Origin of the sequence: Pseudomonas sp. MIS38 (assembly GCF_019891575.1) — a bacterium.
In the GTDB taxonomy this organism is placed as follows: Bacteria; Pseudomonadota; Gammaproteobacteria; order Pseudomonadales; family Pseudomonadaceae; genus Aquipseudomonas; species Aquipseudomonas putida_A.
In genome coordinates this window covers 56,179-283,267 of sequence record NZ_JAFLXF010000003.1, presented here as the reverse complement: position 1 = coordinate 283,267, position 227,089 = coordinate 56,179, and the positions used below count along the sequence as shown (strand labels likewise).

Annotated in this window: 211 protein-coding genes (2 of these 211 running past the window's edge); 110 read left to right on the top strand and 101 right to left on the bottom strand. The window is 61.0% G+C overall.

The window, feature by feature from the left end; all coding sequences use genetic code 11:
- The 6 genes from J1G18_RS06650 to J1G18_RS06625 form a co-directional block, all read right to left on the bottom strand.
- Positions 1-1,002, bottom strand: the 5' portion of a protein-coding gene (locus J1G18_RS06650; protein ID WP_027614249.1) for a glutathionylspermidine synthase family protein. It extends 156 nt beyond the left edge of the window; the window shows 1,002 of its 1,158 coding nt (coding positions 1-1,002); the start codon lies at positions 1,000-1,002; its stop codon lies off the left edge, out of view.
- Between the two features lie 2 nt (positions 1,003-1,004).
- The gene (locus J1G18_RS06645) at positions 1,005-1,682 is read right to left on the bottom strand and encodes a DUF1190 domain-containing protein (protein ID WP_223007273.1); all 678 of its coding nucleotides are present in this window, start codon (positions 1,680-1,682) and stop codon (positions 1,005-1,007) included.
- 17 nt (positions 1,683-1,699) lie between these two features.
- Complete coding sequence (locus J1G18_RS06640) at positions 1,700-2,125, bottom strand: DUF350 domain-containing protein (RefSeq protein WP_027614247.1); 426 nt, start codon at positions 2,123-2,125, stop codon at positions 1,700-1,702.
- A gap of 15 nt (positions 2,126-2,140) precedes the next feature.
- A complete protein-coding gene (locus tag J1G18_RS06635; protein ID WP_223007272.1) occupies positions 2,141-2,788 on the bottom strand; it encodes a DUF2491 family protein in 648 nt (215 codons plus the stop codon).
- Between the two features lie 195 nt (positions 2,789-2,983).
- A complete protein-coding gene (locus J1G18_RS06630; protein ID WP_223007271.1) occupies positions 2,984-3,682 on the bottom strand; it encodes a PspA/IM30 family protein in 699 nt (232 codons plus the stop codon).
- Between the two features lie 17 nt (positions 3,683-3,699).
- A complete protein-coding gene (locus J1G18_RS06625; RefSeq protein ID WP_098965854.1) occupies positions 3,700-4,368 on the bottom strand; it encodes a YjfI family protein in 669 nt (222 codons plus the stop codon).
- Between the two features lie 573 nt (positions 4,369-4,941).
- Between J1G18_RS06625 and J1G18_RS06620 the strand changes: the two genes are divergently transcribed.
- The 5 genes from J1G18_RS06620 to J1G18_RS06600 all read left to right on the top strand — a co-directional run bounded on the left by J1G18_RS06620 (position 4,942) and on the right by J1G18_RS06600 (position 10,130).
- Positions 4,942-6,072 (top strand): ThiF family adenylyltransferase, encoded by a 1,131-nt coding sequence (locus tag J1G18_RS06620; protein ID WP_098965852.1) that lies wholly within the window; start codon positions 4,942-4,944, stop codon positions 6,070-6,072.
- Positions 6,073-7,266: an MFS transporter gene (locus J1G18_RS06615; RefSeq protein ID WP_223007270.1), complete on the top strand. Its 1,194-nt coding sequence runs from the start codon at positions 6,073-6,075 to the stop codon at positions 7,264-7,266. It begins immediately after the preceding gene.
- Positions 7,267-7,356: 90 nt separating this feature from the next.
- The gene (locus tag J1G18_RS06610) at positions 7,357-8,091 is read left to right on the top strand and encodes a TenA family transcriptional regulator (RefSeq protein WP_223007269.1); all 735 of its coding nucleotides are present in this window, start codon (positions 7,357-7,359) and stop codon (positions 8,089-8,091) included.
- Positions 8,092-8,272: 181 nt separating this feature from the next.
- A complete protein-coding gene (locus J1G18_RS06605) occupies positions 8,273-9,382 on the top strand; it encodes a DUF3182 family protein (RefSeq protein ID WP_223007268.1) in 1,110 nt (369 codons plus the stop codon).
- Positions 9,372-10,130, top strand: a complete 759-nt coding sequence (locus J1G18_RS06600; RefSeq protein WP_027614239.1) for an alpha/beta hydrolase family protein — start codon at positions 9,372-9,374, stop codon at positions 10,128-10,130. Before J1G18_RS06605 ends, J1G18_RS06600 begins: the two co-directional genes overlap by 11 nt.
- Before the next feature lie 114 nt (positions 10,131-10,244).
- Here J1G18_RS06600 and J1G18_RS06595 read toward each other — a convergent pair whose 3' ends face one another.
- The 5 genes from J1G18_RS06595 to J1G18_RS06575 all read right to left on the bottom strand — a co-directional run bounded on the left by J1G18_RS06595 (position 10,245) and on the right by J1G18_RS06575 (position 15,626).
- Complete coding sequence (locus tag J1G18_RS06595; RefSeq protein WP_027612952.1) at positions 10,245-11,219, bottom strand: lysylphosphatidylglycerol synthase domain-containing protein; 975 nt, start codon at positions 11,217-11,219, stop codon at positions 10,245-10,247.
- Positions 11,216-12,490, bottom strand: coding sequence for a cardiolipin synthase ClsB (gene clsB / locus J1G18_RS06590; protein WP_027612951.1), 1,275 nt, complete (start codon positions 12,488-12,490; stop codon positions 11,216-11,218). Before clsB ends, J1G18_RS06595 begins: the two co-directional genes overlap by 4 nt.
- The gene (locus tag J1G18_RS06585) at positions 12,487-13,284 is read right to left on the bottom strand and encodes an endonuclease/exonuclease/phosphatase family protein (protein WP_223007267.1); all 798 of its coding nucleotides are present in this window, start codon (positions 13,282-13,284) and stop codon (positions 12,487-12,489) included. Before J1G18_RS06585 ends, clsB begins: the two co-directional genes overlap by 4 nt.
- Positions 13,281-14,207 (bottom strand): DUF72 domain-containing protein, encoded by a 927-nt coding sequence (locus J1G18_RS06580; RefSeq protein ID WP_134787444.1) that lies wholly within the window; start codon positions 14,205-14,207, stop codon positions 13,281-13,283. The genes J1G18_RS06585 and J1G18_RS06580 overlap by 4 nt, the downstream gene beginning before the upstream one ends.
- Positions 14,208-14,420: 213 nt before the next feature.
- Entirely contained in the window at positions 14,421-15,626 is a 1,206-nt protein-coding gene (locus tag J1G18_RS06575) for an MFS transporter (protein ID WP_223007266.1), read from the bottom strand.
- 452 nt (positions 15,627-16,078) lie between these two features.
- On the opposite strand from J1G18_RS06575, the gene J1G18_RS06570 reads away from it, so the two are divergent.
- The gene (locus tag J1G18_RS06570) at positions 16,079-18,172 is read left to right on the top strand and encodes a mechanosensitive ion channel family protein (protein ID WP_223007265.1); all 2,094 of its coding nucleotides are present in this window, start codon (positions 16,079-16,081) and stop codon (positions 18,170-18,172) included.
- Positions 18,173-18,298: 126 nt separating this feature from the next.
- On the opposite strand, the gene J1G18_RS06565 is transcribed toward J1G18_RS06570, so the two are convergent.
- Positions 18,299-22,732, bottom strand: a complete 4,434-nt coding sequence (locus J1G18_RS06565) for a DEAD/DEAH box helicase (RefSeq protein WP_223007264.1) — start codon at positions 22,730-22,732, stop codon at positions 18,299-18,301.
- A 296-nt stretch (positions 22,733-23,028) separates the two neighbouring features.
- On the opposite strand from J1G18_RS06565, the gene J1G18_RS06560 reads away from it, so the two are divergent.
- Both J1G18_RS06560 and J1G18_RS06555 read left to right on the top strand, forming a co-directional pair.
- On the top strand, positions 23,029-23,913 hold the full coding sequence (locus J1G18_RS06560; RefSeq protein WP_198759045.1) for a sugar nucleotide-binding protein: 885 nt from the start codon (positions 23,029-23,031) through the stop codon (positions 23,911-23,913).
- Complete coding sequence (locus tag J1G18_RS06555) at positions 23,906-24,835, top strand: NAD-dependent epimerase/dehydratase family protein (RefSeq protein WP_098965834.1); 930 nt, start codon at positions 23,906-23,908, stop codon at positions 24,833-24,835. Before J1G18_RS06560 ends, J1G18_RS06555 begins: the two co-directional genes overlap by 8 nt.
- A 183-nt stretch (positions 24,836-25,018) precedes the next feature.
- Here J1G18_RS06555 and J1G18_RS06550 read toward each other — a convergent pair whose 3' ends face one another.
- The 5 genes from J1G18_RS06550 to J1G18_RS06530 all read right to left on the bottom strand — a co-directional run bounded on the left by J1G18_RS06550 (position 25,019) and on the right by J1G18_RS06530 (position 29,190).
- Entirely contained in the window at positions 25,019-25,717 is a 699-nt protein-coding gene (locus tag J1G18_RS06550) for an OmpW/AlkL family protein (RefSeq protein ID WP_027612943.1), read from the bottom strand.
- A 224-nt stretch (positions 25,718-25,941) separates the two neighbouring features.
- Positions 25,942-26,460, bottom strand: a complete 519-nt coding sequence (locus J1G18_RS06545) for a DUF3299 domain-containing protein (protein ID WP_003228673.1) — start codon at positions 26,458-26,460, stop codon at positions 25,942-25,944.
- A gap of 11 nt (positions 26,461-26,471) precedes the next feature.
- Positions 26,472-27,737: an ABC transporter permease gene (locus tag J1G18_RS06540; protein ID WP_223007263.1), complete on the bottom strand. Its 1,266-nt coding sequence runs from the start codon at positions 27,735-27,737 to the stop codon at positions 26,472-26,474.
- A 1-nt stretch (position 27,738) separates the two neighbouring features.
- Positions 27,739-28,449: an ABC transporter ATP-binding protein gene (locus J1G18_RS06535; RefSeq protein WP_003228669.1), complete on the bottom strand. Its 711-nt coding sequence runs from the start codon at positions 28,447-28,449 to the stop codon at positions 27,739-27,741.
- 138 nt (positions 28,450-28,587) lie between these two features.
- Positions 28,588-29,190, bottom strand: a complete 603-nt coding sequence (locus J1G18_RS06530) for a DUF2796 domain-containing protein (RefSeq protein ID WP_223007262.1) — start codon at positions 29,188-29,190, stop codon at positions 28,588-28,590.
- Between the two features lie 135 nt (positions 29,191-29,325).
- Between J1G18_RS06530 and J1G18_RS06525 the strand changes: the two genes are divergently transcribed.
- Positions 29,326-29,685, top strand: coding sequence for a hypothetical protein (locus tag J1G18_RS06525; RefSeq protein ID WP_115988796.1), 360 nt, complete (start codon positions 29,326-29,328; stop codon positions 29,683-29,685).
- 109 nt (positions 29,686-29,794) lie between these two features.
- Here J1G18_RS06525 and trxA read toward each other — a convergent pair whose 3' ends face one another.
- The 3 genes from trxA to J1G18_RS06510 form a co-directional block, all read right to left on the bottom strand.
- On the bottom strand, positions 29,795-30,667 hold the full coding sequence (gene trxA / locus J1G18_RS06520; protein WP_134787435.1) for a thioredoxin: 873 nt from the start codon (positions 30,665-30,667) through the stop codon (positions 29,795-29,797).
- Positions 30,668-30,852: 185 nt separating this feature from the next.
- The gene (locus tag J1G18_RS06515) at positions 30,853-31,509 is read right to left on the bottom strand and encodes a class I SAM-dependent methyltransferase (protein ID WP_135296658.1); all 657 of its coding nucleotides are present in this window, start codon (positions 31,507-31,509) and stop codon (positions 30,853-30,855) included.
- On the bottom strand, positions 31,506-31,970 hold the full coding sequence (locus tag J1G18_RS06510) for a YbaY family lipoprotein (protein ID WP_098965824.1): 465 nt from the start codon (positions 31,968-31,970) through the stop codon (positions 31,506-31,508). The genes J1G18_RS06515 and J1G18_RS06510 overlap by 4 nt, the downstream gene beginning before the upstream one ends.
- A gap of 127 nt (positions 31,971-32,097) precedes the next feature.
- Here J1G18_RS06510 and nrdR point away from each other — a divergent pair, with 127 nt between their 5' ends.
- From nrdR to J1G18_RS06450, 12 genes are all read left to right on the top strand, one after another.
- Positions 32,098-32,562 carry a transcriptional regulator NrdR gene (gene nrdR / locus J1G18_RS06505; protein ID WP_003228656.1) on the top strand — a complete coding sequence of 155 codons (465 nt, stop codon included), beginning with the start codon at positions 32,098-32,100 and terminating at the stop codon, positions 32,560-32,562.
- Positions 32,559-33,692, top strand: a complete 1,134-nt coding sequence (ribD, locus tag J1G18_RS06500) for a bifunctional diaminohydroxyphosphoribosylaminopyrimidine deaminase/5-amino-6-(5-phosphoribosylamino)uracil reductase RibD (RefSeq protein WP_139055386.1) — start codon at positions 32,559-32,561, stop codon at positions 33,690-33,692. Before nrdR ends, ribD begins: the two co-directional genes overlap by 4 nt.
- Positions 33,693-33,739: 47 nt before the next feature.
- The gene (locus J1G18_RS06495) at positions 33,740-34,402 is read left to right on the top strand and encodes a riboflavin synthase (protein WP_103367225.1); all 663 of its coding nucleotides are present in this window, start codon (positions 33,740-33,742) and stop codon (positions 34,400-34,402) included.
- 16 nt (positions 34,403-34,418) lie between these two features.
- Positions 34,419-35,510, top strand: coding sequence for a bifunctional 3,4-dihydroxy-2-butanone-4-phosphate synthase/GTP cyclohydrolase II (gene ribBA, locus J1G18_RS06490; protein ID WP_003228650.1), 1,092 nt, complete (start codon positions 34,419-34,421; stop codon positions 35,508-35,510).
- Positions 35,511-35,746: 236 nt separating this feature from the next.
- Positions 35,747-36,223 carry a 6,7-dimethyl-8-ribityllumazine synthase gene (gene ribE, locus J1G18_RS06485; protein ID WP_003228649.1) on the top strand — a complete coding sequence of 159 codons (477 nt, stop codon included), beginning with the start codon at positions 35,747-35,749 and terminating at the stop codon, positions 36,221-36,223.
- Entirely contained in the window at positions 36,220-36,720 is a 501-nt protein-coding gene (gene nusB, locus J1G18_RS06480; RefSeq protein WP_003228643.1) for a transcription antitermination factor NusB, read from the top strand. Before ribE ends, nusB begins: the two co-directional genes overlap by 4 nt.
- Before the next feature lie 17 nt (positions 36,721-36,737).
- Positions 36,738-37,703: a thiamine-phosphate kinase gene (gene thiL / locus J1G18_RS06475; RefSeq protein ID WP_223007261.1), complete on the top strand. Its 966-nt coding sequence runs from the start codon at positions 36,738-36,740 to the stop codon at positions 37,701-37,703.
- On the top strand, positions 37,700-38,203 hold the full coding sequence (locus tag J1G18_RS06470) for a phosphatidylglycerophosphatase A (RefSeq protein ID WP_007910933.1): 504 nt from the start codon (positions 37,700-37,702) through the stop codon (positions 38,201-38,203). Before thiL ends, J1G18_RS06470 begins: the two co-directional genes overlap by 4 nt.
- Before the next feature lie 34 nt (positions 38,204-38,237).
- Positions 38,238-38,975, top strand: a complete 738-nt coding sequence (locus J1G18_RS06465; RefSeq protein WP_098965819.1) for a substrate-binding periplasmic protein — start codon at positions 38,238-38,240, stop codon at positions 38,973-38,975.
- A 256-nt stretch (positions 38,976-39,231) separates the two neighbouring features.
- Entirely contained in the window at positions 39,232-39,849 is a 618-nt protein-coding gene (gene ribA, locus J1G18_RS06460) for a GTP cyclohydrolase II (RefSeq protein ID WP_223007260.1), read from the top strand.
- Positions 39,846-40,265: an MFS transporter gene (locus J1G18_RS06455; RefSeq protein WP_135296655.1), complete on the top strand. Its 420-nt coding sequence runs from the start codon at positions 39,846-39,848 to the stop codon at positions 40,263-40,265. Before ribA ends, J1G18_RS06455 begins: the two co-directional genes overlap by 4 nt.
- Positions 40,265-41,065 (top strand): cobalamin-binding protein, encoded by an 801-nt coding sequence (locus tag J1G18_RS06450; RefSeq protein WP_223007259.1) that lies wholly within the window; start codon positions 40,265-40,267, stop codon positions 41,063-41,065. The genes J1G18_RS06455 and J1G18_RS06450 overlap by 1 nt, the downstream gene beginning before the upstream one ends.
- A 111-nt stretch (positions 41,066-41,176) precedes the next feature.
- On the opposite strand, the gene J1G18_RS06445 is transcribed toward J1G18_RS06450, so the two are convergent.
- The 5 genes from J1G18_RS06445 to J1G18_RS06425 all read right to left on the bottom strand — a co-directional run bounded on the left by J1G18_RS06445 (position 41,177) and on the right by J1G18_RS06425 (position 47,573).
- Positions 41,177-43,057, bottom strand: coding sequence for a TonB-dependent receptor domain-containing protein (locus J1G18_RS06445; protein WP_223007258.1), 1,881 nt, complete (start codon positions 43,055-43,057; stop codon positions 41,177-41,179).
- 141 nt (positions 43,058-43,198) lie between these two features.
- On the bottom strand, positions 43,199-45,097 hold the full coding sequence (dxs, locus tag J1G18_RS06440; protein WP_223007257.1) for a 1-deoxy-D-xylulose-5-phosphate synthase: 1,899 nt from the start codon (positions 45,095-45,097) through the stop codon (positions 43,199-43,201).
- Positions 45,098-45,188: 91 nt separating this feature from the next.
- Positions 45,189-46,076, bottom strand: coding sequence for a (2E,6E)-farnesyl diphosphate synthase (ispA, locus tag J1G18_RS06435; protein WP_223007256.1), 888 nt, complete (start codon positions 46,074-46,076; stop codon positions 45,189-45,191).
- The gene (locus tag J1G18_RS06430) at positions 46,073-46,315 is read right to left on the bottom strand and encodes an exodeoxyribonuclease VII small subunit (RefSeq protein WP_003228627.1); all 243 of its coding nucleotides are present in this window, start codon (positions 46,313-46,315) and stop codon (positions 46,073-46,075) included. Before J1G18_RS06430 ends, ispA begins: the two co-directional genes overlap by 4 nt.
- 112 nt (positions 46,316-46,427) lie before the next feature.
- Complete coding sequence (locus J1G18_RS06425) at positions 46,428-47,573, bottom strand: Fic family protein (RefSeq protein ID WP_134787426.1); 1,146 nt, start codon at positions 47,571-47,573, stop codon at positions 46,428-46,430.
- Positions 47,574-47,855: 282 nt separating this feature from the next.
- Here J1G18_RS06425 and J1G18_RS06420 point away from each other — a divergent pair, with 282 nt between their 5' ends.
- From J1G18_RS06420 to J1G18_RS06395, 6 genes are read left to right on the top strand one after another with little or no spacing between them, the layout of a single operon-like run.
- Positions 47,856-48,647, top strand: a complete 792-nt coding sequence (locus J1G18_RS06420; RefSeq protein ID WP_096796324.1) for a YfaP family protein — start codon at positions 47,856-47,858, stop codon at positions 48,645-48,647.
- 38 nt (positions 48,648-48,685) lie between these two features.
- On the top strand, positions 48,686-50,398 hold the full coding sequence (locus J1G18_RS06415; RefSeq protein WP_223007255.1) for a DUF2138 domain-containing protein: 1,713 nt from the start codon (positions 48,686-48,688) through the stop codon (positions 50,396-50,398).
- Positions 50,368-51,033, top strand: coding sequence for a DUF1175 domain-containing protein (locus J1G18_RS06410; RefSeq protein ID WP_223007254.1), 666 nt, complete (start codon positions 50,368-50,370; stop codon positions 51,031-51,033). The genes J1G18_RS06415 and J1G18_RS06410 overlap by 31 nt, the downstream gene beginning before the upstream one ends.
- On the top strand, positions 51,030-55,604 hold the full coding sequence (locus tag J1G18_RS06405) for an alpha-2-macroglobulin family protein (RefSeq protein WP_223007253.1): 4,575 nt from the start codon (positions 51,030-51,032) through the stop codon (positions 55,602-55,604). Before J1G18_RS06410 ends, J1G18_RS06405 begins: the two co-directional genes overlap by 4 nt.
- Position 55,605: 1 nt before the next feature.
- Positions 55,606-57,225, top strand: a complete 1,620-nt coding sequence (locus J1G18_RS06400) for a DUF2300 domain-containing protein (protein WP_223007252.1) — start codon at positions 55,606-55,608, stop codon at positions 57,223-57,225.
- A gap of 3 nt (positions 57,226-57,228) precedes the next feature.
- Entirely contained in the window at positions 57,229-58,041 is an 813-nt protein-coding gene (locus J1G18_RS06395) for a YfaP family protein (RefSeq protein WP_098965801.1), read from the top strand.
- A 23-nt stretch (positions 58,042-58,064) separates the two neighbouring features.
- On the opposite strand, the gene J1G18_RS06390 is transcribed toward J1G18_RS06395, so the two are convergent.
- The 15 genes from J1G18_RS06390 to J1G18_RS06320 all read right to left on the bottom strand — a co-directional run bounded on the left by J1G18_RS06390 (position 58,065) and on the right by J1G18_RS06320 (position 72,779).
- Positions 58,065-58,499: a hypothetical protein gene (locus tag J1G18_RS06390; RefSeq protein ID WP_047296849.1), complete on the bottom strand. Its 435-nt coding sequence runs from the start codon at positions 58,497-58,499 to the stop codon at positions 58,065-58,067.
- Positions 58,500-58,514: 15 nt separating this feature from the next.
- Positions 58,515-59,075 (bottom strand): hypothetical protein, encoded by a 561-nt coding sequence (locus tag J1G18_RS06385; protein ID WP_223007251.1) that lies wholly within the window; start codon positions 59,073-59,075, stop codon positions 58,515-58,517.
- A gap of 173 nt (positions 59,076-59,248) precedes the next feature.
- Positions 59,249-60,334, bottom strand: a complete 1,086-nt coding sequence (locus J1G18_RS06380; protein WP_223007250.1) for a macro domain-containing protein — start codon at positions 60,332-60,334, stop codon at positions 59,249-59,251.
- Positions 60,331-60,975 (bottom strand): DUF4433 domain-containing protein, encoded by a 645-nt coding sequence (locus J1G18_RS06375; protein WP_096796317.1) that lies wholly within the window; start codon positions 60,973-60,975, stop codon positions 60,331-60,333. Before J1G18_RS06375 ends, J1G18_RS06380 begins: the two co-directional genes overlap by 4 nt.
- On the bottom strand, positions 60,972-61,553 hold the full coding sequence (locus J1G18_RS06370) for a DarT ssDNA thymidine ADP-ribosyltransferase family protein (protein ID WP_098965796.1): 582 nt from the start codon (positions 61,551-61,553) through the stop codon (positions 60,972-60,974). Before J1G18_RS06370 ends, J1G18_RS06375 begins: the two co-directional genes overlap by 4 nt.
- A gap of 185 nt (positions 61,554-61,738) precedes the next feature.
- A complete protein-coding gene (locus tag J1G18_RS06365) occupies positions 61,739-62,659 on the bottom strand; it encodes a restriction endonuclease (RefSeq protein ID WP_098965795.1) in 921 nt (306 codons plus the stop codon).
- Between the two features lie 508 nt (positions 62,660-63,167).
- Positions 63,168-63,914: a helix-turn-helix transcriptional regulator gene (locus J1G18_RS06360; RefSeq protein ID WP_027612915.1), complete on the bottom strand. Its 747-nt coding sequence runs from the start codon at positions 63,912-63,914 to the stop codon at positions 63,168-63,170.
- A gap of 223 nt (positions 63,915-64,137) precedes the next feature.
- Positions 64,138-64,665 carry an inorganic diphosphatase gene (gene ppa / locus J1G18_RS06355; protein WP_008052339.1) on the bottom strand — a complete coding sequence of 176 codons (528 nt, stop codon included), beginning with the start codon at positions 64,663-64,665 and terminating at the stop codon, positions 64,138-64,140.
- A 112-nt stretch (positions 64,666-64,777) separates the two neighbouring features.
- Positions 64,778-65,590, bottom strand: coding sequence for a zinc-dependent peptidase (locus J1G18_RS06350; protein ID WP_027612913.1), 813 nt, complete (start codon positions 65,588-65,590; stop codon positions 64,778-64,780).
- Positions 65,591-65,594: 4 nt separating this feature from the next.
- On the bottom strand, positions 65,595-66,245 hold the full coding sequence (locus J1G18_RS06345) for a DedA family protein (RefSeq protein WP_003228594.1): 651 nt from the start codon (positions 66,243-66,245) through the stop codon (positions 65,595-65,597).
- 346 nt (positions 66,246-66,591) lie between these two features.
- Complete coding sequence (locus J1G18_RS06340) at positions 66,592-67,053, bottom strand: GNAT family N-acetyltransferase (RefSeq protein ID WP_003228592.1); 462 nt, start codon at positions 67,051-67,053, stop codon at positions 66,592-66,594.
- A 114-nt stretch (positions 67,054-67,167) separates the two neighbouring features.
- A complete protein-coding gene (eutC, locus tag J1G18_RS06335; protein WP_223007249.1) occupies positions 67,168-67,992 on the bottom strand; it encodes an ethanolamine ammonia-lyase subunit EutC in 825 nt (274 codons plus the stop codon).
- Between the two features lie 5 nt (positions 67,993-67,997).
- A complete protein-coding gene (locus J1G18_RS06330) occupies positions 67,998-69,392 on the bottom strand; it encodes an ethanolamine ammonia-lyase subunit EutB (protein ID WP_096796313.1) in 1,395 nt (464 codons plus the stop codon).
- 191 nt (positions 69,393-69,583) lie between these two features.
- Complete coding sequence (gene eat, locus J1G18_RS06325) at positions 69,584-70,954, bottom strand: ethanolamine permease (protein ID WP_098965792.1); 1,371 nt, start codon at positions 70,952-70,954, stop codon at positions 69,584-69,586.
- Positions 70,955-71,258: 304 nt separating this feature from the next.
- Positions 71,259-72,779 carry an aldehyde dehydrogenase family protein gene (locus J1G18_RS06320; protein WP_025108675.1) on the bottom strand — a complete coding sequence of 507 codons (1,521 nt, stop codon included), beginning with the start codon at positions 72,777-72,779 and terminating at the stop codon, positions 71,259-71,261.
- Between the two features lie 479 nt (positions 72,780-73,258).
- Here J1G18_RS06320 and J1G18_RS06315 point away from each other — a divergent pair, with 479 nt between their 5' ends.
- The 4 genes from J1G18_RS06315 (at position 73,259) to J1G18_RS06300 (ending at position 77,594) form a co-directional block, all read left to right on the top strand.
- Positions 73,259-75,166: a sigma-54-dependent Fis family transcriptional regulator gene (locus J1G18_RS06315; RefSeq protein WP_223007248.1), complete on the top strand. Its 1,908-nt coding sequence runs from the start codon at positions 73,259-73,261 to the stop codon at positions 75,164-75,166.
- 157 nt (positions 75,167-75,323) lie between these two features.
- Positions 75,324-76,673, top strand: a complete 1,350-nt coding sequence (mpl, locus tag J1G18_RS06310; RefSeq protein ID WP_223007247.1) for a UDP-N-acetylmuramate:L-alanyl-gamma-D-glutamyl-meso-diaminopimelate ligase — start codon at positions 75,324-75,326, stop codon at positions 76,671-76,673.
- Entirely contained in the window at positions 76,670-77,317 is a 648-nt protein-coding gene (gene ubiX / locus J1G18_RS06305; protein WP_007968137.1) for a flavin prenyltransferase UbiX, read from the top strand. Before mpl ends, ubiX begins: the two co-directional genes overlap by 4 nt.
- Positions 77,310-77,594: a YceK/YidQ family lipoprotein gene (locus J1G18_RS06300; protein ID WP_096796309.1), complete on the top strand. Its 285-nt coding sequence runs from the start codon at positions 77,310-77,312 to the stop codon at positions 77,592-77,594. Before ubiX ends, J1G18_RS06300 begins: the two co-directional genes overlap by 8 nt.
- A 132-nt stretch (positions 77,595-77,726) precedes the next feature.
- Here the strand turns inward: J1G18_RS06300 and J1G18_RS06295 are convergent, their stop codons facing one another.
- The 3 genes from J1G18_RS06295 to J1G18_RS06285 all read right to left on the bottom strand — a co-directional run bounded on the left by J1G18_RS06295 (position 77,727) and on the right by J1G18_RS06285 (position 80,689).
- Positions 77,727-78,368, bottom strand: a complete 642-nt coding sequence (locus J1G18_RS06295; protein ID WP_007968134.1) for an oxidoreductase — start codon at positions 78,366-78,368, stop codon at positions 77,727-77,729.
- Positions 78,369-78,395: 27 nt separating this feature from the next.
- Positions 78,396-80,123, bottom strand: coding sequence for a C13 family peptidase (locus J1G18_RS06290; protein WP_135296635.1), 1,728 nt, complete (start codon positions 80,121-80,123; stop codon positions 78,396-78,398).
- Positions 80,124-80,233: 110 nt separating this feature from the next.
- Entirely contained in the window at positions 80,234-80,689 is a 456-nt protein-coding gene (locus J1G18_RS06285; RefSeq protein WP_003228575.1) for a MaoC family dehydratase, read from the bottom strand.
- 180 nt (positions 80,690-80,869) lie between these two features.
- Between J1G18_RS06285 and J1G18_RS06280 the strand changes: the two genes are divergently transcribed.
- Genes J1G18_RS06280 through J1G18_RS06270 form a run of 3 tightly spaced genes read left to right on the top strand, consistent with a single transcriptional unit; the run spans position 80,870 to position 82,549 of the window.
- Positions 80,870-81,232 (top strand): CidA/LrgA family protein, encoded by a 363-nt coding sequence (locus J1G18_RS06280; protein ID WP_095139173.1) that lies wholly within the window; start codon positions 80,870-80,872, stop codon positions 81,230-81,232.
- Positions 81,232-81,948, top strand: a complete 717-nt coding sequence (locus tag J1G18_RS06275) for an LrgB family protein (protein ID WP_027612903.1) — start codon at positions 81,232-81,234, stop codon at positions 81,946-81,948. Before J1G18_RS06280 ends, J1G18_RS06275 begins: the two co-directional genes overlap by 1 nt.
- Before the next feature lie 10 nt (positions 81,949-81,958).
- On the top strand, positions 81,959-82,549 hold the full coding sequence (locus J1G18_RS06270; protein ID WP_007960613.1) for an LON peptidase substrate-binding domain-containing protein: 591 nt from the start codon (positions 81,959-81,961) through the stop codon (positions 82,547-82,549).
- 3 nt (positions 82,550-82,552) lie between these two features.
- On the opposite strand, the gene J1G18_RS06265 is transcribed toward J1G18_RS06270, so the two are convergent.
- A complete protein-coding gene (locus J1G18_RS06265; protein WP_223007246.1) occupies positions 82,553-83,869 on the bottom strand; it encodes a bifunctional DedA family/phosphatase PAP2 family protein in 1,317 nt (438 codons plus the stop codon).
- Positions 83,870-84,058: 189 nt separating this feature from the next.
- Positions 84,059-84,757, bottom strand: a complete 699-nt coding sequence (locus J1G18_RS06260) for a DNA-3-methyladenine glycosylase (protein ID WP_223007245.1) — start codon at positions 84,755-84,757, stop codon at positions 84,059-84,061.
- A gap of 177 nt (positions 84,758-84,934) precedes the next feature.
- On the opposite strand from J1G18_RS06260, the gene J1G18_RS06255 reads away from it, so the two are divergent.
- The 13 genes from J1G18_RS06255 (at position 84,935) to J1G18_RS06195 (ending at position 97,477) form a co-directional block, all read left to right on the top strand.
- Positions 84,935-86,206, top strand: a complete 1,272-nt coding sequence (locus J1G18_RS06255; RefSeq protein ID WP_095139181.1) for a glutamate-5-semialdehyde dehydrogenase — start codon at positions 84,935-84,937, stop codon at positions 86,204-86,206.
- Positions 86,175-86,897: a nicotinate-nucleotide adenylyltransferase gene (gene nadD / locus J1G18_RS06250; RefSeq protein WP_225138948.1), complete on the top strand. Its 723-nt coding sequence runs from the start codon at positions 86,175-86,177 to the stop codon at positions 86,895-86,897. The genes J1G18_RS06255 and nadD overlap by 32 nt, the downstream gene beginning before the upstream one ends.
- Positions 86,898-86,969: 72 nt before the next feature.
- Positions 86,970-87,464, top strand: coding sequence for a ribosome silencing factor (gene rsfS / locus J1G18_RS06245; RefSeq protein ID WP_007960601.1), 495 nt, complete (start codon positions 86,970-86,972; stop codon positions 87,462-87,464).
- Positions 87,465-87,473: 9 nt separating this feature from the next.
- Positions 87,474-87,941 carry a 23S rRNA (pseudouridine(1915)-N(3))-methyltransferase RlmH gene (rlmH, locus tag J1G18_RS06240; RefSeq protein ID WP_003185785.1) on the top strand — a complete coding sequence of 156 codons (468 nt, stop codon included), beginning with the start codon at positions 87,474-87,476 and terminating at the stop codon, positions 87,939-87,941.
- Positions 87,942-87,951: 10 nt separating this feature from the next.
- The gene (gene mrdA, locus J1G18_RS06235; RefSeq protein ID WP_027612897.1) at positions 87,952-89,847 is read left to right on the top strand and encodes a penicillin-binding protein 2; all 1,896 of its coding nucleotides are present in this window, start codon (positions 87,952-87,954) and stop codon (positions 89,845-89,847) included.
- Positions 89,848-89,878: 31 nt separating this feature from the next.
- Positions 89,879-90,982, top strand: a complete 1,104-nt coding sequence (gene rodA, locus J1G18_RS06230) for a rod shape-determining protein RodA (RefSeq protein WP_166497270.1) — start codon at positions 89,879-89,881, stop codon at positions 90,980-90,982.
- Positions 90,983-90,999: 17 nt separating this feature from the next.
- Entirely contained in the window at positions 91,000-92,010 is a 1,011-nt protein-coding gene (mltB, locus tag J1G18_RS06225; protein WP_007960589.1) for a lytic murein transglycosylase B, read from the top strand.
- Complete coding sequence (locus J1G18_RS06220; RefSeq protein ID WP_007960588.1) at positions 92,010-93,020, top strand: septal ring lytic transglycosylase RlpA family protein; 1,011 nt, start codon at positions 92,010-92,012, stop codon at positions 93,018-93,020. The genes mltB and J1G18_RS06220 overlap by 1 nt, the downstream gene beginning before the upstream one ends.
- Positions 93,021-93,207: 187 nt before the next feature.
- Positions 93,208-94,365 (top strand): D-alanyl-D-alanine carboxypeptidase family protein, encoded by a 1,158-nt coding sequence (locus tag J1G18_RS06215; protein ID WP_003228546.1) that lies wholly within the window; start codon positions 93,208-93,210, stop codon positions 94,363-94,365.
- Between the two features lie 85 nt (positions 94,366-94,450).
- Entirely contained in the window at positions 94,451-94,726 is a 276-nt protein-coding gene (locus J1G18_RS06210) for a DUF493 domain-containing protein (RefSeq protein WP_223007244.1), read from the top strand.
- Entirely contained in the window at positions 94,726-95,373 is a 648-nt protein-coding gene (gene lipB / locus J1G18_RS06205; protein ID WP_096796301.1) for a lipoyl(octanoyl) transferase LipB, read from the top strand. The genes J1G18_RS06210 and lipB overlap by 1 nt, the downstream gene beginning before the upstream one ends.
- 25 nt (positions 95,374-95,398) lie before the next feature.
- Positions 95,399-96,397: a lipoyl synthase gene (gene lipA, locus J1G18_RS06200; RefSeq protein ID WP_160768663.1), complete on the top strand. Its 999-nt coding sequence runs from the start codon at positions 95,399-95,401 to the stop codon at positions 96,395-96,397.
- Positions 96,398-96,526: 129 nt separating this feature from the next.
- Entirely contained in the window at positions 96,527-97,477 is a 951-nt protein-coding gene (locus J1G18_RS06195; RefSeq protein ID WP_223007243.1) for an LD-carboxypeptidase, read from the top strand.
- 126 nt (positions 97,478-97,603) lie between these two features.
- Here J1G18_RS06195 and J1G18_RS06190 read toward each other — a convergent pair whose 3' ends face one another.
- The 5 genes from J1G18_RS06190 to leuS all read right to left on the bottom strand — a co-directional run bounded on the left by J1G18_RS06190 (position 97,604) and on the right by leuS (position 103,729).
- Entirely contained in the window at positions 97,604-98,926 is a 1,323-nt protein-coding gene (locus J1G18_RS06190) for a lytic murein transglycosylase (RefSeq protein WP_223007242.1), read from the bottom strand.
- A 61-nt stretch (positions 98,927-98,987) separates the two neighbouring features.
- Positions 98,988-99,152: an alternative ribosome rescue factor ArfA gene (gene arfA / locus J1G18_RS06185; protein WP_027612891.1), complete on the bottom strand. Its 165-nt coding sequence runs from the start codon at positions 99,150-99,152 to the stop codon at positions 98,988-98,990.
- 199 nt (positions 99,153-99,351) lie between these two features.
- On the bottom strand, positions 99,352-100,389 hold the full coding sequence (gene holA / locus J1G18_RS06180) for a DNA polymerase III subunit delta (RefSeq protein ID WP_223007241.1): 1,038 nt from the start codon (positions 100,387-100,389) through the stop codon (positions 99,352-99,354).
- A 39-nt stretch (positions 100,390-100,428) separates the two neighbouring features.
- Positions 100,429-101,034 (bottom strand): LPS assembly lipoprotein LptE, encoded by a 606-nt coding sequence (gene lptE / locus J1G18_RS06175; protein ID WP_007960576.1) that lies wholly within the window; start codon positions 101,032-101,034, stop codon positions 100,429-100,431.
- Between the two features lie 88 nt (positions 101,035-101,122).
- Complete coding sequence (gene leuS / locus J1G18_RS06170; protein WP_108183903.1) at positions 101,123-103,729, bottom strand: leucine--tRNA ligase; 2,607 nt, start codon at positions 103,727-103,729, stop codon at positions 101,123-101,125.
- Between the two features lie 256 nt (positions 103,730-103,985).
- Here leuS and J1G18_RS06165 point away from each other — a divergent pair, with 256 nt between their 5' ends.
- On the top strand, positions 103,986-104,309 hold the full coding sequence (locus tag J1G18_RS06165) for a hypothetical protein (protein WP_096796296.1): 324 nt from the start codon (positions 103,986-103,988) through the stop codon (positions 104,307-104,309).
- Positions 104,310-104,414: 105 nt separating this feature from the next.
- Complete coding sequence (locus tag J1G18_RS06160) at positions 104,415-105,176, top strand: YdcF family protein (RefSeq protein WP_223007240.1); 762 nt, start codon at positions 104,415-104,417, stop codon at positions 105,174-105,176.
- Positions 105,177-105,348: 172 nt separating this feature from the next.
- Here J1G18_RS06160 and lnt read toward each other — a convergent pair whose 3' ends face one another.
- The 5 genes from lnt to miaB form a co-directional block, all read right to left on the bottom strand.
- Positions 105,349-106,872, bottom strand: coding sequence for an apolipoprotein N-acyltransferase (gene lnt, locus J1G18_RS06155; protein ID WP_134787404.1), 1,524 nt, complete (start codon positions 106,870-106,872; stop codon positions 105,349-105,351).
- Positions 106,873-106,889: 17 nt separating this feature from the next.
- Entirely contained in the window at positions 106,890-107,729 is an 840-nt protein-coding gene (locus J1G18_RS06150; protein ID WP_027612886.1) for an HlyC/CorC family transporter, read from the bottom strand.
- A gap of 5 nt (positions 107,730-107,734) precedes the next feature.
- Complete coding sequence (ybeY, locus tag J1G18_RS06145) at positions 107,735-108,229, bottom strand: rRNA maturation RNase YbeY (RefSeq protein WP_096795275.1); 495 nt, start codon at positions 108,227-108,229, stop codon at positions 107,735-107,737.
- Positions 108,222-109,220 carry a PhoH family protein gene (locus J1G18_RS06140; protein ID WP_097089326.1) on the bottom strand — a complete coding sequence of 333 codons (999 nt, stop codon included), beginning with the start codon at positions 109,218-109,220 and terminating at the stop codon, positions 108,222-108,224. The genes ybeY and J1G18_RS06140 overlap by 8 nt, the downstream gene beginning before the upstream one ends.
- 284 nt (positions 109,221-109,504) lie before the next feature.
- Positions 109,505-110,833, bottom strand: coding sequence for a tRNA (N6-isopentenyl adenosine(37)-C2)-methylthiotransferase MiaB (gene miaB / locus J1G18_RS06135; RefSeq protein WP_064589373.1), 1,329 nt, complete (start codon positions 110,831-110,833; stop codon positions 109,505-109,507).
- Between the two features lie 133 nt (positions 110,834-110,966).
- Between miaB and J1G18_RS06130 the strand changes: the two genes are divergently transcribed.
- On the top strand, positions 110,967-111,296 hold the full coding sequence (locus tag J1G18_RS06130; RefSeq protein WP_003185742.1) for a DUF1820 family protein: 330 nt from the start codon (positions 110,967-110,969) through the stop codon (positions 111,294-111,296).
- Positions 111,297-111,462: 166 nt separating this feature from the next.
- Here the strand turns inward: J1G18_RS06130 and J1G18_RS06125 are convergent, their stop codons facing one another.
- The 4 genes from J1G18_RS06125 to J1G18_RS06110 all read right to left on the bottom strand — a co-directional run bounded on the left by J1G18_RS06125 (position 111,463) and on the right by J1G18_RS06110 (position 114,981).
- A complete protein-coding gene (locus tag J1G18_RS06125; RefSeq protein WP_003228518.1) occupies positions 111,463-112,017 on the bottom strand; it encodes a tetratricopeptide repeat protein in 555 nt (184 codons plus the stop codon).
- A gap of 225 nt (positions 112,018-112,242) precedes the next feature.
- The gene (gene hemL, locus J1G18_RS06120) at positions 112,243-113,526 is read right to left on the bottom strand and encodes a glutamate-1-semialdehyde 2,1-aminomutase (protein ID WP_098965768.1); all 1,284 of its coding nucleotides are present in this window, start codon (positions 113,524-113,526) and stop codon (positions 112,243-112,245) included.
- A gap of 15 nt (positions 113,527-113,541) precedes the next feature.
- Positions 113,542-114,165: a thiamine phosphate synthase gene (gene thiE / locus J1G18_RS06115; protein ID WP_003228513.1), complete on the bottom strand. Its 624-nt coding sequence runs from the start codon at positions 114,163-114,165 to the stop codon at positions 113,542-113,544.
- 18 nt (positions 114,166-114,183) lie between these two features.
- Positions 114,184-114,981 (bottom strand): hydroxymethylpyrimidine/phosphomethylpyrimidine kinase, encoded by a 798-nt coding sequence (locus J1G18_RS06110; RefSeq protein ID WP_007960553.1) that lies wholly within the window; start codon positions 114,979-114,981, stop codon positions 114,184-114,186.
- A gap of 474 nt (positions 114,982-115,455) precedes the next feature.
- On the opposite strand from J1G18_RS06110, the gene J1G18_RS06105 reads away from it, so the two are divergent.
- The 4 genes from J1G18_RS06105 (at position 115,456) to J1G18_RS06090 (ending at position 121,947) form a co-directional block, all read left to right on the top strand.
- A complete protein-coding gene (locus J1G18_RS06105; RefSeq protein WP_223007239.1) occupies positions 115,456-117,810 on the top strand; it encodes a hybrid sensor histidine kinase/response regulator in 2,355 nt (784 codons plus the stop codon).
- 97 nt (positions 117,811-117,907) lie between these two features.
- On the top strand, positions 117,908-119,557 hold the full coding sequence (locus J1G18_RS06100) for an acyl-CoA dehydrogenase family protein (RefSeq protein WP_115988826.1): 1,650 nt from the start codon (positions 117,908-117,910) through the stop codon (positions 119,555-119,557).
- A 182-nt stretch (positions 119,558-119,739) separates the two neighbouring features.
- Positions 119,740-121,239 (top strand): AMP nucleosidase, encoded by a 1,500-nt coding sequence (gene amn, locus J1G18_RS06095; protein ID WP_177434769.1) that lies wholly within the window; start codon positions 119,740-119,742, stop codon positions 121,237-121,239.
- Between the two features lie 72 nt (positions 121,240-121,311).
- Entirely contained in the window at positions 121,312-121,947 is a 636-nt protein-coding gene (locus J1G18_RS06090) for a pseudouridine synthase (protein WP_262415527.1), read from the top strand.
- On the opposite strand, the gene J1G18_RS06085 is transcribed toward J1G18_RS06090, so the two are convergent.
- Positions 121,942-122,151 (bottom strand): DUF2788 domain-containing protein, encoded by a 210-nt coding sequence (locus J1G18_RS06085; RefSeq protein WP_003228500.1) that lies wholly within the window; start codon positions 122,149-122,151, stop codon positions 121,942-121,944. The genes J1G18_RS06090 and J1G18_RS06085 overlap by 6 nt on opposite strands.
- 191 nt (positions 122,152-122,342) lie before the next feature.
- Positions 122,343-122,822, bottom strand: coding sequence for an Lrp/AsnC family transcriptional regulator (locus J1G18_RS06080; RefSeq protein WP_007909658.1), 480 nt, complete (start codon positions 122,820-122,822; stop codon positions 122,343-122,345).
- Between the two features lie 454 nt (positions 122,823-123,276).
- On the opposite strand from J1G18_RS06080, the gene J1G18_RS06075 reads away from it, so the two are divergent.
- A complete protein-coding gene (locus J1G18_RS06075) occupies positions 123,277-124,317 on the top strand; it encodes a DUF6515 family protein (RefSeq protein WP_223007238.1) in 1,041 nt (346 codons plus the stop codon).
- On the opposite strand, the gene J1G18_RS06070 is transcribed toward J1G18_RS06075, so the two are convergent.
- Positions 124,311-125,219 carry a cation diffusion facilitator family transporter gene (locus J1G18_RS06070; RefSeq protein ID WP_134787396.1) on the bottom strand — a complete coding sequence of 303 codons (909 nt, stop codon included), beginning with the start codon at positions 125,217-125,219 and terminating at the stop codon, positions 124,311-124,313. The genes J1G18_RS06075 and J1G18_RS06070 overlap by 7 nt on opposite strands.
- Positions 125,220-125,228: 9 nt before the next feature.
- Positions 125,229-125,648: a hypothetical protein gene (locus J1G18_RS06065; protein WP_003228492.1), complete on the bottom strand. Its 420-nt coding sequence runs from the start codon at positions 125,646-125,648 to the stop codon at positions 125,229-125,231.
- Positions 125,649-126,011: 363 nt separating this feature from the next.
- Between J1G18_RS06065 and hrpB the strand changes: the two genes are divergently transcribed.
- Positions 126,012-128,531: an ATP-dependent helicase HrpB gene (hrpB, locus tag J1G18_RS06060; protein WP_223007237.1), complete on the top strand. Its 2,520-nt coding sequence runs from the start codon at positions 126,012-126,014 to the stop codon at positions 128,529-128,531.
- Between the two features lie 161 nt (positions 128,532-128,692).
- On the opposite strand, the gene J1G18_RS06055 is transcribed toward hrpB, so the two are convergent.
- A complete protein-coding gene (locus J1G18_RS06055; protein ID WP_223007236.1) occupies positions 128,693-129,772 on the bottom strand; it encodes an endonuclease/exonuclease/phosphatase family protein in 1,080 nt (359 codons plus the stop codon).
- Between the two features lie 74 nt (positions 129,773-129,846).
- The gene (locus J1G18_RS06050; RefSeq protein WP_139054430.1) at positions 129,847-130,521 is read right to left on the bottom strand and encodes a YciC family protein; all 675 of its coding nucleotides are present in this window, start codon (positions 130,519-130,521) and stop codon (positions 129,847-129,849) included.
- Positions 130,522-130,699: 178 nt separating this feature from the next.
- Here J1G18_RS06050 and J1G18_RS06045 point away from each other — a divergent pair, with 178 nt between their 5' ends.
- From J1G18_RS06045 to J1G18_RS06035, 3 genes are all read left to right on the top strand, one after another.
- Complete coding sequence (locus J1G18_RS06045) at positions 130,700-131,458, top strand: DUF2076 domain-containing protein (RefSeq protein WP_096795265.1); 759 nt, start codon at positions 130,700-130,702, stop codon at positions 131,456-131,458.
- Positions 131,459-131,702: 244 nt separating this feature from the next.
- A complete protein-coding gene (locus tag J1G18_RS06040; protein ID WP_007963710.1) occupies positions 131,703-132,182 on the top strand; it encodes an NYN domain-containing protein in 480 nt (159 codons plus the stop codon).
- A gap of 40 nt (positions 132,183-132,222) precedes the next feature.
- Positions 132,223-132,828, top strand: coding sequence for a PolC-type DNA polymerase III (locus J1G18_RS06035; protein ID WP_223007235.1), 606 nt, complete (start codon positions 132,223-132,225; stop codon positions 132,826-132,828).
- Between the two features lie 134 nt (positions 132,829-132,962).
- Here the strand turns inward: J1G18_RS06035 and J1G18_RS06030 are convergent, their stop codons facing one another.
- Positions 132,963-133,415 carry an Lrp/AsnC family transcriptional regulator gene (locus J1G18_RS06030; RefSeq protein ID WP_027612871.1) on the bottom strand — a complete coding sequence of 151 codons (453 nt, stop codon included), beginning with the start codon at positions 133,413-133,415 and terminating at the stop codon, positions 132,963-132,965.
- A 163-nt stretch (positions 133,416-133,578) separates the two neighbouring features.
- Here J1G18_RS06030 and yedA point away from each other — a divergent pair, with 163 nt between their 5' ends.
- Both yedA and J1G18_RS06020 read left to right on the top strand, forming a co-directional pair.
- Entirely contained in the window at positions 133,579-134,520 is a 942-nt protein-coding gene (yedA, locus tag J1G18_RS06025; RefSeq protein ID WP_223007234.1) for a drug/metabolite exporter YedA, read from the top strand.
- A gap of 65 nt (positions 134,521-134,585) precedes the next feature.
- Complete coding sequence (locus J1G18_RS06020) at positions 134,586-135,923, top strand: DEAD/DEAH box helicase (protein WP_135296623.1); 1,338 nt, start codon at positions 134,586-134,588, stop codon at positions 135,921-135,923.
- Positions 135,924-136,110: 187 nt separating this feature from the next.
- Here J1G18_RS06020 and J1G18_RS06015 read toward each other — a convergent pair whose 3' ends face one another.
- Both J1G18_RS06015 and J1G18_RS06010 read right to left on the bottom strand, forming a co-directional pair.
- Positions 136,111-137,358 (bottom strand): TIGR03862 family flavoprotein, encoded by a 1,248-nt coding sequence (locus tag J1G18_RS06015; protein WP_223007233.1) that lies wholly within the window; start codon positions 137,356-137,358, stop codon positions 136,111-136,113.
- Between the two features lie 281 nt (positions 137,359-137,639).
- Positions 137,640-138,560, bottom strand: a complete 921-nt coding sequence (locus J1G18_RS06010) for a histone deacetylase (protein ID WP_139054426.1) — start codon at positions 138,558-138,560, stop codon at positions 137,640-137,642.
- Positions 138,561-138,642: 82 nt separating this feature from the next.
- Here J1G18_RS06010 and J1G18_RS06005 point away from each other — a divergent pair, with 82 nt between their 5' ends.
- From J1G18_RS06005 to J1G18_RS05995, 3 genes are all read left to right on the top strand, one after another.
- The gene (locus J1G18_RS06005; RefSeq protein WP_027612866.1) at positions 138,643-139,212 is read left to right on the top strand and encodes a GNAT family N-acetyltransferase; all 570 of its coding nucleotides are present in this window, start codon (positions 138,643-138,645) and stop codon (positions 139,210-139,212) included.
- A 105-nt stretch (positions 139,213-139,317) separates the two neighbouring features.
- Positions 139,318-140,187, top strand: a complete 870-nt coding sequence (tesB, locus tag J1G18_RS06000; RefSeq protein ID WP_003228466.1) for an acyl-CoA thioesterase II — start codon at positions 139,318-139,320, stop codon at positions 140,185-140,187.
- Entirely contained in the window at positions 140,184-140,777 is a 594-nt protein-coding gene (locus J1G18_RS05995; protein ID WP_210558617.1) for an HAD family hydrolase, read from the top strand. Before tesB ends, J1G18_RS05995 begins: the two co-directional genes overlap by 4 nt.
- Positions 140,778-140,894: 117 nt before the next feature.
- Here J1G18_RS05995 and J1G18_RS05990 read toward each other — a convergent pair whose 3' ends face one another.
- The 4 genes from J1G18_RS05990 to J1G18_RS05975 form a co-directional block, all read right to left on the bottom strand.
- Entirely contained in the window at positions 140,895-141,845 is a 951-nt protein-coding gene (locus J1G18_RS05990) for an alpha/beta fold hydrolase (protein ID WP_135296619.1), read from the bottom strand.
- The gene (locus J1G18_RS05985; protein ID WP_223007232.1) at positions 141,846-142,736 is read right to left on the bottom strand and encodes a neutral zinc metallopeptidase; all 891 of its coding nucleotides are present in this window, start codon (positions 142,734-142,736) and stop codon (positions 141,846-141,848) included.
- Positions 142,737-142,926: 190 nt separating this feature from the next.
- The gene (locus tag J1G18_RS05980) at positions 142,927-143,760 is read right to left on the bottom strand and encodes an aldo/keto reductase (protein ID WP_223007231.1); all 834 of its coding nucleotides are present in this window, start codon (positions 143,758-143,760) and stop codon (positions 142,927-142,929) included.
- Complete coding sequence (locus tag J1G18_RS05975; protein ID WP_223007230.1) at positions 143,744-145,483, bottom strand: FAD-dependent oxidoreductase; 1,740 nt, start codon at positions 145,481-145,483, stop codon at positions 143,744-143,746. The genes J1G18_RS05980 and J1G18_RS05975 overlap by 17 nt, the downstream gene beginning before the upstream one ends.
- Before the next feature lie 175 nt (positions 145,484-145,658).
- Here J1G18_RS05975 and J1G18_RS05970 point away from each other — a divergent pair, with 175 nt between their 5' ends.
- The 4 genes from J1G18_RS05970 (at position 145,659) to J1G18_RS05955 (ending at position 149,481) form a co-directional block, all read left to right on the top strand.
- Positions 145,659-146,435, top strand: a complete 777-nt coding sequence (locus J1G18_RS05970; protein WP_223007229.1) for an IclR family transcriptional regulator — start codon at positions 145,659-145,661, stop codon at positions 146,433-146,435.
- Positions 146,436-146,658: 223 nt separating this feature from the next.
- Positions 146,659-147,720 carry a Gfo/Idh/MocA family protein gene (locus J1G18_RS05965; protein WP_135296614.1) on the top strand — a complete coding sequence of 354 codons (1,062 nt, stop codon included), beginning with the start codon at positions 146,659-146,661 and terminating at the stop codon, positions 147,718-147,720.
- A 2-nt stretch (positions 147,721-147,722) separates the two neighbouring features.
- On the top strand, positions 147,723-148,538 hold the full coding sequence (locus J1G18_RS05960) for a sugar phosphate isomerase/epimerase family protein (RefSeq protein WP_135296613.1): 816 nt from the start codon (positions 147,723-147,725) through the stop codon (positions 148,536-148,538).
- Between the two features lie 64 nt (positions 148,539-148,602).
- Positions 148,603-149,481: a DMT family transporter gene (locus J1G18_RS05955; protein ID WP_134787382.1), complete on the top strand. Its 879-nt coding sequence runs from the start codon at positions 148,603-148,605 to the stop codon at positions 149,479-149,481.
- A 127-nt stretch (positions 149,482-149,608) separates the two neighbouring features.
- Here J1G18_RS05955 and J1G18_RS05950 read toward each other — a convergent pair whose 3' ends face one another.
- Positions 149,609-150,946, bottom strand: a complete 1,338-nt coding sequence (locus J1G18_RS05950) for an MFS transporter (RefSeq protein ID WP_123588933.1) — start codon at positions 150,944-150,946, stop codon at positions 149,609-149,611.
- A 268-nt stretch (positions 150,947-151,214) separates the two neighbouring features.
- Between J1G18_RS05950 and quiC the strand changes: the two genes are divergently transcribed.
- On the top strand, positions 151,215-153,116 hold the full coding sequence (quiC, locus tag J1G18_RS05945; RefSeq protein ID WP_098965733.1) for a 3-dehydroshikimate dehydratase QuiC: 1,902 nt from the start codon (positions 151,215-151,217) through the stop codon (positions 153,114-153,116).
- 102 nt (positions 153,117-153,218) lie between these two features.
- The gene (locus J1G18_RS05940; RefSeq protein WP_027612854.1) at positions 153,219-153,896 is read left to right on the top strand and encodes a TetR family transcriptional regulator; all 678 of its coding nucleotides are present in this window, start codon (positions 153,219-153,221) and stop codon (positions 153,894-153,896) included.
- A gap of 117 nt (positions 153,897-154,013) precedes the next feature.
- Here the strand turns inward: J1G18_RS05940 and J1G18_RS05935 are convergent, their stop codons facing one another.
- From J1G18_RS05935 to J1G18_RS05920, 4 genes are all read right to left on the bottom strand, one after another.
- Entirely contained in the window at positions 154,014-154,868 is an 855-nt protein-coding gene (locus J1G18_RS05935) for a shikimate dehydrogenase (protein WP_134787379.1), read from the bottom strand.
- Positions 154,865-155,314 carry a type II 3-dehydroquinate dehydratase gene (gene aroQ / locus J1G18_RS05930; RefSeq protein WP_025108744.1) on the bottom strand — a complete coding sequence of 150 codons (450 nt, stop codon included), beginning with the start codon at positions 155,312-155,314 and terminating at the stop codon, positions 154,865-154,867. The genes J1G18_RS05935 and aroQ overlap by 4 nt, the downstream gene beginning before the upstream one ends.
- 196 nt (positions 155,315-155,510) lie before the next feature.
- The gene (trmA, locus tag J1G18_RS05925) at positions 155,511-156,590 is read right to left on the bottom strand and encodes a tRNA (uridine(54)-C5)-methyltransferase TrmA (protein WP_098965728.1); all 1,080 of its coding nucleotides are present in this window, start codon (positions 156,588-156,590) and stop codon (positions 155,511-155,513) included.
- Positions 156,587-157,882, bottom strand: a complete 1,296-nt coding sequence (locus J1G18_RS05920; protein ID WP_003228434.1) for an NCS2 family permease — start codon at positions 157,880-157,882, stop codon at positions 156,587-156,589. Before J1G18_RS05920 ends, trmA begins: the two co-directional genes overlap by 4 nt.
- A 224-nt stretch (positions 157,883-158,106) precedes the next feature.
- Here J1G18_RS05920 and J1G18_RS05915 point away from each other — a divergent pair, with 224 nt between their 5' ends.
- Positions 158,107-158,556 (top strand): DUF4879 domain-containing protein, encoded by a 450-nt coding sequence (locus tag J1G18_RS05915; RefSeq protein ID WP_223007228.1) that lies wholly within the window; start codon positions 158,107-158,109, stop codon positions 158,554-158,556.
- A 66-nt stretch (positions 158,557-158,622) separates the two neighbouring features.
- A complete protein-coding gene (locus J1G18_RS05910) occupies positions 158,623-159,174 on the top strand; it encodes a DJ-1 family glyoxalase III (RefSeq protein WP_223007227.1) in 552 nt (183 codons plus the stop codon).
- Positions 159,175-159,180: 6 nt separating this feature from the next.
- Here the strand turns inward: J1G18_RS05910 and J1G18_RS05905 are convergent, their stop codons facing one another.
- Complete coding sequence (locus J1G18_RS05905; RefSeq protein WP_223007226.1) at positions 159,181-160,419, bottom strand: MFS transporter; 1,239 nt, start codon at positions 160,417-160,419, stop codon at positions 159,181-159,183.
- A gap of 530 nt (positions 160,420-160,949) precedes the next feature.
- Between J1G18_RS05905 and J1G18_RS05900 the strand changes: the two genes are divergently transcribed.
- The 3 genes from J1G18_RS05900 (at position 160,950) to J1G18_RS05890 (ending at position 163,654) form a co-directional block, all read left to right on the top strand.
- The gene (locus J1G18_RS05900) at positions 160,950-162,392 is read left to right on the top strand and encodes a cytochrome ubiquinol oxidase subunit I (protein ID WP_027612845.1); all 1,443 of its coding nucleotides are present in this window, start codon (positions 160,950-160,952) and stop codon (positions 162,390-162,392) included.
- 3 nt (positions 162,393-162,395) lie between these two features.
- A complete protein-coding gene (gene cydB / locus J1G18_RS05895) occupies positions 162,396-163,403 on the top strand; it encodes a cytochrome d ubiquinol oxidase subunit II (protein WP_007963753.1) in 1,008 nt (335 codons plus the stop codon).
- A gap of 83 nt (positions 163,404-163,486) precedes the next feature.
- Entirely contained in the window at positions 163,487-163,654 is a 168-nt protein-coding gene (locus J1G18_RS05890; protein ID WP_135296609.1) for a DUF2474 domain-containing protein, read from the top strand.
- A gap of 75 nt (positions 163,655-163,729) precedes the next feature.
- On the opposite strand, the gene J1G18_RS05885 is transcribed toward J1G18_RS05890, so the two are convergent.
- The gene (locus J1G18_RS05885; protein WP_135296608.1) at positions 163,730-164,854 is read right to left on the bottom strand and encodes a methyltransferase; all 1,125 of its coding nucleotides are present in this window, start codon (positions 164,852-164,854) and stop codon (positions 163,730-163,732) included.
- A 151-nt stretch (positions 164,855-165,005) separates the two neighbouring features.
- Positions 165,006-165,734 carry a helix-turn-helix transcriptional regulator gene (locus tag J1G18_RS05880; RefSeq protein WP_098965721.1) on the bottom strand — a complete coding sequence of 243 codons (729 nt, stop codon included), beginning with the start codon at positions 165,732-165,734 and terminating at the stop codon, positions 165,006-165,008.
- A 330-nt stretch (positions 165,735-166,064) separates the two neighbouring features.
- Here J1G18_RS05880 and J1G18_RS05875 point away from each other — a divergent pair, with 330 nt between their 5' ends.
- Positions 166,065-166,841: a ferredoxin--NADP reductase gene (locus tag J1G18_RS05875; protein WP_223007225.1), complete on the top strand. Its 777-nt coding sequence runs from the start codon at positions 166,065-166,067 to the stop codon at positions 166,839-166,841.
- Between the two features lie 42 nt (positions 166,842-166,883).
- On the opposite strand, the gene mscL is transcribed toward J1G18_RS05875, so the two are convergent.
- The gene (mscL, locus tag J1G18_RS05870) at positions 166,884-167,297 is read right to left on the bottom strand and encodes a large-conductance mechanosensitive channel protein MscL (RefSeq protein ID WP_027612841.1); all 414 of its coding nucleotides are present in this window, start codon (positions 167,295-167,297) and stop codon (positions 166,884-166,886) included.
- Positions 167,298-167,582: 285 nt separating this feature from the next.
- On the opposite strand from mscL, the gene katB reads away from it, so the two are divergent.
- Genes katB through radA form a run of 3 tightly spaced genes read left to right on the top strand, consistent with a single transcriptional unit; the run spans position 167,583 to position 171,132 of the window.
- On the top strand, positions 167,583-169,124 hold the full coding sequence (gene katB, locus J1G18_RS05865) for a catalase KatB (protein WP_115988853.1): 1,542 nt from the start codon (positions 167,583-167,585) through the stop codon (positions 169,122-169,124).
- 60 nt (positions 169,125-169,184) lie between these two features.
- Entirely contained in the window at positions 169,185-169,721 is a 537-nt protein-coding gene (locus tag J1G18_RS05860) for an ankyrin repeat domain-containing protein (RefSeq protein WP_098965717.1), read from the top strand.
- 43 nt (positions 169,722-169,764) lie between these two features.
- Positions 169,765-171,132 carry a DNA repair protein RadA gene (gene radA / locus J1G18_RS05855; protein WP_007963764.1) on the top strand — a complete coding sequence of 456 codons (1,368 nt, stop codon included), beginning with the start codon at positions 169,765-169,767 and terminating at the stop codon, positions 171,130-171,132.
- 149 nt (positions 171,133-171,281) lie between these two features.
- Here the strand turns inward: radA and J1G18_RS05850 are convergent, their stop codons facing one another.
- On the bottom strand, positions 171,282-171,650 hold the full coding sequence (locus J1G18_RS05850; RefSeq protein WP_210558630.1) for a PilZ domain-containing protein: 369 nt from the start codon (positions 171,648-171,650) through the stop codon (positions 171,282-171,284).
- Between the two features lie 159 nt (positions 171,651-171,809).
- Here J1G18_RS05850 and J1G18_RS05845 point away from each other — a divergent pair, with 159 nt between their 5' ends.
- The 3 genes from J1G18_RS05845 to yjiA all read left to right on the top strand — a co-directional run bounded on the left by J1G18_RS05845 (position 171,810) and on the right by yjiA (position 175,213).
- Positions 171,810-173,876: a carbon starvation CstA family protein gene (locus tag J1G18_RS05845; RefSeq protein WP_223007224.1), complete on the top strand. Its 2,067-nt coding sequence runs from the start codon at positions 171,810-171,812 to the stop codon at positions 173,874-173,876.
- Between the two features lie 15 nt (positions 173,877-173,891).
- The gene (locus tag J1G18_RS05840; RefSeq protein ID WP_003228401.1) at positions 173,892-174,089 is read left to right on the top strand and encodes a YbdD/YjiX family protein; all 198 of its coding nucleotides are present in this window, start codon (positions 173,892-173,894) and stop codon (positions 174,087-174,089) included.
- A gap of 152 nt (positions 174,090-174,241) precedes the next feature.
- The gene (yjiA, locus tag J1G18_RS05835) at positions 174,242-175,213 is read left to right on the top strand and encodes a GTPase (RefSeq protein ID WP_223007223.1); all 972 of its coding nucleotides are present in this window, start codon (positions 174,242-174,244) and stop codon (positions 175,211-175,213) included.
- A gap of 116 nt (positions 175,214-175,329) precedes the next feature.
- Here yjiA and J1G18_RS05830 read toward each other — a convergent pair whose 3' ends face one another.
- The 5 genes from J1G18_RS05830 to J1G18_RS05810 all read right to left on the bottom strand — a co-directional run bounded on the left by J1G18_RS05830 (position 175,330) and on the right by J1G18_RS05810 (position 183,898).
- Complete coding sequence (locus J1G18_RS05830; protein WP_223007222.1) at positions 175,330-176,040, bottom strand: GntR family transcriptional regulator; 711 nt, start codon at positions 176,038-176,040, stop codon at positions 175,330-175,332.
- Between the two features lie 23 nt (positions 176,041-176,063).
- Positions 176,064-176,768 carry a FadR/GntR family transcriptional regulator gene (locus tag J1G18_RS05825; RefSeq protein ID WP_027612834.1) on the bottom strand — a complete coding sequence of 235 codons (705 nt, stop codon included), beginning with the start codon at positions 176,766-176,768 and terminating at the stop codon, positions 176,064-176,066.
- Between the two features lie 84 nt (positions 176,769-176,852).
- Positions 176,853-178,166, bottom strand: a complete 1,314-nt coding sequence (locus J1G18_RS05820) for a C4-dicarboxylate transporter DctA (protein WP_097089270.1) — start codon at positions 178,164-178,166, stop codon at positions 176,853-176,855.
- 279 nt (positions 178,167-178,445) lie between these two features.
- On the bottom strand, positions 178,446-179,699 hold the full coding sequence (gene glyA / locus J1G18_RS05815) for a serine hydroxymethyltransferase (RefSeq protein ID WP_003228394.1): 1,254 nt from the start codon (positions 179,697-179,699) through the stop codon (positions 178,446-178,448).
- Between the two features lie 350 nt (positions 179,700-180,049).
- On the bottom strand, positions 180,050-183,898 hold the full coding sequence (locus J1G18_RS05810; RefSeq protein WP_098965709.1) for a bifunctional diguanylate cyclase/phosphodiesterase: 3,849 nt from the start codon (positions 183,896-183,898) through the stop codon (positions 180,050-180,052).
- A gap of 286 nt (positions 183,899-184,184) precedes the next feature.
- Here J1G18_RS05810 and ettA point away from each other — a divergent pair, with 286 nt between their 5' ends.
- A complete protein-coding gene (ettA, locus tag J1G18_RS05805; protein ID WP_108590534.1) occupies positions 184,185-185,849 on the top strand; it encodes an energy-dependent translational throttle protein EttA in 1,665 nt (554 codons plus the stop codon).
- A gap of 346 nt (positions 185,850-186,195) precedes the next feature.
- Positions 186,196-187,533: an NADP-specific glutamate dehydrogenase gene (gene gdhA, locus J1G18_RS05800; protein ID WP_210558634.1), complete on the top strand. Its 1,338-nt coding sequence runs from the start codon at positions 186,196-186,198 to the stop codon at positions 187,531-187,533.
- Here the strand turns inward: gdhA and J1G18_RS05795 are convergent.
- The 4 genes from J1G18_RS05795 to J1G18_RS05780 all read right to left on the bottom strand — a co-directional run bounded on the left by J1G18_RS05795 (position 187,530) and on the right by J1G18_RS05780 (position 191,277).
- Positions 187,530-188,024: a GreA/GreB family elongation factor gene (locus tag J1G18_RS05795; RefSeq protein WP_098965705.1), complete on the bottom strand. Its 495-nt coding sequence runs from the start codon at positions 188,022-188,024 to the stop codon at positions 187,530-187,532. The two genes, gdhA and J1G18_RS05795, sit on opposite strands and share 4 nt — an antisense overlap.
- A 71-nt stretch (positions 188,025-188,095) precedes the next feature.
- Positions 188,096-188,452: a hypothetical protein gene (locus J1G18_RS05790; protein WP_223007221.1), complete on the bottom strand. Its 357-nt coding sequence runs from the start codon at positions 188,450-188,452 to the stop codon at positions 188,096-188,098.
- Between the two features lie 218 nt (positions 188,453-188,670).
- A complete protein-coding gene (locus J1G18_RS05785; protein ID WP_098965703.1) occupies positions 188,671-190,524 on the bottom strand; it encodes a DUF4105 domain-containing protein in 1,854 nt (617 codons plus the stop codon).
- 264 nt (positions 190,525-190,788) lie between these two features.
- A complete protein-coding gene (locus J1G18_RS05780; protein WP_007909797.1) occupies positions 190,789-191,277 on the bottom strand; it encodes a DUF3015 domain-containing protein in 489 nt (162 codons plus the stop codon).
- A gap of 300 nt (positions 191,278-191,577) precedes the next feature.
- Here J1G18_RS05780 and J1G18_RS05775 point away from each other — a divergent pair, with 300 nt between their 5' ends.
- Together J1G18_RS05775 and J1G18_RS05770 are read left to right on the top strand one after the other, a co-directional pair.
- Positions 191,578-194,016, top strand: a complete 2,439-nt coding sequence (locus J1G18_RS05775) for a Lon protease family protein (RefSeq protein ID WP_027612829.1) — start codon at positions 191,578-191,580, stop codon at positions 194,014-194,016.
- Positions 194,017-194,342: 326 nt separating this feature from the next.
- On the top strand, positions 194,343-194,672 hold the full coding sequence (locus tag J1G18_RS05770) for a hypothetical protein (protein WP_007963794.1): 330 nt from the start codon (positions 194,343-194,345) through the stop codon (positions 194,670-194,672).
- Positions 194,673-194,678: 6 nt separating this feature from the next.
- Here the strand turns inward: J1G18_RS05770 and J1G18_RS05765 are convergent, their stop codons facing one another.
- Positions 194,679-196,511 carry a hypothetical protein gene (locus J1G18_RS05765; protein ID WP_098965701.1) on the bottom strand — a complete coding sequence of 611 codons (1,833 nt, stop codon included), beginning with the start codon at positions 196,509-196,511 and terminating at the stop codon, positions 194,679-194,681.
- Positions 196,512-196,685: 174 nt separating this feature from the next.
- Here J1G18_RS05765 and J1G18_RS05760 point away from each other — a divergent pair, with 174 nt between their 5' ends.
- From J1G18_RS05760 to J1G18_RS05750, 3 genes are all read left to right on the top strand, one after another.
- Positions 196,686-197,174 carry a TIGR00645 family protein gene (locus J1G18_RS05760; protein WP_007963798.1) on the top strand — a complete coding sequence of 163 codons (489 nt, stop codon included), beginning with the start codon at positions 196,686-196,688 and terminating at the stop codon, positions 197,172-197,174.
- Between the two features lie 135 nt (positions 197,175-197,309).
- Positions 197,310-197,615: a DUF6482 family protein gene (locus tag J1G18_RS05755; protein ID WP_096795239.1), complete on the top strand. Its 306-nt coding sequence runs from the start codon at positions 197,310-197,312 to the stop codon at positions 197,613-197,615.
- 121 nt (positions 197,616-197,736) lie between these two features.
- On the top strand, positions 197,737-198,354 hold the full coding sequence (locus J1G18_RS05750; RefSeq protein ID WP_003228367.1) for an FKBP-type peptidyl-prolyl cis-trans isomerase: 618 nt from the start codon (positions 197,737-197,739) through the stop codon (positions 198,352-198,354).
- Between the two features lie 137 nt (positions 198,355-198,491).
- Here J1G18_RS05750 and J1G18_RS05745 read toward each other — a convergent pair whose 3' ends face one another.
- From J1G18_RS05745 to J1G18_RS05735, 3 genes are all read right to left on the bottom strand, one after another.
- Positions 198,492-198,749 carry a hypothetical protein gene (locus J1G18_RS05745; RefSeq protein WP_003228365.1) on the bottom strand — a complete coding sequence of 86 codons (258 nt, stop codon included), beginning with the start codon at positions 198,747-198,749 and terminating at the stop codon, positions 198,492-198,494.
- Positions 198,750-198,953: 204 nt separating this feature from the next.
- Positions 198,954-199,295, bottom strand: coding sequence for a zinc ribbon domain-containing protein YjdM (locus J1G18_RS05740; protein ID WP_003228364.1), 342 nt, complete (start codon positions 199,293-199,295; stop codon positions 198,954-198,956).
- 180 nt (positions 199,296-199,475) lie between these two features.
- Positions 199,476-200,444 (bottom strand): polyprenyl synthetase family protein, encoded by a 969-nt coding sequence (locus tag J1G18_RS05735; RefSeq protein WP_003228362.1) that lies wholly within the window; start codon positions 200,442-200,444, stop codon positions 199,476-199,478.
- Between the two features lie 241 nt (positions 200,445-200,685).
- Here J1G18_RS05735 and rplU point away from each other — a divergent pair, with 241 nt between their 5' ends.
- The 5 genes from rplU to J1G18_RS05710 all read left to right on the top strand — a co-directional run bounded on the left by rplU (position 200,686) and on the right by J1G18_RS05710 (position 204,424).
- Positions 200,686-200,997, top strand: a complete 312-nt coding sequence (rplU, locus tag J1G18_RS05730) for a 50S ribosomal protein L21 (protein WP_003228361.1) — start codon at positions 200,686-200,688, stop codon at positions 200,995-200,997.
- Positions 200,998-201,032: 35 nt separating this feature from the next.
- Entirely contained in the window at positions 201,033-201,290 is a 258-nt protein-coding gene (gene rpmA / locus J1G18_RS05725; RefSeq protein ID WP_003228360.1) for a 50S ribosomal protein L27, read from the top strand.
- Positions 201,291-201,484: 194 nt separating this feature from the next.
- Entirely contained in the window at positions 201,485-202,708 is a 1,224-nt protein-coding gene (gene cgtA / locus J1G18_RS05720) for an Obg family GTPase CgtA (RefSeq protein ID WP_003228358.1), read from the top strand.
- Between the two features lie 118 nt (positions 202,709-202,826).
- Positions 202,827-203,945 carry a glutamate 5-kinase gene (gene proB / locus J1G18_RS05715; RefSeq protein WP_098965699.1) on the top strand — a complete coding sequence of 373 codons (1,119 nt, stop codon included), beginning with the start codon at positions 202,827-202,829 and terminating at the stop codon, positions 203,943-203,945.
- 11 nt (positions 203,946-203,956) lie between these two features.
- A complete protein-coding gene (locus J1G18_RS05710; protein ID WP_003228353.1) occupies positions 203,957-204,424 on the top strand; it encodes a CreA family protein in 468 nt (155 codons plus the stop codon).
- A gap of 183 nt (positions 204,425-204,607) precedes the next feature.
- On the opposite strand, the gene rpsT is transcribed toward J1G18_RS05710, so the two are convergent.
- On the bottom strand, positions 204,608-204,880 hold the full coding sequence (rpsT, locus tag J1G18_RS05705) for a 30S ribosomal protein S20 (protein WP_003228351.1): 273 nt from the start codon (positions 204,878-204,880) through the stop codon (positions 204,608-204,610).
- Positions 204,881-205,132: 252 nt separating this feature from the next.
- Here rpsT and murJ point away from each other — a divergent pair, with 252 nt between their 5' ends.
- From murJ to ispH, 6 genes are all read left to right on the top strand, one after another.
- Positions 205,133-206,671, top strand: a complete 1,539-nt coding sequence (gene murJ / locus J1G18_RS05700; protein ID WP_134787365.1) for a murein biosynthesis integral membrane protein MurJ — start codon at positions 205,133-205,135, stop codon at positions 206,669-206,671.
- Between the two features lie 129 nt (positions 206,672-206,800).
- Positions 206,801-207,739, top strand: a complete 939-nt coding sequence (ribF, locus tag J1G18_RS05695; protein WP_003228347.1) for a bifunctional riboflavin kinase/FAD synthetase — start codon at positions 206,801-206,803, stop codon at positions 207,737-207,739.
- Positions 207,740-207,752: 13 nt separating this feature from the next.
- Positions 207,753-210,584 (top strand): isoleucine--tRNA ligase, encoded by a 2,832-nt coding sequence (ileS, locus tag J1G18_RS05690; protein WP_098965695.1) that lies wholly within the window; start codon positions 207,753-207,755, stop codon positions 210,582-210,584.
- A complete protein-coding gene (lspA, locus tag J1G18_RS05685) occupies positions 210,577-211,089 on the top strand; it encodes a signal peptidase II (RefSeq protein WP_007963824.1) in 513 nt (170 codons plus the stop codon). Before ileS ends, lspA begins: the two co-directional genes overlap by 8 nt.
- A 7-nt stretch (positions 211,090-211,096) precedes the next feature.
- A complete protein-coding gene (fkpB, locus tag J1G18_RS05680; RefSeq protein WP_177325639.1) occupies positions 211,097-211,534 on the top strand; it encodes an FKBP-type peptidyl-prolyl cis-trans isomerase in 438 nt (145 codons plus the stop codon).
- A 187-nt stretch (positions 211,535-211,721) separates the two neighbouring features.
- The gene (ispH, locus tag J1G18_RS05675; RefSeq protein WP_223007220.1) at positions 211,722-212,666 is read left to right on the top strand and encodes a 4-hydroxy-3-methylbut-2-enyl diphosphate reductase; all 945 of its coding nucleotides are present in this window, start codon (positions 211,722-211,724) and stop codon (positions 212,664-212,666) included.
- Here the strand turns inward: ispH and J1G18_RS05670 are convergent.
- Positions 212,623-213,192: a GspH/FimT family pseudopilin gene (locus J1G18_RS05670; protein ID WP_135296592.1), complete on the bottom strand. Its 570-nt coding sequence runs from the start codon at positions 213,190-213,192 to the stop codon at positions 212,623-212,625. The genes ispH and J1G18_RS05670 overlap by 44 nt on opposite strands.
- Positions 213,193-213,323: 131 nt before the next feature.
- On the opposite strand from J1G18_RS05670, the gene J1G18_RS05665 reads away from it, so the two are divergent.
- The 7 genes from J1G18_RS05665 to thiO are packed head-to-tail and all read left to right on the top strand — an operon-like array spanning position 213,324 to position 220,089.
- Entirely contained in the window at positions 213,324-213,797 is a 474-nt protein-coding gene (locus tag J1G18_RS05665) for a GspH/FimT family pseudopilin (protein ID WP_098965689.1), read from the top strand.
- Positions 213,794-214,243, top strand: coding sequence for a type IV pilus modification protein PilV (gene pilV, locus J1G18_RS05660; RefSeq protein WP_223007219.1), 450 nt, complete (start codon positions 213,794-213,796; stop codon positions 214,241-214,243). The genes J1G18_RS05665 and pilV overlap by 4 nt, the downstream gene beginning before the upstream one ends.
- Entirely contained in the window at positions 214,240-214,953 is a 714-nt protein-coding gene (locus tag J1G18_RS05655) for a PilW family protein (RefSeq protein WP_202370529.1), read from the top strand. Before pilV ends, J1G18_RS05655 begins: the two co-directional genes overlap by 4 nt.
- A gap of 11 nt (positions 214,954-214,964) precedes the next feature.
- Positions 214,965-215,444 (top strand): PilX N-terminal domain-containing pilus assembly protein, encoded by a 480-nt coding sequence (locus J1G18_RS05650; protein ID WP_223007218.1) that lies wholly within the window; start codon positions 214,965-214,967, stop codon positions 215,442-215,444.
- On the top strand, positions 215,431-218,514 hold the full coding sequence (locus J1G18_RS05645; protein ID WP_223007217.1) for a pilus assembly protein: 3,084 nt from the start codon (positions 215,431-215,433) through the stop codon (positions 218,512-218,514). Before J1G18_RS05650 ends, J1G18_RS05645 begins: the two co-directional genes overlap by 14 nt.
- 15 nt (positions 218,515-218,529) lie before the next feature.
- Positions 218,530-218,931, top strand: coding sequence for a type IV pilin protein (locus tag J1G18_RS05640; RefSeq protein WP_097089243.1), 402 nt, complete (start codon positions 218,530-218,532; stop codon positions 218,929-218,931).
- Between the two features lie 57 nt (positions 218,932-218,988).
- Positions 218,989-220,089: a glycine oxidase ThiO gene (thiO, locus tag J1G18_RS05635; RefSeq protein WP_223007216.1), complete on the top strand. Its 1,101-nt coding sequence runs from the start codon at positions 218,989-218,991 to the stop codon at positions 220,087-220,089.
- A 131-nt stretch (positions 220,090-220,220) separates the two neighbouring features.
- Here thiO and J1G18_RS05630 read toward each other — a convergent pair whose 3' ends face one another.
- The 4 genes from J1G18_RS05630 to J1G18_RS05615 all read right to left on the bottom strand — a co-directional run bounded on the left by J1G18_RS05630 (position 220,221) and on the right by J1G18_RS05615 (position 224,526).
- Positions 220,221-221,567 (bottom strand): sigma-54-dependent transcriptional regulator, encoded by a 1,347-nt coding sequence (locus J1G18_RS05630; protein WP_223007215.1) that lies wholly within the window; start codon positions 221,565-221,567, stop codon positions 220,221-220,223.
- Positions 221,564-223,153 (bottom strand): sensor histidine kinase, encoded by a 1,590-nt coding sequence (locus tag J1G18_RS05625; protein WP_223007275.1) that lies wholly within the window; start codon positions 223,151-223,153, stop codon positions 221,564-221,566. The genes J1G18_RS05630 and J1G18_RS05625 overlap by 4 nt, the downstream gene beginning before the upstream one ends.
- Positions 223,143-223,376, bottom strand: a complete 234-nt coding sequence (locus J1G18_RS05620; protein ID WP_027612810.1) for a PP0621 family protein — start codon at positions 223,374-223,376, stop codon at positions 223,143-223,145. Before J1G18_RS05620 ends, J1G18_RS05625 begins: the two co-directional genes overlap by 11 nt.
- A gap of 127 nt (positions 223,377-223,503) precedes the next feature.
- Positions 223,504-224,526, bottom strand: a complete 1,023-nt coding sequence (locus tag J1G18_RS05615) for an outer membrane protein assembly factor BamD (RefSeq protein WP_223007214.1) — start codon at positions 224,524-224,526, stop codon at positions 223,504-223,506.
- Positions 224,527-224,676: 150 nt separating this feature from the next.
- Between J1G18_RS05615 and rluD the strand changes: the two genes are divergently transcribed.
- The 3 genes from rluD to clpB all read left to right on the top strand — a co-directional run.
- Positions 224,677-225,639, top strand: a complete 963-nt coding sequence (gene rluD, locus J1G18_RS05610) for a 23S rRNA pseudouridine(1911/1915/1917) synthase RluD (RefSeq protein ID WP_007963852.1) — start codon at positions 224,677-224,679, stop codon at positions 225,637-225,639.
- Positions 225,636-226,358 (top strand): peptidoglycan editing factor PgeF, encoded by a 723-nt coding sequence (pgeF, locus tag J1G18_RS05605; RefSeq protein WP_223007213.1) that lies wholly within the window; start codon positions 225,636-225,638, stop codon positions 226,356-226,358. The genes rluD and pgeF overlap by 4 nt, the downstream gene beginning before the upstream one ends.
- Before the next feature lie 131 nt (positions 226,359-226,489).
- A protein-coding gene (clpB, locus tag J1G18_RS05600) for an ATP-dependent chaperone ClpB (protein WP_027612807.1) crosses the window boundary here: on the top strand, positions 226,490-227,089 show its beginning. It continues 1,965 nt past the right edge of the window; 600 of the gene's 2,565 nt are visible here — the first part of the coding sequence; the start codon lies at positions 226,490-226,492; the stop codon falls past the right edge of the window.

The window sequence follows — 227,089 nt, the reverse complement described above, 5'->3', positions numbered from 1 at the left end:
CAGGATGAATGGCGCATCGGTGTAGGGCCCGTCTTCTTTGACGATCAGACCTTCTGCCGTTTGCAGTTCGATATTCGCGCCTTCGCGGGAGAAGTACGGTTTGCGTACCCAGCCCTTGGGCACCGCACTGGCCGGATTCGGATCAAGGTGCGCCGCGAGCAGATTCGGATGCCCCTTGTGCAGCTCCCACAGCAAAGGCAGCGCGCCTTTGTTTGACAGGATCGACTTCCACGCCGGTTCGAAAAACTGCGTATCGCTTTCGGCGATTGCTGCACCGAATGGCTCGTGGAAAATAAATTCCCAGGCATGCAGCTTGAACAGGTGCGGGATCCAGCGATCCTCAAGGTCGACGAAGCGACCCTCGGCGGTCAGGCCGATGTCTTCGATGTCGATGTGCCGGGATTCGATGCCGACCTTTTCCGCAATCAGCCGCAGGTAATCGGTGGTGCCCTTGTCTTCGACCGAGTCTTTCATCGACGCAAAGTAGAACGGCCGCTTGAGCTGCAACTCGGCAAACGCCTGGTGCAGCTTGGTATCGATGCTGTTGAACTGGTCGGCATGGCGCGGCAGCATCCCGCGCTCGATGCACTGCTCCAGCCAGCCCCACTGAAACGCCGCTGCCTCATAAAGGCTGGTCGGCGTGTCGTAGTTGAGTTCCAGCAGCTTTGCCGGGCCGTTGCCGCTGTAGGAAAAGTCCATGCGCCCGTACAGATGCGGATGACCTTCCAGCCAGGACGTGCGGATCATGTCGTAGTACGGCGCCGGGATGCTCAGGCGATCCAGCAGCTCTTCGCTGTGCACCACGCGGTCGACCAGGTCCATGCACATCTCGTGCAGTTCGGTGGTCGGATCCTCCAGATCGTTTTCAATCTGCGCGAGCGTGAACTGGTAGTAGGCGCTTTCGTCCCAGTACGGCTCGTCGTCGATGGTGTGAAACAGAAAACCGAGGCTTTCGGCCGTCTGTTTCCAGTCGGGGCGCTCGGCGCAGTGGATCTTCTTCATGGTCAGCTGCTCGAACTGCCCCAGCCGCCCCAACCGCTGCGGGCGGAAGACTGGCTGCCGAAACCGCCGCGGGACGTCGACGAAGCGACGTTGACCGGTTTGCTTCGGGAGTTGTCGTAGCGGGTGTCGGTGCGAGTTGCCGGCGCCGACTCGATTTTGCGGTACTGCGCCGAGGTGTTGTAGGTCTGGCGCGTATCGCGATCGCGATAGACCGTGCGATTGGCGTTGTTGCTCATCGCATTGCCGATCAGCCAGCCCGTCAGCCAACCGTTGCCGCCGCCGGACGAGTGCGAAGTGCTTTGTACGTTCTGGGCGGCGGCGGCTTCACCGGCAGGCATCTGCGCATTGGCAAGCGCATTCAGGTCCTGTGGCGCCTCGCCGTTCTGCGGCACCTTGAAACCGCCGAGCTTCGGCACGAAGCGACCGTCGGAATTCTTCTGGCACCAGTCGGCTGCAAAATCCGCATCGCACTTGGCTTTGTCGTCGTAGGCCGGCGCAATACGTCGATGTTCGGTCAATGCCGCGACGTAGGCGTTGGAGCAGACGTCGGCCGCGACCGAGGCATCGACGCACTGTTCGACCGTTTGAAAGCGTTGCGAGTCCAGCGCTGCCGCTTCGCCGGAAATGGCCATGGCCACCGAAGCGGCGAGGGACAGTTGAACATACTTGCTGCGTTTCATCGAAGGCTTCCTGCCGATCAGTTGGACGGGGTCATGCACGCGGCGTTAAGCATGCCGACGCTGATGGCCACTGCGGCCACATAGATACCCGAAGCGATTTCACCGTTGGCGATACGCTGCGACGTGCCCTTGAGCACCAGCCCCGTGGCGAGGAAGGCCAGCAGCTGCACCACCGCAGCAATCACCGCCCACAGCACGAAATCGAGAACGTTGACCGAAAACGCGATCACGTTGCTGGCCGGAATCGCGAAGCCGATGATCGCGCCCGCCAGAGCGATGGCGGCAGCGATGTTGCCGGAGCGAATCAGCTCGAACTCCTTGTGTGGCGTGATGCGGGTGTAGACGAACTGAAACAGCATGAACAGCAGCACGGCGCCGATCAGGTAGACGACGAAACCGACCAGTGCGGTCTTGTTCAGGGAAACGGCCAGCACTTCCAGCATGGAAAACTTCCTTATTTAAATGGTGCTCAAATCAGTCGTGTACAGCGAAATGCCCAGCGAGGTACTCAGGCTGACGGTGCCTTCCTCGTCCTGTTCGACGGAGAACAGCAGCAGTTCGCGGCGATCGGTCAGGCCGGTCTCGCGCGCGTAAAGCATGGAGTGGTGTTCGATGGTGTAGCTCTCGTCCGGGTTGACCACATGTTCGGTCATCGGTACGAGTTCGGTCTGGCCTTGTTCGGTGCCCCATTCGCGGCTGTACTGGACGCCGTCGTGGGTATAGATCGGCAGGCCGATCGGGCTTTCGGGGCCGGCCAGGCGCTGCAGCTCGGCGTCACTGTTGACGGTCACGTAGCTGAGGTAGTTGAACAGGGTGACCGACTCGATCTGGTCGTCACCGGTGACGTGGATCTGCAGCCAGAAGTCTTCGTTATTGAGGTAGTAGCGATGCAGCTTGTTGGATTGGCCGAGGTCGATCCAGCCGGCGCTCCAGATTGCCTCTGCCGCTGGAACCTGCACCGAGGTGCTGCCATCGAGCAGCAAGGCCAGAGTCGAATCGAATCGCACGCCTTTGCCTTGTGCCATCCCGAGTGGGCCACTGGCGACCGGAGCGGGCGCAGCGGGCTGCCAGTTGCTGGTGCCCAGCAAATCTTTGAACCATCCCATGGGTACATTCCTTGAGGCGGGTGGAGGTGTTCGTCGTAAAAAACGCCGCCAGTGTACCGGGCCGGGCGACGAACGACACGCCGTAAACCATGTGGGAGCGGTTTGCTCGCGAAGGCGGTGTGTCAGGCAGCTAAGGTACCGACTGACACACCGCTTTCGCGAGCAAGCCCGCTCCCACAGGTTTTGTGCAAACGCTTACTGCGCGGACTTCTGCTTCAGACGCTCGAGGATCGCATTGGCGCTGCCTTCGTTCGGCGTGATGCCGGCGTCGCGCAGTTTGCGTTCCAGGTCATTGCCGGTCGAAGCGTCAGCCAGTTCATCGGCGGCACTCAGCTCGGCAGCGCGTTGCTGCTGCTTGGCCTGCAGACGGTTCAGCGTGCCCACCGCGGTTTCCAGCTTGCCATTGGCGCCGCCGCTGGCGATGGACGCGCTGACCTGCGCCTTTTGCACGCTTTCACGGGCCTTGGCCATGTCCACCTGCTGGCGTAGGCTCTTGATCCGCGACTCGGCCTTGCTGATGTCCTTGCGCATGTTTTCGGCGTAGGTGCCGAACTCGTCGCTCTGGGCTTTCTCGGCGGTCAGGTCGTTGGTCAGGGTCGAAATCGCTTCGGCCACTTCCAGCGCCAGGTCTTCACGGCCGGCGTTCAGCGCGGAAACCGCCTTGGCTTCCAGATCCTTGATCTTGGCGTCGTACTCGCTCACGCGATCAGCGGCCAGCTTGTGCTTGGCCATGATGGTGACCAGCTCACGGCGGGCATTCGACAGCGCGGTGTCGGCGTCGCGGATTTCCTGGTCGAGGATGCGCAGGGCCTGTTGGTCGACGATCGCTTCGCCGACTTCATTGGCGCCGCCGCGCAGCGCGGTGAACAACTTGCTCCAGATGGACTGAGTCATTGGATATTCCCTGTTGATTACTTGAAGAAGTGTTCGAAGGCTTCGCTCGCGCGCTGCACGTTGTCGACCAGGGTTTTCACCTCGGTGACGACGTTGGTCAGGCTCGAGTCGGCGCTGAGGGCGCCAAACATGTTGTAAACGGTCTGGCCGTTAGGCATCGACTCGATACCGATCGACGACAGCGGGAACATTTCCCGGCTGCGCAGCACGGCGTCGTTGAAGGCGCGCACGTCAGTGATCGAATCGATGTCCACCAGCACGGTGTCGACGATGATCTGCTGACCGGCCACGGCGATGTGAATCGGCAGACCGCCGAATTCGTTCATTTCCAGCTTGATGCTGGGTTCGGAGCTCTGGATCAGAGACAGCGTGATCTCCTGCGAAGCCACCTCGTCCAGTGCCTTGAGGGCGTTGAAGAGGCTATCGATGTTCCAGTTGTTGCCTGCGCTCATGTAATTCTCCGACATGAATGAGCCAGCCAGAATCGGTTGGCGTAGCTGTTGCTCCATCTGCTTGAGCAAGCTTCGGTTTTCCGGAAGTACCCAAGTTTCGTGTTTCACATAACCGGCGGCAGCCAGGCCCGCGCGCATCTGCTTCATGTAGAAGCTCGACGGCTTTTTCGCGGACGGTTTCGAGCGCTCTCCCTGTGGGCTCTCTGATGCAACGGTGGGGGAGCGACTTTTCATGGCAATGACTCCGTTATGAACATCTCACGCGTGAGCCACACTACAACCAATTCAAAATGCCATCAATGGCTCACGCGTGAGATTTTTTCGGCATGTCGACATCGCCGATGAGGTGGTGGTCGCAAGCGTTGTCCCGGGTGGGGAGTGTGTTTCTGATTAATCACTGATGTTTATTGTCTGGAAGGCGAGTTTGTTTCTCAATTCTCTCGCTGTGATTTTTTATTGTTTAAATATTGAAGATAATTCCTACATTGTTTTTGCATGTTTCCGTAAGAAGTAATAGCGGCCCTTCGTAAGAGCGTAGGAAGTTTGTTTTTTGTGAGTAATATTAAGAAACAAGGTCGGTTCGCAACCACTAAGAACTTATTCTAGTTTTGGGGTGTGCACACCTTCACTCCGGTGGAACACAGCTTGGACTACCGGCCCTTCAACTTTTGAGGAAATCATTATGACTTTCGAAAAAGCATCTTCCGCTGGCGATTCTCAGATCGGCTGATCTGATCAGTAAGAGCCGGGGCCTTCGCGGCCCTGGTTCTTTTACTAACTTGTTTTAATAGCGATCGAGGCTCGAATATGAAGCTTTGTCTTAAACCGACGATTATTCCGTTCAAACTTGATGGTCAAGTAGTTCTGCGTTTTAACGGTCAATACGCAAAAATCCCCGACCTACACGGTGCTGTCTGGGAGTTCATCAAGGCACTTGATGGCCGTACACCCTTTGAGGAGTTGATTACCCAAGTGGCAGACCGTTACCCCGCAGTGGATCAGGACGAAATCCGAAGCGTCGCGCAAGATCTGATCAAATACCGGCTGGTCGAGAGTCCGGATGCCTTTGAGACTACTTCTCTTTCGGATCATGATCGCATCAGATTTTCCCGCAACATCGACTTTTTCGGGTCGATAGCGGCTGTGGGCGAGAACAAGTTCACCCACCAGGAAAAACTGCGCACGGCCAGGGTCTGCGTACTGGGCTGCGGCGGTCTGGGCACCCATATCCTGTTCGACCTGGTGGCGCTGGGTGTCCACCATCTGACGATCCTCGATTTTGACACGATCGAGTTGAGCAATTTGAACCGGCAGATCCTTTACAAGGAAACCGACGTTGGCATGCCGAAGGTTGCAACGGCCAGGCGCAGGTTGCTTGAATTCAACAGTCACCTCGACATTACTGCTCACGAAACCCGCCTCCAGTCGGCGCAAGACGTCGCCGGCATCGTACGCGGCCACGATATTGTGATTTGTGTCGCTGATAAACCCGCGAACTACATGGCCGACTGGCTGAATGAGGCCTGTGTTAAACAGGGCGTACCCTTCATTTCAGGCGGGCTTGATGTACGGCGCTCGGTGTTTTATTCGGTGGTGCCTGGCTCCTCGGGCTGCGGTGCTTGCTGGCTGACGTCGGCGCGTAACAAGAGCAGCCTGGTGAACAGCGTTTCGACCATGGCCAAACAGCACGACATCACTTATGAGCATCCCGGTCCGGCTCTTGTGACTTTGGTGGCTGTCACCGCCGGGATGATGGTCAGCGAAACGGTCAAGATCATCACCGGCTGCCAACCGCCACAATTGACCAACAAGCTAAAGGAATTCACATTCGACGACCTGGACGTCAGCGTCGCCGAAGTCTGGCAACAGAATCCGGACTGCACGGTGTGTGGACATCTCGCGGACGCGCAACGGTCGGCGCAGGCGGAGACTGTCTAGATGTTCAAACTCCTGGCGTCCTATGCCATCACGTCCATCTGCTCATGGGCCATAGCGTTTCTGATCCCGCTGTATGTTTATGAGCAGACCGGCTCCCCAGTCTGGACGTCGCTGGCTTTTTTCGCCGCGATGGCGCCCTACATACTGGTCACGCCCTTCGCCGGTGTGTGGAGTGATCGCTACAGCAAACGGCGTTTTTTGATCGGTGGTGATCTGATCAACATCGTCACCGGCTGCCTTATATATGCTGCCGTGATTACGCTGTCCGGGAGCAGCTTGAGTATTACTCTGTTACTGCTGAGCTTTCTGTTGGCAAGCGTCGGTGCCACCCACCACCCGGTCTTCCAGAGTATTGCGCCTGCGCTGATCGAGGGGCCCAAACTCCATCGATTCAATGCAATCGTCAATGCCAGTGACAACATCATTCGCATCGTTGCACCAATCGGCGTTGCAGCCTTGCTGGCCTTCAGTACCAAGGAGCAGTTGCTGATTGGCAGCATTGTCGGATTTGCGCTATCCCTGCCGCTTTGCTTCTTGCTGAAAGAGCAGGGTAAGCCTGCGCCGGCCACCACGCGGGTATTCACGGAAATCAAAGCCGGACTGTTGTATGTCATCCAGCAGCGAGAACTGTGTTCGTTTGTCATGCTGTTCTTTTTCTGCAATTTCGGTTTTGCCTTGATCGGTGCCAGCCTTGTCTATGTCTACACCACGCTACTGGCCGTGCCATTGAGTGATGTGGGCTATTACTACGGGCTCATTGGTGCAGGTGCCGTCGCCGGATCAGCTATGGGGGCGTTTCTGGTGAAGAGATATCCGGCCGGCATTCTTATCCGTCGAAGCTGTTTGCTGGCCGGGGTGTTCACGCTGATGGGGGCGATGGCCAACGATCCGTGGTCACTTTCGGCAATGTGGGCGCTTTCTACAGGTTGCCAATCCGTGGTGGTCATCGCTTTTTTCACCTATCGCCAGCAGGTGGTTCCGCAAACCATTCTTGGGCGAACGGTCGGAGTTACACGGCTCATTGCCTACCTCGCGATTCCTCCCGCGAGCCTGCTGAGTGGATGGCTGTTACTGCATTTCTCGAGCAGCGCTGTGATTCTTGCGTCAGGCGGTCTGTGCATCATTTTCGCCTCTCTATGTGCTTACTTTCTGGCCAGGTTTGAGCGCCCGGTCATTTACAGCGACGCACAATGAATACGGTTTTGTAAGTTTTTCGGGGTTTCGGAATAACTGGAAAGTTGCGATCGGCTGGATGGCTGATAAAGAATTAAAAGGAATTTAAAGTTGGAAGTAGATAAAAAGTTGAATCGCGGCGATGGGGCGAAGGTCATTAACTTCATGACCGGAGGCACATTATGGGACCAATGGCTGGACGCTGATGCGTTAGATAGATTGGTTAATCATGAACTGTTGCTGGCAATGCAAAACGGTCATGTTTCCCTGAAGGGGATGCGTTACTTTCTGATCCAGCATCATTACTACTCGCGAAACTTTACCCGCTTTCTATGCGCAATCCTCAATCGCCTCGAGTCCCTTGGCGACATCAAATTACTGTTGGAAAACATGCAAGAGGAAATGGGCATAGATGGTGACAACAAGCTCACGCATTCCGAGCTGTTTCAAAGGTCGCTGCGGATCCTGGGCACCCATCCCTTGGCTGAATTGCCTTTACCTCAGACCGTGGATTTCACCCAATGCATCATGCAGCTTTGCCGCAGTGAAAATCCTGTCGAGGGCCTCGCAGCACTCTGCCTGGGAGCCGAAGCCATTGTGCCGCTGATTTACAAACCGATTCTGCTGGCACTGGACGGACTGAATGTCAGTGAGGAAGGGCTGGAGTTCTTTCGCCTGCATATCGAAGAGGATGAGGACCACGCGATTACCATGCTGGGAGTTCTGCAACGCCTGACTCACCAGACGCCTGAAGCCAAGCGGCTTGCGATTCAAATCGGGCGTCAGGCTATGCTCAAACGTTGTGTCATGTTCGATGCCATCTGGAAGGAAGTCAGTCAGCAGTAGTCGGCGTCCCGTTTCGTGCAAATTGCCGCGGATTCGCTGGCAGTCGTGCAGATTGAAACAGGCCTGATGCCACCATGCTTGTTCCAAGCGATTGAATCATTGGGCATTCCCGGCGCCAGGCGATTGGCCTGATCTCTGCACTTCTCTCATTACATTCATCAATTGGCTTGAAGGGGGACGCATGACCCCGATCTCGAGCAGGAAAGTGGTCGTCGCCCATTCGGTTCGGGCCGGGGCGCCGCAACATGAAGTGCAGACAAACAAGGCACTTGCCCGCTGGCTGGCGCAGATTCTCGGACTCAGCTTCGGCGGAAGTTTTGACCCGCAGAAGCATCGCGGTCGCGATTTGTATTGGCTGCCGACCCAGACCATTGTTGGCCCGGCCAGCGCGCGTAATCTGGGGATCAGGGGTCCCGGCGATTTGTGGGGCGGGTACGTCGAACACGATTTCATTTGCACCAAAGCCATCAGCCACGGCTTGCGCAGTCATCTGGCTCACGCGCCACAAGGCTGGGCGCCGCAATTCTCCGAGCGCGTGCGCGATGTGGTGCTCGACGGCTTGACGGTGTTTGCCGTGGAAGATGCGCGACCCGCTGCCGAGCATCTGCTGTACAGCGGACCGATCCGCCTGAAGCCGATTCACGCCTGTGCCGGTCGTGGCCAGGAAGTTATCAACAGCCTCGACGCGTTCGATGAAGTACTGGCCCGTGCAGAAGCGGAAGCGTTGTTTCGCGATGGCGTGGTGCTCGAACAGGACTTGAGCAAGGTCTTCACCCACAGCGTTGGCCAGTCATTCATCGGCGACAAAGTGCTTAGCTACTGCGGTGATCAATACTTGACCAAGGATGCCTATGGCGAAGACGTCTATGGTGGTTCGAATCTGTTAGTAGTGCAGGGCGGCTACGAAGATCTGCTGGCGCTGGACTTGCCGGATGACGTGCGACTGGCCATCAAGCAGGCGCAGATTTTCGACCGGGCGGCGGATGAGGCTTATCCAGATTTCTACGCCTCGCGGCGCAACTACGACATTGCCCAAGGCCTGGACAGCAATGGCAAACCCCGTAGCGGGGTGCTCGAACAATCCTGGCGCATGGGCGGTGCCAGCAGCGCTGAATTGGCCGCGTTGCAAAGCTTCGTCAATGATCCGCAGATGCCCGCGATCCGCGTGTCGACCGTAGAAACCTATAGCGATCAAAGCCTGCCGGCGGACGCCATCGAAATCTATCGCGGGCCAGCGGAGAACAGCGACTTCCTTCTCAAATACGTAACGGTCAAATCTTATGACGGCTAGAAGCGAAAGCATTCAGATCGACATTGATGATGAACAGATGAGCGGGACGTTTCTCAGTCCAAAATCGAAAGTCCCCGGCGTGTTGTTTGTGCACGGCTGGGGCGGTAGCCAGGAGCGTGATCTTGAACGCGCCAAGGGCATCGCCGGGCTTGGTTGTGTATGCCTGACCTTCGACCTGCGCGGCCACACCGGTGGCACCGGCATTCCGCTGACGCGGGTGACGCGCGAAGACAACCTGCGTGACCTGCTCGCAGCTTACGACCGCCTGCTGGCGCATCCGGCGCTCGACACCTCGGCGATTGCGGTGGTTGGCACCAGTTATGGCGGTTACCTGGCTTCGATCCTCACCTCGTTGCGTCCGGTGCGCTGGCTGGCGCTGCGGGTACCGGCGCTGTATCGCGACGAGCAATGGCACACGCCCAAGCGTGAACTGGACAAGGCCGACCTGCGCGACTACCGGGCGACGTTGGTCCGTGCAGACAGCAACCGTGCATTGCACGCCTGTTCACAGTTCACCGGGGATGTGCTGCTGGTGGAATCGGAAACCGACGACTACGTGCCCCACGCGACGATCATGAGCTACCGTGCCGCCTGTCAGCAGACGCATTCACTGACGCACCGGATAATCGATGGCGCCGACCATGCCTTGAGCGAGCCGGTTTCGCAGCAGGCCTATACTTCGATTCTGGTGGACTGGATTACCGAGATGGTGGTGGGTGAGCGGTTGAGCATCATCCAGTCCACATGATTTGTTGTGGCTCTTCGGACGCCTTCGCGAGCAAGCCCGCTCCCACATTTGGAATGCTTTCTACCTGTGGGAGCGGGCTTGCTCGCGAAGGGGCCATCAGCCATAACAAAAAAATCATGAAGGTTTCTTTTCGATCCGCAACGCCTTCGCCTTGGCCTCGACCAGCAAATACATCACCACCGTAATCAACAACGGCAACAGAAAATAAATCGCCCGATACGCCAGCAACCCCGCCACCAGACTGCCCCGCGAAGCTTCGTGCTGCAGCAGCGCGACAAACACCGCTTCCAACACTCCAAGCCCCGCCGGAATGTGCGTGATGACTCCGGCAATCGCGCTGATCAACAGCACGCCGAGCACCAACGGATAATCCAGTTTGCTCGGCAGCAGAGTGAAAATCACCGCCGCCATCAGCGACCAGTTCAATGCACCGAGCAGCAATTGCAGGACGGCCATGCGCAGTGATGGCAGGTTGATTTCCACCCCGCGAATCGACCACTCGCGGCGCTTGGAGAACTGGCACGCGGCGAGGTAACCGGCACTCAATAACAACAGCAGCACGCCGATGCCCTGCAACGCGGCGCTGCTGATTTTCCAGCCCGGCGGCATGCTCACCAGGCCGCTGCTGAACACTACGCCGGCAATCGTCATATAACCGAACCAGTTGGTGGCCAGGCTCAGACCGAGAATCTTGGCGATGTTGCTTTTGCTCACCCCCAGGCGCGAATACAGCCGATAGCGCATGGCAATCCCGCCGACCCAGGCGCTGAGATTGAGGTTGAACGCATAACTGATGATCCCCACCGGGAGGATCTGTTTCCAGGTCAGGTCCTGGCGAATGTAGGTGCGGCCGATCAGGTCGAAACTGGCGTAGGTGAGAAAGCTCAGCAGAGTCAGGCTGGCGGCGATGATCAGCGTGCGCACCTTGAAGTCAGCCAGGGTTTGCAGAACTTCCGCCCATTCGATACGGGTGGCGAACATCGTCAGCAATACGATCAATGCGAGGAAAAACAGCAACGTCAGTGGGCGTTTCCAGCGACTCCATCGAGAGTGAGTAGCGGGAGCAGACTGTGCGTGGGAATGGCTCATGACGTGCGCCCCCGAAATGGCTTGAGCCGCGGTTTGTGCGCCGGCAACCAACCGGCCATCGACGGGAAATGCCGCAGGAAGTGAAATACCAGAAACCCCACGGTCATGTGCCAGATCCGTCCTCGCGGGGACATGCTGGCGTCCATCGCCTTGCAGTGGTTCTGGCTCAGGTCTTCGAGGCGCTGAAACAAATGCTGATTGAACGCGCGATCGCGGATCAGCACGTTGGCTTCCAGGTTCAGCGACAGGCTCAGCGGGTCGAGATTGCTCGAGCCGACGGTGCTCCATTCCTCATCCACCAACGCGACTTTGCCGTGCAGCGGGCGCTGGCAATATTCGTGGATCTGCACGCCGGCCTTGAGCAGGTAGTCGTAGGTCATGCGTGCCGCGAGTTTGGCCACCAGCATGTCCGGTTGACCTTGCAGGATCAGCCGCACCTCGACGCCACGGCGCGCGGCGTTGCGGATCTCGCGCAGCAGGCGGTAGCCGGGGAAGAAATAGGCGTTGGCGATCACCACCCGGCGTTTGGCCCGGCGCAATGCGTGCAAGTACACATCTTCGATGTCGGTGTGATGCTGATCGTTGTCGCGAAACACCAGACGTACCTGACCGTCGTGATCGTTGAAAGCCATGTCCGCCCGGCGCTGACGCCGGCGTTGCCACCAGAACCGTGCGCGTCCCGGACGACCACTTTGCAGCAGGGCGAAATGATGGATGTCAGCGACCGCTGGCCCTTGAATCTGCACCGCATAATCCTGTTTCGCCTCGGGGCCGAAATCGGCCAGGTGATCGCCGGAAAAGTTGATCCCGCCAATGAACGCGATCAGTCCGTCGACCACCACAATCTTGCGGTGCAGGCGGCGGAACCAGTTGGTGCGAATGCCCAGGTGCTTGGGCGCCGGGTCAAACATTTGCAGATGCACGCCCGCTTCGCTCAGTGCCGCGAGATAACCGGTGGTCAACTCGCCGCAACCAAAACCGTCGAGGCTGACAGTGGTGCGCACGCCACGCCGGGCGGCGTCGATCAGGATCTGCTGCAACTCTGCGCCGACCTTGTCTTCGAAAACGATGAAGGTCTCCAGCAGAATTTCACTCTTCGCCGCACGCATGGCGTCGAACACCCGTGGGAAATATTCCTCGCCGTTTTCCAGCAACTCGACGCGGTTATTGCCCTGCCAGCCGTACTCGACATCGACATGCCCGGGCTCGCGCACCGGCGGGTTGATGCTGATCGGTTCCACGGCGGATTTCTCCAGCGGTGCGCTGCTCATAGTTCGATCTCCACCGATAAAGGGACGTGGTCGGAAAGGTGTGACCAGGGCCGGTTGGCCAGGACTTTCGGCTGGCTGGCCTTGAGGTTGCGTACATAAATACGATCGAGCCGCAGCGTCGGCAGCCGCGCCGGAAAGCTGCGCGCCGGTTTGCCGTGATGCTCGGCGAACACCTCGCGCAGACCGCAGGGTTCGAGCAGCGCGTCGGCGCGCTGGCGCCAGTCATTGAAGTCACCGGCGACGATCACCGGCGCATCATCCGGCAGTTCCGCCAGACGCTCGCCGAGCAATTTCAATTGCGCATTGCGATGACTTTCGCGCAGACCCAGATGCACGCAGATCGCATGCACTTCGACGCCATCGCCGGGCAGGCGCAGCACGCAATGCAGCAGCCCGCGGTTCTCGTGGCCGCTGATCGAGACGTCGAGGTTGTCGTGGCGGATGATCTGGAATTTCGACAGCAACGCATTGCCGTGATCGCCCTCCGGGTACACCGCGTTGCGCCCGTAGGCGAACTGCGGCCACAGACTGTCGGCGAGGAACTCGTATTGCGGCATCGTCGGCCAGTTGCTGTAGCGCTTGGGATGATGCTCGTGGGTGCCGTGGACTTCCTGCAAAAACACCACGTCGGCGGCCACGCTGCGCACCGCTTCGCGCAACTCCGGGAGGATGAAACGTCGGTTGAGCGCAGTGAAACCCTTGTGTGTGTTGACCGTCAGCACGGTGAAACGACGCACCGACACTTCAACGCTGGTCTGCTCGTCGGTGAACCCGACCGGCTCTGGAATACTCATGCCAGCACCCCTTCGGCAGCCGGTTCACCGGGGGTGGTGGCGAGCGTTTTATCCAGCTCGAATCGGTGGAGCAAACTGCGCGCGTCGTAGGGCGCGCGGACTTTGATGTCGTTGTCGAAATAGCAGAACACTTCGCGGGATGTACGCGCCCGCGGCTTGAGGCGCGGCGCGATCAGATGCGCATCGCCGGGTTGCCGGCCGTGATGCCAGGCGTCGATGCGTTCAGCCCATTTGTTCAACGCGGCGTCGGTGTAACCGCTGGCGTACAGCTCTTCGGCACCGTGCAGGCGCAGGTAGACGAAATCGCTGGTGAGGTCTTCGCGGTACGGCCATTTGCCGGCGGTGTCGGCGATCACCAGAGCGGTGTTGTAGCGTTTCAACAAGCGCACGAAGTCGGGGTCGATGAACGTGTCATTGCGCACTTCCACGGCATGGCGCAGCGGTTTTTTGCGCCAGGCTTTGAGGCTGGCGTGGCCGTGAAGATGTGAATCGTGTTGGCGGGCGAGGGCGGCAGCGGCTTCGGTATCGTGGGGCAACAATGAGAGGAAGTGTTCGAAGCGCTCAGGATCGAATTTGAAGTTCGGTGGAAACTGCCAGAGGATCGGCCCGAGCTTTTCCTTGAGTTCCAGCACCCCGGAGGCGAAGAAATTCGCCAGCGGTTTTTCGATCTCGCGCAAGCGCCGGACGTGGGTGATGAAACGCGGCGCCTTGACGCTGAACACGAAGTCGTCGGGCGTTTCGCTGTACCACCGGGCATAACGTTCGGGCCGTTGCAGGGCGTAGAACGATCCATTGATTTCGATGCTGTTGACCGCCCGCGAAGCGAACTGCAATTCGCGCTTCTGCGTCAGTCCTTTCGGGTAGAAATCCCCTCGCCACGGAACGTAGCGCCAGCCGGAAATACCGATGTGAATCGTTGCCATGCCGCCCTCCCGTTGTCAGTCCTCGTACAGCCTGTGTCTGTTGATGACTGCGGGCGGTTCGGGAAAGTTTCGGTGGCGTTACGGACGGTACATCCCTGAGAGCAACACAAAGCTAATGTGGGAGGGGGCTTGGTCCCGAAGGCGGTCGTTCAGTCAACATCAATGGCGACTGATACACCGACTTCGGGAGCAAGCCCCCTCCCACAGGGTTACTCAGTGGCCCGTGAATACTCGGCCTTGAGCCGGTTCGGCATAGGCCGGACCGAGGCGATCCAGTCGCCCGCTCCACGCGGTCAGCGCCAGCGCCAGCAACACCACCAACCCACCGATCCACGCCGTGTGAATCAGGCCCAGATGTTCGACGATCAACCCGCCGCCCCACGCCCCACCGGCAATCCCGAGGTTGAACGCAGCAATGTTCAGCCCCGATGCCACGTCCACTGCCTGCGGTGTGTGATGTTCAGCCTGACGCACCACATACACCTGCAACCCCGGCACGTTGCCAAACGCCACCGCGCCCCACACCAGCACTGTCGCCAACGCCAGCCATGGATTGGCGGCGGTGAAGGTCAGCACGAACAACACGGCCGCGAGCAGGGCGAAGATGATTTTCAGGGCGCTGATCGGCCCGCGTTTGTCTGCCAGTTTGCCGCCCCAGATATTGCCGACCGCCACCGACACGCCGTACACCAGCAACACCAGGCTGACGGTGCTGGCGCTGAAGCCGGAGAGGTCCTGCAGGATCGGCGCGAGGAAGGTGAAGGCGATGAACGAGCCGCCGTAACCGATCGCGGTCATGGCGTACACCAGCAGCAGACGCGGTTGTTTCAGCACTTGCAGTTGCTGCAGCAAGGACGCTGGTTTGCTGTGGGCGATGTTGTTCGGCACATACAGCAGGCTGCCGATGAAGGCGATCACACCCAGCGCCGAGACGGCGAGGAAGGTTTCGCGCCAGCCGAAATGCTGGCCGATGAATGTGCCCAGCGGTACGCCGGTGACCAACGCCACAGTGAGGCCGGTGAACATGATCGCAATCGCGCTGGCAGCCTTTTCCTTGGGCACCAGGCTGGTGGCGATGGTCGAGCCGATGGAGAAGAACACCCCGTGGGCCAGACCCGTGACGATCCGCGCCAGCACCAGCGATTCATAACCCGGCGCCAGCCAGGCCAGCAGGTTGCCGAGGGTGAACAACACCATCAGCGACAGCAGCAACAGTTTGCGCGGGACTTTGCCGGTGAGGGCGGTCAGCACCGGCGCGCCAATGGCAACGCCCAACGCATAAAGACTGACTAGCAGCCCGGCGGACGGCAGGCTGACGCCGAGATCGGCGCCAATGGTGGGTAACAGGCCGACGATGACGAACTCGGTCGTCCCGATGGCGAATGCGCTGAGGGTCAGCGCGAGCAAGGCAATGGGCATGACAGCACTCCGGTAGAGGTTTGAATGGAGCGCAGTGTCGGGGTTTGGGTTGTGCGGAAAAATACAGGGTTGGGCATTTGATATTTGCCTTGGACGCAAAGGTCAAAAGCGCTCCCCCCTCACCCCAACCCTCTCCCCCAAAGGGGCGAGGGGGAAGGGAGCTGATCTCGGTTGCACTCAATATTGAGTTCGGCTGGATATTTCAGGTCGATGTAGCTCGAGAGCTCAATTCGGTCGGCCCCCTCTCCCCCAAGGGGGTGAGGGGGAAGGGAGCGGATCTCGGTTGCACTCAATATTGAGTTCGGCTGGATATTTCAGGTCGATGTAGCTCGAGAGCACAACTCGGTCGGCTCCCTCTCCCTCGGGGAGAGGGCTGGGGTGAGGGTGCTCTTGAACTTGCCAGACAATTACCGATCAGTTCCTTACAGGTTCAGCCAAGAGGGATCGGAGTTTTGATCAAGTTCAGGATCGCCATTTTGCTGGGAGCGCTGCTGTTTCTCGGCGCCAGCGAACTCGAAGCCGCCACGCTGCCGGGGGTTCCGGCCGCTGCTGAAGAACCGGCCAAACCCGAGCCGATTGTGCAGGGCGGTCTGCTCGGCGCGATCAGTTCGAGCATCGACGACGTGCAGGACAAACTCGATCTCAACGAGCATCTGGTCGACGCCTGGCGCCTGCGTGCCGATCGCGCGGCGGACGAGGTCGACAAGCTGGTTAACCAGCCGTCCAACCGATCCGGCTGGAGCGTCGCCGGGGATTTCCTGACTCTGTCCGGCGTGTGGCTTGGCGCCTTCGCGTTGCTTACGGTGCTCGGCAGCCTGCTGGCCAAGCGGCTGAGTCAGGGTCGTTGGCTGCGCACCCGCCAGCGCAGTCAGGATCTGGCGGGTTACCTGCTGCCGTACACCGTGCCGGCGCTGATCTGCCTGCCGCTGACGCTGTACGTCAGCCACTTTCTGCAAGCCTCGGTGGGTCGGGCGCTGGCGTTGTGTCTGGCGTATGCCACCAGCAGCGGGATTTTCTCCACCTCGATGTTGTTGTGCGTGGTGGTGATGTTCAACGTCGGGCACAAACGGCCGGCCGCGCGGATCATTCGCGACTACTGCCCGAAACCGCTGTTCCTGATCGGCTTTCTCGCCGCCCTCAGTGATGCGTTGACCAGCCCACAGATCGCCCGTCAGTTGGGCGGCAATATCACCAGCAGCGTCGCGGTGTTCACTGGGTTGATAGCCTCGATCATCTTCGGTCTGCTGGTGATTCGCCTGCGCCGGCCGGTGGCGCACCTGATCCGTAATCGGCCACTGGCGCAACGTCTTAAACAGCCTTCGTTACAGGAGTCGCTGCGGATTTTTTCCGGGCTCTGGTACTGGCCCATCGTGCTGATGGTGCTGGTTTCGGCGGTGAATCTGATCGGCATCGGCGAAGACAATCAGAAGGCCCTGCGCTGTGCGCTGTTCACCACGGTGCTGCTGATCGGCACGGTGTTCCTCAGCACCATCCTCCAGCACCTGTTCAAGTCGCGCAAAGCCGAAGCGATCCAGCGCAGCAGCGCCTACAAGGAGCGCTTTCTCAGCCTGTTGCACGCGCTGCTGCGGATCGTTATTGCGATTGCCTTCATCGATATTCTCGGGCGGATCTGGGGCGTTTCACTGCTCGATTTCGCCCAGAGCAGCACGATCGGCCGCGCGATCAGCAACGCGTTGAGCAGCATCGGCCTGATCTTCCTCGTCACCTGGCTGTTGTGGGTGGTGCTCGACACGGCGATTCAGGAAGCGTTGAAACCACCGGTGAGCAAACGCTCGTCGCGCCAGCCCAGCACCCGGGTGAAAACCATCCTGCCGCTGCTGCGCAATGCGATCAAAATCATCCTCGTGGTGATCTGCGCGATCACCACCATGGCCAACCTCGGCATCAACGTTGCGCCACTGTTGGCCGGTGCCGGGGTGGTCGGTCTGGCGATCGGTTTCGGTTCGCAGCAACTGGTGCAGGACGTGATTACCGGGCTGTTCATCATCATCGAGGACACCCTGTCGATCGGCGACTGGGTGGTGCTCGACTCCGGGCACGCCGGCACCGTCGAAGGCCTGACCATCCGCACCCTGCGCCTGCGTGACGGCAAGGGGTTTGTGCACTCGGTGCCGTTCGGCCAGATCAAGGCAGTGACCAATCAATCACGGCAGTTCGCCTATGCATTTTTCTCGGTGCAGTTCACCTACGACACCGACGTCGACAAGGCCATCGAGCTGATCCGCGAGACTGGTGATTCGATCCGTGAAGACCCGTTCCTCAAGTACAACCTGCAAGGGCCGCTGGATGTGTTCGGGGTGGACCGGATGGACCTGAACGGCGTGGTGCTGACGGCGCAGTTCCGTACTGTGTCGGGTGGGCAGTATGCGGTGAGCCGGGCGTTCAACCAGCGTTTGAAAAAGCTTGTGGATAACAGTCCCGAGGTGCATTTCGCGCAGACTTATCCACAGCAGGTTTTGTTGCCCAAGCGGCAGGGTGAGGGGGGGCTGGTGGCGAGCGAGGCGCCACAACGGTCGAGTACCTGACCGCCGGATTTTGTGCTGGGATTGCCGGCCTCTTCGCGGGCAAGCCCGCTCCCACATTGGATTTGTGAACGACGCAGATCCCCTGTGGGAGCGAGCTTGCTCGCGAAAGGGCCGGAACTGTCGACATCAATGCCGGATCAGCTTGCTGCGCACCTGTTCCATGGCCACCTGATCCAGCTCTGTCCAGAAAACCTGCTTGCCGGCAATCTCGGCTGCCACCGGCAAGCCATCCCGATACACTAACCGATTACTCACCAAAGCTGGCACCTTCGCTCCTGGCAGCAAAGTCCCCGCCAGATTCAACGGATCCACCCCGCACACCGCGATCAAACTGCCGTCATGCGCCCGCCGTCGTACTTCGCGCAGCAATGGAATCGCCTCCGGCAAGGCAAACTGTTCCCCCGCCAGACCACTGACAAAGCGCCCGCCGCGAATCTCGCCACGGGCCTCCAGCCGATGAAACGTGCGCAGCAATTCGCGCCAGCTCGGCAGCCAATCCGCCTCGCGCTCCAGCAGACGCCAGAACACCACACCGTAGCGGCGCAGCAACGTCATGGCGACATGTTCGAGGGTTTCCGGCGAAGCGCTCTGGCTGTTCTCCACGAGCGGCCCTCGGCGCAACAACGCCCAGCGCCCGGCATCGTCCATGCCACCGACAAACGCCCCGCGCCCGCGTCGACTGCTGCGTTGCTGGCGCTTGCTCGCCGGGGTAATCAGGGCGCGCAAACCGGCGAAGCTGTCGGCGTTCACCAGGCCGGCACCGACCAGTTCCTGCAAGGCGATTTCCAGCTCGGTGCGCAATAGGTGCGCTTCATGGATCAGTTCATCGAAAAACAGCGCGCCGTGCTGACTCAGCGCCTCGTAGACCTTTTGCGTTTTCGCTGACAGTTCGCTGACCGGCGTTTGCTCGGCCAATCCACTCCACAACCCGACCTGACTGCGCGGCAGCAGCACAATCGGCGTACTGCGCAACGCCGTGCCGCTGACTTTCTGTCGGGCACTGAGGCGCGTCCACACCAGTTTGCCGTTGCGGCACAGCTCATCCAGCCAGCTCGGCGAGTAGTCTTTCAGGCGCGCCGGGAGAATGTCGCTGTCCCACGCGGAGGCCGCTGCCGGGTAACCTTCGAACTGGCCGACAATCGCCGGCAGCACCGCGCTGCCCTGAGCGCGCGTAGCGGAGGATAGATGCTGCCAGTCGAACAGAAAACGCATGAAATCCTGCAGAGCCACCGGCTCGATTTCCCGGCGCAAACGCTTGACCGTGTAGCGATGAATGCGCGCCAGCAGATGCCGTTCGCACCATTCCTCAACCGTCGCGCCCGGGGTGAATTTACCGCGCAGCACGTAGCCTTCGCGCTCCAGTTGCGCGAGGGCCTGATTGACCTGCGGTATCGGCAACGCGAGTGGTTCGGCAATGGCGGCTAACGGCAGCGGGCCAAATGCGCCCAGTCGCGCGCGGAGCACTTCGACCAGCGCTTCCTCTAACGTCCAAGGTTCGTTGAAACCGGGCAAGGCCTCTTGCTGCGGTTGCAGCGTGGCCCGTGGATAAAGCGCCAACAGGCAGGTCAGGCGTTCTCGCGCCAGCCACAACGAGCCAGGCTGTGGATGTGTAGTGACGGTGAGGCCGTCTTCGCGAGCAGCCTCGCTCCCACAGTTGACAGTGTTCCAACTGGCGGAACCCGGTTGAATGTGGGAGCGAGCCTGCTCGCGAAGCTTTTCTTTTGCCGTTACTGGCGGAACGGCCAAGCGGCAGGCGCGACCGCTCGCAGTCAGCGCGTCAAGCCATTCGCGCCAGTGTTCGCCAGCCTGAACTTCAAGGTCGCTGATGCAGGCCAGGCTCATCAGCGCCTCGTGCATTTCATCGACGTTGGCCGGCGTCGGCCACGCTTCTTCACGCACCGCGTTAATGGCGTCTGCGTCCAGCGCACCGAGATCATCAGTGGACTGCGGATCGCTCCAGCGCCGGTTGATCACCGCTTGGGTGCGGCGTTCTTCCAACGGCGCATCGTCGAGAAAGCTGTACGGCCGCGCGCTGAGAATTTCTGCCGCCAGCGGTGACGGCGCCGGCAGATCGCGGCTGATTAACCGCACCTCGCCGCGCTCCATGCGCCGCAGCAGATTGAGCCAGCCGTCGCTGTCCATGGCCTCGTGCAGGCAATCGTCGAGGGTCTGTTCCACCAGCGGATGTTCGGGAACCTCCCGTTCGCCGGCGAGGTTTTCCAGGCATGCGATCTGGTCGGGGAACACGCTGGCAATCAGGTCCTCGCTTTTCATCCGCTGCAATTGCGGCGCAACTTTGCGCCCGCCGGTAAAACGCGGCAGCGCCAACGCCACCCCGGCATTCCAGCGCCAGCGCACACCGAACAACGGCGCGTCGAGAATTGCCTGAATCAGGATGTGTTCGGCGCTGTTGCTGTGCAGGTACCGCCAGACATCGTCCAGTTCGAAACTGTGACTGGTGGACAGCGACAACACGATCGCATCCTCGCTAGCGGCAGCCTGCAACTCGAAGTTGAAGGTGCGGCAGAAACGCTTGCGCAAGGCCAGGCCCCAAGCGCGGTTGATGCGGCTGCCGAACGGTGAATGGATGATCAACTGGGTGCCGCCGGATTCGTCGAAAAAACGCTCCATCAGCAGCGTGTCCTGCGAGGGCAGGGCGCCGAGGGTCAGGCGAGCGCGGGCGAGATAGTCCACCAGCTGTTCGGCGCTGGCGCGGTTCAGGCCGAGGGTTGCGGTCAGCCAGTCGAGCGCCGGTTGCAGATCGCCGGGGCTGGCGCCGAGCAACAGGTCGAGAGTCGCTTGCAGCCGCGCCACCGCCGCAGACAATTCATCGCTGCGCCCCGGGGCTTCGCCGAGCCAGAACGGAATGGTCGGCGGCTGGCCCTGAGCATCCTCGACCCGCACCTTGCCGGTTTCAACCCGCAGGATTCGGTAGGAGGTGTTGCCGAGCTGGAATATGTCGCCCGCGATACTTTCCACGGCAAAGTCTTCGTTGACACTGCCGATGCTCAGGCCCTGCGGTTCCAGCAACACGCTGTAGTCGGCGTTGTCGGGGATGGTGCCGCCACTGGTCACGGCGGTCAGTCGCGCGCCACGACGGCCACGCAGAGTGCGGCTGACCGCGTCGCGATGCAGATAGGCGCTGCGAATGCCCTGACGACCGTTGTAGCCTTCGGCGAGCATCGTCAGCAGCGCCTGATAGTGTTTTTCGTCGAGATCGCGGTAGGGCGAGGCTTTGCGGAACAGCGCCAGCAGCGCGTCTTCCGCCCATTCCCGGCAACTGACTTCGGCGATGATCTGCTGCGCCAGCACATCCAGCGGCGCTTGTGGGATGTGCAGGGTGTCGAGTTCGCCACGGCGCACGCAGTCGAGCAGGGCGGCGCACTCGATCAGGTCGTCGCGGGTGGTGGCGAACAAGCGGCCCTTGGGTGTGCCGCCGACCTGGTGCCCGGAGCGCCCGACCCTTTGCAGAAACCCGGCAATCGAACGCGGCGAGGATATTTGGCAGACCAGATCGACTTCGCCGATATCGATGCCCAACTCCAGCGACGCAGTGGCGATCAGCACTTGCAGCTCGCCGCGCTTGAGTCGCTGTTCGGCGTCGAGGCGGAATTCCTTGGCCAGACTGCCGTGGTGCGCGGCGACTGCGTGCTTGCCGAGGCGCTCGCTGAGGTGGCGGCTAAGGCGTTCGGCCAAGCGCCGGGTATTGACGAAAATCAGCGTGGTTCGGTGTTCGCGGGCCAGTTCGGCGAGCCGGTCATAAACCAGCTCCCAGACGTCGTTAGCCATCACTGCCGACAACGGCACCGGCGGCACCTCGATGCCCAGATCCCGTGGCCGGGCGTGGCCGATGTCGATGATTTCGCAGGGGTGATCGGTGCCGACCAGAAACTGCGCCACGGCGTCGATCGGTTTTTGCGTGGCGGACAAGCCGATGCGGGTCAGTGGTTCTGCGCACAGCGCCTGCAGGCGTTCGAGGCTCAGCGCCAGATGACTGCCGCGTTTGCCAGCAGCGATGGCGTGGATCTCGTCGATGATCACCGTGCGTGTGCTGCCGAGCATTTTGCGTCCGGACTCGGAGCCAAGCAGCACGTACAGCGATTCCGGAGTGGTCACCAGAATGTGCGGCGCGCGCTTGCGCATGGCGGCGCGGTCTTTTTGCGGGGTGTCGCCGGTGCGCACAGCGGTGGTGATTTGCAGTTCGGGCAGGCCCATCTGGCGTAATTGTTCGGTGATTCCCGCCAGCGGGTTCTGCAGGTTGATGCGGATGTCGTTGGACAACGCCTTGAGCGGCGATACGTAGACGACGAGGGTTGCGTCGGGCAGGCCTGCGGGGTTTTCCAGACCCCGGTGGACGAGGTCGTCGAGCACGGCGAGAAACGCGGTAAGGGTTTTACCGGAGCCGGTGGGCGCGGCGATCAGCGTCGAGCGGCGCTGGCGGATCAACGGCCATGCGCGGGCCTGGGCGGCGGTGACCGTCGGGAAAGTGCTGCTGAACCAGGCGCTGACGGCGGGGTGAAAGCCTGCCAGGGCCGCGTCCTTGGGGATGGGCAGATTCATGGCTCAAGTTATGCGGGTGGGGGCGGCAAGATGCAAGTACCGCTGGGATCTTCAGCGTTTGGCCGTGCCTCTTCGCGAGCAAGCCCGCTCCCACAGGGGAATGCGGTCAACTGTGGGAGCGGGCTTGCTCGCGAAGAGGCCTGCTGCAACGCCACAAATGCCAGGGATCTACACTTTACGGGTGACGGTTGCGCACTAAACCCGCAAAATGCAACGATTCCGGCAATTATCGATGACGGTGTCACCAGCACCGTCGCTAAAGCCATCGTTCCAATCAGACTGGGCCTGCTGACTCTATGCGAATGCGCCTTATGTTACTGGGCGGCGGAAATGCCCTTGGGCAGGCGCTGATTCGCCTCGGTGCGGAAGAAGACATCGGTTTCCTCGCCCCCCGCCCGCCAGAAGACGGCTGGGATGCCGCGAGCCTGACGCAACTGCTCGACGATACCCGTCCGGATGCGTTGATCAACCTCGCCTACTATTTCGACTGGTTCCAGGCCGATACCGTCAGCGAAAGCCGTCTGGCCGGTCAGGAACGCGCCATCGAGCGACTGGCCGAGCTGTGCCAGCACCACAACATCATCCTCGTGCAGCCTTCCAGCTATCGGGTGTTCGACGGTTCGCGGGCGACTGCCTACAGCGAAAAGGACGAGCCGGTGCCGTTGGGCCTGCGCGGCCAGGCGCTGTGGCGCATCGAGCAAAGTGTTCGCGCCACTTGCCCGCAACACGTGTTGCTGCGCTTCGGCTGGCTGCTCGATGACAGTCCTGAAGGCACCCTCGGGCGCTTCCTCGCCCGCGCCGAACAACCGGACGAATTGCTCATGGCCGATGACCGCCGGGGCAATCCGACTCCGGTGGATGACGCGGCACGGGTGATCATTTCGGTGCTCAAGCAACTCGATTGCGCGGCGCCGCTGTGGGGCACTTACCATTACGCCGGCCACGAAGCGACCACGCCGCTGGCGCTCGGGCAGGCGATTCTGACCGAGGCGCGCAGCCTGCATCCGCTGGCAATCGAAGCACCGACCGCTCAGGCCCACGCCGCGCGGCCGGACGCCGCCGAGGAGCCGCAGCACGCGGTGCTCGCCTGCAAGAAAATTCTGCACACTTTCGGGATCAAGCCCCGCGCCTGGCGCGCCGCGCTCCCGGCTTTACTGGATAGGTTTTATCGTCATGGCTGAAGGCCCTGTTTTAATCACCGGCGGCGCCGGTTTCATCGGCTCGCACCTGACTGACGCGTTGCTCGCCACCGGCCACTCGGTGCGGATTCTCGATGATCTGTCGACCGGCAAACGCAGCAACCTGCCGCTGGATAATCCACAGGTCGAACTGATCGTCGGTAACGTCGCCGATGCCGCGCTGGTCGCGCAGGCCATGCAAGGCTGCAGCGCCGTCGCGCATCTGGCGGCGGTGGCCTCGGTGCAGGCGTCGGTGGACGATCCGGTGAAGACGCACCAGAGCAATTTCATCGGCACCCTGAATGTCTGCGAAGCCATGCGCCAGGCCGGGGTCAAGCGCGTGCTCTACGCCTCGAGCGCAGCGGTGTACGGCAACAACGGTGAAGGCGAGTCGATCGACGAAGACACGCCAAAAGCCCCGCTGACCCCGTATGCCTCGGACAAACTGGCCGGCGAGCATTACTTCGATTTCTACCGTCGCCAGCATGGCCTGGAGCCGGTGATCTTCCGCTTCTTCAACATCTTCGGCCCACGCCAGGATCCGTCCTCGCCGTACTCCGGGGTCATCAGCATTTTCAGCGAGCGGGCACAGAAAGGCCTGCCGATCACCGTGTTCGGCGATGGCGAGCAGACCCGTGATTTCCTCTATGTCGAGGATCTGGTCGACGTGCTGGTGCAGGCAATCGACAAGCCTGAAGTGGAAGTGGGGGCGATGAACGTCGGCTGGAATCAGGCGATGAACCTCAAGCAGATGCTGCAAGCGCTGCAGGAAGTGGTCGGCGAACTGCCCCCGGTCAGCTACGGCCCGGCGCGCTCCGGCGACATCCGTCACTCGCGGGCGAATAACGCGCGTTTGCTGCAACGCTTCAAGCTGCCAGAGCCGACGCCGATGCGTGTGGGGCTGGCGCGGTTGCTCGGCAAGTAGGTTTATCGCAGACATGAAAAAGGCGCCTTTTTACAGGCGCCTTTTTCACGGCCGGAATTTGTCGCTAATCCTGTGGCGAGGGGATTTATCCCCGATCGATCACGAAGTGATCGTCGTCAGTTCTAAGCCTGCTCACCCAAAGCCTCATTCACCACCACGTGAACGTTCCTGGTTGAATCTGCCTTAGAACTTGTAGCCCAGACCCACCATGTACACAAACGGATCGACATCAACATTGACCTTGGCACGGGTGCCCGGTGCCACCGCGTTGTTCTCGACGGTGGCTCGAGTATCGATGTCGATGTAGCGCACCTGGGCGTTGAGCATGATGTTGTCGGTCAGCATGTAGTCGGCGCCGACCTGCCAGGCCAGGCCCCAGGAGTTTTTCGCCTTGAAGTTGCTGAAGCCATTGGACTGGGCTTCGCTGCCGACGTGCTCGTCGTAGATCCAGGTGTAGTTGATGCCGCCGCCGATGTACGGCTGGAATGGCGATTTCGCATCCAGCGGGTAGTACACGACGCTGAGGGTGGGCGGCAGGTGTTTCAGGGTGCCGAGTTTGCCGTTGGCGGCTGGCAGCGCAGTGCCTTTGATTTTCACGTCATGCTCGAACGGCGAGGCGGCCAGCAACTCGATACCGATGTTGTTGGTCAGCATGTAGGCGAAGTTCAGACCCAGTTGGGTGTCGCTGCTCATGGTCGCCTTGCCGCCCAGGTTGGTGCCGCTCAACGGACCCTGATCGACCTTGACATTGGAGCTGTCGGCCTTCGGGTTGACGGTGATCGCACCGGCGCGAACGATGATGTCGCCGGCTTCGTGAGCGTGGGCGAGCGGGGCTGCGAGCGCGAGGGCAAACAGCGAGGCGCTGAGCAAGGACTTGTTCATGGGGGCTCCAAAAGGACGTTAAAAGTTTCTGATGTCCTATGGTATGAAGCCAACTGATACGGTCTTTTGACTCAGCTCAATGAAACAGTGATGCCGCGGTTTTTTGTGGAACCTTGGCCGGCCCCTTCGCGAGCAAGCCCGCTCCCACTTTGGAACGCGGTCACCTGTGGGAGCGGGCTTGCTCGCGAAGAGGCCGGATCAAACAATACAAAAACTACCGGGATTCACTCCGGCAGCTCATACACATAAATCTTGTCCGCCGCCATCTGATACCCGGCATCGGCCAGTTCGCTGGTGGACGCCTTGACCTGCAACGGTCCCTCGACCCAGTACGGCTGATACAGTTCGTCGAGCTTCACGCCCAGCTCGCTTTTCACATGCACGATCTGGTTCGACGGCGGTGGCGGCACGTGGATGCAGGCGCCGAAGTACGGCACCAGCAGGAAGTCGGTGGTGCGTCCTTCTTCGTTGACCTCCAGCGGCACGATGTAGCCCGGCAGGCGGATGTTCTGCCCGTCGAGACTCTGCACCACCGGCGCGTTGGGCATGTCCTGTTTCGCCGCCGGCGCCGACTCGGCGGACAGCGCATCACTCATCTTCGACATGTCGTGCAACGGCGTCATGTTCGGCACTTCCGGCGCGGCGTCCGGCGGGATCATCTCCGACCAGGTCAGGTCTTTCGGCGCCGCTGCCCACACAGGCAGGGCGACCAGCAACAGCAGCGCAAGCACGGCGCGGGGCATGGTGAACATCCTCATAAACGGATCGACAGGCCATCGGCCAGGGATTGGCGATACGCGCGCCAGGCCGGCACGCTGCCCATCAGCAGCGCGGCCGCCAGAATGCCACCGAGCAGCGTCCATTCATACTCGCTCGGCCACGCCAGCGGCAGATACAAACCGTAATTGGCCTGCACATAGCCCTGCGCGGCAGCGATGCTGATGTACAGCAAGGCCAGTCCTGCGATTACGCCGGTCAGCGCCAGGGCAAAGGCTTCCAGCACCAGCAGGCTTGCGATGTGCCAAGGCCGGGCACCGACCGAACGCAGAATCGCCATCTCGCGGCGACGCTCGTTGAGGCTGGTGAGAATCGCCGTGAGCATGCCGATCAACCCGGTCAGCACCACGAACAGCGAGACCACGAACAGCGCCTTTTCAGCGGTGCTCATCAGGCTCCACAACTCCTGCAAGGCCACGCCCGGCAGGATCGCCAGCATCGGCTCACCACGGTATTCGTTGATCTCGCGTTGCAGGGCGAAGGTGGAAATCTTGCTGTTGAGGCCGAGCATGAACGCAGTGATCGCCTGTGGCGTCAGGTCCATGTTGCGTGCCTGATCTGCGGTGATCCGGCCGTTGCCCCGGGCCGGCACCCCGTTGTGCCAGTCGATGTGGATCGCCTCCATGCCGCCGAGGCTGATGTGCAACGTGCGATCCACCGGGGTACCCGTGCGCTTGAGAATGCCGACCACGGTGAACGGCTTGTCGTCATGCTTGACCAGACTGATCGCCGCCACGCCGTGGGCCAGCACCAGTTGGTCGCCGAGCTTGTAATGCAGCGCTTCGGCCACTTCGGCGCCGAGCACCACTTCGAACGGGTCGGTGGCAAACGCCCGGCCGTCAGCCAGTTGCAGATGCTGCTGGCGCCCGTACTGGTAATGCTCGAAATACGCTTCAGTGGTGCCCATCACTCGGTAGCCGCGATGCGAGTCGCCGAGGGACATCGGGATTGCCCATTTCACTTTCGGGTTGCTGGCGAAGTGTTCGAAGCTGTCCCAACGGATGTTGTTGGTGGCGTTGCCGATGCGGAACACCGAGTACAGCAGCAGGTTCACCGAACCGGAGCGGGCGCCGACGATCAGGTCGGTGCCGCTGATGGTGCTGGCGAAACTGGCCTTGGCCTCGGTGCGTACGCGCTCGACGGCGAGCAACAGGCACACCGACAGGGCAATGGCGAACGCGGTGAGCAGGGCGGTAAAGCGGCGGTTGGCCAGGCTGGCCATGGCCAGACGAAACAGATACATCTCAGACCTCGGCAGACGTGGCGGCGCGATTGAGCTCGGCCAGGGACAGGTGACGGTCGAACAGCGGCGCCAGGCTCTGGTCGTGGCTGACGAACAACAGGCTCGAGCCGGCTTCGCGGCATTCGGCGAACAGCAGGCGAATGAAGTTTTCCCGGGCGTCGTAATCCAGCGCCGAGGTCGGTTCGTCGGCGATCACCAGTTCCGGTTGGCCGATCAAGGCACGAGCGGCGGCGACCCGTTGCTGCTGACCGATCGACAGCGAATCGGCGCGACGACCGAGGATGCTTTCATCTTTCAGGCCCAAGTGGGCGAGCAGGGTGGCGGCGGCCTGATCGACGCTGCCGTGACGCTGTTTCGCCCGCTCGGCACGCAATCTGGAGAAGTGGCACGGCAACTCGACGTTCTCGCGTACCGAAAGAAACGGCAGCAGGTTGAACTGCTGGAAGATGTAGCCGGTGTGATCGACGCGAAAGCGGTCGCGGGCGCCGGCACCGAGTTCGGTCAGCTCCTGGCCGAGTAGACGAATGCTGCCGCGACCGGGCTTCTGCACCCCGCCCAGCAGGCCGAGCAGGGTGGTCTTGCCGCTGCCGCTGGGGCCCTTGAGGAACAGGGTTTCACCCGGTTCCAGGCGAAACGCCGGGATGTCCAGCAGCGGCGGGTGACCTGGCCAGTTGAAGCCCAGGTCGGACAGTTCGATGAGTGCTTGGGTCATGGCACCAGTTTCAAGGAGTGAACACTTAACCCTGTGGGAGCGGGCTTGCTCGCGAATACGGTGGATCAGCCAAATCCATGTTGACTGACCCACCGCATTCGCGAGCAATCCCGCTCCCACAGGGGATTTTCGGTGTGATCAGAATTTCAGGGACGCCGCCTTGGCGGTCACTTCCGTACCCTGCTGGCCGCTCGGGCCGATCAGTTGTACCTGAATTTTCTGAGTGGCCGGGAAGGTATTGAAGATGTTCGCCAGATCCAGCGTCTTCAGAGCACCCGGGGCCGCGCAACTGAACTGATAGTGAGCGTGGATTTCGCTGTGATCGTGGTGATGCGCTTCACCACCCTTGGCATCTTCGTCGTGGTCATCATCGTCATGCTCGTCGGCAGCCGGTTTGTCGCCGAACAGCGGGCTTTCCAGTTCCTGGCTGGTGACCTTGCAACCGGCGGCGGCTGGCAGGCTGAACAGCGCCAGCGGGTTTTCCAGTTTGGTGCGCGCGGCCACGACTTTGGCCTTGTCGGCGTCGCTGGTGGCGGCGTGTTCGAAGCCCACCAGGTTCATCGCCGGGCTTTCCAGTTCCAGTTCCAGGGTCTGGCCGTCGAGTGCGGCGTTCAGTCGGCCGACGCCATGTTCGTGGGCGCCGAGGCTGCCGTGCTCATGGTCATGATCGTGCTCATCGGCGGCATGGGCGATGGCCAGCGGCAACAGGGCAAACGGCAAAGCGAGCAGCAGACGACGCATGGCGGTCTCCGGAAAGTAAAGTGAAGAGTTTGTTATGTAATCTTATAACGAAAGTCCGCAGAGTTTGCCCGTGCGCTTGGCGTTGCACAAGTCCCGTGGGAGCATGCAGGTCAGAAATGTGCAGGAGCGAAGCAGATGTTGCGGATACGCGGAACCGTCGGCGCGACGCCGGTGGATTTGACGGTGGAGCTGGATGACAGCGATTGGGTGAAGCTCGGCGCAGCCCTTGGCGCGCAGCCGCAGGGTGATCAGCCTGAAGCGGCATTGAGCACGCCGGCAGTGAAGCCACTGAACCAGGACGATGCGTTGTGGCAGGTCGCGCAGGATCTGCTGCGCAAAGCCGGGCAGCTCAGCGGGCCGGATCTTCTGGAGCAGCTTGAGGGATTGACCGGCAGCGCGGCCGCAGGCAAACGCCTGCTGGTGCGCTTGCGCCACAGTTCACAGGTGAAAGTGGCGAGCGGCGGCGATACGCCGCTCTACAGCTGGGTCGAGTGAGCCGCAAAAGATCGCAGCCTGCGGCAGCTCCTACAGGTCAGCGTTCATCCGCAAATACGGGTGAACACGATCGAATGTAGGAGCTGCCGACGGCTGCGATCTTTTGATCTTAATAAAGCGCAGCGAATACTTTACGGCGGTAAGCGGTCACCAGAGGATGATCGTTGCCCAGCAACTCAAACACCTGCAGCAACGTCTTGTGCGGCAACCCTTCGCCGTAGCTACGGTTACGGATGAACAGCTTGAGCAACGCCTCCAGCGCCGCCTCGTATTGCTGACGCGCCAGTTGCTGGATCGCCAGGTGATACACCGCTTCGTCGTCTTGTGGATCTTTGGCCAGACGCGCCTTGAGGTCGGCAGCATCCGGCAGATCACGGGCAAGTCCCAGGAACTTGATCTGCGCCTTGGCCCCGGCCAGTGCAGCCTTGTGCTCATCGCTCTTGACCGCGTCGAGCACGGTTTGTGCCTCGCCCAGTTCGCCGCGTTCGGTCAGGCAGCGGGCGTAGAGGATCAGCGCCTTGGCGTTGCTGTTGTCTTCGGTGAGCATGACCACCAGCGCCGCTTCCGCGTCAGCGAAACGCCCTTCATCGAACAGCGCCTGCGCCTGTTCGAACGGATCGGCGGCGGCCGGCGGCGGCATTTGCACATGCGGCTCAAGCAACGCGCGCACTGCGGATTCCGGTTGCGCACCGGCAAAACCGTCCACCGGTTGACCGTCCTTGAACAGCACCACAGTCGGCAGGCTGCGGATACCGAAGCGGGCGACGATGTCCTGCTCGATGTCGCAGTTGACCTTGGCCAGCAGCAGTTCACCCTGATAGCTCTCGGCAATGCCTTGCAGCATCGGCATCAACGCCTTGCACGGCGCACACCACTCGGCCCAGAAATCCACCAGCACCGGTTTGTTGAAGGAGGCTTCGATCACCGACTGGTCGAAATCGGCAGTCGTGGCGTCGAAGATGTACGGCGTTTGCTGACTCATGGGGGATCTCGTAAAAGCGTGGATGGGGCAACTATACGGCTTGGCGGGGTGTGGCCGGAAGCGGGGGCAGGTTTAGAGATGTGTTGCCTGATAGGACGCCTTCGCGAGCAAGCTCGCTCCCACAGGGGGAACGCAATCCAAATGTGGGAGCGGGCTTGCTCCGGGCGGCGATCCGACGAAGCTTTTTAGCTCCGCCGCGCGTGGTACAGGCTCACATGCCGAAATTCTTCCGGCTCCGCCAGATCCGGCAAGGTCATCGCCTCAAGCATTTCGATTCGCTCATACAACGGATGGCGAAAATCCCGAACCCGCGAATCCGCCACCAGCGCCTCGCGGCCACGGCTGAGAAACGCGTCGAGCAGCGGCAGGTTCTCACGGTCGTAGAGCACATCCGCCACCAGGATCAGATCGAAGCGATCGGCCTCGGTAAAGAAGTCCGTCGAATAACTCATCTGCACATCATTGAGTTCAGCGTTGGCCCGGCACGCAGCAATCGCCAGCGGATCCAGATCACAGGCCACCACCTCCAAAGCCCCGGCCTTGACCGCAGCAATCGCGGCGATGCCGGAGCCGGCGCCGAAATCCAGCACCCGCTTGCCGCGCACCCACTCGGGGAACTCCGCGAGATAACGCGCCACCGCCAGACCGCTGGCCCAGCAGAAACTCCAATAGGGCGGCTCGTGAAGGATGCGCCGGGTTTCGTCCGGGCTGAATTCACGATCCATGTTGTCGCCGTCGATCAGCCACAGCTGCAAATCGGTGCCCGGTAAAGCACAGGCCTTGAGCCGCGCATCACCGAGCAATTCACCCAACGCCTGTTGCAGGTCGAGCGGTACGGTCATGGTGCTTTGACAAATTGCAGCTGGCCCAGCGCCTGGGTGGTCGGCTGGGTAATGGTTTGCGACGGCAGGTGCAGGATCAACTGGCCCGACTGCGTGGCACGACCGCGCAGCTCAACCCGTGCGCCGGCCGGAAATGACTCCGGATTGAAGCGCAGGCGAAACGGCAGAATCTGGTTGTTGCCGATCAGGCTGGAACTGGCGAGCAGTTGTTGCGGGCGCGACTTTTCATCGATCACCAGCAGCGCCAGTTCGACTTCGGCCCCGGCCGGCACGCCTTGCAGGGTGCCGCTCAGTTCCCGTTGATAGGCCGGCAGCGGACCAAGATCAGCGGCCTCGCGGGCTTTTTTTTGCGCCTGTTGTGGTGCAGGTCCCGGTGTTGGCGGTTGCGGTTTGGGCTTGTCGCTGCCGCAGGCCACCAGCAGGGCGAAAAGACTGAGCAAAACGAGCGGTCGTAGCGACATTGGCAGCTCCAGAAAATGAAATCCGTGGATCAAACGATCATGGCAGTCTGTATACCGCAAACCCTATGGCTTGTCTTGCCACCGGGATGCGCTACCATGGCCCTCCCTTTTTTTGTTGCCAGCCACCATGCACTGTCCCTTCTGCGGTGCCAACGACACCAAGGTCATCGACTCGCGTCTGGTCGCCGAGGGCGAACAGGTGCGCCGCCGGCGTGAATGCCTGGCCTGCGGCGAACGTTTCACGACATTCGAGACGGCCGAACTGGTGTTGCCGCGCCTGATCAAAACCGACGGCAGCCGCCAACCGTTCGACGAAGAAAAACTCCGCGCCGGCATGCAACGCGCGCTGGAGAAACGTCCGGTGAGCGTCGAGCGCCTCGAATCCTCTCTGGTTCACATCAAGCACAAGCTGCGCGCCACCGGCGAGCGCGAGGTCAAATCCCTCGTGGTCGGCGAACTGGTGATGGCCGAGCTGCAAAAGCTCGATGAAGTGGCCTACATCCGTTTCGCTTCGGTATACCGGCGCTTTCAGGACCTTAACGAGTTCCGTGAAGAGATCGACCGCCTCGCCCGCGAACCGGTGAAAGAATGACCCGCGCCGCCGAGCAGGCGATCCTCGACGCCCACTTCATGGCGCGCGCGCTGGAGCTGGCGCGCAAGGGCCACTACACCACCCATCCCAATCCCCGGGTTGGCTGTGTGATCGTGCGTGACGGGCAGATTGTCGGCGAAGGCTTTCACGAGCGCGCCGGCGAACCCCACGCCGAGGTCCACGCCCTGCGCGCTGCCGGTGAACTGGCCCGGGGCGCCACGGCTTACGTGACCCTTGAGCCGTGCAGCCACCATGGCCGCACACCGCCGTGCGCCGATGCGTTGGTGACTGCCGGGGTTGCTCGGGTGGTCGCCGCGATGCGCGATCCGAACCCACAGGTCGCCGGGCGTGGCTTGCAGCGTCTGAGCGATGCCGGGATCGCCACCGAAAGCGGCGTGCTGGAAGTCGAGGCGCGCCAGCTCAATCAAGGTTTCCTGAAGCGCATGGAACATGGCTTGCCGTTCGTGCGGGTCAAGTTGGCGATGAGTCTCGACGGGCGCACGGCGATGGAAAGTGGCGAGAGCCAGTGGATCACCGGCCCGGCCGCGCGTTCCGCCGTGCAGCGTTTGCGCGCGCAGGCGGCCGTGGTGTTGACCGGCGCTGACACCGTATTGGCCGACGGCGCGCGCCTGACCGTGCGCGCCGACGAACTGGGTCTGGATGCCGAACAAACCGCACTGGCCATGAGCCGTCCGCCGCTGAGGGTGCTGATCGATGGGCGCCTGCGGGTGCCGTTGGATGCGCCGTTCTTCAAGGCCGGCCCGGCGCTGGTCGCCACCTGCATGGCGGTCGAAGAGCAATACGCCAATGGCCCGGAATGCCTGATCGTGCCGGGTGACGACGGTCAGGTCGATCTGCATCAACTGCTGATCGAACTGGCCAACCGTGGCGTCAACGAAGTGCTGGTCGAGGCTGGCCCACGCTTGGCCGGCGCGTTCGCGCAGCTTGGTCTGGTCGATGAGTTCGTGATCTTCATCGCCGGCAAGTTTCTCGGCTCCTCGGCGCGGCCGCTGCTGGACTGGCCGCTGGCCTATATGAAGGACGCTCCCGAGCTGAAAATCACTGAAATCCGCGCGGTTGGCGATGACTGGCGAGTCACTGCGACGCCAGTCGTTTCGGCGAGCGTATAATTCCCGGCCATCGCCTTAGCGCTGGCTTCGTTCTCAAGGAGAACCCCATGTTTACCGGTATCATCGAATCCATCGGCAGTATCCGTGCACTGACCCCCAAGGGCGGTGATGTGCGGGTGCATGTCGAAACCGGCAAGCTCGACCTGAGCGACGTCAAACTCGGCGACAGCATCGCGGTCAACGGCGTGTGCCTGACCGCGGTTGAACTGCCGGGCAACGGTTTTGCCGCCGACGTCAGCCGCGAAACCCTCGACTGCACCGCCATGAATGACCTGAAAAGCGGCAGCCCGGTCAACCTGGAAAAAGCCCTGACCCCGACCACCCGTCTCGGCGGGCATCTGGTCAGCGGTCATGTCGACGGTGTCGGCGAAGTGGTATCGCGCAGCGACAATGCCCGCGCCGTGGAATTTCGCATTCGCGCGCCGAAGGAACTGGCCAAGTACATCGCCCATAAAGGCTCGATCACCGTCGACGGCACCAGCCTGACCGTGAACGCGGTCGATGGCGCCGAATTCATGCTGACGATCATTCCGCACACCCTGAGCGAAACCATCATGGCTTCCTACAAGCCGGGCCGCCGGGTGAACCTGGAAGTCGATTTGCTGGCGCGTTATCTGGAGCGTCTGCTCCTCGGCGACAAGGCTGCTGAGCCAAGCGCTGGCGGTATTACTGAAAGCTTTCTGGCCGCCAACGGCTATCTCAAATCCTGACTGAAGGGGGTGCCTTGTGGCGCTCAATAGCATCGAAGAACTGGTTGAAGACATCCGCCAAGGCAAGATGGTCATCCTCATGGATGACGAAGACCGCGAGAACGAAGGCGACCTGATCATGGCCGCCGAATGCTGCAAGGCCGAGCACATCAACTTCATGGCCAAGCACGCCCGTGGCCTGATCTGCATGCCGATGAGCCGCGAGCGTTGCGAGCTGTTGAAGCTGCCACTGATGGCGCCACGCAACGGTTCCGGTTTCGGCACCAAGTTCACCGTATCGATCGAAGCCGCCGAAGGCGTCACCACCGGTATCTCCGCCGCCGACCGTGCGCGCACCGTGCAAGCGGCGGCGGCCAAAGACGCCAAGGCTGAAGACATCGTCAGCCCGGGCCACATCTTCCCGCTGATGGCCCAGGCCGGCGGCACCCTGGCGCGCGCTGGTCATACTGAAGCCGCCTGCGACCTGGCGCGCATGGCCGGTTTCGAGCCAAGCGGCGTGATCTGCGAAGTGATGAACGACGACGGCACCATGTCCCGTCGCGCTGAGCTGGAAGCGTTCGCCGCCGAACACAACATCAAGATCGGCACCATCGCCGACCTGATTCACTACCGGATGATCCACGAACGTACCGTTCAGCGGATTGCCGAGCAGCCGCTGGACAGCGAACTGGGCCAATTCAACCTGGTGACCTATCGTGATTCGGTGGAAGGCGATGTGCACATGGCCCTGACGCTGGGCACCGTTTGCGCCGAAGAACCGACCCTGGTTCGCGTGCACAACATGGACCCGCTGCGCGACCTGCTGATGGTCAAGCAACCGGGCCGCTGGAGCCTGCGCGCCGCGATGGCTGCGGTGGCCGAGGCCGGCAGCGGTGTGGTGCTGTTGCTCGGTCACCCGCTGGACGGCGATGTGCTGCTGGCGCATATCCGCGAAACCGGTGAGCAGGCGGCGGTGAAAAAACCGACCACTTACAGCATCGTCGGTGCCGGCTCGCAGATCCTGCGTGACCTCGGTGTACGCAAAATGCGCCTGATGTCGGCGCCAATGAAATTTAATGCGATATCCGGTTTCGATCTGGAAGTTGTAGAATACGTGCCCTCCGAATAATGACCCGGTGAATTCGGCATTGTTGATGTAGATCCTTGTGGTGAGGGGATTCATCCCCGACGGGCTGCGTAGCGGCCCTATTTGGTTGGGACTGCTGCGCAGTCCATCGGGGATGAATCCCCTCGCCACAGGGGTGTAGTCGAACAGCAATGCGGTGTTTCCGGTCATGAATTTGTGGCTAATATCACTGAGGGATGCGTACGAAACGTGTCCCGGCTCTTTAAGAGATCTGACGAATGACCCTGAAGACCATCGAAGGTACCTTCATCGCCCCTAAAGGCCGCTACGCTCTGGTAGTGGGCCGTTTCAACAGCTTCGTGGTTGAAAGCCTGGTCAGCGGTGCAGTTGATGCCCTGGTTCGCCACGGCGTGAGCGAAAGCGACATCACCATCATCCGCGCGCCTGGCGCCTTCGAAATCCCGCTGGTTGCGCAGAAAGTCGCCCAGAAAGGCGAGTTCGCAGCCATCATCGCCCTCGGCGCGGTCATTCGTGGCGGCACTCCACACTTCGAATACGTGGCAGGCGAGTGCACCAAGGGTCTGGCCCAGGTGTCCATGGAGTTCGGCGTACCGGTCGCGTTCGGCGTCCTGACCGTTGATTCCATCGAGCAAGCCATCGAACGTTCCGGCACCAAGGCCGGCAACAAAGGTGCTGAAGCTGCCCTGTCCGCTCTGGAAATGGTCAGCCTGCTGGCGCAGTTGGAGGCCAAGTGATTAGCGACGATAGCGATCGTTTCAACCCGCGCGATCCGAAACCTGCGGATGCCGGCAAGCCATCGAAAAGCGTCAAGCGTCGCGAAGCCCGTCAGCTCGCGACTCAGGCCCTGTATCAGTGGCACATGGCCAAGGCTTCGCTGAACGAGATCGAAGCGCAGTTCCGCGTTGATAACGATTTCACCGATGTCGATGGCGCGTATTTCCGCGAAATCCTCCACGGGGTTCCGGCGAGCCGCACCGAAATCGACACCGCGCTCAAGCCGTGCCTGGACATCGAAATCGAAGAGCTGGACCCGGTTGAACTGGCGGTTCTGCGCCTGTCCACCTGGGAGCTGCTCAAGCGCGTCGATGTGCCGTACCGCGTTGTGATCAACGAAGGTATCGAGCTGGCGAAAGTCTTCGGTTCGACCGACGGCCACAAGTTCGTCAACGGCGTACTCGACAAGCTGGCTCCGCGCCTGCGTGAAGCTGAAGTGAAGGCGTTCAAGCGCTGATACGCGCTTGAGACCTCATGGGCGAGTTTGAGCTGATCCGCAATTTCTTCGCCGTCGCGCCTTGTGCGCAGGGCGGCGAGGGCGTTGCCCTGGGGATCGGCGACGACTGCGCCTTGCTGGCGGTTCCCCCCGGGGAACAGCTGGCGATTTCCACCGATACGCTGGTGGCCGGCGTGCACTTCGCCGATCCCTGCGATCCATTTCTGCTCGGTCAGCGCTCGCTGGCCGTTGCGGTCAGCGACCTGGCCGCCATGGGCGCCACGCCCGTTGCCTTTACCCTTGCCCTGACTGTGCCGACGGTGACTGCCGATTGGCTGCAAGCCTATGCCCACGGTTTGAACCGCATGGCGCAGAGCTGCAGCATCGCGCTGGTCGGCGGCGACACCACGCGCGGCCCGTTGAGCCTCACGGTGACGGTGTTCGGCCGCGTGCCGGCCGGGCAGGCCTTGACCCGCAGCGGCGCACAACCGGGTGATCTGCTCTGCGTCGGCGGCGAACTGGGCAATGCCGCCGGTGCCTTGCCGCTGGTGCTTGGCCAGCGTGAAGCCGAACCGGATATCGCCCAGCCGTTGCTCGATCATTACTGGTCGCCTCAGCCGCAACTGGCTCTTGGTCAGGCGCTGCGTGGCAAGGCCACTGCGGCTCTCGATATCTCCGACGGCCTGCTCGCCGACTGTGGGCATATCGCCCTGGCCTCGCAGGTTCGCCTCGAAGTTGAACGTGAGCGCGTACCGTTGTCCGATGCTTTAGTGGCGTTTCTCGGTCAGCGCGGTGCCGAACGGGCGGCGTTGAGTGGCGGCGATGACTATGTACTGGCCTTCACGCTACCGTCCGTCGAGTTGCCGGCGCTGCTGGCCGATGGCTGGCCGATCCATGTGATCGGGCGTGTGGCGCAGGGCCAGGGTGTGGTCCTGCTGGATCGCGAAGGACACGACATCACCCCGCAAATCCGGGGTTATCAACATTTTCAGGAGACACCGTGACAGATCACCCGAAACAGGTTCCGGCCGAATTCGTTCCGCCGTCGGTCTGGCGCAATCCCTGGCATTTCCTCGCGTTCGGCTTCGGCTCCGGCACCTTGCCGAAAGCGCCGGGCACGTGGGGTTCGTTAGTTGCGCTACCCTTTATCCCGTTGTGGCAGATGTTGCCCGACTGGGGTTACTGGCTGATGCTCGGAATCACCATGCTGTTCGGCTTCTGGCTGTGCGGCAAGGTCGCCGACGATCTGCGGGTCCACGACCACGAAGGCATCGTCTGGGACGAAATGGTCGGGATGTGGATCACCCTGTGGCTGGTGCCGGAGGGCTGGTACTGGTTGCTCGCGGGTTTTCTGGTGTTCCGCTTTTTCGACATCCTCAAGCCATGGCCGATCCGCTGGATCGACCGGCATGTCCACGGCGGCGTCGGCATCATGCTCGACGACGTGCTGGCCGGCGTATTCGCCTGGCTGGCGATGCAGGGGCTGGTGTGGATTTTCGCCTGATCCGGATTGTCCGGGTTCAGTGAGGAGACTAGGGATGGCTCGACGCTGGCTGGCGCTGGTGTTTCTGACTTTGCTGGGCACTGTCGCCAGTGCGCAGGAAACCGCGCACGCGCCGTCGGTCATCCATCTGGCCAGCGAAGACTGGGAAGACTACACCGCCGCCGACGGCCACGGCCTGGGCTGGGACGTGCTGCGCAAGGTGTTCGAACCGGCGGGAGTGAAACTCGACATTCGCAGCGAACCGTACACTCGTTCAGTTGGGCTGGCCCAGCGTGGCGAGGTCGATGCTTGTGTCGGTTCTTATCATGAAGAATTCAGCGACCTGCTCTATCCGCGCTGGAATTTCGACACCGACCACATCTACGCCCTGGGCCTGGCGAGTAATCCAGCACCGACCCCGGAAACCCTCGGTCAATATCGGCTGGCCTGGGTTCGTGGTTACGACTATCAGAATTATCTACCCGGCGTGCGCAACTTCAACGAGGTCGTGCGACGTACCGGGATCCTCTCGATGCTCACCCACAACCGCGCCGACTATTACATCGATGCTTTGACCGAAATCGATTACGTGCTTGGCCGGGCCAGGGAACCGACGCAGTTTCGCAAGACGCATATCGCCGAACTGCCGCTGTACCTGTGCTTCGCCGATACGCCGCAAGCGCGCACGCTGATGGCGCTGTTCGACAGGCGCATGGAGCAGTTGGTGAAGAGCGGCGAGCTGAAGCCGATTTTCGAGCAGTGGAAGCAGCCGTATCCATTTGATACGCCCTGATTGCGAATCTTGTGCCCAACACTGTGCCCCCTGTGGGAGCGGGCTTGCTCGCGAATACGGTGGTTCCGCCAGCCTATTGCCGACTGACACGACGCCTTCGCGAGCAAGCCCGCTCCCACAGGGGGGGCCAGGCAAGTCGGGTGTTATCAAACTTTTTGATCGTTATGCCCGATAATTCAGCCTAAGCGTCTGCAGGAACCTGCTGTTACAATGCCGGCCTGCGAATTTTCAGAATTTTTAGATCAGGAGCACACCGGTGCCTGTCGTTTTTGTCGCCGCTTCCAAGCTGCCAACGCCTTTTGCGCAATTCACCATGCACGGTTTTCTCGATGAGGCCACCGGCCGCGAGCACGTGGTGCTGAGCCTGGGTGATTTCGCCGACGGTGCCCCGGTTCTCGGCCGGTTGCACTCCGAGTGCCTGACCGGTGACGCCCTGTTCAGCCAGCGCTGCGACTGTGGCTCGCAACTCGAAGCGGCGCTCAAGGCCATCGCCCGTGAAGGCCGTGGCGTGCTGCTGTACCTGCGTCAGGAAGGTCGCGGCATCGGTCTGCTGAACAAGATCCGCGCCTACGAGTTGCAGGACGGCGGCGCCGACACCGTTGAAGCCAACGAGCGTCTGGGCTTTGCCGCCGATCAGCGTGACTACGCCATGTGCCTGCCGATGCTCGAGCATCTGGGCGTTAAGTCGCTGCGTCTGATGACCAACAACCCGCGCAAGGTCAAAGCCCTGAGCGACATGGGCATCGTCGTCGCCGAGCGCGTGCCGCTGCACACCGGCCACAACCCGCACAACAAGCTGTACCTGGCGACCAAGGCCAGCAAGCTCGACCACATGATGGGCAACGAGCATCAGGGCGAGGTCGACCGCGCGTGACCCGCGGTCAGGTGCGACGCCGTCTGGCGGTCGACTGGTGGAAATACCTGGCGCTGGCGCTGGTACCCCTGTTTGTCCTGAATGGCCTGTTCGGCCAGGGCGAAGGCATTCTGCCGGTGCTGGCTATGCCGTTATTCATTGCCGGCGTTGCGTCGATGTTTGTCAGCCTGAAGTTCTTCGGGCGCTACAAACACGCGTTGATCGCCACGCAGAAAGCCCTCGACACCCCTGATGAACCGGCGGCCTGGATTGCTTTGGCCACTCAGCGCCGTATTGCATTGCTCGCGGCATCGTTGCCGGCATGGATCGGTGCGCTGGCGGTGTTCGTCGGCCTCGAAGCCGTACCGCTGATGCTGCTGGCGTTGTCCACGGCGGTGCTGTTCTACCTCTATCGCATCCCGCGTCAACTCGGCTGATGCGTCGTCTGCGGCTGGCGGTTCTGCTGCTGGCCTGCGCCGGCCCGGTGCTGGCGAGTCTGCGAGTGGTCAGTCTCGCGCCTTCTCTGTCTGAAATCGTTGTCGAGCTGGGCTCGGCTGATCTGCTGGTTGGCGTGCTCGATGCCGGCGAGCGTCCGGCTGCCATTGCCGATGTTCCCTCGGTGGGGCGTTATGGCCAACTCGACATGGAGCGCCTGCTCAGTCTCAAGCCGGATTTGCTGCTGCTGTGGCCCGGCAGTGTCGGCCCGGCACAACGCGATCAGCTCAAACGCCTGAACATTCCGACCTACGTCGCCGAGCCGCACAATCTCGAACAGCTGTCTGCGCAGATCGAGACGATTGCCGCGCAACTGGGGCGACCTGAGCGTGGGACGAAACTGGCGGCGGACCTGCGCCAGAAGCTCGATGACCTGCGCCAACGCTATCGCCGGGACACGCCGCTGACCGTGTTCTATCAAGTCTGGGACAAGCCGCTGTACACCGTCGGTGGCGGGCAGATCATCAGCGATGCGCTCGAAGTCTGTGGCGCACGCAATGTGTTTGCCGATCTGAGTTTGCCGGCGCCACAGGTCAGCATCGAAGCCGTGTTGCAGCGTGATCCGCAGGTGATTCTGGCAGGTGATCAGGCCCAGCTCGATGCGTGGAAGGCCTGGCCGCAGGTGAGTGCGGTGGCACATGGTCAGTTGCTGCTGATCAGCGACAAAGGCCTGGAGCGCCCAAGCGGCCAGATGATCGAAGCCACCGCCAAACTCTGCCAATTGATCGCGCCTGAGCGCTGAGACCGAGGTGAATTCTTCGCGAGCAAGCCCGCTCCCACAGGTGGAATGCGTTACCCCTGTGGGAGCGGGCTTGCTCGCGAAGAGGCCAGTCAAAACAGCGTCAATTCCGGATCAGAGCCCCGGTGTCCAGGTCACCCCAAACACCCACGCCCGACCTTCCTCGCGATAGCCATACTGGCTGCCGTCATAGCTGTACAACGCGCGGCTGTAACCCTTGTCCAGCAGGTTATCGACCTTCAGATCCAGTTTGATCTCGCGATTCAGCGCCCAGTTGCTGCGCAGTCCAAGCGTGCCGTAGCCCAACGGCTGGGTGTTGTTCAGATCGTCGTAACTGCCGCTGACCAATTGCCAGCTCGCGCCGACGCCCAACCGGTCAAACTGTCGATCCAGATCCCAACTCATCGTGCGCCGCGCACGACGCGCCAACGTGTGCCCGGTATCGCGATCACGCGGGTCGATAATCGCCACACCGAGATTGCTCTGCCAGCCGAACAGTTCCTGTTTCAGCGCCGCTTCAAAGCCATTGATCCGCGCCGAGGCCACGTTCTCCGGGCGTGAGTTGCTGCCGAAGATGATCGCGTCTTGCAGATCAGTGCGGTAAATCGATGCCTCCAGCCGACTGCTATCGCTCAACTGACTGCGCCATTGCAGTTCGTAGCTTTTCGAGGTTTCCGGCTTCAGGTCAGGGTTGCTGAAGTCCGGGTAGTACAGGTCGTTGAAGGTCGGCGCGCGGAAGCCTTCGCTGTAGCTCAGCAACAGATCGTTGTCCGGGTTCAGCGGCAGGCTAAAAGTGCCGCTCCAGGTGTTCTGGCTGCCGAACTGCTGGTTGTCGTCGTGACGCAGGCCCAGTTCGGTGGAGAAGCTGTCGGCCTGATAACGATGCTGGATGAACGCGGCGCGGTTCCAGCGGCTGTCTTCGTTGAATGCGGTGCTGCTGTTGACCCGGTCTTCGTACCAGTCGCCGCCGAGAATCAGGCTGTTGCGCGCATCCAGGGTCAGGTCGTTCTGCCAGTTCACCGAGTCGCGATAGGTGTTGAACACCGTGCGCTCGTCGCTGAGCTTGTCGAAGGTTTTCTCGCGATTCTCGCTGTGACCGAATTCGATGCGGGTTTTCCAGATTTCGTTGGCCCGCGCATCGACGTAGCCGCTGACACTGCTGACGTTGAAGTCGCTGTAGGGCTGCTGTTGCACCGACTCGAAGGTGCTCGTGTCGAAGCGGCCGAACGGGTTGTCAAACTCGCTTTTGCCGCGGTTATCCAGCAGGTTGGCGCCGACCTCGATGTCATCGGTCAGCGCATGGCTGAGGCTCAGGCTGACGGATTTATTGCGGTAGGCATCGTGATCGCCGTCGCTGGGATAGGACTCGTGAGTGCGGTCGAGGCCAGCGGTGTCATCGAGGCTGGCGCCCAGGTTGAAGCGGGTCTTGTCATCGCCACCGGACAGGCCGAGGCCGCGTTCCCAGGTCTGGTTGCTGCCGAAGCCGACGTGCAAGCGCGGCTGCAGGCCTTGCTCGTTGCCGCGCCGGGTGAAAATCTGAATCACCCCGCCAATCGCATCGCTGCCGTAAATCACCGAGCGCGAACCGCGCAACACTTCCACGCGTTCGATCTGGTCGATGTTCAGGTGCTGCAGGTTGCTGTCGCCGGAGGTCGAACTGCCGATGCGCTGGCCGTCGACCAGCACCAGACTCTGCGCCGATTGCGTGCCGCGAATGTAGATCCCCGGCAGGCTACCGCGCCCACCGGCCTGCGCTACTTGCACACCCGGCACCCGCTGCAGCAGATCGGTGACGCTGCCCGGTTGCAGGCGGTCGATGTCTTCGCGGGTGAACACGGTGTTGGCGGCGCTGCTGTCGTTGCGCGCTTCGACCTGGCGGTTGGCGCTGATCAGCGTGTCAGGCAGCTTCAGGGCCTGATCGCGTTCGAAGCTGTCGGCGAGGGTGCTGGTGGCTGGCAGCAGGAAGAAGGGCAGGGCGAGGCGCGAGAGGTTCATCGGTGTTCCAGTGGATATTTCTGATGTACACAAATCAAATGTGGGAGCGGGCTTGCTCGCGAAGGCGCCGGTTCAGTCAACTCATCATCGACTGAACCGGCGCCTTCGCGAGCAAGCCCGCTCCCACATGGGTATTGCGTGTTACTTGTTGAGCAGTTCCAGGCGCTCGCGAATCGAGGCTTCGATTCCCGCTTCATCCAGCCCGCACTCGGCCAGCATCTGCGCGGGTTTGGCGTGCTCGACGTAGATGTCCGGCAAGCCCAGATGCAGCATCGACTTGAGGATGTTCTCGCGCGCCAGGAACTCGCTGACCGCGCCACCGGCGCCGCCCATGATTGCGTTCTCCTCGATGGTCACCAGCAACTCGTGGCTGCCGGCGATCTCGCGTACCAGCGCTTCATCCAGCGGCTTGACGAAGCGCATGTCGACCACGGTCGCATCCAGCTTCTCGGCGACTTTCAGCGCTTCGGTCAGTTGCACGCCGAACACCAGCAGGGCGACTTTGCTGCCCTGACGACGGACGATGCCCTTGCCGATTTCGATCGGCTCGAGATCCTTGTCGATGGTCGCGTTCGGGCCGGTGCCGCGCGGGTAGCGCACCGCCGCCGGGCCGTTGTACAGGTGGCCGGTGGTGAGCATTTTGCGCAATTCGTTTTCATCGCTCGGGGTCATGATGACCATGCCCGGAATGCAGCGCAGGTAAGACAGATCGAAGCTGCCGGCGTGGGTCGGGCCGTCCTCGCCCACCAGACCGGCGCGGTCGATGGCGAACAGTACGTCGAGGTTCTGCACCGCGACGTCATGCACCAACTGGTCGTAACCGCGTTGCAAGAATGTCGAGTAGATCGCCACCACCGGTTTGGCGCCTTCGCAGGCCATGCCGGCGGCGAACGTCACGGCGTGCTGTTCGGCAATCGCCACGTCGAAGTAGCGCAGCGGGAAACGTTCGCTGAACGCCACCAGATCCGAGCCTTCCTTCATCGCCGGGGTGATCCCGACCAGACGCGGGTCAGCCGCGGCCATGTCGCACAGCCATTCGCCGAACACTGCCGAATACTTCGGCCCGCCGGCCTTTTTCGGCGCAGCAGCCGGGGCGTCGACCGGCTCGAGCTTGGTGATCGCGTGGTAACCGATCGGGTCGACTTCCGCCGGGGCGAAGCCTTTGCCTTTTTTGGTGACGATATGCAGGAACTGCGGGCCTTTCAGATCGCGCATGTTGCGCAGGGTGGCGATCAGGGTCGGCAGGTCGTGGCCATCGATCGGGCCGATGTAGTTCCAGCCCAGCTCTTCGAACAGGGTGCCGGGCACCAGCATGCCTTTGGCGTATTCTTCGGTGCGGCGGGCAATTTCCCAGGCGCCGGGCAGGCGCGACAGGACTTTCTTGCTGCCCTCACGCATGCTCGCGTAAGTACGGCTGGAAAGAATCTTCGCCAGATAATTGGACAGGCCACCGACGTTGCGCGAGATCGACATGTCGTTGTCGTTGAGGATCACCAGCATGTTGGCGTTGACTTCCGGCGCGTGATTCAGCGCCTCGAAGGCCATGCCGGCGGTCAGCGCGCCGTCGCCGATCACCGCAATCGCCTTGCGATCGCTGTTTTGCAGGCGGGCGGCAATTGCCATGCCCAGCGCGGCGCTGATCGAGGTGCTGGAGTGGCCGACGCCAAAGGTGTCGTACTCGCTCTCGGCGCGACGCGGGAAAGCGGCGATGCCGTCCTTCTGGCGCAGGGTTTCCATGCGCTGGCGGCGACCGGTGAGGATCTTGTGCGGATACGCCTGATGACCGACGTCCCACACCAGCCGGTCATCCGGGGTGTCGAAGACGTAATGCAACGCGATGGTCAGCTCGATGACGCCCAGGCCGGCACCGAAATGCCCACCGGTCTGGCCGACCGTGTAGAGCAATTCCAGGCGCAACTCATCGGCCAGGGTTTCCAGCTCGGCTTCGCCTAACCGGCGCAGGCCGTCCGGCGTGTTCGCGCGGTCGAGCAGGGGCGTGGTCGGGCGCTTGCGGGGAATCTCATGAAACGTCGTGGGCATCAGGCGAATCGTTATAGGTATAAAAGATGCGGCAGTTTACCTGATGCATCGCCCCCTGCCCACGCGTTGGTCTTTTTTGGCAGGTTGGCGTTCAGTTGCGCCGCTCGACGATATACCGGGCCAGGTCGCGCAAAGGCTCGGCTGCCGCGTCAAACGGTCGCAGCGCGTGCAGGGCCTGATCGCGCAGTTCCAGAGCGTAGACCTTGGCCGCGTCCAGCCCTAGCAGGGCCGGGTAGGTCGGCTTGTCGCGGGCGATGTCGGCGCCCTGGCGTTTGCCGAGGGTTTCGGTATCGCTTTCGACGTCAAGAATGTCGTCCTGCACCTGAAAGGCCAGACCGACGGCCTGTGCATAAGTCTGCAAAGCCTTGAGTTGGTCTTTTTCGGCACGGCCGCTGGCCAGGGCGCCAAGCTTGACGCTGACTTCGATCAGCGCGCCGGTCTTGTGTCGGTGCATCTGCTCCAGCGCTTGCTGATCCAGCTTCAGGCCGACCGAGCCGAGGTCGATGGCCTGACCGCCGACCATGCCTGCCGGGCCGGCCGCGTGCGCCAGCGCCGTGACCTGTTGCAGACGGATGTCGGCATCCAGATTGCTCAGGCGCGGGTCGAGCAGGGCGCTGAAGGCCAGGCTCTGCAAGCCGTCACCGGCGAGAATCGCGCAGGCTTCGTCGAATTTCTTGTGGGTGGTGGGCTGGCCGCGACGCAGATCGTCGTCGTCCATCGCCGGCAAATCGTCGTGCACCAGCGAATAAGCGTGGATCAGCTCCACCGCGCAAGCCGCACCGTTGGCTTGCTCAGCCTTGCCGCCTAGCGCTTCGCACGCAGCGTAGGCGAGTAGCGGACGTACGCGTTTGCCGCCGATCATCACGCTGTAGTGCATCGCCTCATACAGGCGCGACAGCTCCGGCAGCGGTGCCTTGAAGAGGATTTCCAGTGCCGCATTGACCCGCGCCTGGCTGGTCGCCGAATACGCTGCAATCATTCTGGCTGTTCCGCGTCGAAGGGTTCCTCGGCGAGTTCGCCATCGCGCTCCAGCAGCACTTGCACCTTCTGCTCGGCCTGGGCCAGCGCTGCCTGGCAGTCACGGGTCAGACCGATGCCCTGCTCGAAAGCGGTCAGCGAGTCTTCCAGCGACAATTCACCGTTCTCCAGACGTTCGACCAGTGTTTGCAGGTCGGCGAGGGACTGTTCGAAATCCAGTGCAGCTTTTTTGCGGGCCATGGCGGCGATTTCCGGTTGACGTTAAACCGGCGCGACACTAGCAGATAGGGGGTTTATGGGCAAATGAGCGGGGCGCGGCCGACCCTTATCCCCTCACTACAGACGCCAGTGGTCAGTTTGAGGAATCGCCCGGGTAATTGATTTTGTAGCGGGTACTCCGTCCCCCCCCCGGCATTCTTTGCAGGCAGCCCTTTTCCAGCAGTTCCGCCAGATGGCGGGTTGCCGTGGCTTTCGAGACCTTGGCCACCGCTTGATACTGTGCCGCGCTGATGCCGTGCTCGAAGCCTCGTTCTCCACCGTCGAGCAGGCGATTGAGCACTTTACTCTGCTCCACCGAAAGCTCGGATTCACGGTGCGCCTGCCAGAAGCGGGTTTTACCCAGCACACTTTCGATACGCGCGATGGCTTGCTGCAGACTGCGTAAAAGAGTCTGCAGAAACCAGGTGAGCCATTGGGTGACGTCCAGCGTGGCCTTTTGGCTGGCCTCGAGTACTCGGTAGTAGCCGTTGCGGTCATCGAGGATGCTGGCCGACATCGCGTAAAAGCGGATCGCCTGGGCTTCACCTTGCGCCAGCGCCAGATCGGTGATGGTCCGAGTCAGGCGACCGTTGCCGTCATCAAACGGATGCAGCGTGACAAACCAGAAATGCGCAATGCCAGCACGCAGCAACGGATCCAGCGCTGTTTGATGCTGGCTGGCCTCGAACCAAGTGAGAAATTTATCCACCTGCCGTTCGAGACCTTGGCGCGCAGGGGCCTCGAAATGCACAGTGGGACGGTCGAGACGACCGGAAACTACCTGCATCGGTTCGTCACCGCGAAGCGCACCGACATGCATCGACCTTGCGGTGAAGTCGCTTTCCTGATCCGGAAACAGCCATCGATGCCATTCCAGTAATCGCTCCAGCGTCAGTGGTTCAGCGAAGCGCCGGGTGGCGTCAAGCATCAGTTGTGCCAGGCCTTCGCTCCGTTGACTGACTTTATCGCTATCGGGCAACTCCAGCCCCAGGCGTCGAGCCAATGACGAACGCACTGAGCCGACATTCAACTGCTCGCCTTCAATCGCCGAAGAGGTCACGATGTTTTGCAACAGTGCGTCGAGTTCGGTCTGAGCGCTCAGGGAGTTGCCCACGGATCCAGCCATGCCCATCAATTGGCCTTGTGCCTGAACGCATTCACGCAGCAGCGGCGCCAGACGTTCTGCCTGCCAGTTGAAATCAGGCCAATCCGGCTGCTGCCAGATCCATTGAGTGATCATCGGTTATTGCCTGTAATAGGGCCGTGAGCCGAATAGAAATGCTATTCGGCTCATTTAGTGAGCCGAATATGACGGCTATTCGGCTCACAGTCCACCCGTACGGCGTGATTCCCACCGCAAATCCAGATGTATCCGATTGTTAAAAAACTGCCGAATCGCTAATCTTCGCGCCTTCTACGACCCGCTAGTCACGGGGTCTTTCAGACGAAACGCAGTTTCCACCGCTGTGAAGTACCGAGGATCGGGTGCAAGGTTTCGTTCAGGCATGGCAGGAGGCATTACATGCGTTCATTTCTTTGGCTGCTGATCGGTCTGGCTTGCGCGCCTGCGCTGCTGGCAGCGCCGACTGCCGAGCTGTCGGAACCATCCGGTGGCTGGCGTTATAACGGCTTGCTTGATCGCAGTGAAAACCCGCAAGTCGCCTATCCCACGCCGCCGATCGATCGCGGCATTCAGCGCAATCGCACGATGATTCAGGGCCAGCTCAAGGCCATCGGCAATCAGCGCGGGCCGCACACGCTGGCGGTCAACGGCAATCCATTGAATCTGTACACCGACGATGACGGGCGATTCGCCCGGCCGTATGCGTTCGGCGCCGGTTCCAACAGTGTCGAAGTGCGCAGTGCCGAGGGCCAGTCGCTCAAGCGCGTGCAGTTCTATGAAGCGAACAACCTGCGCACCCCGGCGAAGATCCGTGTGGTGCTCGGCTGGGACGATCCCAAGGCCGAGCTCGACCTGCACATCATCACCCCGGACGGCCAGCACGCGTTTTTCGCCCATACGGCGTTGACCAACGGTGGCGGTCTGGATCCGGATGGCGTCGATGGCCCCGGCCCGGAAATGTTCACCATGACCGCGCCGCTGCATGGCACCTATCTGGTTTACGTCAACTATTGGGGCAACTTCGGCGACGGCGGCTATAACTTCGAGGAGGCCAGCAATCAGAACGAGGTCATCACCTCGCAAATCACGCTGGTGCTCAACGAAAACACGGTCGACGAAAAACGCGAAACATTCATCGTGCCCCTGCGGGCGATCGGTGATCTGCTGCTGGTCAAGACTTTCAACTATTAAGCATCCCGCTCCACGGATGAACTTCGGGTTTTGTGAACATGAGTGATAACGCTGCTTCTCCGGCCGTCCCGACACCTGCCGGCCAACCTTCCCGGCGCTGGCCGGCGCTGCTGATCGGCCTGGTCCTGGTAGCCGGGGTGGCCGGTGGTCTTGGCTGGCTCCTGCACAAGCCCAAGGTGCCGGCGGCGGCACTTGCCAGCGACAAGCTCGGCCTGAGTCGTCCGGATGCGCTGCTGGAAACCCGCTCCCTGAGCCAGTTGCCCAAGGACCTGCTGACGGTGCCGTTCCTCAAGGCTACGCTCACTGAGGATTTCGTCTTCTATTACGAAACCCACGCCGATCGCCTGGGGCTGATCGGTAGCCTGCGCCGGATCATCTACGAACACGACCTGAAGCTGCAGGACAGCCTGATCGAACAGCTTTTCGATCAACCGGCAGATGTGGCGTTGTGGCGCGGTGCGGATGGCCGGCTCAAGGATTTCCTGCTGGTGATGGATCGCGGCGGATTGGCGAAACTGCTCGAACCGTTGGCGAAAGTGGCGCTGGACGATTCGCAACTCAGCGTCTTCGGCAGCCTCAAGGTCGGCGGTGACGAAGTGCCGCTGTACCAGCTCAGCTACAACGCCAGCAAATCGCTGCTGTTCGCGTCGCGCGGCGACAAACTGGTGGTGCTGTCCAACCCGAACAAATATTACGACCCGGCCAATGGCGAATCGGAAGAGTCCGGGCATGTCTCGCCGCAAGCGCTGGCAGCGCTGCTCAACGGCGACAAACTGTTCCCCGAGGCCTTCGGTCTGCCGGCCAAGGCACCGGAGATCAAACAGCGCCTGTCGGTCAATTCCAGCGTCCTTGCGATGGGCTATCAGCGCTTCATCCCGAACTTCGCCGGGCTGCGTTTCGACATGGATGACAAGGGCTGGCACAGCTACCTCGCCATGGACGAACTGGAAAACCAGCCGGACTTCGATTTCAAACCGGTGTGGCAAGCCATGCCGCTGGGCGCCAGTGCCTGCGTGACCTTGCCGGTAGCGGCCGAACCGCAGAAACCGCTGCTGGTGAAACTCGGCGCCGACGAAGCGGTGGCGCAGAAGCTCACCGAGTATGTGGCTGGCGCGGCGGGCCTGTGCTGGTACGCCGATTCGCGGTTGTACACGCCGTTGCTGGTTGCCAGCCTGAAGGACGAGGACAGCGGCAAGCTCGATGGCGACCTGGGCACGTTGTTCGGTTCGATGGTGGGCGCCTACGAGACGAATGTCGATGAACACGCATTCCCGGTGGTCGAGAAACAGGAAGGCCAGAGCCATGTCTGGCAGCGTCAGGTCAGCTCCAATTTCGGCCCGTACGCCGCCAAGACTGCCGAGAATCCGGATGCGATCAGCGGTAAAGCGTTCATGAAAGTCAGCCTCGCCCGTCACGGTTCGACGCTGCTGTTTTCCCTCGACGACAAACTGGTGGACAAGGCTCTCGGTACTCTCGACAAGCGCTTCCCGCCGATGGCCGACGTGCTGCCGAAAGATGTGCTGCTGCCGATCTACTTCGGTCCGGATTCGATGGCGCAACTGATGCAGCAGGAAACCCTCGACAGCCTGCCGCAGGACATGGAGCCGGTGTTCTACAACGCCGCGCAAACCTACCTGATCCCGAAACTGCGCACCCTCGGCGGCTACGGCAAATACGCGTTGACCCTGCCTGAAGGCAGCGAGCCTGACGGCCACTGGCAATGGCTGCCGCTGGAGTGGAAAGCGCTGTGACGGCATTGATCCGCAGCCTCGGCCTGCTCGCGCTACTGCTCAGCGCGGGCGCCCGAGCCGTCGAAACGCCGGCGCTGGATCCGGCGCAGTCCCAGGTGTTCCGCGCCTGGTTCGTGCGCATCGCTCAGGAACAACTGAGCCAGGGCCCGAGCCCGCGCTGGTATCAGCAGGACTGCGCAGGCCTTGTGCGTTTCGCCGCCAACGAAGCGCTGAAAGTCCACGACGACAAGTGGCTGCGCAGCAATGGCCTGTCCAATCGCTACCTGCCGCCGGAGCTGACGCTCAGCGACGAGCAGCGCAAGCTCGCCCAGCAATGGCAGCAGGGCGGCGGCAAGGTCGGGCCGTACGTCAACGCGATCAAACTGATTCAGTTCAACAGCCATCTGGTCAGCCGCGACGTGTCCCAGGCACGCCCCGGCGACCTGATGTTTTTCGATCAGGGCGACGACCAGCACCTGATGATCTGGATGGGCCGCTACATCGCCTATCACACCGGCACGACCACCCCCACTGACAACGGCATGCGTTCGGCAAGCCTGCAGCAACTCATGACATGGAAGGACACCCGATGGATACCCGACGCAGCCAACCCCAACTTCATCGGTGTCTATCGACTGAACTTTCTCTCCCAATGACCGGTGCCCGCATGCTGCGACTCTGCGCTCGAATTCCCCTGCTGCTGGCGCTGTTGCTGCCATTGGCGACCGTCAACGCTGAAGATTCGGTGGAGCCGAGTGGCTACACGCCGGTCGCCGGTGAAAGCTTCTTCCTGCTGGCCGACAGCAGTTTCGCCGCCGACGAGCAGGCGATGGTGCGTCTCGAAGCACCGGGCCGCGACTACCGCCGTTTCCGCATGGAGCCGTACGGTGGCGCCGACATTCGCGTGTACCGCATCGACAAGCCGCTGGATTTCCTCAAGCGTCAGAAGAACCTGCACCGCGTTGTCAGCGACGGTCAGTTCAAGGGCGAGGGCTTGTCCAACACCCTCGCGTACCTCTGGGACAACTGGTACCGCAAATCGCGGCGGGTGATGCAGCGCGCGTTCTCCTACGAGTCGCGCAAGCAGGTCACCGAGGAAGTGCCGGAACTGAAGATGGGCAACGCCATCACCGCGCCGACGCCGTACGACGCGCAGCCGCAATTCGCGCTGATTCCGGGTCTGCCGGTGGTCAGCCAGTTCCGTTATCCGCTGTGGCAAGCCAAGCCGATCCAGCCGCCGGCCGGGGTCAACCTGGCCGGGTCTTCCAGCGAGTTCGTCAGCGTTGCGCCGGGTAACGTGTACATCCCGTTGGGCAACCTGAAACCGGGCCTGTACCTGGTCGAAGCGCTGATCGGCAAGTACCGCGCGACCACCATGGTGTTCGTTTCCAACACCGTGGCGGTGAGCAAAATTGCCGGCGATGAATTGCTGGTCTGGGCCGCACGCAAACACGAAGGCAGTTCGGTGCCGAAGGTCAATGTGCTGTGGACTGACGGCCTCGGCGTGATGAGCAGCGGTGCCACTGATGCCGATGGTTTGCTGCGCCTGAAACACGTCAGCCCCGAGCGTTCGTTCGTGATTGGCGAGGACGAAGAGGGCGGGGTATTCGTCTCGGAAAACTTCTATTACGACAGCGAAATCTACGACACCAAACTCTATGCGTTCACCGACCGACCGCTGTATCGCCCGGGGGATTGGGTGTCGCTGAAAATCGTCGGTCGCGAGTTCAAGAATGCGCGGGATTCGGTGCTGCCGGGCGCTGCTGACGTCAACGTCAGTGTGCTTGATGCCACCGGCACCGAGCTGCAACGCCTCGACCTGAAACTCGATTCCAAGGCCGGTACCCAGGGCCGCTTCCAGTTGCCGGATAACGCTGTGGCCGGTGGTTACGAGATCCGCTTCAACTACAAGGATCAGGCCTACAGCAGCGCTTTCCGTGTGGCCGAGTACATCAAGCCGCACTTCGAAATTTCGCTGAATCTGGCCAAGCAGGATTACCGCACCGGCGAGCCGGTGAAGGGCAGTCTGGTGCTGCTGTACCCGGACGGCAAACCGGTGGCCAACGCCAAACTGAGCCTGAGCCTGCGTGCCCAGCAACTGTCGATGGTCGACAATGAGCTGCAATACCTCGGGCAATTCCCGGTGGAGTTGACCAGCACCGAACTGACCACTGACAGCAAGGGCAACGCGACCCTCGACCTGCCGGCCGCCGACAAACCGAGCCGTTACATGCTCACCGTGTTTGCCAGCGATGGCGCGGCGTATCGGGTCAAGACCACCAAGGAAATCCTCATCGACCGTGGCGCCGCGAGCTTCCGCCTGAGTGCGCCGCAACGTTTCAGCGCAGTCAACGACAAAGTCGCGTTCAGCTACGCCAACGAGGGCGGCAGCGAGCAGAGCAAAGCCGTGACCCCAAGCAGCTACAGCTGGGTGCGTCTGGAAGACCAGAGCACTGGCGAAGGCAAACTCGCGGCGACTGACAAAGGCTTTAGTCTGGCCTTTGAACGTCCGGGTACTTACAACCTGACGCTGAAAGATCAACACGGTCGCGTCCTCGGCGCCACCGGCCATTCGGTCACCGGCGACGGTGTCAAAGCGGTGCCGGGCACTGTGGAAATCGTCCTCGACAAGCCCGAGTACAAGGCCGGCGATGAAGCGCTGGCACTGATCACCTTCCCTGAGCCGGTCAGCGATGCATTGCTGTCGCTGGAGCGCGACAAGGTCGAAGCCACCGCGCTGCTGGCCAAGGGCGGCGACTGGCTGAAACTGGAAAAACTCAGCGACACCCAATACCGCGCGCGCATTCCGGTGAAGGACAACTTCGCGCCGAACCTGACCTTCTCGGTGCTCTACACCAAGGGCGGGCAGTACAGCTTCCAGAACGCCGGGATCAAAGTGATTGCCCCGCAAATCGACGTGGCGATCAGCACCGACAAACAGGTGTATCTGCCGGGCGACACGGTGACCGTCGACCTGACTACGCAGTTCGCCGGTAAAGCAGTTCCGGCGCATCTGACGGTGAGTGTTGTCGATGAAATGGTCTACGCGCTGCAACCGGAAGTCGCGCCGACCATCGACCAGTTCTTCTACCACCCGCGTCGCAATAATGTGCGCACCAGCGCCAGCCTGTCGTTCATCAGTTACGACGTGGCGTTGCCGGGCAGCCCCGGCGCGCCGGGCAAGGCCAACCGCAGCGAACGTGGGGTGAAAGTGCTGGAGCGCCCACGTCGTGAAGACGTCGACACCGCCGCGTGGCAGCCGGAATTGCTCACAGGTGCCGACGGTAAAACCCGTTTCACCTTCAAGATGCCGGACTCGCTGACCCGCTGGCGCATCACCGCCCGGGCTATCGCCGACGACGGCCAGGTCGGGCAGAAGAAGCAGTTCGTCCGTTCGGAAAAACCGCTGTACCTGAAGTGGAGCGGGCCGAGCAAATTCCGCAAGGGCGATCAGCCGCAACTCGGTGTGTTTGCCTTCAGCCAGGCCGAAAAACCGGTCAAGGCTGAGCTGGTCACCCATTACGCTGGCGCCGAACAGCGCCTGCCGGTGACCCTGATCAACGGCATCAACTACGTGCCGCTGCCAGCGTTCGCCCTGGCCTCGGGTGAGTGGACTGCCGAGCTGGTGCAGGACGGCAAAACCGCTGACGCCCTTGCCGTGCGCCTGAGCGCGACCGGTGACGGCTGGCAAGTCACGCAAACCCAGAGCCTCGACGTGGCCAGCGGCGACACCCCGTTGAGCCTGCCGGCCGACGCCACCGACATTCGTCTGCGTCTGGATGACAGTCCGCAAGCGCTGTTCCGTTCCGCGCTCGATGATCTGCTGAGCTACCCGTACGGCGGCGTCGAGCAGACGGCCAGCCGTTTGCTGCCGCTGAGCATCGCTTATCCGTCGCTGGCGTCGAGCCCGCAGATCCGCGATCGCCTGCGCCTGATCATGCAGAACAGCCGTCTGCGTCTGGTGCAAATGGCCGGGCCGTCGGCGAGCTTCACCTGGTGGGGCTTCGACGGCGAGCCGGATGCATTCCTGACCGCTTACGCCTACTACGCCGACTGGAACGCCAGCCAAGTGCTGGAGCTGACCTTGCCACCGGAGCACTGGCAGCGAGTGCTGGAGGTCTACGCCAAGCAAGCGCCGAACACGCCGCTGCTGCAGCGGGCACTGATCCTGTCGTTCGCCAAGCAGATGCATCTGCCGGTGAACACTTTGCTCAGCGGCTTGATGGACGATCTGGCGAAGGCTGGTGAAGGCAATGCCGAAACCCTGATGGACGACGGCGAAGACAGCCTGGTGATGAGCGACCCGGATTCGGCGCTCGGTCTGGCGGCGGCGCGGGTATTGACCGCGGCGCTGGCGACTCAGTCGAAAGTTGCGTTGCCCGACGCGTTCAATCGCCAGGTCGCTGCGGCACAACAGCGTCTGGCGGTCAGTTCGCAGCCGTTTGTCGAAGCGCTGAACCTGTCGCTGCAAGCGTTCGATCAGGCCCGTGCGACAGCGTTGCTGCAACGTCTGCTTCCACAGCAATCGACCCTCGAACGCGCCCTGGCGCTGAGCTGGTTGCAACGCAGCATCGCTCAGGCCTCGCCGACCATCGCGCTGCTGCCGGGTGAAGGCTGGAAGAAAAACTACGGCGCCACCGGCGAGATTTACTGGACCTGGCAGGGTGCGACGCCAGTGCCGAATGTGTTGTCGGTGTCCGGTACTCAGGAGCGACCGCTGCGGGCGGCACTGAGCTTCCAGACCCAGCAACCGGCCGTCGATCCAATGGCCGTGACTATCACCCGCCGTTTGTCGCGGCTGGTGCCGGGCGACGAAGCGTTCACTTTCAAATTGGAGCCGGTCGGCAGCAAACCGCTGTCCAGCGACAGCCTGTATCTGGACGAAGTGATCCTCGCCAGCAAGGCGCCGAAACCGCTGCGCTACGGCATGCTCGAAGTGCCGCTGCCACCGGGCGCCGATGTCGAGCGCACCACCTGGGGCATCAAGTTGCAGGGCAAGGACGGCACCGAGCCGACCGCGCTGGAAAAGGCGCGCTTCGAACCGGGGCAATTGGCCTACGCGGTGCCGGTGGATGCGCTGAGCGGCGAATTGCGCCTGCGCCATCTGGTGCGCTTCTCGCAGAAGGGTCAGTTCAACCTGCCGCCGGTGCGTTTCACTCAGGTCTACGCGCCGCAGCATCAGGCCCGGGAAGCGAAAGCCGCCCTCGGTCAGGTCACGGTCAACTGACATGAACCGGCCGCTGCTGTGGCTGCTGATGTGTGTGATGCCTGCGCTGGCGACGGCGCAGGATGAGCCGCTGCGGCTGGCGTACAAGGGCGAGTTGCTGTCGTTGAATCACACGCAACTGATCGCCCGCGAGCCGTTGCCGTCGACGCTGGATACGCCGCTGGGCAGTCTTTGGAAATTGTTCGTCTACGCGTGGCTGGTGGATACCGGCGCGCGCGAGCCAGCGTATGAATGTCGCGGGCAATCGAAGGAGGAGGTTTATTGCTGCTCGGCGGGCGGCAAGATCGAGCGTGATCAGGCGTTGGTCAAATCCTGCGGGTTGTACTTTGAGCCGGCGCGATTGGGCATCGCTGCTGCCGATTGGCGCACGTATTGGCAGGTGCGGCAGGCGCCTTCGTGGTTGCTGGATTTACCAACCGTGCAACCGGCCACGCGGGTTTCCGTGACTGACTTGCTGAAGGTGTTGTCGGTGCTGCCAGCGCAGGAGCAGATGCGCCGCGTGTTGCTCGACGTCGTGCTGAATGCGGCGGACGGCAATGTCGTCGGCGAACTGGGTGGTCGCCTGCGGGTTAAGACCTGGAGCTGGCTCGGCGATCAGGATCCGCAATCGCGCCAGGGTGGTTTTGCCGGTTGGACGGCGGACGGCTCGCCGATCTGGGCTGGTGGGCGCGGCACCAGTCAGATGGTTTTGCGCCATTACGGGCAGGCGTTGGCGACGGTGCTGCCCACATCGTGGCCGGCGGAAGCAGGGCGTTGTGTCGAGGTCGGACTGTTTTCGCGGTATCCGGTATTGCGAGTCCTGTCGGGTGAGCGCGTTGCTGGCTCCGGGCCTTTGCTGGGCGACTACCGCGTGGAATTCGCCAACGGTAATGCGCTGGATATCCACAGCGCCGGCGAACTGTTTCTACTCAACGACAAACTGGTTGCACGCCTCGATCGCGAAGAATACGTCGCCCGTGTGCTTGAGCGCGAAGCCAGACCTGAACCCGCCGAAGCTGCCAAGGCACTGGCCGTGGCGATCCGCACCTATCTGCTGCAAAACGCCACGCGCAACGGCGATTGCCTGAGCATCGACGACAGCAGCAACCGTCAGCGCGTCGCTCCGCGTCCAGCTTCCGCCGAGTCGCGCAACATCGCGGCATGGACCACGGATCTGGTGTTGGCCGGCAGCACCGTCACCTATCACTCCGATCAACCCGGCCCGGACAAACTCGCTTGGCAACAAGCCGTCGAGCAGGCCAACGCCGGCCAGCGCTACGACGCGATTCTGCTGCACGCCTATCCGCGCGCGAGCCTCAGCCGTTGGGACAACCCGGTTGCTTCCTGCGAAGCACTGCCCGCCGCACAGGACTGGCTGCAAAAGCAGCGCCGCGGCTGGCGTCCGACGCTGGAAAGCGAAACCGGCTACAACGAAGTCAGTACGTTCGCCGTGTGCAAACTGGCGTTCGGCCGCCCGTTCGTTGATCGCGAACGCCAGCGCATTTACGTGCGCGGCGTGCTCACGCTGCAGGATCGCCTCGACCTGACTCACGAATACCTGCACCTGGCCTTTGAAGCACATCCCAATGGCCAGGATGAAACCTACATCGAAGGGCTCGCCCGTCACCTCTTGCTGGAATAGACCATGACACTCCGTTATCCACAGGTCTTGCTGTTGCTCTGCGCGTTCAATGCATGGCCGATGGCAATGGCCGCTGACAGCGTCAAACTCGACACCCCGGTCGGCGGCTGGCGCACCGGCGCGCCCGAGGGCGAAGGCGAGAACTTCCGCCAGACCGTCAACTACCCGGCCTCTTCGGTCAACACCCCGGTCGGCCAGGCCAACACCGCGCGCATCAGCGGCGAAATCAAAGCCACCCCCAAGAGCAAGGATCCCGGCCGGCTGATCGTCAACGGTGTCAGCATGCCGCTGAAAATCGACGACAGTGGCCGCTTCGACCGCCCGTTCTCCTTCCCCAACGGCAGCAACAGCGTCGAAGTGCGCAGCCCCGACGGCCAGCAACGCCACCGCACCCAATTCCTCAACGCCAGCGGCGGCGCCACCCCGGCCAAACTGCGCGTGCTGCTCTCCTGGGACAGCGACGGCACCGACCTCGATCTGCACCTGATCACCCCCGACGGCGCGCACATCTGGTACGGCGACCGCGTCGCACCCAATGGCGCCGCGCTCGACGTCGACGTCACCACCGGCTACGGCCCGGAAATCTTCGCCATGCCGGCGCCGATCAAGGGCCAGTATCTGGTGTATGTGAACTACTTCGGCGGGGGGTATCGGGGGGATGATGAAGGCGGGGAGGAGGCGGTGCAGCCGCTGACCACGGCGCAGGTGACGGTGATTACCGAGGAAGGCACGCCAAGCGAGAAAATGGAGACGTTTGTGGTGCCGATGCGGGCGGTGGGTGAACTGACGCTGGTGAAGTCGTTCAGCTATCCCTGAGCAGCAGCCTGCTCAGGGTTGCACTAGAAACCAGGCGGAATATAACCAGGCACGAACGGCACGTTGATGCACTTGCCGTGGATGATCTTTCCGTCCTCGATCCTGAACAGCACGATCTTTTTCGCCTTGTTGACGGTGGCTTCGAGTTTGCAATCGGAACTGTGGCCGACCGTCTGGTAATACTCGGTGTAAACCATGCCGTTACCGGTGTGATTCATTGAAGTACCGGCCGCTTCCGTGGTGGTCCAACTGGACGATTTGTACCAGGTGAGCACAGCCAGATTCTCGCCGTTGGCCCCGGTCTGTTTTTTCATCGAGTCGGGTTTGCCGAACAGATCGAGCGCTTCCTGAACATCGCGTCCTTCCCAGCGCGACTGGGCAATCAAGTGGCAACCATTGATCAGCAAAACAGCGGGCGTTATCAGCAGCGCCAATAACGTTTTAGTCCATGGGTTCATCGTGATTCCCGCCGCTTACTTGTTGCCCAGGATCGAGTCGAGGTTGTCCATCATCTGGCCTTTCTCCTGAATCGGCGCCAGTTTGAAGAACATCTGCTGCATACCCTGAATCATCTGCAGGTACTCCATCTTGCCCAGCGCAATCATGTCCTTTTTATTGGGTGAGCAAACAAACTCGCTGGTGCGCTGCACCCAGAACTCCTTCGGCTGCTGCCATTGGTCGTTAACTTTCAAGTTGCGCATCATGTAAGCGATGCGATCAACCGACTGGCCATTGAGCATTCGGACCTTGTTCGTCGAACACTGAACTTCGAGGTTGTAGGCATCAATCATCGGTTTGCCGGGTTCCTCATAGACCAGCGTCACGGCGACCAACTTGGCCCCCTTGGTGTGCTTCGACGGCACGACTGAAGTGCTGTCGGCGACATACATGATGTTCTTGTGGGGAATACCGTTGCCGTAAATGATCCACCAGTCACCAACAAGCTTCTGCTCCTCTGCCATGGCTGAAGAGGTAGCGGTCAGGAGTGCGGTCAGTAGAACAACGGATTGATTGAGTTTGAAAAACGACGACATGGTGTTGCTCCATTCCTTGGCGCTTTTGTAATGCACAAAAACAGAATGGAAATTTAGTGGTGAGGTCGGGCGCGGGGCAATTAGGGCGGATGTGCTAATGGCTTATTGCGATGCACGTTTCAGTCAGGGCGCGGTAAGAGGGCAAGTACTTTTTGCCCCATTTCATAACGATGTCAGGCCGCTATTTCCGGGCTGAAACTGCTGGATGTCAGACGAGTGATCGCGATTCCTAGTGCCTGATCATCGAATAACTTGTTTTTACGCACCGCAGCTCCGGACCCACCATCCCAGTTCTTCAGTGCTATACGTACCGCAGGAACGGTTGGAGCAATCCTTTCCCGAATCAGCAACCAATCAACGGTCGCCAGCAACTCCATGCCGAAAGGTGACTCAAAACCATCGATCAATTCAGCCGTCCGCTCTAAAGCTTGAGAGTATTCCTTAGCTTCGGTCTTGAGGTAGGTCTGCAAAAACGTTTTGCGATCTTGATCAAACCAAATGACATCGGTGATTCCAGCATCACTGATGCGCTTGTCGCAATGTAGATAGCTGCCATCCAGATTGTTCAGCAGATGCTCCAATCGATTGGCATACGGGCCGAATTTATGAGCGACAAATTTGAGGTTCAGCGGATTCTCAGTACCTGGAATTTTCTCGATTGCGCGTTCAAGAAACCAAGCCAGTTTCTGAATTTCGAGCAGGCTGCATTCCATGCCCAGAACCCAATAACGCCGGACCAGTTCAGCGATCAGTGCGCGTGCCGGAGTGAGTTGCTCAACGCCATCGCGCTTAGCGACATTCAGATACTGACTGGAGGGTTCGAACACTAATACGTCGACATCCAAGTCACCGAGCACTTCTACAATCTGCTCGCGCACTTCAGGCCACTTCAAACCACCGTTACCAGCGCCCAGCGGAGGAACGGCGACGGACTTCACATCGTTTTCAAGCAGAAACCGTCGCAGATCATGCAAGCCTTCAGTTATCCATGCCATTTGCGACGGGTACCGCCAGTGGCGCTTGGTGGGGAAATTCACAATCCAGCGCGGTCCATCGAGTTCGTTGGTGGCAGTCACGTGCATTTTGCCGGTTTCGACATCCCCGGCTTTGCACGCGGCTGCATATAGTCGGTAATTCTGCGCAAAGCGTTCCTTGAACATCAGTGCGATGCCCTTACCCATTACACCCACGGTATTCACCGTGTTGACGAGCGCTTCAGTTTTGGCTTCCAGCAGGTTGCCTTGGGTGAATCTGATCATTGGAAATACCATTTGGGACGCGCATGGACCGGCAACGTCAAGCCTCTAACGGCCACGTCTGCTTCTATGCGTACTTTCATTGCATCGGTGTGGCACATGATGCCCAGTAGTCCCGTAATCGGTAAATGTTGGTGGATCAGCGCCTCAGCCTGATAACGCTCCATTTTGCGAGGGTCGTCAGGATCGCGCTTGAAGTCGCGCCGTTGAAGGATAGACCAATCGATCTGGTCGAGATTCGCCAGATCGCTGTAGTAGTTTGTCCAACTCGGGTAGGCATGAGCGTTTGTGAAGACAAACGGTAGGCCAAGCTCTTCAACGCGATAGAGGCTTGAGACCAGAATCACGATCTCGTCATTGCCGCGTTGTTGAACACTCCAGCCAGAGTGAATGTTCTGCATCATCACCGAGAAGGGTGTGAAATAGAAGGGCACGTAGTCGGCCAGTACGCCTTCGGGTGCGATAGGCACCTGACGGAAACGGCGTTTGTCGATCAAGTCGACGTTGCCGATATTCACGTACTGAGGTGCCTTTGCTTCCGAGTTTGCGCAATGCAGACCGTTGTCCAGAATCCAGGGCAGGTTATCGCGATGGACGATACGCCAAATCAGAGCTTTCTCTGGATTCAGGTTGGTATAGATCATTGATAAAACATTCTCTGGTTCACGCTGGTCTGCACATTAACATCGGCCGCCTGTAATTTAGCTACGCAAAGTGCATCAACTTCTTCGCTGGGGGTGAAGATTTTGAAGAAGGCATCAGGTTTAACAATCCCCGGTGCGAGACACTCTGCCATGCAGATGCTTTTGCAATGAGGATCCAGGTAATCGCGACTGCTCATGACATCCCACTCGATGGCTTCGAAACCCTGTTCGTAATCAAGTAGCTGTATTGAGTCGCCCGCTAACGGGTGGCGTGGAATGACTTTCCAGCCGTATTGCTTGGCTGTTGATCTGTAGACCGAGATCAACACAAATTGTGCCTCTGGCCTATTGCGCTGAACGCTTCCGTCAAATGGATTCTTCGCAAACCAGTGGAAGGGGACGTAGTTGTCGAGCTGCAGAGCCTGCCGCTTTTTCAGGATTTCAGCATCTGCGACGTCTTTGAAACCCGAGAGGCCGGCGCGAGGTTTCAAGCCATCCCTGAAAATCCCATCCAGGTTTTCAACTGAAGTGAGATGGTAGAGAAGCTTCTGATCCTTGATGCTTTTAACGTCCGACATAGTGGTCTCCTTGACCTGCACATCAACCTAAACTGAATTCAGTCCCGGCCTCGCCCCGTGCTGATGTAACCCTCGATCCGTGGGGGTTGGTAGAACAATTGTCGTGATTCTAGTGTGCCATCACTTTTCACGGCAAGCCCAATATGGGAATCGAATAACCGGGCCAAATTGACTCACCACTGAACTCATTCCTCATCAAAATAATCGCGATCCAGCGTTGGCAACCGTAACAAACGGGATGTCACGCCCACCTCATGATCCATCATCAGATGCACCAGCCGCGTGCCGTCTACCAACACAATACCGTCCACCGATTTGGCAAAGTCGACAGCGTGCGCTGTGAAGCCGGACGTAGTGATGAAAACGCCACGCTTGGCTTTTTGCCCAGCGAGCGCTCCGTAGAACGCCTGCAGTTCAGGCCGGCCAACCGTGTTCTGCCAGCGCTTGGCCTGAACGTAAACCTTTTCCAGCCCCAATTTATCGAGCGAGATAATGCCGTCGATGCCGGCATCACCGGAACCGCCGACACGTTGCAGATCATTACGACTGGCGCCGTAACCCAGGCGATGAAGCACATCCAGCACGATCACTTCGAAGCGGTTGGGGCTGACTTGCAGCAAGTTATCCAAAAGGTCGGCCGCCGTGGCATCGCGCAATTCTTTTAGCGCTCGCTCCAGTCGGTCGTCGGGGCTTTCGGTGGCGGAGGCCAAATCTGGCTCTACATTTGGTTGGTCATCCAGTGGCTCGGCATCAGGCGCGACCTTCAGCTTCACATTCATGTAACCGATTGCTAAATGCTCCACATCCTTGGCCGACAGTGGAAATGCATGCTCCTTGGCGTACTGCAGGCCTGCATCAGTCAACTTCCAATAACCGCGTTTGGCACTGCTGGAAAGGCCTGCACGCTTGAGACGATCGTGCGCCCAACCTGATCGGTTCTTGTAGGTAGCTTGGCCACTGGCGATCAGTTCTTCGCGCTGTGCTTCGGTCAGTTGCAGCATTTTCGCTGCTGCTTCGTGCGCGTCCCGAGCAATAGCGCCCTCGGGCTTTGTAGCGAGAAAACGCAGGATCGGCTCAATGAACTGATCGTAGGTTGGAACGGACATGGGCGCATCCCTGTGCTGATGGGTGTTTTTTAACTGACTGGCGGGCGAGTATAAATTAACGCTCGCTGAGGATGCCTTCGCGAGTTAGCGCTGGTGCGGTAAAAGCGTAAGTCGCCGTGTCTCGGCTCATTTATATGCCGAAAGGCCGAATAGGATATTTTTTAGCAGGCATTAAAAAGCCGGCTTGTGGCCGGCTTCTCGGGGACTGGCTTGGTTTATTTTTGGTAAACCGCGTCAGCCTTCAAAACGTACACCCGGATCTGCGTCCGGCTGTGGGACTTGGTCAGACGTTGGTCTACCGCGTCAGGCGTCATCTGGGCCGCGGGAGCGGGGCGATGCGCAAATGTGGGGCGCAGGATACTGAGTTTTGTTGGGGATTCCCAGCCTCAACTGCGGAATAGAGCCACCGCGGGGGGCAAAATTCGTAATTTGTACTGATTTTCGGGGCCTCTTCGCGAGCAGGCTCGCTCCCACAGGGGTTGGTGCAGGATCGAAGATCCGTATCAGATCAGAGAAACGGCACCACCGGCCGGCGTTTACCCAGGGTCGACCACCAGAATACCCAGCCCAGAATGTGTATGCGCTGCTCATCGATCTGCGCTGCGCGGAAGATTTCGTCCGGGTATTCGGCGCTGTTGTGGCTGCGCAGGCGCAGGGCGTTGCCGGGCATGCGGTGCAGGTATTTGATGCGCAGCATGCCGTCGTGTTCGATGGCGTAGATTTCGCCGTCGACCACCTGGGTCAGGCCGCGGTCGATGCCGACGATGGAGCCGTCTTCGATGCGCTCGGCCATGCTGTTGCCGATCATGTGCGCGCAGATGGCGTCGCTTGGGCGGATTTCCAGTTGGGCGAGATGGGCCCGGGGCAGGCGGACGGTCTGCTCGGGGTCGAGGATGACGTGGGTTTTGTCGGCGCCGGCGCTGAGAGGTGTTTCCTTGAAAAACGGCAGTTCGATGTCGTTGGGGTTGATGATGGAATAGACGCCGTTGACGGACTGCGCGTCGAAGGTGTCGCCGTTGCTGGCAGGCGTTTGCAGGCGGGGTGACTCTTTGCTGCCTTCGCCGGTTTTCAGCCACTCGCTGTTGACCGAGAGCAGGCGTGAGACTTCCTCCATGCGATACGCCGGGACGCCCCGGGTGTACCAGTTATGAATGTTTTGGGCTTCCGTGCCCCAGAACTTTGCGAATCCCGTGGTGGTGATGTTCGCTGCTTCCAGGAGTGCCTTGAATCTTGGACCGCTAGTGTTCTTTCTCATAAACACCGAGTCTACGGCCGTGCCAGAGCGGTTTGAATAAACCGGCTGTTCAAAAAAAGCCTGTATTTTGCGACTGGATGTAAGGCGTGCTTGTGGGAAATCACTCACTTCGAAACTTTTCTGTAGTCCGCGATAAACACACTGTTTAAAGCGGCGTTTCTCAGGCACAAAAAACCCCGGATCAACCGGGGTTTTCTTCAAGCATCATGCAGCCAGCCGGCGCTTAGCCCTTGTAGGCAGCAACCGACTTGGTGATCGCGTCGCGAGCGGCATCAGCGCCAGCCCAGCCTTCGATCTTGACCCACTTGCCTTTTTCGAGATCTTTGTAGTTCGCGAAGAAGTGCTCGATCTGCTGGATCAGCAGCGGTGGCAGGTCGGTGTATTCCTTCACGTCGACGTACAGCTGGGACAGCTTGTCGTGTGGGACTGCGATGACTTTGGCATCGCCGCCGCCGTCGTCGGTCATGTTCAGGATGCCGACTGGACGCGCGCGGATCACCGAGCCTGGAGCAACCGGGTAAGGGGTCACAACCAGCACGTCGAGGGGATCACCGTCGTCAGCCAGGGTGTTCGGGATGTAACCGTAGTTGGCCGGGTAGAACATTGGGGTGGCCATGAAACGGTCAACGAACAGGCAATCGCTGTCTTTGTCGATTTCGTATTTGATCGGCGCGTGGTTGGCCGGGATCTCGATCGCGACGTAGATGTCGTTCGGCAGGTCTTTGCCAGCCGGAATCTTGCTGTAGCTCATTGGGCGTTGCCCCCGTAGTTGACCAAAAACACTTGGCCGGATTGACCAAAAAGTGGCGGCGATTATAGGCATATTCCTACGTCGACGCCACGTACCAGAAGTCGTGCAGCGCTTACTCGTGCGCCTGATAGACCGGGTCTGTGGCCTGAAGTTGCCGCAGCCTGCCCAACGGATCCTGCCGGTAGAAAAGCTGCAGTTGCAAGTAGACCTGTGGATAAGCCGCGTGCAGCAGATCCGGAGCGCTGAAGAAGTATTCGCTGGTGACCGCAAAGAACTCCGCCGGGTTTTCCGCGGCGTACGGGTCGATGGCGGTTTCGGCGTCGGGGTTGCGGTCGAGCTGGCGGTTGAGGTCATCGTAGGCGTGTTGCATGACCTCGGCCCAGTCGCTGACGCGCATGTCGGCGTGCAGCGGCGGCAGGCCGTTGGCGTCGCCGTTGAGCATGTCGAGTTTGTGCGCCAGTTCGTGGATCACCAGGTTGTAGCCTTCCCAGCCACCACTGGCCATCACCCCCGGCCAGGCGAGGATGATCGGCCCCTGTTGCCAGGCTTCGCCACTGTGTTCGCCGTCCCACTCGTGCTCGACCCCGCTGGCATCGCGATGCCGTTGCGGGCTGAGGAAGTCGTCGGGGTAGAGGACGATTTCGTGGAAACCCTGATACCAGTTCAAATCGCCCAGATTGAGCAACGGCAACTGGGCCTGGGCGGCGAGCAGCAGGCGTTGTTCCTGATGCAGTTCGACACCGGGCAGGGCGGTCAGGTGTTTTTCTTCCAGAAACAGCACGCTTGCTTCACGCAACCATTGGTCTTCGGCGGCGCTGATGCCGTCGAGAAAGCTCAGGTGATGGCGCACCCGTTGCCACAGGTCGTCGGCAATCGGGTGCCTGGCCAGAATGCGCCGGCGACGCCAGGCGCTCAGTGACCACATCGGATCAGTGGGTTTCGGCTTTCGCGCCGCCGAAACGGCTGCGTACCACACCGATGATCATCGGCACCAGCGACAGCAGGATGATGCCAACCACCAGCAACGACAGGTTCTTCTTGATGAACGGCACGTTGCCGAAGAAGTAACCCAGGGTCACCAGGCCGCCGACCCAGAGGATGGTGCCGAACACGCTGAACGCGAAGAAACGCGGGTAGGGCATCTTCCCGACGCCGGCGACGAACGGGGCAAATGTACGGATGATTGGCAGGAAGCGCGCCAGGGTCACGGTTTTGCCGCCGTGCTTGTCGTAGAAATCGTGGGTTTTTTGCAGGTAGTCGCGACGGAAGATTTTCGAGTTCGGGTTGCTGAACAGTTTTTCGCCCGCCGTTCGGCCAATCACATAGTTGGTGCTGTCGCCGAGGATCGCCGCGAGCATCAGCAGCCCGCCCAACAGCACCGGATCCATGCCACCGCCCGCCGCCACGGCACCGGCGATGAACAACAGCGAATCACCCGGCAGGAACGGCATCACCACCAGACCGGTTTCACAGAAGATGACAGCGAACAGAATCGCGTAGATCCACGGCCCGTAGTTGGTGACCAGCAAATCGAGGTACACATCGAGATGCAGGATAAGGTCGAGCGGGTTGAAATCCATGGGGGCACCTGTGGTGACGGCCCGACTCGGCAGGCCTGTGCGGATGATTCGGGTGTAAGCCTACAGCGAGGTGTAGTTTTTCTTACAAGCCGGAAAGCTCGGGATTATACGGTCTGAGAGGTGAAAAGCGCGTTGGTTTTGTAGCGAGGGATGTCGGGGTGTGAACAAATGTCAGGCAGGCATTGATGGTGGCGGCAAGGTTGGTGTGGCGAGGGAGCTTGCTCCCGCTGGAGGGCGAAGCACTCCCAAGCCTTGATTTGCCTGACCTGTTGAGATGACTGAGGTGGGGCCGCTTCGCAGCCCGGCGGGAGCAAGCTCCCTCGCCACAACAGGCCCTTGATGAGTGCTAGAGCTCGTCGCTGATCGGCAGCACGTAGTTCTTGAACTCGGTGTCTTCCTTGAAGCCAATGGATTCGTAGGTTTTCTGCGCCACCTCGTTGTTGCTGCTGGTGGAAACGCGCATGCGCACAGCCTGGGTTTCCTTGGCCATTTTCTTCGCGGTGCGGATCAGGTTGTCGGCCACCAGTTGGCGGCGGGCGTCTTCGGCGACATAGATGTCGTTGAGGATCCACACGCGCTTGAGCGACAGCGAGGAAAAGCTTGGATACAGCTGGCAGAAACCCATGAGCTTCTTGTCGTCATCATCGGCCAGGGCCAGATAAATCACCGACTCCTTGCGACGCAGACGTTTTTCGAGAAACGCGCGGGAGGAATCCGGGTAGGGCAGGGAACCGTAGAACTCGCGATATTTGACGAACAACGGGGTCAGCAAATCCAGGTGTTCGAGGGTCGCTTGAATAATCCGCATGATAGGTCTCGTCTTCAAGTGGCTGTCTTCAACTGCTCTGACGGCGATGGGAAACCCTGCGGCCGTGCATCGATCCTGCCTGAAAGCAGCGCAGAAACGCAATGCGGAAACGGTTCAGGTTGTGGGCGGATCGAGTAGGAAGTTTCCCTTCATGTCCGCACCGGCCTCCGACTCCAGCGTCTGCACCTGTGCTTCGTCCTTCAGATTGACCCCCGACAGCTGCCGCCGGCAGGCCTCGCGCATCAGATACAGCAGGCGATGCGCCGCCATGCCGTAGCTCAAGCCCTCAAGCCGCACGTTGGAGATGCAATTGCGGTAGGCATCGGTCAGCCCGACTTTTGGATTGTAGGTGAAATATAAACCGAGGCTGTCGGGCGAGCTGAGGCCCGGACGCTCTCCGATCAGCATCACGACCATTTTTGCACCCAGCAACTGACCGATCTCGTCACCGATGGCGACGCGGCCCTGTTCCACCAGCACTACCGGGGCAAGCGACCAGCCGTCGGCGCTCATCTGCTCCTCCAGGCGGGTCAGAAACGGCAGGGTATGCCGATGCACCGCCAGTGCCGACAGGCCGTCCGCCACCACAATCGCCAGATCGACCCCGCCGGGGTTGGCCTGCGCGTAATCCCGCAGGCTCTGCGCCGAGGTGTCGCTGAGCTTGCGCCCCAGATCCGGGCGTTGCAGGTAGCTGTTGCGATCGGTCGCCGCGCTGTGCAGCAACAAACTGTCACGCCCGCGCTCGCTCAGTTGCGCGCTGAGCCCGGCATGATCGAACGGCAGATGCACCGCATCCCGCGCCTGGGCGTGGGCGAACTGGAAATCCAGCTGGGCGCTGGTTGGCAGGCTGGTGCCGGTACGGCCCAGAGCGATGCGCGCCGGGGTCAGGCGGCGCAGTTCCAGCCACGGGTTTTGCGGGTCGACAGGCGGTTTTTCCATAACACTCATCCCAGTTGCGCCAGCGCCTGGCGGAAGGCCGGCGGCAGGTTGTTGCCAAAGCGAACCTTGCCGTCCGCCTGGGTGAAAATGCCCATGTTCGCCAGCCATTGCTCGAACTCCGGCGCCGGTTTCAGGCCCAGGGTCTGGCGCGCGTAGAGCGCGTCGTGAAACGAGGTGGTCTGGTAGTTGAGCATGATGTCGTCGGAGCCGGGGATGCCCATGATGAAGTTGATTCCGGCCACACCGAGCAGGGTCAGCAGGGTGTCCATGTCGTCCTGATCGGCTTCGGCATGGTTGGTGTAGCAGATGTCGCAGCCCATCGGCACGCCGAGTAACTTGCCGCAGAAGTGGTCTTCGAGGCCGGCGCGGATGATCTGTTTGCCGTTATAGAGGTATTCCGGGCCGATGAAGCCGACCACGGTATTCACCAGAAACGGCTTGAAATGCCGCGCCACGGCGTAGGCCCGGGTTTCGCAGGTCTGCTGGTCGACACCGTGGTGGGCGTTGGCCGACAGCGCGCTGCCCTGACCGGTTTCGAAATACATCAGGTTCTGCCCGAGGGTGCCGCGCTTCAGGCTCAGCCCCGCGTCATAGCCTTCCTGCAATACATTGAGGTTGATGCCGAAACTGGCGTTGGCCGCTTCGGTGCCGGCGATCGACTGGAACACCAGGTCCAGCGGCACACCCCGGTTGATCGCCTCGATCGAGGTGGTGACGTGGGTCAGCACGCAAGCCTGGGTCGGGATGTCGTAGCGCTGGATGATCGCGTCAAGCATTTCCAGCATCGCGCAGATCGAGGCGATGCTGTCGGTGGCCGGGTTGATCCCGATCATCGCGTCGCCATTGCCGTACAGCAGACCGTCGAGAATGCTCGCGGCGATGCCGGAGGGCTCGTCGGTCGGATGGTTCGGTTGCAGCCGGGTCGACAAGCGCCCGCGCAGGCCGAGGGTGCCGCGAAATTTTGTGACCACGCGGATCTTCTGCGCCACCAGCACCAGATCCTGCACGCGCATGATTTTCGACACGGCGGCGACCATTTCCGGGGTCAGACCGGGGGCGAGGGCGCGCAGGCTGGTTTCGTCTGCCGCGTCGCTGAGCAGCCAGTCGCGGAAACCACCGACGGTGAGGTGGCTGACCACGGCGAAGGCTTGTTTGTCGTGGGTGTCGATGATCAGTCGGGTGACTTCATCGGCTTCGTAGGGAATCAGCGCTTCCTGCAGAAAATGCGTGAGCGGGATGTCGGCCAGCGCCATTTGTGCAGCCACGCGCTCGCCGTCATTGAGCGCGGCAACGCCGGCCAGAAAGTCACCGGAGCGCGCCGGGCTGGCCTTGGCCATGACGTCCTTGAGGCTGTCGAAGCGGTAGGTCTGGGCGCCGACGGAATGGGCAAATGCGGCCATGGGGCGGTGTCCTCCTGATTCTGTGGGTAACTCGGTCTCCCTGTGGGAGCGGGCTTGCTCGCGAAAGCGTCGTGTCAGACGACATCGTTGTTGGATGACACGACGCCTTCGCGAGCAAGCCCGCTCCCACAGGGGACCTTCATGCACTTCTATATAGCGGGCACCGGGCGACAGGCCCGGTGCCGGTGCAACTAGATACCTTCGAGCATAGCGTCTGCCGGGGCTTCGGCGCGTTGCTTGGCGGTGAGCTGGAAGTACAGATAACCAGCGGCCATGAAGCCAAGGAACACACAGCCGATCAGCGTGTTGAACCACGCCATCGCCACCAGGCACACCACGGCCAGAAACAGCGCAATTGCTGGCACCACCGGATAGCCCGGGGCGCGGAAGGTGCGTTCCAGGTTCGGTTCGGTTTTGCGCAGTTTGAACAGGCTGAGCATGCTGATGATGTACATCACGATCGCGCCGAACACCGACATGGTGATCATCGCTGCGGTCAGGGTCATGCCTTGCAGATTGACCAGACCGTCGCTGTAGATCGCCGCGATGCCGATCACACCACCGGCCAGAATCGCCCGGTGCGGGGTCTGGAAACGTGACAGCTTGGCCAGGCTCTTCGGCAGATAACCGGCGCGGGCGAGGGCGAAGAATTGTCGCGAGTAGCCGAGGATGATCCCGTGGAAACTCGCCACCAGGCCGAACAGGCCGATCCACACCAGCATATGCATCCACGATGAGTTGTTGCCGACTACCGCTTTCATCGCCTGCGGCAGTGGATCGTTGATGTTCGACAGTTGGCGCCAGTCGCCGACACCGCCGGCCATCACCATCACGCCGATGGCAAGGAACACCAGGGTCAGGATGCCGCTGACGTAGGCCTTGGGAATCGTGCGTTTCGGATCCTTCGCTTCTTCGGCGGCCATGGCCGCGCCTTCGATGGCGAGGAAGAACCAGATCGCGAACGGGATCGCGGCAAAGATTCCGGGGATCGAGCCCAGGGTGAACTCGTTGGCACCCGACCAGCCGTTGAGCACGAAGTTGCTGAAGCTGAAGCCCGGCGCGACCACGCCCATGAATACCAGCAGTTCGGCGACCGCCAGCACAGTGACCACCAGCTCAAAAGTCGCGGCGATGCTGACGCCGAGGATGTTCAGGGTCATGAACACGAAATACGCGCCGACCGCTGCCACCTTCGGATCCAGCTCCGGGTACTGCACGTTGAGGTAGGCGCCGATGGCCATGGCGATCGCCGGTGGGGCGAAGACGAATTCGATCAGCGTGGCGATGCCGGCGATCAGTCCGCCTTTTTCGCCGAACGCCCGGCGGCTGTAGGCAAACGGCCCGCCCGCGTGGGGAATCGCGGTGGTCAGTTCGGTGAAGCTGAAGATGAAGCAGGTGTACATGGTCGCGACCATCAGCGCCGTGACCAGAAATCCGAGGGTGCCCGCGGTGCCCCAGCCGTAACTCCAGCCGAAGTATTCGCCGGAAATCACCAGGCCGACGGCAATACCCCAGAGGTGCAGGGTGCCGAGTGTGGGTTTGAGCTGTGTGGTGGAAGTCATAAGTCCTCTCTGTTTTTTATTGTTCGATCTGTTGGACTTTCGGGTGCAGTGGTTGAGGTGGATGGATGCTGTTCACGCAGCGGCAGTTTTTGTGCAAAACCTGAATGACGGGTACGCAAGGGCCGTGCCAGAGCGGCCAGGCCTTGTGTCGTGTCATTTAGGACGCCTTCGCGAGCAAGCTCGCTCCCACAGGTTTATGTGGTGAACCCATTATTGAGATCGAATTCAGATCCCTGTGGGAGCGAGCTTGCTCGCGAAGGCGGTTGAACAGGCGACACAGAAATATCTGTATCGCCCCCGGGTTTTAGAAGAAGCCCAACGGATTGATGTCGTAGCTCACCAGCAGGTTTTTCGTCTGCTGATAGTGATCGAGCATCATCTTGTGGGTTTCACGGCCGACGCCGGACTTCTTGTACCCGCCGAACGCGGCGTGCGCCGGGTACAGGTGGTAGCAGTTGGTCCACACACGACCGGCCTTGATCGCACGGCCCATGCGATAGGCGCGGTTGATGTCGCGGGTCCACAGGCCGGCGCCGAGGCCGAACTCGGTGTCGTTGGCGATCGCCAGGGCTTCGGCTTCGTCCTTGAAGGTGGTGATGCTCACCACCGGGCCGAAGATTTCTTCCTGGAACACGCGCATTTTGTTGGTGCCCTTGAGCAGGGTTGGCTGGATGTAATACCCGGTCGCCAGATTGCCCTCGAGTTTTTCCACCTTGCCGCCGGTCAGCAGCTCGGCGCCTTCGCCCTTGGCGATTTCCAGGTACGACAGGATCTTGTCGAATTGCTGCTCGGACGCCTGCGCGCCAACCATGGTGTCGGTGTCCAGCGGATCGCCACGTTTGATTTGCAGGACTTTCTTCATCACCACTTGCATGAATTCGTCGTAGATCGACTCCTGCACCAGCGCGCGGGACGGGCAGGTGCAGACTTCGCCCTGGTTGAAGAACGCCAGCACCAGGCCTTCGGCAGCTTTTTCGATGAAGGTCGGTTCGGCCTGCATGATGTCTTCGAAGAAGATGTTCGGCGACTTGCCGCCCAGTTCCACGGTCGATGGAATGATGTTCTCGGCGGCGCATTTCATGATGTGCGAGCCGACCGGGGTCGAGCCGGTGAAGGCGATCTTGGCGATGCGTTTGCTGGTGGCCAGGGCTTCGCCGGCTTCTTTGCCGAAACCTTGCACCACGTTGAGCACGCCCGGTGGCAGCAGATCACCGATCAGCTCCATCAGCACGCAGATGCCCAGCGGGGTTTGCTCGGCAGGCTTGAGCACCACGCAGTTACCGGCGGCCAGTGCCGGAGCGAGTTTCCACGCGGCCATCAGCAGCGGGAAGTTCCACGGGATGATCTGGCCGACCACGCCCAGCGGTTCATGGATGTGATAGGCCACGGTGTTGCCGTCGATTTCGGCAGCGCTGCCTTCCTGGGCGCGTAGGCAACCGGCGAAGTAGCGGAAATGGTCGGCTGCCAGCGGGATGTCGGCGTTGAGGGTTTCGCGGATGGCTTTGCCGTTGTCCCAGGTTTCGGTGATCGCCAGCAGTTCGAGGTTCTGTTCGATGCGGTCGGCGATTTTCAGCAGGATCAGCGAGCGCGCCTGCACGGAGGTCGCGCCCCACGCATCGGCAGCGGCGTGGGCGGCGTCCAGTGCCTTGTCGATGTCTTCGGCAGTGGAGCGAGGAAATTCGGCAATCGGTTGGCCATTCACTGGCGAGGTGTTGGTGAAGTACTGACCTTTGACAGGCGCGACGAACTCGCCGCCGATGTAGTTACCGTACTTGCTCTTGAACGAGACTTTGGCGCCTTCAGTACCGGGGTGAGCGTAACGCATGATTTGTTCTCCTTGGCTTTGTACTTATTAGAGAAACGCGCAAGTGCGCTTGCTATAAGCGTAGAGCAAAGGTCGGGCCACTGCCGTGCAGGGCAGGCAAATCAAGGCTTTGCGTATTTTTTGTCGGACGGGCGGGCGGCGCCTGTGATGGTTTCGGTACAGAGGGGGTGACAGTTTGTACCGCTTTTGGCACAGCCAGTGACCGGCTGGTCTTGCCAGCATTGCAATGCGCCGATGGCTGGAGGATGCTGACTGCCAATCGCCCAGATGCACCCCTTGTGGCGAGGGGATTTAGCGAAACGTCGCACCGCCCCGATCGGCTGCGCAGCAGTCGTAAATCCGGTGTACGCGGTGAATCTAAGAAGCCACGTTGGTTTGATTGGGGCTGCTTCGCAACCCATCGGGGATAAATCCCCTCACCACAAGGTATGTGCCAGCCAATAAAGAGGCGGCACTGATCTCGGGGAGAATAATAAGAAATGCACGATAACCATTTGAGTCGCCATGCCCAGCAGGTTCTCACCGTCAGTCAGGGCAAGCCGCACCTGCACGGGCCCGGTGCCGATCCGTCGATTGCCCGCTCGTGGCTGCGCTGTCTTGAGGACTATCACCTCGACCCGGCCCTGACCATGGCGCCCACCGTGCTCGAACACGGGCGCGTGCTTGAAAGCCGCGAACGCCTGCAACAGGTGTTGCAGATCGCCGGCAATGAAATGAGCAGCCTGCATCAACAACTGTCGGGCGCCGGTCATGCGGTGCTGTTGACCGACGCGCGCGGGGTGATCCTCAACTGCGTCACCGCACCTGCCGAGCGCAAGATTTTCGAACGTGCCGGTCTCTGGCTCGGCGCCGACTGGAGCGAAGCCTGCGAAGGCACCAACGGCATCGGCACCTGCCTGGTCGAGCGCCAGGCACTGACCATCCATCAGGACGAACACTTTCGCGGCCGCCACACCGGCCTGACCTGCTCGGCGAGCCCGGTGTTCGACCCGCACGGCGAACTGCTGGCGGTGCTCGACGTGTCCTCGGCGCGCCACGACGTTTCGCGGCAGAGCCAGTTCCACACCATGGCGCTGGTCAATCTGTCGGCGAAGATGATCGAGAGCTGCTATTTCCTGCGCTGCTTCGATAACCAGTGGCTGCTGCGTTTTCACTTGCAGGCCGAATCCGTCGGCTTGTTCAGCGAAGGGCTGCTGGCGTTTGACGGGGAAGGGCGGATCAGCGCGGTCAACCAGAGCGCGCTGAACCTGCTCGGGCATATTCGCGGTGGTTTGCTCGGCAAACCGGTGGAAGCATTTTTCGATTGTTCGCTGGACGAGTTGCTCGGTCGGGCCAGCGCCAATGCCAGCGCCAGTTGGCCGCTGCGCACCCGCGACGGACGGCATCTGTTTGCCTTGCTGCGTGGCGAATCGCGCAAGCCGGCGCCGATCCTGCCGGCTCCGGTCGTGGCCAAGCCGCAAGCGCTGGCGGGCATTTGCCTCGGCGACGCGGCGCTGCAAGCGGATTTCCGCAAGGCGCTGCGGGTATTCGAACGCGACGTGCCGCTGCTGATCAATGGCGAAACCGGCTCGGGCAAGGAAGCCTTTGCCAAGGCTGTGCATCACGCCAGCCAGCGCGCCAATAAAGCCTTCGTCGCCCTCAACTGCGCGGCGATCCCGGAAAGCCTGATCGAGAGCGAGCTGTTCGGTTATCGCGGCGGCAGTTTCACCGGCGCGCGCAAGGACGGCATGCGCGGCAAGCTGCAGCAGGCCGATGGCGGCACGTTGTTTCTTGATGAAATTGGTGACATGCCGCTGGCGCTGCAAACCCGGTTGTTGCGGGTGCTGGAAGACCGGCAGGTGGTGCCGATTGGCGGCGAGCCGGAAGCGGTCAACGTGCGGATCATCAGCGCCACGCACCGCAATCTGCTGGAACGGGTCGAAGACGGCACCTTCCGCGAAGATCTGTATTACCGGCTCAATGGCCTCGAAGTTGCGCTACCGGCGTTGCGGGAACGCAGTGATAAATCGCAGTTGCTGGATTTCCTGCTGGCCGAGGAGGCCGGCGGCGAAACAATCGTGATCGACGACCCGGCGCGCCAGGCGTTGCTGGCCTTCACCTGGCCGGGCAACGTTCGGCAGTTGCGCAATGTTCTGCGCACATTGGCGGCATTGTGTGATGAAGGGCGAATCGGGTTGGAGGATCTGCCGGCGATGATTCGGCAGGGGCGGCCAACGCTGGAACTGAAGTCGGTTGAATCCGAGCATCCGCTGGAAGATGCCGAACGTCTGGCGTTGCTCGATGTGCTGGAGCAAACGCGCTGGCACATGACCCAGACCGCGCAGCAGCTCGGGGTCAGCCGTAATACCCTCTATAGAAAGCTTCGTAAGCACGCGATCTCCCGTTAAACCGCGTCGCGCCATTCGCGAGCAAGCCCGCTCCCACAGGATCAGCGCCAACCTTGTGGGAGCGGGCTTGCTCGCGAAGGCGTCGGCGCAGGCGAAACACCAGGTGCGATTTTCCCCACCCTACGCTAACCTGCGGCCATGTTTTACGAGGTCGACTATGCACATTCATATTCTGGGTATCTGCGGGACTTTCATGGGCTCGATGGCGGTTCTGGCCAAAGAGCTGGGCCATCACGTGACCGGCTCCGACGCCAACGTCTATCCGCCGATGAGCACGCAGCTTGAGGCCCAGGGCATTCAGTTGACCCAGGGCTACGACCCGGCCCAGCTCGATCCGGCACCGGATCTGGTGGTGATCGGCAACGCCATGTCCCGCGGCAACCCGGCGGTGGAATATGTGCTGAACAAAGGCCTGCCGTACGTCTCCGGCCCGCAATGGCTGGCCGATCACGTGCTGCAAGGGCGCTGGGTGCTGGCGGTTGCCGGCACGCACGGCAAGACCACCACCAGCAGCATGCTCGCCTGGGTGCTGGAACATGCCGGGATGAGCCCGGGGTTCCTGATCGGCGGCGTGCCGCAGAATTTCTCGGTGTCCGCACGTCTGGGCGGTACGCCGTTTTTCGTGATCGAGGCCGACGAGTACGACAGCGCGTTTTTCGACAAGCGTTCGAAGTTCGTCCACTACCGTCCGCGTACCGCGATCCTCAACAACCTTGAGTTCGATCACGCCGACATCTTCCCCGATTTGCCGGCGATCGAGCGGCAGTTCCACCACTTGGTGCGGACTATTCCGAGCGAAGGTCTGGTGATCCACCCGACCACCGAACCTGCCCTGCAGCGCGTGATCGAAATGGGCTGCTGGACCCCGGTGCAGACCACCGGCGTCGGCGGTCAGTGGCAGGTCAGGTTGCTCAAAGACGATGGCTCGGCGTTCGAAGTAATGTTCGAAGGCGTGTCCCAGGGCACTGTCGAATGGGAGCTGACCGGTCAGCACAACGTCGCCAACGCCTTGGCTGCGCTGGCAGCGGCGCGGCATGTCGGTGTGGTGCCAGCGATGGGCATCGCCGGCTTGAGCGCATTCAAGAACGTCAAACGCCGGATGGAGAAAGTTGCGGAAGTACGCGGCATCACCATCTACGACGACTTCGCCCACCACCCGACTGCGATCGCCACCACCCTCGATGGCTTGCGCAAGCGCATCGGCGACGCACCGCTGATCGCGATCATCGAGCCGCGCTCCAACTCGATGAAGCTCGGCGCGCACCGTGACGGTCTGCCGGACAGCGTGGTCGATGCCGATCAAGTGATCTGGTACGCCCCGGCCAACCTCGGTTGGGATCTGGGCGCCACCGCCGCGCTGTGCAGCGTGCCATCGATTGTCAGCGACTCGCTGGAAGGCATCATCGAACGCGTGAAGAGCCAGGCCCAGCCCGGCACTCACGTGGTGATCATGAGCAACGGTGGCTTCGGCGGTCTGCACGGCAAACTCGCCGAGGCACTGCAATGAACACTTTTGCCCAGAGCGGCGGCCCGGAACGCATCACGCTGGCGATGACCGGCGCGTCTGGCGCGCAGTATGGATTGCGCCTGCTCGACTGCCTGGTACGGGAAGATCGCGAAGTGCACTTCCTGATCTCCAAGGCCGCGCAACTGGTGATGGCCACCGAAACCGATGTCACGCTGCCGCCCAAGCCGCAGATGATGCAGGCGTTTCTCACCGAATATACCGGGGCGGCTGCCGGGCAGATCCGTGTGTACGGCAAGGAAGACTGGATGTCGCCGGTAGCCTCGGGCTCCGGCGCGCCGGCGGCGATGGTCGTGGTGCCGTGTTCCACGGGTACCTTGTCGGCGATTGCCACGGGCGCGTGCAACAACCTGATCGAGCGCGCGGCGGACGTCACCTTGAAGGAGCGGCGCCAGTTGATTCTGGTGCCGCGCGAGGCACCGTATTCGAGCATTCATCTGGAGCACATGCTCAAGTTGTCGAACATGGGCGTGACCATCCTGCCGGCTTCGCCGGGCTTCTATCACCAGCCGCAGACCATCGACGACCTGATCGATTTCGTCGTCGCGCGGATTCTCAATCTGTTGGGCATTCCACAGGACATGCTGCCGCGTTGGGGCGAGCATCATCTGAGCAGCGATGAATAAGCTGTTGATGATTGCGCTGGCGCTGCAACTGGCCGGCTGCGCCACCGCGCGCACGCTGGATGCCGCCAAGCCGGGGGCGCCGGTGGTGTATTCCGGGACGCGCCTGGATTTGTACGCGATGAATGGCGGGTGCTGTGCGATGGACCGCTTCGGAGCTGAGGCGCCGAGTTATCCGGGAGTGGACCTGCCGGCGAGTGCGTTGCTCGATACGCTGTTGTTGCCGTTGTCTTTGCTGACCGTGATTGGCGTGGGGTTTCAGGCGACTGGCGGATTGTAGGGGAGTGTGGCGAGGGGATTTATCCCCGATGGGGGGCGCAACGCCCCCAAAATCTGAAAAACGACGACTGCTGCGCAGCCGATCGGGGCGGTGCGACGTTTCGCTAAATCCCCTCGCCACAAAGTACGGTGTTTACTTGCCGAGCTTGCGCAGCTCATCCGACTCGACGATCCGCACCCCATCCTGTTCTTCCAGCGCCAGGCGCCACATCGCCCGGGCCAGTTGGCAGGCTTCGATGCCGCGGTACTTGCCGGGAATCAGTTTGGAAAACGGCGCCGCCAGCTGTTCGCCCAGGCGCGGTTCGGTACGATCACCCAGCAACAGCGATGGCCGGCAGATGGTCAGTTGCGGCCAGTCCTGCGCGCGCAACGCCTGCTCCATCTCGCCTTTGACCCGGTTGTAGAAAATCGACGATTTCGGATCGGCGCCCAGCGCGCTGATCACGATCAGGTGCCGCGCGCCCATCTCCCGCGCACGTTTGGCGAAGGCCACCACCATGTCCAGATCCACCGCGCGGAACGCGGCTTCGGAACCCGCCTGTTTGATCGTGGTGCCGAGGCAGCAATAGGCGATATCGACGCGACCACTGAGTTGCGGCAGAAACGCTTGTGGGTCGCCCACCGGGTTTTCCAGGTGCGGATGCTCCGCCAATGGACGACGGGACGGGGCGAGCACGCGGGTGATCGTCGGCTCGTTGAGCAAACGGTCGAGCAGATGTTCACCGGTCAGTCCGGTGGCTCCGGCAAGCAATACGTGCTGAGGCGTCAAGTACATAGTGTTTCTCCCTTGATACTGTTCAGCTTAGTTGCTGTTTGTTGCTCCGTCGTTCAATGCAGCACTCTGCAACGCTTTTCTGGCCTGCTGTTTACGCAGCAGTTGCCAGTGTGCCAGCACGGTTTTCGGTGCCCAGATCTGTGGCTCCGAGGCTTCGAAGTTATCCGCCAGTTCGCGCTCGGCGACGGTGGCCTTGGCCAGTTTGAAAGCCTGCTCCAGATCGTCGGTCTGGTTCAGGGCCTGAGCGAACAGGGCGTCGCCGAAGTAGGTGAAGTTGGCTTCTTCCGAGCAACCGAACGACACGCGATCGGCACGCGAGGCGGTCATGATCAGTGTGCGCTCATCTTTCAGCGCGGGGATGAAACCGCCGGAATAGCACGATGAGATCACGATCACCTTGTCGCGATTTTTCAGTGGCGCGAGCACGGCGGCGAGTTCGTCGGCGGGCAGATCGGCCAGCTCCATGCGCGGCTGATCGAGCACCAGCTCGTGTTCGGCGGTGCCGTGGCTGGTCAGGTAGATGAACACCAGGTCTTCCGGGCCGCTGCGTTCAGCCAAAGTCTGCGCGGCGCGGCGCAGGTTCTCGCGAGTGGCCATCGGCCGGTCGACGAGGTGGTCGCGGTGGTTGACCAGACGAATCTGGCCGTAGGCACCGAAACGTGTGGTGAGCATGTTGGCGACGTAGTCGGACTCGCGCAGGAACACGCTTTGCTTGCCGTCGCCACCGAGGGTCAGGGTGTACAGCTCGACTGCCGGCGTCGAGGCGGGCACGGCGGCCAGCGCGTTATCGAGTAGGCGGCCCTGGGCCAGAAGGCCGAGTTCGAGGGTGTCGGGCAACAGCTTGCCGTCGGCGTCACGTACGCGCTGGCCGTTGATCCAGGTACCGCTGAGCACGGTGCCGTCAGTCAGCACCAGAGTGCCGCGTCCGGCGTAGCTGTCGCCGTCGAACCCGCCGATGTAGAAGCTGCCGTCAGACAGGTTCAAGCGGCCCTGACCGCTGAAGCGCCAGTCGTTGAAGAAGCCGATGTAATGGCTGCCATCGGCGCCGATCAATTCGCCCTTGCCGGTCAGCGCGCCTTCCTTGAACTGGCCGAGCCACACGTCGCCGTCGGCGTTCTCGTAGCGGCCCTTGCCGTGCAGCTGGCTGTTCTTGAAGCCGCCGACATAGATGTCACCATCGGCACTGTTGAATGTGCCATTGCCTTCGAGCTGGCCGTTGACGAAATGGCCGCTGAAGGTATTGCCGCTAGAGTCGCCGCGCTGGCCTTCGCCGTTGGGTTTGCCGTGCGCGAACTGGCCTTGATAGGAGCTGCCGTCGTCCATTTCCAGACGGCCCAGCCCGGAATACTGGTCAGCCTTGAACTCGCCACGGTAGGTCATGGCGTTTTCCTTGAGGGTGCCTTCGCCATCGCGGCGGCCCTGCTTGAAACCGCCGGTGTAACTGCTGGCGTTGGTGGTCAGGCTGCCCTGGCCATCGAACAGCCCCTGCTGAAACTGACCGCGATAGACTTCGCCGTTGCTGCCGTGCCACTCGCCCTGGCCATGCCATTGGCCCTTGTCGAACTGCCCGGCGTACCAACTGCCGTTGGGGTAGTCGACCCGGCCCTGGCCTTGCAGCAAGCCGTTGACCAGTTCGCCGCGATAGCGTCCGCCGTCCGGCAGCCGTGCATCCGGGGGCAACAGCGATTCGCCGTCGCCGCACGCGGTGAGCATCAGGGTCAGGGCAAGGGGTGCAAGAGAAGCGAGTGGGCGCATAGCGGGATCCGGGCAATTAGGCGACCGAGTATGCCGCAGCTATGTGACCTTATACAGCCGGGAAAACAGCGCTGATGCGAAACAGCGTGCGCTGTTTCGCATCCCGTGACTCAAACGAAGCAGAGCGACAGCGGTTCGGCGATATAGGCCGGTTTGTCCGAGCCTTCTATCTCAAGCGTCGCGGTGGCCTTGAGCAGCCATTGACCGGGTTTTTTCTCGGTCACTTCGGCCAGATCGACTTTCAGGCGCACTTTTGAATTGACCTTCACCGGCTGGATGAAACGCACGCTGTCCAGACCGTAATTGACCACCATCTTCAGGCCTTGCGGCAGCACGAGGATGTCTTCCATCAGTTTCGGGATCAGCGACAACGACAGGAAACCGTGGGCAATGGTGCTGCCAAAAGGCGTTTGCGCGGCTTTGACCGGATCGACATGGATGAACTGATAATCCCCGGTGGCTTCGGCGAACAGGTTGATGCGCTCCTGATCGATGGTGAGCCATTCGGAACGTCCGAGTTCCTTGCCGACATAATCTTTGAGCTCTGCAACGGGAACATAGGGCATTGAGACTCTCCTTGGGTTCATCGGTTTTATAGTTTTTCAGGTGGGGGATTTGACCGCCCTGCGAACCACTGTAGATCAACATGGCGATTTGCTCCGGTCAACCGACCATGCTTTTGGCGAATGCCGATCCATAGCGCTGCCGTGCTTATAATGCCGAGGACTTGCGGGGGGAGATGTCTGATGTTGTTACGTGGCCTGACCATGCTGGTGCTGTTCCAATTGCTCGGCACGGCACTCAACCATTTGCTGTTGCCGGTGCTGCCGGGGCCGATCATCGGTCTGCTGCTGTTGCTGGTGTTCCTGATCATTCGCGGTGAAGTCGGCGAGCCGCTGAACCTCGCGGCCGGCAGTCTGTTGCGTTATCTGCCGCTGCTGCTGGTGCCGCCGGCGGTGGGCGTGATGGTTTATGCGAGCGACATTGCCGCTGACTTCTGGGCCATTGTCGGCGCGCTGGTGTTGTCGTTGATCCTGTCGATGGCCTTCGCCGGGGTGCTGATGCAACGCCTGGTCAAGCGCCATGCGCCGCACTCGGAGGAGTCGTGATGCTCTTCGATTGGCAAGGCGCCTGGGCTTCGGTGATCCATCATCCGCTGTTCGGCATCGGCATCACCCTCGGTGCCTATCAACTGGTACTGGCGGCGTTCGAGAAAACCCGCTGGATCTTTCTGCAACCGGTGCTGGTCTCGATGCTGGTGGTGATCGGCGTGCTGGTCGGCTGCGGCCTGACCTACGCCGAGTACCGCAAGAGCACCGAAATCCTCAGCATTCTGCTGGGCCCGGCGACGGTGGCGCTGGCGGTGCCGCTGTATCTCAACCTCAAACGCATCCGCCAATTGTTCTGGCCGATTTTTACTACGCTGGTGATAGGCGGTGTAGTCGCCACGGGCATGGGCGTGTTGCTCGGCTGGTGGTTCGGTGCCGAGCACATGATTCTGATGACCATGGCGCCGAAGTCGGTGACCTCGCCGATTGCCATGCTGGTGGCCGAGCAGATCGGTGGCGTGGCGGCGCTGGCGGCGGTGTTCGTGCTGATCACTGGGGTGATCGGCGCGATCTTCGGTCCGGCGTTGCTGACCCGGCTCGGCGTGCACAGCCCTGAGGCGCGCGGCATGGCGCTGGGCATGACCGCACACGCGGTCGGCACCTCGGTGGCGTTGCAGGAAAGCGATGAGTGCGGCGCCTTCGCGGCGCTGGCGATGAGTCTGATGGGCGTGGCCACGGCGGTGTTCCTGCCGTTGGCGGTGTCGATGGTGGTGTAAGGAAATGTCTATGAGTCTGCCGCTTTTTCCGCTCAACACAGTGCTGTTCCCCGGCTGCAACCTCGACTTGCAGATATTCGAGGCGCGCTACCTGGACATGATCGGCCGCTGCATGAAACAGGGCGGCGGTTTCGGCGTGGTGTGCATCCTCGATGGCCACGAAGTCGGCGTTGCGCCAGAGGGCTTTGCCCTGGTCGGCTGCGAAGCGCGGATCACCGATTTCCAGCAACAGGACAACGGTCTGCTCGGGATCCGGGTGCAGGGCGGGCGGCGTTTTCAGGTGTTGCGCACCGAAGTGCAGCGCGATCAGTTGATCCTCGCCGACGTCGAGTGGCTGGACGATGAGCCGGAGCAACCGTTGCAGGACGAAGACGCCGATCTGGTGGCGCTGCTCAAGGCCTTGGCCGAGCACCCGATGGTCGAGGCGTTGAACATGGGCACCGAAGCGCTGGGGCAGCAGTCGCTGGCCAATCAGCTGGCGTATCTGCTGCCGTTCGCCGAAGAAGACAAGATCGACCTGCTGCAACTCGACGATCCGCAGCAGCGACTGGATGCGATCCAGGCGCTGCTCGATGAGCTGCAGGGCGAGCTGTTCGCCTGAGTATCAGTAGGCGTAACGCAACATCGTGTCCGGCAGATGCCGCAGAACGAACAGGCTGAACAGCACCAGCAGTGCCGGCAGAATCAGCCACCAGACCTTGAACGGCATGGCGTTGAGCGGCGCCTTGCGCTGACTCAGCCACAAGCCCGCCGCACATACGCATGCCGCCAGCATTGCGCCGGCCAGAATATCCGTCGGCCAGTGCGCCCCCAGATAAACCCGTGACAAAGCAATCGACAGCGCCGGAATACAGCCGAGCAGCAGCCAGGTCAGGCGCATGCGCGGCGGTTGGCCGCGACCGGCGAGAACCGCCAGCACCAGAAACAGCGCGAACGAACCGGAGGCATGACCGCTGGGCATGCTGTAGCTGGTCAGCGGATCGGTCAGCACCTCCGGGCGGACCCGGGCGAAAAACTGTTTGGTGACGGTATTGAGCAGCGCGGTGCACAGCAGCACGCCACCGGCAAAGATTGCCTGGCGCCATTGCCGGCACAGCAGCAACAGACCGGTGAGCAGGGCGCTGAACATCAACATATTGCGGAATTCACCGATCAGGGTGAACGTCACCGCGATTTCATCGAGCATCGGCTGCCGATGTTCCTGCACCAGGGTCATCACGCCCTGGTCGAGGGCGTGCAGATACGGATAGCCAATAAACAGGCCGATCAGAATCAACAGGCTCATGCTGCTGATCCAGATCGTCGCCCGGCGATGCTGGCGCAAGCTGCTGTTGACGCTCATGCCGACCATCACCGCAATACTGGCGGCAACGATGCCGGCCTGCAGCCAGAAACCTTCCGGCAGCGGCAGACGGATCGCCGCGCCGGTGGCCCAACCCGGCAGCAGGTAGGCGACGCTCCAGCCGGCGGCGGCCAGCAGGCTGACGGCGGCGAAACGCGGGAAGGGCATGTCGCACATCCCGGCAACCATCGGCAACATCGGCCGCAACGGGCCGATGAAGCGCCCGACCAGCAGGCTGGCGATGCCGTAACGCTGGAAGTAGGTTTCGGCCCCGGCCATCCATTCCGGATGGTGGCGCAGTCCCGGCAGGCGGCGGATGTTCTGATGGAAATGGCGGCCGAGGAAGTACGAGATCACATCGCCGAGTATCCCGCCGAGAAAGCCCAGCAGCAGGGTTTCACTCAACGACAGTGCGCCGCTGCCGGCGAGTACGGCCACGGCAAACAGCAGCACCGTGCCGGGCACGATCAGCCCGGCAATTGCCAGGCACTCCACGCAAGCGACGATAAATACCGCAGCGGCCAGCCACTGCGGATTGGCGGCGAGCCACCCGGTCACGCTATCGAGCCATGGGCCCATACACACAACTCCATCAAATCTTCAATAAGTCCCGAAGGCTGTACAAAATTTCAGCAATCACTCAGTACCCTGTGGGAGCGGGCTTGCTCGCGAATGCGGTGTGTCATCAACGAGCTCGTATCTGACACGCCCTCTTCGCGAGCAAGCCCGCTCCCACAAGGGCGCATTGGGTTCAAAACCTGTGTCACTTCAGGACAGCAAAAAATAATCGCGACCTTCGACCTGGCCCCGGCGCAGCGGGTTCCGCGTGCACCACTGGGCATACGCGGCGTCGACGAAACGGTACATCAGGTGTTCGTCGCGGCCATGGGGGATGCCCAGGCGGGTGGTCTGGATAATCTGGGTCGGCGCCGGCCCGGTGTCTTCCACCAGCATCAGCTCGTGATCGAAACGCTTGGCGTCCCACATCGGCACCTTTAGCCCGAGCGCCTTGCACAGCAGCGTCTGCCCGGCGCAAAGCTTTTGCGAAGGACGCGGCCGGCCTTGGGCATCGGGATTGTTCAGCAGCATCTGCGCCAGACTCGCCGGCCCGCTGACCTCATCGACCCACGGGTAAGCGGACTTGATCAGCACCGCATTGCCGGGCCCCTGAGCGCTGAAGTTCAGCGAATCGCCACCGCGGGCGTAATACATATAGATGTGCCCGCCATCCAGAAACAAAGCCTTACGTTTTTCCGTATAGCCGAGAGACGCATGACTGCCTTTTTCCGCGCAGTAATAGGCTTCGGTTTCGATGATCCGGGCGCTGAGCCACAGATCGCCGACCCGGTGGCGGATGACTTTGCCGAGCAGATCGCGGGCCAGCACTTGCGCGTCACGGTCGAAAAAAGCGTCCGGGAGGCCCAGTCGCAGGCGCTCGGCGATGGCGCGATCGGTCAGGTTGGACATGGCAAACGGTGTTTATCCAGGCGAAGGAGGTCGTGATGATAACAATCCGCGGCTTAATTACGGCTGAACGTCGGCAAATTGCAGTCCATTTCGACCATCCGCCTGTCACCGCTGTTAGTCCCGGGACGCGACAGCTATAATCTGCCGCTTTCCTCTTTGCCAAGACCCCAGCAGACCATGACTGAGTCCGTTCTTGACTACATGACCCGATTGGGTCGCGCCGCCCGCGAAGCTTCCCGGGTCATCGGCCGTGCCAGCACCGCGCAGAAAAACCGCGCCTTGCAGGCTGCTGCCAATGCGCTGGACGCTGCTCGCGCCGAGCTGGCCGCAGCCAATGAACAGGATCTGGCGGCTGGTCGCGCCAATGGTCTGGAGCCGGCCTTGCTGGAGCGTCTGGAACTGACCCCGGCGCGCATCGACGGCATGATCGTCGGCCTGCGTCAGGTGGCGGCACTGCCGGACCCGGTCGGTGCGATCCGCGACATGAGCTTTCGTCCGTCCGGGATTCAGGTCGGCAAGATGCGCGTGCCGCTGGGCGTGATCGGGATCATCTACGAATCCCGGCCAAACGTGACCATCGATGCCGCCAGCCTGTGCCTGAAGTCCGGTAACGCGACCATCCTGCGCGGTGGCTCCGAGGCGATTCATTCCAACCGGGCGATTGCCGCGTGCATCCAGCGCGGTCTGGCCGAGGCCGAATTGCCGGCAGCCGTGGTGCAAGTGGTCGAAACCACCGACCGTGCCGCCGTCGGCGCGATGATCAGCATGCCCGAGTATGTCGACGTGATCGTGCCGCGCGGTGGCCGTGGCCTGATTGAACGTATCAGCCGCGATGCCCGGGTGCCGGTGATCAAGCACCTGGACGGCATCTGCCACGTATTTGTCAGCGAGCACGCCGATCTGGCCAAAGCCCAGCGCATCGCCTTCAATGCCAAGACTTACCGTTATGGCATCTGCGGCGCGATGGAGACCTTGCTGGTTGATCAAAGTGTTGCGAAGGATTTCCTGCCGTCGATGGCTGCCCAGTTCCGCGAGAAAGGCGTCGAGCTGCGTGGCTGCGAACGCACCCGGGCGATCATCGACGCGGTGGCGGCCAGCGAAGACGACTGGAGCACCGAGTATCTGGCGCCGATCCTGTCGATCCGCGTGGTCGACGGACTGGATCAGGCCATCGAACACATCAACCATTACGGCTCGCATCACACCGACTCGATCGTCAGCGAAAACCTCGCCGACACCCGGCGTTTCGTCGCGGAAGTCGACTCGGCGTCGGTGATGATCAACACCCCGACCTGCTTCGCCGATGGATTCGAATACGGATTGGGTGCCGAGATCGGCATTTCTACTGATAAGCTGCACGCCCGCGGCCCGGTGGGCCTCGAAGGACTGACCTGCGAGAAGTACATCGTGGTCGGTGATGGCCAGTTGCGCGGCCAGGCGACGGTCTGACTTGACCGACCTCGACTTGACAGCGCCGCTGCCTGACGGCGAATTCCGACCCCGGCGCATCGGCGTACTGGGCGGCACGTTCGACCCGGTGCACATCGGCCATTTGCGTGGTGCGCTGGAAGTCGCCGAAGCGCTGCTGCTCGACGAGCTGCGCATGATGCCCAGCGCCCGGCCGCCGCACCGCGATACGCCGCAGGTGTCGGCGCAGGATCGGTTGGCAATGGTTGAGTGCGCGGTGGCCGGAGTGCCGCCGCTGGTGGTGGACGCCCGCGAATTGCAGCGGGACAAGCCGTCTTACACCATTGATACCCTGGAGTTGATGCGTGCCGAAATGGCCGCCGAGACCCAGGTTTTTCTGCTTTTGGGCTGGGACGCATTTTGCGGCCTGCCCACTTGGCATCGCTGGGAAGAGTTGCTCCAGCATTGCCACATCCTGGTGCTACAGCGCCCGGACGCCGACAGCGAACCGCCGGATGCCTTGCGCAACCTGCTGGCAGCGCGTTCGGTGAGCGACCCGCTGGCCCTGAAAGGGCCGAGCGGACAGATTGCATTCGTCTGGCAGACACCGCTCGCGGTTTCCGCCACCCAGATCCGTCAACTGCTGGCCAGCGGTAAGTCGGTACGTTTCCTGGTGCCCGACGCGGTCCTGGCCTACATCGATGCGCACGGTCTTTACCGTGCGTCGAACTGAACAAGGCGTGCTTCACTGATACGAATCCACGTATCGCCAAGCCGCCGAATATACGAGCAAAACGAGTTTTATATGACTGACAAAGACGTAAGCAAAGTTAAGCGCAAAGGCACGTTCAAGAGCGCACCGCTGCCGGAAGTCGCCAACACCAACGAGCCGCTCAAGGGCGACGAGCTGGTCAAGGTTGCCGTGGCAGCTCTGGAAGACGTCAAGGCACAAGACATCCAGATCATCGATGTGCGCGACAAGCAGAGCATCACCGACTACATGATCATCGCCACCGGTACGTCCAATCGCCAGATCAACGCGATGCTGGACAAGGTCCGTGAAGAAGTCAAAAAGCAGGGCGCCAAGCCGCTGGGCGAAGAAGGCAAGGGCGACAGCGACTGGGTTCTGCTCGACCTGGACCTGGTGATCGTGCACATGATGACTGCCTCGGCGCGTCAGTTCTACGACCTGGAACGCCTGTGGGCCGGTGCCGAGCAAAGCCGTGCGGCAGACGCCAAGCACCACAGCCCGGAAAACACCCACGAGCATTTCACCAAGCTCAACAAAGACCAGCTGTAAGGGATTGCTGTGCGACTGCGACTGATCGCCGTCGGTTCACGCATGCCCAAGTGGGTGGAAGAAGGCTGGCATGAATATGCCAAGCGTCTTCCGTCCGAGCTGGCGCTGGAACTGGTGGAAATTCCGCTCAATACCCGTGGCAAGAACGCCGACGTGGCCCGTTTCATCCGCCAGGAAGGCGAAGCCATGCTGGCCAAGGTCGGGCCGAACGAGCGGATCGTCACGCTGGAAGTCCACGGCAAGCCCTGGAGCACCGAGCAACTGGCGGTTGAACTCGACCGTTGGCGGCTGGATTCGCGCACGGTCAATTTCATGGTCGGTGGCCCCGAAGGGCTGGCGCCGGAAGTCTGCGCCCGCGCCGATCAGCGCTGGTCGTTGTCGCCGCTGACCTTGCCGCACCCGCTGGTGCGGATCCTGATCGGCGAACAGCTGTACCGTGCCTGGACCGTGCTGTCCGGTCACCCTTACCACAAGTAGTCCTGCCCTCATGTCTCAGCCGATCCGCATCAAGGACCACGAAAAGGACGCCCGCCTGGTGCGTAGCCGCGTCGTGTTCGGGGCCATTGCGGTCATGCTGTTGATCTGCGTGCTGATTGCGCGGCTGTACTACTTGCAGGTGATCCAGTACGAGTACCACTCGACGCTCTCGGAAAACAACCGCGTCCATGTGCAGCCGATTCCGCCGACCCGCGGCTTGATCTTCGACCGCAACGGCGTGGTGGTGGCGGACAACCGCCCGAGCTTCAGCCTGAGCATGACCCGCGAGCGTTCCGGCGACTGGCAGCAAGTGCTCGACGTGATCGTCGAAGTGCTGCAACTGACGCCCGAGGACCGGGTGATCTTCGAGAAACGCATGCGTCAGGGGCGTCGGCCATTCGAGCCGGTGCCGATCCTGTTTGAGTTGACCGAAGAGCAGATCGCCCGGATCGCGGTTAACCAGTTCCGCCTGCCTGGGGTGGAAGTGGTCGCGCAGCTGGTGCGCCACTACCCGCAGGGCGCGCATTTTGCGCACTCGGTGGGTTACATGGGGCGCATCAACGAGAAAGAGCTGAAGACCCTCGACCCGGTCAACTACAGCGGCACCCACCACATCGGCAAGACCGGCATCGAGCGTTTCTACGAGCCGGAGCTGCACGGCCAGGTGGGGTACGAGGAAGTCGAAACCAACGCTCGGGGCCGCGTATTGCGCGTGCTCAAGCGTACCGATCCGATTCCCGGCAAGGACATCGTCCTGAGCCTGGACATCAAACTGCAGGAAGCGGCCGAAGCCGCGCTGGGCGGGCGTCGCGGCGCGGTGGTGGCGCTCGATCCGAAGACTGGCGAAGTGCTGGCGATGGTCAGCCAGCCGAGTTTCGACCCGAACCTGTTCGTCACCGGCATCAGCTTCAAGGCCTATGCCGAACTGCGCGATTCCATCGACCGGCCGCTGTTCAACCGCGTGCTGCGCGGCCTGTACCCGCCGGGTTCGACGATCAAGCCGGCGGTGGCGATTGCCGGTCTCGATTCTGGCGTAGTGACAGCGTCGAGCCGGGTGTTCGACCCCGGTTACTACATGCTGCCCAACTACGATCACAAGTACCGCAACTGGAACCGCACCGGTGACGGCTTCGTCGATCTCGACACGGCGATCATGCGTTCCAACGACACCTACTTCTATGACCTGGCGCACAAGCTGGGCATCGATCGGTTGTCGGCCTACATGAACAAGTTCGGCATCGGCCAGAAGGTCTCGCTGGACATGTTCGAAGAATCCCCCGGCCTGATGCCGTCCCGCGAGTGGAAGCGTGCGACGCGCAAGCAGGCGTGGTTCCCGGGTGAAACTCTGATTCTGGGGATTGGCCAGGGTTATATGCAGTCCACACCGTTGCAACTGGCGCAGGCCACGGCGCTGGTCGCCAACAAAGGCATCTGGAACCGGCCGCACCTGGCCAAGACCATTGAGGGCGCCAAACCGGTAGACGAGAACCCGATGCCGGACATCGTCCTGCGCGATCCGTCGGACTGGACCAAGGTCAACCACGGCATGCAGCAGGTGATGCACGGCGCCCGGGGTACTGCGCGCAAGGCAGCAATCGGTGCGCAATACCGCATCGCCGGCAAGTCCGGTACCGCTCAGGTCGTCGCGATCAAACAAGGTGAAAAATACGACCGTTCCAAGGTTCAGGAGCGCCACCGCGACCACGCCTTGTTCGTTGGTTTCGCCCCGGCCGACAACCCGAAAATAGTGGTTTCGGTGATGGTCGAGAACGGTGAGTCCGGCTCCGGTGTCGCCGCGCCAGTGGTGCGTCAGGTCATGGATGCCTGGCTTCTGGATCAGGATGGTCGATTGAAGGCCGAATACGCCGGTCCTATCAGTGCGGAGGCTACGGCCCGTGATGAATAATTTTGATCGCATGCTCTCCAGTGAGGATGTGATGCGTCGCCGGGCGACGCTGCTGCAACGCCTGCATATCGATGGCCCGCTGTTGATCCTGCTGCTGATCCTCGCTGCGGGCAGTCTGTTCGTGCTGTATTCGGCCAGTGGCAAAAGCTGGGATCTGCTGGGCAAACAAGCCACTTCGTTCGGCATCGGCCTGGTGTCGATGATTGTCATCGCCCAGTTCGAACCACGGTTCATGGCGCGTTGGGTACCGCTCGGTTACGTGATCGGCGTGGTGCTGCTGTTGGTGGTGGACATCATGGGCCACAACGCCATGGGCGCGACGCGCTGGATCAACATCCCCGGGGTGATCCGCTTCCAGCCCTCGGAGTTCATGAAGATTCTGATGCCGGCGACGATTGCCTGGTATCTGTCCAAACGCACGCTACCGCCGCAACTCAAGCATGTCGGCATCAGCCTGATGCTGATCGGCGTGCCGTTCATTCTGATCGTGCGCCAGCCTGACCTTGGTACGTCACTGCTGATTCTGGCCGGCGGCGCGTTCGTGCTGTTCATGGGCGGGCTGCGCTGGCGCTGGATCCTCAGCGTGCTGGCCGCCGCCGTACCGGTGGCGATCGCCATGTGGTTCTTCATCATGCACGACTACCAGAAGCAGCGGATCCTGACCTTCCTCGACCCGGAAAGCGATCCGCTCGGCACCGGCTGGAACATCATCCAGTCGAAAGCCGCGATCGGTTCCGGCGGTGTGTTCGGCAAGGGTTGGCTGCTGGGCACCCAGTCGCACCTGGACTTTTTGCCGGAAAGCCACACCGACTTCATCATCGCCGTACTGGGCGAGGAGTTCGGCCTGGTGGGCATCTGCGCGCTGCTGCTGATCTATCTGTTGCTGATCGGTCGCGGCCTGGTGATTACCGCCCAGGCGCAGACGCTGTTTGGCAAATTGCTCGCCGGCGCGCTGACCATGACGTTTTTTGTTTATGTTTTCGTCAACATCGGTATGGTCAGTGGCCTGTTGCCGGTGGTGGGGGTGCCGTTGCCCTTCATTAGCTACGGAGGAACTTCGCTGGTGACACTGCTGTCAGCGTTTGGGGTTTTGATGTCGATTCATACGCATCGCAAGTGGATCGCACAGGTTTGAATAAGGTGAAGAGTTCAATGCAAGTCATGCGCAGCTGGGCGACTCGTTACGCGCCGTGGGTCGGCCTGGTCGGCATCCTTGGCAGCGCGCAGGAAGCGCTGGCCGGCGATTACGAAGGCTCACCGCAGGTGGCCGAATTCGTCGGTGAAATGACCCGCGACTACGGTTTTGCCGGCGAGCAACTGATGGCGGTGTTCCGCGAGGCGCAGCGCAAGCAGGCGATTCTCGACGCCATCTCCAAACCCGCCGAGCGGGTCAAGCAGTGGAAAGAATATCGCCCGATGTTCATCACCGACGCGCGCATCGCCCGTGGTGTGGACTTCTGGCGCCAGCACGAGGCCGTGCTGGCCCGTGCCGAGCAGGAGTACGGTGTACCGGCACAAGTCATCGTGTCGATCATTGGCGTCGAGACCTTTTTCGGACGTAATACCGGCAATTACCGGGTGATTGATGCGTTGTCCACGCTCGGTTTCGACTATCCTCCCCGTGCCGAATTTTTCCGCAAGGAATTGCGTGAGTTCCTGCTGCTGGCCCGTGAAGAACAGGTCGATCCATTGACCCTCAAAGGCTCGTACGCCGGGGCGATGGGCCTGCCGCAATTCATGCCGAGCAGCTTTCGCGCCTATGCGGTGGATTTCGACGGTGACGGTCACATCAATATCTGGACCAATCCGGACGATGCGATCGGCAGCGTGGCCAGTTACTTCAAACGGCATGGCTGGGTCGCCGGGGAACCAGTGGTCAGTCGCGCCGATGTGCGCGGCGAGCAGGTCGATGAAGGCCTGACCACCGGCATCGAGCCGACGAAAACGGTCGGAGAGTTGCGGGCGTTGGGCTGGTCAAGTCATGATGCGCTGCGCGATGATATGCCGGTTACTGCATTTCGCCTCGAAGGCGACAACGGCCCTGAATACTGGATGGGCCTGAAGAATTTCTACGCGATCACGCGTTATAACCGCAGCGTGATGTACGCCATGGCCGTACATCAACTGTCTGAAGAGCTGGTAAAAGCACGGGGCGTCAAGTAATGCGGGCATTGCCTATCAATAAACCCCTGAAGCTGGTGGCATTCGCCGCGTTGGCGGTGCTGGTCGCCAGCTGTTCGACCAGCCGCGCGCCAACCCAGAAGACTTCGTCCACCGCCGTACGCGCGCAGCCGGGGCTGGACATCAACCGCGCGCACAAAGACGGCGCGCCGTGGTGGGATGTCGATGTTTCGCGGATCCCGGACGCCACGCCGACCCTGCACACCGGCCCGTACAAGGCCAACCCGTACACCGTGCTGGGCAAGACCTATTTCCCGTTGCAGGAATCCAAGACCTACGTCGCCTCGGGCACGGCGTCTTGGTACGGCACCAAGTTCCACGGGCAGAACACCGCCAACGGCGAGGTGTATGACCTGTACGGCATGAGTGCCGCTCACAAGACTCTGCCACTGCCAAGTTACGTTCGGGTGACCAACCTGGACAACAACAAGAGCGTGATCCTGCGGGTCAACGATCGCGGGCCGTTCTATTCGGACCGGATCATCGACTTGTCCTACGCGGCCGCGAAGAAGCTCGGTTATGCCGAAATCGGCACCGCGCGGGTCAAGGTCGAGGGCATCGATCCGCAGCAATGGTGGGCCGCCAAGGGCCGTCCGGCGCCCCTGATGCTCAACGAGCCGCAAGTCGCGCAGAATAGCGCCCCGGTGATCACGGCGTCGGCCGGTACCATCGAGCAGTGGACCCCGCCGCCGCAGCAACATGCCTCTGATACTGTCCCTGTACAGATCAGCGCAAAAAAAAACGCTTCTGCACCAGCGTCTGGCCAGTATCTGCAGGTGGGCGCGTTCGCCAACCCGGACGCTGCAGAACTCCTGAGGTCGAAGCTCAGCGGGATGGTGAGCGCTCCGGTGTTCATCAGCTCGATCGTGCGCAATCAGCAGACCCTGCACCGGGTACGCCTGGGGCCGATCGGGTCGCCGGGTGAGATCGCGCAGGTGCAGAACAGCGTGCGCCTGGCCAATCTCGGCTCGCCGAGCGTGGTCACCGAGTAAGAAACGTAGCACTTGATTGACGGTTCACTTGCGGTTTTGGGGGGTGAACCAGGTTGTTGGCTCGTCGAAGAACAAAAGCCCGGCAAGGGTGACTGGAGTGAGCAACTGAACACGCGATGGCCCGTTAGAAGGCTGTCTGAATAGTTTTGCCTTCGGGCAAGTTTCCATTAGCGATTTCGAGAGACGGATGAACATCACCACCTTTGCCAAACGCCTGTGTCTGCTAGTCCCGCTGCTCCTCTCGCCAGCCGCTTTCGCGGCCGAGATGATGCCGTCGCCACCTCAACTGGCTGCAAAAGCCTACGTGCTCATGGACGCCAGCAGCGGCAACGTGCTGGTGGAGAACAACGGTGACCAGCGTCTGCCGCCAGCCAGCCTGACCAAACTGATGACCGCGTACATCGCTACGCTGGAAATCCGTCGTGGCCAGATCGGTGAGAACGACCCGGTGACCGTCAGCGAAAACGCCTGGCGTACCGGCGGCTCGCGGATGTTCATCAAAGTCGGCTCGCAAGTGACCGTCAGCGACCTGCTGCACGGCATCATCATCCAGTCCGGCAACGACGCCAGCGTGGCGCTGTCCGAGCACATCGCCGGCAGCGAAGACGCGTTCGCCGACCTGATGAACAAGACGGTCGCCGATCTGGGCATGACCAACTCGCACTTCATGAACCCGACCGGTCTGCCGAACCCTGAGCACTATTCGTCGGCTCACGACATGGCGATCCTGGCCCGTGCGATCATCCACGAAGACCCGGCTCACTACGCGATCTACTCGCAGAAAGAGTTCTTCTGGAACGGCATCAAGCAGCCTAACCGCAACCTGCTGCTGTGGCGCGACAAGACCGTTGACGGTCTGAAAACCGGTCACACCGACGAAGCCGGCTACTGCATGGTGTCCTCGGCTGTACGTGATGGCCAGCGTCTGATCGCCGTGGTGTTCGGCACCAACAGCGAAGTGGCGCGTGCCGCTGAAACCCAGAAGCTGCTGACCTACGGTTTCCGTTTCTTCGAAACCCAGACCTTCTACCAGAAGGGCACCGAACTGGCTCAGGCCCCGGTGTGGAAAGGCACCACCAGTCAAGTCAAGGCCGGCCTGGCTGAAGACCTGACCATGACCCTGCCAAAAGGCCAGCTGAAAAAGCTCGCTGCCAGCATGACCATGAACCCGCAACTGACCGCACCAATCGCCAAGGGCGACGTGATCGGTAAAGTCGAAGTGAAACTGGACGACAAGGTGGTGCACAGCGCCGACCTGATCGCTCTGGACGCTGTCGAGGAGGGTGGTATCTTCCGCCGCATGTGGGATAGCATCCGTCTATTCTTCTACGGCTTGTTCAACTGATTTGTGTTGACCTGCATGGCCCCGCCCCGATCCGGTGCGGGGCCATGTGCGTTACCACGGCTTGCGCTCTAGAGGCCGTTACGCCATGACCGATTCCGAAGTAAAGGCGCCAAAGATCGAATTTCCGCAGACTGATTATCCGATTAAGGTGATCAGCGATACGGGCGTCGGCAACAAAGACAAAATCATCGACATCGTCAAGAAACACGCGACCATCAATGATGAGCGCATCGACGAGCGTCAAAGCAGCAACGGCAAGTACACCACCATTCAGCTGCACATCGTCGCGACAGACCAGGATCAGCTGTACAACATCAACAGCGAACTGCGGGCTTCCGGTTTCGTGCACATGGTGTTGTGATGCCGGGCACGCTGGGCTTTCGCGAACTTGGCCAGATGGCTTACGAGCCGGTCTGGCATGCCATGCAACGCTTCACCAACGAACGCGGCAGCGATGCCGCCGACGAAATCTGGCTGGTCGAGCACCCACCGGTGTTCACCCAGGGCCAGGCCGGCAAGGCCGAACACCTGTTGCTGCCGGGCGATATCCCGGTGGTACAGGTCGATCGCGGCGGGCAGGTGACTTATCATGGCCCGGGCCAATTGGTGGCTTACCTGTTGCTGGATGTGCGCAAGCTGGGCTTTGGCGTACGTGATCTGGTCACGCGCATGGAACAGTGCCTGATCGAATTGCTGGACAGCTACGGCGTGACCGCTGTAGCCAAGCCAGATGCTCCCGGCGTCTACGTCGACGGAGCGAAAATCGCTTCTCTGGGTTTGCGGATTCGCCACGGTTGCTCCTTTCATGGCCTGGCCCTGAACGTGGATATGAACCTGGAGCCGTTTCGACGGATTAATCCCTGCGGCTATGCCGGGCTGGCGATGACCCAGCTGAGCGATCACGCAGGATCGATTGAATTTGCCGAGGTAAGTGCCCGGCTGCGCGCGCAGCTCGTCAAACACCTCGACTATGCTGAGCAGACGACCCTGACGGGCGGAATCGACTGATATGACTACTGATGCAGTGCAAACCATGATCCCGACGCTCGACGTGACCGAGCGCCCGGCCCCGCGTCCCAAGGTTGAAGCCGGCGTCAAGCTGCGCGGCGCCGAGAAGGTTGCACGCATCCCGGTAAAGATAATTCCGACCACCGAACTGCCGAAGAAACCCGACTGGATTCGCGTGCGCATCCCGGTTTCGCCGGAAGTCGACCGGATCAAGAGTCTGCTGCGCAAGCACAAGCTGCACAGCGTCTGCGAAGAAGCCTCCTGCCCGAACCTGGGCGAGTGCTTCTCCGGCGGCACCGCGACCTTCATGATCATGGGCGACATCTGCACCCGTCGTTGCCCGTTCTGCGACGTTGGCCACGGTCGTCCGAAACCACTGGACGTCAACGAGCCGGAGAGCCTGGCGATCGCCATTGCCGACCTCAAGCTCAAGTACGTGGTGATCACCTCGGTTGACCGCGACGACCTGCGTGACGGCGGTGCCCAGCACTTTGCTGATTGCATCCGCGAGATCCGCAAGCTGTCGCCGAACGTGCAGCTGGAAACCCTGGTCCCGGACTACCGTGGCCGCATGGACATCGCCTTGGAAATCACCGCTGCCGAGCCGCCGGATGTGTTCAACCACAACCTGGAAACCGTGCCGCGCCTGTACAAGGCTGCGCGTCCGGGTTCGGATTACCAGTGGTCGCTGACCCTGCTGCAACGCTTCAAGCAGATGATGCCGCACATCCCGACCAAATCCGGCCTGATGCTGGGTCTGGGCGAGACCGACGAAGAAGTCATCGAAGTCATGAAGCGCATGCGCGAACACGACATTGACATGCTGACCCTCGGCCAGTACCTGCAACCGTCGCGCAGCCACTTGCCGGTGCAGCGTTTCGTGCACCCGGACACCTTCGCCTGGTTCGCCGAGGAAGGTTACAAGATGGGCTTCAAGAACGTTGCTTCCGGCCCGCTGGTACGTTCCTCGTATCACGCCGACGAGCAGGCGAAACTGGTCAAGGCTGAACTGCTCGGTTCCTGATCCGGCGCTGATAGCCTCGAAAAATACCCGCTTCGGCGGGTATTTTTGTTTGGGTCTGCCGCGCACTCTTTTGTTTGTCTCTGGACCTGACTACTGTGTCTGCAAGACTTTACACAGGGAGACCCATGGATGACCGTTCGACCGAACCACAGCCTTTTTCCGCATAAACCCGTACCGGCGCTGCCGTCCGAAGGGCTGATCGGCCTGATCGCGCCCGCCGGCCCCGGCGCACTGGACACGGAAAAGGCTGTGCAGTGGATGCGCGCTCGCGGCTATGCGTTGAAAGTGTTCCCCGGTGTCTACGAGAAGGACGGCTATCTGGCCGGCAGCGATGACGTACGCCTCAACGACCTGCATGCCGCTTTCGCCGATCCCGAAGTCGACGCGATCATCTGCCTGCGCGGCGGCTACGGTACGCCGCGTCTGCTGGACCGGATCGATTACGATCTGCTGAGTCGTCACGCCAAGCCGTTTGTCGGCTACAGCGACATCACCGCGCTGCATCTGGCGATCAGTCGCTACGCCGGGTTCGTGACCTTCCACGGCCCGCTGCTCAACGCCGATTTGCTGGGCGACAAGGAGCCGCCGACTGTCACCTCATTCTTCGCCATGCTGCGCGGTCAGTTGAAGGCGGGGAGTGTGTTGAGCCATCCGGTGGCTTATCCCTTGACCACCGTCGAACCGGGCATTGCGCACGGGCGTTTGCTCGGCGGCAATCTGGCGATGATCGCTGCAACGCTGGGCACACCGTATGAGATTGATGTCGAGGGCGTGATTCTGCTGATCGAGGACGTCAACGAGCCGCTGTATCGCATCGACCGTTTGCTCACGCAGATGCGCCTGGCTGGCAAGCTGGCCAGATTGCGCGGTGTGCTGGTGGGGGATGTCGCCGGGGTCGATGTCGAGGCGTTGAATCGCTTGCTCAAGCAGACGTTCGAGCCGTTACGGATTCCGGTGCTGTCGGGGTGGCGCAGCGGGCATTGTGATCCGAACCTGACGCTGCCGATGGGGGCGCTGGTGCGACTGGATGCGGGGAAGAAGGAATTGATGTTGGAACAGGATGTAGTGATCAAACGCTAGGGTTTGGTTGCCAGTGAGTCAGTCTTCGGGAGCAAGCCCCCTCCCACATTTGATTTGTGTCGTACACGGAACCAATGTGGGAGCGGGCTTGCTCGCGAAGGCGGCATCAGCCATACGACGATCTTTCTATTGGGAGCGCAGGCTCTCAAGCAACTTATGCGTCGGATAACCATCCGCCGGCCAGCCAAACGCCTGCTGGGCACTGCGGATCGCCTTGCGGGTATTGGCGCCAATAATCCCGTCCGCCGTGCCCGCATCGTAATTACGCGCGCTCAGCAGGTTCTGCAATTCGATGCGTTCGGAACGGCTCAGTGGCAGATCGTCTTTCGGCCATGTGCCATTGATCAGGCCTGCGCCATTGAGGCGCTCGGACAACAGACTGACCGCCAGTGCATAGGACGACGAGTTGTTGTACTTGAGGATCGCCCGGAAGTTATCGAGGATCAGGAACGCCGGGCCACGGTAACCGGCCGGCAGCAGCAGGGCGGCAGACAGTTGTTCCGAGCCGGCCGGGGCCTGACCGCCATTGGGCAGGATCACGCCCAGTTGCCGCCATTCAGCGACGGTCTTGCGAATCGCGCCATCGGCCAAGGTGTAGTTGAAGCCACTCGGCAGTTGCACTTCGAAGCCCCATGGCTGACCACGCTGCCAGCCGGAGCTTTGCAGGTAATGCGCTGTGGAGGCCAGGGCATCGGCCGGGCTGCCCCAGATGTCGCGGCGGCCGTCACCGTCGAAATCCACGGCGTGGGTGTTGTAGGTCGTCGGAATGAACTGGGTCTGGCCCATCGCGCCGGCCCACGAGCCAAGCATCTTTTCTGGCGTGATGTCGCCCTGTTGCAGGATCTGCAGCGCCGCGATCAGTTGTGCATGAGCAAATGCGGGGCGACGGCCTTCGTAGGCCAGGGTCGCCAGCGAGTTGATCACCGATTTGGTGCCCTGGAACTGACCGAAGTTGCTTTCCATGCCCCATACCGACACCAGTGCCTGGCGATCCACGCCATAACGCTGTTCGATGCTTTGCAGGATGTCGGCGTACTGACTGATCAGCGCCTGCCCCTTGCGCACCCGCAGCGGCGACAGGGCGCCGTCGAGGTATTCCCATACCGGACGAGAGAACTCCGGCTGGCTGCGGTCGGCTTTGATCACACTGGCATCGAAGCTGACATTGGCAAACGCGCGGTCGAACAGATCGGCGCGGATCCCGGCTGCCAAGGCATCCTTGCGGAAACCCGCCTGCCATTCGGCAAAGGTCTGGGTTGGCTGTAAATCGAGAGGGTCAGCGGACGGCACTACCGGCGGGATGATTGCCGGGGCTGTTGCGACAGGGGCGGCTTGAAGGGGTTGCGCATCGGCAGCGGTAGGTTTTTCCGCGCAGGCGACAAGCAGAATGAAGCTGGAGGCAGCGATCAGTTGGCGAACGGGCCAACGACGGGAAAGACTGAAGGGCATGCACAGTTCCAGGGGATACGAATCAGGTGCAGACCTTAACATGACCAGGGGGTGCTGTGCTTCAGGCAGCCAGAAAGTAAGAAGCCTCCCAGCTATTAGACTGGAAGGCTTCGCGGCGGTAGCTGCCTTTACCCTTGGTTGGTCGTTCCTGGCGACTGCGGAACAGGGGTTGGGCGATGATGGATTTGGCCTTGTTCGGGCCATGTTTCGATGGCTTTTTGCTCATGAGGGTTCTCTCGGTAGGTGGGTGCTGCGGGGCGAATAATCTGCCGAAGCCGCGCGTCTGTCCAGCCTCTATTGCGTAGGAATATTCTGACGCCTTCGCGAGCAAGCCCGCTCCCACAGTCGACCGAGTTCTATCATGTGAATGCGATCGACTGTGGGAGCGGGCTTGCCCGCGAAAGGGCGTTATGCGGTTGAACGTCTTACTCGGCGGGCAGTGAAAGACGCTGGCCCGACATCAACAGCGCCAACCGGCTCAGGCTCATCCAAGGGGAACCGGTGGCCTGACCCTTGATCTGCGCATCGATGCGCTGGGCTTCGAGCAACAACTGCGCCCAGCGTTGCGCCGAGTAGCGTTGCAGGGCTTTGCTCATCAGGGGTTTGCGCTTGTCCCAGACAGGCGGTTTCGCCTGGCTGAAGCACTTGTCCAGCGGCGTGCCCTGGCTGTACTGCAGCGAGATATTGGCCAGCAGGCGCAACTCCCGCGCCAGTGCCCAGAGAATCACCGGTGGCTCGACGCCTTCACCGCGCAGACCTTCAAGCATGCGCAAGGCGTGGGCCGGTTCGCCGTTGAGTACGGCGTCGGTCAGGCCAAACACGTCGAAGCGCGCACTGTCGGCCACCGCGGCCTGCACGGTTTCGACGGTGATCTGCCCACCTTCGGCCATCAACTTGAGCTTTTCGATTTCCTGCGCAGCGGCGAGCAGGTTGCCCTCGACGCGTGCGGCGATCAGTTCGACCGCGTCCTGGCTGGCCGACAAACCGGCTTGCGACAGACGCTGGCGAATCCAGCTCGGCAACTGGTTGGCATCCACCGGCCAGATCTGGATGAACTGGGTCTGCTGGCCTTCGACCAGCGCCTTGCCCCACTTGGTCTTCTGCGCACTGCCATCGAGCTTGGGCAAGCTGATCAGCAGCACCGTGTCTTCAGCGGGGCGCGAGCAGTATTCGATCAGCGCGGCAGCGCCCTTGTCACCGGGCTTGCCCGAAGGCAGGCGCAGTTCCAGTAGGCGTTTTTCGGCGAACAGCGACATGCTGGCGCCGGCCTGCAACAAGGTCCCCCAATCGAAATTGGCGTCGGCGGCGAACACCTGGCGTTCGTCGAAACCTTGCTGGCGGACAGCACTGCGAATGGCGTCGGCGGCTTCCTGGCACAACAGCGGGTCATCGCCGCTGATGATATAGACGGGCGCGAGCGCGCCTTGCAGGTGTTTGCCGAGTTGAGCGGGAGCGAGCTTCATAAGAGAGGGCGTACGGGGCGCCTGAGCGCCCCGTACGTCTTACTGCTGCGGCAGTTCGAGCGGCGACTGACGCGGTGTTTCCGCTTCAGCTTTCTGCGCCGCCTTCAGCGCGTCGGCTTCAGCCCGGGCACGGTCGTTGGCCGCTTGCTGCAATTGCTGCAGTTGGCCCGGCGTCAGCTGTTGCAGGCGCAGCATCATGCGCTGAACCAGTTCGCGACGGGTTTCGCGACGGGCGTCGTTGGCTTCCTGATCGGAGCCGACGAGGTTGTTGCCGTCGTGGATGAACACTTTCTGCACTTCAAGCTTGTCGCTCAGCAGGTTCAGATTGTGTTCGCCTACGATGTCGTAGTTCAGCACGGTGGTCACTTGGTACTCACCCGTACGACCGGCACCGGCGTAGCTGAGGATACGCTGGTTTTCCTGTTCGTCAGCCAGATACAGCTTGTACGGTGCACCGCTGTAGACCTTGACGCCGCTGGACTCGAGCACCTGACGCAGCTGGGTGACGGTCTCGCCATACGCGTTACGGGCGCTCAGATCGAGCTCCTTGATCGACAGTTCGTTGGTGCCGGTGCCACGCAGCTGGAAACCGCAGGCGCTCAGCAGAACGGCGAGGCCCATCACCAGCAGATTGCGTTTGATCATTGTGTTGCTCCCCTTGAAACCATGTGGGCCGACCCTGCGGCCCGAAAGGTTTTACAGTGCGTCAGGCGAACCTGACGCCCAATCCAATTTAGCTGGCGACGATGTTGACCAGTTTCCCCGGTACAACGATCACTTTGCGAATGGTCAGACCGTCGACGAAACGCAGCACGTTTTCGTTTGCGCGCGCAGCCGCTTCAACTTCTTCGCGGGTGGCGCTGGCCGGCATTTCGATCTGGCCACGCAGCTTGCCGTTCACTTGAATGACCAGTTGCAGGCTGTCCTGCACCAGTGCGCTTTCATCGACCGCAGGCCAGCCGGCATCGATCACCGGGTCAGCGTGGCCCAGTTGATTCCACAGCTCATGGCTGATGTGCGGCGTGATCGGAGCCAGCAACAACGTGACAGCTTCCAGACCTTCGTGAATCAGCGCGCGGTCCTGTTCGGTGCCTTGCGCAGCTTTTTCCAGCACGTTCATCAGCGTCATCACCTGAGCGATGGCGGTGTTGAATTTGTGGTTCTGGCCGACGTCGTGGCTGGCTTGTTTGATGGCCAGGTGGATGGCGCGGCGCACGGCTTTCTGCTCGTCGTTCAGACCGGCGATGTCCAGTTTGCCCGGCAGGCCCTGGGTCACATGGGCCTGCGCCAGACGCCAGACGCGCTTGAGGAAGCGGTGCGAGCCTTCAACGCCGGAGTCCGACCATTCGGCGCTCATGTCAGGCGGCGAAGCGAACATCATGAACAGGCGGCAGGTGTCGGCGCCGAACTGATCGATCATCGACTGTGGGTCGACACCGTTGTTCTTCGACTTGGCCATTTTTTCGGTGCCACCGATTTCCACCGGCAAGCCGTCGGATTTCAATTTGGCGCTGATGACCTTGGCCTTGCTGTCACGCTCCAGTTCCACGTCCGCCGGGTTGAACCAGGTGTAGGCACCGTTGGCTTCGCGACGGTAGTAAGTCTCGGCGATCACCATGCCCTGGGTCAGCAGGTTCTTGAACGGCTCGTTGGAGCTGACCAGACCTTCGTCACGCATCAGCTTGTGGAAGAAGCGCGCGTACAGCAGGTGAAGAATGGCGTGTTCGATACCGCCGATGTACTGATCCACCGGTAGCCAGTGGTCGGCCGCGGATTTTTCCACCAGGCCACCTTCGAAGTGCGGCGAGGCGTAACGGGCGTAGTACCACGAGGACTCGACGAAGGTGTCCATGGTGTCGGTTTCACGCTTGGCAGGCTGGCCGCATTTCGGGCAGCTGCACTCGTAGAATTCCGGCATGCGTGCCAGCGGCGAACCGGCGCCGTCCGGCACCACGTCTTCCGGCAGCACCACCGGCAACTGGTCTTCCGGCACCGGCACGTCACCGCAGGTGGCGCAGTGGATGATCGGGATCGGACAGCCCCAGTAGCGCTGACGGCTGATGCCCCAGTCGCGCAGGCGGAACTGGGTACGCGAGGCGCCGAGGTTTTTCTTGATCAGGGCGACTTCCATGGCGTCGAACGCGCCGGTGAAGTCCAGGCCGTCGAACTCGCCGGAGTTGATCAGCGTGCCGTGCTCGCCGTAGGCGTCTTGCCACGGAGCCGGGTTGGTGTCGCCGGAGCTGGTGCGCACCACCGATTTCACCGGCAGGTTGTACTTGTGGGCGAATTCGAAATCGCGCTCGTCGTGCGCCGGGACCGCCATCACGGCGCCGTCGCCGTAGTGCATCAGCACGTAGTTGGCGACCCATACCGGGAGTTTTTCACCGGTCAGCGGGTGCTCGACGAACAGGCCGGTCGGCAGGCCTTTCTTCTCTTGAGTGGCGACGTCGGCTTCAGCCACGCTGCCGCCCTTGCACTCGGCGATGAACGCTTGCAGCTCAGGATTGTTCTGCGCGGCCTGGGTGGCCAGCGGGTGTTCGGCAGCCACGGCAACGTAGGTTGCGCCCATCAGGGTGTCCGGACGGGTGGTGAAGACCTTGAGGGTGCCTGCTTCGCCGATCGAGTCGACGTTGTACGGGAACTGCACTTCCATGCCGCGGGATTTGCCGATCCAGTTGCGCTGCATGGTCTTGACCTGTTCCGGCCAGCCAGTCAGTTCGTCGAGGCTCTCCAGCAGCTCATCCGCGTAAGCGGTGATCTTGAAGTAGTACATCGGGATTTCGCGCTTTTCGATCAGCGCGCCGGAGCGCCAGCCGCGACCGTCGATCACCTGTTCGTTGGCCAGTACGGTCTGGTCGACCGGGTCCCAGTTCACGGTGCCGTTCTTGCGGTAGATCACACCTTTTTCGAACAGGCGAGTGAACAGCCATTGTTCCCAGCGGTAGTAATCCGGCTTGCAGGTGGTCACTTCACGGGACCAGTCCACCGCCAGGCCCAGGCTGCGCAGCTGGGACTTCATGTAGGCGATGTTTTCGTAGGTCCACTTGGCGGGCGCCACATTGTTCTTCATCGCGGCGTTTTCCGCCGGCATGCCGAAGGCGTCCCAACCCATCGGTTGCAGAACGTTCTTGCCTTGCATGCGCTGGTAGCGGGAGATCACGTCGCCGATGGTGTAGTTGCGCACGTGCCCCATGTGTAGCTTGCCGCTGGGGTAAGGGAACATCGACAGGCAGTAGTAGGTTTCCTTGCCTGGCTGTTCACTGACTTCAAAGGACTTTTGCTCGTCCCAGAACGACTGGGCGGCGGCTTCGATTTCACGGGGCTGATATTGTTCGTGCATGGCTACTTTTGTACTGGATAGGGGTGGCCTAATCCTCTTCAACGCGCCCTCCGGGGGATGCTCCGGACAGGCTGGAAGTGGAATGACAGGAAGCGCCGTAGCATACATGACCGCGCTTGGCCTAGGGAAACCCTGATTACAGCTGTCTGGCCCCGGAAAACCGTGGCGAGGGCCGTTGGTCGCGGCGTTCAGCCGGTTTGTGCAGCGAAGCTAAGCTCTTATTGGGGAGTGAGTCTTATCTTCAATGAGGTGAGGGATGGTGGAGCAACGGCAAAAAAACGTGACGAAACCCGAGTTGTATGAACGGTTGATGGATCGTCTGGGCATGGCGCTCGACGCTGCAAAAACCGCTGGCCGGCTGCGCGATGAGCGCCCCGTGGAACTGGAATTGCGTGGCTTGAGCCCCGCCGAGTTCAAACTGGTCAAGGCCTATCTGGATCGCAGTGAGCGTGAATCGCATGGATACCTGTCGCAGGCAGTGAAACAGCTCGATGCAGCACATTCAGCCAAGGTCATCTGGCTCAAGGACAAGGCGCCCGGCAGAGACACCGTAAAGGTTCGTTCTGTGCAGGCCAAGTAATCGCATGGCAGGTCAAGTAACGGATCTTTTCCAACAGGATCCTACCTATCGGTTGTAACGTTTCATTAACACTCTTAGGCTTCGGGCATCTCTGGAGATGCCCCGATGCCTTTTCGTTACTTCATCAAACAACTGCTCTTGCCGCCCGGCATTCTTTTGCTGCTGTTGCTGGTCGCCTGGTGGCTGCGCCGCTCCCGGCCACGGCTGGCCGGCCTGTGTTTTGCCCTTGGCCTGGGTGGTTTCTGGCTGATGAGCCTGCCGGTGGTTGTGCAATGGGGCGCCAAAGCGCTGGAGCGCGAACCGCCAATACCCCGTGATGCGTGGACGACACTGGCGCAGCGCGCCGATGCCATTGTGGTGCTGGGTTCCGGGCGCGAGCGCGGCGATCTGGCCTGGGGCGAAGATCAGCCGACTGGCGTGGGGCTGGAGCGTCAGCGCTATGCCGCGCGGCTGGCCAAGGCGTCCGGGTTGCCGATCCTGACCAGTGGTGGCTTGCATTACGGCACACCGCCGACGGAAGCGAAGCTGATGGCCGATTCGTTGCGCGATGATTTCGGCGTGACCACGCGCTGGCAGGAAGGCGAGAGCCGTACCACCTGGGAAAACGCCAAATTCAGCGCCGACATCTTGTTGCCACAAGGCATCAAGCGCGTCGTGGTGGTCACGCAGGCCTGGCACATGCCGCGCGCCGTGTGGTGTTTCCAGCAGGCAGGATTCGAAGTGGTGCCGGCGCCCGTCGGGTTTCTCGGAACCGATAATGCGCGCCCGTTTGGTGGCTGGCTGCCGGAGTTCAAGTCGATCTGGCAGAGCGGGCAGTTGCTGAATGAGGCGGTGGGGCAGGCGGGGTATTCGTTGTTTTACCGCTAAGAGCACTGTTTTGATAGGGCTTCCGTGGCGAGGGGATTTATCCCCGATGGGGGGCGAAGCCGCCCCAAAACCTGCATCTCGGACTTTCAGGTAAATCGAGTGCAATGGATTTGCGATGACTGCGTCATCGATCGGGGATAAATCCCCTCACCACAGTGTTTATGGATCGCTTTTAAAGGGTTTTCGACATCCGGCTCGCCATCAGCGCCCAGCCAAACAGCAGCACACAGACGATGATCAGCGGCCATGAACGCCATTGCAGGTACGGCGTCAGGTTGTGCATCGGCACCACTTCGCCATACAGAATGCCCTGTTCGAACTGCGGGATCTGCTCGGTGATCTGCCCGAACGGGTTGATCAGCCCAGTCACGCCATTGTTCGTAGCACGGATCATCCAGCGGCCTGCCTCAAGTGCGCGCATCTGCGCCATTTGCAGGTGTTGCAGCGGGCCGATCGAGGTGCCGAACCAGGTGTCGTTGCTGATCGTCAGCAGCAGATCGCTGCGTGCCGACAGCCCAGCGGCGAATTCCGGGTACACCACTTCGTAGCAGATGAATGGCGCGATTTGATAACCCTTGGCCTGCAGCAACGGCTGATCCGCCGGCCCGCGAGCGAAGTCGGACATCGGCAAGTCAAAGAACGCGATCAACCCGCGCAGCAGATCCTGCAACGGTACGTACTCACCGAACGGCACCAGTTTCTGCTTGAGGTAGGTGCCATCACCTTCGCCGACCACGGTGATGCCGTTGAAGAAGCGTTTTTCGTGACGAACCGTCTCGCGGATCGGCACCCCGGTGATCAGCGCCGATTTACGCTCGGCGGCGAAGTTACCCATCATGTTCAGGTAGCCCTCGGCGGACTCCTTGAGCACCGGTACCGCGGTTTCCGGCCAGATCAGCAGGTCCACCGGCTTCGAGCGAAAACTCAGGTCGCGATACAGCGCCAGTTGCGCGTTAAGCTGCGCCGGATCCCATTTCATGCTTTGTTCGACGTTGCCCTGAATCGCAGCGACGCTCAGTGCCGGGCCGGACGGACTGGTCCAGGCGTGGCCCTTGAGCGCAATACCCGCCACCCATGGCCCGACCAGCAACAGCAAACCGGCCGCGATAAAGCCTTTACGACCGGTTTGCAGCAGGCGCGGTGCGTTGTAGATCAGCGCCGCAGTCAGCGCCAGAACGAACGACACCAACCACATGCCGCCCACCGGCGCGAGCCCGGCCAATGGGCCGTCGAGCTGACTGTAACCGGAGTAGAGCCATGGAAAACCGGTGAGAAACCAGCCACGAAACGCTTCCTGACCGACCCACAGCGCGGCAAACGCCAGCGCATCGGCCAACGGTGCCTCGTTGCGGCGCAACCAGCGCGCCCAGACCCACGCGGGCAGGGCGAAGAACAGCGCGATCGCTGCGGTGAACAGCAACATCAGGAACCCGGCCAGCAGCACCGAGGCACCACCGAAGTGGTGGATGCTGTAGTAGATCCAACTGGTGCCGGCGCCGAACAGGCCGAAACCGAAACACCAGCCACGGCCCAGCGCCTGACGCGGTTTCAGCTCGCGCAGGCCGGCGTAGAACAGGCCGACCGCGAGCAAAGCCAGCGGCCAGATGTTGAACGGGGCCAGGGCGAAGGTGGTGATTGCACCGGCCGCCACGGCCAGCAGGTTACCGGGCCAGCCGGGGCGGGTTGTCCAGCGCATTTCAGTCCTTAGATTTCTTACCGGGCGATAGGGGTCAGTCGCAGCAAATGAATCCGACGGCTGTCGGCGTTCAGGATGCGGAAACGATAGGCGCCGATTTCAGTGATTTCGTTGCGTTTTGGCAAGTGCCCGAACGCGCTCATCACCAGGCCGCCGACGGTGTCGAACTCGTCGTCGGAGAATTCGCTGTCGAAGAACTCGTTGAAGTTCTCGATCGGTGTCAGGGCCTTGATCAGGAAATCACCGCTGGGCAGCGGCTTGATGTAGCTGTCTTCTTCGACGTCGTGCTCGTCTTCGATGTCGCCGACGATCTGTTCCAGCACGTCTTCAATCGTCACCAGGCCGGCGACGCCGCCGTACTCGTCGATGACGATGGCCATGTGGTTGTGGTTGGCGCGGAATTCACGCAGCAACACGTTCAGACGCTTGGACTCCGGCACGAAGGTGGCCGGGCGCAGCAGGTCCTTGATGTTGAAGCTGTCGCCGTTCTCCTTGAGGATCAGCGGCAGCAGATCCTTGGCCAGCAGCACGCCCATCACGTCGTCGTGGCTTTCGCCGATGACCGGATAGCGCGAGTGGGCCGAGTCGACCACGGCCGGGAGGAATTCACGGGGTGTCTGGTTCGCCTTGATGCTGATCATCTGCGAGCGCGGCACCATGATGTCGCGTACTTGCAGGTCAGCCACCTGAATGGCGCCTTCGACGATGGCCAGCGCTTCGCTGTCCAGCAGTTTGTTCTGATGTGCATCACGCAGCAGCTCAAGCAGCTCCTGACGGTTCTTCGGCTCGTGGGCAAAAGCCTGGGTCAGTTTACCCAGCCATGACTTCTGCCCGTTGCTCGATCGATCTTCGCTCATAGCGATTACTCTGAATCCTTTGTTGTAACGATAGGGGATGTTTCGGCTTCGTCGTCCGCGTACGGATCGGGATAGCCCAGTTCGGCAAGCAACTCGCGTTCCAGTGCTTCCATTTCTTCGGCTTCGTCGTCATCTATATGGTCGTAACCGAGCAGATGCAAGCAGCCGTGAATGACTAGATGTGCCCAATGGGCCTGGAGTTCCTTGCCTTGTTCGGCAGCTTCGCGCTCGACCACGGCCACGCAGATCACCAGATCGCCGAGCAGCGGGATGTCGAGAAACTCGTCAGGGACTTCGGCCGGGAACGACAGGACGTTGGTCGCGTAATCCTTATGGCGCCAGGTGTGATTCAGCTCACGACCTTCTTCCTCATCAACCAGACGAATGGTCATTTCCGAGTCAGCGCTGCGCTGGCGCAGGGCCAGTTCGCACCATTTGCGGAAGTCGGCTTCACTCGGGGCGTTCGCTTCGGTAGCGATTTGCAGATCCAGCTCAAGCATCGCGCGAGGTTTCCCTGGCGGCTTCGGCACGGGTCTCGAAGCGCTCGTAGGCCTCGACGATCCGCTGCACCAACGGATGGCGCACGACGTCTTTGGGCTGGAAATGGGTGAAGCTGATGCCCGGAACGTCCTTGAGCACTTCGATCACATGATGCAGCCCGGACTTGGTGCCGCGCGGCAGGTCGACCTGGGTGATGTCGCCGGTGATGACCGCGGTGGAGCCAAAGCCGATCCGGGTCAGGAACATTTTCATCTGCTCGACGGTGGTGTTCTGGCTTTCGTCGAGAATGATGAAGCTGTTGTTCAGCGTCCGACCGCGCATGTAGGCCAGCGGCGCGACTTCGATCACCTGACGTTCGATCAGCTTGGCCACGTATTCGAAGCCGAGCATTTCGTAGAGGGCGTCGTACAGCGGGCGCAGGTACGGGTCGATCTTCTGGGCGAGATCACCCGGCAGGAAACCGAGTTTTTCACCGGCTTCAACCGCCGGACGTACCAGCAGGATGCGGCGGATCTGCTCGCGCTCCAGGGCATCGACGGCGCAAGCCACAGCCAGATAGGTCTTGCCGGTACCGGCCGGACCGATGCCGAAGTTGATGTCGTTGCCGAGGATTTCCTTCACGTAGCGCAGCTGATTCAAGCCGCGTGGGCGAATCATGCCTTTCTTGGTGCGCAGGGCGACGGAGGCTTCGGCGGGGGCGTGGTTGTCCAGTTCGACCACGGCCGATTCCTGGAGGAACAGGTGCACCATGTCTGGCGACAGCTCGGTACCCTTGGTTTCGCGGTACAGGCGGCGCAGCAGGTTTTCCGCAGACGTGGTGTGCTTGGGGTCGCCGATCAGCTCGAACTGGTTTCCGCGATTGCGGATCTCGATGGCCAGGCGCTGTTCGATCAAGCGCAGATGCTCGTCGAATTGCCCGCACAGATTGGCGAAGCGGCGAGCCTCAAAGGGCTCGAGGATAAAACGATGTGGTTCTATGGGTGCGTTCAAGGTCGTATTTAGCCGCCCTGGGGCAATTAAGATGAAATCAAGGATAACGCCAGTGGCGTGGGTGCGAAAGCTCTTAAATATCGATGCGAGTCTGGAAAGCCTTTCTGTGGCGGGTGGAGTTATCTGTGGCGAGGGGATTCATCCCCGATGGGCTGCGGAGCGGCCCCAAAACCAGAGCTTTCGGTATGGCAGATTCACCACAACTTCAGCTTTGGGTCGGCTGCGCCAACCATCGGGGATAAATCCCCTCACCACAACAGCCCTACTACAGAAGACGCGCGGTGTTATTGAATCAGCGAGCCGCGCAGCGAGTGCGGTTGCGCCGCGTCGATGTGTACGTCGGCGAACTGGCCGATCAGGGTCGGATTGTCGCAGCGGAAGTTGACGATACGATTATTCTCGGTACGCCCTTGCAGCTCGCCCGGGTCTTTCTTCGAGTAGTCGGTGACCAGAATGCGCTGGATCGAACCGACCATTTGTCGGCTGATCTCGAACCCTTGCTGATTCAAACGATGCTGCAAGGCGTTCAAGCGTTCTTTCTTCAGCTCCTCCGGGGTGTCATCGGCCAGATCGGCCGCCGGGGTGCCCGGGCGCTGGCTATAGACGAACGAGTAGGAGAAGTCGAAACCGACGTCGGCAATCAGCTTCATGGTCTGTTCGAAGTCTTTCTCGGTTTCGCCGGGGAAGCCGACGATGAAGTCCGAACTGATGCAGATCCCTGGCACGGCAGCGCGCAGTTTACGCAGCTTGGATTTGTACTCCAGCGCGGTGTGGTTGCGCTTCATCGCCGCGAGGATCCGGTCGGAACCCGACTGGACCGGCAAGTGCAGGTGTTTGACCAGCTCCGGCACTTCGGCGTGGGCCTGGATCAGGCTGTCGGAGAACTCCAGCGGGTGCGAAGTGGTGTAGCGGATGCGGTCGATGCCGTCGACAGCGGCGACCACGCGGATCAGCTCGGCCAGATCGGCCAGGCGACCGTCATGAGTCGTACCGCGATAACCGTTGACGTTCTGCCCGAGCAAGGTCACTTCACGCACGCCGTTCTCGGCGAGGTGGATGATCTCGGCAATCACGTCATCGAACGGCCGGCTGACTTCTTCGCCACGGGTGTAGGGCACCACGCAGAACGTGCAGTATTTGCTGCAGCCTTCCATCACCGACACGTAAGCGCTCGGGCCGTCGATGCGCGGCTCGGGCAGGTGGTCGAATTTTTCGATTTCCGGGAACGAGACGTCGACTTGCGGCAACTTGCTGCTGCGTGCGGCGTCGATCATTTCCGGCAGACGGTGCAGGGTCTGCGGGCCGAAGACCACGTCGACATACGGCGCGCGATCACGGATCGCCGCGCCTTCCTGGCTGGCCACGCAACCGCCGACGGCGATCACCATGTCCGGATTGGCCAGTTTCAGTTCACGCCAGCGGCCGAGCTGCGAGTACACCCGATCCTGGGCACGTTCGCGGATCGAACAGGTGTTGAGCAGAATCACGTCGGCGTCTTCCGCACGGGCGGTGACTTCCAGGGCCTGATGTTCGCCCAGCAGATCGACCATGCGCGAGCTGTCGTACTCGTTCATCTGGCAACCGTGGGTTTCGATGTAAAGCTTCTTGGCCATGGAGTAAGGTCGTCACCTGATTCAAAGAACCGCGCATTATAGGGAACAAGCCCTCAGGTTCCTACCGCTGTGCGTCCGGCGGCTATGCTATAGTTTGCGCCCTCATTTTTATCCCCGATGTTATCCCCCCGCCATGACCAAACGCGAAGCTCCAATCTATAAGGTGATTTTCCTCAACCAGGGCCAGGTGTTCGAAATGTACGCCAAGCAGATCTATCAAAGTGATCTGTGGGGTTTTCTGGAAGTGGAAGAGTTCGTCTTTGGCGAGCGCACGCAAGTGGTGGTCGATCCGAGCGAAGAGAAGCTCAAGGCGCAGTTCGAAGGCGTGGTGCGCAGCTTTGTGCCGATGCATTCGATCGTGCGCATCGACGAGGTGGAACGTCTGGGCACCCCGAAAATCAGCGAAGCCCGTGGCGCGGTCGGCAATGTGATGCCGTTTCCGATGCCGATGCCTGAGAAGTAAGCCCGGATCTGGATTTGAAATGATTTGTGGCGAGGGGATTTATCCCCGATCGACTGCGAAGCAGTCGCAAGTCCATTCAGCAAGGTATGTCAGAAGGAGCTTGATTGCAGGGTTTTGGGGCTGCTTCGCAACCCATCGGGGATAAATCCCCTCGCCACAAAAGCTCCTATGGCAATGGCGAAAACGGCGTACGCCCATCGGCGCTCTGCAGTTCCATCAGGTATTTACGGAAAATTTGCCCGAGCACCTGGGTCGCGGTTTCGAGGTCTTCGCGGGACATTTTTTCCGAGACCTCGTCGGCGGTGTCCAGCGCATCTTCGGCGCCGTTGACCGCGGCCATCTTCAGCACGATGTAGGCCTGAATGTTGTTGGCCTGCACGCCTTCGCCGTGGAAGAACATGGTACCGAGCTTGAACTGTGCCTGAGCATGGCCTTGCAACGAGGCCTTTTCGAAATAGCTCAGGGCTTGATTGAGGTCGCGCGGCGCATTCTTGCCGTCGTAGTAGAACTCACCCAACTCGTATTGCGCTTGCGCATCCCCTTCATCCGCCGCTTTCTGGCAGGCAGCCAGTGCCTGCGTGACGTCTTGCGGCTGAGTATTGAGGGTGCAACGACCCATCGCCGGGATCAACAACGAGTTGCCGCCTGCTTGTGCATGCGCGAGCAGGGGCTGAAGGAGCAACAGGCAGCCCAAGGCAAGGGTGCGGCCGGTGCGGTTCATGGGAATCGACTTACCTCTGAAGGGCACGCGGACCCATCGAGGGATCCAATAAGCGCGCATTATGAAATAAGCAGGGCCAACCTTACAAAGTCTTTACTCGTTTTTCTGCTGCGCGGGGAATATATCGGCCACTTTCTGGCGGATTTTTAACAGAGGCGTGGGAAAAACAGCGTGGGTGTAGGTGAAAGCTGACGCTGGCCATGGCCAACGTCAGCGGTACGGCGATTACTTCAGTGCAGCGAAGGCACGTTCGGCAGCGTCCAGAGTGATTTTCAGCTCGGTTTCGCCGTGGGCGATCGAGGTGAAACCGGCTTCGAATGCACTCGGCGCCAGGTACACGCCACCTTCCAGCATCAGATGGAAGAAGCGACCGAACAGTGCTGCGTCGCTGGCCATCACGTCTTCAAAGGTGACGATGTCGTCGGCGCCGCTGAAATACAGGCCGAACATGCCACCCGCTTGCGTGGTCACGAACGGAATACCCGCGGCATCGGCGCGTTGTTGCAGACCGTCGAGCAGGCGCGTGGTGTAGTCGGTCAGCTCGGCGTGGAAACCCGGACGGCTGATCAGGCGCAGGGTGGTCAGACCGGCGGCCATCGCCAGTGGGTTACCCGACAGGGTGCCGGCCTGATACACCGGGCCCAGCGGCGCGATGCGCTCCATGATTTCACGCTTGCCGCCGAAGCAGCCGACCGGCATGCCGCCGCCGATGATCTTGCCGAAGGTGGTCAGATCCGGGGTCACGCCGTAGTGCGCCTGGGCGCCGCCGAGGGCAACGCGGAAACCGGTCATCACTTCGTCGAAAATCAGCACCACGCCATGCTTGTCGCACAGCGAACGCAGGCCTTCAAGGAAACCCGGTGCCGGCGGTACGCAGTTCATGTTGCCCGCGACTGGCTCGACGATGATGCAGGCGACGTCCTGACCGACTTCGGCGAGCATCTTCTCCACGGCGTCGATGTCGTTGAACGGCAGAGTCAGGGTGTGTTTGGCGAACGCGGCCGGCACACCGGCGGAGCTCGGCACACCTTGGGTCAGCGCGCCGGAACCGGCCTTGACCAGCAGGCTGTCGGAGTGACCGTGGTAGCAGCCTTCGAACTTGATGATGCTGTCGCGACCGGTGTAACCACGGGCCAGACGAATCGCACTCATGGTCGCTTCGGTGCCGGAACTGACCATGCGCACCATGTCCATCGACGGCACCAGCGAGCAGACCAGATCGGCCATCTCGGTTTCCATCGCGGTCGGCGCGCCGTAGGACAGGCCGTGTTGCAGCTGATTGCGCACCGCGTCCAGCACGTCCGGGTGGCTGTGGCCGAGGATCATCGGCCCCCACGAACCCACGTAATCCACATAGCGCTTGTCGTCTTCGTCGGTGACGTAGGCGCCTTCGGCATGCTTGAAGAACAGCGGTGTGCCGCCCACGCTCTTGAAGGCGCGAACCGGCGAGTTCACGCCACCGGGAATGTGTTTCTGGGCATTGGCAAACAGGGTTTCGGAACGAGACATGTTCGGGCTCTCAAATCAGATTTTCAGAAGTTCGTTGAAGGCGCGGGCGCGGCGGGTCACTTCGGCGGTGCTTTCGGCACCGAACAAGCCGTGGACCACCGCCAGCAGGTCGACCCCGTGGGCCACCAGTGGCGCGGCGTTGTCGAGGGTGATGCCGCCAATCGCGCAGACCGGCAGATGCAGCTTGCGTTTGGCCTCGTCGAGCAGATCGAGGCTGCAGCTTGGCGCGCCGGGTTTGGTGTTGGAATTGAAGAAGCGACCGAAGGCGACATAGCTCGCGCCTTCCTTGGCGGCTTGCTCCGCCAGTTCGAGTTGCGCGTGGCAGGTCGAACCGATGATGGCTTTGGAGCCGAGCAGGGCGCGGGTCGGCGACAGCGGGCCGTCGGTCTGACCCAGGTGCACGCCGACGTTGAGGCGTGCGGCCAATTCGGCGTCATCGTTGATGATCAACTGCGTCTTGTAGCGCTCGCACAGGTTACGTAGCGCTTCGGCCTCGCGCAGACGGCGGGCCTCGTCGCTGCTTTTGTCGCGGTATTGCAGCAGGGTGACGCCGCCTTCCAGCGCCGCCTCCACATACGACAGAAACTTGCCCGCCAGCAATTGGCTGTCGGTGATGGCGTACAGGCCACGGAGTTTCATCAGGCAGACCTCACGACGTTACGAGCAAAAATCCAGCGGCAGGCGACGCGGCACGAACTGGCCTTTGCCCAGTTGTTCGGCATCGCGCAGGGTGCGCCAGGTGTAATCCAGTGCCGTACGCACGGCGCTGGCGAGGTTTTCACCTTGGGCCAGCCGACCGGCGAGGGCGCTGGCCAATGTGCAGCCGGAACCGTGATAACTGCCCGGTAAACGCTGGCAATAGAAGGTTTCACGCAGGCCGTCACGGCTGTACAGGCGATTGTGGATTTCAGTTTCGTCGCCATGGCCGCCGGTGATCAGCAGGTTTTTGACGAACGGCAGGAGCTTTTCCGCGCACTCGTCCGCAGTGCCTTCGGGCAGTTCGGCGAGAATCCGCGCTTCGGGAAGGTTGGGGGTGGCAATGATCGACAGTGGCAGCAGACGCTCGCGCATCGCATAACCGACTTCATCCTTGCCCAGGCGTCCGCCGCCGCCGGCACGCAGCACCGGGTCGCAGACTACCGGCAGGTGCGGGTGCGCCGAAAGCAGTTCGACCACGGTGTCGACCATTTCCAGCGAGCCGAGCATGCCCAGTTTGACCGCAGCGACTTCGGAGTCGTTGAGCACGGCATTGGCCTGGGCCAGTACCCACTCTCGGTCGAGGACGCGGAAGTCAGTGACGTTGACAGTGTCTTGCACGGTCAGGGCGGTGACGGCCGGAGCCGCATGGCAACCCTGCGCAAGCAGGGCTTCGATATCTGCCTGCAAGCCGGCGCCACCACTGGGGTCGTGGCCGGAGAGACAGAGGACAACGGGGCGGGAGCTGTAGATATTCATGGTGCGCGAGCTTACCACCAAACCTGATTTTGGGGTTCAGTCCTGAAAGCGTTTGGCTAGAGATTGTCTGACACATTGCGGCCATTAGTCGGGTAGCAATTGTGGCGAGGGGATTTATCCCCGATGCGCTGCGAAGCAGTCGCAAATCCATTCTATGAATCGTGTCTGAAAGAATCTGGTTGCATGGTTTGGGGCCGCTTCGCGACCCATCGGGGATAAATCCCCTCGCCACAAGAGGTATTTACAACATCCGTCGTTGTAGTGAGCTGACCAACTCAACAGCTCTAGCTCGCTGCTTTGCTCTGAAACGCCCGTTCTAGAGCCTTTGTAGGAAAAATTTCGATGGTGCTCAATGGCCATCAACGGCTATGCTAGGCTGGATCCAAACCAATAACAGGTAATACCGGTTTTACGTCTACTCAAAGGGAATGGGGGGCTTCCTGACACAACCGGACGAGCCACGCTGGGGCTTCAATGCGCTATTTGCTGATGTTGCTGTTCTGCTTGCCCCTCCTCGCAAGCGCCGTCGAGTTCGACGAAAATACCCAGAGCCTTCCCCTGGGCCGCTCCATGCAAGTGTTCGAAGACCCGAGCGGTCAGGCGAACATCGCCGACGTCCGTGCTCAAGCGGCGGCGGGCAATTTCAAACCCCACGACAAAGCCACGCTCAATGCCGGTTACTCGCGCTCGGCGTTCTGGCTGAAGATCGACCTGCATTACCGTCCGAACAACCCGGCCGCGCAACGCACCTGGCTGCTGGAGCTGGCGTATCCGCCGCTCGATCACCTCGACCTTTATATGGCCGATGCCAATGGCGACTACCGCCTGATCCGGCAGACCGGCGACGCCTTGCCGTTCGCCAGTCGCGAGATCCGGCAGAACAATTACCTGTTCGACCTGACCTTCGCCCCTGACCAGCAAAAAACCGTGTACCTGCGCCTGGCCAGTGAAGGTTCGATCCAGGCACCGGTGACCTTATGGTCGAGCACCGCGTACCTCGAAGATCAACCGGTGCGCCTGTATGTGCTGGGGATCATTTATGGCGTGCTGCTAGGGATGCTGGTCTACAACCTGTTCATCTACCTGAGCGTGCGCGACACCAGCTACCTCTATTACATTTTCTACATCGCTTCGTTCGGCCTCTATCAACTGTCGGTGAACGGCGCGGCGGTCGAGTATTTCTGGCCGGACAATCCGTGGTGGGCCAACGCCGCCACACCATTTTTCATCGGTTGCGCCGGGTTGTTCGGCAGCCAGTTCGCCCGCAGTTTCCTGCAGACCAGAACCCACAGCCGCTGGCTCGACTATCTGCTGATCGCCCTGATCGCGTTCGGCGCGCTGGTGGTCGGGCTGTCGCTGATGACCAGTTACGCATTGTCGCTGCGCCTGGCGACCCTGTTGGCGCTGGTGTTCACCGTGGTGATCTTCGCCGCCGGGATTCTCGCCTGGTGGCGCGGCTTGCGGGTGGCGCGTTATTTCATCATTGCCTGGTCGGCATTCCTGCTCGGCGGCATCGTCAATACGCTGATGGTGCTGGGCCTGCTGCCGAACGTGTTCCTGACCATGTACGCCAGTCAGATCGGTTCGGCGATCGAAGTCGCGCTGCTGTCGCTGGCGCTGGCCGACCGCATCAACGCGATGCGCGAGCAACAGGCGCAGACCCTGTTCGACGCCGGGCAGAAGCTCGAAGTGCTCAACCAGCAACTGGCCCACAGCAACAAGCTCAAGGATGAATTCCTCGCGACCCTGACCCACGAGTTGCGCACGCCGATGAACGGCGTGATCGGTTCGCTGGAGCTGATGCAGACCGTCGAGCTGGAACCTGAGTTGGAGCAGTACCAGCAAACCGCCGCTGGTTCCGCCCGGGACATGATGCGCATGGTCAACGGCATCCTCACCCTCACCGAACTGCAGGCCGGCAAGCTCAAGGCGACGCCGGGCAGCTTCAGCCTGCGCGCGGTGGTCGAGGCCTTGCGCGTGCAGTTCGATGGCAACGCGGCCAGCAAGTCGCTGGACTTCAAAGTCGAGGTGCTGCCGACCCTGCCGGATCGCTTGCACGGCGACAGCGCAAAACTGGCGCAATGCCTGGAGTGCCTGCTGGACAACGCGATCAAGTTCACCCGAGTCGGTGGTCTGGCGCTGCGAGTGACCGGCAAACCGTCGGCGGGCAATCGCTTGGCGTTGTCGTTTGCGGTGATCGACACCGGCATCGGTTTCACCGATCTGGGCGAGGCGACGATGTATCAGCGCTTCTTCCAGCTCGACGGCTCGATGACCCGCGAGTACGGCGGGCTGGGCGTGGGGCTGGCGATCTGTCGGCAACTGGTGGAACTGCTCGGCGGCAAGCTGACTCACCGCTCCCAGCCTGGCAGCGGCAGCCGTTTTCAACTGGATGTCGAGTTCGAGCTGCCGGAAGTCGAAGCGGCGCCAACCGCGGACGCGCTGCACGAGCGCAGCCGTGCGCCGCAGGATTGCACGGTGTTGCTGGTGGATGACAACAGCGTCAACCAACTGGTGATGCGCGGCATGCTGCTCAAACTGGGGTTCCGCGTACGCACGGCGGACAACGGCGCGGCGGCGCTGGATTATCTGCAGGGCGAGGCCTTCGATGCGGTGCTGATCGATTGCCAGTTGCCCAGCCACGAAGGGGCCTCGTTGTGCTGCCAGATTCATGGGTTGCCCGGCTGCGCCAATCTGCCGGTGTTCATGCTGGCCCTGGGCACGGATCGCGAGCACTGCGCACCGGGCACGCGCATCGATTACCTGAACAAGCCGGTGAAATTCGAAGACCTGCAAACGGCGCTGGAGCGTCGGGTGCTCAGCGCGTAATAGGGTGAAAGCGCCGACAGTTCGGCGCATATGACACTTTGATCAACCACGGGCCGGTGCTTAACTGAATCCCTTGGCTGACCAAAGGAGCCCCGTCATGAACCTGCATCAGTTCGCCGAAACCCACGAAGTCACCAACCAGCCACCGTCGCTGGATGGCGCCAACCTGTACCGCATCGACCTGCCGCTGCAGGAGTGGTCACGCCGTTTCGGCGCCGGGTGGGCCGAGTCGCGGATCGATGCCTACGGTGCGCTGGCCGGCGGACCGCTGATGGCAGCCGGGTTCCTCGCCAATCAGAACAAACCGGTATTCGTCAGCCATGACCGTTACGGCCATCGCATTGATCTGGTGGAGTTTCATCCGGCCTATCATGAGCTGATGCGCACTGCGATCGAACATGGCCTGACCTCGTCCCCCTGGACTCATCCGCAGGACGGCGCGCATGTTGCCCGCGCCTCGATGAGCTATCTGCACAGTCAGGCCGAGGCGGGCAGCGGTTGCCCGTTGACCATGACCTTCGCCAGCGTCCCGGCCATGCGCTTGCAGCCGGATCTGGCCGAACAGTGGCTGCCGAAAATCCTCGCCACAGAATACGACCCGCGCAACGTCGGCATGGCGCACAAGGCCGGCGTGACTATCGGCATGGCGATGACCGAGAAACAGGGCGGCACCGATGTGCGGGCCAACACCACCAAGGCCTATCCGGTGGGTGCCAGTGGCCCGGGCCAGGCCTATGAACTGGTCGGGCACAAGTGGTTCTGCTCGGCGCCGATGTGCGATGCATTCCTGACGCTGGCGCAGACCGACAAGGGCCTGACCTGCTTCCTGCTGCCGCGCCATCGCCCGGACGACACGCGCAATCAGTTCTACATCCAGCGCCTGAAAAACAAACTCGGCAACCAGTCCAACGCCTCCAGCGAAGTGGAATTCCGTGGCGCTTTGGCGTGGATGGTCGGCGAAGAGGGGCGTGGCGTGCCGACCATCATCGAGATGGTGGCGATGACCCGTTTCGATTGCATGGTCGGCTCCAGCTCGCTGATGCGTCAGGCGCTGACCCAGGCCAGCCACCACTGCGCGCACCGCAAGGTCGGCGGCAAACTGCTCAGCGAGCAACCGTTGATGCAGAATGTGCTGGCCGATCTGGCGCTGGAAAGCGAGGCCGCGCTGGCCCTGAGCCTGCGCATGGGCAAGGCGCTGGATCATCTGGATGATCGCCATGAAGCGCAATTCGCCCGGCTGGTGACGGCGGTGGGCAAATACTGGATCTGCAAACGTGCCCCCGGAATGATCAACGAAGCCGCCGAGTGCATGGGCGGTGCCGGGTATGTCGAGGAGAGCATCCTGCCACGGCTGTATCGCGAAGCGCCGGTCAACTCGACGTGGGAAGGCTCGGGCAATGTGCAGTGCCTGGACGTGCTGCGTGCGCTGTCGAAAGAACCGGGTGTGCTCGACGTGTTGTTCAGCGAATTGGGCGATGGGCACGGCGACAAGCGCCTGGCCGCGCATATCCAGCAGTTGCAGGCGCAGTTCAAGGACACCAGCGACATTCAGTATCGGGCGCGGCAACTCACCGAAGACATCGCGCTCGGTTTGCAGGCCAAGCTATTGCTGGAGGCCGGCAACTCGGCGGTCAGCGACGCGTTCATTGCCAGCCGCCTGAGTGGTGGCGGCCGGGTCTACGGTGCATTGCCGCGTGGGCTGGACGTCGAAGCCATCGTCGCTCGCGCAACCCCCCAGGGTTTCTGACCCAACACAAATCCCCTTGTGGGAGCGGGCTTGCTCGCGAATGCGGTGTGTCAGTCAATGGATAGGTCGACTGACACTGCGCATTCGCGAGCAAGCCCGCTCCCACAGGGGATCTCCATTGACAGGAAGATTTGGGTACAGCCACAACGCCACTGTTCCCGTGAGACCACGATGCAGGCAAGATGAAGCTCTGCAAGTCAGAACACAGGAAGCTGATCGTGACCGAAGCGTTTATTGTCGTTCAAACCGCCGAACAAGCCGTGGATCGTCTGGCCGAGCTGCATGAGCGGGCCACCACTGCGCTGAACTCGGCGCTCAAGCGTTACCTCAAGGATCGCGTCGAGCCTGACGCCGAACAGCGTGCCCTGTTTCGTTATCCCGAACTGCGTCTGACCTACCTGTGTCAGGGCGAAGTCCCACAGACCACCCGCGCCTACGCCAAGGTGCAACTGCCGGGCACCTACAGCGTCACCGTCACCCATCCCAAGGCGTTCCGCAAATACCTGCTGGAACAACTGGTGCCGTTGATGCACGACTTCACCGTGACCGTGGAAGTCGGTGTCAGCCAACAGAACATTCCGTACCCGTACGTGGTCGAGCAGGGCGATGAGCTGGCCGGCTCCGGCGTTACCGCTGCGGTGCTGGCGCGGGTGTTCCCGAGTACCGACCTGTCCGCCGCGACCGATGGCATCGCCGACGGTCTCTACGACTGGGAAAACACCGATCCGCTGCCACTGGCGCTGTTCGACGCCGCGCGCGTCGACTTCTCCCTGCGTCGTCTGGTGCACTACACCGGCAGCGACTGGCGCCATGTGCAGCCGTGGATTCTGCTGACCAACTATCACCGCTACGTCGACCAGTTCATCGTTCATGGCCTGGAACAACTGCGCAACGACCCGCGTTTCGTGCGCATGGTGCTGCCGGGCAACGTAATCATCGAGAAGGGCATGGATCACGGCGAAGCCTCGGCGATCGCCGCTGGCGTGGTCTGGCACCGCTACCAGATGCCGGCCTATCACCTGATCGCCAACGACGGCCATGGCGTGACCCTGGTCAACATCGGCGTCGGCCCGTCCAACGCCAAGAACATCACCGACCACCTGGCGGTGCTGCGCCCGCATTGCTGGCTGATGATCGGTCACTGCGGCGGGCTGCGTCAGTCGCAGACCATCGGCGACTACGTGCTGGCTCACGCCTACATGCGTCGCGACGGGATTCTCGACCGCGTGGTGCCGCCGAACATTCCGATCCCGGCACTGGCCGAAGTGCAACTGGCGCTGCAGCAAGCCGCGGCCAATATCACCGGCGAGAAGGGCGAGGAGCTGAAAAAGCGTCTGCGTACCGGCACCGTGCTGACTTACGACGACCGTAACTGGGAACTGCGCTGGGCGCAGGAACGTCCGCTGATCAACCTGTCCCGCGCCGTGGCGGTGGACATGGAAAGCGGCACCATCGCCGCCCAGGGTTATCGCTTGCGGGTGCCGTACGGCACGTTGCTGTGCGTTTCGGACAAACCGCTGCACAGTGAAATCAAGCTGCCGGGTTCGGCCAACGCGTTCTACGAGCGTGCGGTCAGCCAGCACTTGAAGATCGGCATCGAGGCGGTGGATCTGCTGCGCACCGAACTCAACTCGCTGCACTCGCGCAAGCTGCGCAGCTTCGACGAGCCGCCGTTCCGTTAACGGTTAGTCGTGGTCATTTGGCGGTCGGGGCACTAGCATTAGCAGCCCTGATCGCTAAATGTCTGTTCTCTTATGTCCCGTCCCCCGCGTCCACCTTCCCGCCGTCCCGGTCCGAAGCCATCCTCCTCGGCTCCACGTCGTGTCGCCAAAGCGCCGCCGGCCGAGCCGAAGTTGATCCTGTTCAACAAACCGTTCGATGTGCTGACGCAGTTCAGCGACGAAGGCGGGCGGGCGACGCTCAAGGATTACATTGACGTGCCCGGTATCTATCCGGCCGGACGCCTTGATCGCGACAGCGAAGGCTTGTTGTTGCTGACTAATGACGGCCAGTTGCAGGCGCGCATCGCTGATCCGAAACACAAACTGGCGAAGACTTACTGGGTGCAGGTCGAAGGCGTGCCGACAGGCGAGCAGTTGCAGCGTCTGCGCGAAGGTGTCGAGTTGAATGACGGCAAGACTTTGCCTGCCGAGGCGCGGCAACTGGAGGAACCTGAACTGTGGCCGCGCAATCCGCCGGTGCGCTTTCGCAAAAGCGTACCGACCAGTTGGCTGGAGTTGGTGATTCGTGAAGGGCGCAACCGTCAGGTACGACGTATGACCGCAGCGGTGGGGCTGCCGACGTTACGGCTGGTGCGGGTCAGGATTGGCGATTGGACGCTCGACGGGCTCGATCAGGGCCAATGGAAAGAAGTGCCGGCGCGGTTATAGAGCGCCGGATTCGATCAGGCCGATCACCACACTCTTGATGATGAACGCGGCCACGCCCAGCCCCAGGACGAAGAACAGAATGAACGAGCCGAAACGCCCGGCCTTGGACTTCTTCGCCAGATCCCAGACGATGAAACCCATGAAAATGATCAGGATGCTGACCAGGCCAGTCATCATCCACTCTTCGAATACTGCAGGATCCATCGGGCATCTCCGGCGCGCACAGGGCTGAAAGGGCTGGGCGATTATACGCCGAGGGGGATTGCGGGCGCATTGACCTGTGTCGGTGTGCCGCAGTGATGGTGGTCGCCTGTGCCGGCCCCTTCGCGAGCAAGCCCGCTCCCACATTTGCAATGCATTTCCCTGTGGGAGCGGGCTTGCTCGCGAAGGCGATGTCAGCTGCGCAGATGGGTCAGCGGCAGTTCAGTGCTGTTGAGCACCTGATTCAGCACAAAACTGGAGCGCACGCTGGTTACGCCTTCAATCCGGGTCAGATGCCCCAGCAGCAGCTTCTGATAATGATCCATGTCCGGAACCACCACTTTCAACTGATAGTCGGCATCCACGCCCGTCACCAGGCTGCATTCCAGCACTTGCGGCAGAGTGCGGATTGCCGCTTCGAAATTCTCGAAACGCTCCGGTGTGTGCCGGTCCATGCCGATCAGCACGTAGGCGGTCAGGCTCAGGCCGAGCATCTTGCGATCGAGCAGGGCGACCTGGCGCGAGATGTAGCCGTCGTCCTCCAGTTGCTTGACCCGGCGCGAGCAGGGGGAGGGTGACAGACCGATGCGCTCGGCCAGTTCCTGGTTGGAGATGCGGGCGTCGCGCTGCAATTCCGCCAAAATACTCAGGTCGTAACGGTCGAGTTTGCTCATGAATCAGTCCTTGGTTGTAACTATTGCGGCGGATTATCTATCCAGGGTTAAAAATTGCGCAAGCAGTGTTTATTTGAGCAATCTTCGCAATCCTCTGTCGCGCCTCCCGGCCTATTCTTATCACCAGAATCACTGCTCGGTAACACAGTCCACTGCGGCCCGCCCAATCAGGCCCGCCGCGGCCGCCACCCCCACCGGGGCTGGGCCGGCCCCCGAGCTGCACACTGTCCAGAAGACGGCGTGAGGTGAGCCGACGTCAAAAGCGTCGAGCCAGGACGAAGTTCTCTAAAGGGAGGCCGACGGGTCTCCCTTTTTCTTGCCTGCGATTTTTGTGCCTCGATGCACAGCCTTCCTCAATAAATAAGTTTCGTGACTGATAACCTGTCGCAGAACCCGGTGTGCGTATTCCCGGTCTTAGCTACAAGCCCTCTTAATACCCGCAGTGAGGAAAAGCATGAAGTCGCGCATCTGGCGTCTGGCCGGTGTTGGTTTGCTGTGTGTGAGCGTCAGTGCGCAAGCGCTCGCCGACGATCCGGAGAGCCGCAGCCCTAATGGTGGACGCGGCCCTGAGCATCAGGGAAATAACCAGGGCCATGGGGGCGATCATCAGCCCCACGGGCAGAACAATCCGCCGCCGCAAAATCAGCCGCGGCCGCAGAACAACGAAATCATTCGGGGCGACAACAGCCGCCAGTTCGAGCACAACGGCCAGCAGCACAACAATGGCCAGTGGCAGAACCAGAACCGCGCGCCCAATCAGCCTGCTCCGGTGCATCAGTCGCCACCGTCGAACAACCTGCCGATCCAGCCACGGCCCGACACCGTGCGCCAGACTCAGGAACCGCGCCAGGGTTACTACCGCGACGAGCGGCCGCAGAATGGTTACCACAACCAGCAATGGCAAACCGGCAACCGGCCCAATGACAATCGCTGGCCGGGTCGCCCGGACGGACATGGCAACGGTTGGGGCCCAGGCCCGCAATACCGTCCGGGGCATGTGATCGACCGCTTCCCGGATCGCGAATACCGAGTGCCGTATCGCGGTCAGGATTACTTCTATTCCGGCGGCTACTGGTATCGCCCGCAAGGCCCGCGCTACATCGTCGTGCAGCCGCCACGAGGGATTCGCACCCAGTATCTGCCGGACTATGCCCGTGAAGTGTGGATCGGCGGTGCGCTGCTGTTCCTCGCTGCCGGTTCCTACTATGCGTATCAGGAAGCCACTCAGGATTACGTCGTAGTCGAACACCCGATTCAGCAACCGCCGCAACCGCAGCCGCAATCCCAGGGCTATGACGTCGAGGCCTATCCGGCCAACGGGCAGTCGCCGGAACAGGTGCAGCAGGACGGTTATCAGTGCTACCAATACGCCGTGCAGCAGAGCGGTTTCGACCCGCGTACCGCGACCTATCAGCCAGCGCCTGAAGTGGTGCAGGCTTACCGTCAGGCTCAGGGCAACTGCCTGAGCAGTCGCGGTTATCAGGTGTCTTACTGAATCCGGGTTTGCGCCCGTTCGGTCTTGACCACTTCCTGCGGGTCGGCGTGCACCAGCACTTCGGCTCGCGGGTAGGCGGCGTGAATCGCATCCGCCGCCTGATCGCTGATGCCGTGAGCCACTGACAAGGTCAGCTCCCCTGGCAACTCCAGATGCAACTGCACGAACCAGTGGTTGCCTGAAATCCGCGTGCGCAAATCATGCGCGCCCAATACGCCGGGTACGCCGCAGGCCAGTTCGAGCATGTGCTGACTGACGTCCGCCGGCAGCTCTTCATCCATCAGCACCGAAAAACTTTCCCGGGCGATCTGGATCGCGCTCCACAAGATGTACCCGGCGATCCCCAGACCGAACCATGCGTCCAACTGATGAAAGCCCATGCCGGCGAGAATCAGCGCGATCAGAATGCTGCCGTTGAGCAGCATGTCCGAGCGGTAATGCAGCGAGTCGGCGCGCACGGCGTTGGAGCCGGTCTGCTTGATCACCCGATGTTGCAGCGTCAGCAACGCGGCGGTCAGCAGCAGCGAGAACACGATCACGCCGATGCTCAGCCAAGGCGCGCCCAACGGCTCCGGTTGCTTGATGCGTTCATACGCCTGGAACGCAATCAGCACCGCACTGCCGCCGATGAACAGCGCTTGCGCCATGCCCGCCAGCGATTCGGCCTTGCCGTGGCCGTAACGGTGATCGTCATCGGCCGGACGCAGCGCGTAATGCACCGCCAGCAGATTGAGCAGCGAAGTGACGCCATCCAGCGCCGAGTCGGTGAGGCCGGCGAGCATGCTCACCGAGCCGCTCAGCCACCAGGCGATGGCTTTGGCGATGATCAGCGTGCAGGCCACCGCCACCGAAGCGCGGGTTGCCAGCCGCAGCAGGCGGGCGTGTTCGGGGCTGGTGGTCATGTGATTTCCTTATGCGGCGGGTTGCAGGCCAAACATCGCCAGTTGTTGCGTGCTGCCCTTGTGCTGGATCAGGCGCGGATCGTCCAGCGGCAGGTTGCGGCCCAGTTCTGTTTCGAGAATAGCCTGCAACTTGAGGTTATCGACCTGACCGTCCGGGCCGACCGCCTGTTTGAGCTTGGCCGGATCGACCTGAGCGGTGTGGCCCGGTTCGAAATAGATCGCGCCGGTGGTGAAGTCGACCGCGAACGCGATCAGCCCTGGAATCACGTAGAACAGCAGGCCCACGGCGTCGAGCACGGCAATCGCCGGGTCGATCTTGCCATCGATCTGACCGCGACGATCCGGGTAGAAAATCGAACCGCAAGCCGTGAGTTGCGTGAGCAGGGTGGCGACCAGTACACCGCCGATCAGGCGAGAAGGTAAGCGCATGGAAAATCTCCTGAGTCATTTGAAAACGAAGCGTCGTCATTTGAAATTAAGACCCTGACAAACGCCCGGCAGTTCGCCGTTATACTCGCCCTCGGCAGGGCGCGCCCACAGTAAATTGCGGCCTCGTCTCACCCCTACCGAAATATGTTGAGGATTGAAGTTGTTTTCTCCAGATCGACACCTCGTGAAGGTTGATGAATCCTGGCGGGGTTCGGCCCTCCGGGCTAAAGCTGTGAACGCGCCATGCTGCGTTGCGGAACTTGGCAAGGAAACGACCCTTACCTGCGTCCCGCGCCTTGCCTGGCACGCTCACAGCTTTAACGCGACTCGCAATTTACTGTGGGCACGCCCTGGGGAGCCAGCATGATTTCTTTGCCGATCGATGAAGTTTTACCCGCCCTGCGTGAAGCGTTGGCGACACGCCACGAAGCCGTGCTCGAAGCACCGCCCGGCGCCGGTAAAACCACCCGCGTGCCTTTAGCCTTGCTCGATGAAGCGTGGCTGGCCGGGCAGACCATTCTGATGCTCGAACCACGGCGTCTCGCCGCGCGAGCCGCTGCCGAACGGTTGGCCAGCGAACTGGGTGAGAAGGTCGGTGAAACCGTCGGTTATCGCATCCGCCTCGACAGCAAGGTCGGCCCCAATACCCGTATCGAAGTGGTCACCGAGGGGATTCTCACCCGGCGTCTGCAGGATGATCCGGCGCTGGAAGGCGTCGGTTTGCTGATCTTCGACGAATTTCACGAACGCAGTCTTGATGCCGATCTGGCCTTGGCCCTGAGTTTGAACGGTCGTGAACTGTTCCGAGCTGAACAGCCGCTGAAGATTTTGCTGATGTCCGCCACGCTGGAAGGCGAGCGTCTGGCCGGGTTGCTGGATGACGCGCCGATCCTGCGCAGCGAAGGGCGCATGTACCCGGTGACGATGCGCTGGGGGCGGCCGTTCCAGCCCGGCGAATACATCGACCAGCGCGTGACCCAGACCGTCCTCGAAGCCCTGCACGATGAAACTGGCAGCCTGCTGGTGTTTTTGCCGGGGCAGGCGGAAATCCGTCGGGTGCATCAGCAACTGAGCGATGCCATCGGCGAGCGTAAAGACGTATTGCTCTGCCCATTGCACGGTGAACTGGACCTGAATGCCCAACGCGCTGCCATCGACCCGGCGCCGGCCGGCCAGCGCAAAGTGGTGCTGGCGACCAACATCGCCGAGACCAGCCTGACCATCAACGGCGTGCGCGTGGTGATCGACGCCGGGCTGGCGCGGGTGCCGCGTTTCGACCCAGGCAGCGGCATGACCCGCCTCGATACTCAGCGCATTTCCAGGGCCAGCGCCACCCAGCGTGCGGGGCGGGCCGGACGTCTGGAACCGGGCGTGTGTTATCGCTTGTGGTCACAGGATCAGCACGAGCAACTCGCCGCTTACGGCAGTGCCGAAATTCTGTCTGCGGATCTGGCGAGTCTGGCGCTGCAACTTGGACGCTGGGGCGTGACTCCGGGCGAACTGGTCTGGCTCGATATTCCGCCGGCAGCAGCCTACGCCCAGGCGCAGGATTTGTTGCAGCGCCTGGGCGCACTCGAAGGCGAGGCGCTGACGTCCCACGGTCAGGCCATGGCCGAGTTGCCTGCGCATCCGCGCATCGCCCATCTGTTACTGCGCGGTCAGGCCCTGGGGCTGGCAAACATGGCGTGTGACGTCGCGGCACTGCTCGGCGAGCGCGATATTTTGCGCGGCGCCGGGGCCGATCTGCACAGCCGCTTGGTGCTGCTCTCCGGCGAAGAACGCGCGGCACGCGGTGCTCAGGGCGGCGTGCAGCGTGCGCGGCAACTGGCGCGGCAATATCGCGGTTACCTGCGCGGCAAGGCCAGCGCGCCGGTCAGCGATCCCGATCACCCGCGCTGGCTCGGTGCGCTGCTGGCGCTGGCCTACCCGGATCGCGTCGCCCAACAGCGGCGTGCCGGTGGCGCCGAATATCGTCTGGCCAATGGTCGCGCTGCGCTGTTCGCCGAAGCCGACAGCCTGATGAAGGAGCCGTGGATTGTGATCGCCGATCTCGGCAGTCGTCAGGGCCAGCGTGAGGAACGGATTTACCTGGCGGCGGATTTTGATCCGGCGCTGTTCGATTCGGTGCTCGCCGAGCAAGTGCGCGCTGTCGATCAACTGGACTGGGATGAGCGCGAAGGCGTGCTGCGCGCCGAGCGTCAGCTCAAGGTTGGCGAACTGATCCTCAGCCGCGAACCGTTGACCGGTCTCGACGAAGCGGCGCGCAGTCAGGCGCTGGTCAATCTGGTGCGGCGCAAGGGACTGGAGTTGTTGCCGTGGACGCCGGAGCTACGGCAGTGGCAGGCGCGGGTTGCGTTGCTGCGGCAACTGGAACTGAACGCTCAGGCCGAAAGCCAGTGGCCGGATGTCAGCGACGCAACGTTGCTGAAAACCCTCGAGCATTGGTTAATGCCTTATTTGGGCAAGGTCTCGCGACTGAGTCATTTCGCCAATCTGGACCTGTCGAGCATCGTCCGCAATCTGCTGCCGTGGCCGTTGCCGCAGAGGCTTGATGAGCTGGCGCCACATCACATCAGTGTGCCGTCGGGGTCATCGATTCGTCTGGATTACAGCGAGTTTCCGCCGATTCTCGCGGTGCGTCTGCAGGAGTTGTTCGGCCTCGCCGAGACGCCGCGAATTGCCGGCGGCCGGCAAGTGGTCAAGCTGCACCTGTTGTCCCCGGCACGGCGGCCGGTGCAGGTGACGCAGGATCTGGCCAACTTCTGGCGCAGCACCTATGCCGAGGTGAAGAAGGATCTCAAGGGGCGCTATCCGAAGCATTATTGGCCGGATGATCCGTTGGTGGCTGAGGCGACCGCGCGGGCCAAGCCGCGCGGCACCTGAAGAGCAAAACATCGCAGCCTGCCAACCAATCACGGTACGACATCAATCTATTGTGGGAGCGGGCTTGCTCGCGAAGGCGGTGCGCCAGGCACGGATGCATCAACTGACACGACGCTTTCGCGAGCAAGCCCGCTCCCACAGGGGGATATCGTGTTAACTGGCTACGGGGCTGCGGGCAGCAGGAACCGCGCAATCACCGGCAAGTGATCGGAAATGCGCAACGTATCGTCCTGCCGCACCCGCGCTTCGACCCGTTTGATTTTCGGGCTGTAGAACAGATAGTCCACGGTGCGGTCCGGGCCATTCAGGCCGGGGTCGTTGGGGTAGTGGGTCAGCCAGTGGGCGCGGTCGATGCCGCTGGCTTCGTTATTGGTCGGGATCATCGGGTACTTGTCCCACAACAGATGCAGGGCGCTGTCGATCGAGTAAGGCGTGCGCTGCTCGGCGGGCAGGCGTTGATACTGGCCCAGCGGCAACAGATTGAAATCACCGCCGATCAGCCACGGCAGGCCCTGGCTTTCGTACTTGTCGAGTACCTTGGTCACCGCTGTCACTTGCGCCTGCAAGGTCTCGTCCGGTTGGCGGGCGCGATCCAGATGGGTGTTGAACACCGTCAGTTGCCCGCCGTCGCTCAGCGGCAGTTTGGTCGCGAGCAGGGCGTCTTTGGGTTGGAACTGGCGGGAGATGAAATTCGCCGGAGGCACCGGCAATTGCAGGCGTTCGGCGTGTTCGATGCGGTAACGGCTCAGGGTCACCAGTTGCCGGCCAACGCTGCCGAAGATGTGCGGGTCGGGGACGAACTCGGCTTTCCAGTCGAAGGCATGGGCGCTGCACGGGTAGAGATCGGTGACCCGTTCCTGCAGCAGCTTGAGCTGATTCTGGTAATCACTGGCCTTGGCGCCGTCATCCAGCTCCTGCAGCAGCACCACGTCGGGCTGCTCGTCGCGAATCACCCGCGCCACTTCGTCGAGACTGAAGGCCATGTCTTCCGGGGATGGTGCTTCATCAGAGCCTTGGGCGAGATCGTTCCAGAACACGTAGCGCTTGCCCGCCAGGTACTGCACGTTCCAGGTCATGACTTTCAGCGCTTGCCCGGGCACCAGGGTCGGCGGCGTACCGCTGCAGGTGACGGGCAAGGTTTCTCGCGCATCGGGGCGCCAGGTCAGGCTGTAGATCAGCCCGCCGATCACGGCGATGGCGAGCACAATCAGTAACAGGGTGTAGCGCAGCAGACGGGGCATGGCTCGGCTTATCGCGTTACAAAAGTGATCCCGAGCATACCCGACCGCGGACGCTTGGCCCAAGGGCCGCGAAGTCAGACCGCTCCGGTACGTTTGTCAGGCAATTCGCTGATCAGCATGAACAGACGGAACAGCACCACACTGGTGAACAGCTGCAGGAAACTGTGCGCGCTGTCGATCATTACCGCGATCAGCGGATTCTGCGGGTCGGGGTACGCCGCCAGGGTCGCGCCCTTGAGCAGCCACAACGGCCCCATCACACACAGAATGCACAGCAGGATCCGCCAGAAATGCCCACGGGTCAGGCGCAGACTTTCCTTCATCGCCTGCAACGGCCCCATACCGCGCAACACCAGCAGGTATTCAGCGAATGCGAGCATGACCATCAGCATCAGCCCCGGCAGGAAATACAGCGACAACCCCAGCAGAATCAGCAAGGTATTGAGCGCGGTGAGCAAGGCGAAACGCGGCCACAGGCGCGCGGACATCGCCAGCAGATCGAGATTGCGCGGAGCTTCGCCACGGGTGCGAGCATCGAGGAACAGAATCAGCGCGGCGGTGTACAGCGGATACACCAGCAGACCGACGACCACGCTGGCGGCGGAGAAACTGTCCGGGTCGGTGACGTGATCCACCACTTGTTGCAGCGCCGCCTCGAAGATCACCAGCGGCAGGCATAACTGCACGATGCTGGCCAGATGGCGTTTGAAAAAATACAGAGAGTCGCGCAGTACATCGAAGGCATTCATCAGTCGGTATCGCAGGTCGAAAACAGTGGCTCACTTTAACCGATGACGCGCGGGCAGACACAAACGTAAACATTCGGTAAAGGTCGTTGAAACATCCTGTCACTGCCTCCATTACAGAGGTGCGCCGTGTCCGCAGTGGACACGGGCAACGTTATCCCCGGCAATCTACGAGGTCGCCATGAACAGCGAAGAGCAAACCCTGATCGATGGACTGTTTTCCCGGCTTCAACAGGCCGAAACGGAGGCAGCCCCGCGCGACGCCCAGGCCGAGGCGCGGATCAAGGAACACCTGACCCGCCAGCCGGCGGCAGGTTATTTCATGACCCAGGCGATTCTGGTGCAAGAGGCGGCGATCAAGAGCCTCGACGAACAGAACAAGCAGCTGACCCGACAAGTCCAGCAGTTGCAGGCTGAACTGCAAGCGGCCAAGTCGCAGAGCGCGGCCCCGGCGCCAAGCGGCGGCGGTGGTTTCCTGTCGAGTATCTTCGGTGGCGGCAGCTCGCGTCCGGCGCCGACCCAAAGCGCTCCGGCTTCCACCGGCGGCTGGCGTGAGCCGGCACCGCAGCAGAACTACGCTGCGCCAGCGCCACAACAGAACTATGCCGCACCACCGCCCAACTACGCGCAGCAAGCAGCCCCGGCCGCGGGCAGCAGCTTCCTCGGCGGCGCCCTGAAAACCGCCGCTGGCGTGGCCGGTGGCGTGATGCTGGCGCAGGGCATCAGCAGCCTGTTCCATCACAACCAGCAGCCTGAAGAAATTGTTGAAGTGATCAAGGAAGAGCCGGCGCAAGTGGCTGACCAGAGCGGCAACGATTGGGGCAATGACCAGCGTGTGGCCGATAACGGTTTCTCTGGCAATGACCAGGGCGGATTCACTGATACTGATTACAGCGATGACAACTCGTCGTTCTTCGATGACGACGATTCGTTCGTCTGACGGATCAGTCGCCAGTATCAAACCTGTGGTGAGGGGATTTATCCCCGATGGGCAGCGCAGCGGCCCCGAAAATGGGACTGCTGCGCACTCCATCGGGGATAAATCCCCTCACCACAGTCCACCATCCGTCCGGAGTGGTGGGTTGATTATTCGCGCCACCTTCCTGTGGACTGGCATACTGAGCGCCTTTTTCGGGCCCGGCGCCTGATCCCGCTTCGTGCGCTATGCGCTCACAGGAATCCCGGTGAAAAAAATCGCAGTGTTCGCCGATGTGCAGAACCTCTACTACACCGTGCGTCAGGCCTATGGTTGCCATTTCAACTACGCCGCGCTGTGGGCTGACATTAGCAAGCAAGGGCAGATCGTCGAGGCCTATGCCTACGCCATCGACCGTGGCGACAGCAAGCAGCAGCAGTTCCAGCAGATCCTGCGCAACCTCGGTTTCACCGTGAAGCTCAAACCCTATATCCAGCGCAGCGACGGCTCGGCCAAGGGCGACTGGGACGTGGGCATCACCCTCGACATCATGGACGCCGCCGACCATGTCGACGAAATCGTCCTGGCCTCCGGTGACGGCGACTTCGACATGCTGCTCGAACGCATCATCAGCAAGCACGGCGTACAGGCAGTGGCCTATGGCGTGCCGGGCCTGACCGCCAACTCGCTGATCCGCGCCGCCAGCCGTTATGTGCCGATCGAAGGCGCACTGCTGTTGAAAAACTGAGCGTTGCTCAAGAATTGATTTGAACGGAGTTGAACCCGGTTTGGAACGCATTGCAGTCATCGACTTTGAAACCACCGGCCTGTCGCCGAACAGCAGCTGTCGCGCCACGGAAATCGCCGTGGTCATGCTGGAAAACGGCCGTATCGTCGAGCGTTACCAGAGCCTGATGAACGCCGGCGTCCGCGTCCCCGCGTTCATCGAACAACTGACCGGCATCAGCAACGCCATGTTGCGCAGTGCACCCTCGGCCGAGCGGGTCATGGAAGAGGTCAACGAATTCGTCGGTTGCACGCCGCTGGTGGCGCACAACGCCTCGTTCGACCAGAAGTTCTGGGACTTCGAACTGGGGCGGATCAAACGCACCCGTCTGCAGAACTTCGCCTGCTCGCTATTGCTGGCCCGCCGCCTAATGCCAGCGGCACCGAATCACAAGCTCGGCACCCTCACCACCTTCGCCCGCCTGCCGCATACCGGCCAGGCGCACAGGGCGATGGCGGATGCCGAGATGGCGGCCAACCTGATGGCGCATCTGGCGGAAGAACTGCGGCACAAGCATGGGGTGCGTGAGCTGAACCACGACCTGCTGTGCAAACTGCAGAAAGTCCCCGCCGCGAAAGTCAGAGAACACCTGCAGCGCTACCGCTAATCCCGAAGTCACCCCCAACCCCTTGTGGGAGCGGGCTTGCTCGCGAAAGCGGTGTGTCATTCGGCAAAAGGTTGTCTGACACACCGCATTCGCGAGCAAGCCCGCTCCCACATTTGGATCTTCTGAGTTCCTGATTACTTACCGTTGCCTTCTATATGGCTGAGCGGCACGCGCTTCTCGATCGCGCTCGACAACACAATCGAGGTCTTGCTGAAGCCGAACTTCGCCACGCGATTGATCAACTCTTCCAGCTCCGTCATCGATGCCACCGCACCCTTCATCATCACGCACGGATCGCCCGTCACTCGAAAGCATTCGGTCAGTTGCGGGATTTTCACCAGTTCGTCGTAGACCTTCTGGCTGCCGTTCTGGTGCAGGCGCAATTCGATCATGCACTGAATCGGCAAGCCGATTTTCGACAGGTCGATGTTCGCCTGATACCCGGTGATCACTCCGGCGGCTTCAAGCTTGGCCACGCGCTCGGCCACTGCCGGGGCGGACAGGTTCACTTTGCGCGCCAGATCGGCGTAGGACGCGCGACCGTTCTCCAACAGGGCGCTGAGCAGCATGCGGTCGTATTTGTCCAAGGCCGGACTCCTGAAATTGCCAGACTTTCGAAATCGTGGTTTATCCCGTCGATCTCCGTTGTTTCAAAAGTGTACCGGCGCGATAAACAGGTTTTGTAGCTTATTTTTGCTCGCGGGCCTTTCTAGAATAATTCACACCCTGCCTCTGACTGTCGAGCTGCCCATGCCTGCCTTGCGCCGTTTTTCCTTGCCGTTGATCGCCGCGTTTTTCGCGCTGTATGTGATTTGGGGATCAACCTATCTGGTGATCCGCCTCGGCGTCGAATACTGGCCACCGCTGATGCTTGGCGGGGTGCGCTTCGTGATTGCCGGCAGCCTGATGTACGCCTTCCTGCGCTGGCGCGGGGCGCCGGCGCCGACCTGGGCGCAGTGGAAAGCGGCGGGGATCATCGGGATTCTGCTGCTCAGTTTCGGTAACGGCGCGGTCAGTGTCGCCGAGCACACTGGCGTGGCTTCCGGCGTGGCGGCACTGGCGGTGGCGACGGTGCCGTTGTTCACCTTGCTCTGCGGCTATTTCTGGGGCGCGCGCAATACGCGCCTCGAATGGGCCGGGGTGGCGTTGGGAATTGTCGGCATCGCCATGCTCAACATGGGTTCCAACCTGCAATCGAGCCCGCTGGGCGCGGCGCTGCTGATTTTTGCGGCGGCGACTTGGGCGTTCGGCTCGGTGTGGAGCAAACACCTGCCGCTGCCGCAAGGGGCAATGGCCAGTGCCGTGGAGATGCTGGTGGGTGGCGTGGTGCTGTTGATCGGCAGCGCAGTGAGCGGCGAACACCTGCAAGCCTTGCCGCCGATGGAAGGCTGGCTGGCCTTGGGTTATCTGATCTTCTTCGGCTCGATCATCGCCTTCAATTCCTACATGTACCTGCTCAAGCACGTGCGTCCGGCGGCGGCCACCAGTTACGCCTACGTCAACCCGGCGGTGGCGGTGTTGCTGGGGATCGTGTTTGTCGGCGAGACCATCGGTATGGAAGAAGCGCTGGCGATGCTGGTGATCATCAGTGCCGTGGTGCTGATCGGTCTGCCGCAGTGGCGGCGGCCGGCGCAGCCGCTCGTCGTGGAGACGCCGAAGACCGCCATTCCAGCAGAGCAACGTGTGAATTAGGGTAAACTGCGCGCCATTGCATCCTTGTTTTGCGCAACCGCGCTGATTTTTCCTACGGTACTCCCATGACTTTCGCCACCCTTGGCCTGATCGAACCCTTGCTGCGCTCCCTCGAGAAGCTCGGCTACCAGACTCCAACGCCGGTCCAGGCGCAAGCCATTCCGGCCGTTCTGGCCGGTCGCGACCTGATGGCTGCGGCCCAGACCGGCACCGGCAAGACCGCCGGTTTCGCCTTGCCGCTGCTGCAGTTGCTGGCCATGGAAGGGCCGAAAGTGGCCGCCAATTCGGCGCGTGCACTGATTCTGGTGCCGACCCGCGAGCTGGCAGAGCAGGTTCATGAGTCGGTGCGCCAATACGCTGAAAACCTGCCATTGCGCACGTATGCGGTGTACGGCGGCGTCAGCATCAATCCGCAGATGATGAAGCTGCGCGGCGGCGTTGATGTGCTGGTCGCCACGCCTGGTCGCCTGATCGACCTGTTCCGCCAGAACGCGTTGAAACTCGATCAGTTGCAAACCCTGGTGCTGGATGAAGCCGACCGTATGCTCGACCTGGGCTTCTCCGAAGAACTGGCGAACATTTACCGCATGCTGCCGAAGAAGCGCCAGACGCTGCTGTTCTCTGCGACCTTCTCCGATGACATCCGCCTGCTCGCCGGGCAGATGCTCAACGATCCGCTGAGCATTGAAGTCAGCCCGCGCAACGTCGCGGCCAACACCGTCAAGCAGTGGGTGGTGACGGTGGACAAGAAGCGCAAGCCGGAACTGTTCGTGCACCTGATGCGCAAGAACAAGTGGAAGCAGGTGCTGGTGTTTGCCAAGACCCGCAATGGAGTGGACGCGCTGGTGGAAAAACTCCAGGGCCTGGGTGTGAACGCCGACGGCATCCACGGCGACAAGCCGCAGGCGACCCGTCAGCGTGCGCTGGATCGTTTCAAACTCAGTGAAGTGCAGATTCTGGTGGCGACCGACGTCGCCGCCCGTGGTCTGGATATCGAAGATTTGCCGCTGGTGGTCAACTTCGACCTGCCGATCGTCGCCGAGGATTACATCCACCGCATCGGTCGTACTGGCCGTGCGGGCGCGACGGGCGAGGCGATCTCGCTGGTGTGCGCGGATGAAGTAAACATGCTCTCGGCAATCGAGATGCTCACCCGCCAGACCTTGAAGCGTCAGAACGAGCCGGATTTCGAACCTGAGCACCGCGTGCCGGATACCGATGCCAGCGGTCAGGTGATCAAGAAGCCGAAGAAACCGAAAAAGCCGAAAGCATCCGGCGGCGGTGGCAAGCGCAATCTGGGCAAGTGGGTCGACAGTGGCGACACCCAGGCGCCGGAGCCGTCGATCAAGCCTGTGCGTAAAGTGCCGGTGTTCAATACCGGGCCGCGTAAGCGCAAGCCTTAAAGCCAAAAGCCCCTCACCCTAACCCTCTCCCGGAGGGAGAGGGGACTGATTGGAGGATGCTTGAATTCTACGCCGACCTGATTCTGCTGCTGTGAATCCACAATCGACTCGGTCTTTCAGGTCGATGTGTTACGCCAGACACCTCGGTCGGCTCCCTCTCCCTCGGGGAGAGGGTTGGGGTGAGGGTTCAGGCAGGCACCTCGGACTTGAGCCACTGCAACATTCCAATCCCCGCCGCCCGCCCGCTGGCAAAACACCCGGTCAGCAGATAGCCACCTGTCGGCGCTTCCCAATCGAGCATTTCCCCCGCACAGAACACCCCCGGCAACGCCTTGAGCATCAAACGCTGATCCAGCGCTTCGAACGTCACGCCACCGGCACTGCTGATCGCTTCGTCAAGCGGACGGGTTTTCACCAAGGTCAGCGGCAACGCCTTGATCGCCCGCGCCAACAACGCCGGATCAGCGAAGGTTGCTGCGTCGGTCAGCTCGCGCAACAACGCCGCTTTCACCCCATCAATTCCGACCTGACTGTGCAGATGCTTGGCCATCGAGCGTGAACCGCGTGGCTTGCTCAACGCTGCCTGCAATTTATCCACAGGTCGGCCGGGCAACAGATCGATGTGCACCGTGGCTGAACCCTGCGTATTGATCGCCTCGCGAATCGGTGCCGACAGCGCATAGATCAGGCTGCCTTCGACCCCGGTTGCGGTAATCACGCATTCGCCCAAGCGCGGGATATCGTCGTTCAAACCGATGGCGACATTTTTCAGCGGTGCGCCGGCGAATTTGCTGACAAGCAATTCGCTCCAGGCCTGCACCTCGAAGCCGCAATTGCTCGGCTGCAACGGCGCCAGTCCTACGCCTTTTTGCTCCAGAGGCAGCATCCACGCGCCATCCGAACCCAGGCGCGACCAACTGCCACCGCCGAGGGCGAGCAGGGTGGCGTCGGGTTTGACGGTGATTTCGCCGTCGGGGCTGGCGATGCGCAGCGCATCGTGTTCATCCCAGCCGAGCCAGCGATGGCGGGTGTGGATAACCACGCCGCTGTCGCGCAGGCGTTTGAGCCAGGCGCGCAGCAGCGGCGCGGCTTTCATGTCGGTGGGGAACACCCGGCCGGAGCTGCCGATAAAGGTTTCGATGCCCAGTTCATGAATCCAGCGGCACAACGCGTCGGCGTCGAAACCGCGCAGTAACGGCGCGATCTGCGGCGCGCGTTCGGCGTAGCGCGCGAGGAATGCCGGGTAAGGCTCGGAGTGGGTGATGTTCATGCCGCCGACCCCGGCCAGCAGGAACTTGCGCCCCACCGAGGGCATGCCGTCGTACAGATCGACGCGCACGCCGGCCTGGCTCAGCACTTCGGCGGCCATCAGGCCGGCGGGGCCACCGCCGATGATGGCGACGTGAGCGGGGTGGGGGGCGGAGTTCTGGGTCATGGCGTGCGCTGCGGTATGGCGGGATAAGGCGCGCATTCTAACAGCGCAGACCTTTGTAGGAGTGAGCCTGCTCGCGATGGCGGTTGATCAGGCGACATAAGTGCTGAATGTCGGTCCGCCATCGCGAGCAGGCTCACTCCTACAAGGAGATCGAAGTGAATTCAGTATGTGGTCAAAAAATAACCATCGCGCTGTACGCCATGTTCGCTGTGGGCTGTAGTCCCTTTCGCTCAGGTTATCCACAGGCCGTTCCACAGCGATTGTGGGTAACGCAGCACAGCTTAGTGACATCCGTGTGACGTCCAGACCCGTTGCGCGCTGTGATGCAGGATGCCGTGGCGGCGGGCGAGGGCGTGGCGATCCTTGCTGTAGCCGCCGCCGATCACGCCGACTACCGGGATGTCGCGGCCCAGGCAATGGCGCATCACGCTTTCATCGCGGGCGGCAACGCCTTCGTCTGTCAGCTGCAGATAACCGAGGGCGTCGTCCTTGTGCACATCGACCCCGGCGTCGTACAGCACCAGGTCCGGTTGATAAAGCGGCAGCAGGTAATTGAGCGTGTCATCCACCACTTTCAGATAATCGGCATCGCCCATGCCGTTGGGCAGCGGAATGTCCCAGTCGCTTTCGGCCTTGCGTGCCGGAAAATTCTTTTCGCAGTGCAGGGAAACGGTAACTGCCTCCGGGGTGTCGTGGAGGATCCGCGCGGTGCCATCGCCCTGATGCACGTCGCAATCGAAGATCAGCACCCGGTTCACCCGACCGCTTTGCAGCAGGTAATGGCTGATGATTGCCAGGTCGTTGAAGATGCAGAAGCCGGCCGGGTAATCGTAGTGGGCGTGATGTGTTCCACCGGCCAAGTGACAGGCCATGCCATGCTCCAGAGCTTTTTCTGCCGCGAGAATCGAGCCGCCGACCGCCCGCACCGTGCGCCGCGCCAAGGCTTCGTTCCACGGCAGGCCAAGGCGCCGCTGGTCTTCGCGAGACAACTCGCCGCTCATGTAGCGTTCGATATAGCGGCGGTCATGCGCCAGGGCGAGGATGTCGTTGGGGCAGATCTCGGGACGCAGCAGGTCGGCGTCGCGGGTCAGGCCGCTGTCGACCAGGTGGTCGCGCAGCAAGCGGAATTTATCCATCGGAAAGCGGTGATCCGCCGGAAACTCGGGGCTGTAGTCTTCGTGGTAGATCAGCGGCAGGGGCATGGCAACTTCATGTCGGAACGATGGAAAGAGTGAACGATCCTACCAGCGATGTAGACTTGCGGCATGGAAATGGAGGGGCATGATGGAGCCGATTCAGCAACTCGAAAGCGCACGCCTGCTGATGCGTCAGTGGCGCGACGAGGATTTGCCGGAATTTGCGGCGATGTGCGCCGATCCTCAGGTGATGCGTTACTTTCCGGCCCCGCTCAGCCGTCTCGAAAGTGCGTCGATGATCGGCCGGGTGCGCGGGCATTTTGCCGAGCACGGTTTCGGTCTGTGGGCGCTGGAGCGCAAGGACAGCGGTGAGTTCATCGGTTTCACTGGCCTGGGTGTGGTCGGTTTCGATGCGCCGTTCACCCCGGCGGTGGAAATCGGCTGGCGTCTGGCCCGCGAGCATTGGGGGCTGGGCTATGCCAGTGAGGCGGCGTGGACGGCATTGCGCGCAGGTTTTGATCGGCTGGGGCTGAAGGAAATCGTGTCTTTCACCGCCCAGAGCAATCTGCCGTCGGAGAAAGTCATGCAGGCGATTGGCATGCAGCACGATCCGGCCGATGATTTCGATCACCCCAAACTTGCCGTCGATCACCCGTTGCGGCGGCATCTGTTGTACCGAATTACCAGGGAGCAATGGCTGCAAACCCTGCATGGCTAAGCCGACACGGACGTTTACAATGGCGCGACAGTGGCTCGCGCCAGAACCTGAATGGGCCGCCGCAGCCAAGACTGCGCGGCATAGCGTTGTGTGAGGAGAGTCTGAATGAGCCAAGTGTTGGAAGATCTGGTCGACCTGCTGACCCTGGAGCCAATCGAGGAAAACCTGTTCCGTGGCCGCAGCCAGGACTTGGGTTTCCGTCAGTTGTTCGGTGGCCAGGTGCTCGGTCAGTCGCTGTCGGCGGCCAGTCAGACGGTTGAAGAAGCGCGCCACGTGCATTCGATGCACGGTTATTTCCTGCGTCCGGGCGATGCCAAGTTGCCGGTGGTGTATTCGGTGGATCGCGTGCGTGACGGCGGCAGCTTCAGCACGCGACGGGTCACGGCGATCCAGAAGGGCCACCCGATCTTCACCTGCAGCGCGTCGTTCCAGTACGACGAGGCAGGCTTCGAGCATCAGAGCCAGATGCCGGTGGTGGTCGGCCCGGAAAACCTGCCGTCGGAGCTGGAACTGACCCAGCAACGCGCGCACCTGATCCCCGAGCACATGCGCGAAAAATTGCTGTGCCCGAAACCGATCGAAGTGCGCCCGGTCACCGAAAAGGATCCGTACAACCCGCAGCCGGCCGATCCGGTGAAATACGTGTGGTTCCGTGCCGACGGTGCGCTGGCGGATATTCCGGCGCTGCACAAGTACCTGCTGGCCTACGCCTCGGACTTCGGTCTGCTGACCACCTCGATGTTGCCGCACGGCAAGTCGGTCTGGCAGAAAGACATGCAGGTCGCCAGCCTCGACCACGCGTTGTGGTTCCACAACGATCTGCGCGCCGATGACTGGTTGCTCTACGCGATGGACAGCCCGTGGGCCGGCAATTCCCGGGGGTTCTCCCGTGGCAGCGTGTACAACCGCGCCGGGCAACTGGTGGCGTCGGTGACCCAGGAAGGCCTGATTCGTCACCGCAAGGATTGGGCATGAGCCTGAGCGATGTGAAGCACTGGGTGTTCGACATGGACGGCACCCTGACGGTCGCCGTGCATGACTTTGCGGCGATTCGCGTGGCGCTGGCGATTCCGCCCGAGGACGACATTCTCACCCACCTCGCGGCGCTTCCCGCCGATGAAGCCGCGGCGAAACACGCGTGGTTGCTGGAGCATGAGCGCGATCTGGCGCTGGGTTCGAAACCGGCTGCCGGTGCGGTGGAGCTGGTGCGTGACCTGCACGGGCGCGGTTATCGCCTGGGCATTCTGACCCGTAATGCGCGGGAACTCGCGCATGTGACGCTCGACGCCATCGGCCTGGCCGACTGCTTCGCCGTGGAAGATGTGCTGGGCCGCGATGAAGCGCCACCGAAGCCGCATCCCGGCGGGTTGCTGAAACTGGCCGAAGCCTGGAACGTCCCGGCCAGCGAAATGGTGATGGTCGGGGATTACCGTTTTGACCTGGATTGCGGGCGAGCGGCCGGGGCGCGGACGGTACTGGTGAATCTGCCGGACAATCCGTGGCCGGAGCTGACGGACTGGCATGCGCAGGATTGTGTCGAGTTGCGGCGGATGCTTTCGGTCTGAGATCTTTATTGTCTGATCTGGCCTCATCGCGAGCAGGCTCACTCCTACAATTGGAATGCGTTTCCCCTGTAGGAGTGAGCCTGCTCGCGATGGCGCCTCAACAGTCACCACAAGTCATTAATCAAACAGCGCTTTCAGCCCCTCCGGCGACGTCAACATCCCATCGCCGTTATGCCCGACCCCGGGCACTTCAACCAGCCGCTGATTGACCCCTTCCGGATGCCGGCGCAGCAGGTAGCCGAAAAACAGCTTGCCGCGTTCCAGCCGATACGCGCCTTGTGCCTCGGCGGCGCAACTCTTGTCCAGCGCCGGATGTTGCGGGTCTATGTCCTGCTGCCCCAGCAGATAAATCACCTCGCGTTTGATGTAGCTGCTCTCAAGCTGCATCGGCGTTTGCCCACCGGCGTACACCGGCATGTCGGTCAACCCGTACTTCCAGCGATTGAAACCCGGGCACTGTGCGTGATCGAACGCCATCGGCCGCTGTTCGTTGAAATACGCGTACGACGACGGATTGGCCACCACATAGCGCAGGCGAATGCCGTTGGCCTTCAGCGCCGGTTGCTCCTTGGCCAGCAGGGCGTAGCGCTGCACCACTTGCCCGCCGCCGGAATGGCCGAAAATCACGATCTGCTGCACATCCGGAAACTGCTTGCGGTCGCTGACCCGGGCAACGATGGCGTCAAGTGCCGCGTAGGAACTCAGCGGCTTCGGTCCTGTGGATAACCCGCCGCCCATCCACTCGTTGCCTTTCCAGCGCAGCAACGTGTTGGGCAGGGAGTACAGGGCGACGTCGCTTTCGTTGAGAAACTGCGGCGCGATCACCAGCGTGTGCGCCGTTTGCCCGGCCAGTTCGGTGGCGCGTTCGGCACTCTTGCGGTAGGTCTCGGCGTTGCGCAGACGACCGTGAATGACGATCAGCACCCGCTCGATTTTCTCCGGTGCCGGGCTGATGCCGACGGCCATTTCGCCGGCCTCGAATTGCAGGCGTCCGGGGCTGATGGCATCGACGCCCGCCGCGTGGGCGTTGCCGCCGATGATCAGTAAAGCCAAAAGCCATTTGCGCATTTACAGGTTTTTCGCCGCGAAGGTATCGCACTGGCCGACCTGGCCTTGGGCGAAACCGGTTTTGAACCAGCGCACCCTTTGCGCCGACGTGCCATGGGTAAACGAGTCCGGCACCACACGGCCCTGACCCTGTTGTTGCAGGCGATCATCACCGATGGCGTTGGCCGCATTCAAGGCCTCTTCGACGTCACCCGGTTCCAGCCAGTTCAGGCGCTTCTGCGCATGGTAGGCCCAGACGCCGGCGAGGCAGTCGGCCTGCAATTCCTGACGCACCAGCAAACCGCCGTCGCCCTGCATCTGCCGGCCTTGCTGACGGGCCGCCTGAATTTTTGCCGAGACGCCGAGCAACGTCTGCACATGGTGGCCGACTTCGTGCGCGATCACGTAGGCCTGGGCGAAGTCGCCGGCAGCCTTGAAGCGCTGGGCCATTTCCTGAAAGAACGCCATGTCCAGATAAACCTTCTGATCCGCCGGGCAATAGAACGGGCCGGTCGCCGAAGTCGCCAGACCGCAGGCGGAATTCACCCGGTTGCTGAACAGCACCAGGGTCGGGTCCTTATATTGGCGGCCGGCCTGCTGGAAAATCGCGCCCCAGGTGTCTTCGGTATCGCCAAGGATCGACCGCACGAATTCGGCCTGCTGGTCGTTGGCCGGTGGCGCCTGACGGGTTTGCGTCGAGGCCGGTGCCGATTGCTCGGTCATTTGCCCGGTGAGCTGGCCGAGGATCTGCAACGGATCCTGGCCGGTGATCCAGCCGATGCCGACGATCAGCAAAATCGCCCCCAGACTCAGACCCTTGCCGCCACCGAAACGCATGCCGCCGCCACCGCCGGTATCATCGCCACGGGCATCGACGACGTTGTCACTGCGTCGGCCTTTTTTCCATAGCATGTGGGAAATCCTCTTTCTGTTCGTGGTGATGAGTGTTGCTGGTGTGAGAGTGTGGCGCCAGTCCGGTCGTCCGTCTATTGGCGTACACGCAAACAGGCCCGGCCTCGGGTGACGAGGGCGGGCCTGTTATTGACGAGCGTGTGGGCGACTAATTCAATCCGTTGGCGGATTTCTCCTTTCGCACTGTGCGTCAGCGATCGAAGGCGTCCCACACCGGGGCGAAATCCGGGCTGACCTGACGCTGGTTTTTCGGCAGCGCGGCGATCAGTGCGCGGTCTTCAGCGTCCAGTTCAACCTGCAGCGAAGCCAGGTTCGCCAGTTGATTGGCGCGGCTGCTGGCTTTGGGAATCGCCGCGACGTTGGGCTGATCCAGCAGCCATTTCAATGCGACCTGAGTCGGCAGCACGCCGTGTTTTTTCGCGATCTGCTGAATCTGCGCAATGTCCGAGACCTTGTTGCGCGCCAGCGGTGTGTAGGCGGTCAGCGCCAGGTCGTGTTGGCGCGCATAGTTGAGCAGGGCGTTCTGGCCGAGGAGGACGTGGTACTCGACCTGGATCGCTGACAGAGGGATGCCGTATTCCTCGACGACTGTGCGCAGCAACGGCAGCGGAAAATTCGCTACACCGATGTTGCGCGCCAGACCCTGCTCCTTGAACGAAGCGAGGGTTTCAAGGGTGCGCGGCAGGTCCCAGCCGGTGGTCTGCCAATGGATCATGAACAGGTCGACGTACTCGCTGCGCAAGGCCTTGAGGCTTCGTTCCAGCGAGTGACGCATGGCGTCGGGTTGCAACTGGTCCCACCAGACCTTGGTGGTGACATGAATCTGCTCGCGAGGTGTCGGTGTGTTCGCCAATGCTTGTCCGACCGCGTCTTCGTTGTTGTAGGCCGCCGCCGTGTCGATGTGCCGATAGCCGAGATCCAGCGCTTGCTCCACGGCGCGGCTGCATTCGTCGCCGAGCATCGGCCAGGTGCCGAGGCCGAGTTTCGGCATGTTCAAACCCTGGGCGTTAACGATGTGCTGCATGGTCGATCTCCTGTTCGAAAGCAGTGATGCCGGCGATATGCCGGGCGGCGATGTAGCCGAAAGTCAGCGCCGGGCCAAGGTTGATCCCGCCTGCCGGATAGTGCCCGCCCATGATGCTGGCCATGTCGCCACCGGCGGCGTAGAGCCCGGCGATGGGCTGGGCATGAGCATCGAGCACTTGCGCCTGCGGGTTGACCTTGAGCCCGGCAAAGGTGCCGAAGCAGCCCGGTTGGACTTTCACGGCATAGAAGGGGCCTGTCTCTATTGGGGCAACGCAAGGGTTGGGAAGGTTCGCCGGATCGCCCTGTTTGCGGTTATAGGGCGTTGCGCCGCGACCGAACGACGGGTCCTCGCCGTGGCGTGCATGGCGGTTGTAGTCCTCCACCGTCTGGCGCAACCCGCTGGGGTCGATGCCGCAGGCGCTGGCCAATTCTTCAAGGGTGTTGCCGGTTTTCAGATAGCCGCTGCGGATAAATCCTGACACCGGCACGGGAAATGGCCGCGACATGCCCAAGCCATAACGCCGTTGAAAGGCACGGCTGCAGATCAGCCACGAGGCGACCTCTTCGCCTTCAGGCGTGGCGGCAACCATGGCGCTGACGTAGTCGTAGTAACCGTTGGCCTCGTTGACGAAGCGCTGGCCGTTGCGCAGTACGCCGATGATTCCCGGTTTGCCGCGTTCGATGATGTGTGGGAAATGGCCGATGCTGCCGTCAGCATGCGGCACTTGCGAGACCGGCGCCCAGGCCACGGGCGACGCCAGCTCGGTATTGACCGTGGCACCGACGCTTTCGCCCAGACGCAGGCCATCGCCATTCACCGCCAGCGGCGGCAGTGCCCAGTGTTCATGACCCGTGGGCGTGCGCGGAAACAAGGCCTTGCGCCGCTCGATGTCGTTGGCGAATCCGCCGGCGGCCAGCACCACGGCTTTGCGTGCATGAATGCGGATCGGGCCTTTGGCGCTGTTGACCAGCGCGCCGCAAACCCCTGCTTCATCGCGCAGCAGTTCGGTCACTGGCGCTGACTCCCATAACAGGACGCCAAGGTCCTCGGCGGACTTCGCCAGTCGTGCGACCAGCGCCACACCGTTGACCAGTTGCATGGCCCGGCCGTGTACCGCGAGGTCAAGCAAGTGCCGGGTAAAACGCCGGGTTACGTGCCACGCGGCTTTCAGCGAACGGGTGAGATTGAGGAACGCCGAAAGGTCGGCGCCGGCCATGATCGGCATGCCCATGAAGGACGTTTCGCGCATTGTTGTACGCAGGCGCCTGAGCAGGCGTCCGACTGTTCGTCCGTCGTAAGGCGCCGCGATGACCGAGCGACCGCCCGTGCCCGCGCCGGGCGTATCGCCATGAATGTCGGCAATGGCGTTGCCGTCGGCAAATTGCAGAGCAGTGTGCTGTTCGAAAAACGCGACCATGTGCGGCCCGGCGGTGAGGAATGCGTCGACCATTGCCGGGTCGTAATGCTCACCGAGTTCGTGGCGCAGGTAAGTGCGCGGTCGCTCGACGTCTTCGACGATGCCGGCGCGTCGGGCCAGCGGATTGCACGGCACCCATGCCCAGCCGCCGGACCACGCGGTGGCACCGCCGAACACCGGATCTTTTTCAACCACGATGACCTTCAGGCCGTGCCATGCGGCAGTGACCGCTGTGGATAAACCGGCGGCACCGGAGCCGACGACCAGAACGTCACAGTCGATTTCGGGAAGTTCGGCAGGCATCAGGCAAAGCTCCGCAGCTGGGTTTTATTGGAATCAGGTTCCGGAAATTAACCAATGATGTGCAGCTGCAACAAGGCATGGTTTAGTAAAGTGGGCGGTTATCGCACGCCAGTTCCGGATTTCGCTTTGTCTCGGATGTCTTCTAGAATCGGCAAAATTTCACTTGGACCTTCCCATGGCCGGCAGTCAGATCGAACGGGTTTTCAGCGTGCTGGAAAGCCTCACCAGTGAGCCGCGCGGGCTGCCGATGCAGACGCTGGCCGAGCAACTGGACATCCCGAAAAGTGCCACCCACCGGATGCTCGCGGAGCTGATTCGGTTGGGCTACGTGCGGCAGAATGCCGACACTTTGCGCTATCACCTGTCGACCAAACTGGTGGCGATGGGGTTTCAGTACCTGTCGAGCAGCGGTGCCGACATCGTGCAACCGGTGCTGGATCGACTGGCGCAGGAAACCGGTGAACTGGTGCGTCTGGGGGTGATCGATGGCGAGCGCCAGACCTGGATCGCCAAGGCGCAGGGCGCACGCACGGGCCTGCGTTATGACCCGGACATGGGCCGCGACGCGCCGTTGTTCTACACCGCTTCCGGGCATGCGTGGCTGGCCTGCATGAGCGATGCCGAGGCGTTGTCGCTGGTCGAGCGCCAGGGCGCGGAAGTACCGGTGGGCGTCGGGCCGAATGCGCCGCGCTCCAATATCGAACTGCTGGAGCGCCTGCGCCTGGCGCGGGAACAGGGTTATGCCTGTGTCGAGGAAAGTTCGGCGGTGGGCACCTCGGCGATTGCCGCGGTGGTCAAGCATCCGGTTGACGGGCGAGTGATCGGCGTACTGAGCATTGCCGGGCCGAGCGCCCGGATGCCCGGCGCGCGGCTGCACGAATTGGCGCCGCTTCTGATGCGGTTCACGGAGGAATTGTCGGCGGCGAGCCTGGCGTCCGAATTGTTCGTCTGACTCGCACCGATCCCTGTAGGAGCTGCCGCAGGCTGCGATCTTTTGATCTTGAAAATCAAAGTCAAAAGATCGCAGCCTTCGGCAGCTCTACAGGTTGAGCATCAAGTACGAAGTTGTGCGGTGTCCGCACGGTTTTCCCATCACTGGGTGTTTGATTGTGGAACGCGGTTCTAAATTGTTGCTGGAGTGACATTTCCAACAACAATCACAAGAGGATCGCCCCTTGACTTCGCCCCTTCGTATCGCCCTGATTGGCGCTGGCAACATGGGCCAGCAGCATTACCAGCACCTGCAAACCCTAGAAGAAGCCCGGTTGTGCGCAGTGGCCGATCCCGGTCCGCAGGCTCCCGCGCTGGCGGCGCAGTGGGGCGTGGCGTATTTCGCCGATCACCGGCAGATGCTGGAGCAGGTACGGCCCGATGCGGTGATCGTGGCCAATCCGAATAATCAGCACGTCAGCACGGCGCTGGATTGCCTCGCCGCCGGGGTTCCGGTGTTGCTGGAGAAACCGGTCGGCGTGCACCTGGATGAGGTGCGTGAGCTGGTGGCGGCGGTCAAACGCTGTGGCGTGCCGGTGCTGGTCGGCCATCATCGGCGGCACAATCCGCTGATCGTGCGCGCCCATGAGTTGTTGCGCAGCGGCGCGCTCGGGCGGCTGACCACGGTTACCGCACTGTTCCAGTTACGCAAACCCGACCGTTATTTCGAGATCCCGTGGCGCCGTGAACCGGGGGCGGGCCTGTTGCTGACCAATCTGATTCACGACCTCGATCTGCTGCGTCATCTGTGCGGTGAAGTGCAATCGGTGCAGGCCGTCACCGACAACGCGGTGCGGGGTTTTGCCAACGAAGACAGTGTCGCGGTGTTATTGCAATTTGCCGGCGGTGCACTGGGCACGCTGAGCGGTTCCGATGCAGTTGCCGCGCCGTGGAGTTGGGAGCTGAACTCCGGGGAGAACCCGGTCTATCCGCGTCAGGACGATCAGCCGTGTTATCTGCTGGCGGGCACCGCCGGGGCGCTGAGCATTCCGCAACTCAAGCGTTGGCATTACGCTGCCGATCAAGTCGATGCCGGTTGGCACGAACCGCTGATCGCGCAGCAAGAACAGTGTGAGGCAGGGGACGCGTTGCGGTTGCAGCTGCAGCATTTTGTGCAGGTCGCGCGGCGTGAGGTCGAACCCTTGGTCAGTGCCGCCGATGCCGCGCGAACCCTGGCGCTGGTCGAGGCGATTCGTGAAGCGGCGGCCAGCGGCCGTGCCTGTTCCCCGGCAGCGGTCGAGGCTTGAGCATGAACGAACGAATCCTGTCTCTGGCCAGTCTCACCGTACTCGAATTGTCGCCACCGCAAATGGTCGAGGTGGCGGCGCGTGCCGGTTACAGCCATGTCGGTCTGCGCCTGGAGCCGGCGACGGCGGAGGAATATCACTTTCCATTGGTGGCCGATGGCGGCTTACGGCGTCAGACGTTGGCGCGTTTGCGCGACACTGGCATCGCTGTGCTCGATGTGGAAATCCTGCGTCTGAAACCGCACACCGTGGTTGCCGATTTCGAGAAGCTGCTGGCCGTCGGCGCGGAGTTTGGCGCCAGTGAATTACTGGTCGCCGGCAATGATCCTGACGAGCAACGGCTCACCGACAACTTTGCCGCGCTATGTGATCTGGCGGCGCCTTACGGTTTGCATCCGCATCTGGAGTTCATGCCCTGGACCGATGCGTGCAACCTCGAACAGGCGTTGCGCATCGTTGCCAATGCCGACCGGGAAAACGCCGCGGTGCTGGTCGATGCCTTTCATTTCGATCGCTCCGGTTCACGGCTGGAGGATCTGGCCCACGTCGCACCTGCGCGCCTGCGTTATGCGCAATTGTGTGATGTGGCGGGACCGAGACCGGCGGACATGGCCGAGATCTTGCGTCAGGCGCGCAATGAGCGGCGGTTTCCCGGCGAGGGCGATTGTGACCTGCACGGTTTGTTGCGCAGTCTGCCAGCTAATATTCCACTGAGCCTGGAGATCCCCACGGTAAAACTGCTGGAGCAGGGCGTCAGCGGATTGCAACGAGCGCAGATGGCGCTCGACAGGACGCGGGAATTGTTGGCGCAGTTATAAGTCAGTTTTTGTGGCGGGGCGCCAGCGTCCTCGCCACTGTTTATTTTTCCTTCAGAGATATCCAATGACCGTCAGCACCCCGCTCTCCGGTGTCAACCAACCCTTCAAGGGGATCTTGCTGATTGTCGTGGCGACTTTCCTGTTCTCCAGCCACGATGCGCTGTCGAAATACCTCTCGGGTTTCTACCCGATCATCATGGTGGTCTGGGCGCGGTATCTGGTGCACACCTTGCTGATGGCGGGGATTTTCCTGCCACAGTCGGGGTTGCGCGTGCTGCGCACCAAACGACCTTTATGGCAGTTGGCGCGGGCGCTGTGCCTGCTCGGCACCAGTCTGTTTTTCACCACGGCGCTGCTGTATATCCCGCTGGCCGAGGCCACGGCGGTCAACTTTCTCGCGCCGGTGCTGGTGACGGCGCTGTCGGTGCCGTTGCTCAAGGAACGGGTGACGCGCGGGCAGTGGATCGCGGTGATCTGCGGTTTTATCGGGGTGCTGATCATCGTCCATCCGGGAGGCGAGTTGTTCACCCCGGCGGTGCTGCTGCCGTTCTGCTCGGCGTTGTTTTTCTGCTTCTATCAACTGCTGACGCGCAAGCTCGCGGAAATCGACAGCCCGACCACCAGCAACTTCTTCGCCGGGTTGTGCAACACCTTGGTGATGAGCGCGCTGGTGCCGTTCTTCTGGCAAGTGCCAACGTTGTCTCACGCCGTGTTGATGCTGGCGCTGGGCAGCTGCGGGATGACCGCGCACCTGTTTCTGACCCAGGCGTTCCGCCATGCCGCGCCGGCATTGCTGGCGCCGTTCGGTTATTGCCAGATCGTGTTTGCCGGGTTGTTGGGGTGGGTGGTGTTCAACCACACGCCGAGTCTGTTGACGGTGATCGGCATTGCGGTGATCTGCTGCAGCGGCCTGGCGGCGGCTTGGCAGCAGAGCCGCAGATGAGAGAGATAAATAACCCTGTGGGAGCGGGCTTGCTCGCGAAGGCGGTGGATCAGTCGACATCTTCAGTGACTGACTAAATGCTTTCGCGAGCAAGCCCGCTCCCACAGGGGGGAGGGGTGCAGGCAGGTTATTCGGTGACGTCTGGAATCTTGCGCGGTGCCATGAAGTACATCCAGGTCAGGGCAATGAAGTACATCGCCGGGATCAGCGTGAACAGCACCGTGTAGTTGTTATGGGTGACGGTCAGGATGTGGCCGACGATCTGGGTCATGAACATCCCGCCGATCGCGGCGCACATGCCGCCGAAACCGAACACCGTGCTCATCATGTGCTTGGGCGTGTAGTCCATCACCAGGCTCCAGATGTTCGCAGTCCAGGCCTGATGCGCGCCGATGGCCAGGGAGATTGCCGCGACGGCGACCCACAGATTGCTTGAGCCGGCGGCCATGATCACGCCGATGATGCAGCAGGCGAACAGGAACATCGACAGCAGCCGCGCCTTGATCGAGTTCATGCCGCGACCGATCAGGAACGAAGACAGAATGCCGCCGCCGACACTGCCGAAGTCGGCCGTCACGTAGATGATGATCAGCGGAATACCCATCTGGGTGACGTTGATGCCCAGGTTGTATTGCTGATTGAGAAACGGCGGCAGCCAGTACAGGTAGAACCAGAACACCGGCGCAGTCAGCGAGTAGGCGAGGGCGAAGGCCCAGGTGCCGCGCATGCGCAGGATGCGTGAAAACGGTACGCGGGCCTGTTCCGGTTCGACTTCCTGCTGGATGTACTCAAGCTCGGACTGTTTAACGCTTGGATGGTCTTCCGGGTTGAAGTACTTCAGGCCCCAGAACAGCAGCCAGATCCCGCCGAGTGCCGACATGCACAGGAACGCCGCCTGCCAGCCCCACACGTGAAGAATCAGTGGCAGCAGCATCGGCGTGAACATCGCGCCGACGTTGGTCCCGGCGTTGAAGATGCCGGTGGCCACTGCACGTTCGCCGGCCGGGAACCACAGCCGGGTGGTTTTCACGCAGGCCGGGTAGTTGGCTGCTTCGGTCAGGCCGAGGATGAATCGGCAGACCATGAAGCCCACCGCCGAAGTCGCCAGGCCGTGGGCGCCGGTAGCCAGGCTCCAGAGCAGCACTGCGCAGAAGAACACGCGTTTCACGCCGACCCGGTCGATCAGGCGTCCCTGCAGGACGAAACCAATCGCGTAGCCGACCTGAAACCAGAAGTTGATGTTGGCGTAATCCATCGCCGTCCAGCTCATTTCCTTGGCGAGGATCGGCTGCATGACGCCGAGGGCTGCGCGGTCGATGTAGTTCAGGGTCGTGGCGAAAAACACCAGCGCCAGCATGCCCCAACGGGTCTTGCCGACAGCCATGGCGCCGCGGATCTTGTCGCCGATGCCACCCGTGGCAGTGCTCATGGCCGGGGCCATGCGGGAAGTCTGTGAAGGAATCATTGTTCCACCCGTTTTTGAATTTGTTATGTGGTGTTGTTTGCACGCACTGCGACCGAAGGTTCATTTCCGGACTCAATGTGAAGTCGATGGTGGGCAGTGGACGAAAAATCGTCAATTCGCCGAAACGCCATAGTGTTCGATAATCGCACGCAAAACTAACCGGCTGGTACACTTTAAATTGCTGCTGAAGACGATGCAGCCAATAATTTCCTCACGATAAAAAATGATCCCCTGTAAAAAAACTGCAGCGCAGTCCGGGAGTAGCAACATGCAGCGTTCCATTGCCACCGTTTCCCTGAGCGGCACCCTGCCGGAAAAGCTCGAAGCCATTGCCGCCGCCGGGTTCGACGGCGTCGAGATCTTCGAGAACGATCTTCTGTATTACGACGGCAGCCCGCGGGAAATCAGGCAGATGTGCGCTGACCTGGGGATCGCCATCACCCTGTTCCAGCCGTTCCGCGATTTTGAAGGCTGCCGCCGTGATCGGCTGGCGCGCAATCTGGAGCGGGCCGAGCGCAAATTCGACCTGATGCAGGAGCTGGGCACCGATCTGGTGCTGGTCTGCAGCAACGCCTCGGCGGACAGCGTCGGCGACCGGCAGATTCTCGTCGATGATCTGCGGCTGCTGGCCGAACGTGCCGGCGCTCGCGGGTTGCGTATCGGCTATGAAGCGCTGGCCTGGGGCCGGCACGTCAATACTTATCAACAGGTCTGGGACATTGTTCGCCAGGCCGACCACCCGGCACTCGGCGTGCTGCTCGACAGCTTTCACACCTTGTCGCTGAAAGGTGATCCAAGCGCGATTGCCGACATTCCTGGCGACAAGATCTTCTTTGTGCAAATGGCCGACGCGCCGATCCTCGCCATGGACGTCCTGGAGTGGAGCCGGCATTTCCGTTGCTTCCCGGGGCAGGGCGAATTCGATCTGCCGGGGTTCCTCGCGCCAATCATCCAGAGCGGTTACACCGGGCCGTTGTCGCTGGAGATCTTCAACGATGGCTTCCGCGCCGCGCCACCACGGGCCAACGCCGCCGATGGTCTGCGTTCGCTGCTGTATCTGGAAGAGAAAACCCGTCAGCGCCTGGAACAGCAAGCAACGCCAGTGGCCAACCGTGAAATCCTCTTCGAAACGCCGCCGGCCAGCGAGTACAACGGCATCGAGTTTCTCGAGTTCGCCGTCGACGAAAGCCTCGGCGCCAAACTGAGCAACTGGCTGGAGCGCCTGGGCTTCGTTAAGGCCGGGCAGCACCGCTCCAAGAGTGTGAGCCTGTTGCGCCAAGGCGATATCAACCTGATCCTCAACGCCGAGCCGTATTCGTTCGGCCACAGTTTTTTCGAGGCCCACGGCCCGTCGCTGTGTGCCACCGCTGTGCGGGTCAAGGACAGCGCCAGCGCCCTGGCCCGCGCCGTCGCCTACAAGGGCCAGCCCTATCGCGGCCTGGTCGGCCCCAACGAACTGGAACTGGCCGCGGTGCGTGCGCCGGACGGCAGCCTGATTTATCTGGTGGATGAGGCGGCGGACGTTTATGGCACCGACTTCAATCTGCTGCCGAACGCTCAGGCCCGTGGCGGCCTCAAGCGCATCGATCACATGGCCATGGCGCTGCCGGCCGACAGCCTCGACAGCTGGGTGCTGTTCTACAAGAGCCTGCTGGATTTCGAGGCCGACGATGAAGTGGTGCTGCCCGATCCGTACGGTCTGGTGAAAAGCCGGGCGTTGCGCAGCCGCGACAGCTCGATCCGTCTACCGCTGAACATCTCCGAGAATCGCAACACCGCGATCTCCCACGCGCTGTCGAGTTATCGCGGCTCCGGTGTGCATCACATCGCCTTCGATTGTGATGACATCTTCGCCGAAGTCAGCCGCGCCAAAGAAGCCGGTGTGCCGTTGCTGGATATCCCGCTCAACTATTACGACGACCTCGCCGCGCGCTTCGATTTCGACGACGAGTTCCTCAGCGAGCTGGCGTACTACAACGTGCTCTACGACCGCGACGCGCAGGGCGGCGAGTTGTTCCACGTGTACACCGAGCCGTTCGAGGGGCGCTTCTTCTTCGAGATCATCCAGCGTAAAAACGGCTATGCCGGTTATGGTGCGGCGAACGTTGCGGTCCGTCTGGCGGCGATGGCCAAATCACGCAGCGGTGCGGTGCGTCAGGCGAAGTTGTAGGAATTTCGTAAACGCGGGATTAAACACGAGCCGCGTGGCTTCCTTCACTGTGCAGCGCGGCCCATAATCGCCAACCTGTGCAGTGATGGCCGTGAGCCCGCAATGACAATGACTTCAGAACTCCCCGCCGCTCCCGTCGAATCCGGTATCGAGCCGCGCAAGAGTCGCAAGAACAACCCGGAAAAAACCCGCGAGAACATCCTGCAGGAGGCGATCGTCGAGTTCGTCCAGCAGGGCTTGTCCGGCGCCCGCGTCGACGCGATCGCCGAGCGTATCCACACCTCCAAACGCATGATCTATTACTACTTCGGCAGTAAGGAGCAGTTGTACGTCGAGGTGCTGGAGAAGCTTTACGGCGACATCCGCAGCACCGAAAACCGCCTGCACCTGGCCGAGTTGCCGCCGGTGGTGGCGATCCGTCGACTGGTGGAATTCACCTTCGATCACCACGACCGCAACGTCGATTTCGTGCGCATCGTCTGTATCGAAAATATTCACAACGCCGAGTTCGTGAAGCGTTCGGACACGATCAAGGCGATGAACAATACGATCCTCGATTCACTGGGCGAGATTTTGCGGCGCGGTGCCGAGGAGGGGGTCTTCCGCGCCGGGCTGGACGCGCTGGATGTGCACTTGCTGATCAGTTCGTTCTGTTTCTACCGCGTCTCGAACCGCCATACGTTCGGTGAGATTTTTCAGATCGACCTGCCGGACGAAAGCATCAAGCAGCGTCATCGCGAGATGATCTGCGAGTCGGTGTTGCGCTACTTGCAGCCGTGACACCTATCCAATGTGGGAGCGGGCTTGCTCGCGAAAGCGGCGTGTCAGCCTATACATCTGGCGCCTGACACACAGCCTTCGCGAGCAAGCCCGCTCCCACAGGATCGATGTTTATCTTCAGCCGTTCATGCTTTGAAAATGCGCAAGCATCCGCTGCGCATCCGGCACCACGCCGCTGAACAATTCAAACGCCTTCACCGCTTGAAACACCGCCATGTTGCCGCCGTCCAGCGTGCGGCAACCCAGCGCGCGGGCGTTGCGCAGCAGTTCGGTTTCCAGCGGGAAGTAAACGATCTCCGCCACCCACAATTCCTTGCGCAGCAACTCCACCGGCACTGGCATCCCCGGCAGTTTGGCCATGCCCATCGGCGTGGTATTCACCAGACCATCGGCCTGATTCAGCGTGCCCGGCAGATCTCGCCCGGCCACCGCGCGGCCTGAGCCGAAATGCTGGTTGAGGTTGTTCGCCAGACTCTCGGCACGTTCGCGGTCGACGTCGAAAATGCTCAGTTGCTGTACGCCTTCGCTCAGCAGCGCGTGGGCCACTGCCGCTCCCGCACCGCCGGCCCCCATCTGGACGACACGTTCACGCGCAGCGTCCTTCAGGCCTCGGCGAAAACCTTCGGCAAAACCCAGGCAATCAGTGTTGTGGCCGATGCGTTTGCCGTCCTTGAGCACCACGGTGTTGACCGCGCCGATGCCCCGGGCTTCCGGGGACAGTTCGTCGAGCAGCGGGATGATCGCCTGCTTGCACGGGAAAGTAATGTTCAGGCCGGTGTAGTTCATCCGCTCGGCCGCCTGCAGCAAGTCGGGCAGGGCGTTGCTGTCCAGATGCAACTGATCGAGATCAATCAGCCGATACAGGTAGCGCAAGCCTTGGGCGTCGCCCTCATGTTCATGCAGTGCTGGCGTGCGCGAGGCTTGAATACCCGCACCGATCAGGCCAGCCAGTATTACCGGTTTACGGGTCATGCTGCGCGCCCCTTCAGTCGCTGACTGAAATGCTCCAGGGCCAGGCGATAGCCATGGCTGCCGAAGCCGCACATCACCGCCGTGGCGATGGCCGAGACAAACGAGTGGTGGCGGAATGGCTCACGCGCATGCACGTTGGACAGGTGCACTTCGATCACCGGCAACTCACTGGCCACCAGCGCGTCGCGGATCGCCACCGAGGTGTGCGTCCACGCCGCCGGGTTGATCACGATCCCGGCGCAACGGCCGCGTGCCGCATGAATCCAGTCGAGCAATTCGCCTTCGTGATTGGTCTGGCGAAACTCCACGGCCAGGCCGAATTCTTCGGCAGCGCGGCCGCACAGAGCAGAAATATCAGCCAGGGTTTCGTGACCGTAGGTTGCCGGTTCACGAGTGCCGAGCAGGTTCAGGTTCGGGCCGTTGAGCACCAGAACGATAGGGGGCATGGGGGCAAACTCCACTTATTGTTTTTGGCTTGGGCCGAAGGTTTCAGCCTGTGGAGGTAAAATGTACCAGATGGTTACCATGGTCAATTGAGCAACGTTGCGCTTGGCGCTTAGTGTTCGTTAATCGCACAAAACAAAACATCACCCACAAAAAAGCCGTCAATCACGACGGCTTTCTCGTATCTGGCATTCGCCATCAACGCCGGGTCAGCAACACCCCGGACTCCATGTGATGTGTCCACGGGAACTGGTCGAACATCGCGCAGCGGGTGATGCGGTGCGTGTCGTGCAGTTGGGCGATGTTGGCCGCGAGGGTTTCCGGGTTGCAGGAGATGTACAGGATATTGTCGAAGCGCCGGGTCAGCTCGCAGGTGTCCGGGTCCATGCCGGCGCGCGGCGGGTCGACGAATACGCTGCCGAACTCGTAGCTTTTCAGGTCGATGCCTTGCAGGCGACGGAACGGGCGCACTTCGTTCAGCGCTTCGGTCAGCTCTTCGGCGGACAGGCGCACCAGCGTGACGTTATCCACAGCGTTTTCGCTGAGGTTGCTCAGTGCGGCGTTGACCGAGGTCTTGCTGATCTCGGTGGCCAGCACTTTGCGCACACGGGTGGCGAGCGGCAGGGTGAAGTTGCCGTTGCCGCAGTACAGCTCCAGCAGATCATCGCTGCGATCGCCCAGCGCTTCGAATGCCCAGTTCAGCATCTTCTGGTTCACCGTGCCATTGGGCTGGGTGAATGCGCCTTCCGGCTGGCGGTAGCTGAAGGTGCGACCACCGACTTCGAGTTTCTCCACCACGTAATCGTGGCCGATGACTTCGCGCTTGCCCTTGGAACGCCCGATGACGCTGACGTTGAGATCAGCCGCCAACTTCGACGCGGCCGCATGCCAGTGCTCGTCCAGCGGACGGTGGTAGCACAGGGTGATCATCGCATCGCCAGCCAACGTGGTCAGGAACTCCACCTGGAACAGCTTGTGGCTCAGCGCCGAACTGGCCTGCCATGCCGCCTTGAGCTGCGGCATCAACTGGTTGATGCGCAGGCTGGCAATCGGGAACTCTTCGATGAGGATCGGCGTGCGTTTGTCGTCCTGAGAAAACATCGCGTAGTGCCGTTCGCCGGCCTCGCGCCACAGGCGAAATTCCGCACGCAGGCGGAAGTTCTGCAGCGGCGAGTCGAACACGGTCGGCTCTGGCGCATCGAACGGGGCCAGCAGGTCACGCAAACGCGTGACCTTGTCTTCGAGCTGAGTGGCGTAGGCCTGGGAATCGAAAGTCATGCGTTGAACCAACCCAACTTGATCACAAACAGAATCGACAGAATCACCAGCGCCGGGTTCAGCTCACGGGCGCGGCCCGACAGCAGCTTGATCACGGTCCAGGAGATGAAACCGAAGGCGATGCCGTTGGCGATCGAGTAGGTGAACGGCATGGCCAGCGCGGTGACCACGACCGGTGCGGCGACGGTGATGTCTTCCCAGTCTATTTCCGCCAGGCCCGAAGTCATCAGCACGGCGACGAACAGCAGCGCTGGTGCGGTGGCGAAGGCTGGCACGCTGGCCGCCAGTGGCGAGAAGAACAGCGCCAGCAGGAACAGGATAGCTACCACTACAGCCGTCAGACCGGTACGCCCGCCAGCGCTCACGCCAGCCGCGGATTCGATGTAGCTGGTGGTGGTCGAAGTACCCAGCAGCGAGCCGGCCATCGCCGCGGTGCTGTCGGCGATCAGTGCCCGGCCCATTTTCGGCATGTGGCCGTCCTTGCCCATCAGGCCGGCACGCTTGGCGACGCCGATCAGGGTGCCGGAGTTGTCGAACAGGTCGACGAACAGGAAGGCGAAGATCACGCTGACCAGACCGATATCCAGCGCGCCCTTGATGTCCAGTTGCATGAAGGTCGGGGCCAGCGAAGGTGGCATCGAGGTCACGCCGCCGAACGGGGTGAAGCCCATGGCGATGGAGATGATGGTCACTGCCAGAATGCCGATCAGCACCGCGCCGCGCACTTTCAGCGCTTCGAGGGCGACGATCAGGGCGAAGCCGAGGGTGGCGAGAATCGGCGCCGGGGCTTTCAGGTCACCGAGGCCGACCATGGTCGCCGGGTTGCTGACCACGATGCCCGCGTTGTGCAGGGCGATCAGCGCCAGGAACAGGCCGATACCGGCGGCAATCGCCGAGCGCAGCGGCAGCGGGATGCTGTTGATGATCCATTCGCGGATGCGGAAGATCGACAGCAGGAAGAAGCACACTGCCGAGATGAACACCGCGCCCAGCGCCACTTGCCAGGTGTGGCCCATGTGCAGGACCACGGTGTAAGTGAAGAAGGCGTTCAGGCCCATGCCTGGCGCGAGGGCGATCGGGTAGTTGGCGATCAGGCCCATGATGGTCGAGCCGATGGCGGCTGCCAGACAGGTGGCGACGAACACCGCGCCCTTGTCCATGCCGGTCTCGCCGAGGATGCTCGGGTTGACGAACAGAATGTAGGCCATGGCCAGGAAGGTCGTGACGCCCGCCAGAATCTCGGTACGCACGTTGGTGTTGTGTGCCTTGAGTTGAAACAGCCTTTCCAGCATGTCTGCTCCCCGTGGCGCGCGTGGCGCCGTGAATGTATCGACCTCAACAGCAAAGCACAGACCGTCGCAAGCGCCTGGGATTTTGTGGTGGGCCGGAAAAAGCCGCGCATCATACCAGCAGCGTGAGGAATATGGCGGTTGTTGGTGCCGAACGTCGTCGAAGTTTTGCCACAGGGCCAACTGCGCCATACTGCGCGCTGAATTTTTTGGGGAAATACGATCACATGGGCAAGCGCTGGATAAAGGCTTTGGGGGTAATGGCCGGGCTGATGGCCGGGTCGACGGCGGCGCTGGCAGCCTCGGCGCCACCGTTGACTGAAGTGAAGGTGATCAAGGTTCAATCGCCGGCCTGTGGTCTGGAAGACATCGGCGATAACCAGCCGCAAACCCAGTGCAATCACAGCGGCCCGAGCATCAAGGTGTTCGTGCTGGAAATCGGCTATGGTCAGAACCAGCCGCATGCCACGCTGGACGGTTTTGAAGTCAACGGCACCCGGGAGCCGGTGTGCGCTTTCGATAACGGCAACCTGACCGAGTGCAAGCCCGGCAGCAACACCGTCGGCTCACTGTATACCTTTGATCTGGCGGGCAAGCAGGAAGGCACCTTCACCTTCAGTAACACCTCGATCAACGCGCCACGCAACACCCTGTCGGCCCAGCTTTACATCAAGTAACGGCTGTCATCGAACAGGCAGGGCAAAGCTGACTACGCTTTAAAGATCACCCAGCGGATAGCGCCCATGACCTTTAGAGCCCTGATTACCCTCGCCGAGGGCATCGATGATCTGCAAAGCGTGACCCTGGTCGACGTGCTGCGCCGCGCCGGCGTCGAAGTCGTGGCGGCCAGCATCGAAGGCCGGCGCATGCTGACCTGCGCGCGCGGTACGCGCCTGACAGCGGACGGCATGCTGGTTGATGTATTGGCGCAGACCTTCGACCTGATCGTCCTGCCCGGTGGTGCCGTCGGCGCCCAACATTTCGCGGCGCATCAGCCGCTGCAGCAATTGCTCAGGGACCAGGCCAGCGCCGGCCGCCTGTTCGCCGCCATCGGCGAAGCTCCGGCCATCGCCCTGCAAGCTTCAGGCGTATTACGCCAGCGGCGCATGACCTGCCTGCCGAGTGCCAGTCATCAACTGTCGGGCTGTACGTTTGTTGATCAACCGGTGGTGGTCGACGGCAATTGCATCACCGCTCAAGGCTCCGGTGGCGCACTGGCGTTTGCCCTGACGCTGGTGGAGCAGCTTGGTGGCAAGGCGTTGCGGGCGAAAGTGGCGGGGGAGATGTTGGTTTGACGAGAGTCAGACCTTCGCCTCTTCCACCGGCACATGCATCCGGTCGCGGTTGGCCAGGGTCGGGAACAGTTTGATCCAGGTCCCGGTGACCACCAGCGTGCCGATCCCGCCCATCACCACCGCCGGGACGGTGCCGAACCAGTGCGCGGTGAGGCCGGATTCGAATTCGCCCAACTGGTTCGAGGCGCCGATGAACAGGCCGTTCACCGCGCTGACCCGGCCGCGCATTTCGTCCGGGGTTTCCAGTTGCACGAAGGAGGCGCGGATCACCATGCTGATCATGTCCGCCGCGCCGAGCACCACCAGCACCGCCAGCGAGAACCAGAACGAGGTCGACAGACCGAAGGCGATGGTTGCGACGCCGAACACGCCAACGGCGGTGAACATCACCCGGCCAACATTGCGCTCGACGGCAAATCGCGCCAGAAACAGTGACATCCCCAACGCACCAACCGCCGGCGCCGAGCGCAGCAGGCCCAGGCCCCACGGCCCGGTGAGCAAGATGTCCTTGGCGAACACCGGCAGCAACGCCGTAGCGCCACCGAGCAACACCGCGAACAGATCCAGCGAGATCGCCCCGAGGATGTCCGGGCGGCTGCGAATGAAGCGGATACCCGCCAGCAACGAATCCAGCGTGGCCTTGCCTTTGTTCAGCGGTGTTTGCCGGGCGGGCAGGTTGAGCATCAAGGTGCAGGCGATGACATAGAGCAATACCGTCGGGCCGTAGACCCAGACACTGCCAAACGCGTAAAGCAAGCCACCGAGGGCCGGAGCGACAATGGTGGCTGACTGTTGAGCCGACTGCGCTGCGGCGACCGCCCGTGGAAACAGGACGCTGGGCACGATGCTCGGCAGCAGCGCCTGGGTCGTCGGCATTTCGAAGGAGCGCGCCGCACCGAGCAGGAAGGCGAGGATAAAGATCATTTCCCGGGTGACGTGGTCGGTCGCACTGCCGATGGCCAGTGCCAGGGCAATCAACGCCTGCAACGACTGACAGATCGCCGCAACACGGCGCCGGTCATAGCGGTCGGCGACATGCCCGGTGTGCAGCATGAACAGCACCCGTGGCGCGAACTCGACCAGCCCGACCAGACCCAGGTCGAGCACGTTGCCGGTCAACTGATACAGATTCCAGCCGATCGCCACCGTGAGCATCTGAAAGCCGCTGGCGGTGAAGATTCGGGCGAACCAGAACGCAAGAAAAGGACGATGGTGACGTAACAGCAGGGGCTCTTGGCTGGGCATCTGAAGGCAGGTCTGGCTCTTGGGGGAACCGCGAGGTTATCACCAGTCTGTAACAGGAAGTTGCTATGACAAAAAATTTAGTTAGCCAGACATCTATCGCTCCCTGGCATACCTCATCTCAATGTGGTGAGGGGATTTATCCCCGATCGGCTGCGCAGCAGTCGTAAAAAATTGACGACGCAACGAAACATCTGGGGCTGCTTCGCCGCCCATCGGGGATGAATCCCCTCACTACAGGTCGGGCAGCTCTGAGGAGTGTCTTTCAGAACGTTGCCCAGGCAATGAGGCAACTTGTCACGCGGCAAACGACCACGCCGTTCTTCGTCGGAAATGGGACTACTCTTTTAACGTTGCTTGATCCAGATCAAGACCCTCCCGGGCCATGCTCTGGTGGCCCGTTGGCCAGACTCCCTGCGTTGCGATGGCTGTTAAAAAAGAACGAATCAGAATTCGCCGCACTCCATATCCGTGGGGGCAGTAGGCAGGGGCCACAAGCCCCAATGCCGGTATTACCTGACAGAGGAAGACTTATGTTCGGTTTAGAGGCACTCGATCTCGCCCGAATTCAGTTCGCGTTCACCATCTCGTTCCACATCCTGTTCCCGGCCATCACCATTGGTCTGGCGAGCTACCTGGCGGTGCTTGAAGGGTTGTGGTTGAAAACCCATAACGACACTTACCGGGATCTCTACCACTTCTGGTCGAAAATCTTTGCCGTCAACTTCGGCATGGGTGTGGTCTCGGGTCTGGTCATGGCTTACCAGTTCGGCACCAACTGGAGCCGTTTCTCGGACTTCGCCGGTTCCGTCACCGGACCGTTGCTGACCTACGAGGTGCTCACCGCGTTCTTCCTCGAGGCCGGTTTCCTCGGGGTGATGCTGTTCGGCTGGAACAAGGTCGGACGCAAACTGCACTTCTTCTCCACGGTGATGGTGGCGATCGGCACGCTGATCTCGACATTCTGGATTCTCGCTTCCAACAGCTGGATGCAGACGCCGCAAGGCTTCGAGATCGTCAACGGTCAGGTGATCCCGACCGACTGGCTGGCCATCGTGTTCAACCCGTCGTTCCCGTATCGCCTGATGCACATGGCGACCGCTGCGTTCGTGGCCACGGCGTTCTTCGTTGGCTCGTCGGCGGCCTGGCACCTGCTTCGCGGCAAGGACAACCCGGCGATCCGCACCATGCTGTCGATGGCGATGTGGATGGCGCTGATCGTCGCGCCGATCCAGGCGGTTATCGGTGACTTCCACGGCCTGAACACCCTTGAGCACCAGCCGGCGAAAATCGCTGCGATCGAAGGTCACTGGGAAAACAAAGGCAACGAAGCGACCCCGTTGATCCTGTTCGGCTGGCCGGACATGAAAGAAGAGAAAACCAAATTCGCCGTGGAGATTCCGTACCTCGGCAGCCTGATCCTGACCCACTCGCTGGACAAGCAGGTGCCGGCGCTCAAGGAGTTCCCGCCTGAAGACCGGCCGAACTCGACCATTGTGTTCTGGTCGTTCCGGGTCATGGTCGGCCTCGGCTTCCTGATGATCTTCACCGGTCTGTGGAGCCTGTGGCTGCGCAAGCGCGATTCGCTCTACACCTCGCGGCCGTTCCTGTATCTGGCGTTGTGGATGGGGCCGTCCGGCCTGATCGCGATCCTCGCCGGCTGGTTCACCACTGAAATCGGTCGGCAGCCGTGGGTGGTCTACGGGCTGATGCGCACGGCGGATGCCTCGTCCAATCACAGTTTCATGCAGATGAGCATCACCCTGATCATGTTCGTCGTGGTGTATTTCGCGCTGTTCGGTGCGGGGCTTGGCTACATGATGCGCCTGGTGCGCAAAGGGCCGAAAACCGACGAAGGCAAGGAAACCAACGAAGGTGGTCCTGGCCAGAAACGCACTCCGGCTCGGCCGTTGTCCGCAGCCGATGATGAAGGTACCGACGCCGACTCGCAGCGTAGCCTGGAAAAGGAGATTTGACTCATGGGTATTGATCTTCCGCTGATCTGGGCCGTGATCATCATCTTCGGCATCATGATGTACGTGGTCATGGACGGCTTCGACCTGGGGATCGGGATTCTCTTCCCGTTCATCCCGGGCAAGACCGACCGTGATGTAATGATGAACACCGTCGCCCCGGTTTGGGATGGCAATGAAACCTGGCTGGTACTGGGCGGCGCGGCGTTGTTCGGCGCGTTCCCGCTGGCCTATTCGGTGGTGCTGTCGGCGCTGTACCTGCCGTTGATCTTCATGCTGATCGGCCTGATTTTTCGCGGTGTTGCGTTCGAGTTCCGCTTCAAGGCCAAGGACGACAAGCGCCACCTGTGGGACAAGGCGTTCATCGGCGGTTCGGTGGCGGCGACGTTCTTCCAGGGCGTGGCACTCGGGGCCTTCATCGACGGTTTGCCGGTGGTCAATCGGCAATACGCCGGCGGTTCACTGGACTGGCTGACACCGTTCACCCTGTTCTGCGGCGCCGCGCTGGTGGTGGCCTATGCCTTGCTCGGTTGCACCTGGCTGATCATGAAGACCGAAGGCAAGTTGCAGGAGCAGATGCACAACCTCGCGCGGCCCTTGGCGTTCGTGCTGTTGGCGGTGATCGGCATCGTCAGTCTGTGGACGCCGCTGGCTCACCCCGAGATCGCGACACGCTGGTTCAGCATGCCGAACCTGTTCTGGTTCATGCCGGTGCCGATTCTGGTGCTGGTGACGCTGTACGGGCTGATCCGCGCGGTGGCGCGCAATGCCAACTACATGCCGTTCCTGCTGACCCTGGTGCTGATATTCCTCGGCTACAGCGGTCTGGGCATCAGCCTGTGGCCGAACATCGTGCCGCCGTCGATCTCGATCTGGGACGCCGCCGCACCGCCGCAAAGCCAGGGCTTCATGCTGGTCGGTACGCTGTTCATCATCCCGTTCATCCTGGGTTACACCTTCTGGAGCTACTACGTGTTCCGCGGCAAGGTCACCCATGAAGACGGTTACCACTGATCTCTCGCTTTGCTCACCCTGTGAGAGCAAGCCGGCTCGCGGTGGCGTCCTCAGCGACGCCATCGCCCAAGAGGAACGATGCAATGAACAGCAAACATTCCCTGCACGAGATTGAAGAAGCCGAAAAAAAGCCGCTGTGGCAGCGGCTCGGCTGGTTGGCCCTGATCTGGATCGGTAGCGTCGGCGCGCTGTTCATTGCCGCCAGCCTGATGCGCCTGTTCATGAGCGCGGCCGGCCTGACCACACACTGAAACATCCCGTCCCGCTGCCCTTGGGCACGGTTTTATGACCCTCCGCATTGCGGAGGGTTTTTTTTGCCTGACGCTTTACTTGCGGGCTTTGAGAATCACGAATTTCGGTGTGGCTGCCACTTGCTCGACGCCACGGAACAGCCGCGCCAGCTTGCTGTGATAGCCCAGGTGCCGGTTGCCGACGATGTACAAAGCACCGCCCACCACCAGCGCCTCGCGGGCCTGCTGGAACATGCGCCAGGCGAGGAAATCGCCGACCACCTGTTGTTGATGGAACGGCGGATTGCACAGCACTACGTCCAGCGATTGCGGCGCCTGGCCGGCCAGACCATCGCCAGCGCGCACGAGCACTTCGCGCTCGCCCAGCGCGGCGCGCCAGTTCTCGGCGGCCGATTGCACGGCCATGAACGATTCGTCGACCAGCGTGTAGTGCGCGTCGGGGTTGTGCAGGGCGCTGGCGATGGCCAGTACGCCGTTACCGCAGCCGAGGTCGGCGACGCGGGCGCTGCCGAGGTTCTTGGGCAGGTGCGGGAGAAAAGCTCGGGTGCCGATGTCCAGGCCCTCACGGCAAAACACGTTGGCGTGGTTGAGCAATTCGATGGCCGGCTCGTCCAGTTGATAACGCGAAGGGTAGGGCGAGGTCGCCGGAGCTTTGGCTTCAGGCGTTGCGATCAACAGGCGAGCTTTCTTCACCGCCAGTGAAGCCTGTACCGGGCCAATGTAACGCTCCAGCAGATCACCGGCTGCGCGCGGCAAATGCTTGACCATGGCCGCTGCCACCACTTCGGCGCCGGGTGCCAGTAGCCCTTGCAGGCGGATCAGTTGCTCTTCCAGCAATGCCAGCGTCTTGGGCACGCGGATCAGCACTCGGTCGAACGGCCCGACCAACGGCTCACTGGCCGCAATTCCGCGCACGGCATCAAATGCCAGGCCGTTGCGTACCAGGTTCTTTTCCAGGCCCTGGAATGCGAGAAACGAGTCGCCACTGCTGCTGACCTGAACCTTGCCCGCCAGACTCGCCGCCAGCGCTCCGAAGCTGTCATTGAGTACCAATACCCGAGTGTCTGCCGTCGGTTGTTGCGCGGCCAGATGATTGAGCAGGTATTCGTCAGCCGCATCGAACGCTTGCAGCGGTTCATTCTGCTGCTCGGGCTGGCGGATCAGGTCGAGTTGGGCAAAGGGCGTTTCGAGCAAGGGCATGGTACGGGAACTCTGGTTATTCAACGGGTGGCCCGCAGCCCAGGGCATCGCGCAGCGGTACCGTCCGAGTGAAATACAACGTCAAGGTTCACGTCATCACTCAGGAAGGTCGCAGATGGTACGTTTTTTTCCGTTGAAATACTCGCAGCTTTTAGTGGGCAGGCATGTCGAGAAGGCCGCAACTCTTGGCAGCAATGACCGCAGAAATCTTGTTGCAGACGTTCAGTTTGAGAATCACGTTTTGCACGTGGTAATTCACCGTCCGCTCGCTCAGGCAGAGGATCCTGGCAATCTCATAGGCCGTCTTGCCGAGCGCCGAGAGCTTGAGCACTTCCAGTTCTCGCGGTGAAAGGCGTGGGGGGGCGGGCTTTTTGACCGGTTTGGGCAAGGTTTTGGCGAACAGGTCACTCAGGTGGCTGGTCGCGTAAAACATATAGCCAAAATGCTCGTACAACTCGAGCGGACTTAATGGACCGTTTTTCCTGGCGAGGCTCAGGGTGCTGCACAGCCCGCTGTCTTCGTGGTGGAACGACTGCGACCAACCGTGTCGCAATCCATGTTTCTGTTGGGCGTCCCACAGCGACAAGGTTTGCGAAAACACGTCCTCGGTCCAGACAATCGGCAGCATTGAACGACTGCAGTGTGCTATTACCGGATCGATTTTCCGGTAGTTTTGTCTTTCATAAAGTTGGTTCCACTCTTTCGGATAGTTATTGATTTGCAAGGTCTTTAAGTCAGCGTTCCGATTGTTTGATGTCAATGAGATGGCACAAAAATTGAAGCCAATATTTTGAGCGAATCGCAGCAAGATCGGATAAGCGGTCTCTATTTCTCTTGCGAAAGTCAGTTGCTTTAATTGCGACTCCTTCCACATTTCCATCACTCACTCTCCATGAGTCGTTCGTCGGGTGCTTTTTATGGATCCAATCGGATCCTGCACGCAACCGAGTGTAGGACAGGTCTTACAAATGGCGTTGAATTTTTTTGCTCTTGGAGGAGGCGGTTAGTTGCTGGAAAGGTTATTAGTCATCAATAACGCGTTGGATTTAACCTGTCATTCAATCGGACTTTGAATACCGCTGTATTAACGGCATTTGGGTTTAATTCTCATTTTTTCGGGCGGTCTGAACGGTAAACCACTACAAAAGCAGTGGTGTTTATGCTCTGAGTTTGCGCGAGACTGTCAGGGTCTTTTCCGTGGAGTGCCCCCATGACTGTCAGCGCAGATAAATTTACTGCCCAGACCTTGCTCGACGTGCAGCCTTTGACCCCCAGTCTGTTTACCCTGCGCACCACGCGCGATACGGGCTTCAGGTTTCGCGCGGGACAATTCGCTCGCCTGGGGGTGACAAAGGCTGATGGCAGCACGGTCTGGCGTGCTTACTCGATGGTCTCTTCACCCTTCGACGAGTTTCTCGAGTTCTTCTCCATCGTGGTGCCAGGTGGCGAATTCACCAGTGAACTTAGTCGCTTGCAGGTCGGCGATACCCTGCTGGTGGAACGCCAGGCCTTTGGTTACCTGACGCTGGATCGGTTTGTCGACGGTCGGGATTTGTGGCTGTTATCCACCGGGACCGGGGTTGCGCCGTTTCTGTCGATTCTGCAGGACTTCGAAGTGTGGGAGCGATTCGAGCGGATCATTCTGGTGTACAGCGTGCGCGAAGCGCGGGAACTGGCCTATCAGTCGTTGATTGCAGAACTGTCCGAGCGTGAGTACCTGGCAGAACACGCCCATAAAATGCAGTTCATTCCCACCGTTACCCGAGAAAAGGTTCCTGGTGCCTTGCATGGCCGTATTACCAGCCTGATTGAAAGTGGCGAGCTGGAGCGTGAAGCCGGCGTTGAACTGGCCCCCGAGCACTCGCGCGTCATGCTGTGCGGCAATCCGCAGATGATCGACGACACCCGGGCACTGCTGAAGAAACGCCACATGAGCCTGAGCCTGACGCGGCGGCCGGGACAGGTGGCGGTGGAAAACTACTGGTAAAAAAACGGCGCCATCAGGCGCCGTTCTTTATTCATCAAGCAGTCAAGGCCGGTTGTTCTGGGCCTTGAGCAGATCGCGGATCTCACCGAGCAACTCTTCTTCCTTGGTCGGAACCGGTGGCAGGGAAGGGGCTACGGCTTCTTCGCGTTTAAGGCGGTTGATGGCTTTGACACCCATGAAGATCGCGAAGGCGACGATCACGAAGTCCAGAATGCTCTGGATGAATTTACCGTAAGCCATGACCACGGCAGGGGCGTTGCCCTCGGCGGCTTTAAGCGTGATGGCCAGATCACTGAAGTCCACCCCTCCGATCAACAGGCCGATTGGCGGCATGATCACGTCGCCGACAAACGACGAAACAATTTTGCCAAAGGCGGCACCGATGATGATACCGACGGCCATGTCGACCACATTGCCTTTGACCGCGAAGGCCTTGAACTCACTAAGCACGCCCATAGGTTATTTCCTTGTTACAGATGAGGTTGGTGTACGCAGTGTAAATCAGCAAACGCGTCCTGCGCGAAACACCTTCTTACAATGCCCGTTTTTATCGACCGATAAATCTGCAATTAGTTTGCAAAGTGCCACTAATCGCGCGCGAAATACGCCCTAACACGCTGATCGGGAAGCCAAAATTTTCAATCGTCGGGTTACGAACTTTCTATTTATGTTCGCGGACTTAGCCCTCTAGCCTCTAGTTGGCGCACCTGGATGCGCCCAAAAGAACCAGAGGAACCTGATATGAATTCCACCCTTGGACTGGGGGCTTTTCCCCATCGCCGTACGCTCGGCGTACTCACCGCCAGCCTGTTGACCTTCTCCGTGCACGCCGCGCCCCTGACCCGGGATAATGGTGCAGCGGTGGGCGACAATCAGAACTCGCAAACCGCCGGCGCCAACGGCCCGGTGCTGCTGCAAGACGTGCAACTGATCCAGAAACTCCAGCGTTTCGACCGTGAGCGCATTCCCGAGCGTGTGGTGCATGCCCGCGGTACCGGTGCCCATGGCACGTTCACCGTGACCAACGACCTCAGCGACCTGAGCAAGGCCAAGGTATTCGCTGCCGGGCAGGTGACGCCAGTGTTCGTGCGCTTCTCCGCAGTGGTTCACGGTAACCACTCCCCGGAAACCCTGCGCGATCCACGGGGCTTTGCCACCAAGTTCTACACCGCTGATGGCAACTGGGACCTGGTCGGCAACAACTTCCCGACCTTCTTCATTCGCGACGCGATCAAGTTTCCGGACATGGTCCATGCGTTCAAACCCGATCCACGTACCAACCTTGACGATGACTCGCGTCGTTTCGACTTCTTCTCCCACGTGCCGGAAGCCACTCGCACGCTGACCGAGCTGTATTCCAATTCGGGTACTCCAGCCAGTTATCGGGAAATGGACGGTAATGGCGTGCATGCCTACAAGTTGGTTAACGCCAAAGGCGAAGTGCACTATGTGAAGTTTCACTGGAAAAGTTTGCAGGGCATCAAAAACCTGACACCTGAACAAGTCGAGAAAGTTCAGGGCAAAGATTACAGTCATATGACTAATGATCTGGTCAGTCATATCAATAAGGGTGATTTCCCGAAATGGGACTTGTACATCCAAGTGCTGAATCCGCAAGATTTGTCCAAGTTTGATTTCGATCCATTGGACGCTACCAAGATCTGGCCGAATGTTCCTGAACGAAAAGTTGGACAAATGGTGTTGAACCGTAATCCGGCCAATGTATTCCAGGAAACCGAACAAGTTGCGATGGCCCCGGCCAATGTTGTGCCGGGTATCGAACCTTCAGAAGATCGTCTGTTGCAAGGTCGAGTGTTTTCTTATGCCGATACGCAGATGTATCGCCTGGGTGCAAACGGCCTGCAACTTCCGATCAATGCGCCAAAAGTTGCGGTCAACAATGGCAATCAGGACGGTGCGATGAACTTCGGTGCCACGGCGTCTGGCGTGAACTATCAGCCAAGCCGCCTGCAACCGCGTGAAGAGCCGCAGAGCGCGCGTTACAGCCAGCTGGCACTGTCGGGCAGCACCCAGCAGGCGAAGATTCAGCGTGAGCAGAACTTCAAACAGGCCGGGGATCTGTATCGCTCGTTCAGCCAGCAGGAGCGTCAGGACCTGATCGCCAGCTTCGGCGGTTCGCTGGCGACCACCGATGACGAGAGCAAGCACATCATCCTGTCCTTTCTTTATAAGGCAGATCCGGAATACGGCACCGGTGTGACCAAAGTGGCCAAGGGTGACCTGAGCCGGGTCAAGGCGCTGGCAGCGAAACTGGTCGACTGATCTCGACGCCATGCAACGCGGGGCCTGATTCAGGCCCCGTTCTGCCCAAGGAGAGCGTTTATGCGTGCCTTTCTTTTACTGTTGCTCGGTTGCCTGTCATTTACAGCGCTGGCCGAACAGAACCCCGAGGCGATCAAGGCGCAGTTGCAGGATTACTATTTCGATGCCGCCCGGCGTGGTGATGTGCCGATGCTCGAGACCTTTATCGAGTCCGGTTATTCCCTCGATACCCGCGACAGCAAGGGCTACACGGCTTTGATTCTGGCGGCGTATCACGGCCAGGGCGCAGCAGTTGACCGGTTACTGGCGGCGGGCGCTGATGCCTGCGCGCAGGACCAACGTGGCAACACAGCGCTGATGGGCGCGATTTTCAAAGGCGAGATGCAGATTGCTCGAAGGCTGATGGCCACCGATTGCAGCCCCGATCAGCGCAACGGCGCAGGCCAGACTGCGGCGATGTACGCCGGGTTGTTCAAGCGTGTCGAACTGCTCGATGCGCTCAAGGCCAAAGGCGCCGATCTCAATGCCGAAGACCCGCTGGGCAATAGCGCCGCGCGTCTGGCCAACGGCGAAATCCGCACCGCCGCGCCGCGCTGAGCGGTGGCTGCGTTATCATCGCGGTTTTTGCCGGGGGATCCAGATGGCCAAGGCCAAGCGCATGTACGGCTGCACCGAGTGCGGCGCAACCTTTCCCAAGTGGGCAGGCCAGTGCGGCGAGTGCGGCGCCTGGAACACCCTGACCGAAACCATGATCGAAAGCGGCGGGGCCACGGCGCCCACCGGGCGTACCGGCTGGGCCGGGCAGCAGGCGCAGATCAAGACCCTGGCCGAAGTCAGCATCGAGGAGATTCCGCGCTTCTCCACCGCGTCCGGTGAGCTGGATCGGGTTTTGGGTGGCGGTCTGGTCGACGGCTCGGTGGTGCTGATCGGTGGTGACCCGGGCATCGGCAAGTCGACGATTCTGTTACAGACCCTGTGCAACCTCGCCAAGAGCATGCCGGCGCTGTACGTCACCGGCGAAGAATCCCAGCAGCAGGTGGCGATGCGCGCCCGGCGTCTGGGGTTGCCCCAGGATCAACTGCGGGTGATGACCGAAACCTGCATCGAAACCATCATCGCCACCGCCCGTCAGGAAAAACCCAAGGTGATGGTGATCGACTCGATCCAGACCATTTTCACCGAACAGCTGCAATCAGCGCCGGGTGGCGTCTCGCAGGTACGTGAGAGCGCGGCGTTGCTGGTGCGTTATGCCAAGCAGAGTGGCACGGCGATCTTCCTCGTCGGTCACGTCACCAAGGAAGGCGCGCTCGCCGGCCCGCGGGTGCTGGAGCACATGGTCGATACCGTGCTGTATTTCGAAGGCGAATCCGATGGCCGTTTGCGTCTGTTGCGGGCGGTGAAGAACCGTTTCGGTGCGGTCAACGAACTCGGCGTGTTCGGCATGACCGACAAGGGCCTGAAAGAAGTCTCCAACCCGTCGGCGATTTTTCTGACCCGTGCCCAGGAAGAAGTCCCGGGCAGTGTGGTGATGGCCACCTGGGAAGGCACGCGGCCGATGCTGGTGGAAGTGCAGGCGCTGGTCGATGACAGCCATCTGGCCAATCCACGGCGCGTGACGTTGGGCCTTGATCAGAACCGATTGGCGATGTTGCTGGCGGTTTTGCATCGCCATGGCGGCATTCCGACCCATGACCAGGACGTGTTCCTCAACGTGGTCGGCGGGGTGAAGGTGTTGGAGACCGCGTCCGACCTGGCGTTGATGGCGGCGGTGATGTCGAGCTTGCGCAACCGGCCATTACCGCATGATCTGCTGGTGTTTGGTGAGGTGGGCTTGTCCGGCGAAGTGCGTCCGGTGCCGAGTGGGCAGGAGCGTTTGAAGGAAGCGGCCAAGCATGGCTTCAAACGGGCGATCGTGCCCAAGGGCAATGCGCCGAAGGAGGCGCCGCCGGGGTTACAGATCATTGCCGTGACCCGCCTGGAGCAGGCGCTCGACGCATTATTCGAGTAACCGCCGTTCCCTTGTTTGAATGAAATCCTGTAGTGAGGGGATTTATCCCCGATGGGCTGCGCAGCAGACCCAGATTTATCAGGGCCGCTCCGCGCCCCATCGGGGATAAATCCCCTCACCACAAGAGTGTTCCCACGTTGATTTGGCGGCTAGATTTCGATCAAGGCACCCAATTCGCGCTCAAGCTCGGTTTCATCCGCAAGATTCAGCTCGATCAACCGCCGCAAGCGCTGGATCGATTCCAGACTGATATGCCGGCATTCAAACCCCAGTTGCCCGTGATCCTCGTGGGCCAGATGCACATCCATCTGAATATTCACGTCATCGCTCAGATGAATGTCGACGAAGAAATCCTGCTCCTTGTCCCCCAGCCACGGCTCCGGCTTCTCGATCAGCAAGCCCTTGAGCGACAGATCGATCAACTTCACCGGCCAGATGAATTGGCCCTGACTCAGCTCGGTTCTGGCATCGAACGCAATACGTTTGAAGCGACGGCGATTGGCTGGGTGTTCGCTCATGGCGCAATCCTCGGGAGAGTTCGCTGACTATAGACCCGACCGTTGGGTGGCTGCCAATCGACAAGCCGTCTAGACCAACGTCGGGGTATGGCCTTTGGCGCCGTAAGCGCTAAACTCGGGGTGGCTGTCTTTCTTGTCCACCCTGGCTGGAATAATAAAATGAAAAATAATAATAGCCTGCTACGCCACTTACCCTGGCTAGTGCTGGCAATCGTAGGAGCGTGCGCCCTGGGCGTAGTGGCATTGCGCCGAGGAGAGGCGATCAACGCCTTGTGGATCGTGGTCGCGGCAGTGGCCATTTATCTGGTTGCGTACCGTTACTACAGCCTGTTCATCGCCAACAATGTGATGCAACTGGATCCGCGTCGGGCCACCCCCGCCGTGCTCAACAACGACGGTCTGGACTACGTGCCGACCAACAAACACATTCTGTTCGGTCACCACTTCGCGGCCATTGCCGGCGCAGGCCCGCTGGTCGGCCCGGTACTGGCGGCGCAGATGGGTTATCTGCCCGGCACGCTGTGGCTGATTGCCGGGGTGGTGCTGGCGGGCGCGGTGCAGGACTTCATGGTCCTGTTCATGTCGACCCGGCGCAACGGCCGTTCCCTGGGCGACATGGTGCGTGAAGAAATGGGCCGCATCCCCGGCACCATCGCCCTGTTCGGCTGCTTCCTGATCATGATCATCATCCTCGCGGTGCTGGCGCTGATCGTGGTCAAGGCACTGGCAGAGAGCCCATGGGGCATCTTCACTGTGATGGCGACCATCCCGATCGCGATGTTCATGGGCATTTACATGCGCTACATCCGTCCGGGCCGCATCGGCGAGATCTCGGTCATCGGTGTGTTGCTGCTGCTCGGTTCGATCTGGCTCGGTGGGCAGATTGCCGCTGATCCGGTGTGGGCCAAGGCCTTCAGCTTCACCGGCGTGCAAATCACCTGGATGCTGATCGGTTACGGCTTCGTCGCCGCCGTGTTGCCGGTGTGGCTGATCCTCGCGCCACGCGACTACCTGTCGACGTTCCTCAAGATCGGCACCATCATCGCCCTGGCGATCGGCATTCTGGTGACCATGCCCGAGCTGAAAATGCCGGCGCTGACCCAGTTCGTCGACGGCACCGGCCCGGTGTGGAAGGGTGGTCTGTTCCCGTTCCTGTTCATCACCATCGCTTGCGGTGCGGTGTCCGGGTTCCACGCACTGATCTCTTCGGGCACCACGCCGAAGTTGCTGGATAACGAAACCAACGCGCGTTACATCGGTTACGGCGGCATGCTGATGGAATCGTTTGTGGCGATCATGGCGATGGTTGCCGCTTCGGTGATCGAGCCGGGCGTGTACTTCGCCATGAACAGCCCGGCCGCGGTGGTCGGTGGTGACGTGGCATCGGTGGCGCAGATGGTCAGCAGTTGGGGCTTCGCGATCACGCCGGAGGCACTGCAAGCTGTGGCGCATGACATTGGCGAAACCACCATCCTGGCTCGTGCCGGCGGTGCGCCGACCCTGGCGGTCGGTATCGCGCAGATCCTGCACAGTGTCCTGCCCGGTGAAAACACCATGGCGTTCTGGTACCACTTCGCGATCCTGTTCGAAGCGCTGTTCATCCTGACCGCTGTGGACGCCGGCACCCGTGCCGGGCGCTTCATGCTGCAGGACCTGCTCGGCTCCTTCGTTCCGGCGCTCAAGCGTACCGAATCGTGGACCGCCAACCTGATCGCCACCGCCGGTTGTGTGGCGATGTGGGGCTGGTTGCTGTATCAGGGCGTCATCGATCCACTGGGCGGCATCAACACCCTGTGGCCACTGTTCGGTATCTCCAACCAGATGCTGGCCGGTATCGCGCTGATGCTCGGCACTGTGGTCCTGATCAAGATGAAGCGCCAGCACTACATCTGGGTCACCCTGCTGCCAGCCGCTTGGCTGCTGATCTGCACCACCACTGCAGGCTTCATCAAGCTGTTCGACGCCAACCCGGCGATCGGCTTCCTGTCGCTGGCCAAGAAGTACAGCGATGCCTTGGCCGCCGGCCAAGTCATTGCCCCGGCCAAGAGTATCGAGCAGATGCAGCACGTGATCTTCAACGCCTACACCAACGCAACGCTCACTGCGCTGTTCCTGTTCGTGGTCTTCAGCATCCTGTTCTATGCGCTCAAGGTCGGCATCGCCGCCTGGGGCAAAAAAGAGCGTACGGATAAAGAATCGCCATTCCAGGCCCTGCCGGACGCGTAACCAGAGGATTGCACCATGTTCAATGACCTGAGTCGCCTCGGCAAATACCTCGGTCAGGCCGCACGCCTGATGGTCGGCATGCCCGACTACGACACCTACGTCGAGCATATGCAAACCAAACACCCGGACAAACCGGTAATGAGCTACGAGATGTTCTTCCGCGAACGTCAGGAAGCGCGTTACGGTGGCAAGGGTGGGCCGAAGTGCTGTTGAGCTGACAGCCTGCGGTTGAGGTAATCCCCCGGTGGGAGCGGGCTTGCTCGCGAATACGGAGTGTCAGTTGATACGTGTGGTGACTGACACACCGCTTTCGCGAGCAAGCCCGCTCCCACATTTGTTTTGTGTTTGTTTCAGGAGATCGTGTTTTGTCTTCTCCCATACCCGTAACGGTACTCAGCGGTTTCCTCGGTGCCGGCAAGACCACCTTGTTGCGCCATCTGCTCAAAGCCGAGCATGGCCTGAAGATCGCCGTGATCGAGAACGAATTCAGCGACGCCGGCATCGACACCCAGTTGCTCGGCGACGAACCGGTGCAAGTCATGACCCTGGCCAACGGCTGCGTCTGCTGCACCATCCACACCGACCTGACCAAGGCCTTGTACCTGCTGCTCGAACGCCTGGACAACGGCGAAATCGCCTTCGATCGCTTGGTGATCGAGTGCACCGGTCTCGCCGACCCGGCCCCGGTGGCACAGACTTTTTTCATCGATGAGGAACTGCGCGAGCGTTATCTGCTCGACGGCATCATCACCTTGGTGGATGCCGCCCATGCCGACCAGCACCTGACCCAGACCATCGCCCAGGCGCAGATCGGTTTCGCCGACCGCTTGCTGGTGAGCAAGACCGATCTGGTGGATGAGGCCACGTTCAACGCACTGAGCGAACGCCTGACGCGGATCAATCGTCGCGCGCCGATCCGCGTGGTCGAGCATGGCAACATCGATCTGGCGGAACTGCTCGACGTGCGTGGCTTCAATCTCAATGCCGATCTCGGCGGCGGGGTGAGTCTGCGTCCGGTGAGCAAGGCGCCCTCCATCGACCGTATCTCCAGTCTGGTGCTGCGCACAGACCAGCCACTGGATATCGATCAACTCAGCGAATTCATGAATGAGCTGCTGGAAGAACATGGCAAGCAGTTGTTGCGCTACAAGGGCGTGTTGAACATCGCTGGCGAGGATCGGCGGCTGGTGTTTCAGGGCGTACTGAAACTTTACGGGTTCGACTGGGACACCGAGTGGGCCGAGGGTGAGGCGCGGGAAAGTGTGATTGTGTTTATTGCCGATGATTTGCCGGAAGAGAAGATTCGGGCCGGGTTTGCCAAAGTGACTTCCGCCTGATGGTTATTCGGCGCCAGGGCTGACGCCTTCGCGAGCAAGCCCGCTCCCACAGTAGACCGCATTCTGTCAGGAGGAATGCAATTCACTGTGGGAGCGGGCTTGCTCGCGAAGGCGATCTAACCGGCGACACGATGCTCAAGGGCTGTACCCAGCAAGGTCTGCTCAAGATGATCCAGGTGTTGATTCATCAGTCGCTCAGCCATGGACATATCCCCAGACGCGACCGCCTCGACAATCGCCAGATGCTCCTGCCACGCGCAGCAACCCGGCGTCGATCCATCACACCGCGCAATCGCCAGCGACGTCAACGGCACCAGGCTGCCAAGGAAATGTGCCAACGGTGCATTCCCCGCCATTTGTGCCAACTGCAGATGAAACTCGCCGGACAATCGAATCGCCGCCGCACGCCGTTCCTGTGTCACGGCCAGACGTTCACGCTCGACCAGCGTGCGCAAGCGTTTCAAACCCTCCGCTGACGTATTCTGACAAGCCAGACGCACCAGCGTCGCTTCGGTCAGGCGCCGGGCGTGCAGGGTTTGCCGGGTCTGCTCGGCATCCGGTGTGGCGACCCGTGGCCGATGGTTGGCGCGCAGCACAATCACCTGCTCATGGGACAACTGCGTCAGCACCCGGCGCACATCGGCGCGGCTGACGCCAAACATCTGCTTGAGACTGTCTTCGGTGAAGCGGCTGGCCGGGTCGATTCGCCGGTCCAGAATCGCGTCGAACAGCCGCGGGTACAGATCGTCTGCCGACGCCTGCAGGCGGGAGAAGGGCAGGGGGGCCGACATCTGACGGGTGTGCGGCGACGTGGCAAGGCTGTTCATGGCCGGTCTCCAGTGTGAATCAATCAGTGGCTGAGGTTGTCATCCGGAATGTTCAATTCAACGCCCATCCGTTGGCCTTCGCGCAGAATGTGCCGACGCATTTCGGCGCTGGCCTGGGCGCTGTTCTTGCTGCGGATCGCGCGCACCACGGCTTCGTTTTCTTCCAGGCGTTCGGCCAGGTGCTCAGGTGAATTACGCAGCACTTCGGCGCTTTGCTTGAGGGCATTGCTCGTTTGCTGCACCACACTCTGGAAGATCGGGTTCGAGGTCAGGGTGAACAGCTCCTCGTGGAAGGCGATGTAGGCGCTGACCCCGGCTTCGCTGTCGCCCGCTTCAAGGGCTTCGCGCATGTCCATCAGGGTCAGGCGCAATTGCCCGACTTCCTTGCTGCTGATCGACTGCGCAACCAGCCCGACGATGAACGGCTCAAGGGTGTAACGCAGTTGCAGCACGTCTTCGAGGCTGGCGCCGGCCACCGCGCTGTCGTGACTCTGGCTGTCACTGAGCTGGGCGTCGAGCACCACCACGCCTTTGCCCGGCATCGAACGCACCAGGCCAAGGGTTTCCAGGACGATCACCGCTTCGCGCAGGCTTGGGCGGCTGATGCCCAGTTGTTCGGCCAGTTCGCGCTGACCCGGCAGCATGTCGCCGGAGCGCCACTGACCGCGGGCGAGGGCGGCGCGCAGTTTTTCTACGACTGAGTTGACGACGGTTGATGTAGTGATCAATTGTCTTGCTCCGTGAGCCCGTTGGGGCTGCCGCAAACAGGATCAAAAGATCGCAGCCTGCGGCAGCTTCTGCGGGGTTGAAAATCAGAACTCTTGCTGGTGCGCCGGAGTTCCGCTTTTACGCGGTTGAAAGGTGTAGCCCTGCTGACCGCTGAGTACTTTGTTTGCGCGTTGCACATCGATGTCCTTTTCCCAACGGGCGATGGCCACGGTAGCGACGCAGTTGCCGATCAGGTTGGTCAGTGCCCGACCGATGCCCATGAACCAGTCCACTGCCAGTACCAGCACCAGACCCACGACCGGAATCGCCGGGATCGCCGTCAGCGTCGCCGCCAGAATCACCAGCGCCGAGCCGGGAATGCCGTGGGCGCCCTTGGAAGTGATCAGCGACACCAGCAGAATCGTCAGCAGATCGGTCATCGCCAGTGGCGTGCCGGTGGCGTTGGCGATGAACACGATGGCCAGGGTCAGGTAGATCGAGAAACCGTCGAGGTTGAACGAATAGCCGGTGGGAATCACCAGCCCGACTGTCGAGCTGCCAATCCCCAGGTGTTCAAGTTTGCGCATGATCTGTGGCAGCACGGCGTCGGAAGAAGCGGTGCCCATGACGATCAGCAATTCTTCGCGCAGGTACTTGAGCAGGGGCCACAGACGCAGGCCCGAGGCGCGCATTACCACGCCGAGGATCACGCTGACGAACGCCATGCAGGTCAGGTAAAACAAGCCCACCAGACTGCCCAGGTGTTGCAGCGAATCGAGGCCGTATTTGCTGGTGGTGAAGGCGATGGCGCCGAACACGCCGATCGGCGCCAGGCGTACGATCATGCCCATGATCCGGAAGATCACATGGCTCAGCTCGTTGATCAGCCGTGAGATCCCGGAAGCCGCTTCGCCCACCAGATTCAGCGCGCTGCCGAACAGCACCGAGAACAGCAGTACCTGCAGGATGTTGTTGTCGGCGAAGGCTCCGAGCACCGAGGTCGGAATCAGGTCCATCAGGAACTGCGTGGTGGTGTGCATATGCTGGCCGCGTTCGGCGATGTCGCCCATGTCGGCGGCGGACAACTGCTCCAGATGGATATTCGCGCCACTGCCGATGCCGGTGCTGAAGGCGAATACCAGACCGATCACCAGCGCGATGGTGGTCAGCACTTCAAAGTAGATCACCGACTTGAGGCCGATGCGCCCGACCTTCTTCAGATCGCCCGCGCCGCTGATACCGCTGACCACCACGCAGAACACGATCAGGCCGATGAGCATCTTGATCAGTTTGATGAAGCCGTCACCCAGCGGTTTGAGCTGAGCGGAATATTCGGGAAGGGTCAGCCCGCAGACGATGCCGAGCACCAGTCCGAGAACCACTTGGAGGAAGATTGAACGCGAGCACCATCTGAGCATGGGAGAAATCCTGGTCGGTGTCCTGGCTGCCGTGCGCCTTTGGGCGCATCAGATTCAGAACTTAATTATTGTGGTCTTACCGGTATGTCCAGTGCGGGTGCAGTCTAGGCGCGGATTTTTGCGGATCGCAAGTGAAAATTGACGAATTGGCATGACCGGTCTGACCAGTTGTGCGGTGAGTCCCATTCTTGAGCGGTTCAGGCGTTTGAAAAAATGTGGGCACAAAAAAACCGGCCAATCACTTGGCCGGTTTTTCATGCTGCGGATTTAACGTCGCGATTACGCGCCGTACACCGGCAGTTTCTTGCAGATGGCTTTGACTTTCTCACGAACGGCGTCGATCACCGCTTCGTTGTTCAGGTCAGCCAGGATGTCGCAGATCCAGCCGGCCAGCTCTTTGCACTCTGCTTCTTTGAAGCCGCGAGTGGTCACAGCCGGGGTACCGAAGCGCAGGCCGGAAGTGACGAATGGCGAGCGTGGGTCGTTAGGCACGGAGTTCTTGTTCACGGTGATGAACGCTTTGCCCAGCGCGGCGTCGGCGTCTTTACCGGAGATGTCCTGCTTGATCAACGACAGCAGGAACAGGTGGTTTTTGGTACCGCCGGACACCACGTCGAAACCGCGCTCGATGAACACTTCGGCCATGGCCTGGGCGTTCTTCACCACTTGTTCCTGGTAAGCCTTGAACTCAGGCTGCAGCGCTTCCTTGAAGCAGATCGCTTTAGCGGCGATCACGTGCTCCAGCGGGCCACCCTGGGCGCCCGGGAATACCGCGGAGTTCAGCTTCTTCTCGATCTCGGCGTTGGCGCGCGCCAGGATCAGACCGCCACGAGGACCGCGCAGGGTCTTGTGCGTGGTGGTGGTGACCACGTCAGCGAATGGCACCGGGTTCGGGTAGACGCCAGCGGCGACCAGACCGGCCACGTGAGCCATGTCGACGAACAGGTAGGCACCGACTTTGTCAGCGATGGCGCGGAAGCGTGGGAAGTCGAGGATCTGCGAGTAGGCAGAGAAACCGGCCACGATCATTTTCGGCTTGTGCTCAACCGCCAGACGCTCGACTTCGTCGTAGTCGATCAGGCCGTTGGCGTCGATGCCGTACTGCACGGCGTTGTACAGCTTGCCGGAGGACGAAACGCTGGCACCGTGAGTCAGGTGACCACCGTGGGCCAGGCTCATGCCCAGGATGGTGTCACCACCTTGCAGCAGGGCCAGGTAAACAGCGGCGTTGGCTTGGGAACCGGCGTGCGGCTGAACGTTGGCGTAATCGGCGCCGAACAGCTCTTTGGCGCGGTCGATGGCCAGTTGTTCAACAACGTCGACGTACTCGCAACCACCGTAGTAGCGCTTGCCCGGGTAGCCTTCAGCGTACTTGTTGGTCAGTACCGAGCCTTGAGCTTCCATCACCGCAGGGCTGGTGTAGTTTTCCGAAGCGATCAGCTCAATGTGCTCTTCCTGGCGCTGAGCTTCTTGCTCCATGGCGGCAAAGAGATCGGCGTCGTACTTGGCAATAGTCAAATCACGGCTGAACATGGCGGTCCTCAAGGATCGGGGGCAGAAAAGGGGGGCATTCTAACCCAATGGGTTTTGGATGGCATATGAAACGACATCATGTCGCAGACAAGTGGCGTTCATGACAGATGTGCGGTGCTTTTGCTGGCTCCACAATGGCCGCGTTTCAACCGGAGAATACTGATCCACGGCAAGTCCCTGTGACAGCCAGCCTGCTGGGGATGGCTGCACCGCAGATTTTTCCGGCGTCTGTACCGGCCCTTTCGCGAGCAAGCCCGCTCCCACAGTGGACCGCGTATATCCTGAAGAAACCGGGTCAAATGTGGGAGCGGGCTTGCTCGCGAAGGCGTCATTGGCGGTGCCGCAAAAAATCAGTCGAACATGAATAGCGCATCATTGCTGAACTGCGCTTCAAACCGGCTCGCCGGCATCGGTCGTCCGAACAGGTAGCCCTGCACTTCATCGCAACCGTGCTCGCGCAGGAAGTCCAGTTGCTCATGGGTTTCCACGCCCTCGGCGATTACCGCCAGATTCAGGCTGTGGGCCATGGCGATGATCGCGCGGGCGATCTGCGCGTCCTGCTCGCCTGACGGCAGGCCGTCGACGAAGGTACGGTCGATCTTCAGCACGTCGATCGGGAATTGCTTGAGGTAGTTCAGCGACGAATAACCGGTGCCGAAGTCGTCGACCGCAATGCTCAGGCCCAGGTTTTTCAGCCCGGCCAGAATCTGCATTGCTTCGCTGACTTCGCGCATCAGGATACTTTCGGTCAGCTCCAGCTCCAGACACGCCGGTGGCAGCCCGGTTTCGCGCAGGATCGTGGCGATGCGCGTACCGAGCTGGCCATCGGAGAACTGCCGCGCCGAAATGTTCACCGAGACCTTCGGCACGCGCACGCGGTTCTGGTGCCAGGTCTTGAGCTGACGGCAGGCTTCGCTGATGACCCAGTCGCCAACGTCGACCACCAGACCCAGCTCTTCCAGCACCGGAATGAAATCCCCCGGCGGCACCAGCCCGCGACGCGGATGACGCCAACGCAGCAGCGCTTCGGCGCCAGTCAGGCGTTTGCCGTCGCCGCTGAATTGCGGCTGGTAGTACAGGACAAATTCGTTCTGCTCCAGCGCATGACGCAGGTCGCTTTCCAGCTCCAGACGTTCCAGTGCACTGGCGTTCATGTCGGCCTGATAGAACTGGAAGTTGTTCTTGCCGCGCTCCTTGGCGTGGTACATCGCGGTGTCGGCGTTCTTCATCAACTGGCTGAGTTCGTTGCCGTCCTGCGGGCTCAGGGCGATGCCGATACTGGCGGTGACGAAGAACTCGCGACCTTCCAGCACAAATGGACGCACCAGGCTGGCGAGAATCTGCTCGGCCACATGAATCGCTCGGTTCAGCGCCATTTCGCGGCTGGAGCGGTGTTGCAGGAGCAAGGTGAACTCGTCACCGCCCATGCGCGCCACGGTGTCGTCATCGTCGACGCAGGCCAGCAACCGCGTGGCCATGTCTTTCAACATGCGGTCGCCAGCCGCGTGGCCGAGGGAGTCGTTGATCGGTTTGAAGCGGTCGAGGTCGAGGAACATCAGCACCACCCACGACTTCTGCCGTTCGGCCGATTGCAGCGCGGTATGCAGACGATCCTGGAACAGCGTGCGGTTCGGCAGGTGGGTCAGGGCGTCGTAGTAAGCGAGACGATGGATGCGTTGTTCGCTGGCCTTGCGCTCGCTGATGTCGCTGAAGAAGCACACGTAACTGGCCAGATCGCCTTCATCGTCGAGTACCGCCGTGATGCCGACCCACGCCGGGTAATGCTCGCCGTTACGGCGCTTGAGCCAGACTTCGCCTTCCCAGGTGCTGTGCTGATGCAATTGCTTGAGCACGTAGCGCAGGTGCGCGTCCTGTTGCTCGTCGACGGTGAGCATGTTCGGCAACTGATCGAGCACCTCCGACACCGCGTAACCGCTGACCCGGCTGAAGGCTTCGTTGGCCTGCACGATGTAACCGGCCGGGTCGGTGATCAGGATCGCCGAGGTCGAGTGCTCGAATACCGTGGCCGCCATGCGCAAGTCTTTCTCGGCGCGGCGCTGCTGGCTGATGTCGCGACCGACGCCGAGCACGCCTTCGAACGCGCCGTGTTCGTCCCACACCAGCACCAGCCGCAGCTCGATCGGGATCTTGCGGCCGTCGGCGCGCAGGCAGTCGAACAGGAACATCTGCGTCTGTACCTGGCTTCGCAGTTGCGCGAGTTGCTCAGGCTTGTCGAGCGCTTTGCTGACCCGATCCATCAAGGTGTAGATGCCGGATAGCTGCTGCGGGTTGGCGATCGTCGATTGCCAGCCATTCTGGAAGATCCACTCGGCGTCGTAACCCAGCACCGCCTGCACCGACGGGCTGACGTAGTTCAACGACAGCTTGCTGTCGGTGGAGAAAATCACATCGCTGATGCTTTCGGCGAGCATGCGGTAGCGCTGCTCGCTGTCGCGCAGCGATTCGCTGGCCTCGATCTGCTCGGTGATGTCCTTGGCCACGCCGATGATCCGCGTGACCTGATCATGTTTGTCACGGGCCAGCGCCTGCTCACGAATATCGAAGCGCCGCCATTTGCCGTCGCGATGGCGGAAGCGCAATTGGCACTGCAACAGCTGGCTGTACCCGGCGTGCCGCTGCATCTGCCGCGAGCGGTGGTAATAGTCGGCGTCTTCCGGATGCAGGAGGATTTCCCAGAAGTACTCGCCCATCTGGTGCAGCTCGGAGCGGTTGTAACCGAGGGTCTGGCCGAGGTGGTGGTTGCTGAAAATCATCCGCTGGCTGATCACGTCCTGCACATACAGATGATCCGGCACGGTGCGCACCACGTCCGACCAGAAACCTTCGCGCTCCAGCAGCGACAGTTCGATCAGCTTGCGGCTGGTGATGTCGTTGATGCTCAGAATCACCGCTTTATAGTCGTGCAGCTCCTCAGGCAGGCGCAGGACCATCCACAGGTGCTGATCGCGGCCGTTGATGTCCGGCAGCCTGATTTCCAGTTCCAGTTGATTCTGTTGCTGCAAAACTGCGTCGAGCACCTGGTTGCCGATGGCGCACTGGCTGTGCGGATGGCCATCGATCAGCAACTGCCAGGCGTGCTCGCAGGAATTGACATTGAGCAGTTGCAGCGCCACCTGATTGACCTCGGTGACGCGCAGTTCTTGCAGCAGTTGCTGGCGCTGGGCCGGTTGGTCGAGCCAGGCCTTGAGCTGGTCGCTGGTCTGGATCTGTGCTTTGTCGAACACCTGCTTGAGGCCGGACAGATCGAGCACACACAACGCAACGCCAGTGCCTTCGAAGATGTCCTGATAGCGCCGGCGGCCTTCATGCAACTGGCGCTGGCGGCGACGCATGTTCAGCAGCGCGATCACCGGCAACATCGAGAACGCCAGGCCCAGAAGGCATTTGCCGATGAACGCCGGCAGCAGTTCTTCGAGCACCCGCTGACGATCGAACAGCCCGCGCAACTGCCAGTCGCTGCTGCTCAGCGGTACGGTGAGCACGGTGTTGGCCATGTCGTCCGGGCTCAGCACCCCGGGCCGGGCGGAGGATAGCGCTTCGTCGCGGCTGATGATCTGATGGTTGAGACGGTTTTCTACCAGCCACAACGGGCGGATGCCGGTTTCGCCCAGCTTGGTCAGCGAGTCGAAGAAGGTCGGGGTCAGGCGCAATACCCAGTAGCCGCGCGTGCTGCCGCTGGCCTGATGCAACAACAGATGCACCACCGAGCCGTCGTCGGCGTTACTGAAGTAATGCGCCTGGGCGCGGCTGCGGCGTACGAGTTCAGCGAGGTAATCGGCGTCGTGGCTGTCGCTGGCGCTGTCGTTGAGGATTTTCCCGGACGGGCTGAGCAGGGCCAGGCTGCGCAGATCCGGCAGCGATTGCTGGAGCTTGCGCAGCAGCGCCTGCTGTTCGTCGGACGACTGCGGCTGTTCGACGATCGGTAGCAGGTTGAGGGCGATTTGCGCATTCAGCGACATGTTCAGGCTGACCTGCGAGGCGAGGTCGGCGGTGTAGTCGATGGTGTACTGGCGCTGATTTTTCTGGGTCTCGCGCAATTGATCGAGCAGTTGCCAGAACAGCAGGGCCAGCAGCAAAAGTACCAGCGTCGCCAATGCCCCCTTCAATGTTCCGCGCAGGGGCGAGCCGGTCCCCGGATTGGACGCGCTCACAGAAGCTGGCGGGGTAACGTTGGACAAGCTGAAATCCTGCGGTTTGGCTGGACTGGCGCGACGTGCACTATAAGCCGGACGCCCGAAGGGCGGCTAGCATGCCTTGAGTTGTGGCGAAGTGCCAGCCCCGCTCGGCTGGACTGCCTTCCGTCATTAAGGTAGCTTTGCCGGTTACGCGGGAGCGTTCCAGCTCCTAGACTCAGACTTTTTCAGCGCGCACGCATTGATGACCATCAAGTGAACGACGCGCATCGGTCTGGCCGGGCATCGCCTGCGCTCCAATCATTCATCTGTCACTGACCCAAGGTTCTCCATGGCTCAATACGTCTTCACCATGCATCGGCTGGGCAAAGTTGTTCCGCCGAAGCGGGAAATCCTGAAAAACATTTCGCTGTCGTTCTTTCCCGGCGCCAAGATCGGCGTACTCGGCCTCAACGGTTCGGGTAAATCCACGCTGCTGAAAATCATGGCTGGCGTCGACACCGAGTTCGAGGGCGAAGCCCGTCCGATGCCGGACCTGAACATCGGTTATCTGCCGCAAGAGCCACAACTTGATCCGACCAAGACCGTGCGTGAAGTGGTCGAGGAAGCGGTCAGCGTGATCAAGGATGCGCAGGCGCGTCTGGACGAGGTCTACGCCGCTTACGCCGATCCGGATGCCGACTTCGACAAGCTGGCAGCCGAACAGGCCAAGCTCGAAGCGATCCTGCAGGCCAGCGATGGTCATAACCTGGAGCGTCAACTGGAAGTCGCCGCCGACGCCCTGCGTCTGCCGGCCTGGGACGCCAAGGTCGAACACCTGTCCGGTGGTGAAAAACGTCGTGTGGCCCTGTGCCGTCTGCTGCTGTCCGCTCCGGACATGCTGCTGCTCGACGAACCGACCAACCACTTGGACGCTGACTCCGTGGCGTGGCTGGAGCACTTCCTGCACGACTTCCCGGGCACCGTGGTCGCGATCACGCACGACCGTTACTTCCTCGACAACGTTGCTGGCTGGATCCTGGAACTCGACCGCGGCGCGGGCATTCCTTACGAGGGCAACTACTCGGGTTGGCTCGAAGCCAAGTCCGATCGTCTGGCCCAGGAATCCAAGCAGCAATCGGCTCACGAAAAAGCCATGAAGGAAGAGCTGGAGTGGGTGCGCAAAGGCGCGAAAGCCCGCCAGTCGAAATCCAAGGCACGTCTGCAACGCTTCGAAGAAATGCAGTCGCAGGAATTCCAGAAGCGTTCGGAAACCAACGAGATCTACATCCCGGCCGGTCCGCGTCTGGGCGACAAGGTCATCGAGTTCAAGAACGTCACCAAGGGCTACGGCGATCGCGTCCTGATCGACAACCTGTCGTTCTCCATGCCGAAGGGCGCCATCGTTGGCGTGATCGGTGGTAACGGTGCCGGTAAGTCGACCCTGTTCCGCATGCTGATGGGCAAGGAAACTCCGGATTCCGGCACCATCGAAGTCGGCGAAACCGTGCAACTGGCCTGCGTTGACCAGAGCCGCGAAGACCTCGACGGCAGCAAGACCGTGTTCCAGCAGATCTCCGACGGTTCCGACCAGATCCGCATCGGCAACTACGAGATTCCATCGCGCACTTATGTCGGTCGCTTCAACTTCAAGGGCGGCGACCAGCAGAAGTTCGTCAAGGACCTGTCCGGTGGTGAGCGCGGTCGTCTGCACCTGGCGCTGACCCTGAAGGAGGGCGGCAACGTCCTGCTGCTCGACGAACCGTCCAACGACCTCGACGTTGAAACCCTGCGTTCCCTGGAAGAAGCCCTGCTGGACTTCCCGGGCGCCGCCATTGTGATCTCTCACGATCGCTGGTTCCTGGACCGCGTCGCGACTCACATCCTGGCGTACGAAGACGACTCGCAAGCGGTGTTCTTCGAAGGCAACTACACCGAGTACGAAGCCGACCGCAAAAAGCGTCTTGGAGAAGCGGCGGCCCAGCCACACCGGGTACGCCACAAGAAACTGGCCTGATTCGGGTTGGTTGCATGAAAAAGCGGAGCCTTCGGGCTCCGTTTTTTTTGAGTTTTTTTCAGTGATTCCGAGTCGTGGCCATCGCGAGCAGGCTCACTCCTACAATTGGAATGCGGTCTCCTGTAGGAGTGAGCCTGCTCGCGATATCGATGTAACTGTTGGTGCATTACTTCAATTTGACCTCCCCATTCAGGTGCAGAATCAGCTCAAAAAACCGCCTTATTTATATCCTGTGCACCATTTAATTTCATAACTGCGACATTTTGCGCTGTTCCTGTGCGCAAATCGTTTGTTACAGTCCGGCTCAATCGCTTCCAACGACAATAAATTTGCCGAGACTTTTCCCATGATCGAATCCGTCGAATCCTTCCTCGCCCGCCTGAAAAAACGCGACCCGGATCAACCCGAATTCCACCAGGCCGTCGAAGAAGTCCTGCGCAGTCTGTGGCCGTTTCTCGAAGCCAATCCGCGTTACCTGACCTCGGGCATTCTGGAGCGCATCTGCGAGCCGGAGCGCGCAGTGGTGTTCCGCGTGTCGTGGGTCGACGATCAGGGCAAGGTCCAGGTCAATCGCGGTTTCCGCATCCAGATGAACAGCGCGATCGGCCCGTACAAGGGCGGCTTGCGCTTCCATCCTTCGGTGAACCTGGGCGTGCTGAAGTTTCTCGCCTTCGAACAGACCTTCAAGAACTCCCTGACCTCGTTGCCCATGGGCGGCGGCAAGGGCGGTTCGGACTTCGATCCGAAGGGCAAGAGCGACGCCGAAGTCATGCGTTTCTGCCAGGCGTTCATGAGCGAGCTGTACCGCCACATCGGCGCGGACGTTGACGTACCGGCTGGCGACATCGGTGTCGGTGCGCGGGAGATCGGTTTCCTGTTTGGCCAGTACAAACGCCTGAGCAACCAGTTCACCAGCGTGTTGACCGGTAAAGGCATGACCTATGGCGGCAGCCTGATTCGCCCGGAAGCCACCGGTTTCGGTTGCGTGTACTTCGCCGAGGAGATGCTCAAGCGCCGCGGGCAGACCGTCGAAGGCAAGCGCGTGGCGATCTCTGGTTCCGGCAACGTCGCGCAGTACGCGGCGCGCAAGGTCATGGACCTGGGCGGCAAGGTGATTTCGCTGTCCGACTCCGAAGGCACGTTGTACTGCGAATCGGGCCTGAGCGAAGAACAGTGGCAGGCGCTGCTGGAACTGAAAAACGTCAAACGCGGACGCATCAGCGAATTGGCCACGGCGTTCGGTCTGGAATTCCGTGCCGGTCAGTTGCCCTGGTCGCTGCCGTGTGACATCGCGCTGCCCTGCGCCACGCAGAACGAGCTCGACGCCGAATCTGCTCGTACGCTGCTGCGCAATGGCTGCGTGTGCGTCGCCGAAGGCGCGAACATGCCGACCACGCTGGCGGCCGTGGATATCTTCATCGAGGCCGGCATTCTGTTCGCCCCGGGCAAGGCGTCGAACGCCGGCGGGGTAGCGGTCAGTGGGCTGGAGATGTCGCAGAACGCCATGCGCCTGCTGTGGACGGCGGGTGAGGTGGACAGCAAGCTGCACGCGATCATGCAGTCGATCCACCATGCCTGCGTGCATTACGGCGAAGAGAACGGGCGGATCAACTACGTCAAAGGCGCGAACATCGCCGGCTTCGTCAAAGTCGCGGATGCGATGCTCGCGCAGGGTGTGGTTTAAGCCGGTTCGATGCGAATCACTTCAATCACCTGATCGCCAGCGGGGCGCTGCCACAGCACTTCGTCATTGAGCCGGGCACCAAGCAATGCCCGGCCCAACGGCGAGGCCCAGTTGATCAAACCCTGGCTGGCGTCGGCCTGATCTTCGCCGACCAGTTGCACCCGACTTTCGGTGTCGTGTTCGTCGGCGTAGGTCACCCAACTGCCAATCTGCACCTTGTCGGTAGAGATCGCGGGGGCAGCGACCTGTGCGCTGGCGAGGCGTTGGTTGAAGTAGCGCAAATCTCTTTCGAGATCGGCTTGGCGCTGCTTGTCGGCCCGTTCGCCCTTGGCCGATTGCTCGGCGTGCAGGGCTTGCAGTTCGGCGACCTTGGCCTGCAACTGCGCCAATCCTTGGGGTGTGACGTAATTGGGCTGCGCACTGACCTGCCGTTCGACGGGCTGATCGGCTTGCGCAGCGGCGTTATCTTCGTTCACGAAAGCGCGGCTCATGCTGTCCTCCTCTGCAAAGAGTTTGGGCCATGGTCGCCGGCATTTGGTTTCACTGGATGTCTGGAAACGACCTATTGCGAGCGATAAGCCCGCCCGGCGTCCTGATCTTTCTGCTGCTGCCAGGCGCGCTCGCGTTCGTCCCAGTGCTCGTTGCGATACTCTTCGCGATCCTTGTTCTCCAGCATCGCCTGGCACTGGCGAAAGCCGTCGGTCCAGCCTTCGGCGTATTGCTTGTCCTTGAGATAGCGCGGCACGTTCTTGCGAAACTCGCCACTGATCGAGCCGGCGGCTTGCCGGCCACTGACGCAGCCATCGTCAAAACCGTCGGCGAAGGCCGATGGATAACCTTTGGCGATCAAGTCTTCGTGGGTGGTCTGGCAACCCCCGAGCAACAGCAAAACACCCAGCAATCCCGCACACCGCCACATCGCACTCTCCCGCGCCGATTCTCGGCTGATAGGGAAAGTCTAGAAGCGGATTCGTCGGGCGTTGGTGAAAGACATGTAAGTAATTCGTTGAATACCGGAGAACCCTGTGGGAGCGGGCTTGCTCGCGAAGGCGTCGTGTCAGGCGATTCAAATCTCGACTGACCCAGCGCTTTCGCGAGCAAGCCCGCTCCCACAGGGGTTATGGATTGGGCTTCAGATCAGTAGTGGTACCACTTCACCTCAAGCATCACTTCGGTTTCCGGTGTCGCCACATGACTGAACTCACGCTGCGCACTCAGGCGCAAACCGAGGTTGCGCGACAATTCCCACTGCTGGTTCAGGCTCAGGCTGCGGCGCACTTCACCATTGAAGAAGTAATCGCCCTTGGCTTCCAGGCTGAGATTGCCCAACGGGTTTTTCCACAACACGCCGGTATTGAAACCGCCGGCCGGGGAGACGAACTCGGCGAAGTCATTGTTGTGTTCAACGCGCACGGTGCCGAGGGCAAAACCCAATACGTCATCACCTAACGCCCAGGTACCGCCACCACCACCGTTGACGTGGCTGACCAGCGTCTCGTCATCATGCTTGCCCGGCACCCGCTCAAGGCCACCGGTGACTTGCCACGACAGAGGCTGCAGCAGTTCATTGCGCGGGGTCAGCGAGCGGATGGTCGCCAGGTCCAGTTGCTGGAACTGCCACTGGTTGCCTTCGTATTGACGCAGCTTCATCTGCAGGATTTCGATCTGCGCGCCAAGGGGGAAGCTTTCGGCGTTGTCATTGAGATCGTGATAAGCCATGCGCAAACCGTATTCACCGAACGCACGATCACCGCGGGTGCCGATGCCGGCCTGCCAGGTGCGTGATTCGTGGCCGTCTTCGGGCAGGCCCGGTTGTGGAATCTGCAATTCCGGCGCCGGGTTCTTGTTGATCGCCCGCAGCAGTTCGAAGCTGCGCTGTGCACGTTGCGCATCACGTTCCTGCCCGTTGGCGCGGTAACGCTCCAGACGATAGGCGGCATCGATGATCAGCGCCTGACGATCCCGGGGCAGGGCCTTGAAGGTCGGCTCCTGCAACACCTGTTGATCGGCGCTGACCTTCAGCACCCATTGCTGTTCTTCCTTGTTCAACGGCTCGGCGCGGCTGAGCAGTTCACGCTCGCGGGACGGGCGATATTCGATGCTTTCCACCAGCCCGGCTTCTTTCACCGCTTTGACCGTATCGGTAGGGATGGCGGTCAGCGGGAATTGCTCGGTCAGGCGCAGGCTCGGACGTGCCACTTGCAGCAGTTCGAGCAGGCGATAGGAGCAGTTTTCGTCGAAGAAGAAATAGTCGAACTGGATCTGCTTCAGCTCCCATACATGCTCGACCATGCGCGCGGTTTCTGCTTGGGTCAGGTTCAGCCGGTATTCCCACAGATCGCGGTTTTCCAGGCTGCGGTACTCGGAGAGTTTTTCCTGGTACGGCACCAGTGCGAACAGCCCCGGGTAGCCACCCATCAAGCCCTTCCAGGCGTAAAGGATGCTGTTGTCCGAGCCTTCGATGTAGGCGCCGAAGTTGATCGCGTAACTCAGCAGCGAAGTCTTGTCGCTTTGCACGTCAGCCTGGTCGATGCGCAGCAGGGTGTGGCCGAACATCGACGACGGGCTGTTGAGGTAGGCCGCCGGGAAGATCATCACCGCACTGTGCGGCGAGACGTCCTTGAACCACTTCTTGAATTCGGCGCAATCGGGGGCGGGCAGGTCGGTCAGATTGAGTTGTGCTTTCAGCCAGCGCGTACGCGCCGGGTAGACACACTGTGCATGCTGTTCGCCGAGACTGGCCGGGGCGTACAGCGCCTGCACGGTGGCGGCCAGTTCATGGTCGGGGTGTTCGTTGCCATCGGGCGCGAGAAAGAATTTCCTGTCGCTGACATAGCTGCGCCAGCCGCCGAGTTTGGCGGTTTCGTAATGACCGAGGGAAATCCAGAAGCGGTCGTTGGCCAGTTGCTGCAAACGTTGAGGGTCGATGTGAGGCGCGGCGGACAGCGGGGCGCAGACACAGAGCGCCAGCCAGGCAAGGCGTTTGAGCATAAGTGGCAACTTAAGTCGAAAGAAAATAAAACCCGGATCGGGCTGCGATCACTCCCCTGTGGCGAGGGGATTTATCCCCGATGGGCTGCGAAGCGGCCCTCATACCTGCAAAACTCGGTGTATCAGATACACCGAATTGAATGGTTTCACGACTGCTCCGCAGCCGATCGGGGATAAATCCCCTCACCACAGGTTCAGCGTCACATTCGAGTGATTGCACTCAAAACAAAACCCGCTTCCCGAAAGAAGCGGGTGGGGTCGAGCTTAAGCCTGAGTTGCGTACTTGGCCAGACGTGGGTCCGACTTCAGCACGGCCAGGGTGTTGGTATGCACGTCTTCTGCGGTCACGTCAGCTTTGCTGAAGATCTGCTGGAAGTGCTCGTGAGTGACAGCAGCGAAGTGCGCACGGTCTTCCGGCGCCACGCCCAGTACCACGGCGTAGGTCGTCAGCGCTTCGCCGTTGCCCTTGGCCATGTCTTCGGACAGCTCGTTCATCATGCCATTCATGGCGAACCAGGATTTACCGCCGTAGGTCAGCGACGCGTTGGTCGAGCAACCGTTGGTGCCGGAAGTCATACCGAACGTAGCGTTACCGGAGGTGCCGTTAGTGGTGGATGCCAGGAAATGTGCCGGGGTGCCACGCTGACCTTCGAACAGCATGTTGCCCCAACCGCAATCCGGGCCACCCGGGGCTTGCGCCATGGCGTTGATGGAAACAGCGGTGAAGAGAGTACCGAGAAGAATCCGTTTCATAGCTTTGTTCTCTTTGTGTGCATACCAATGGACAGGGTTCTGGCCCCCCAAGCGCTGTCTAGACAGACTCTTTTGAAGCCAGTGGGCCGGTTATTGTTCCAGCCGCGCAGTTTGGAGTTTAGGCACGTTCCTGTGGTTCCGTGATTTTTTGCTGATTATTCGTTGATGTCCCCGGTTTCACGGGGCCGGCTGCGGAGCAGGGCGCTTGTCTATGCTTTGTCGTGTGGCGCGCCTTGCCAGTGGGGCACGGGCAGCGCCAGAATGCCGCTATCCGCCCCGCCTGATTGTTAAGGAAGCCCGATGCCTGATCCTGTTGCTGCCAGCCTGCGTATAGCGCCCGAAGCGCTGACTCGTCCGTTTTCCGCTGAACAGTTCAGCTTCACTACCACCAATGATCTGGAGCCCTTTCGCGGTGTGCTCGGCCAGGAACGTGCGGTCGAAGCCTTGCAGTTCGGTGTGGCGATGCCACGCCCCGGTTACAACGTCTTTGTCATGGGCGAGCCCGGCACTGGTCGCTTCTCGTTCGTCAAACGCTACCTGAAGGCCGAAGGCAAGCGCCTGCAGACCCCGGCGGACTGGGTCTACGTCAATAATTTCGATGAGCCGCGCGAGCCCCGCGCGCTGGAATTGCCTTCTGGCACTGCGGCTTCGTTCATCGGTGACATCAACGGCCTGATCGATAACCTGCTGGCAACCTTTCCGGCCGTGTTCGAACACCCGTCCTACCAGCAGAAGAAAAGTGCCATCGACCGCGCCTTCAACCAGCGCTACGACAAGGCCCTCGATATCATCGAACGGCTGGCGCTGGAGAAGGACGTCGCCCTGTATCGCGACAGCAGCAATATCGCCTTCACGCCGATGCTTGAAGGCAAGGCGCTGGATGAAGCGGAATTCGCCCAATTGCCGGAAGCCGAGCGCGAACGGTTTCACGAAGACATCTCCGGCCTCGAAGAGCGTCTGAACGAAGAACTCGCCAGCCTGCCGCAGTGGAAGCGCGAGTCGAACAATCAGTTGCGTCAGCTCAACGAAGAAACCATCACCCTGGCCTTGCAGCCGTTGCTCTCGCCGTTGTCCGAGAAGTACGCGGAGAACGCTGCGGTCTGCGGTTACCTGCAAGCGATGCAGGTGTACTTGCTGAAAACCGTGGTCGAGCAACTGGTCGACGACAGCAAGACCGACGCCGTGGCGCGCAAGCTGCTGGAAGAGCAATACGCGCCGAGCCTGGTGGTCGGTCATCCGGCCAGCGGCGGGGCGCCGGTAGTGTTCGAGCCGCACCCGACTTACGAAAACCTGTTCGGGCGCATCGAGTACACCACCGATCAGGGCGCGCTTTACACCACTTACCGGCAGTTGCGTCCAGGTGCTTTGCATCGGGCCAATGGCGGTTTTTTGATTCTTGAAGCGGAAAAAATGCTCAGCGAGCCGTTCGTGTGGGACGCGCTGAAACGCGCCCTGCAATCGCGCAAGCTGAAAATGGAATCGCCGCTGGGCGAGATGGGCCGTTTCGCCACGGTGACCCTCAACCCGCAACACATTCCGTTGCAGGTCAAAGTCATCATCATCGGCGCGCGGCAGTTGTATTACACGCTGCAGGACCTCGATCCGGACTTCCAGGAGATGTTCCGCGTGCTGGTCGACTTCGACGAAGACATCCCGATGGTCGACGAAAGTCTGGAGCAATTTGCCCAGTTGCTGAAAACCCGTACTTCGGAGGAAGGCATGGCGCCGCTGACCGCCGATGCGGTGGCGCGTCTGGCGACCTACAGCGCACGGCTGGCCGAGCATCAGGGGCGTTTGTCGGCGCGGATCGGCGATCTGTTCCAACTGGTCAGTGAAGCGGATTTCATTCGTCATCTGGCCGGTGATGAAATGACCGATGCCGGGCACATCGAGCGTGCGCTGAAAGCCAAGGCCACTCGCACCGGTCGGGTCTCGGCGCGGATTCTCGACGACATGCTCGCCGGGATCATCCTGATCGACACCGACGGCGCCGCGGTCGGCAAGTGCAACGGGCTGACTGTGCTCGAAGTGGGTGATTCGGCGTTCGGTGTGCCGGCGCGGATTTCCGCCACGGTGTACCCGGGCGGCAGCGGTATCGTCGACATCGAGCGCGAGGTCAACCTTGGGCAACCGATCCACTCCAAGGGCGTGATGATCCTTACCGGGTACCTGGGCAGCCGTTACGCTCAGGAATTCCCGCTGGCGATCTCCGCGAGCATCGCGCTGGAGCAATCCTACGGTTACGTTGATGGCGACAGCGCATCGCTGGGCGAGGCTTGCACGCTGATTTCGGCGCTGTCGAAAACCCCGCTCAAGCAGTGCTTTGCGATCACCGGTTCGATCAACCAGTTCGGCGAAGTGCAGGCAGTCGGCGGGGTCAACGAAAAGATCGAAGGCTTTTTCCGCCTGTGCGAAGCACGCGGGCTGACGGGCGAGCAGGGCGCGATCATTCCGCAGGCCAACGTCGCCACGCTGATGCTCGACGAGAAGGTGCTGGCGGCGGTGCGCGCCGGGCAGTTCCACGTGTATGCCGTGCGTCAGGCTGACGAAGCGCTGAGCCTGTTGGTCGGCGAGCCGGCCGGTGAGCCGGATGCTGACGGTCAGTTCCCCGAGGGCAGCGTCAACGCGCGCGTGGTCGAGCGTCTGCGGGTGATTGCCGAGATGATCAGTGAAGACGACCTCAAAGAGGCGGAAAAGGAACTGGCGCAGGAGGCACTAGCCGAAGCCAAACCAGCCTGACCGCAAACGCGGTAAAAACTGTGGGAGGGGGCTTGCTCCCGAAGGCGGTGTACCAATCGACACATTAGTTGATTGAGACACCGCCTTCGGGAGCAAGCCCCCTCCCACAGTTGTTTCTCCAGATTGATTTTTGTGGTGATCTTCGGGAAAAGTGCCACTACTCTGACGTCAGAATTCACACAATGACCATTCGGCGCCTTCTGGTTCTATCCAGCTTGCGCGGCGGACTTTTCTTCTATTCTCTGCTCAAGGACATCGACAGTATCACTGGATCGAAACAGCCTTCGCGTGAAGGCTGAATACAGGCTTTACCGAGGGTCGCCGCCATGTCGCGCAACCTCTGCCTCACCCGTCAGTGCCTGGGTCTTGTGACCCGCATCGAATGCGCCATCAAACCGTTGGCCGGCGATAACGGCATGTGGACCTTGCTCTTCGCTGCCGGCATGGCCGGCGAACAACCCTCCGCCATCAAGGCCCAGGGCCCGTTTCACGGGCCGGTCGCCGCCGAGTCGATTCTCGACACTATTGTGGAAAGCCTGACGATGCACGGCTACGAGCTGGCCGACGATCCGCAGATCTGGAGCCTGCACCTGCAGGCACAGTTGCGCCAGATCAATGGCGGGCGTGGGCGTACGGTCGGCGTGTTCGACCACTAGGCGCAATCATGGCGCGGTGTCGGACTGCTGCGCCTTGTCGAGTTTGACCTCAAAGCCGTATTGCACGGTATTGAGCTCGGTCCGCTGATAGGTCTCCACGTGCGTTGGACGGCCATAGAAGTAATGCACGCCGAACAGCGCCGGGCCATCCGCACTCGCGTCGTGACTGACCGAGAGAATCTGTTTCAGGTAGTTGCCGCTGTCGTCCTTGACGAAGAATCGCCAGGCGTTGGCCGGAAACAGTTTCAGGTCCACCACCAACGTGTTGTTCTTGATCTCCAGGCCTTTGGGCAGGGATTTGGCGTCGTAGGCTTTTTTCTCCACGCTGGCGAGAAACAGCGGCATCGACCCCACGGCAATCGCCGGGGTTTCCGGAAACAGGTTCAAATCGTAAGTGATGGTCGCCTGCAGCGGATCGACCTGATACGCCTCGGGCGGCAGTTCGATCGGCTCATCGAGTTTGCCGCTGCGTTTCTCGGTGAAGAACGTCACGGGACTCTCGCCGGGGCTGAAATCATCACCGAGCAATTCATCGTTGAAGGTTCGCCGGTGAGAGAACTCGATGCGTGCAGCGCTCGGATCCTCCACGGACTGATGGATGCGGATACCGGCCTTCAACGCTTCCTCGGTGAGGCTCGCGCCCTTGAGCCAGTTCGGCGCCAGATCGTCATAGACGACCACCGCCGGGTCCAGCGGTTGGATGGCTTTTTCGGTGGTGTGCTGGCTGAAAGTGCGCACTGGCAGATCCAGTGTTTTGCGGGTCACGGTTGCCGATGAGAAATCCAGCACGCTGACTTCGAGGGTGTCGATGGGGCCGTTGAAGTAGACCTTGTTGTAGCGGCGCGGATGCTGCTGCTCGAAGGTCTGCTGTTCGTCCTCCAGCTGTTTTTCCAACGCCTCGCTCCAGGTTTTCTGCTGTTGCAGATACGCCAGTTGTTTCTCGTAGAAGGCGACTTGTGCCGGGCTCTCATTGATTGAGCCGGCGCGCACCAGGTATTGCCCGCTGGTGTCACGGGCCTGAACGATGACTGGATTGAGCTGCGCACCCTCGACCTCAGGGGCCAGTGGCAGGCTGTTGCTGAATTCGACTTCGGCGTAGTTCTTTTCAAGCTTCAACAGGGTGACGCTGAGGTTGTCATCGGTGCGGGTCTGGCCGACGTCCTTCTGGCTCAGGTTGAAGCTGAACAGGCGGCGCGGCGCGATGACTTCGACTTTGCCTTGCAGGCTCACCGGTTGTGGCTGGCTCTTCTTGTCCACGTCCAGCCCTTCGATGAACGGGTAGGTCACGGTCAGGTCATCGGGGTTGTTGACGTTGGAGCTGGACGGGCTCAACTGAATGCCGGGATCGGTTTCCGACCACTCCGGCTGATAGGCGATCACGCGCTTGTTGCTCAGGGTCACCGACTGCCATTCCACGCCGTGCGGGAATAGAAAGCCGCCGGGAATGTTCAGGTTGAACGGGAATACCGGTTGCAGGTCGGTAAGGTAATCGGAGCTGGCGTCCTTGTGCAGCACGAACAGTCCGTTGATAAAGGTATCGACCAGCGCCTGCGGCGAAGGGTAGTGCTTGAGGATGCCGAGGGTGTCTTCGCCGTAGACGGTTTTCAGCGGTGTGCTGTCGAGCTTGAGCTGCGCGCGTTCGAGCAGCAGCAGCGAACCGCCGAGTTCGGTCACGGCGTCCTTGAGTTTCGGGTCGGTAATGGCGTCCAGTGAGTGTTCGAAGGTTGCCGTCTTCGCGTCGAGGCTGACCGAGGGCTTTTTCTCATCGCCGGGTGAGCAGCCACCCAGCAGCAGAACGAGGCAAATTCCGGCAGTCGTCAACGGTAATCGCACATGCATTTCCAGTCGTCCTGTCCACTTTCGCTAGGCGGTCAATGGTTTGGACAGTAGCAGAAAAAAATTCACACACACACGCAGGTTGCGGTGATGGGAGGTGCGAGCCGGGCGGTTTCTGGCGGTCACGGGCGGCTGGTATACTCGCCGCCGATTTCAATCCTTATTGTGTGAGAGTCAATGGAACGCTTTATCGAAAATGCAATGTACGCCACGCGCTGGCTGCTGGCGCCGATCTATATCGGGCTGTCCCTCGGGCTGCTGGCGCTGGCATTGAAATTCTTCCAGGAAGTGTTTCATGTCATTCCCAACGTGTTTTCCATGGCCGAATCGGATCTGATCCTGGTGCTGCTGTCGCTGATCGACATGGCGCTGGTGGGCGGCCTGCTGGTGATGGTGATGATTTCCGGCTACGAGAACTTCGTGTCCGAGCTGAACATCGACGAAGGCAAAGAGAAGCTCAGCTGGCTGGGCACCATGGATTCCTCGTCGCTGAAGATGAAAGTGGCGGCGTCGATCGTGGCGATTTCCTCGATCCACCTGCTGCGGATCTTCATGGATGCCAAGAACGTCGATCCCGAGCACCTGATGTGGTACGTGATCATCCACATGACCTTCGTGATTTCGGCGTTCGCGATGGGTTACCTGGACAAGCTCACCAAGCACTGATCATTGTTTGATCGCTGCAAAAACACCGCCCGTCTGTTGCGAAACAGACGGGCGGTGTCGTTTGTGGCTTGTGCTTTGGCGCGCGCGGGCATATCCCTGTAAGGGTCCTGGCTCGCCACCGCACGAGGTGCGTTCATGAACCTGCAAGAGTTGAATGCGTTTGCCATCGCCAGAAAGGTCGATGAGCTGAACCTGATCTCCATGGAGGGCGGGATTTATCTGCTCGAGGCGCGGATGCACGGGGCGGCGTACCCGCTGAGTGATCTCAAGGGCGAGATGCTGCAGCTGCGTTCGGTGGAGCATGCACGGGATCTATTGCATAACTTTCCGGTGCTGCCGTTCAACCTCGTACACACCTCGGTGCACGATGAAATGTGCGGCCTGGGCGTCAGTGACGAGGAAAGCCTGAAAGTGCCGCTGGCCTGGCGCTCGGCCCTGTAGGCGTTGCGCCCCATCGCCGGGCATCTGTGCTAGTCTGCTCGCCCTTTTGGTTCCGGGCGCGCCGGGACGCGCTGTGCACGCACGGCAAGTCTGATGGCCGTCCGCACAGCGGAGCAGTGTCATGTCCGAAGTAAATCTGTCCACCGACGAAACCCGCGTCAGCTACGGTATTGGCCGTCAGCTGGGTGACCAGCTGCGCGACAACCCGCCACCGGGTGTCAGCCTGGACGCCATCCTGGCCGGTCTGACCGACGCATTCGCCGGCAAGCCAAGCCGTGTCGATCAGGAAGCCATGTCCGCCAGCTTCAAAGTGATCCGCGAGATCATGCAAGCCGAAGCCGCTGCCAAGGCTGAAGCCGCCGCAGGCGAAGGCCGTGCGTTCCTGGCTGAAAACGCCAAGAAAGAAGGCATCACCACCCTGGCTTCCGGTCTGCAATTCGAAGTGCTGACCCAGGGCGAAGGCGCCAAGCCATCCCGTGAAGACACCGTGCGTACTCACTACCACGGCATGCTGATCGACGGCACTGTGTTCGACAGCTCCTACGATCGTGGCCAGCCAGCAGAATTCCCGGTGGGCGGCGTGATCGCCGGCTGGACCGAAGCCCTGCAACTGATGAATGCCGGCAGCAAATGGCGCTTGTACGTGCCGAGCGAACTGGCTTACGGCGCTCAAGGCGTTGGCAGCATCCCGCCGCACAGCGTTCTGGTATTCGACGTCGAGCTGCTGGACGTTCTGTAAGACCTGGCCTGTCCCTGTGACAGGTCAATGATGTGGGAGCGGGCTTGCTCGCGAAGGCGTCCTTTCTGGCAACCCATCCGTTGCCTGACACAGCGCTTTCGCCAGCAGGCTGGCTCCCACAGTTTCCATGGCGCTGATCATATTTCGATCTTGTGATGCAGCTCATTGGTCGGGCGCAACGCCCGGGCATAGCAGAACAGGAACAGATTGCGCACCAGCTCCTTGAGCACCAGCGGTTCGCTGGAATTCAGGCTGCTGACGTCCAGATCACCCTGATCCTGCAGCTCATGCAGGGCTTCTTCTTCCAGTACCGCACAGACTTCGCCGGTTTCCCGATGCAGGATCCTGAGGTACGGGTGTGGGCGATCCAGCCAGGCGTCGATCAAATAAGTCATGGGTCTCATCTCCTTGAAAGGTTTCAATGAGAATAATTCTTATTCGTCAAATAGCAAGTGCCTATTGGCGGAATGCGATTTTTTCCGGGTAAAGATTGCGTAAGGTCAAAACGGCTGGCGTCTGGCTATTACGCGAGAATGCGGGGGCTGGCGGGGAGGGTGACGCACCATCCCGCGGCGGGCACGGGATGGCTGACAGCAGGATCAGACCTTTCTGACGAACTCGGACTTGAGCTTCATCGGGCCGATGCCGTCGATCTTGCAGTCGATGTCGTGGTCGCCGTCGCACAGGCGGATATTCTTGACCTTGGTGCCGACCTTGACCACCAGCGAAGTGCCCTTGACTTTCAGGTCCTTGATCACGGTGATGGTGTCGCCGTCCTGCAACACGTTGCCGACCGAATCTTTCTTCACGGCATCATCGGATGCCACTTCGGCTTCGCCGTTGGCCGACCACTCGTGGGCGCACTCCGGGCAGATCAGTTGGGCACCGTCTTCGTAGGTGTATTCGGAATTGCATTTCGGGCAGGGTGGCAACGTGCTCACTAAGGCTCCTTGATAGGGGATCGCTAAAAGTCGCACATTGTATAGGGTTTTACGCGCAGGAGGGCATAGAGCAGAAACAACTGTGGGAGCGGGCTTGCTCGCGAATGCGGTGTGTCATTGAACATTAATGTTGAATGACAGGTTGCTTTCGCGAGCAAGCCCGCTCCCACAGAAGGCAGATCAGTGCGTGCGGGCGACCGCAAATTCGCTCAGTTCCACCAGTGCATCGCGGTATTCGCTGGCCGGCAGCGCGTCGAGGCACTTGATCGCACGGGCCACGTAGTCGCGGGCCAGTTGCGCGGTGTACTCCAGCGAACCCGAGGCTTCCACGGCGATGCGGATACTTTCGAGGTCTTCGATCCCGCCTTTCTGGATCGCCTGACGTACCAGAGCAGCTTGCTCCGGCGTACCTTCGCGCATGGTGTAGATCAGCGGCAGGGTCGGCTTGCCTTCGGCCAGATCGTCACCGACGTTCTTGCCCAGAGTCTCGGCATCACCCTTGTAGTCCAGCAGGTCGTCGACCAGCTGGAATGCCACACCGAGGTGATCACCGAAGGTGCGCAGGGCTTCGCTCTGCTCGGCGGTGGCACCGGCCAGTGCGGCGGCGCTGTGGGTCGAGGCTTCGAAAAGCATCGCGGTCTTGCCGCGGATGACTTCCATGTAGGTTTCTTCGGTGGTGCTGGCGTCGCGTACCTTGGACAGTTGCAACACTTCGCCTTCTGCGATGATGCGCGTGGCCTGGGACAGGATCTTCATCACCGGCATCGAGCCCAGCTCGACCATCATTTCGAACGAGCGCGAGTACAGGAAGTCGCCGACCAGCACGCTCGGGGCGTTGCCCCACATAGCGTTGGCGGTCGAGCGGCCACGGCGCATGCCGGACATGTCGACCACGTCGTCATGCAGCAGGGTCGCGGTGTGCAGGAATTCGATGGTGGCGGCCAGCAGGCGCATGTCGTCGCCTTCGCGACCCAGGGCCTTACCGCACAGCAGCACCAATAAAGGACGCAGGCGTTTGCCGCCGGCCGAGGTGATGTAATCGCCGATTTTCGATACCAGCGGCACTCGGGAAGTCAGCTGCTTCTTGATGATGCCGTCGACGGCGTTAAAATCGTCCGCCACCGCGCGGTAGAAAGCTTGGGGTTGCATCAGCGACAGTTGCTCCAGAAGGGTTGCGCGGCATGCTAGGACCCACACCGGGGCCTGTCAAGGCGCGATGGACGGCCACTTGCGTGACTCTCGCGGCTTGCGTACAATCGCGCACCCTGAACTTCCTGGGCAGCACCTGCCTTACGCAATTGCACTTGGGCCGTTCCAGCCCCATGCAGCCATGCCAGCCAATACCTCTTCTTATAAAGAGCTGGGTGAGCAGGATTATCGGAGAAATACCATGTACGCAGTAATCGTTACCGGCGGTAAGCAATACAAGGTCGCTGAAGGTGAATACCTGAAGATCGAAAAACTGGAAGTCGCTACTGGCGAATCCGTGACTTTTGACCGCGTTCTGCTGGTCGCCAATGGCGACGACGTGAACATCGGCGCACCTGTTGTTGCTGGCGCAACCGTCAAGGCTGAAGTGATCTCCCAAGGTCGTCACGATAAAGTCCGCATCATCAAGTTCCGTCGCCGTAAGCACCACATGAAGCGTATGGGCCACCGCCAGTGGTTCACCGAGATCAAAATCACCGGTATTCAGGCTTAATTACAGCCTAATTCCTCACTAGGAGAATTGAACTCATGGCACACAAAAAAGCTGGTGGTAGTACCCGTAACGGTCGCGACTCAGAAGCCAAACGCCTTGGCGTGAAGATGTATGGCGGCCAGGTCATCAAGGCCGGCAACATCATCGTGCGTCAGCGCGGCACCCAATTCCACGCTGGCTACGGCGTTGGCATGGGTAAGGATCACACCCTCTTCGCGAAAATCGAAGGCGTGATCAAGTTTGAAGTAAAAGGCGCCTTCGGTCGTCGTTACGTGAGCGTTGTCGCGGCTTAATCGCGAGATCGCTGGAAGAGCCCTGTCTTGCGACGGGGCTTTTTCGTTTGTGGGGTGAGTCTCTTGCAAAACTGTTTGTATGGGCTGTCGGCGTGCGATGCAGGTCGTGTTTTGGGGTCGCTGCGCTCATTTTTGCAAGAGTCTTATGTCTTGATTGTTTTTCGGCTCGTCCGTATGGCGAGAGGCGTTGAGTTATGAAGTTTGTAGACGAAGTATCGATCCGCGTAAAAGCTGGCGACGGCGGCAATGGCTGCATGAGTTTCCGTCGGGAAAAATTCATTGAAAACGGCGGCCCGAACGGCGGTGATGGCGGTGACGGTGGTTCCATCTACATGATGGCCGACGAAAACCTCAACACCCTGGTCGACTACCGTTACACCCGGCACTTCGATGCCGAGCGTGGCTCCAACGGCGGCAGCACCGATTGCACCGGCAAGAAGGGTGAAGACCTGATCCTGCGCGTGCCGGTCGGTACCACCGTGATCGACTCGGCCACCCAGGAAGTGATTGGCGACCTGACCAAGGCCGGCCAGAAACTGATGGTAGTGCAGGGCGGTTGGCACGGTCTGGGTAACACCCGTTTCAAATCCAGTACCAACCGTGCGCCGCGCCAGACCACTCCGGGCAAGCCGGGTGAGCAGCGCGATCTGAAACTGGAAATGAAAGTGCTGGCTGACGTTGGTCTGCTGGGCTTGCCGAATGCCGGTAAAAGTACCTTTATCCGTTCGGTGTCGGCGGCCAAGCCGAAAGTTGCCGACTACCCGTTCACCACGCTGGTGCCGAACCTGGGTGTGGTCAGCGTTGACCGCTGGAAAAGCTTCGTCATCGCCGACATTCCGGGGCTGATCGAAGGCGCTTCCGACGGTGCCGGCCTGGGTATTCGCTTCCTCAAGCACTTGGCGCGTACGCGTCTGTTGCTGCACCTCGTCGACATGGCGCCGCTGGATGACACCAGTGCACCGGACGCGGCTGAAGTGATCGTCAACGAGCTGGTCAAATTCAGTCCGTCGCTGGCCGAGCGTGATCGCTGGCTGGTGCTGAACAAGTGTGACCAGATCCTCGAGGAAGAGCACGAAGAGCGCGTCAAGGAAATCGTTGATCGCCTGCAGTGGGAAGGTCCTGTCTACGTGATCTCGGCCATCGCCAAAGAAGGCACCGAGCGCCTGACCCGCGACATCATGCGTTATCTGGAAGATCGTGCCGATCGCCTGGCTAACGACCCGGCGTACAAGGAAGAGCTGGCCGATCTCGATCAGCGCATCGAAGACGAAGCTCGTGCGCAGTTGCAGGCGCTGGATGACAAGCGTGCCCTGCGTCGCAGCGGCGTGAAGTCGGTCCACGACATCGGCGACGATGACTGGGACGAAGAAGATGTGGATGATGAAGACGGTCCGGAAATCATTTACGTGCGCGACTGATTCGTTGCAGTAAACTTAAGCGCCGCTCAATCGAGCGGCGTTTTAGTATCTGGAAATCGGTAGTCACGATTAACGGGCAGCGCTGGGTCGCGCTGTCCTCAAGCTAAGGTTGAAGATGATGCGGAGCAAAGTGACAGGTGCGCAGCGTTGGGTCGTGAAGATCGGCAGCGCTTTGCTGACAGCTGATGGCAAAGGGCTGGATCGTGCGGCAATGAGTGTCTGGGTCGAGCAAATGGTCGCCCTGCATGAGTCAGGTGTCGAGTTGGTGCTGGTGTCCTCCGGGGCGGTGGCTGCCGGCATGAGTCGTCTGGGCTGGACCGCACGACCCAGTGCGATGCACGAGCTCCAGGCCGCTGCTGCAATCGGCCAGATGGGCTTGGTGCAGGCCTGGGAGTCGAGCTTTGCCGAGCATGGCCGGCACACCGCGCAGATTCTCCTGACTCACGATGACCTGTCCGACCGCAAGCGCTACCTGAACGCCCGCAGCACTCTGCGTGCCCTGGTCGAGCTGAAAGTCATCCCGGTGATCAATGAAAACGACACAGTTGTCACCGACGAGATCCGTTTCGGCGACAACGACACGCTCGCGGCGCTGGTGGCCAACCTGGTCGAGGCTGATCTGCTGGTGATCCTCACCGATCGCGACGGCATGTTCGACGCCGACCCGCGCAATAACCCTGATGCGCAACTGATTTACGAAGCGCGCGCCGATGATCCGACGCTTGATGCGGTGGCGGGCGGTACTGGTGGCGCGCTGGGGCGTGGCGGCATGCAGACCAAGCTGCGTGCGGCGCGGCTGGCGGCGCGCTCCGGGGCGCACACGATCATCGTTGGTGGGCGTCTGGAGCGAGTGCTCGATCGCCTGAAGGCTGGCGAGCGCATCGGTACGCTGCTGTCGCCTGAGCGCGGCATGCTCGCGGCGCGCAAGCAGTGGCTGGCCGGGCATCTGCAGACTCGCGGCACACTGGTGCTGGACGAGGGCGCGGTGTCGGCATTGTCGCAGGGCAACAAGAGTCTGTTGCCGGTCGGCGTCAAATTGGTTCAGGGCAGTTTCCGTCGCGGCGAGATGGTGGTTTGCGTGGCGCCGGACGGTCGCGAGATTGCCCGTGGCCTGGCCAACTACAGTGCGCTTGAAGCGCAAAAAATCATTGGTCAGTCGTCGGACGCGATTGTCGGCGTGCTGGGCTACATGGCTGAGCCGGAACTGGTTCACCGTGACAACCTGATTCTGGTCTGAGGAAAAGCGCGATGCGTATGGCAAAAGGATTGTTGGGTCTGCTGATGGCGTTGCCATTGCTGGCCTCGGCCGAGGAAATCGGTCAGGTGTCGACGGTATTCAAGTTCGTCGGCCCGAACGACCGGATTGTGGTCGAGGCTTTCGATGATCCGAAGGTCGACGGTGTGACCTGCTACCTGTCTCGCGCCAAGACGGGAGGGGTGAAGGGTGGTCTGGGTCTGGCCGAGGATCGCGCCGAGGCGTCGATCGCCTGTCGTCAGGTCGGTCCGATCAAGTTCAAGGGCGAACTGAAGGATGGTGATGAGGTGTTCAAGGAGCGCACGTCGCTGGTATTCAAGACCATGCAGGTGGTGCGTTTCCTCGACAAGAAGCGCAATACGCTGGTGTACCTGGTTTACAGCGATCGCGTGATCGAGGGTAGCCCGCAGAATGCGGTGACGGCGATCCCGATCGTGCCGTGGGTGCCGGTCCAGCAATAACGCCGCAAATCCACAATGTGGGAGCGGGCTTGTTCGCGAAGAGGTCGTGTCAGTCGCTAGAGATGCCGGCTGACAGATTGTATTCGCGAGCAAGCCCGCTCCCACTTTTTTATGTGCGGGATTCACCAAATCGCAGGCAATAAAAAACCGACCCTAAGGTCGGTTTTTTAATGACTACGTCGATTAAGCAGCTTCTTTCAGTGCCTTGACGTGGCCATTCAGACGGCTCTTATGACGAGCAGCCTTGTTCTTGTGGATGATGCCTTTATCGGCCATGCGGTCGATAACTGGCACAGCCAGAACGTATGCAGCTTGAGCTTTTTCAGCGTCTTTTGCGTCGATGGCCTTAACTACATTCTTGATGTAGGTACGAACCATGGAACGCAGGCTGGCGTTGTGGCTGCGACGCTTCTCAGCCTGTTTTGCACGTTTTTTGGCGGAAGGTGAGTTGGCCACCGTCGAGCTCCTCGAAAGACTTTTTAGGAAATAGCAAACAAAATAGGCCGCGAATCATGCCGATGAAGAGAAGTCTTGTCAAGGGCGCTTGAAACGTTCCGCTAAGTGGTAGGTGTAAAGAGGCGGGATATTTATTTCCGGCGCTTGACCTGTAAACTCGCGAGCTTTGGCTCTGTGCTGTTGCGGCGCAGAGTATCGCACAAGTAGGCGCATTGTTCGCCTGCTGTTTATCGACAGGCACACATTCCCTCAATGAATCTGCTCAAATCGTTGGCCGCCGTCAGCTCTATCACCATGCTTTCCCGGGTTCTCGGGTTCGTCCGTGACACGCTCATCGCTCGCACGTTCGGTGCCGGAATGGCGACGGATGCCTTTTTTATTGCCTTCAAACTGCCCAACCTGCTGCGGCGAATCTTCGCCGAGGGCGCGTTCTCGCAGGCCTTTGTGCCGATTCTGGCGGAATACAAGAGTCAGCAGGGTGAAGAGGCGACCCGTACCTTTATTGCTTATGTCTCGGGCCTGCTGACCCTGGTGCTGGCATTGGTCACCGTGCTGGGCATGATCGCCGCGCCGTGGGTGATCTGGGCCACGGCGCCGGGTTTTGCCGACACGCCGGAAAAATTCCAGCTCACCTCCGACCTGCTGCGGGTGACGTTCCCTTATATATTGCTGATCTCCCTGTCCTCGCTGGCCGGGGCGATTCTCAACACCTGGAACCGCTTTTCGGTGCCAGCGTTCGTGCCGACCCTGCTCAACGTCAGCATGATTGTGTTTTCGCTGTTTCTCACGCCGTATTTCGATCCACCAGTCATGGCCCTCGGCTGGGCGGTACTGGTCGGTGGTCTGGCGCAGTTGCTCTATCAACTGCCGCACTTGAAAAAAATCGGCATGCTGGTGCTGCCGCGTCTGAATCTGCGCGATACCGGCGTCTGGCGAGTGATGAAGCAAATGCTGCCGGCGATCATCGGTGTCTCGGTCAGCCAGATTTCGCTGATCATCAACACCATTTTCGCCTCGTTCCTGGTGGCCGGTTCGGTGTCGTGGATGTATTACGCCGACCGTTTGATGGAATTGCCGTCCGGCGTGCTCGGCGTAGCGTTGGGCACGATTTTGCTGCCGACGCTGGCCAAGACTTATGCGAGCAAGGATCGCCACGAATACTCGCGGATCCTCGATTGGGGCCTGCGCCTATGCTTCGTGTTGGTGTTGCCGTGTGCGCTGGCGCTGGGGATTCTTGCCGAGCCGCTGACCGTGTCACTGTTCCAGTACGGCCAGTTCAGCGCGTTTGATGCGTCCATGACCCAGCGTGCGCTGATTGCCTATTCTGTCGGTCTGCTCGGAATTATCGTGATCAAAGTGCTGGCGCCGGGCTTTTACGCGCAACAGAACATCCGCACCCCGGTAAAAATCGCAATCTTCACCCTGATCGTCACTCAACTGTTCAACCTGGTGTTGATCGGGCCGCTGGCTCACGCCGGTCTGGCGCTGGCGATCAGTGCCGGTGCCTGCCTCAATGCCGGGCTGCTGTTCTATCAACTGCGCAAGCAAAAGATGTATCAGCCGCAACCGGGCTGGTACATGTTCGGCTTCAAACTGGTAGTGGCGGTAGCGGTCATGTCGGCGGTATTACTACTGGGCATGCATTTCATGCCGGCCTGGGATCAGGGGCACATGCTGGAGCGCTTCCTGCGTCTGGGGGCATTGGTAGTTGCCGGTGTGGTGGCATATTTCGGTATGTTGCTGCTGCTCGGTTTCCGTCTGCGCGACTTCAATCGCAAGGCTTTGAGCTGAGGTTTCAGCCTTTATAAACGGGCGCGGGCCGGCAGTTTTGTCGGCTCGATCACTTTGCGTTACGGTGTTGCCTGTCGTCGACCGTCGGGTGTGGTTATAATCGACCACTTTATGAGCAAGAAGCGCGTTATGCAGCTGGTTCGAGGCCTCCACAACTTGCGCCCCCAGCATCGGGGCTGCGTCGCCACTATTGGCAACTTTGACGGTGTTCACCGTGGTCACCAGGCTATCCTGGCCCGGCTGCGTGAGCGTGCGCTCGAGTTGGGGGTACCCAGCTGCGTGGTGATTTTCGAGCCGCAGCCACGGGAATTCTTTGCCCCGGAGACCGCTCCGGCGCGTCTGGCCCGCTTGCGTGACAAGCTGCAGCTGCTGGCCGCCGAAGGCGTCGACCGGGTGTTGTGCCTGGCTTTCAATCAGCGCCTGAGCAAGCTCAGCGCCAGTGAGTTCGTCGATACCATCCTGGTGGACGGCCTCGGCGTGCAGCATCTGGAAGTCGGCGACGATTTCCGCTTCGGCTGCGATCGCCTTGGCGATTTCGATTTTCTGCTGCAGGCCGGCCAGGTTCACGGTTTTACCGTGGAAGCCGCGCAAACCGTCGAGCTGGACGGCATTCGCGTCAGCAGCACTCAGGTGCGCAACGCGTTGGCCGCCGCCGATTTTGCCTTGGCCGAACGCTTGCTCGGTCGCCCGTACCGGATCGCCGGTCGCGTGCTGCACGGTCAGAAACTGGCCCGGCAACTGGGTACGCCCACTGCCAACATTCAACTCAAGCGCCGTCGCGTACCGTTCACCGGGGTTTACCTGGTGGATGTGGACATCGACGGCAAGACCTGGCCCGGCGTCGCCAATATTGGCGTGCGGCCTACGGTCCAAGGTGATGGCAAAGCCCACCTTGAAGTTCATCTACTGGATTTTGCCGGCGATCTGTATGACCGGCGTCTGACGGTGGTTTTCCACCAAAAGCTGCGTGAAGAGCAGCGTTTCGCCTCCCTGGAGGCACTGAAAACGGCGATCAACGCGGATGTCGCCGCCGCCCGTGCACTAGCCGCACCTAGCGCCCATCGCTAATGAAGAGCCTTAAATGACCGACTATAAAGCCACGCTAAACCTTCCGGACACCGCCTTCCCAATGAAGGCCGGCCTGCCACAGCGCGAACCGCAGATCCTGCAGCGCTGGGACAGTATTGGCCTGTACGGAAAGTTGCGCGAGATTGGCAAGGATCGTCCGAAGTTCGTCCTGCACGACGGCCCTCCGTACGCCAACGGCACGATCCACATCGGTCACGCACTGAACAAGATTCTCAAGGACATGATCATCCGCTCGAAGACCCTGTCGGGCTTCGACGCGCCGTATGTCCCGGGCTGGGACTGCCACGGCCTGCCGATCGAGCACAAGGTTGAAGTGACCCACGGCAAGAACCTGGGCGCGGACAAGACCCGTGAGCTGTGCCGTGCCTACGCCACCGAGCAGATCGAAGGACAGAAGACCGAGTTCATCCGCCTCGGCGTGCTGGGCGACTTCGCCAACCCGTACAAGACCATGAACTTCAAGAACGAGGCCGGTGAAATCCGCGCTCTCGCCGAAATCGTCAAGGGCGGTTTCGTGTTCAAGGGCCTGAAGCCGGTGAACTGGTGCTTCGACTGCGGTTCGGCGCTGGCCGAAGCCGAAGTCGAGTACGAGAACAAGAAGTCCTCGACCATCGACGTGGCTTTCCCGATCGCCGACGAAGCCAAACTGGCCGCCGCGTTCGGTCTGCCATCGCTGAGCAAACCCGCTTCGATCGTGATCTGGACCACCACCCCGTGGACCATCCCGGCCAACCAGGCATTGAACGTTCACCCTGAATTCAATTACGCCCTGGTTGATATCGGCGACAAGCTGCTGGTCCTGGCTGAAGAGCTGGTTGAATCCTGCCTGTCGCGTTATGGCGTAGAAGGCACCGTACTGGCCACCGCGCCGGGCGCGGCACTGGAACTGATCAACTTCCGTCACCCGTTCTACGACCGCCTGTCGCCGGTGTACCTGGCCGACTACGTCGAACTGGGCGCCGGCACAGGTGTGGTTCACTCCGCCCCGGCCTACGGTGTGGACGACTTCGTGACCTGCAAGAAGTACGGCATGGTCAACGATGACATCCTCAATCCGGTACAAAGCAACGGCGTGTACGTGCCGTCGCTGGAGTTCTTTGGCGGCCAGTTCATCTGGAAGGCCAACCCGGCCATCGTCGAAAAACTCACCGAAGTCGGTGCGCTGCTGCACACCACCGTCATCGAACACAGCTACATGCATTGCTGGCGCCACAAGACCCCGCTGATCTACCGCGCTACCGCGCAGTGGTTCATCGGCATGGACAAGGAGCCGGTCAGCGGCGACACCCTGCGCGTGCGCTCGCTCAAAGCCATCGAAGACACCAAGTTCGTTCCGGCCTGGGGCCAGGCGCGCCTGCACTCGATGATCGCCAACCGTCCGGACTGGTGCATCTCCCGTCAGCGTAACTGGGGCGTGCCGATCCCGTTCTTCCTCAACAAGGAAAGCGGCGAACTGCACCCACGCACCGTCGAGCTGATGGAAGAAGTCGCCAAGCGCGTTGAAGTCGAAGGCATCGAAGCCTGGTTCAAGCTCGACGCCACCGAACTGCTGGGCGACGAAGCGCCGCTGTACGACAAGATCAGCGATACCCTCGACGTGTGGTTCGACTCGGGCACCACCCACTGGCACGTGCTGCGCGGTTCGCACCCGATGGGTCACGAAACCGGCCCGCGCGCCGACCTGTACCTGGAAGGTTCCGACCAGCACCGCGGCTGGTTCCACTCGTCGCTGTTGACCGGTTGCGCCATCGACAACCACGCGCCGTACCGCGAGTTGCTGACCCACGGTTTCACCGTCGATGAGTCCGGCCGCAAGATGTCCAAATCGCTGGGCAACGTGATTGCGCCGCAGAAAGTCAACGACACCCTGGGCGCCGACATCATGCGTCTGTGGGTTGCGTCGACCGACTACTCCGGCGAAATGGCCGTGTCCGAGCAGATCCTGCAGCGCAGCGCGGACGCCTATCGTCGCATCCGTAACACCGCGCGTTTCCTGCTTTCCAACCTGACCGGTTTCAACCCGGCCACCGACCTGCTGCCGGCTGAAGACATGCTCGCACTGGATCGCTGGGCCGTGGATCGTACCCTGCTGCTGCAACGCGAGTTGCAAGAGCACTACGGCGAATACCGTTTCTGGAACGTCTACTCGAAGATCCACAACTTCTGCGTGCAGGAGCTGGGTGGTTTCTATCTCGACATCATCAAGGATCGCCAGTACACCACCGGCGCCGACAGCAAGGCACGTCGCTCGTGCCAGACCGCGCTGTTCCACATCTCCGAAGCGCTGGTACGCTGGATCGCGCCGATCCTCGCGTTCACCGCCGACGAGCTGTGGCAGTACCTGCCGGGCGAGCGCAACGAATCGGTGATGCTCAACACCTGGTACGAAGGTCTGACCGAGCTGCCGGAAGGCTTCGAGCTGGGTCGTGCCTACTGGGATCGCATCATGGAAGTGAAGGTAGCGGTCAACAAAGAGATGGAAATCCAGCGTGCGGCCAAAGCCGTCGGTGGCAACCTGCAAGCCGAAGTGACGCTGTTCGCCGAAGAGGCGCTGAGTGCCGACCTGGCCAAGCTGAGCAACGAGCTGCGCTTTGTATTGATCACCTCGACTGCCAGCGTGGCACCTTTCGTTCAGGCACCTGCGGACGCGGTAGCCACCGAAGTCAGCGGCCTGAAACTGAAGATCGTAAAATCGGCCTTCCCGAAATGCGCCCGTTGCTGGCACTGCCGCGAAGACGTTGGCGTGAACCCGGAGCATCCGGAAATCTGCGGTCGTTGCGTCGACAACATCAGCGGCGCCGGCGAGGTTCGTCACTATGCCTAACGCCGTTGGCCGTTTCGGACGGTTGAGCTGGCTCTGGTTGAGTTTGCTGGTTCTGGTCATCGACCAAGCCAGCAAGTTCTACTTCGAAGGCAAGCTCGAAATGTTCCAGCAGATCGTGATCATTCCCGATTACTTCAGCTGGACCCTGGCCTACAACACCGGCGCGGCCTTCAGCTTCCTGGCTGACAGCTCCGGCTGGCAGCGCTGGCTGTTCGCCCTGATCGCGATTGTGGTCAGTGCGGTGCTGGTGGTCTGGCTCAAGCGTCTGGGCCGCAACGATACCTGGCTGGCTGTCGCTTTGGCGCTGGTGCTGGGCGGCGCGCTGGGCAATCTGTATGACCGCATTGCCCTGGGCCATGTGATCGACTTCATTCTGGTGCACTGGCAAAACCGCTGGTACTTCCCGGCGTTCAACTTCGCCGACAGCGCCATCACCGTCGGTGCGGTGATGCTGGCACTGGACATGTTCAAAAGTAAGAAAACCGGAGAAGCCGTTCATGACTGAACAGGTATTGGCTGAGCAACGCATCGGCCAGAACACGGAAGTCACTTTGCACTTTGCATTGCGCCTGGAGAACGGCGACACGGTCGACAGCACGTTCGACAAGGCTCCGGCGACCTTCAAGGTCGGCGACGGCAACCTGCTGCCGGGTTTCGAAGCAGCATTGTTCGGCTTCAAGGCCGGCGACAAGCGTACGCTGACCGTCGAGCCGGAAAACGCTTTCGGCCAGCCGAACCCGCAAAACGTGCAGATCATCCCGCGTTCGCAGTTCGTCGACATGGAGTTGTCGCCGGGTTTGCTGGTGATCTTCAATGATGCGGCCAATACTGAGCTGCCGGGTGTGGTGAAAGAGTTCGATGACGCGCAAGTGACCATTGACTTCAACCACCCGCTGGCCGGCAAGACACTGACCTTTGACGTCGAGATCATCAACGTCAAAGCGATCTGAGTACATCGCAGAACAATGGTGGGAGCGGGCTTGCTCGCGAATGCTGACTGACATTCAACATAGACGTTGTCTGACACACTGCTTTCGCGAGCAAGCCCGCTCCCACATTGGATTTTTGCTGTATTTGAGCAATGTGCTCGATCAGCAGGACGTAAATTTATTTCGCGCGCAAGACACGAGGCACAGCATGCAAATCAAACTCGCCAACCCCCGTGGCTTCTGCGCCGGCGTGGACCGGGCGATCGAAATCGTCAACCGCGCCCTGGAAGTCTTCGGGCCGCCGATCTACGTGCGTCATGAAGTGGTGCACAACAAATTTGTCGTCGAAGACCTGCGCAGCCGTGGCGCGATCTTCGTCGAGGAGCTGGATCAGGTGCCGGACGACGTCATCGTAATCTTCAGTGCTCACGGCGTTTCTCAAGCCGTACGCAGCGAAGCCGCCGGCCGTGGCCTGAAGGTATTCGACGCCACTTGCCCGCTGGTGACCAAGGTGCACATCGAAGTCGCGAAATACAGCCGCGACGGCCGTGAGTGCATCCTGATCGGCCACGCCGGTCACCCGGAAGTCGAAGGCACCATGGGCCAGTACGACGCCAGCAATGGCGGCGCGATCTACCTCGTCGAAGACGAGAAAGACGTAGCCGAACTGCAAGTACGGAACCCGGAAAAACTGGCGTTCGTGACCCAGACCACCCTGTCGATGGACGACACCAGTCGGGTGATCGATGCCCTGCGCACACGTTTCCCGGCCATCGGTGGTCCGCGCAAGGACGACATCTGCTACGCCACGCAAAACCGTCAGGACGCGGTCAAGCAACTGGCCGACGAATGCGATGTGGTGTTGGTGGTGGGCAGCCCGAACAGCTCCAACTCCAACCGCCTGCGTGAGCTGGCCGAACGCATGGCCACGCCGGCCTACCTGATCGACGGCGCCGAAGACCTGCAGAAGAGCTGGTTCGAGGGTGTCGAGCGCATAGGCATCACCGCTGGTGCCTCCGCACCGGAAGTGCTGGTTCGCGGCGTGATCCAGCAGTTGCAAGCCTGGGGCGCGACCGGTGCCGATGAACTGGCCGGTCGCGAAGAGAACATCACCTTCTCGATGCCGAAAGAGCTGCGCGTCCGTTCGATCTGACGCTCTTCGCCTTCAGGCACAGCGCCTGCTCAGCCTTTGCGCTGGTCAGGCGCACCCGGCCGGTTGCCGCCAGCACCACCTGGCGCTGGCTGACCGGCTCGCGTGCCGAACAGATATGTAATGTCCCTGCCTGAAATGCCCGCCCGGGCATCAGCGGTTGTCCAAGACTGCTGAAGCGCACGTAACGACTGACCGCCCAATTACCGACAATCGGTGTCCGCCCGTCACTCGTATGCTCCACCAGCAGCGGGTTGCTGCTGTCCAGCGACCCCTTGCCGCTGATATCCAGAATGATCCGCCAGCCCTGACTCCAGTCGCCGTTGATGCCATGGATTACCACGCTCTGGTTGCGGGTGATGGCCAGGGTGCGGGCGTTGCGAATTCCGTCGAGCAGCGACTGCGCCGCTTGGTCGCGATGGGTCGACTCGGTGAAGGTGGCGAACGCCGGGCTGACCAGCGACAGAACAATTGCGCCAATCGCCAGTCCCATAAGCAATTCAATCAGGCTGAAACCCTGTTGCGGCATGACAACTCCCTCCGTGGAGCATGAAGCCCGGCGCGATCCTTTTCGCCGGGCAGGGCAAATCAACCGACGAGGGCCGGTTGAATGTTCTAGTTTGTAGAAGCAGGTATAGCCGACGGCAACGGAGGGCATCGATGGATCATCGTACAAAAGGTTTCACGCTGCCCGAGTTGTTGGCTGCGGTAGCGGTGATGGTGATCCTCATCACCCTGGCGGTGCCGGGCTTCACCCGCTCGATCCAGAGCAGCAAGGCCGACACCGAAATGGGCGACCTGCAGCGCGCCATCAACTATGCCCGGCTGGAGGCGATTGATCGCGGCGTGACCACGCGCCTGCGCCCGAGCGCCGGCGGCAGCGTGTGGACCGGCGAATTGTCGGTCTACGACAGTACTGGCACACCGGCCAATGTATTGCGGGTTGTTCCAGCGATGAGCAGCGGCGCGACTCTGACGCTACCCTCAGGAGTGACCGCACTGGATTTCAACAACCTGGGCGGTCTGGCGGCGCCGTCGACGGCGGTGGCCATCAGTTACGTGTTGGGCACACAAAGCAGGACGCTGAACGTGTGTCTGAATGGACGAATTCAATTGGGTGGAAGTTGCGGATGAGGGCAGGGAGCACACAGGCACAGGAGGGCATGTCGCTGATCGAAGTGCTGGTCGCGTTGCTGATTCTGACCGTCGGGATATTGGGCGCGGCAGCCGTTCAAGTGAATGCGCTGAAGTACACCGACAGTTCGCGGATGACCAGTCAGGCGAGCTTCATCGCCTACGACATGATGGACCGCATCCGTGCCAACTCCGCCGCTGATTACACCGTCACGCCGCCTACCTCGGGCAACCTCAGCGTGGCCCGCGATCAGGATCTCTACGATTTCACCACCAACATCGTCAATTTCGGTGGGCCGACTGCCACCGGTACGATCACCCTCAATCAGCGGGTGTACACCATCACCATCAACTGGAATGACTCACGGGCGGCGAATGCCACCGGTACCACCCGCAGCTTCGTTCTGACCAGTCGCGCCACGGTCGATCCGGTGGCCGGCCCATGAAGCGCTCCAATCGAGGTTTCGGCCTGATCGAAATGCTCATCGCCCTGGCGATTGGGCTGATCATCGTGCTGGGCGTGGTGCAGACGTTCCTCGCCGCTAAAAACACTTACGTCAGCCAGAACACCGCTGCCGCGATGCAGGAAGACGCACGTTTTGTCCTGAGCAAGATGATTCAGGAATTGCGCATGGTCGGCATGTTCGGCTGTCTGGGCACGATTACTGATGCGAGCTCGGCAGGGGATTTCACCGCGGCGCAGATCACCCCGATCAGTTGGGACAACAGCAACCTCAAGCTGACTCTGGTTACCGCTGATGTCGGCGGCAGTGGTGGCACGCCGACCTGGACGGTGGTCTCCGATTGCCGCAACAGCGCCACGGCCTATACCGGGTTGCGGGCGGCAGCGAGCGGGCAGATCGCTTTTCCGATCCGCCGCTTGATCTACAGCTTCAGCAACAACCAGATTCTCATGGGCACCGGCAGCGGCACGCCGACCCAACAGGTGTTGGTGAACAACGTCAGCGCCTTCACTGTGATGTTCGGTCTGGCGACGTCCGCCACCGATGTCGCGGCGTCCTCGTACAGCGCCAATCCCAGCGATCCGGCACGCATCCGCAGTGTGCGACTGAGCCTGACCCTCACCGACCCGAACAACCGGGTGGCCAACCAAACCTTCAACGTGGTTGCCGCTTTGCGCAACCGCTTGCAATGAGGGCCGGGCCGATGAGGATGACCTTCGACCAGCGGCAAAACCAGCGTGGCATGGTGTTGCTGGTCAGTCTGGTGTTTCTGTTGCTGCTGACCTTGATCGGGCTATCGTCGATGCAGAGCGCCAACCTGCAGGAAAAAATGGCCGGCAGTGTCAGCCTGCGCAATCAGTCGTTCCAGACCGCCGAGGCAGCGTTGCGCATCGGCGAGAGTGCGGTGCAACTCGACAGTTATTCGCTGGCGGTGTGTGCCAGCGCCACGCAGTGTGCGCCGCCAGCGGAGTCCTCGGTGGTCAGTGCGGCGGGGCTCAACTCGACCTCGGGGGTGACGTGGGTCGCCGCAGGTAACGGCTTCTATGGTGTGCAGAACATCGGTACCACGCTGACGGCGGTGAACGTGCCGAGCAACACCTCGGCGACCTTGTACCGAGTGACCGCTGTCGGCATCGCCGGCACTTCGCGCAGTGTGGTGGAGAGTGTCTATGCGAAGTATTGAGCGCTGCCGGACGTTGTTGGCCGGCATGCTGCTGAGCTTTTATCTGGCAGCGCCGGCTTATGCGTTCACGCCTTCCGACTCGCCGCTGCTGAGTGCCGCTGCGGTACCGCCCAACGTGATGTTGCTGATCGACGATTCCGGCAGCATGAACAGCATCATTTACGCGGCAGGATTCGACCCCGACGTCACGCGTACACCGGCCCGGCAATGTAATGCGTTGCTCGGGCTGTGCCTGAGTTCGACGGCGATCACTGGCGATCCGGTGTTTCTCTCGAACCTGCCGACCTCCGGTTGCTCCGGCGGCGCCTTCGCCTTCTACAACAACAGCGTCGCGCCGTTGTGCCTGAAACTGCCTGATCCGGTGGGCGGCGGCAATACTCGCTACACGGGGGACTACATCGCCTATGTGGTCGGGCTGGCGATCAACAACGGCACGCGCGACTTCACCACCGGGGCGATTCCCAACGACTATCGGATCAACGTCGCGCGCAACGTGTCCACCGCACTGGTCACCAGCAACCGTAACTTGCGCATGGGCCTGTCGACCTTCAACCCGGTGACCAGCAACAACCCCGGGAACGGAGGATACATCGCTCGTTCCATCAGTGATCTGTCGCCGGTCTCCGGCAGCGTGACCCAGGCGCAGGCCGACGCCAACTACAATGCGTTGATTTCGGCGATCGGTGGTTTGGGGGCCGTGGCCAACACGCCATTGGCGGAAACCTATTACGAAATCACCCGGTACATGCGCGGCATGACGCCGTACTACAACAGCACACCCACCACTTACACCAGTCCGATCCAGTACCGCTGCCAGAAGAACTATGGCGTAGTGATCACCGACGGCCTTCCGACGTATGACCGCACGTTTCCCACCAATGACCCGTTGGGCGGAAGTCGCTTGCCGAACTGGGACGGCATCAACAATGACGGCAACAACCTCAATGGAGACAATGAAGGCGACACGCTGTATCTGGATGACATCGCCAAGTTCGCCTACGACATCGACATGCGTTCGACCGGCGTCGATGCGGCGGGCAAGAGCTGGAGTTCGGCGGATTTTCCCAAGCAGAACATGAACACCTACACCGTCGGCTTTACCGCCGACAACGACATGCTTTCCGACGCCGCTGCCTATGGGCAGGGCAAGTATTACCAGGCGAGCGACAGCACCGGTCTCAACAGTGCGCTGTCCTCGGCGTTGAGCGACATCACTTCCAAGGCCGGCTCCGGCGGCAGCGGTGTCACCAGCGGCACCACGCTGGCCAGTGGCACCAGTTATTTCCAGACCAGTTACGACCCCAAGGACTGGCGCGGCACGATCAAATCCTTTGGCTTCACTTCGGCTGGCGCGGTGAACACCTCGGCAGCGTTGTGGACCACCGATACCACCATCGTGCCGGGCGCGACCGCACCGACCTATCAATCGTGGAACACCAGCAGCAATGCCGCCGTGACTCTGGCCTACGGCAACTTTTCCGCGACCCAACAGACGACGCTCAGCCAGAGCCTGCCCACCGGCATCAGCGGCAGTGATCTGGTGGAGTGGAGCAAGGGCACCAACAAGACCGGGCTCAAGGTGCGCAGCGTGTTGCTCGGCGACATCATCAACTCGCCGCTGGTACTGGCCTCGCCCAGCGACAAAACCGCCTCCGACCTGTCGGGCGACACCACCTACACCACTTACCTGACCACCAAAGCGGCGAACATGAATGCCAATCTGGTGGTGAACGCCAATGACGGTTTCGTCAACGTGATCAACTCGGCCAACGGCACTCGACGCTATGCCTACATGCCGTCCAGCGTATTGCCGTCGCTGCGGCTGATTGCCGATCCGGCGTACATCAATGGCGTCAGCCACAAGTTTCTGGTGGACGGCCAGGTCGGGGTCTACGATCTTCAGTTCAACAGTGCCTGGAAAACCGTGGCCATCGGCGGCACCGGTGCCGGCGGCAAGACCTTCTACGCGCTGCAGCTGTTCGACGCGTCCGCGGGCAATGTGCTCAATGCCCTGTGGGAAGTCAGTGCACCTGCCACGGTGAACACTGCCAACGTATTCAATGATCTGGGTTACGCCTATGCCCGGCCGGAAGTGGCACGCTTGGCGGATGGTCGCTGGGCGGCGTTCATTGCCAATGGTTATGGCAGCAACTCCGGAGTGGCGGCGTTGTATGTGCTGGATGTGCGTGACGGTTCGTTGATCAAGAAGATCGTGATCGACAGCACTGAAACCACCAATGGTTTGTCGTCGGTGAAGCTCAAGGTCAATTCGTCGAACGTGGTGCAGGCCGCTTACGGAGGTGACCTGAAAGGACGTCTGTGGAAATTCGATCTGAGCGCGACGTCGACCGACAGCTGGGGCGTGGCGTTTTCCGGCAAACCACTGTTCACTACGGCGGGCGGAGCGACTCAGCCGATCACCGCGCAGCTGCTGCTGGCGGACAATTCGCTGGGGGGCAAACAGATCTTCGTCGGCACCGGCAAATTCAACGAGACCGCCGACAAGACCAACAAGGATTTGCAGGCGTTCTACTCAGTGTGGGATGCCGACGGCGGTTCCGGGCAACTGACGGTCAGCAGCCTGCAGGCACAGGCCGTGACCGGAGTGTTCTCTGGCAGCACCGGGCAGTTCATCACCACCAGCCAGAATGACACGACCTATCCGGCGGAGAAGGGCTGGTACCTGCCCTTGGTGTACAACAACGTACTGACCGGCGAGCGGGTGATCAATCAGGCCAGTCTGGTGCTCGGACGCATCGTGTTTACCACCGCCAGTGTCGACACCACCGACCCGTGTGCCAGTTTCGGCACCGGCAAACTGGTCGAACTGGATGCGTTCAGCGGTAAGATGCTCAACTACGCTGTGCTCGACACCAACGCCGATGGCGTGGTCGACAGCAACGACACGATTTCCAGCGGCGTGGTGTTCACCGGCGGGATCCCCACCCTGAACGCCATCGTCAATGGCGCAACGCGCAAGATCGTCAACGATTCCAGTGGCACTGTCACCACACTGGTGGAAAAATCCGGCGGCGGCAGCCGGCGTATCATGTGGCGACAAATACAGTAAGTGAGAGTTTGAGGCATGCGCAGATTCAACCGAGGTTTCACCCTGATCGAAATCATGATCGTGATTGCGATCATCGGGATCATCATCACCATCGCCGCACCGAGCTACACCGAATACCTGAAAAAGGGCCGGCGCGCCGAAGTGGTGTCGCTGCTCTCGGAGCAGGCGCAGAGCCTCGAACGCTTCTACACCAAAAACAATGTCTACACCGGCATCACCGGTCTGAGCGCGGGCAATGATTTCTACACCATCACCCCGACGATCGCTGATCAGACCTTCCTGCTGACGGCCACCCGCAAGGCCGGCACTGCCATGGCCACCGACAAGTGCGGGGACTTCACCCTGACCAATACGGGTGTGCGCAGCATGAACAACGCAACCACCGGGCTGACCACCAAGGATTGCTGGGGCCGCTGAGGTACCTTCTCAAGGGCGCCTTTTGCGCCCACTGTCTTTTTTACGGTTGGATCAAACATGACCAGGCAACAGCAAGTGGTGATTGTCGGTGGCGGGGTGATTGGCCTGCTGACCGCCTACAACCTCGCCTCCGAAGTGCGCAGCGTGGTACTGCTGGATCGCTCGAACGTCGGCCAGGAATCGTCCTGGGCCGGCGGCGGTATCGTTTCGCCGCTGTACCCGTGGCGCTATAGCCCGGCAGTCACCGCGCTGGCGCATTGGTCGCAGGATTTTTATCCACAGCTGGGCGAGCGGCTGTTTGCCGATACCGGGGTTGATCCCGAAGTGCACACCACCGGCCTGTATTGGCTGGATCTGGAGGATGAAGCCGAGGCGCTGGCTTGGGCCGAGCGGGAAAACCGTCCGCTGCGGGCTGTGGATATCTCGGCGGCGCACGACGCAGTGCCGGTGTTGGGCGGCGGGTTCTCCCGGGCGATCTACATGGCCGATGTGGCCAATGTGCGTAACCCGCGCCTCGTCAAATCATTGAAAGCCGCTTTGCTGGCGCTGCCGAACGTGACGATTCACGAGCAATGCGAAGTCAGCGGGTTTGTTCGCGAAGGCGAGCGGGTGGTTGGCGTCGAGACGTCCAGAGGCGTGATCAGTGGCGATCAGGTGGTGCTGACGGCCGGGGCATGGAGCGGTGATCTGCTCAAGACGCTGGACCTGACGCTGCCGGTGGAGCCGGTCAAGGGCCAGATGATTCTCTACAAATGCGCAGCGGATTTCCTGCCGAGCATGGTGCTGGCCAAGGGGCGTTATGCGATTCCGCGTCGCGACGGGCACATTCTGATCGGCAGTACGCTGGAGCACGAAGGCTACGACAAGACGCCGACCGATGTCGCGTTGCAGAGCCTCAAGGCTTCGGCGGTCGAGCTGCTGCCGGCGCTGGCGGAGGCCGAAGTGGTGGGGCACTGGGCCGGTTTGCGCCCGGGCTCGCCTGAGGGAATCCCGTATATCGGCCGCGTGCCGGGGTTTGAGGGGTTGTGGCTGAACTGCGGGCATTACCGCAACGGGCTGGTGCTGGCGCCGGCGTCATGTCAGTTGTTTGCCGATGTGATGCTGGGGCGTGCGCCGATTATTGATCCGGCGCCGTATGCGCCTGCAGGTCGCATTTAGTCAGATTTTTCTCTGCTGGCTGGCAGACCGCTTTCGCGAGCAAGCCCGCTCCCACATTGGATCTGCGGTGAACACAAATTGTGTGAACAACCGAGATCTACTGTGGGAGCGGGCTTGCTCGCGAAGGGGCCTCAATCCAGACCGAGTTTCTTCAGCCTGTAGCGCATCGAGCGAAACGACAGGCTCAAGCGTTGCGCTGCCGCCGTGCGATTCCAGCGCGTTTCCTCCAGCGCCTGCAGGATCAGTTTGCGCTCGACGTTCTCCAGATAATCTTCAAGGTTGTCGATCTGCGTCAGGTCGGCAATGCCGTCCTCGACTGCGCAATTGCCTTCGCTCAAGCGCAAATCCGCAGCCTCGATCACCTGGTTTTCGCACAGCGTGTGCGCGCGTTCGAGGACATTCTCCAGTTCTCGCACATTTCCGGGAAAACGATAACGCTTCAGTGCTTCAAGCGCTTGCGGGTGCAATTGGGCTGCCGGCTGGCCACTATTGCTGGCCAGACGCTGGAGCATGTGCGCCGCCAGCACTTCGATGTCGTCGCGCCGTTCGCGCAGGGATGGCACGCGCAGTTCGATCACATTCAAGCGGTAATACAGGTCCTGGCGAAAGCGCCCGGCGGCGACTTCCGCTTCCAGGTCTTTGTGTGTGGCGCACAGAATGCGCACATCGACCACGGTTTCTTGCTGGCCGCCGACGCTGCGCACGGCTTTTTCCTGAATCGCCCGCAGCAGCTTGACTTGCATCGACAGCGGCAGATCCGCCACTTCATCGAGAAACAGGGTGCCGCCGTGCGCGGCCTGAAACAGCCCCGGTTTGTCGTCCACCGCGCCGGTAAAGCTGCCTTTGCGATGGCCAAAAAATTCGCTCTCCATCAGCTCTGAAGGGATCGCCCCGCAATTGACCGGTACAAACGGCTGTTGCGCGCGCGGCCCTTGTTCGTGGATCAGCCGCGCGACCAGTTCTTTGCCGCTGCCCGATTCGCCGCTGATGTAGACCGGTGCCTGACTGCGCGCCAATTTGTCGATCTGTTTGCGAAGGTCGCGCATGGGCTGCGAGTCGCCGAGCAGGCGCCGATCTATCGACGATGCGACGCCCCCCGCCGCTGGCATGCGCAGTGCGGTGCTGACCAGTTCGCGCAGGCGCGTGAGATCAACCGGCTTGGTGAGGAAGTCGAAGGCGCCGGCCTTCAGCGCATTGATCGCGGTTTCCAGGCTGCCATAGGCGGTGATCATCGCCACCGGCAGTTGTGGATGACGTTGCTGGATGTGCTGCACCAGGTCCAGCCCCGTGCCGTCGGGCAGGCGCATGTCGGTCAGGCACAGGTCGAACGCATTGCGTTGCAACAGCGCCTGGGCTTCGCCGAGGTTGCGAGCACTGAAGGTGTCGAGTTTCATCCGTCCCAGGGTGATTTCCAGGAGTTCGCGGATATCCGGTTCGTCGTCGACGATGAGGATTTTTTGCCGTGGGCTCGTGTTCAACTTTGTTTCCGTCCGTGAGCAAAGGTGATGCGAAAGCAGCCGCCGCCTTGGCGTGGTTTGAAGTCTAGGCGCGCCTGGTTGCTTTCGCACAGCTCACGGGACAGATAAAGCCCAAGGCCGGTGCCTTGGCTGCTGGTGGTGAAGAACGGTTCGAACAGATGCGCCTGCTGATCGGACGGGACACCGGGGCCGTTGTCCTGCACTTCGAGCACCGCCAGCTGGCTGTCGGGGTCGACGAACAGCGCCAGCCAGACTTCGGCCTGCTGGTGCAGCAGGGCGCTGTGCCGCCAGCCGTTGCGTAACAGATTGTCGAGAATCTGCGTGAGCTGGTCGGGATCCATCAACGTGATGAAGTCCCCGGAATTGATCCGCAAATGAATCGACTGGCGCTCGCTCGCCTGCTCGCGGCTCTCGGCAACAAAGTGTTCCAGCCACGGTTTGAGATCCAGCCGTTGCGGAGCGCTTTGCTGGCGGCGCGACAGTTGCAGGACGTTTTCGATGACTCGGTTCATGCGCTGGGAGTGGTCTTGAATGATCTGCGTCAGACGCCGATCGGCGCTATCGAGTTCCTCGGACTCCGCCAATAGCTGCGCGGCATGACTGATGGCGCCCAGTGGATTGCGGATTTCATGGGAGATGCCGGCAGTCAGACGCCCCAGTGCGGCGAGTTTGAGCTGCTGGGCTTGCTGAGCGATTTGCGCCAGATCTTCGAGGAACACCAGGGTTTGCTGGTTGGGACTCTGGTCGAGGGCGATGAAGCTGGGTTGCAGTTCCAGGCCGTTGCCGGGGATCTTCAGACTCTGCGGGCGCAGGGTCGGGTTGCTCAGCCACAGCTGCAGACGCTCGACTAATGCCGGCGAGTAGGCGCTGATCAAATGCCCTTCAAGATGCGACTGGGCCAACAGATTTTTCGCGCTGTGATTGGCCAGCTGTACCCGGCGCTGTTCGTCGAGTACCAGGATGCCGGTGCGCATGCGTTGCAGAATCAGGGCGTTGAGGGCTTCAAGACTGGTGACTTCGCTGGCACGCTGTTCGGCGAGATTTTCGCTGACTTCCAGACGCCGGATCAGGCCCTGGACCAGCAGCGATGCGGCAAAACACAAAGCGCCGAGGGTCCCGGCTTGCAGATAGTCATTGGCGCTCAGGGGGTGACTGAAGCCCAGCAGAAAGCTGGAGCCGACAATGCCGAGTGCGCCGATGGCGGCAATCAGCAGGCCGATGCGCCGGCGCAGCAGGGTGTTGGCGATCGCCACCGAGACAATCAACAGGTTGCCGATGGCGCTGGCCACGCCGCCCGCCGCGTAGAACAGGCCGCACAGCAACAGCACATCGACCAAGGCCAGGGTGAACAACTGCGCCGGGCGGCGGGTGTTCTCCAGGAACACCACCAGCAGAATGTTCAGCACCAGATACAACCAACTGCCGTTGCGCAGCAGATCGTCGTCGGCTGACGTCAGCAGGCGGTTGTCCATGTTGCTGGAGATCAGCAGCACCAGGGTGATGCCGACGCTCAAACGGTAGAGATGATACAGGCGCAGCAGGCGCTGCGCCTGTTTACGGTCGGCGTTGGCGACCTCAGCGATCACTGGCACCCGGGCCTTGCTCAAGGTGAGCCTGGCTGCAATACCATTGTTGCTGAAGGTTCAACGCGCGGTCGCGCGGCAGGTGCACGCCGCAGTGAGCGCAGCGCACCATCGGCGCGGCGTCTTGCTCGCGGGGCGATTGGGCAGACGAGGCGGGCGCCTTGAATTTGCGCCACAGCCATACCGCAGCGAAAATCAGGACAATCCAGAACAGTAAACGAAGCATGATGGGCGGCTTTTCGGCTAATGATTCGGCAGTTTAGCCAAGGCGCCGGCAAGCGCACAGACTATTAATGCGCAGCCATGAAAAAGGGAGATCCGCAGATCTCCCTTTTTTGTAACGCCCGGTGTGATCAGTCGAACACGCCGAAGGTCATGTAGCTGAACCACGAACGGTCATCGTTGTTGCCTTCAGCCTCGTGATGTTCTTCCTCGATCACGTCACCGTTTTCGTCTTTAGGCTTGAGCTCGTTCGGAATCGCGTCTTTCGCGTCCTGGAACTGCTTCTGCACGTCCTGGTTGGCGCGGGTTTCTCCCGGCGGCAGCGGTGGACGCGATTCGATCAGACCCAGCGTCGCCTTGCTCAGGAACGAGCGGTTGTCGGCTTCGGCGACCGATGGCACGAACTGACCGTCCTGCAGGCTTGGGTGGTTCGGGTAGTTGAACTTCAGGGTTTCCAGGCTGGTGGCGGCCAGATCGTCCAGGTGCAGACGCTGGTAAGCCTCGGTCATCACCGCCAGGCCGTCGCCGACCGATGGGGTTTCCTGGAAGTTTTCCACTACATAACGGCCACGGTTGGCGGCGGCGACGTAGGCCTGACGAGTCAGGTAGTAGTCGGCTACGTGGATTTCGTAGGCCGCCAGCAGGTTACGCAGGTAAATCATGCGCTGCTTGGCGTCCGGCGCGTAGCGGCTGTTCGGGTAGCGGCTGGTCAGCTGTGCGAACTCGTTGTACGAGTCGCGGGCAGCGCCCGGGTCACGCTTGGTCATGTCCAGCGGCAGGAAGCGCGCCAGCAGGCCGACGTCCTGGTCGAAAGAGGTCAGACCCTTCAAGTAGTACGCGTAATCCACGTTCGGATGCTGCGGATGCAAACGAATGAAACGCTCGGCGGCGGACTTTGCAGCTTCCGGTTCGGCGTTCTTGTAGTTGGCGTAGATCAACTCCAGCTGTGCCTGATCGGCGTAGCGACCGAACGGATAACGCGACTCCAGGGCCTTCAGCTTGGCTGTGGCGCTGGTGTAGCTGTTGTTGTCCAGGTCAGTCTGAGCCTGCTGATACAGCTCGGCTTCGCTGAGGTTTTCGTCTACGACTTCCTTCGATGAGCAAGCAGCGGTCAATGCGAGGATGGCGATCAGCAGCAGGTGTTTCACTTGCATGGCGGCTTGCGTCCCTATGACGGCCGCTGTCTTGGGCGGGGCCGTCCTGTTATGATGAGCGCCCCGTTGAAAAGCCTCGGGGCAAAAGACGCCGTATTTAACCACAAGCGCGCAGCCGAAACCAAAGGCTGTGCCGACGCCAGTCAGAGCATGTCCGATAAAATTGAACTTCGCGCAGAGGTGCCGTCCGATTTGGGCGGCCAACGCCTCGATCAAGTCGCCGCCCAACTCTTCGCTGAGCACTCACGCTCGCGCCTTTCCGCCTGGATCAAAGAAGGTCGCCTGACTGTGGACGGGGCGGTCATCCGCCCGCGCGACATCGTGCATGGCGGTGCCATTCTTGAGCTGACTGCCGAGCAGGAAGCCCAGGGCGAGTGGATCGCCCAGGACATCGAGCTCGACATCGTCTATGAAGACGACGACATCCTGGTGATCAACAAGCCTGCGGGCCTGGTGGTGCACCCGGCTGCCGGCCACGCCGATGGCACCTTGCTCAATGCCTTGCTGCACCACGTGCCGGACATTATCAATGTCCCGCGCGCCGGTATCGTGCATCGCCTGGACAAGGACACCACCGGTCTGATGGTGGTGGCCAAGACCATTCAGGCGCAGACCAAACTCGTTGCCCAGCTGCAAAGCCGCAGCGTCAGCCGGATCTACGAGTGCATCGTGATCGGTGTCGTGACCGCCGGGGGCAAGATCAACGCCCCGATCGGCCGTCATGGTCAGCAGCGCCAGCGCATGGCAGTGATGGAAGGCGGCAAGCCGGCCGTCAGTCACTACCGCGTGCTGGAGCGTTTCCGGTCCCACACGCATGTGCGGGTCAAACTGGAAACCGGCCGCACCCACCAGATCCGTGTACATATGTCGCACATCAACTTCCCGTTGGTCGGCGACCCGGCGTACGGCGGTCGTTTCCGCATTCCGCCAGCCGCGAACCCGACCATGGTCGAGTCGCTCAAGCACTTCCCGCGTCAGGCTCTGCACGCACGCTTCCTTGAGCTGGATCATCCGACCACCGGTGAGCGCATGAGCTGGGAATCGCCGCTGCCGGAAGATTTCGTCTGGCTGCTGACCCTGCTCAAGCAGGATCGCGAGGCATTCGTCGGATGAACTGGCTGACGCCGGACTGGCCTGCGCCGGCCAGCGTCAGGGCCTGTGTCACCACCCGCGAGGGGGGTGTCAGCGAGGCACCGTTCGACAGCCTCAATCTGGGTGATCACGTCGATGATCGCCCGGAAGCAGTGGCCGAGAATCGTCGGCGTCTGACCGAACACTTCACGATCAAGCCTGCCTGGTTGCAGCAAGTGCACGGAATTGACGTGGCTCATGCTGATCCGGGCGTGGTTGCCACCGCCGACGCCAGTTGGACGGCAACTCCCGGGGTTGCCTGCACGGCGATGACCGCGGATTGCCTGCCGGCATTGTTCTGCAACCGTGCCGGCACTCGCGTCGCGGCGGCTCATGCCGGCTGGCGCGGGTTGGCGGCGGGCGTACTTGAAGCCTCCCTCGATCACCTCGACACCGCTGCGGCGGACGTGCTGGTCTGGCTCGGCCCGGCCATCGGGCCGAAAGCCTTCGAAGTCGGCCCGGAAGTACGCGAAGTCTTCGTCAGTCAATTGCCGGAAGCGGCAGCCGCCTTCGTGCCCAGCCACAATGCTGGCAAGTTCATGGCTGACATTTATCTGCTGGCGCGCCTGCGTCTGGCTGAACGCGGTGTCACTGCGGTTTATGGCGGCGGTTTCTGCACTGTGACCGATCCACGCTTCTTTTCTTACCGCCGTGCGTCGCGCACTGGCCGTTTCGCCTCCCTTGTCTGGCTCACCCGCTAGACTTGCCTGACCTGAATCAACTCGCTGACGCTTGAATCTCCCAGAATCGACCGCATCTACAGTGGTATCTGGCAGGTTTCTTTATTCAGGATGGTTTTTAGGTCCGGCCTGCTCAAAAGGAAGGTGACCCCATGCGTATAGACCGTTTAACCAGCAAATTACAGTTGGCGTTGTCCGACGCCCAATCCCTGGCCGTTGGCCACGATCATCCGGCCATCGAGCCGGCGCACTTGATGCAGGCCATGCTTGAACAGCAGGGTGGTTCGATCAAACCCCTGTTGATGCAAGTCGGCTTCGACGTCAACAGCTTGCGCAAAGAGCTGACCAAAGAGCTCGACCAATTACCGAAAATCCAGAACCCGACCGGCGACGTCAACATGTCGCAGGATCTGGCGCGTCTGCTCAATCAGGCTGATCGCCTGGCTCAGCAGAAGGGCGACCAGTTCATTTCCAGCGAGCTGGTGCTGCTCGCCGCGATGGACGAGAACAGCAAGCTCGGCAAACTGCTGCTCGGCCAGGGCGTGAGCAAGAAAGCCCTGGAAAACGCGATCAACAACCTGCGCGGTGGTGAGGCGGTGAATGACGCCAACCACGAAGAGTCGCGTCAGGCGCTGGATAAATACACTGTCGACCTGACCAAGCGTGCCGAAGAAGGCAAGCTCGATCCGGTGATCGGCCGTGACGACGAAATTCGCCGCACCATTCAGGTTCTGCAGCGTCGCACCAAGAAC

Bases quoted from the DNA above. Each gene is read 5' to 3' on its own strand.
- J1G18_RS06045 (WP_096795265.1), top strand. From the start codon at position 130,700: ATGAACAGCGAAGAGCAAACCCTGATCGATGGACTGTTTTCCCGGCTT.
- nadD (WP_225138948.1), top strand. From the start codon at position 86,175: ATGGCCAGTTGCGCGGCCAGGCGACGGTCTGACTTGACCGACCTCGAC.
- J1G18_RS05645 (WP_223007217.1), top strand. From the start codon at position 215,431: ATGCGAAGTATTGAGCGCTGCCGGACGTTGTTGGCCGGCATGCTGCTG.
- J1G18_RS06425 (WP_134787426.1), bottom strand. From the start codon at position 47,573: ATGATCACTCAATGGATCTGGCAGCAGCCGGATTGGCCTGATTTCAAC.
- J1G18_RS06530 (WP_223007262.1), bottom strand. From the start codon at position 29,190: ATGCGTCGTCTGCTGCTCGCTTTGCCGTTTGCCCTGTTGCCGCTGGCC.
- J1G18_RS06010 (WP_139054426.1), bottom strand. From the start codon at position 138,560: ATGCCCCTGCCGCTGATCTACCACGAAGACTACAGCCCCGAGTTTCCG.
- lipB (WP_096796301.1), top strand. From the start codon at position 94,726: ATGCCGGGCACGCTGGGCTTTCGCGAACTTGGCCAGATGGCTTACGAG.
- J1G18_RS06410 (WP_223007254.1), top strand. From the start codon at position 50,368: ATGGCTGCCGCTGGAGTGGAAAGCGCTGTGACGGCATTGATCCGCAGC.
- J1G18_RS06290 (WP_135296635.1), bottom strand. From the start codon at position 80,123: ATGCGCCCACTCGCTTCTCTTGCACCCCTTGCCCTGACCCTGATGCTC.
- nrdR (WP_003228656.1), top strand. From the start codon at position 32,098: ATGCACTGTCCCTTCTGCGGTGCCAACGACACCAAGGTCATCGACTCG.
- J1G18_RS06280 (WP_095139173.1), top strand. From the start codon at position 80,870: ATGTTGTTACGTGGCCTGACCATGCTGGTGCTGTTCCAATTGCTCGGC.
- J1G18_RS06515 (WP_135296658.1), bottom strand. From the start codon at position 31,509: ATGACCGTACCGCTCGACCTGCAACAGGCGTTGGGTGAATTGCTCGGT.
- J1G18_RS06165 (WP_096796296.1), top strand. From the start codon at position 103,986: ATGGTGGAGCAACGGCAAAAAAACGTGACGAAACCCGAGTTGTATGAA.
- J1G18_RS06300 (WP_096796309.1), top strand. From the start codon at position 77,310: ATGAATAAGCTGTTGATGATTGCGCTGGCGCTGCAACTGGCCGGCTGC.
- J1G18_RS05880 (WP_098965721.1), bottom strand. From the start codon at position 165,734: ATGGAAATGTGGAAGGAGTCGCAATTAAAGCAACTGACTTTCGCAAGA.
- J1G18_RS06150 (WP_027612886.1), bottom strand. From the start codon at position 107,729: ATGAGCGAAGATCGATCGAGCAACGGGCAGAAGTCATGGCTGGGTAAA.
- J1G18_RS06100 (WP_115988826.1), top strand. From the start codon at position 117,908: ATGAACCTGCATCAGTTCGCCGAAACCCACGAAGTCACCAACCAGCCA.
- lnt (WP_134787404.1), bottom strand. From the start codon at position 106,872: ATGCGCTGGACAACCCGCCCCGGCTGGCCCGGTAACCTGCTGGCCGTG.
- clsB (WP_027612951.1), bottom strand. From the start codon at position 12,490: ATGAGCAGCGCACCGCTGGAGAAATCCGCCGTGGAACCGATCAGCATC.
- J1G18_RS06275 (WP_027612903.1), top strand. From the start codon at position 81,232: ATGCTCTTCGATTGGCAAGGCGCCTGGGCTTCGGTGATCCATCATCCG.
- J1G18_RS06345 (WP_003228594.1), bottom strand. From the start codon at position 66,245: ATGGATTTCAACCCGCTCGACCTTATCCTGCATCTCGATGTGTACCTC.
- J1G18_RS06585 (WP_223007267.1), bottom strand. From the start codon at position 13,284: ATGAGTATTCCAGAGCCGGTCGGGTTCACCGACGAGCAGACCAGCGTT.
- J1G18_RS06370 (WP_098965796.1), bottom strand. From the start codon at position 61,553: ATGTCGGACGTTAAAAGCATCAAGGATCAGAAGCTTCTCTACCATCTC.
- J1G18_RS05655 (WP_202370529.1), top strand. From the start codon at position 214,240: ATGAAGCGCTCCAATCGAGGTTTCGGCCTGATCGAAATGCTCATCGCC.
- J1G18_RS06645 (WP_223007273.1), bottom strand. From the start codon at position 1,682: ATGAAACGCAGCAAGTATGTTCAACTGTCCCTCGCCGCTTCGGTGGCC.
- ppa (WP_008052339.1), bottom strand. From the start codon at position 64,665: ATGAGCTACAGCAAGATTCCGGCTGGCAAAGACCTGCCGAACGACATC.
- proB (WP_098965699.1), top strand. From the start codon at position 202,827: ATGCGGAGCAAAGTGACAGGTGCGCAGCGTTGGGTCGTGAAGATCGGC.
- J1G18_RS05890 (WP_135296609.1), top strand. From the start codon at position 163,487: ATGAACAGCAAACATTCCCTGCACGAGATTGAAGAAGCCGAAAAAAAG.
- tesB (WP_003228466.1), top strand. From the start codon at position 139,318: ATGAGCCAAGTGTTGGAAGATCTGGTCGACCTGCTGACCCTGGAGCCA.
- J1G18_RS06190 (WP_223007242.1), bottom strand. From the start codon at position 98,926: ATGCCCTTCAGTCTTTCCCGTCGTTGGCCCGTTCGCCAACTGATCGCT.
- thiL (WP_223007261.1), top strand. From the start codon at position 36,738: ATGGGCGAGTTTGAGCTGATCCGCAATTTCTTCGCCGTCGCGCCTTGT.
- J1G18_RS06020 (WP_135296623.1), top strand. From the start codon at position 134,586: ATGACTTTCGCCACCCTTGGCCTGATCGAACCCTTGCTGCGCTCCCTC.
- J1G18_RS06545 (WP_003228673.1), bottom strand. From the start codon at position 26,460: ATGCCCCGCGCCGTGCTTGCGCTGCTGTTGCTGGTCGCCCTGCCTGTG.
- ribE (WP_003228649.1), top strand. From the start codon at position 35,747: ATGACCCTGAAGACCATCGAAGGTACCTTCATCGCCCCTAAAGGCCGC.
- J1G18_RS06375 (WP_096796317.1), bottom strand. From the start codon at position 60,975: ATGATCTATACCAACCTGAATCCAGAGAAAGCTCTGATTTGGCGTATC.
- J1G18_RS06110 (WP_007960553.1), bottom strand. From the start codon at position 114,981: ATGAATATCTACAGCTCCCGCCCCGTTGTCCTCTGTCTCTCCGGCCAC.
- J1G18_RS05750 (WP_003228367.1), top strand. From the start codon at position 197,737: ATGTCCGAAGTAAATCTGTCCACCGACGAAACCCGCGTCAGCTACGGT.
- arfA (WP_027612891.1), bottom strand. From the start codon at position 99,152: ATGAGCAAAAAGCCATCGAAACATGGCCCGAACAAGGCCAAATCCATC.
- J1G18_RS06070 (WP_134787396.1), bottom strand. From the start codon at position 125,219: ATGACCACCAGCCCCGAACACGCCCGCCTGCTGCGGCTGGCAACCCGC.
- murJ (WP_134787365.1), top strand. From the start codon at position 205,133: ATGAATCTGCTCAAATCGTTGGCCGCCGTCAGCTCTATCACCATGCTT.
- J1G18_RS06560 (WP_198759045.1), top strand. From the start codon at position 23,029: ATGCGAATGCGCCTTATGTTACTGGGCGGCGGAAATGCCCTTGGGCAG.
- J1G18_RS05820 (WP_097089270.1), bottom strand. From the start codon at position 178,166: ATGCTCAGATGGTGCTCGCGTTCAATCTTCCTCCAAGTGGTTCTCGGA.
- J1G18_RS06390 (WP_047296849.1), bottom strand. From the start codon at position 58,499: ATGAACCCATGGACTAAAACGTTATTGGCGCTGCTGATAACGCCCGCT.
- lspA (WP_007963824.1), top strand. From the start codon at position 210,577: ATGCCTAACGCCGTTGGCCGTTTCGGACGGTTGAGCTGGCTCTGGTTG.
- thiE (WP_003228513.1), bottom strand. From the start codon at position 114,165: ATGAAACTCCGTGGCCTGTACGCCATCACCGACAGCCAATTGCTGGCG.
- J1G18_RS06550 (WP_027612943.1), bottom strand. From the start codon at position 25,717: ATGAACAAGTCCTTGCTCAGCGCCTCGCTGTTTGCCCTCGCGCTCGCA.
- J1G18_RS06595 (WP_027612952.1), bottom strand. From the start codon at position 11,219: ATGAGCCATTCCCACGCACAGTCTGCTCCCGCTACTCACTCTCGATGG.
- J1G18_RS06065 (WP_003228492.1), bottom strand. From the start codon at position 125,648: ATGCGCTTACCTTCTCGCCTGATCGGCGGTGTACTGGTCGCCACCCTG.
- J1G18_RS06495 (WP_103367225.1), top strand. From the start codon at position 33,740: ATGTTTACCGGTATCATCGAATCCATCGGCAGTATCCGTGCACTGACC.
- J1G18_RS06635 (WP_223007272.1), bottom strand. From the start codon at position 2,788: ATGGGATGGTTCAAAGATTTGCTGGGCACCAGCAACTGGCAGCCCGCT.
- holA (WP_223007241.1), bottom strand. From the start codon at position 100,389: ATGAAGCTCGCTCCCGCTCAACTCGGCAAACACCTGCAAGGCGCGCTC.
- J1G18_RS06555 (WP_098965834.1), top strand. From the start codon at position 23,906: ATGGCTGAAGGCCCTGTTTTAATCACCGGCGGCGCCGGTTTCATCGGC.
- J1G18_RS05950 (WP_123588933.1), bottom strand. From the start codon at position 150,946: ATGATTCCTTCACAGACTTCCCGCATGGCCCCGGCCATGAGCACTGCC.
- J1G18_RS06295 (WP_007968134.1), bottom strand. From the start codon at position 78,368: ATGTACTTGACGCCTCAGCACGTATTGCTTGCCGGAGCCACCGGACTG.
- J1G18_RS06575 (WP_223007266.1), bottom strand. From the start codon at position 15,626: ATGCCCATTGCCTTGCTCGCGCTGACCCTCAGCGCATTCGCCATCGGG.
- J1G18_RS05765 (WP_098965701.1), bottom strand. From the start codon at position 196,511: ATGCATGTGCGATTACCGTTGACGACTGCCGGAATTTGCCTCGTTCTG.
- ubiX (WP_007968137.1), top strand. From the start codon at position 76,670: ATGAACACTTTTGCCCAGAGCGGCGGCCCGGAACGCATCACGCTGGCG.
- J1G18_RS06255 (WP_095139181.1), top strand. From the start codon at position 84,935: ATGACTGAGTCCGTTCTTGACTACATGACCCGATTGGGTCGCGCCGCC.
- J1G18_RS05985 (WP_223007232.1), bottom strand. From the start codon at position 142,736: ATGCTATGGAAAAAAGGCCGACGCAGTGACAACGTCGTCGATGCCCGT.
- J1G18_RS06005 (WP_027612866.1), top strand. From the start codon at position 138,643: ATGGAGCCGATTCAGCAACTCGAAAGCGCACGCCTGCTGATGCGTCAG.
- J1G18_RS05665 (WP_098965689.1), top strand. From the start codon at position 213,324: ATGGATCATCGTACAAAAGGTTTCACGCTGCCCGAGTTGTTGGCTGCG.
- miaB (WP_064589373.1), bottom strand. From the start codon at position 110,833: ATGGCCAAGAAGCTTTACATCGAAACCCACGGTTGCCAGATGAACGAG.
- ispA (WP_223007256.1), bottom strand. From the start codon at position 46,076: ATGATTGCAGCGTATTCGGCGACCAGCCAGGCGCGGGTCAATGCGGCA.
- J1G18_RS05795 (WP_098965705.1), bottom strand. From the start codon at position 188,024: ATGAGCCGCGCTTTCGTGAACGAAGATAACGCCGCTGCGCAAGCCGAT.
- J1G18_RS06265 (WP_223007246.1), bottom strand. From the start codon at position 83,869: ATGGGCCCATGGCTCGATAGCGTGACCGGGTGGCTCGCCGCCAATCCG.
- J1G18_RS06405 (WP_223007253.1), top strand. From the start codon at position 51,030: ATGACCGGTGCCCGCATGCTGCGACTCTGCGCTCGAATTCCCCTGCTG.
- J1G18_RS05850 (WP_210558630.1), bottom strand. From the start codon at position 171,650: ATGAGCGAACACCCAGCCAATCGCCGTCGCTTCAAACGTATTGCGTTC.
- J1G18_RS06015 (WP_223007233.1), bottom strand. From the start codon at position 137,358: ATGACCCAGAACTCCGCCCCCCACCCCGCTCACGTCGCCATCATCGGC.
- J1G18_RS06400 (WP_223007252.1), top strand. From the start codon at position 55,606: ATGAACCGGCCGCTGCTGTGGCTGCTGATGTGTGTGATGCCTGCGCTG.
- J1G18_RS05975 (WP_223007230.1), bottom strand. From the start codon at position 145,483: ATGCCTGCCGAACTTCCCGAAATCGACTGTGACGTTCTGGTCGTCGGC.
- ileS (WP_098965695.1), top strand. From the start codon at position 207,753: ATGACCGACTATAAAGCCACGCTAAACCTTCCGGACACCGCCTTCCCA.
- mltB (WP_007960589.1), top strand. From the start codon at position 91,000: ATGCAAGTCATGCGCAGCTGGGCGACTCGTTACGCGCCGTGGGTCGGC.
- pilV (WP_223007219.1), top strand. From the start codon at position 213,794: ATGAGGGCAGGGAGCACACAGGCACAGGAGGGCATGTCGCTGATCGAA.
- J1G18_RS05940 (WP_027612854.1), top strand. From the start codon at position 153,219: ATGACAATGACTTCAGAACTCCCCGCCGCTCCCGTCGAATCCGGTATC.
- J1G18_RS05845 (WP_223007224.1), top strand. From the start codon at position 171,810: ATGAAAAATAATAATAGCCTGCTACGCCACTTACCCTGGCTAGTGCTG.
- J1G18_RS05905 (WP_223007226.1), bottom strand. From the start codon at position 160,419: ATGCCCAGCCAAGAGCCCCTGCTGTTACGTCACCATCGTCCTTTTCTT.
- J1G18_RS05910 (WP_223007227.1), top strand. From the start codon at position 158,623: ATGACCTTTAGAGCCCTGATTACCCTCGCCGAGGGCATCGATGATCTG.
- J1G18_RS06540 (WP_223007263.1), bottom strand. From the start codon at position 27,737: ATGTATCTGTTTCGTCTGGCCATGGCCAGCCTGGCCAACCGCCGCTTT.
- J1G18_RS06430 (WP_003228627.1), bottom strand. From the start codon at position 46,315: ATGGCCCGCAAAAAAGCTGCACTGGATTTCGAACAGTCCCTCGCCGAC.
- mscL (WP_027612841.1), bottom strand. From the start codon at position 167,297: ATGGGCGTGCTTAGTGAGTTCAAGGCCTTCGCGGTCAAAGGCAATGTG.
- J1G18_RS05935 (WP_134787379.1), bottom strand. From the start codon at position 154,868: ATGACCCGTAAACCGGTAATACTGGCTGGCCTGATCGGTGCGGGTATT.
- J1G18_RS06220 (WP_007960588.1), top strand. From the start codon at position 92,010: ATGCGGGCATTGCCTATCAATAAACCCCTGAAGCTGGTGGCATTCGCC.
- J1G18_RS06350 (WP_027612913.1), bottom strand. From the start codon at position 65,590: ATGTGGTCACTGAGCGCCTGGCGTCGCCGGCGCATTCTGGCCAGGCAC.
- amn (WP_177434769.1), top strand. From the start codon at position 119,740: ATGAAGCTCTGCAAGTCAGAACACAGGAAGCTGATCGTGACCGAAGCG.
- J1G18_RS06285 (WP_003228575.1), bottom strand. From the start codon at position 80,689: ATGCCCTATGTTCCCGTTGCAGAGCTCAAAGATTATGTCGGCAAGGAA.
- J1G18_RS05640 (WP_097089243.1), top strand. From the start codon at position 218,530: ATGCGCAGATTCAACCGAGGTTTCACCCTGATCGAAATCATGATCGTG.
- J1G18_RS06640 (WP_027614247.1), bottom strand. From the start codon at position 2,125: ATGCTGGAAGTGCTGGCCGTTTCCCTGAACAAGACCGCACTGGTCGGT.
- J1G18_RS06330 (WP_096796313.1), bottom strand. From the start codon at position 69,392: ATGGCCGCATTTGCCCATTCCGTCGGCGCCCAGACCTACCGCTTCGAC.
- J1G18_RS06625 (WP_098965854.1), bottom strand. From the start codon at position 4,368: ATGAAAAGTCGCTCCCCCACCGTTGCATCAGAGAGCCCACAGGGAGAG.
- mpl (WP_223007247.1), top strand. From the start codon at position 75,324: ATGCACATTCATATTCTGGGTATCTGCGGGACTTTCATGGGCTCGATG.
- J1G18_RS05710 (WP_003228353.1), top strand. From the start codon at position 203,957: ATGCGTATGGCAAAAGGATTGTTGGGTCTGCTGATGGCGTTGCCATTG.
- lptE (WP_007960576.1), bottom strand. From the start codon at position 101,034: ATGATCAAACGCAATCTGCTGGTGATGGGCCTCGCCGTTCTGCTGAGC.
- J1G18_RS06090 (WP_262415527.1), top strand. From the start codon at position 121,312: ATGTCCCGTCCCCCGCGTCCACCTTCCCGCCGTCCCGGTCCGAAGCCA.
- J1G18_RS05970 (WP_223007229.1), top strand. From the start codon at position 145,659: ATGGCCGGCAGTCAGATCGAACGGGTTTTCAGCGTGCTGGAAAGCCTC.
- J1G18_RS05770 (WP_007963794.1), top strand. From the start codon at position 194,343: ATGTCGCGCAACCTCTGCCTCACCCGTCAGTGCCTGGGTCTTGTGACC.
- ribD (WP_139055386.1), top strand. From the start codon at position 32,559: ATGACCCGCGCCGCCGAGCAGGCGATCCTCGACGCCCACTTCATGGCG.
- J1G18_RS06450 (WP_223007259.1), top strand. From the start codon at position 40,265: ATGCGTCGTCTGCGGCTGGCGGTTCTGCTGCTGGCCTGCGCCGGCCCG.
- trxA (WP_134787435.1), bottom strand. From the start codon at position 30,667: ATGAGTCAGCAAACGCCGTACATCTTCGACGCCACGACTGCCGATTTC.
- J1G18_RS06260 (WP_223007245.1), bottom strand. From the start codon at position 84,757: ATGTCCAACCTGACCGATCGCGCCATCGCCGAGCGCCTGCGACTGGGC.
- rodA (WP_166497270.1), top strand. From the start codon at position 89,879: ATGCGTCGCCGGGCGACGCTGCTGCAACGCCTGCATATCGATGGCCCG.
- J1G18_RS05915 (WP_223007228.1), top strand. From the start codon at position 158,107: ATGGGCAAGCGCTGGATAAAGGCTTTGGGGGTAATGGCCGGGCTGATG.
- J1G18_RS05955 (WP_134787382.1), top strand. From the start codon at position 148,603: ATGACCGTCAGCACCCCGCTCTCCGGTGTCAACCAACCCTTCAAGGGG.
- hrpB (WP_223007237.1), top strand. From the start codon at position 126,012: ATGATTTCTTTGCCGATCGATGAAGTTTTACCCGCCCTGCGTGAAGCG.
- J1G18_RS05780 (WP_007909797.1), bottom strand. From the start codon at position 191,277: ATGAAACGGATTCTTCTCGGTACTCTCTTCACCGCTGTTTCCATCAAC.
- J1G18_RS06615 (WP_223007270.1), top strand. From the start codon at position 6,073: ATGTTCAAACTCCTGGCGTCCTATGCCATCACGTCCATCTGCTCATGG.
- J1G18_RS06160 (WP_223007240.1), top strand. From the start codon at position 104,415: ATGCCTTTTCGTTACTTCATCAAACAACTGCTCTTGCCGCCCGGCATT.
- J1G18_RS06420 (WP_096796324.1), top strand. From the start codon at position 47,856: ATGCGTTCATTTCTTTGGCTGCTGATCGGTCTGGCTTGCGCGCCTGCG.
- J1G18_RS05830 (WP_223007222.1), bottom strand. From the start codon at position 176,040: ATGAACAGCCTTGCCACGTCGCCGCACACCCGTCAGATGTCGGCCCCC.
- thiO (WP_223007216.1), top strand. From the start codon at position 218,989: ATGACCAGGCAACAGCAAGTGGTGATTGTCGGTGGCGGGGTGATTGGC.
- J1G18_RS06605 (WP_223007268.1), top strand. From the start codon at position 8,273: ATGACCCCGATCTCGAGCAGGAAAGTGGTCGTCGCCCATTCGGTTCGG.
- quiC (WP_098965733.1), top strand. From the start codon at position 151,215: ATGCAGCGTTCCATTGCCACCGTTTCCCTGAGCGGCACCCTGCCGGAA.
- aroQ (WP_025108744.1), bottom strand. From the start codon at position 155,314: ATGCCCCCTATCGTTCTGGTGCTCAACGGCCCGAACCTGAACCTGCTC.
- leuS (WP_108183903.1), bottom strand. From the start codon at position 103,729: ATGCACGAACAATATCAGCCCCGTGAAATCGAAGCCGCCGCCCAGTCG.
- ispH (WP_223007220.1), top strand. From the start codon at position 211,722: ATGCAAATCAAACTCGCCAACCCCCGTGGCTTCTGCGCCGGCGTGGAC.
- J1G18_RS06270 (WP_007960613.1), top strand. From the start codon at position 81,959: ATGAGTCTGCCGCTTTTTCCGCTCAACACAGTGCTGTTCCCCGGCTGC.
- J1G18_RS05900 (WP_027612845.1), top strand. From the start codon at position 160,950: ATGTTCGGTTTAGAGGCACTCGATCTCGCCCGAATTCAGTTCGCGTTC.
- J1G18_RS05650 (WP_223007218.1), top strand. From the start codon at position 214,965: ATGAGGATGACCTTCGACCAGCGGCAAAACCAGCGTGGCATGGTGTTG.
- J1G18_RS05920 (WP_003228434.1), bottom strand. From the start codon at position 157,882: ATGCTGGAAAGGCTGTTTCAACTCAAGGCACACAACACCAACGTGCGT.
- J1G18_RS05745 (WP_003228365.1), bottom strand. From the start codon at position 198,749: ATGACTTATTTGATCGACGCCTGGCTGGATCGCCCACACCCGTACCTC.
- J1G18_RS05615 (WP_223007214.1), bottom strand. From the start codon at position 224,526: ATGCAAGTGAAACACCTGCTGCTGATCGCCATCCTCGCATTGACCGCT.
- J1G18_RS06510 (WP_098965824.1), bottom strand. From the start codon at position 31,970: ATGTCGCTACGACCGCTCGTTTTGCTCAGTCTTTTCGCCCTGCTGGTG.
- J1G18_RS06445 (WP_223007258.1), bottom strand. From the start codon at position 43,057: ATGAACCTCTCGCGCCTCGCCCTGCCCTTCTTCCTGCTGCCAGCCACC.
- katB (WP_115988853.1), top strand. From the start codon at position 167,583: ATGAATTCCACCCTTGGACTGGGGGCTTTTCCCCATCGCCGTACGCTC.
- J1G18_RS05860 (WP_098965717.1), top strand. From the start codon at position 169,185: ATGCGTGCCTTTCTTTTACTGTTGCTCGGTTGCCTGTCATTTACAGCG.
- J1G18_RS06215 (WP_003228546.1), top strand. From the start codon at position 93,208: ATGAACATCACCACCTTTGCCAAACGCCTGTGTCTGCTAGTCCCGCTG.
- J1G18_RS05790 (WP_223007221.1), bottom strand. From the start codon at position 188,452: ATGTGGCGGTGTGCGGGATTGCTGGGTGTTTTGCTGTTGCTCGGGGGT.
- pgeF (WP_223007213.1), top strand. From the start codon at position 225,636: ATGAACTGGCTGACGCCGGACTGGCCTGCGCCGGCCAGCGTCAGGGCC.
- J1G18_RS06380 (WP_223007250.1), bottom strand. From the start codon at position 60,334: ATGATCAGATTCACCCAAGGCAACCTGCTGGAAGCCAAAACTGAAGCG.
- hemL (WP_098965768.1), bottom strand. From the start codon at position 113,526: ATGTCTCGTTCCGAAACCCTGTTTGCCAATGCCCAGAAACACATTCCC.
- lipA (WP_160768663.1), top strand. From the start codon at position 95,399: ATGATCCCGACGCTCGACGTGACCGAGCGCCCGGCCCCGCGTCCCAAG.
- ettA (WP_108590534.1), top strand. From the start codon at position 184,185: ATGGCTCAATACGTCTTCACCATGCATCGGCTGGGCAAAGTTGTTCCG.
- rplU (WP_003228361.1), top strand. From the start codon at position 200,686: ATGTACGCAGTAATCGTTACCGGCGGTAAGCAATACAAGGTCGCTGAA.
- cydB (WP_007963753.1), top strand. From the start codon at position 162,396: ATGGGTATTGATCTTCCGCTGATCTGGGCCGTGATCATCATCTTCGGC.
- J1G18_RS06385 (WP_223007251.1), bottom strand. From the start codon at position 59,075: ATGTCGTCGTTTTTCAAACTCAATCAATCCGTTGTTCTACTGACCGCA.
- cgtA (WP_003228358.1), top strand. From the start codon at position 201,485: ATGAAGTTTGTAGACGAAGTATCGATCCGCGTAAAAGCTGGCGACGGC.
- J1G18_RS06195 (WP_223007243.1), top strand. From the start codon at position 96,527: ATGACCGTTCGACCGAACCACAGCCTTTTTCCGCATAAACCCGTACCG.
- J1G18_RS05785 (WP_098965703.1), bottom strand. From the start codon at position 190,524: ATGCTCAAACGCCTTGCCTGGCTGGCGCTCTGTGTCTGCGCCCCGCTG.
- J1G18_RS05840 (WP_003228401.1), top strand. From the start codon at position 173,892: ATGTTCAATGACCTGAGTCGCCTCGGCAAATACCTCGGTCAGGCCGCA.
- gdhA (WP_210558634.1), top strand. From the start codon at position 186,196: ATGATCGAATCCGTCGAATCCTTCCTCGCCCGCCTGAAAAAACGCGAC.
- J1G18_RS06600 (WP_027614239.1), top strand. From the start codon at position 9,372: ATGACGGCTAGAAGCGAAAGCATTCAGATCGACATTGATGATGAACAG.
- J1G18_RS06055 (WP_223007236.1), bottom strand. From the start codon at position 129,772: ATGCCCCGTCTGCTGCGCTACACCCTGTTACTGATTGTGCTCGCCATC.
- J1G18_RS05755 (WP_096795239.1), top strand. From the start codon at position 197,310: ATGAACCTGCAAGAGTTGAATGCGTTTGCCATCGCCAGAAAGGTCGAT.
- J1G18_RS05875 (WP_223007225.1), top strand. From the start codon at position 166,065: ATGACTGTCAGCGCAGATAAATTTACTGCCCAGACCTTGCTCGACGTG.
- J1G18_RS05775 (WP_027612829.1), top strand. From the start codon at position 191,578: ATGCCTGATCCTGTTGCTGCCAGCCTGCGTATAGCGCCCGAAGCGCTG.
- J1G18_RS06315 (WP_223007248.1), top strand. From the start codon at position 73,259: ATGCACGATAACCATTTGAGTCGCCATGCCCAGCAGGTTCTCACCGTC.
- J1G18_RS05760 (WP_007963798.1), top strand. From the start codon at position 196,686: ATGGAACGCTTTATCGAAAATGCAATGTACGCCACGCGCTGGCTGCTG.
- J1G18_RS05995 (WP_210558617.1), top strand. From the start codon at position 140,184: ATGAGCCTGAGCGATGTGAAGCACTGGGTGTTCGACATGGACGGCACC.
- J1G18_RS06365 (WP_098965795.1), bottom strand. From the start codon at position 62,659: ATGTCCGTTCCAACCTACGATCAGTTCATTGAGCCGATCCTGCGTTTT.
- eat (WP_098965792.1), bottom strand. From the start codon at position 70,954: ATGACTTCCACCACACAGCTCAAACCCACACTCGGCACCCTGCACCTC.
- ybeY (WP_096795275.1), bottom strand. From the start codon at position 108,229: ATGCTTGAGCTGGATCTGCAAATCGCTACCGAAGCGAACGCCCCGAGT.
- J1G18_RS05735 (WP_003228362.1), bottom strand. From the start codon at position 200,444: ATGCAACCCCAAGCTTTCTACCGCGCGGTGGCGGACGATTTTAACGCC.
- J1G18_RS06210 (WP_223007244.1), top strand. From the start codon at position 94,451: ATGACCGATTCCGAAGTAAAGGCGCCAAAGATCGAATTTCCGCAGACT.
- yedA (WP_223007234.1), top strand. From the start codon at position 133,579: ATGCCTGCCTTGCGCCGTTTTTCCTTGCCGTTGATCGCCGCGTTTTTC.
- J1G18_RS06085 (WP_003228500.1), bottom strand. From the start codon at position 122,151: ATGGATCCTGCAGTATTCGAAGAGTGGATGATGACTGGCCTGGTCAGC.
- J1G18_RS06395 (WP_098965801.1), top strand. From the start codon at position 57,229: ATGACACTCCGTTATCCACAGGTCTTGCTGTTGCTCTGCGCGTTCAAT.
- mrdA (WP_027612897.1), top strand. From the start codon at position 87,952: ATGTCTCAGCCGATCCGCATCAAGGACCACGAAAAGGACGCCCGCCTG.
- J1G18_RS06535 (WP_003228669.1), bottom strand. From the start codon at position 28,449: ATGACCCAAGCACTCATCGAACTGTCCGACCTGGGCTTCAACTGGCCA.
- J1G18_RS06630 (WP_223007271.1), bottom strand. From the start codon at position 3,682: ATGACTCAGTCCATCTGGAGCAAGTTGTTCACCGCGCTGCGCGGCGGC.
- rluD (WP_007963852.1), top strand. From the start codon at position 224,677: ATGTCCGATAAAATTGAACTTCGCGCAGAGGTGCCGTCCGATTTGGGC.
- J1G18_RS05960 (WP_135296613.1), top strand. From the start codon at position 147,723: ATGAACGAACGAATCCTGTCTCTGGCCAGTCTCACCGTACTCGAATTG.
- J1G18_RS06580 (WP_134787444.1), bottom strand. From the start codon at position 14,207: ATGGCAACGATTCACATCGGTATTTCCGGCTGGCGCTACGTTCCGTGG.
- J1G18_RS06340 (WP_003228592.1), bottom strand. From the start codon at position 67,053: ATGCGGATTATTCAAGCGACCCTCGAACACCTGGATTTGCTGACCCCG.
- J1G18_RS06050 (WP_139054430.1), bottom strand. From the start codon at position 130,521: ATGAATGCCTTCGATGTACTGCGCGACTCTCTGTATTTTTTCAAACGC.
- J1G18_RS06105 (WP_223007239.1), top strand. From the start codon at position 115,456: ATGCGCTATTTGCTGATGTTGCTGTTCTGCTTGCCCCTCCTCGCAAGC.
- J1G18_RS06075 (WP_223007238.1), top strand. From the start codon at position 123,277: ATGAAGTCGCGCATCTGGCGTCTGGCCGGTGTTGGTTTGCTGTGTGTG.
- J1G18_RS05885 (WP_135296608.1), bottom strand. From the start codon at position 164,854: ATGCCCTTGCTCGAAACGCCCTTTGCCCAACTCGACCTGATCCGCCAG.
- trmA (WP_098965728.1), bottom strand. From the start codon at position 156,590: ATGACTTTCGATTCCCAGGCCTACGCCACTCAGCTCGAAGACAAGGTC.
- rsfS (WP_007960601.1), top strand. From the start codon at position 86,970: ATGACTGACAAAGACGTAAGCAAAGTTAAGCGCAAAGGCACGTTCAAG.
- radA (WP_007963764.1), top strand. From the start codon at position 169,765: ATGGCCAAGGCCAAGCGCATGTACGGCTGCACCGAGTGCGGCGCAACC.
- J1G18_RS06415 (WP_223007255.1), top strand. From the start codon at position 48,686: ATGAGTGATAACGCTGCTTCTCCGGCCGTCCCGACACCTGCCGGCCAA.
- eutC (WP_223007249.1), bottom strand. From the start codon at position 67,992: ATGGAAAAACCGCCTGTCGACCCGCAAAACCCGTGGCTGGAACTGCGC.
- J1G18_RS06465 (WP_098965819.1), top strand. From the start codon at position 38,238: ATGGCTCGACGCTGGCTGGCGCTGGTGTTTCTGACTTTGCTGGGCACT.
- J1G18_RS05670 (WP_135296592.1), bottom strand. From the start codon at position 213,192: ATGCCGCAACAGGGTTTCAGCCTGATTGAATTGCTTATGGGACTGGCG.
- J1G18_RS06525 (WP_115988796.1), top strand. From the start codon at position 29,326: ATGTTGCGGATACGCGGAACCGTCGGCGCGACGCCGGTGGATTTGACG.
- J1G18_RS05990 (WP_135296619.1), bottom strand. From the start codon at position 141,845: ATGCGCAAATGGCTTTTGGCTTTACTGATCATCGGCGGCAACGCCCAC.
- dxs (WP_223007257.1), bottom strand. From the start codon at position 45,097: ATGCCCACGACGTTTCATGAGATTCCCCGCAAGCGCCCGACCACGCCC.
- J1G18_RS06565 (WP_223007264.1), bottom strand. From the start codon at position 22,732: ATGAATCTGCCCATCCCCAAGGACGCGGCCCTGGCAGGCTTTCACCCC.
- J1G18_RS06130 (WP_003185742.1), top strand. From the start codon at position 110,967: ATGACCAAACGCGAAGCTCCAATCTATAAGGTGATTTTCCTCAACCAG.
- J1G18_RS06360 (WP_027612915.1), bottom strand. From the start codon at position 63,914: ATGAGAAAGAACACTAGCGGTCCAAGATTCAAGGCACTCCTGGAAGCA.
- J1G18_RS05980 (WP_223007231.1), bottom strand. From the start codon at position 143,760: ATGCAGCACATCGTTAACGCCCAGGGTTTGAACATGCCGAAACTCGGC.
- J1G18_RS06620 (WP_098965852.1), top strand. From the start codon at position 4,942: ATGAAGCTTTGTCTTAAACCGACGATTATTCCGTTCAAACTTGATGGT.
- J1G18_RS06080 (WP_007909658.1), bottom strand. From the start codon at position 122,822: ATGAGCAAACTCGACCGTTACGACCTGAGTATTTTGGCGGAATTGCAG.
- ribF (WP_003228347.1), top strand. From the start codon at position 206,801: ATGCAGCTGGTTCGAGGCCTCCACAACTTGCGCCCCCAGCATCGGGGC.
- glyA (WP_003228394.1), bottom strand. From the start codon at position 179,699: ATGTTCAGCCGTGATTTGACTATTGCCAAGTACGACGCCGATCTCTTT.
- J1G18_RS06320 (WP_025108675.1), bottom strand. From the start codon at position 72,779: ATGCGTTACGCTCACCCCGGTACTGAAGGCGCCAAAGTCTCGTTCAAG.
- J1G18_RS05620 (WP_027612810.1), bottom strand. From the start codon at position 223,376: ATGCTTCGTTTACTGTTCTGGATTGTCCTGATTTTCGCTGCGGTATGG.
- rpmA (WP_003228360.1), top strand. From the start codon at position 201,033: ATGGCACACAAAAAAGCTGGTGGTAGTACCCGTAACGGTCGCGACTCA.
- J1G18_RS06125 (WP_003228518.1), bottom strand. From the start codon at position 112,017: ATGAACCGCACCGGCCGCACCCTTGCCTTGGGCTGCCTGTTGCTCCTT.